This window comes from Klebsiella sp. 141153, from assembly GCF_032601995.1.
GTDB classification, from domain to species: Bacteria; Pseudomonadota; Gammaproteobacteria; order Enterobacterales; family Enterobacteriaceae; genus Klebsiella; species Klebsiella aerogenes.
Window position 1 is genome coordinate 1 of record NZ_JAQIRJ010000010.1, and the last position, 211,098, is coordinate 211,098.

The 211,098-nt window shown below is 54.0% G+C and carries 190 protein-coding genes, 6 tRNA genes, 1 rRNA gene and 2 pseudogenes; 107 read left to right on the forward strand and 92 right to left on the reverse strand.

The features are described 5' to 3' along the window. Window positions 1-88: ribosomal RNA gene (gene rrf / locus PGS10_RS18400) — 5S ribosomal RNA — on the forward strand; the annotation flags it as partial. Window positions 89-958: 870 nt separating this feature from the next. After that, window positions 959-2,257, forward strand: coding sequence for an MFS transporter (locus PGS10_RS18405; RefSeq protein ID WP_045392803.1), 1,299 nt, complete (start codon window positions 959-961; stop codon window positions 2,255-2,257). A gap of 2 nt (window positions 2,258-2,259) precedes the next feature. Here the strand turns inward: PGS10_RS18405 and PGS10_RS18410 are convergent, their stop codons facing one another. The 5 genes from PGS10_RS18410 to trxC form a co-directional block, all read right to left on the reverse strand. Beyond that, window positions 2,260-2,583 carry a YfiM family lipoprotein gene (locus PGS10_RS18410; RefSeq protein WP_045392800.1) on the reverse strand — a complete coding sequence of 108 codons (324 nt, stop codon included), beginning with the start codon at window positions 2,581-2,583 and terminating at the stop codon, window positions 2,260-2,262. A 40-nt stretch (window positions 2,584-2,623) separates the two neighbouring features. Continuing rightward, entirely contained in the window at window positions 2,624-3,979 is a 1,356-nt protein-coding gene (gene pssA / locus PGS10_RS18415; RefSeq protein ID WP_047067109.1) for a CDP-diacylglycerol--serine O-phosphatidyltransferase, read from the reverse strand. A gap of 96 nt (window positions 3,980-4,075) precedes the next feature. Beyond that, entirely contained in the window at window positions 4,076-6,751 is a 2,676-nt protein-coding gene (locus tag PGS10_RS18420; RefSeq protein ID WP_047078047.1) for a bifunctional acetate--CoA ligase family protein/GNAT family N-acetyltransferase, read from the reverse strand. A gap of 35 nt (window positions 6,752-6,786) precedes the next feature. Further along, window positions 6,787-7,485 (reverse strand): tRNA-uridine aminocarboxypropyltransferase, encoded by a 699-nt coding sequence (tapT, locus tag PGS10_RS18425; RefSeq protein ID WP_047043367.1) that lies wholly within the window; start codon window positions 7,483-7,485, stop codon window positions 6,787-6,789. Window positions 7,486-7,554: 69 nt separating this feature from the next. Next, window positions 7,555-7,980 carry a thioredoxin TrxC gene (gene trxC, locus PGS10_RS18430; RefSeq protein WP_015370277.1) on the reverse strand — a complete coding sequence of 142 codons (426 nt, stop codon included), beginning with the start codon at window positions 7,978-7,980 and terminating at the stop codon, window positions 7,555-7,557. Between the two features lie 204 nt (window positions 7,981-8,184). On the opposite strand from trxC, the gene PGS10_RS18435 reads away from it, so the two are divergent. Then, entirely contained in the window at window positions 8,185-9,255 is a 1,071-nt protein-coding gene (locus PGS10_RS18435; RefSeq protein WP_015703188.1) for a tRNA/rRNA methyltransferase, read from the forward strand. A gap of 55 nt (window positions 9,256-9,310) precedes the next feature. Here PGS10_RS18435 and ung read toward each other — a convergent pair whose 3' ends face one another. Further along, complete coding sequence (ung, locus tag PGS10_RS18440) at window positions 9,311-10,000, reverse strand: uracil-DNA glycosylase (RefSeq protein WP_047067112.1); 690 nt, start codon at window positions 9,998-10,000, stop codon at window positions 9,311-9,313. A 312-nt stretch (window positions 10,001-10,312) separates the two neighbouring features. On the opposite strand from ung, the gene grcA reads away from it, so the two are divergent. After that, window positions 10,313-10,696: an autonomous glycyl radical cofactor GrcA gene (gene grcA / locus PGS10_RS18445; protein ID WP_002914084.1), complete on the forward strand. Its 384-nt coding sequence runs from the start codon at window positions 10,313-10,315 to the stop codon at window positions 10,694-10,696. A 45-nt stretch (window positions 10,697-10,741) separates the two neighbouring features. Here grcA and srmB read toward each other — a convergent pair whose 3' ends face one another. Then, window positions 10,742-12,073 carry an ATP-dependent RNA helicase SrmB gene (gene srmB / locus PGS10_RS18450; protein WP_045392789.1) on the reverse strand — a complete coding sequence of 444 codons (1,332 nt, stop codon included), beginning with the start codon at window positions 12,071-12,073 and terminating at the stop codon, window positions 10,742-10,744. Between the two features lie 131 nt (window positions 12,074-12,204). Here srmB and trmN point away from each other — a divergent pair, with 131 nt between their 5' ends. Beyond that, window positions 12,205-12,942, forward strand: coding sequence for a tRNA(1)(Val) (adenine(37)-N(6))-methyltransferase TrmN (gene trmN, locus PGS10_RS18455; RefSeq protein WP_045392787.1), 738 nt, complete (start codon window positions 12,205-12,207; stop codon window positions 12,940-12,942). Here the strand turns inward: trmN and nadB are convergent. Continuing rightward, entirely contained in the window at window positions 12,927-14,546 is a 1,620-nt protein-coding gene (gene nadB, locus PGS10_RS18460; RefSeq protein ID WP_047078048.1) for an L-aspartate oxidase, read from the reverse strand. The genes trmN and nadB overlap by 16 nt on opposite strands. 363 nt (window positions 14,547-14,909) lie before the next feature. Between nadB and rseD the strand changes: the two genes are divergently transcribed. The 12 genes from rseD to acpS all read left to right on the forward strand — a co-directional run bounded on the left by rseD (window position 14,910) and on the right by acpS (window position 24,340). Beyond that, entirely contained in the window at window positions 14,910-14,972 is a 63-nt protein-coding gene (gene rseD / locus PGS10_RS25120; protein WP_350425049.1) for a rpoE leader peptide RseD, read from the forward strand. Further along, window positions 14,969-15,544: an RNA polymerase sigma factor RpoE gene (rpoE, locus tag PGS10_RS18465; RefSeq protein ID WP_002914074.1), complete on the forward strand. Its 576-nt coding sequence runs from the start codon at window positions 14,969-14,971 to the stop codon at window positions 15,542-15,544. The genes rseD and rpoE overlap by 4 nt, the downstream gene beginning before the upstream one ends. A 32-nt stretch (window positions 15,545-15,576) precedes the next feature. After that, window positions 15,577-16,227, forward strand: a complete 651-nt coding sequence (rseA, locus tag PGS10_RS18470; protein ID WP_015370285.1) for an anti-sigma-E factor RseA — start codon at window positions 15,577-15,579, stop codon at window positions 16,225-16,227. Continuing rightward, window positions 16,227-17,183: a sigma-E factor regulatory protein RseB gene (rseB, locus tag PGS10_RS18475; protein WP_045392783.1), complete on the forward strand. Its 957-nt coding sequence runs from the start codon at window positions 16,227-16,229 to the stop codon at window positions 17,181-17,183. The genes rseA and rseB overlap by 1 nt, the downstream gene beginning before the upstream one ends. Further along, window positions 17,180-17,659, forward strand: coding sequence for a SoxR-reducing system protein RseC (gene rseC, locus PGS10_RS18480; RefSeq protein WP_045392781.1), 480 nt, complete (start codon window positions 17,180-17,182; stop codon window positions 17,657-17,659). The genes rseB and rseC overlap by 4 nt, the downstream gene beginning before the upstream one ends. A 184-nt stretch (window positions 17,660-17,843) precedes the next feature. Next, the gene (gene lepA, locus PGS10_RS18485; RefSeq protein ID WP_008803765.1) at window positions 17,844-19,643 is read left to right on the forward strand and encodes a translation elongation factor 4; all 1,800 of its coding nucleotides are present in this window, start codon (window positions 17,844-17,846) and stop codon (window positions 19,641-19,643) included. A gap of 14 nt (window positions 19,644-19,657) precedes the next feature. Continuing rightward, entirely contained in the window at window positions 19,658-20,632 is a 975-nt protein-coding gene (lepB, locus tag PGS10_RS18490) for a signal peptidase I (protein WP_045392778.1), read from the forward strand. Between the two features lie 253 nt (window positions 20,633-20,885). Next, the gene (gene rnc, locus PGS10_RS18495) at window positions 20,886-21,566 is read left to right on the forward strand and encodes a ribonuclease III (RefSeq protein ID WP_020078171.1); all 681 of its coding nucleotides are present in this window, start codon (window positions 20,886-20,888) and stop codon (window positions 21,564-21,566) included. Continuing rightward, window positions 21,563-22,468, forward strand: coding sequence for a GTPase Era (gene era / locus PGS10_RS18500; protein ID WP_015370290.1), 906 nt, complete (start codon window positions 21,563-21,565; stop codon window positions 22,466-22,468). The genes rnc and era overlap by 4 nt, the downstream gene beginning before the upstream one ends. Before the next feature lie 11 nt (window positions 22,469-22,479). Then, window positions 22,480-23,217, forward strand: coding sequence for a DNA repair protein RecO (gene recO, locus PGS10_RS18505; protein ID WP_015370291.1), 738 nt, complete (start codon window positions 22,480-22,482; stop codon window positions 23,215-23,217). Window positions 23,218-23,228: 11 nt separating this feature from the next. Then, entirely contained in the window at window positions 23,229-23,960 is a 732-nt protein-coding gene (gene pdxJ, locus PGS10_RS18510) for a pyridoxine 5'-phosphate synthase (protein WP_045392776.1), read from the forward strand. Next, window positions 23,960-24,340, forward strand: a complete 381-nt coding sequence (gene acpS / locus PGS10_RS18515) for a holo-ACP synthase (RefSeq protein WP_045392774.1) — start codon at window positions 23,960-23,962, stop codon at window positions 24,338-24,340. The genes pdxJ and acpS overlap by 1 nt, the downstream gene beginning before the upstream one ends. Window positions 24,341-24,348: 8 nt before the next feature. Here acpS and PGS10_RS18520 read toward each other — a convergent pair whose 3' ends face one another. Continuing rightward, a complete protein-coding gene (locus PGS10_RS18520; RefSeq protein WP_047043379.1) occupies window positions 24,349-24,609 on the reverse strand; it encodes a YfhL family 4Fe-4S dicluster ferredoxin in 261 nt (86 codons plus the stop codon). A gap of 203 nt (window positions 24,610-24,812) precedes the next feature. Between PGS10_RS18520 and PGS10_RS18525 the strand changes: the two genes are divergently transcribed. Together PGS10_RS18525 and nadS are read left to right on the forward strand one after the other, a co-directional pair. Continuing rightward, the gene (locus PGS10_RS18525) at window positions 24,813-25,130 is read left to right on the forward strand and encodes a type II toxin-antitoxin system RelE/ParE family toxin (protein ID WP_047076861.1); all 318 of its coding nucleotides are present in this window, start codon (window positions 24,813-24,815) and stop codon (window positions 25,128-25,130) included. A 66-nt stretch (window positions 25,131-25,196) separates the two neighbouring features. After that, window positions 25,197-25,493, forward strand: a complete 297-nt coding sequence (gene nadS / locus PGS10_RS18530; RefSeq protein WP_045392770.1) for a NadS family protein — start codon at window positions 25,197-25,199, stop codon at window positions 25,491-25,493. Between the two features lie 34 nt (window positions 25,494-25,527). Here the strand turns inward: nadS and PGS10_RS18535 are convergent, their stop codons facing one another. Next, window positions 25,528-26,376 (reverse strand): MurR/RpiR family transcriptional regulator, encoded by an 849-nt coding sequence (locus PGS10_RS18535; protein ID WP_047043382.1) that lies wholly within the window; start codon window positions 26,374-26,376, stop codon window positions 25,528-25,530. A gap of 214 nt (window positions 26,377-26,590) precedes the next feature. Between PGS10_RS18535 and yfhb the strand changes: the two genes are divergently transcribed. Then, window positions 26,591-27,226, forward strand: coding sequence for a phosphatidylglycerophosphatase C (gene yfhb, locus PGS10_RS18540; RefSeq protein ID WP_045392766.1), 636 nt, complete (start codon window positions 26,591-26,593; stop codon window positions 27,224-27,226). 79 nt (window positions 27,227-27,305) lie between these two features. Next, entirely contained in the window at window positions 27,306-27,809 is a 504-nt protein-coding gene (gene tadA / locus PGS10_RS18545) for a tRNA adenosine(34) deaminase TadA (protein WP_045392764.1), read from the forward strand. On the opposite strand, the gene mltF is transcribed toward tadA, so the two are convergent. After that, on the reverse strand, window positions 27,806-29,425 hold the full coding sequence (gene mltF / locus PGS10_RS18550; RefSeq protein WP_047043386.1) for a membrane-bound lytic murein transglycosylase MltF: 1,620 nt from the start codon (window positions 29,423-29,425) through the stop codon (window positions 27,806-27,808). The two genes, tadA and mltF, sit on opposite strands and share 4 nt — an antisense overlap. Before the next feature lie 173 nt (window positions 29,426-29,598). Between mltF and purL the strand changes: the two genes are divergently transcribed. From purL to glnB, 5 genes are all read left to right on the forward strand, one after another. Further along, window positions 29,599-33,486, forward strand: coding sequence for a phosphoribosylformylglycinamidine synthase (gene purL / locus PGS10_RS18555; RefSeq protein ID WP_047078050.1), 3,888 nt, complete (start codon window positions 29,599-29,601; stop codon window positions 33,484-33,486). Between the two features lie 569 nt (window positions 33,487-34,055). Then, complete coding sequence (locus PGS10_RS18560; RefSeq protein ID WP_072251588.1) at window positions 34,056-35,492, forward strand: sensor histidine kinase; 1,437 nt, start codon at window positions 34,056-34,058, stop codon at window positions 35,490-35,492. A gap of 17 nt (window positions 35,493-35,509) precedes the next feature. Next, window positions 35,510-36,202: a two-component system QseEF-associated lipoprotein QseG gene (qseG, locus tag PGS10_RS18565; protein ID WP_047043539.1), complete on the forward strand. Its 693-nt coding sequence runs from the start codon at window positions 35,510-35,512 to the stop codon at window positions 36,200-36,202. After that, window positions 36,189-37,526: a two-component system response regulator GlrR gene (gene glrR, locus PGS10_RS18570; protein WP_045377589.1), complete on the forward strand. Its 1,338-nt coding sequence runs from the start codon at window positions 36,189-36,191 to the stop codon at window positions 37,524-37,526. The genes qseG and glrR overlap by 14 nt, the downstream gene beginning before the upstream one ends. Before the next feature lie 65 nt (window positions 37,527-37,591). Then, a complete protein-coding gene (gene glnB, locus PGS10_RS18575; protein ID WP_002914032.1) occupies window positions 37,592-37,930 on the forward strand; it encodes a nitrogen regulatory protein P-II in 339 nt (112 codons plus the stop codon). 73 nt (window positions 37,931-38,003) lie between these two features. Here glnB and hmpA read toward each other — a convergent pair whose 3' ends face one another. Next, a complete protein-coding gene (hmpA, locus tag PGS10_RS18580; RefSeq protein WP_045392756.1) occupies window positions 38,004-39,194 on the reverse strand; it encodes an NO-inducible flavohemoprotein in 1,191 nt (396 codons plus the stop codon). Between the two features lie 325 nt (window positions 39,195-39,519). Between hmpA and glyA the strand changes: the two genes are divergently transcribed. Next, the gene (gene glyA, locus PGS10_RS18585) at window positions 39,520-40,773 is read left to right on the forward strand and encodes a serine hydroxymethyltransferase (protein ID WP_015370305.1); all 1,254 of its coding nucleotides are present in this window, start codon (window positions 39,520-39,522) and stop codon (window positions 40,771-40,773) included. Between the two features lie 56 nt (window positions 40,774-40,829). Here the strand turns inward: glyA and PGS10_RS18590 are convergent, their stop codons facing one another. Further along, window positions 40,830-41,252, reverse strand: a complete 423-nt coding sequence (locus PGS10_RS18590; RefSeq protein WP_045392754.1) for a DoxX family protein — start codon at window positions 41,250-41,252, stop codon at window positions 40,830-40,832. A gap of 299 nt (window positions 41,253-41,551) precedes the next feature. Between PGS10_RS18590 and PGS10_RS18595 the strand changes: the two genes are divergently transcribed. Continuing rightward, window positions 41,552-42,688: a 3-phenylpropionate MFS transporter gene (locus PGS10_RS18595; protein ID WP_047043398.1), complete on the forward strand. Its 1,137-nt coding sequence runs from the start codon at window positions 41,552-41,554 to the stop codon at window positions 42,686-42,688. On the opposite strand, the gene csiE is transcribed toward PGS10_RS18595, so the two are convergent. Further along, window positions 42,685-43,962: a stationary phase inducible protein CsiE gene (gene csiE / locus PGS10_RS18600; protein WP_047078051.1), complete on the reverse strand. Its 1,278-nt coding sequence runs from the start codon at window positions 43,960-43,962 to the stop codon at window positions 42,685-42,687. The two genes, PGS10_RS18595 and csiE, sit on opposite strands and share 4 nt — an antisense overlap. 124 nt (window positions 43,963-44,086) lie before the next feature. Between csiE and PGS10_RS18605 the strand changes: the two genes are divergently transcribed. Beyond that, window positions 44,087-44,725, forward strand: coding sequence for a DUF1007 family protein (locus tag PGS10_RS18605; RefSeq protein WP_032708890.1), 639 nt, complete (start codon window positions 44,087-44,089; stop codon window positions 44,723-44,725). Beyond that, window positions 44,716-45,696 (forward strand): nickel/cobalt transporter, encoded by a 981-nt coding sequence (locus PGS10_RS18610; RefSeq protein ID WP_047078052.1) that lies wholly within the window; start codon window positions 44,716-44,718, stop codon window positions 45,694-45,696. The genes PGS10_RS18605 and PGS10_RS18610 overlap by 10 nt, the downstream gene beginning before the upstream one ends. Window positions 45,697-45,744: 48 nt before the next feature. Here PGS10_RS18610 and suhB read toward each other — a convergent pair whose 3' ends face one another. Beyond that, a complete protein-coding gene (suhB, locus tag PGS10_RS18615; protein WP_015370312.1) occupies window positions 45,745-46,548 on the reverse strand; it encodes an inositol-1-monophosphatase in 804 nt (267 codons plus the stop codon). 120 nt (window positions 46,549-46,668) lie between these two features. Between suhB and trmJ the strand changes: the two genes are divergently transcribed. The 11 genes from trmJ (at window position 46,669) to sseB (ending at window position 55,513) form a co-directional block, all read left to right on the forward strand. After that, the gene (gene trmJ / locus PGS10_RS18620) at window positions 46,669-47,403 is read left to right on the forward strand and encodes a tRNA (cytosine(32)/uridine(32)-2'-O)-methyltransferase TrmJ (protein ID WP_047078053.1); all 735 of its coding nucleotides are present in this window, start codon (window positions 46,669-46,671) and stop codon (window positions 47,401-47,403) included. Window positions 47,404-47,652: 249 nt separating this feature from the next. After that, a complete protein-coding gene (iscR, locus tag PGS10_RS18625) occupies window positions 47,653-48,144 on the forward strand; it encodes a Fe-S cluster assembly transcriptional regulator IscR (RefSeq protein ID WP_015370314.1) in 492 nt (163 codons plus the stop codon). 177 nt (window positions 48,145-48,321) lie between these two features. After that, window positions 48,322-49,536: a cysteine desulfurase gene (iscS, locus tag PGS10_RS18630; RefSeq protein ID WP_015703173.1), complete on the forward strand. Its 1,215-nt coding sequence runs from the start codon at window positions 48,322-48,324 to the stop codon at window positions 49,534-49,536. A 26-nt stretch (window positions 49,537-49,562) separates the two neighbouring features. Then, window positions 49,563-49,949 (forward strand): Fe-S cluster assembly scaffold IscU, encoded by a 387-nt coding sequence (iscU, locus tag PGS10_RS18635; RefSeq protein WP_004866383.1) that lies wholly within the window; start codon window positions 49,563-49,565, stop codon window positions 49,947-49,949. Window positions 49,950-49,968: 19 nt separating this feature from the next. Continuing rightward, a complete protein-coding gene (iscA, locus tag PGS10_RS18640; RefSeq protein ID WP_012540868.1) occupies window positions 49,969-50,292 on the forward strand; it encodes an iron-sulfur cluster assembly protein IscA in 324 nt (107 codons plus the stop codon). 74 nt (window positions 50,293-50,366) lie between these two features. Next, window positions 50,367-50,882 carry a co-chaperone HscB gene (gene hscB, locus PGS10_RS18645; protein ID WP_047053904.1) on the forward strand — a complete coding sequence of 172 codons (516 nt, stop codon included), beginning with the start codon at window positions 50,367-50,369 and terminating at the stop codon, window positions 50,880-50,882. A gap of 15 nt (window positions 50,883-50,897) precedes the next feature. Next, on the forward strand, window positions 50,898-52,748 hold the full coding sequence (gene hscA / locus PGS10_RS18650; protein ID WP_047078054.1) for a Fe-S protein assembly chaperone HscA: 1,851 nt from the start codon (window positions 50,898-50,900) through the stop codon (window positions 52,746-52,748). A 1-nt stretch (window position 52,749) separates the two neighbouring features. Then, a complete protein-coding gene (gene fdx / locus PGS10_RS18655; protein ID WP_012540871.1) occupies window positions 52,750-53,085 on the forward strand; it encodes an ISC system 2Fe-2S type ferredoxin in 336 nt (111 codons plus the stop codon). A 1-nt stretch (window position 53,086) separates the two neighbouring features. Continuing rightward, entirely contained in the window at window positions 53,087-53,287 is a 201-nt protein-coding gene (iscX, locus tag PGS10_RS18660; RefSeq protein ID WP_047078055.1) for a Fe-S cluster assembly protein IscX, read from the forward strand. 71 nt (window positions 53,288-53,358) lie between these two features. After that, window positions 53,359-54,645 carry an aminopeptidase PepB gene (gene pepB / locus PGS10_RS18665; RefSeq protein WP_045392740.1) on the forward strand — a complete coding sequence of 429 codons (1,287 nt, stop codon included), beginning with the start codon at window positions 53,359-53,361 and terminating at the stop codon, window positions 54,643-54,645. Window positions 54,646-54,736: 91 nt separating this feature from the next. Continuing rightward, on the forward strand, window positions 54,737-55,513 hold the full coding sequence (gene sseB / locus PGS10_RS18670) for an enhanced serine sensitivity protein SseB (protein WP_047043418.1): 777 nt from the start codon (window positions 54,737-54,739) through the stop codon (window positions 55,511-55,513). Between the two features lie 72 nt (window positions 55,514-55,585). On the opposite strand, the gene PGS10_RS18675 is transcribed toward sseB, so the two are convergent. The 3 genes from PGS10_RS18675 to sseA all read right to left on the reverse strand — a co-directional run bounded on the left by PGS10_RS18675 (window position 55,586) and on the right by sseA (window position 58,200). Next, entirely contained in the window at window positions 55,586-56,428 is an 843-nt protein-coding gene (locus PGS10_RS18675; protein WP_047043420.1) for a hypothetical protein, read from the reverse strand. A gap of 99 nt (window positions 56,429-56,527) precedes the next feature. Beyond that, window positions 56,528-57,178: a DUF5066 family protein gene (locus PGS10_RS18680; RefSeq protein WP_047078056.1), complete on the reverse strand. Its 651-nt coding sequence runs from the start codon at window positions 57,176-57,178 to the stop codon at window positions 56,528-56,530. A 164-nt stretch (window positions 57,179-57,342) separates the two neighbouring features. Beyond that, the gene (gene sseA, locus PGS10_RS18685; protein WP_045392728.1) at window positions 57,343-58,200 is read right to left on the reverse strand and encodes a 3-mercaptopyruvate sulfurtransferase; all 858 of its coding nucleotides are present in this window, start codon (window positions 58,198-58,200) and stop codon (window positions 57,343-57,345) included. Between the two features lie 204 nt (window positions 58,201-58,404). Here sseA and PGS10_RS18690 point away from each other — a divergent pair, with 204 nt between their 5' ends. The 11 genes from PGS10_RS18690 (at window position 58,405) to PGS10_RS18740 (ending at window position 75,335) form a co-directional block, all read left to right on the forward strand. Continuing rightward, window positions 58,405-63,348, forward strand: coding sequence for an alpha-2-macroglobulin family protein (locus PGS10_RS18690; protein ID WP_316423341.1), 4,944 nt, complete (start codon window positions 58,405-58,407; stop codon window positions 63,346-63,348). Then, window positions 63,349-65,673 carry a peptidoglycan glycosyltransferase PbpC gene (pbpC, locus tag PGS10_RS18695; RefSeq protein ID WP_047043428.1) on the forward strand — a complete coding sequence of 775 codons (2,325 nt, stop codon included), beginning with the start codon at window positions 63,349-63,351 and terminating at the stop codon, window positions 65,671-65,673. It begins immediately after the preceding gene. A 160-nt stretch (window positions 65,674-65,833) separates the two neighbouring features. Continuing rightward, window positions 65,834-66,265 (forward strand): nucleoside-diphosphate kinase, encoded by a 432-nt coding sequence (gene ndk / locus PGS10_RS18700; protein ID WP_004866348.1) that lies wholly within the window; start codon window positions 65,834-65,836, stop codon window positions 66,263-66,265. A gap of 349 nt (window positions 66,266-66,614) precedes the next feature. Next, complete coding sequence (locus tag PGS10_RS18705) at window positions 66,615-67,781, forward strand: bifunctional tRNA (adenosine(37)-C2)-methyltransferase TrmG/ribosomal RNA large subunit methyltransferase RlmN (protein ID WP_015370322.1); 1,167 nt, start codon at window positions 66,615-66,617, stop codon at window positions 67,779-67,781. Window positions 67,782-68,055: 274 nt separating this feature from the next. After that, entirely contained in the window at window positions 68,056-69,054 is a 999-nt protein-coding gene (rodZ, locus tag PGS10_RS18710) for a cytoskeleton protein RodZ (RefSeq protein ID WP_047078059.1), read from the forward strand. Window positions 69,055-69,080: 26 nt separating this feature from the next. Next, the gene (ispG, locus tag PGS10_RS18715) at window positions 69,081-70,202 is read left to right on the forward strand and encodes a flavodoxin-dependent (E)-4-hydroxy-3-methylbut-2-enyl-diphosphate synthase (protein WP_015370324.1); all 1,122 of its coding nucleotides are present in this window, start codon (window positions 69,081-69,083) and stop codon (window positions 70,200-70,202) included. A gap of 89 nt (window positions 70,203-70,291) precedes the next feature. Next, window positions 70,292-71,566 (forward strand): histidine--tRNA ligase, encoded by a 1,275-nt coding sequence (gene hisS, locus PGS10_RS18720; RefSeq protein WP_015703166.1) that lies wholly within the window; start codon window positions 70,292-70,294, stop codon window positions 71,564-71,566. Between the two features lie 34 nt (window positions 71,567-71,600). Beyond that, complete coding sequence (locus PGS10_RS18725; protein ID WP_045392715.1) at window positions 71,601-72,221, forward strand: YfgM family protein; 621 nt, start codon at window positions 71,601-71,603, stop codon at window positions 72,219-72,221. Window positions 72,222-72,231: 10 nt separating this feature from the next. Further along, entirely contained in the window at window positions 72,232-73,410 is a 1,179-nt protein-coding gene (gene bamB / locus PGS10_RS18730; protein WP_045392712.1) for an outer membrane protein assembly factor BamB, read from the forward strand. Window positions 73,411-73,523: 113 nt separating this feature from the next. Next, window positions 73,524-75,002, forward strand: coding sequence for a ribosome biogenesis GTPase Der (der, locus tag PGS10_RS18735; RefSeq protein ID WP_015370328.1), 1,479 nt, complete (start codon window positions 73,524-73,526; stop codon window positions 75,000-75,002). A 117-nt stretch (window positions 75,003-75,119) separates the two neighbouring features. Beyond that, window positions 75,120-75,335: a zinc ribbon domain-containing protein gene (locus tag PGS10_RS18740; protein WP_047043436.1), complete on the forward strand. Its 216-nt coding sequence runs from the start codon at window positions 75,120-75,122 to the stop codon at window positions 75,333-75,335. Here the strand turns inward: PGS10_RS18740 and PGS10_RS18745 are convergent. The 3 genes from PGS10_RS18745 to xseA form a co-directional block, all read right to left on the reverse strand. Continuing rightward, window positions 75,332-75,670 (reverse strand): protealysin inhibitor emfourin, encoded by a 339-nt coding sequence (locus PGS10_RS18745; protein WP_047043438.1) that lies wholly within the window; start codon window positions 75,668-75,670, stop codon window positions 75,332-75,334. The genes PGS10_RS18740 and PGS10_RS18745 overlap by 4 nt on opposite strands. Continuing rightward, window positions 75,667-76,695, reverse strand: a complete 1,029-nt coding sequence (locus tag PGS10_RS18750) for a M4 family metallopeptidase (RefSeq protein WP_316423344.1) — start codon at window positions 76,693-76,695, stop codon at window positions 75,667-75,669. The genes PGS10_RS18745 and PGS10_RS18750 overlap by 4 nt, the downstream gene beginning before the upstream one ends. 79 nt (window positions 76,696-76,774) lie before the next feature. Beyond that, the gene (gene xseA / locus PGS10_RS18755) at window positions 76,775-78,148 is read right to left on the reverse strand and encodes an exodeoxyribonuclease VII large subunit (protein ID WP_047078060.1); all 1,374 of its coding nucleotides are present in this window, start codon (window positions 78,146-78,148) and stop codon (window positions 76,775-76,777) included. Window positions 78,149-78,306: 158 nt separating this feature from the next. Between xseA and guaB the strand changes: the two genes are divergently transcribed. Both guaB and guaA read left to right on the forward strand, forming a co-directional pair. Then, complete coding sequence (gene guaB, locus PGS10_RS18760; protein WP_015370334.1) at window positions 78,307-79,773, forward strand: IMP dehydrogenase; 1,467 nt, start codon at window positions 78,307-78,309, stop codon at window positions 79,771-79,773. 69 nt (window positions 79,774-79,842) lie between these two features. Further along, on the forward strand, window positions 79,843-81,420 hold the full coding sequence (gene guaA / locus PGS10_RS18765; RefSeq protein ID WP_015703162.1) for a glutamine-hydrolyzing GMP synthase: 1,578 nt from the start codon (window positions 79,843-79,845) through the stop codon (window positions 81,418-81,420). A gap of 268 nt (window positions 81,421-81,688) precedes the next feature. On the opposite strand, the gene PGS10_RS18770 is transcribed toward guaA, so the two are convergent. Beyond that, window positions 81,689-81,880: a YfgG family protein gene (locus PGS10_RS18770; protein WP_045392697.1), complete on the reverse strand. Its 192-nt coding sequence runs from the start codon at window positions 81,878-81,880 to the stop codon at window positions 81,689-81,691. 370 nt (window positions 81,881-82,250) lie between these two features. Here PGS10_RS18770 and PGS10_RS18775 point away from each other — a divergent pair, with 370 nt between their 5' ends. Then, window positions 82,251-84,482, forward strand: coding sequence for an EAL domain-containing protein (locus PGS10_RS18775; RefSeq protein ID WP_047078061.1), 2,232 nt, complete (start codon window positions 82,251-82,253; stop codon window positions 84,480-84,482). A 49-nt stretch (window positions 84,483-84,531) separates the two neighbouring features. On the opposite strand, the gene ppx is transcribed toward PGS10_RS18775, so the two are convergent. Together ppx and ppk1 are read right to left on the reverse strand one after the other, a co-directional pair. Then, a complete protein-coding gene (gene ppx / locus PGS10_RS18780) occupies window positions 84,532-86,058 on the reverse strand; it encodes an exopolyphosphatase (protein WP_045392691.1) in 1,527 nt (508 codons plus the stop codon). A gap of 3 nt (window positions 86,059-86,061) precedes the next feature. Then, window positions 86,062-88,122 (reverse strand): polyphosphate kinase 1, encoded by a 2,061-nt coding sequence (gene ppk1, locus PGS10_RS18785; protein WP_047043447.1) that lies wholly within the window; start codon window positions 88,120-88,122, stop codon window positions 86,062-86,064. 177 nt (window positions 88,123-88,299) lie between these two features. On the opposite strand from ppk1, the gene PGS10_RS18790 reads away from it, so the two are divergent. After that, window positions 88,300-89,958: a hypothetical protein gene (locus tag PGS10_RS18790; RefSeq protein WP_047078074.1), complete on the forward strand. Its 1,659-nt coding sequence runs from the start codon at window positions 88,300-88,302 to the stop codon at window positions 89,956-89,958. A 5-nt stretch (window positions 89,959-89,963) separates the two neighbouring features. On the opposite strand, the gene PGS10_RS18795 is transcribed toward PGS10_RS18790, so the two are convergent. Then, entirely contained in the window at window positions 89,964-91,061 is a 1,098-nt protein-coding gene (locus PGS10_RS18795; RefSeq protein WP_316423346.1) for a glycoside hydrolase family 88/105 protein, read from the reverse strand. Beyond that, on the reverse strand, window positions 91,036-92,487 hold the full coding sequence (locus PGS10_RS18800) for an MFS transporter (protein ID WP_047043452.1): 1,452 nt from the start codon (window positions 92,485-92,487) through the stop codon (window positions 91,036-91,038). Before PGS10_RS18800 ends, PGS10_RS18795 begins: the two co-directional genes overlap by 26 nt. A 420-nt stretch (window positions 92,488-92,907) precedes the next feature. On the opposite strand from PGS10_RS18800, the gene PGS10_RS18805 reads away from it, so the two are divergent. After that, window positions 92,908-94,248, forward strand: coding sequence for a glycoside hydrolase family 28 protein (locus PGS10_RS18805; RefSeq protein WP_047078063.1), 1,341 nt, complete (start codon window positions 92,908-92,910; stop codon window positions 94,246-94,248). Between the two features lie 53 nt (window positions 94,249-94,301). Here the strand turns inward: PGS10_RS18805 and purN are convergent, their stop codons facing one another. Together purN and purM are read right to left on the reverse strand one after the other, a co-directional pair. Further along, window positions 94,302-94,943: a phosphoribosylglycinamide formyltransferase gene (purN, locus tag PGS10_RS18810; RefSeq protein WP_045392675.1), complete on the reverse strand. Its 642-nt coding sequence runs from the start codon at window positions 94,941-94,943 to the stop codon at window positions 94,302-94,304. Next, on the reverse strand, window positions 94,940-95,977 hold the full coding sequence (gene purM / locus PGS10_RS18815) for a phosphoribosylformylglycinamidine cyclo-ligase (RefSeq protein ID WP_045392672.1): 1,038 nt from the start codon (window positions 95,975-95,977) through the stop codon (window positions 94,940-94,942). The genes purN and purM overlap by 4 nt, the downstream gene beginning before the upstream one ends. A gap of 249 nt (window positions 95,978-96,226) precedes the next feature. On the opposite strand from purM, the gene PGS10_RS18820 reads away from it, so the two are divergent. The 4 genes from PGS10_RS18820 (at window position 96,227) to PGS10_RS18835 (ending at window position 100,663) form a co-directional block, all read left to right on the forward strand. Next, window positions 96,227-97,657, forward strand: a complete 1,431-nt coding sequence (locus PGS10_RS18820; protein ID WP_047078064.1) for a 6-phospho-beta-glucosidase — start codon at window positions 96,227-96,229, stop codon at window positions 97,655-97,657. Between the two features lie 196 nt (window positions 97,658-97,853). Further along, a complete protein-coding gene (gene upp, locus PGS10_RS18825) occupies window positions 97,854-98,480 on the forward strand; it encodes a uracil phosphoribosyltransferase (RefSeq protein ID WP_015370402.1) in 627 nt (208 codons plus the stop codon). Window positions 98,481-98,576: 96 nt separating this feature from the next. Next, complete coding sequence (gene uraA, locus PGS10_RS18830; protein WP_045379877.1) at window positions 98,577-99,863, forward strand: uracil permease; 1,287 nt, start codon at window positions 98,577-98,579, stop codon at window positions 99,861-99,863. Window positions 99,864-99,961: 98 nt separating this feature from the next. After that, a complete protein-coding gene (locus PGS10_RS18835; RefSeq protein ID WP_026612247.1) occupies window positions 99,962-100,663 on the forward strand; it encodes a DnaA inactivator Hda in 702 nt (233 codons plus the stop codon). Here PGS10_RS18835 and PGS10_RS18840 read toward each other — a convergent pair. From PGS10_RS18840 to bepA, 3 genes are all read right to left on the reverse strand, one after another. Continuing rightward, the gene (locus PGS10_RS18840) at window positions 100,660-101,583 is read right to left on the reverse strand and encodes an Rpn family recombination-promoting nuclease/putative transposase (protein WP_047043467.1); all 924 of its coding nucleotides are present in this window, start codon (window positions 101,581-101,583) and stop codon (window positions 100,660-100,662) included. The genes PGS10_RS18835 and PGS10_RS18840 overlap by 4 nt on opposite strands. 135 nt (window positions 101,584-101,718) lie before the next feature. After that, complete coding sequence (arsC, locus tag PGS10_RS18845; protein WP_047043470.1) at window positions 101,719-102,078, reverse strand: arsenate reductase (glutaredoxin); 360 nt, start codon at window positions 102,076-102,078, stop codon at window positions 101,719-101,721. Window positions 102,079-102,087: 9 nt separating this feature from the next. After that, entirely contained in the window at window positions 102,088-103,551 is a 1,464-nt protein-coding gene (gene bepA, locus PGS10_RS18850) for a beta-barrel assembly-enhancing protease (RefSeq protein WP_047043473.1), read from the reverse strand. Between the two features lie 223 nt (window positions 103,552-103,774). Here bepA and PGS10_RS18855 point away from each other — a divergent pair, with 223 nt between their 5' ends. Then, window positions 103,775-104,839, forward strand: coding sequence for an AI-2E family transporter (locus PGS10_RS18855; RefSeq protein ID WP_045392657.1), 1,065 nt, complete (start codon window positions 103,775-103,777; stop codon window positions 104,837-104,839). A gap of 65 nt (window positions 104,840-104,904) precedes the next feature. On the opposite strand, the gene bcp is transcribed toward PGS10_RS18855, so the two are convergent. After that, the gene (gene bcp, locus PGS10_RS18860) at window positions 104,905-105,375 is read right to left on the reverse strand and encodes a thioredoxin-dependent thiol peroxidase (RefSeq protein ID WP_015365462.1); all 471 of its coding nucleotides are present in this window, start codon (window positions 105,373-105,375) and stop codon (window positions 104,905-104,907) included. Between the two features lie 3 nt (window positions 105,376-105,378). After that, entirely contained in the window at window positions 105,379-105,948 is a 570-nt protein-coding gene (locus PGS10_RS18865; RefSeq protein ID WP_015365463.1) for a glycine cleavage system transcriptional repressor, read from the reverse strand. Window positions 105,949-106,101: 153 nt separating this feature from the next. Between PGS10_RS18865 and dapA the strand changes: the two genes are divergently transcribed. The 6 genes from dapA to ypfH all read left to right on the forward strand — a co-directional run bounded on the left by dapA (window position 106,102) and on the right by ypfH (window position 112,700). Beyond that, entirely contained in the window at window positions 106,102-106,980 is an 879-nt protein-coding gene (dapA, locus tag PGS10_RS18870) for a 4-hydroxy-tetrahydrodipicolinate synthase (protein WP_015365464.1), read from the forward strand. 16 nt (window positions 106,981-106,996) lie between these two features. Further along, window positions 106,997-108,031 carry an outer membrane protein assembly factor BamC gene (gene bamC / locus PGS10_RS18875; RefSeq protein ID WP_047043476.1) on the forward strand — a complete coding sequence of 345 codons (1,035 nt, stop codon included), beginning with the start codon at window positions 106,997-106,999 and terminating at the stop codon, window positions 108,029-108,031. A 142-nt stretch (window positions 108,032-108,173) separates the two neighbouring features. Beyond that, complete coding sequence (purC, locus tag PGS10_RS18880; RefSeq protein ID WP_047043477.1) at window positions 108,174-108,887, forward strand: phosphoribosylaminoimidazolesuccinocarboxamide synthase; 714 nt, start codon at window positions 108,174-108,176, stop codon at window positions 108,885-108,887. A gap of 121 nt (window positions 108,888-109,008) precedes the next feature. Further along, window positions 109,009-109,884 (forward strand): KPN_02809 family neutral zinc metallopeptidase, encoded by an 876-nt coding sequence (gene ypfJ, locus PGS10_RS18885; protein WP_045392648.1) that lies wholly within the window; start codon window positions 109,009-109,011, stop codon window positions 109,882-109,884. Window positions 109,885-109,893: 9 nt separating this feature from the next. Then, window positions 109,894-111,894, forward strand: coding sequence for a tRNA(Met) cytidine acetyltransferase TmcA (locus PGS10_RS18890; RefSeq protein ID WP_316423350.1), 2,001 nt, complete (start codon window positions 109,894-109,896; stop codon window positions 111,892-111,894). 107 nt (window positions 111,895-112,001) lie between these two features. Next, window positions 112,002-112,700: an esterase gene (gene ypfH / locus PGS10_RS18895; RefSeq protein ID WP_045379856.1), complete on the forward strand. Its 699-nt coding sequence runs from the start codon at window positions 112,002-112,004 to the stop codon at window positions 112,698-112,700. 308 nt (window positions 112,701-113,008) lie between these two features. Here the strand turns inward: ypfH and PGS10_RS18900 are convergent, their stop codons facing one another. The 3 genes from PGS10_RS18900 to PGS10_RS18910 are packed head-to-tail and all read right to left on the reverse strand — an operon-like array spanning window position 113,009 to window position 114,750. Then, window positions 113,009-113,209 carry a YpfN family protein gene (locus tag PGS10_RS18900; RefSeq protein WP_015365470.1) on the reverse strand — a complete coding sequence of 67 codons (201 nt, stop codon included), beginning with the start codon at window positions 113,207-113,209 and terminating at the stop codon, window positions 113,009-113,011. A gap of 53 nt (window positions 113,210-113,262) precedes the next feature. Next, the gene (dapE, locus tag PGS10_RS18905) at window positions 113,263-114,390 is read right to left on the reverse strand and encodes a succinyl-diaminopimelate desuccinylase (RefSeq protein ID WP_020078199.1); all 1,128 of its coding nucleotides are present in this window, start codon (window positions 114,388-114,390) and stop codon (window positions 113,263-113,265) included. A 3-nt stretch (window positions 114,391-114,393) separates the two neighbouring features. Continuing rightward, window positions 114,394-114,750 (reverse strand): ArsC family reductase, encoded by a 357-nt coding sequence (locus PGS10_RS18910; RefSeq protein WP_015703145.1) that lies wholly within the window; start codon window positions 114,748-114,750, stop codon window positions 114,394-114,396. Window positions 114,751-115,105: 355 nt separating this feature from the next. On the opposite strand from PGS10_RS18910, the gene ypfM reads away from it, so the two are divergent. Then, window positions 115,106-115,165, forward strand: a complete 60-nt coding sequence (gene ypfM, locus PGS10_RS18915) for a protein YpfM (RefSeq protein ID WP_087867655.1) — start codon at window positions 115,106-115,108, stop codon at window positions 115,163-115,165. Between the two features lie 84 nt (window positions 115,166-115,249). On the opposite strand, the gene acrD is transcribed toward ypfM, so the two are convergent. Then, window positions 115,250-118,363, reverse strand: a complete 3,114-nt coding sequence (acrD, locus tag PGS10_RS18920; protein ID WP_047078066.1) for a multidrug efflux RND transporter permease AcrD — start codon at window positions 118,361-118,363, stop codon at window positions 115,250-115,252. A 383-nt stretch (window positions 118,364-118,746) separates the two neighbouring features. Between acrD and aegA the strand changes: the two genes are divergently transcribed. The 3 genes and pseudogenes from aegA to PGS10_RS18935 all read left to right on the forward strand — a co-directional run bounded on the left by aegA (window position 118,747) and on the right by PGS10_RS18935 (window position 122,497). Continuing rightward, on the forward strand, window positions 118,747-120,717 hold the full coding sequence (gene aegA, locus PGS10_RS18925; protein WP_047078067.1) for a formate-dependent uric acid utilization protein AegA: 1,971 nt from the start codon (window positions 118,747-118,749) through the stop codon (window positions 120,715-120,717). A gap of 58 nt (window positions 120,718-120,775) precedes the next feature. Next, window positions 120,776-121,373, forward strand: a pseudogene (gene nudK / locus PGS10_RS18930) (GDP-mannose pyrophosphatase NudK). 77 nt (window positions 121,374-121,450) lie between these two features. Then, the gene (locus PGS10_RS18935; RefSeq protein ID WP_042892993.1) at window positions 121,451-122,497 is read left to right on the forward strand and encodes a DUF1176 domain-containing protein; all 1,047 of its coding nucleotides are present in this window, start codon (window positions 121,451-121,453) and stop codon (window positions 122,495-122,497) included. Here PGS10_RS18935 and tkt read toward each other — a convergent pair. Both tkt and tal read right to left on the reverse strand, forming a co-directional pair. Beyond that, on the reverse strand, window positions 122,487-124,481 hold the full coding sequence (tkt, locus tag PGS10_RS18940; RefSeq protein ID WP_047078068.1) for a transketolase: 1,995 nt from the start codon (window positions 124,479-124,481) through the stop codon (window positions 122,487-122,489). The genes PGS10_RS18935 and tkt overlap by 11 nt on opposite strands. 6 nt (window positions 124,482-124,487) lie before the next feature. Beyond that, on the reverse strand, window positions 124,488-125,456 hold the full coding sequence (tal, locus tag PGS10_RS18945) for a transaldolase (RefSeq protein ID WP_045392631.1): 969 nt from the start codon (window positions 125,454-125,456) through the stop codon (window positions 124,488-124,490). Between the two features lie 293 nt (window positions 125,457-125,749). Between tal and maeB the strand changes: the two genes are divergently transcribed. Continuing rightward, complete coding sequence (gene maeB, locus PGS10_RS18950; protein WP_015365481.1) at window positions 125,750-128,029, forward strand: NADP-dependent oxaloacetate-decarboxylating malate dehydrogenase; 2,280 nt, start codon at window positions 125,750-125,752, stop codon at window positions 128,027-128,029. A 55-nt stretch (window positions 128,030-128,084) separates the two neighbouring features. On the opposite strand, the gene hemF is transcribed toward maeB, so the two are convergent. Further along, a complete protein-coding gene (hemF, locus tag PGS10_RS18955) occupies window positions 128,085-128,984 on the reverse strand; it encodes an oxygen-dependent coproporphyrinogen oxidase (RefSeq protein WP_047078069.1) in 900 nt (299 codons plus the stop codon). After that, on the reverse strand, window positions 128,984-129,856 hold the full coding sequence (gene amiA, locus PGS10_RS18960; protein ID WP_045392625.1) for an N-acetylmuramoyl-L-alanine amidase AmiA: 873 nt from the start codon (window positions 129,854-129,856) through the stop codon (window positions 128,984-128,986). Before amiA ends, hemF begins: the two co-directional genes overlap by 1 nt. 211 nt (window positions 129,857-130,067) lie before the next feature. Between amiA and PGS10_RS18965 the strand changes: the two genes are divergently transcribed. The 4 genes from PGS10_RS18965 (at window position 130,068) to PGS10_RS18980 (ending at window position 132,559) form a co-directional block, all read left to right on the forward strand. After that, on the forward strand, window positions 130,068-130,493 hold the full coding sequence (locus PGS10_RS18965) for a GNAT family acetyltransferase (RefSeq protein ID WP_045392622.1): 426 nt from the start codon (window positions 130,068-130,070) through the stop codon (window positions 130,491-130,493). Beyond that, the gene (locus PGS10_RS18970; RefSeq protein WP_047078070.1) at window positions 130,480-130,929 is read left to right on the forward strand and encodes a DUF2919 domain-containing protein; all 450 of its coding nucleotides are present in this window, start codon (window positions 130,480-130,482) and stop codon (window positions 130,927-130,929) included. The genes PGS10_RS18965 and PGS10_RS18970 overlap by 14 nt, the downstream gene beginning before the upstream one ends. 60 nt (window positions 130,930-130,989) lie before the next feature. Beyond that, window positions 130,990-131,565 (forward strand): RpoE-regulated lipoprotein, encoded by a 576-nt coding sequence (locus PGS10_RS18975; RefSeq protein ID WP_047078071.1) that lies wholly within the window; start codon window positions 130,990-130,992, stop codon window positions 131,563-131,565. A gap of 94 nt (window positions 131,566-131,659) precedes the next feature. Next, entirely contained in the window at window positions 131,660-132,559 is a 900-nt protein-coding gene (locus PGS10_RS18980; RefSeq protein WP_032712132.1) for a Dyp-type peroxidase, read from the forward strand. Between the two features lie 74 nt (window positions 132,560-132,633). On the opposite strand, the gene PGS10_RS18985 is transcribed toward PGS10_RS18980, so the two are convergent. Further along, window positions 132,634-132,996, reverse strand: a complete 363-nt coding sequence (locus tag PGS10_RS18985) for an endonuclease domain-containing protein (RefSeq protein WP_316423352.1) — start codon at window positions 132,994-132,996, stop codon at window positions 132,634-132,636. Between the two features lie 200 nt (window positions 132,997-133,196). Here PGS10_RS18985 and PGS10_RS18990 point away from each other — a divergent pair, with 200 nt between their 5' ends. From PGS10_RS18990 to cysM, 5 genes are all read left to right on the forward strand, one after another. Further along, window positions 133,197-134,213 carry a sulfate ABC transporter substrate-binding protein gene (locus tag PGS10_RS18990; protein WP_047078072.1) on the forward strand — a complete coding sequence of 339 codons (1,017 nt, stop codon included), beginning with the start codon at window positions 133,197-133,199 and terminating at the stop codon, window positions 134,211-134,213. Further along, complete coding sequence (gene cysT / locus PGS10_RS18995) at window positions 134,213-135,046, forward strand: sulfate/thiosulfate ABC transporter permease CysT (RefSeq protein WP_015365489.1); 834 nt, start codon at window positions 134,213-134,215, stop codon at window positions 135,044-135,046. Before PGS10_RS18990 ends, cysT begins: the two co-directional genes overlap by 1 nt. Next, the gene (cysW, locus tag PGS10_RS19000; RefSeq protein ID WP_047043509.1) at window positions 135,046-135,921 is read left to right on the forward strand and encodes a sulfate/thiosulfate ABC transporter permease CysW; all 876 of its coding nucleotides are present in this window, start codon (window positions 135,046-135,048) and stop codon (window positions 135,919-135,921) included. Before cysT ends, cysW begins: the two co-directional genes overlap by 1 nt. Further along, the gene (gene cysA / locus PGS10_RS19005; RefSeq protein ID WP_047043512.1) at window positions 135,911-137,005 is read left to right on the forward strand and encodes a sulfate/thiosulfate ABC transporter ATP-binding protein CysA; all 1,095 of its coding nucleotides are present in this window, start codon (window positions 135,911-135,913) and stop codon (window positions 137,003-137,005) included. Before cysW ends, cysA begins: the two co-directional genes overlap by 11 nt. Before the next feature lie 98 nt (window positions 137,006-137,103). Continuing rightward, window positions 137,104-138,015 (forward strand): cysteine synthase CysM, encoded by a 912-nt coding sequence (gene cysM, locus PGS10_RS19010; RefSeq protein WP_047043515.1) that lies wholly within the window; start codon window positions 137,104-137,106, stop codon window positions 138,013-138,015. 45 nt (window positions 138,016-138,060) lie between these two features. On the opposite strand, the gene PGS10_RS19015 is transcribed toward cysM, so the two are convergent. Together PGS10_RS19015 and ptsJ are read right to left on the reverse strand one after the other, a co-directional pair. Then, window positions 138,061-138,777, reverse strand: a complete 717-nt coding sequence (locus tag PGS10_RS19015) for a type 1 glutamine amidotransferase (protein WP_047043520.1) — start codon at window positions 138,775-138,777, stop codon at window positions 138,061-138,063. Between the two features lie 14 nt (window positions 138,778-138,791). Continuing rightward, window positions 138,792-140,087 (reverse strand): transcriptional regulator PtsJ, encoded by a 1,296-nt coding sequence (gene ptsJ, locus PGS10_RS19020; RefSeq protein WP_047043523.1) that lies wholly within the window; start codon window positions 140,085-140,087, stop codon window positions 138,792-138,794. Window positions 140,088-140,169: 82 nt separating this feature from the next. Here ptsJ and pdxK point away from each other — a divergent pair, with 82 nt between their 5' ends. Both pdxK and PGS10_RS19030 read left to right on the forward strand, forming a co-directional pair. After that, a complete protein-coding gene (gene pdxK, locus PGS10_RS19025) occupies window positions 140,170-141,033 on the forward strand; it encodes a pyridoxine/pyridoxal/pyridoxamine kinase (RefSeq protein ID WP_015703132.1) in 864 nt (287 codons plus the stop codon). Between the two features lie 2 nt (window positions 141,034-141,035). Further along, a complete protein-coding gene (locus PGS10_RS19030; protein ID WP_015703131.1) occupies window positions 141,036-141,263 on the forward strand; it encodes a hypothetical protein in 228 nt (75 codons plus the stop codon). 42 nt (window positions 141,264-141,305) lie between these two features. On the opposite strand, the gene crr is transcribed toward PGS10_RS19030, so the two are convergent. From crr to cysZ, 5 genes are all read right to left on the reverse strand, one after another. Next, on the reverse strand, window positions 141,306-141,815 hold the full coding sequence (gene crr, locus PGS10_RS19035; protein WP_015365497.1) for a PTS glucose transporter subunit IIA: 510 nt from the start codon (window positions 141,813-141,815) through the stop codon (window positions 141,306-141,308). Window positions 141,816-141,857: 42 nt separating this feature from the next. Then, window positions 141,858-143,585 (reverse strand): phosphoenolpyruvate-protein phosphotransferase PtsI, encoded by a 1,728-nt coding sequence (ptsI, locus tag PGS10_RS19040; RefSeq protein ID WP_015365498.1) that lies wholly within the window; start codon window positions 143,583-143,585, stop codon window positions 141,858-141,860. 44 nt (window positions 143,586-143,629) lie between these two features. Then, window positions 143,630-143,887: a phosphocarrier protein Hpr gene (gene ptsH, locus PGS10_RS19045; RefSeq protein ID WP_000487600.1), complete on the reverse strand. Its 258-nt coding sequence runs from the start codon at window positions 143,885-143,887 to the stop codon at window positions 143,630-143,632. A 379-nt stretch (window positions 143,888-144,266) separates the two neighbouring features. Continuing rightward, window positions 144,267-145,238, reverse strand: a complete 972-nt coding sequence (gene cysK, locus PGS10_RS19050) for a cysteine synthase A (protein ID WP_045362238.1) — start codon at window positions 145,236-145,238, stop codon at window positions 144,267-144,269. Window positions 145,239-145,416: 178 nt separating this feature from the next. After that, complete coding sequence (cysZ, locus tag PGS10_RS19055; RefSeq protein WP_047043535.1) at window positions 145,417-146,178, reverse strand: sulfate transporter CysZ; 762 nt, start codon at window positions 146,176-146,178, stop codon at window positions 145,417-145,419. 230 nt (window positions 146,179-146,408) lie between these two features. Between cysZ and zipA the strand changes: the two genes are divergently transcribed. From zipA to PGS10_RS19070, 3 genes are all read left to right on the forward strand, one after another. Continuing rightward, window positions 146,409-147,488 (forward strand): cell division protein ZipA, encoded by a 1,080-nt coding sequence (gene zipA, locus PGS10_RS19060; protein ID WP_045392587.1) that lies wholly within the window; start codon window positions 146,409-146,411, stop codon window positions 147,486-147,488. Window positions 147,489-147,562: 74 nt separating this feature from the next. Further along, window positions 147,563-149,578 carry an NAD-dependent DNA ligase LigA gene (ligA, locus tag PGS10_RS19065; RefSeq protein ID WP_045392584.1) on the forward strand — a complete coding sequence of 672 codons (2,016 nt, stop codon included), beginning with the start codon at window positions 147,563-147,565 and terminating at the stop codon, window positions 149,576-149,578. A 1-nt stretch (window position 149,579) separates the two neighbouring features. Beyond that, entirely contained in the window at window positions 149,580-149,798 is a 219-nt protein-coding gene (locus PGS10_RS19070) for a DUF3820 family protein (RefSeq protein WP_013878164.1), read from the forward strand. Here PGS10_RS19070 and PGS10_RS19075 read toward each other — a convergent pair. Continuing rightward, on the reverse strand, window positions 149,795-150,793 hold the full coding sequence (locus PGS10_RS19075) for a bile acid:sodium symporter family protein (RefSeq protein ID WP_045392582.1): 999 nt from the start codon (window positions 150,791-150,793) through the stop codon (window positions 149,795-149,797). The genes PGS10_RS19070 and PGS10_RS19075 overlap by 4 nt on opposite strands. An 89-nt stretch (window positions 150,794-150,882) precedes the next feature. Between PGS10_RS19075 and PGS10_RS19080 the strand changes: the two genes are divergently transcribed. Together PGS10_RS19080 and PGS10_RS19085 are read left to right on the forward strand one after the other, a co-directional pair. Continuing rightward, complete coding sequence (locus PGS10_RS19080; RefSeq protein WP_045392579.1) at window positions 150,883-151,809, forward strand: LysR family transcriptional regulator; 927 nt, start codon at window positions 150,883-150,885, stop codon at window positions 151,807-151,809. 248 nt (window positions 151,810-152,057) lie between these two features. Further along, the gene (locus PGS10_RS19085; protein ID WP_047078073.1) at window positions 152,058-153,863 is read left to right on the forward strand and encodes a cation:proton antiporter; all 1,806 of its coding nucleotides are present in this window, start codon (window positions 152,058-152,060) and stop codon (window positions 153,861-153,863) included. 96 nt (window positions 153,864-153,959) lie between these two features. On the opposite strand, the gene PGS10_RS19090 is transcribed toward PGS10_RS19085, so the two are convergent. From PGS10_RS19090 to PGS10_RS19105, 4 genes are all read right to left on the reverse strand, one after another. Beyond that, window positions 153,960-154,035, reverse strand: a tRNA-Lys gene (locus tag PGS10_RS19090). A 4-nt stretch (window positions 154,036-154,039) separates the two neighbouring features. Next, window positions 154,040-154,115: transfer RNA gene (locus PGS10_RS19095), tRNA-Val, on the reverse strand. Window positions 154,116-154,161: 46 nt separating this feature from the next. Then, window positions 154,162-154,237: transfer RNA gene (locus tag PGS10_RS19100), tRNA-Val, on the reverse strand. A gap of 46 nt (window positions 154,238-154,283) precedes the next feature. Next, window positions 154,284-154,359 (reverse strand) — tRNA-Val (locus PGS10_RS19105). 258 nt (window positions 154,360-154,617) lie between these two features. Between PGS10_RS19105 and gltX the strand changes: the two genes are divergently transcribed. Continuing rightward, a complete protein-coding gene (gene gltX, locus PGS10_RS19110) occupies window positions 154,618-156,036 on the forward strand; it encodes a glutamate--tRNA ligase (RefSeq protein ID WP_020078209.1) in 1,419 nt (472 codons plus the stop codon). Window positions 156,037-156,091: 55 nt separating this feature from the next. Here gltX and PGS10_RS19115 read toward each other — a convergent pair whose 3' ends face one another. After that, window positions 156,092-156,487: a YfeC-like transcriptional regulator gene (locus tag PGS10_RS19115; protein ID WP_047045741.1), complete on the reverse strand. Its 396-nt coding sequence runs from the start codon at window positions 156,485-156,487 to the stop codon at window positions 156,092-156,094. A 7-nt stretch (window positions 156,488-156,494) separates the two neighbouring features. Next, complete coding sequence (locus tag PGS10_RS19120; protein ID WP_013878158.1) at window positions 156,495-156,848, reverse strand: YfeC-like transcriptional regulator; 354 nt, start codon at window positions 156,846-156,848, stop codon at window positions 156,495-156,497. Window positions 156,849-157,067: 219 nt separating this feature from the next. On the opposite strand from PGS10_RS19120, the gene PGS10_RS19125 reads away from it, so the two are divergent. The 3 genes from PGS10_RS19125 to PGS10_RS19135 all read left to right on the forward strand — a co-directional run bounded on the left by PGS10_RS19125 (window position 157,068) and on the right by PGS10_RS19135 (window position 159,652). Next, window positions 157,068-157,143, forward strand: a tRNA-Ala gene (locus PGS10_RS19125). A gap of 41 nt (window positions 157,144-157,184) precedes the next feature. Further along, a tRNA-Ala gene (locus PGS10_RS19130) sits at window positions 157,185-157,260 on the forward strand. Window positions 157,261-157,468: 208 nt separating this feature from the next. Then, on the forward strand, window positions 157,469-159,652 hold the full coding sequence (locus PGS10_RS19135; RefSeq protein ID WP_047045744.1) for an EAL domain-containing protein: 2,184 nt from the start codon (window positions 157,469-157,471) through the stop codon (window positions 159,650-159,652). Between the two features lie 55 nt (window positions 159,653-159,707). Here PGS10_RS19135 and nupC read toward each other — a convergent pair whose 3' ends face one another. Then, window positions 159,708-160,910 carry a nucleoside permease NupC gene (gene nupC, locus PGS10_RS19140; RefSeq protein WP_013878156.1) on the reverse strand — a complete coding sequence of 401 codons (1,203 nt, stop codon included), beginning with the start codon at window positions 160,908-160,910 and terminating at the stop codon, window positions 159,708-159,710. A gap of 345 nt (window positions 160,911-161,255) precedes the next feature. Here nupC and PGS10_RS19145 point away from each other — a divergent pair, with 345 nt between their 5' ends. After that, entirely contained in the window at window positions 161,256-162,491 is a 1,236-nt protein-coding gene (locus PGS10_RS19145) for an Nramp family divalent metal transporter (RefSeq protein WP_047078327.1), read from the forward strand. A 39-nt stretch (window positions 162,492-162,530) separates the two neighbouring features. Here the strand turns inward: PGS10_RS19145 and PGS10_RS19150 are convergent, their stop codons facing one another. After that, window positions 162,531-162,887, reverse strand: coding sequence for a DUF2502 domain-containing protein (locus PGS10_RS19150; RefSeq protein ID WP_013878154.1), 357 nt, complete (start codon window positions 162,885-162,887; stop codon window positions 162,531-162,533). Between the two features lie 126 nt (window positions 162,888-163,013). Beyond that, window positions 163,014-164,006 (reverse strand): L-glyceraldehyde 3-phosphate reductase, encoded by a 993-nt coding sequence (gene mgrA, locus PGS10_RS19155; protein WP_047078326.1) that lies wholly within the window; start codon window positions 164,004-164,006, stop codon window positions 163,014-163,016. Window positions 164,007-164,182: 176 nt separating this feature from the next. Here mgrA and PGS10_RS19160 point away from each other — a divergent pair, with 176 nt between their 5' ends. Further along, the gene (locus tag PGS10_RS19160; RefSeq protein WP_047078325.1) at window positions 164,183-165,844 is read left to right on the forward strand and encodes an alpha-keto acid decarboxylase family protein; all 1,662 of its coding nucleotides are present in this window, start codon (window positions 164,183-164,185) and stop codon (window positions 165,842-165,844) included. Here PGS10_RS19160 and PGS10_RS19165 read toward each other — a convergent pair. Next, window positions 165,841-167,076, reverse strand: coding sequence for an ion channel protein (locus tag PGS10_RS19165; RefSeq protein ID WP_088389880.1), 1,236 nt, complete (start codon window positions 167,074-167,076; stop codon window positions 165,841-165,843). The genes PGS10_RS19160 and PGS10_RS19165 overlap by 4 nt on opposite strands. A 264-nt stretch (window positions 167,077-167,340) precedes the next feature. Here PGS10_RS19165 and glk point away from each other — a divergent pair, with 264 nt between their 5' ends. Beyond that, entirely contained in the window at window positions 167,341-168,306 is a 966-nt protein-coding gene (glk, locus tag PGS10_RS19170) for a glucokinase (protein ID WP_047078324.1), read from the forward strand. A 40-nt stretch (window positions 168,307-168,346) separates the two neighbouring features. Here glk and PGS10_RS19175 read toward each other — a convergent pair whose 3' ends face one another. Then, window positions 168,347-169,090 (reverse strand): LytR/AlgR family response regulator transcription factor, encoded by a 744-nt coding sequence (locus PGS10_RS19175; RefSeq protein ID WP_047066271.1) that lies wholly within the window; start codon window positions 169,088-169,090, stop codon window positions 168,347-168,349. Window positions 169,091-169,101: 11 nt separating this feature from the next. Next, complete coding sequence (locus tag PGS10_RS19180; protein ID WP_047045749.1) at window positions 169,102-170,799, reverse strand: sensor histidine kinase; 1,698 nt, start codon at window positions 170,797-170,799, stop codon at window positions 169,102-169,104. Between the two features lie 381 nt (window positions 170,800-171,180). On the opposite strand from PGS10_RS19180, the gene alaC reads away from it, so the two are divergent. Continuing rightward, window positions 171,181-172,419, forward strand: coding sequence for an alanine transaminase (gene alaC, locus PGS10_RS19185; protein ID WP_047078323.1), 1,239 nt, complete (start codon window positions 171,181-171,183; stop codon window positions 172,417-172,419). Between the two features lie 44 nt (window positions 172,420-172,463). Here the strand turns inward: alaC and ypdK are convergent, their stop codons facing one another. The 6 genes from ypdK to PGS10_RS19215 form a co-directional block, all read right to left on the reverse strand. Next, entirely contained in the window at window positions 172,464-172,535 is a 72-nt protein-coding gene (gene ypdK, locus PGS10_RS19190) for a membrane protein YpdK (RefSeq protein ID WP_077777854.1), read from the reverse strand. 366 nt (window positions 172,536-172,901) lie between these two features. Continuing rightward, on the reverse strand, window positions 172,902-174,095 hold the full coding sequence (locus tag PGS10_RS19195; RefSeq protein ID WP_047045754.1) for a cyanate transporter: 1,194 nt from the start codon (window positions 174,093-174,095) through the stop codon (window positions 172,902-172,904). Continuing rightward, on the reverse strand, window positions 174,095-174,550 hold the full coding sequence (locus tag PGS10_RS19200) for a nucleoside deaminase (protein ID WP_047078322.1): 456 nt from the start codon (window positions 174,548-174,550) through the stop codon (window positions 174,095-174,097). The genes PGS10_RS19195 and PGS10_RS19200 overlap by 1 nt, the downstream gene beginning before the upstream one ends. 486 nt (window positions 174,551-175,036) lie before the next feature. Next, window positions 175,037-175,714 (reverse strand): MipA/OmpV family protein, encoded by a 678-nt coding sequence (locus PGS10_RS19205; RefSeq protein ID WP_052667981.1) that lies wholly within the window; start codon window positions 175,712-175,714, stop codon window positions 175,037-175,039. A 348-nt stretch (window positions 175,715-176,062) separates the two neighbouring features. Continuing rightward, window positions 176,063-176,926 (reverse strand): hypothetical protein, encoded by an 864-nt coding sequence (locus tag PGS10_RS19210; RefSeq protein WP_045391545.1) that lies wholly within the window; start codon window positions 176,924-176,926, stop codon window positions 176,063-176,065. Window positions 176,927-177,273: 347 nt separating this feature from the next. Next, window positions 177,274-177,765, reverse strand: a complete 492-nt coding sequence (locus tag PGS10_RS19215; protein WP_045391542.1) for a WbuC family cupin fold metalloprotein — start codon at window positions 177,763-177,765, stop codon at window positions 177,274-177,276. A gap of 322 nt (window positions 177,766-178,087) precedes the next feature. On the opposite strand from PGS10_RS19215, the gene PGS10_RS19220 reads away from it, so the two are divergent. The 5 genes from PGS10_RS19220 (at window position 178,088) to PGS10_RS19240 (ending at window position 184,125) form a co-directional block, all read left to right on the forward strand. After that, window positions 178,088-178,867 carry a DUF4123 domain-containing protein gene (locus tag PGS10_RS19220; protein WP_047078321.1) on the forward strand — a complete coding sequence of 260 codons (780 nt, stop codon included), beginning with the start codon at window positions 178,088-178,090 and terminating at the stop codon, window positions 178,865-178,867. A gap of 48 nt (window positions 178,868-178,915) precedes the next feature. Next, the gene (locus tag PGS10_RS19225; RefSeq protein ID WP_047045769.1) at window positions 178,916-179,488 is read left to right on the forward strand and encodes a DUF3304 domain-containing protein; all 573 of its coding nucleotides are present in this window, start codon (window positions 178,916-178,918) and stop codon (window positions 179,486-179,488) included. Then, a complete protein-coding gene (locus PGS10_RS19230; RefSeq protein ID WP_316423357.1) occupies window positions 179,476-181,920 on the forward strand; it encodes a T6SS phospholipase effector Tle1-like catalytic domain-containing protein in 2,445 nt (814 codons plus the stop codon). Before PGS10_RS19225 ends, PGS10_RS19230 begins: the two co-directional genes overlap by 13 nt. Window positions 181,921-181,994: 74 nt before the next feature. Further along, a complete protein-coding gene (locus PGS10_RS19235; RefSeq protein ID WP_316423358.1) occupies window positions 181,995-183,116 on the forward strand; it encodes a hypothetical protein in 1,122 nt (373 codons plus the stop codon). Window positions 183,117-183,744: 628 nt separating this feature from the next. Then, a complete protein-coding gene (locus tag PGS10_RS19240; RefSeq protein ID WP_142975104.1) occupies window positions 183,745-184,125 on the forward strand; it encodes a hypothetical protein in 381 nt (126 codons plus the stop codon). A gap of 1,138 nt (window positions 184,126-185,263) precedes the next feature. Here PGS10_RS19240 and PGS10_RS19245 read toward each other — a convergent pair. The 12 genes from PGS10_RS19245 to PGS10_RS19300 form a co-directional block, all read right to left on the reverse strand. Further along, complete coding sequence (locus PGS10_RS19245; RefSeq protein WP_042895226.1) at window positions 185,264-185,755, reverse strand: DUF5983 family protein; 492 nt, start codon at window positions 185,753-185,755, stop codon at window positions 185,264-185,266. After that, window positions 185,752-186,132: a TA system toxin CbtA family protein gene (locus PGS10_RS19250; protein WP_063446370.1), complete on the reverse strand. Its 381-nt coding sequence runs from the start codon at window positions 186,130-186,132 to the stop codon at window positions 185,752-185,754. Before PGS10_RS19250 ends, PGS10_RS19245 begins: the two co-directional genes overlap by 4 nt. Window positions 186,133-186,196: 64 nt before the next feature. Beyond that, the gene (locus tag PGS10_RS19255; protein WP_042895224.1) at window positions 186,197-186,559 is read right to left on the reverse strand and encodes a type IV toxin-antitoxin system YeeU family antitoxin; all 363 of its coding nucleotides are present in this window, start codon (window positions 186,557-186,559) and stop codon (window positions 186,197-186,199) included. A gap of 22 nt (window positions 186,560-186,581) precedes the next feature. Further along, complete coding sequence (locus tag PGS10_RS19260; protein ID WP_042895222.1) at window positions 186,582-186,803, reverse strand: DUF987 domain-containing protein; 222 nt, start codon at window positions 186,801-186,803, stop codon at window positions 186,582-186,584. Window positions 186,804-186,813: 10 nt separating this feature from the next. Then, window positions 186,814-187,293, reverse strand: a complete 480-nt coding sequence (gene radC, locus PGS10_RS19265) for a RadC family protein (protein WP_042895220.1) — start codon at window positions 187,291-187,293, stop codon at window positions 186,814-186,816. Between the two features lie 11 nt (window positions 187,294-187,304). After that, a complete protein-coding gene (locus PGS10_RS19270) occupies window positions 187,305-187,784 on the reverse strand; it encodes an antirestriction protein (protein ID WP_042895217.1) in 480 nt (159 codons plus the stop codon). A gap of 128 nt (window positions 187,785-187,912) precedes the next feature. After that, window positions 187,913-188,731 carry a DUF932 domain-containing protein gene (locus tag PGS10_RS19275; RefSeq protein WP_042895215.1) on the reverse strand — a complete coding sequence of 273 codons (819 nt, stop codon included), beginning with the start codon at window positions 188,729-188,731 and terminating at the stop codon, window positions 187,913-187,915. Between the two features lie 104 nt (window positions 188,732-188,835). After that, the gene (locus PGS10_RS19280) at window positions 188,836-189,048 is read right to left on the reverse strand and encodes a hypothetical protein (protein ID WP_042895211.1); all 213 of its coding nucleotides are present in this window, start codon (window positions 189,046-189,048) and stop codon (window positions 188,836-188,838) included. A gap of 80 nt (window positions 189,049-189,128) precedes the next feature. Beyond that, a complete protein-coding gene (locus PGS10_RS19285; protein WP_227503555.1) occupies window positions 189,129-189,485 on the reverse strand; it encodes a hypothetical protein in 357 nt (118 codons plus the stop codon). Window positions 189,486-189,563: 78 nt separating this feature from the next. After that, window positions 189,564-190,031: a hypothetical protein gene (locus PGS10_RS19290; protein ID WP_042895208.1), complete on the reverse strand. Its 468-nt coding sequence runs from the start codon at window positions 190,029-190,031 to the stop codon at window positions 189,564-189,566. Between the two features lie 138 nt (window positions 190,032-190,169). Further along, complete coding sequence (locus PGS10_RS19295) at window positions 190,170-190,481, reverse strand: hypothetical protein (protein WP_113374453.1); 312 nt, start codon at window positions 190,479-190,481, stop codon at window positions 190,170-190,172. Window positions 190,482-190,493: 12 nt separating this feature from the next. Then, a complete protein-coding gene (locus tag PGS10_RS19300) occupies window positions 190,494-190,772 on the reverse strand; it encodes a hypothetical protein (protein WP_052320159.1) in 279 nt (92 codons plus the stop codon). 889 nt (window positions 190,773-191,661) lie between these two features. On the opposite strand from PGS10_RS19300, the gene PGS10_RS19305 reads away from it, so the two are divergent. Both PGS10_RS19305 and PGS10_RS19310 read left to right on the forward strand, forming a co-directional pair. Then, the gene (locus PGS10_RS19305; RefSeq protein ID WP_042895202.1) at window positions 191,662-192,276 is read left to right on the forward strand and encodes an inovirus Gp2 family protein; all 615 of its coding nucleotides are present in this window, start codon (window positions 191,662-191,664) and stop codon (window positions 192,274-192,276) included. 109 nt (window positions 192,277-192,385) lie between these two features. After that, the gene (locus PGS10_RS19310; protein WP_042895201.1) at window positions 192,386-192,604 is read left to right on the forward strand and encodes a helix-turn-helix transcriptional regulator; all 219 of its coding nucleotides are present in this window, start codon (window positions 192,386-192,388) and stop codon (window positions 192,602-192,604) included. 341 nt (window positions 192,605-192,945) lie between these two features. Here the strand turns inward: PGS10_RS19310 and PGS10_RS19315 are convergent, their stop codons facing one another. Next, entirely contained in the window at window positions 192,946-194,526 is a 1,581-nt protein-coding gene (locus PGS10_RS19315; RefSeq protein ID WP_162750219.1) for a YfjI family protein, read from the reverse strand. Window positions 194,527-195,442: 916 nt separating this feature from the next. On the opposite strand from PGS10_RS19315, the gene PGS10_RS19320 reads away from it, so the two are divergent. After that, window positions 195,443-196,741 (forward strand): aminopeptidase P N-terminal domain-containing protein, encoded by a 1,299-nt coding sequence (locus PGS10_RS19320; protein ID WP_047041522.1) that lies wholly within the window; start codon window positions 195,443-195,445, stop codon window positions 196,739-196,741. A 10-nt stretch (window positions 196,742-196,751) separates the two neighbouring features. Here the strand turns inward: PGS10_RS19320 and PGS10_RS19325 are convergent, their stop codons facing one another. The 8 genes from PGS10_RS19325 to PGS10_RS19360 form a co-directional block, all read right to left on the reverse strand. Beyond that, on the reverse strand, window positions 196,752-197,324 hold the full coding sequence (locus PGS10_RS19325) for a 2OG-Fe(II) oxygenase (protein WP_160310356.1): 573 nt from the start codon (window positions 197,322-197,324) through the stop codon (window positions 196,752-196,754). An 8-nt stretch (window positions 197,325-197,332) separates the two neighbouring features. After that, on the reverse strand, window positions 197,333-198,214 hold the full coding sequence (locus PGS10_RS19330) for a 50S ribosomal protein L11 methyltransferase (RefSeq protein WP_113374452.1): 882 nt from the start codon (window positions 198,212-198,214) through the stop codon (window positions 197,333-197,335). Next, a complete protein-coding gene (locus tag PGS10_RS19335; RefSeq protein ID WP_042895193.1) occupies window positions 198,207-199,121 on the reverse strand; it encodes a hypothetical protein in 915 nt (304 codons plus the stop codon). Before PGS10_RS19335 ends, PGS10_RS19330 begins: the two co-directional genes overlap by 8 nt. Further along, complete coding sequence (locus tag PGS10_RS19340) at window positions 199,118-200,032, reverse strand: hypothetical protein (protein WP_042895191.1); 915 nt, start codon at window positions 200,030-200,032, stop codon at window positions 199,118-199,120. The genes PGS10_RS19335 and PGS10_RS19340 overlap by 4 nt, the downstream gene beginning before the upstream one ends. A 9-nt stretch (window positions 200,033-200,041) precedes the next feature. After that, window positions 200,042-200,833, reverse strand: coding sequence for an SAM-dependent methyltransferase (locus PGS10_RS19345; protein WP_042895189.1), 792 nt, complete (start codon window positions 200,831-200,833; stop codon window positions 200,042-200,044). 49 nt (window positions 200,834-200,882) lie between these two features. Next, window positions 200,883-201,392, reverse strand: coding sequence for a hypothetical protein (locus tag PGS10_RS19350; RefSeq protein WP_049047420.1), 510 nt, complete (start codon window positions 201,390-201,392; stop codon window positions 200,883-200,885). A 68-nt stretch (window positions 201,393-201,460) separates the two neighbouring features. Further along, window positions 201,461-203,500 (reverse strand): hypothetical protein, encoded by a 2,040-nt coding sequence (locus PGS10_RS19355; protein ID WP_042895187.1) that lies wholly within the window; start codon window positions 203,498-203,500, stop codon window positions 201,461-201,463. 11 nt (window positions 203,501-203,511) lie between these two features. Further along, entirely contained in the window at window positions 203,512-205,269 is a 1,758-nt protein-coding gene (locus tag PGS10_RS19360) for a carbamoyltransferase family protein (protein ID WP_042895184.1), read from the reverse strand. A gap of 286 nt (window positions 205,270-205,555) precedes the next feature. Between PGS10_RS19360 and PGS10_RS19365 the strand changes: the two genes are divergently transcribed. Beyond that, entirely contained in the window at window positions 205,556-207,424 is a 1,869-nt protein-coding gene (locus PGS10_RS19365) for a M13 family metallopeptidase (RefSeq protein ID WP_080470478.1), read from the forward strand. Window positions 207,425-207,465: 41 nt separating this feature from the next. Here PGS10_RS19365 and PGS10_RS19370 read toward each other — a convergent pair whose 3' ends face one another. The 3 genes and pseudogenes from PGS10_RS19370 to PGS10_RS25125 form a co-directional block, all read right to left on the reverse strand. Then, the gene (locus PGS10_RS19370) at window positions 207,466-208,698 is read right to left on the reverse strand and encodes a hypothetical protein (protein WP_113374451.1); all 1,233 of its coding nucleotides are present in this window, start codon (window positions 208,696-208,698) and stop codon (window positions 207,466-207,468) included. Between the two features lie 728 nt (window positions 208,699-209,426). Continuing rightward, window positions 209,427-209,879 carry a helix-turn-helix domain-containing protein gene (locus PGS10_RS19375; RefSeq protein ID WP_042896605.1) on the reverse strand — a complete coding sequence of 151 codons (453 nt, stop codon included), beginning with the start codon at window positions 209,877-209,879 and terminating at the stop codon, window positions 209,427-209,429. A gap of 99 nt (window positions 209,880-209,978) precedes the next feature. Next, window positions 209,979-210,269 (reverse strand): annotated as a pseudogene (locus tag PGS10_RS25125) (AraC family transcriptional regulator); the annotation flags it as partial. A 27-nt stretch (window positions 210,270-210,296) separates the two neighbouring features. On the opposite strand from PGS10_RS25125, the gene PGS10_RS19380 reads away from it, so the two are divergent. Then, window positions 210,297-210,683 (forward strand): nuclear transport factor 2 family protein, encoded by a 387-nt coding sequence (locus tag PGS10_RS19380; protein WP_170926287.1) that lies wholly within the window; start codon window positions 210,297-210,299, stop codon window positions 210,681-210,683. The last annotated feature ends 415 nt before the right edge of the window (window positions 210,684-211,098 follow it).

A 211,098-nucleotide genomic window follows, 5' to 3' on the forward strand; every position in this document is an offset into this window, starting at 1 on the left:
CTGACCCCATGCCGAACTCAGAAGTGAAACGCCGTAGCGCCGATGGTAGTGTGGGGTCTCCCCATGTGAGAGTAGGGAACTGCCAGGCATCAAATAAAACGAAAGGCTCAGTCGGAAGACTGGGCCTTTTGTTTTATCTGTTGTTTGTCGGTGAGCGCTCTCCGGAGCAGGACAAATCCGCCGGGAGCGGATTTGAACGTTGCGCAGCAACGGCCCGGAGGGTGGCGGGCAGGACGCCCGCCATAAACTGCCAGGCATCAAATAAGAAGAACCCCGTACCGGAAGGTGCGGGGTTTTTTGCTGTGTGGCGTCTATCTCCCCGGTGGCGCTGCGCTTACCGGGGCTACAGTCCCGTAGCCCGGAAAAGGTGCGCAGCACCGCCTCCGGGGAAAGCCGCTGTCATAGCAACGTAAACGAAAGGCTCAGTCGGAAGACCGGGCCTTTTGTTTTGGTGTTTTATGGCCAGACGCGCCGCCATCTCCCCGGTGGCGCTGCGCTTACCGGGGCTACGCAACCCGTAGCCCGGAAAAGGTGCGCAGCACCGCCTCCGGGGAAAGCCGCTGCCATAGCAACGTAAAACGAAAGGCTCAGTCGGAAGACCTGGCTTTCTGCTTTTGTCTTTTGCGGCCAGACGCGCCGCTATCTTCCCCGGTGGCGCTGCGCTTACCGGGGCTACAGATCCGCACCTCCTGCGGGGAAGATCGCGCCAAATCCACACGCTCACCTTCATTCAAAGCCATATAAAACCCCGTCGTTGTACCCACTTCGCCATAATTCTCTTTTTCATTGCGCATGTACTGACGTTAATCGCGAAAAGCGGTGTTACGAAAAAAAATGTGAATACAATCACATATAAATAAATAACAATTATATAACATTTGGTTCACTAATTAATTTGTCGAAGTGACGTGTCACGCCCGATGAGACAGATTACGGTCTTTGCTGGAGCAAAATTACAATGACAGAAAGCAGTATTAACGAGCAGGGGGCCCTGGAACAGGGAGATACCCGGCGCCGAGTATGGGCAATTGTGGGCGCATCTTCAGGGAACCTGGTGGAATGGTTTGATTTTTATGTCTATTCATTTTGCTCACTCTATTTTGCGCACATCTTTTTCCCTTCAGGAAATACCACTACTCAATTGTTACAAACCGCCGGAGTTTTTGCCGCTGGCTTCCTGATGCGCCCCATCGGCGGCTGGCTGTTTGGCCGCATTGCTGACCGTCGCGGACGTAAAGCCTCAATGCTTATTTCGGTATGCATGATGTGCTTCGGCTCGCTGGTAATTGCTTGTCTACCGGGATACGCCACTATCGGCACCTGGGCACCGGCTTTGCTCCTGCTGGCACGTCTGTTCCAGGGCCTGTCCGTTGGCGGGGAATATGGCACCAGCGCGACCTACATGAGTGAAGTGGCAGTAGAAGGAAAGAAAGGATTCTACGCCTCCTTCCAGTACGTTACGTTAATTGGCGGTCAACTGCTGGCGGTACTGGTCGTTGTCGCGCTACAGCAAATCCTCAGTGATGAAGACTTGCATGCCTGGGGATGGCGTATACCTTTTGCTCTGGGCGCCGTACTGGCCATCGTCGCGCTGTGGCTGCGCCGTCAGTTGGATGAAACCTCGAAACAGGAAACCCGAGCGCTGAAAGAGGCCGGTTCCTTTAAAGGTTTGTGGCGTAATCGCCGGGCTTTTGTCATGGTGCTGGGCTTTACCGCCGCCGGCTCGCTGACTTTTTACACCTTCACCACCTACATGCAAAAATATCTGGTGAATACCGCCGGCATGTCGGCCAGCACCGCCAGTATGATTATGACGGCGGCGCTTTTTGTGTATATGCTGGTACAGCCGCTGTTTGGCGCCTTCTCGGATAAGGTGGGTCGCCGCACTTCAATGCTGTGTTTCGGCGTGCTGGCGACGCTGTTTACCGTGCCAATCTTGAGTGCGCTGCAGAATGTCAGCTCGCCGTATGCCGCATTTGCCCTGGTGATTTGTGCGTTGCTGATTGTCAGCTTCTACACTTCCATCAGCGGGATCCTGAAGGCGGAAATGTTTCCGGCACAGGTTCGCGCGCTGGGCGTGGGCTTGTCCTATGCGGTAGCAAACGCGTTGTTCGGCGGTTCAGCGGAATACGTCGCGCTGTCGCTTAAATCTGCGGGAATGGAGAATGCCTTCTACTGGTACGTGACGGCGATGGCGGCGATTGCCTTCCTGGTGTCTCTGATGCTGCACGGTAAAGGGAAGGGTCTGCGTTTGTAACCTTATTGATGCGCCAGTTGCCACACCGCATAGCCGGTAGTGGCGCCGGCGACATCCCAGGCGAAATCTTTCCAGCTCCAGCCGCTCCCTGCCGGGCGGCTGTCCCATAACTCTTTTGATGCCCCCAGACTAACGGAAAACATCAGACCGATGGCGGCGCTGCGATCGCGGCTGTATCCCTGATGCTGCGCATATTCATTGCCGGCCGCGGAGAGCATTGCCGACGCGAGAAAGTGTTGGGCTTTGTCCTGACCACTCCAGGCATCATTGGCCATATGGCTGCAGCCGCCAAGCAGTAAAGGGGCAAAAATAACAAGATGACGCATAGTGCTTCCTGAAAAAAAGCCCCGTAAACGGGGCATTGATTTAAAGAATGCGGCTAATAAGACGGTCGATGCGGATACGTCGCAGACGGCGAATGAGCTTTTTCACCTTCACCGGATAGTCGGCGATGCTTTGCAGATCGCGATAATGCTTCACCACCGTCGTATGCGTACGGATGAGCTGAAGCTCCTTTTCCCGCATTTCGCGCAGTTGATGTTTAGGATCGTGGATAAGCACGGCATTTTCCAAGTCCAGCCGCCAGGCGCGCGGATTGAGGTTATTGCCGGTTAACAGCATCCATTCGTTATCAACCCACATACCCTTTAGATGGTAGCTGTTATCGTCATCTTTCCATAAACGCACGATGAGCTGATCGGTATTCACATAATACTGCAGGCGGCTCAGGAAGCGTCGCAGGTTAATTTCGTACAAATAAGGCAGTGCGCCGATGATTTTAAACGGCTGATCTTCCGGGATATAGAAGTCGTTCGCGGTCTTATCGCCGACGATGATTTCCACTTTTTTGCCGCTGCGTAGCAGAGAAATAATATTTCTGACCAGTACGGCGGGCAGGTTGAAATACGGGGTGCAGATTGTCAGCTTGTGTTCCGCACACGGCATCAGGTGGAAGATAGTCTTGTTGAGCAAGCTCGATTTACCGAGCCCGACCAGCGGTGTGACTGATAGTTGATCTTCATCGGCATTGCCGGTGAAGTGATAGCCGCTTTCGCGCAGATCCTGGCGATACAGGCGAATATCATTTTTGATTTCCGGGCTTTTCGGCCGATCCGGGCGATCGAGACGATTCACGCCGCGACCCTGTACCAGGTTGTGCTCGACCCAGTCGAACATGACATCGGCCATCTTGCCGTTGCGGATGCACTGATAGCGATCGTAGCGATATTTATCATGCTGATGCAGGTACACATCGTTCAGGCTGGCGCCGCTATAGATGACGCTATCGTCGATGATGAAGCCTTTAAAATGGAGCACGCCGAGCGCTTCACGGGTATTGACCGGGACGCCATAGACCGGGATATCAATCCCAGGATTTTCCTGGGCCATACGACAGTACCAGTCGGCATTGGTATTGGAGGCTGCAGCGCCGATGCGGCCGCGCTGGGCGCGATGCCAGTCAACCAGCACGCGCACGTCCAGTTCCGGACGTTGACGTTTGGCGTCGTACAGGGCTTGCAGTATTCCTTTTCCGCCATCATCTTGCTCAAGGTAGAGCGCAATAATGCAAATACGCTGGGTGGCGTGGGCTATCTTTGCCAGTAGCGCCTGGCGGAAATCAGCCGGCGCGTAAAAGAACTCGATATCATCAACTGACTGAGAGAGCTTAGGGAGTTGGGCAAGGTGTTGTTGATGTTTATTACGCTTAAATTTTGACAACATCACAGTGCGTTTCTTCTCTGTTTATTGAAGGGTCTTCTGTACCATGCAGACGACGTAAGCGGGCAATAATACCATCACTACCCGCGAATGTGGTCATTAATTGCTGTCGCTTGTCACCGAATGTAACGTATTCAGCGCAAGAGACAGGCTCACAATTCCGTCTTCTAGCTGGATATCTACGGCAAAGCCAAGTTTTCTGGCAAGGCTTATCATGCCGCGGTTATTTGGCATGGTGATGCCATTTAAGCGCTGTAATCCGTGTCCTTGCGTATAGGCGATAAGCTTTTCAAGGAGCTGTCGCCCCAGACCTAAACCTTTCAGATCCGAGCGTACCAGCACGGCGAACTCGGCATCAATGTTATCAGGATCGGAAATCGCTCTGGTCACGCCAAGGATCTCGCTTCCTTGCTCCGTAGCGCGTACCGCAACAAAGGCCATTTCACGATCGTAGTCGATCTGGGTCATATTGGCTAAGTCGTCATGGGTGAATTCGTTGATCTCGCTGAAGTAGCGGTAATAGAGATCTTCTTTAGTGACCTGTTCGATAAAAGCCAATAGCAGAGGTTCATCCTCAGGCAGGATCGGCCGGAACAAGCAGCGTTCACCGTTTTTCATCACCACCCATTCTTCTAACTGTTGCGGATAGGGTCTGACTGCCAGCCGGCTTTCGCTGTCGCCGCTAAATGGCGCCAGGCTGAGGGTGACGTCGAGGGCGGTAAACTCGTTGCCGGAAGCAAGCAAGGGGTGAATATCCAACCGCTGGATCTCGGGGCAATCGACGATCAGATTAGAGACCTGCACCAGCAACTGGCTAAGACCGGGAATATCTAACGGGCGCAGCGCGCTGCGTCCGCGGATTTTTTTGCTCTTAATGGCCTGGATCACCAGATAACGCGCCAGGTTCATATTCAGCGGCGGCAGGGCGACCGCGGCCTGATTTTCCGCTCGCCACTCGACACCGCCTTCGCCAAGCATGATCAACGGGCCAAAAAGCGGGTCATGCTCGACGACGACCCGAAGTTCCTGCGCCCCGGCGCGGTTGGCCATGCTTTGGACTAGCAGGCCATGAATACGCGCCTGCGGCCAGGCCATTTTTACCCTGTCGATAATCGCGTCCGCCGCCTGCTGGACTTCAGCAGGGGTTCGTAAATAGAGCATAACGCCCTGAACTTCAGATTTATGCGGAATATCCGGCGAACGTAACTTCAACGCCACCGGGTAGCCAATCTGCTCGGCGATATGTACCGCTTCGGCGCTGTCGGCGGCAATCCAGGTGGGCAGAGTATGGATGCCGTAGGCGCGCAGCACCGGGCTGACTTCATGGGTGTCCAGTGAGGTCGCGCCTTCGCTCAGCGCGCGCTGCAATAGCGTGTGGGCCTCGGCGGTATTGGCGGTCAACGTATCGGACAATACCGGCGTTTCCCGTAGCTGTTTCTGGTTGTGACGGTATTCCACCATATGCATAAAGGCGGTAATGGTACCCTCAGGCGTGCGATAGGTTGGAATGCCGGCTTCGCTAAATAGCCGTCGCGCCTCCTGGGAGGAGAACTCTCCGCACCAGTTCGTCAGCACCGTAACGTATTTCCCGCGCGGATGACGCTTAAGGGCATCAATCAACGCCAGCGCGCTTTCGGTACCCGGCGCCGCGGCGCTGGGGGAGTGGATCACCAGCAGCGCATCATAATCCTGGCTATCCAGCAACACATTCAGCGCCTTGAGATAATGCTCGCTGCTGGCGTCATCGCGCAGATCCAGAGGATTAGCAACCTCGACGCCTGTCGGTAACGTCTGTTTGAGCTGGTTGCTGGTTGCCTCGCTAAGCGTGGCGAGCTTACCGTTACGCAGCCACAGTTCGTCCAACGCCAGCGCCGCCGGCGCCGCGCCATTACTGATGATCATCAGTTTTTCGCCGCGCAATGGGCGCATATGGCTCAGGGTTTCAACGGCGGAAAAGAGCTCGTGGGTGTCCTGCACGCGCAGTAGCCCCGCCCGCTGAATAGCGGCGTCCCAGGCGGGATCCATTCCTGAGTTTACATGCAGCAATTTCTGCGCCGCCGGGCTGCGGCCGCTTTTGATGACCAGAATGGGTTTATTACGCGAGGCGCTACGGGCGGCGGAGACAAAACGCCGCGCATCGCTGAGATGCTCCAGATAGAGCAGAATGGCGCTGGTCTTGCTATCACGGGCGAGAAAATCGAGCAGGTCGTCGACGTCGATATCAAGACTATCGCCCAGCGCAATAAAGTACGAGAAGCCCATTTCACGCTGCTGCGCCCAGTCCAGAATGGTGTTGGAGACGGCGGCGGATTGCGAGATAAACGCCAGCTTGCCGCGCTGGATAGGCACCGGCGAGAAGCTGGCGTTGAGGCCCTGCCACGGCGCCAGGAGCCCCAGGCTGTTGGGGCCGAGTAGACGCATTTGATAACGGGCGGCGCATTCGAGCAGCGCCGGGTACTGGTCCGGCTGTGAAGAGAGGATAATGCAGGTTTTACACCCTTTCCGCCCTAAGGCCTCGAGCAACTCGAGGTTGCGACGGGCATTAGTACAGAGCACCGCCAGATCCGGAGTAAAAGGCAGGCTGTCGATAGTCGGCCACGCCAGTACGCCAAGCACCGCTTTCCAGGCGGGCGTCACCGGCAGGACCGGGCCATTAAAACCGCCGGCCAACAGGTTGCGCATCATTAAATAGCCAGCGCGCTGCGGTTTCATCGATGCGCCAATGACGGCGATCGATTTTGGCCGCAGCAGTGCTTCCAGGCCTCGTTGGCTCATTCCGGTCTCCTTTAATCCCCAGTGACCGAATGATTTTAAACGCTTTCAGCCTGTTGTGCTGTGATACTGCCCTTATGCTGCGTTTTTCCCGCCAGATAGCGGCTTCTGAACAGACTAAAGTGATCGCCAAGCGCGGCAGCCGCCTGTGCGTCGCCGGCTAAATCCAGCAGAGCAATGGCGACTTCCGCCGTACAGTACTGACCGTCGGCGTGGGCCTCGCGCAGGTGATAGGCTGAGATGCGCGACAGGTCGACTGAGATTACCGGCAGCGCATCGAGATACGGGCTTTTGCGAAACATTTTCCGTGCTTCCGTCCAGGTGCCGTCGAGCATAATGAACAGCGGCGGCTTACCCTCCGGCGGGGCGCTCAGTACCTGACGATCCGCTCCGGCATAAGAGGCCGGAAAGACGACCATGGGCTGATAATCAGGGTTGGCGACCAGATCGAGCAACGCCTGCGGCGGCTCGGTACGCGACCACTGAAACGCTTCGGTATTGGGCAGAATATCGGCGATAAGACGTCCGGTATTGCTGGGCTTCATCGGCTCGGTGTCGAACATTACCAGGCAAAAGCGGCTGTCGGCGGGCACTGGCGCCAGCGTTGCGCACAGACACTGTTTTAGGGGGAGCAGGCAGCGCTGACAGCGGCGGATGCGGTTGCCGCGAGCAAGAAAAGGCCGGGTTGCGCGCGCGAGGCGTTCGGCGCGCAGGCGAAGGACAGCGTTATCAATCATGGGAGTCGCTAATGAAAAACGCTATTGTCGCAGAGGAGAAAACGGGGCACAAGCGGTGCCCCGGCGGCTTTACTGTTGGTTGGCTTCGTTCAACCAGCTATCGAACGGCGCTTTGGGGACGGCGCCATTCAGCATGTCGACCATTTCACCATTTTTGAACATCATAATGGTTGGAATGCTACGGATGCGGAAGCGAGCGCTCAGTTCGCGTTCGGCTTCGGTGTTCACTTTCACAAAACGCATTTCGCCGCTGCGCTCTTCAGCCACATCTTCAAAGATCGGCGCGAAGCTACGGCATGGACCGCACCACGGGGCCCAGAAATCAATCACGACTGGCAGATCGTCCTTTAATAGTTTATCCAGCGTTGCCCCGGTCGCGTTGATGACATCGCCGTCAAAGAGATCGTGGCCGCAGCGTCCGCACTTGGCGCCATCGGCGCTACGGTCTTCGGGGATGCGGTTAAGAGCCTGACAACTGGCACAAACGGTATTCATAACTAACCTCTGGTTATGGGGTTGCAGCGCGGCACGTGGCCGATTTGTTTCTGTAATGTTACATATTATCGATTAGGCGCGAATAAAGGACAATGTCTTTTGTTCGATGGTTACAATAGACCAAGGCTTTTAAATGAAATAATGGCTAAGTGAAGATACATCGGGTAATCTTCGCGCTTCGCGCAGCGCAGGTGGAGAAAATAGATGAGCGACGAACTGAAAAATAAAAGCGGCAAGGTCAAAGTGATGTATGTCCGCAGTGATGATGATTCTGACAAACGTACCCATAACCCGCGTACCGGGAAAGGGGGAGGGCGTCCAGGAAAATCACGTGTTGACGGCCGCAGCCGCCCTGCGCGCGATGAACGTAACAGCCGCGGCGACGATCGCAAACGCGACGATCGCAAGCGTAATGATTTTAATCGCGATGATGCGTCCCCGTGGCGCACCGTTTCCCGCGCTCCGGGCGATGAGACGCCGGTAAAAGAAGATCACGGCGGCATCAGCGGTAAGAGCTTTATCGATCCGGAAGTGCTGCGTCGTCAGCGCGCGGAAGAGACCCGCGTCTACGGCGAGAACGCCTGTCAGGCGCTGTTCCAGAGCCGTCCGGAAGCCATCGTACGCGCCTGGTTTATCCAGAGCGTTACCCCGCGCTTTAAAGAGGCGCTGCGCTGGATGGCAGCCAACCGTAAGGCCTACCACGTAGTGGACGAAGCCGAGCTGGCGAAAGCGTCTGGTACCGAACACCACGGCGGCGTCTGCTTCCTGATCAAAAAACGTCATGGTACTTCCGTGGCCCAGTGGGTGGCGAAAGCAGAAGCCGAAGATTGCGTACTGGCGCTGGAAGATGTTGGCAACCCGCACAACCTCGGCGCGATTATGCGTAGCTGCGCGCACTTTGGCGTGAAAGGCGTGGTAGTACAGGATGCCGGCGTGCTGGAGTCTGGCGCGGCGATCCGCACTGCAGAAGGCGGCGCGGAACATGTTGAGCCGATCACCGGCGACAGCTTTATCGATACCCTGACGCAGTTCCGTCAGGCTGGCTACGCCATCGTCTCGACCTCCAGCCATAACGGTACGCCGCTATTTAAGGCCGAGCTGCCGAAGAAAATGGTGCTGGTATTAGGCCAGGAGCGCGACGGTCTGTCCGATGCGGCGATCTCCAGCTCTGACCTCAACGTCGCCATCGACGGCACCGGCAATGTCGAAAGTCTTAACGTCTCCGTGGCGACCGGCGTGCTGCTGGCGGAATGGTGGCGTCAGAATAAGGCTTGATATCGGTCTCTGAATGCAAAAAGCCAGCTGATGCTGGCTTTTTTATTGTCGTCGCTCACTCGCTTTCAGCGGGCAGCACCGGCATCCAGTCAATGGGCGCCTCGCCGCGTTCGGTCAGCCACTGGTTGGTTTGCACAAAGTGGTTGCAGCCGAAGAAACCTCGGTGCGCCGACAGCGGCGATGGGTGCGGCGCCTTCAGGACGCAATGGCGCTGGCGATCGATAATGGCGCCTTTCTTCTGCGCGTGCGCGCCCCACAGCAGAAATACCACTCCTTCACAATGCTGGTTAATCAGCGCTATCACTTTATCGGTAAAGGTTTCCCAGCCGAGACTGGCGTGTGAGTGCGCCTGACCGGCGCGCACCGTTAACACGGTATTAAGCAGGAGCACGCCCTGGCGCGCCCAGCTTTCCAGATAACCATGCGCCGGGCGCTGAAAGCCGGGGATGGTGCCTTCCAGCTCTTTATACATGTTCAGCAGCGACGGCGGTATCTGTACTCCCGGTAAAACAGAAAAGGCCAGACCGTGCGCCTGTCCCGGGCCGTGATAGGGATCCTGACCTAAGATGACCACTTTGACCTCGCCCAGTTCGGTATAGCGAAAGGCGTTAAAGACATCTTTCTGCGGCGGATAGATAGTCATGCCGGACTGACGCTCTTCGGCGACGGTCTTGAGGGTGTTGAGAAAATAGGGCTGCTGCTTCTCTTCCGCCAGCACGTCGTGCCAGGTTAATGGGGTGGTCATCTCGCTCTCCTGCAAAGTGTCATGCCCATAGCTTAACTGCTTCTTTCTGCATAACAAAATCGCGACGTCATTCCTGACCGGTTGTGCATAAAAAAAATTGAAAATTTACAAATTTTTTTATGGCACCTACTGGCGTAACTTGATGTAAAACAATACTATCCTCATATACCCACTTTGAGTGAGTGGTTTTTGTTGATTTAAATCAATGAATGCCGGGTGTGTGGCTGATATATATACACTCATACAACAATGGTTTTACCAATTGGCCGCAAAGAGGCCAAAATCGAATAAACACTGCCTGGGAGGCATCAAATGATTACTGGTATCCAAATTACTAAAGCGGCAAACGACGACCTGCTGAACTCTTTCTGGCTGCTGGATAGCGAAAAAGGCGAAGCGCGCTGCCTGTGCGCCAAAGGTGGTTTTGCGGAAGATGACGTGGTTGCGGTGAGCAAACTGGGTGAAATCGAATACCGTGAAATCCCGGTAGACGTGAAACCGGAAGTCCGTGTGGAAGGCGGTCAGCACCTGAACGTGAACGTGCTGCGTCGCGAAACCCTGCTGGATGCCGTTGAGCACCCGGAAAAATACCCGCAGCTGACCATTCGTGTTTCCGGCTACGCGGTACGTTTTAACTCTCTGACTCCGGAACAGCAGCGCGACGTTATCGCTCGTACCTTTACCGAAAGCCTGTAAGGCTAAAGCCAGATGTGAAAACGCCGGGATATCCCGGCGTTTTTTTTACTCTTCGTTGGACGTTGACGGCGTCCCGGCAGCGCTTGGCTTACGGCGCTTACCGATGTTTTTGGTATCGCGGTGGCGTTTCTTGACCCGCGGCTTCTCTTTTTCTTTCTCTTTTTTCTCGGCGCGTTTCGCCAGCACTTTCTTCGATGGCTTACCGGTTAACTTCTCGCTCGGCGCGCGGGTTTTCGGTCGCAATTCATCAATCACGCGAGCTTTCAGCGGTTCTTCAACGTAGCGGCCGATTTTGCCCAGCAGCAGATGATCGTGCGCTTCAACCAGCGAAATAGCGGTGCCTTTCTTACCAGCACGGCCGGTACGGCCAATACGGTGCAGATAGATATCGGCGGTGCGCGGCATATCGAAGTTAAACACGTGGCTGACATCCGGAATATCAATACCGCGCGCGGCGACGTCGGTGGCAATCAGCACGTTCACGCGACCATCGGTCAGGCGTTTAATCGCTTCGTTACGTTTGATCTGCACCATTTCGCCTTCCAGCCAGCAGGTGGTGATGCCTGCTTCGTGCAGCTTGGCCGCCAGTTCATGAACGCGCTCGCGTTTACGCACGAAAACGATAGAGCGGGTTGCTTCCGGCTGCTTCAGCAGATTAACCAGCAGCGCGGTTTTATGCTCGATATCATCGGCGCGATAGTACCACTGGTGGATTTTTTTACGTTCGCGGGTCGACGGATTCGCGGAAACCTCAACCGGCTCTTCCAGCAGGCGTTCGGCAAAGTCTTTAATCGCATCGCCTTCCAGCGTGGCGGAAAACAGCATGGTCTGCTTGCGCCAGCGGGTTTCACCGGCGATGGTTTCGATATCCTGGGCAAAGCCCATGTCCAGCATGCGGTCCGCTTCATCAAGGATCAGCGTTTCTACCGCGCGGCAGTCGAAGTTCTCTTCTTTAATATACTGCAGCAGGCGACCGGTGGTGGCGACCACGATATCCTGGTTTTCGCTGAACACTTCCGCGTGGTTCATGTACGCAACGCCGCCGGTAATGGTGGCAATATCCAGATGGGTATGCTTCGCCAGTTCGCGGGCGTGATCGGCAACCTGCATCGCCAGCTCGCGGGTCGGCGTCAGGATAAGGATCCGTGGCGGCCCCGATTTCTTACGCGGGAAATCAAGCAGATGCTGCAACGCTGGCAGCAAATATGCCGCAGTTTTACCGGTGCCTGTCGGCGCAGAACCGAGAATATCACGGCCATCAAGCGCAGGCGGAATAGCGGCGGCCTGAATGGCTGTCGGGCGTGTGAAACCTTTATCCTGGAGCGCTTCCAGCAGGTTTTCGTCGAGTTCAAGTTCGGAAAAAGTCGTTACAGTCATGTTCTACCTCTGAGTGGGCCGCCGATTATAGACGTTACTGACGTAATGTTCATCTGTTTGTAAGGCTATCTGTTCTCCGGTATTGTGCATAGCCTTAAGCACAGCCGTTTTCGCCAGCAAGGTTTTTGAGGATGTCTCAGTCGAAGTTTGCGCTGCCGCGCAATGGTTTTACCTTTAAACAATTTTTCGTCGCCCACGATCGCTGCGCCATGAAAGTCGGTACCGACGGTATTCTGCTGGGCGCCTGGGCGCCGATTGCTCAGGTGAAGCACGTGCTGGATATCGGCGCCGGTAGCGGTTTACTGGCATTAATGTTAGCCCAGCGTACCGCGGAGCCGGTACAACTGGATGCGGTGGAGTTGGATGAAGAGGCCGCGGCGCAGGCGCGGGATAACGTGGCGGCCAGCAGCTGGTCTGGACGTATCGCGGTATTTCAGGCGCCGATTCAGCAGTGGCAGCCGCAGCCGCCGCGGCGCTATGAGCTCATTGTCAGCAATCCGCCGTTTTTTGCCGAAGGCGTCCCTTGCGCGACGTCGCAGCGCGAACAGGCGCGTTACACCACCTCGCTCGATCATACGACGCTGCTCGCCTGCGCTGCGGATCTGATTACCGAGGAGGGCTTTTTCTGCGTAGTGCTGCCGGTGGATATTGGTAATGCGTTTGTCGAACGGGCAAAAGCGATGGGATGGCATTTGCGCTTACGCACCGACGTGGCGGAAACAGAAATGCGTCCGCCGCATCGCGTCCTGCTGGCATTCTCTCCCAGCTCCGGCGAGTGTTTCAGCGATCGGCTGGTGGTTCGTGGGCCAGAGCAGCAGTACTCTGAAGGCTTTACCGCGCTGACCCGCGACTTCTATCTTTTTATGTGAGTGAGCGGCGAGAGGATTGACGGGCCGCTCTCGGCCAGCGTGTCCGGGTAGTCGAGCGTATAGTGCAGGCCGCGGCTCTCTTTACGCTGCATGGCGCAACGCACGATAAGCTCGGCCACCTGCACCAGATTGCGCAGCTCCAGTAAATTATTGGAGACGCGAAAACGCGCGTAATACTCATCCAGCTCCTGCTGCAGCATAGTAATGCGCCGCAGGGCCCTTTCCAGCCGGCGGGTGGTACGCACGATTCCGACATAATCCCACATCAGCAGGCGCAGTTCGTGCCAGTTATGTTGAATCACCACCAGTTCATCCGGGATCTCAACCTGGCTTTCATCCCACGGCGGCAGCTGTTCCGCCGCTTGCGCCAGCGGCAGGCGTTTCGCAATATCCTCGGCGGCCGACCAGCCGTACACCAGACACTCCAGTAATGAGTTCGAGGCCATGCGGTTGGCGCCGTGCAGCCCGGTGTAGCTCACCTCGCCGATGGCGTACAGGCCGTCAACGTCGGTACGTCCGTTATCATCCACCATCACGCCGCCGCAGGTGTAGTGGGCGGCAGGCACGATCGGTACCGGCTCTTTGGTTAAATCGATGCCAAGGCCGAGTAGCTTTTCATAAATCATCGGGAAATGCTGGCGAATAAACGCTTCGGGCTTATGGCTAATATCCAGATACATGCAGTCGACGCCGAGGCGTTTCATCTCATGGTCGATGGCGCGGGCGACGATATCGCGCGGAGCCAGTTCGCCACGCTCGTCGAAGTCCGGCATAAAGCGGCTACCGTCGGGCCGTTTTAGCAGCGCGCCTTCACCGCGCAGGGCTTCCGTTAAGAGGAAGTTTCGCGCCTGTGGATGAAACAGCGCGGTAGGGTGGAACTGGTTAAATTCGAGATTGGCCACACGGCACCCCGCGCGCCAGGCCATGGCGATGCCGTCGCCGGAGGAGACATCAGGGTTGGTGGTGTATTGATAGACTTTCGCGGCGCCGCCGGTCGCCAGCACCACGGCTTTTGCGCTGCAGGTTTCTACCTTTTCCTTATTACGATTCCAGATCCACGCGCCGACGACCCGCCGGGTACCCGGCAGACCAATCTTATCGGAGATAATCAGGTCAACCGCGTTGCTACGCTCCAGAATGGTGATATTCGGATGCGCCAGCGCTTTGCCGACCAGCGTCGTCTCTACCTCTTTACCGGTGGCATCGGCGGCATGCAGGATCCGCCGATGGCTATGGCCGCCTTCACGCGTCAGATGGTAGCTCTCTTCACCGTTGGCCTGAACCTGGGTATCAAACAGTACCCCTTGATCGATAAGCCACTGTACGCAGGGTTTGGCGTTGCTGGCGACAAAGGAGACGGCATGGCGGTCACAAAGACCGGCCCCGGCGATGAGCGTATCTTCGACGTGGGATTCAATGCTATCGGTTTCATCGAAAACGGCGGCAATCCCACCCTGGGCGTAGAACGTCGAGCCTTCGCTAACCGGCCCTTTGCTTAGTACGGTTACCGCGTGGCGTTCAGCCAGGCGCAGCGCCAGAGACAATCCGGCAGCGCCGCTGCCGATAATCAACACATCACAGGAAAAGTCAGGAGTCGTCTTCATAGCTTCTGTTTAATTTACTAAACACAATGGCGTCACCATAGCACCTGACGGGGCCAAATCGTACAATTATTTTCGTGAATAGTTGTGCGGGCTAAACAAAGCTGGCGGAAAAGAAAATATGTAAACGAAAGAAAATATTTGCGAAGCAGGCCGTTACCTTCAGATTTTATAGTGAAAAATAAGTTGGGTTACGTTACCCTTCAGGCGGGCCTTGCGCTTTTTCTTCATTAGCTTACCTGGCGTTGAACAACGGGACTTATAATGAGAGATAACAATCAGTCCACCGTTGTCAGACAAAAATCAAAAGCGTAACGGAACTTTATTGTGTTCAGACACTCCAAACGACTGCTTGCTCATAATGCAGTGCTTGGGTGGTGTTCTGAATACGCATGGGAATTGGGTTTGGGGAGACATTACCTCGGATGAGCGAGCAGTTAACGGATCAGGTCCTCGTTGAACGGGTCCAGAAAGGAGATCAGAAAGCCTTTAACCTACTGGTAGTACGCTATCAGCACAAGGTGGCAAGCCTGGTCTCCCGCTATGTACCGCCGGGCGATATCGCTGACGTTGTTCAGGAATCGTTCGTGAAGGCGTGGCGTGCGCTGGATTCTTTCCGGGGGGATAGCGCTTTTTATACCTGGTTGTATCGTATCGCCGTAAACACGGCAAAGAATTATCTGGTTGCTCAGGGACGCCGTCCGCCATCAAGCGATGTAGACGCCAACGAGGCGGAAAACTTCGAAAGCGGCGGGGCATTGAAAGAAATTTCGAACCCTGAGAACTTAATGTTGTCAGAAGAGCTGAGACAAATAGTTTTTCGTACCATTGAATCGCTCCCGGAAGATTTACGCATGGCAATTACGTTACGGGAGCTGGATGGCCTGAGCTATGAAGAAATAGCCGCCATCATGGATTGTCCGGTTGGCACGGTACGTTCGCGTATCTTCCGGGCACGTGAAGCTATTGATAATAAAGTTCAACCGCTAATCAGGCGTTGACGATAGCGGAATACTGGAAAAGGGTATCAGGCATGCAGAAAGAAAAACTTTCGGCCTTAATGGATGGTGAAACGCTGGATAACGAGCTGCTCAATGAGCTGAGTCGTTCTTCTGAAATGCAAAAAACCTGGGAGAGCTACCATCTCATCCGCGACACGCTGCGAGGCGATACCGCCGAGATGCTCCAATTCGATATCTCAGCTCGCGTAATGGCCGCCATCGAGAACGAACCTGCTCGTCAGGTTGCGCCGCTTATTCCTGAATCTCAACCCGCTCCACACCAGTGGCGTCAGATGCCTTTCTGGCAGAAAGTGCGCCCGTGGGCCAGCTCGCTTACCCAAATGGGCGTGGCAGCGTGCGTGTCTCTGGCTGTGATCGTCGGTGTCCAGCAGTATAACGGACACTCCGATGCCTCCCAGCAGCCGGAAGCGCCAGTCTTCAACACCATGCCGATGATGGGCAAAGCCAGCCCGGTTAGCCTGGGCGTTCCGGCCGATGCCTCCGCCGGTAGCGGTCAGCAGGCGCAGGTTCAGGAGCAACGTCGTCGTATTAATGCTATGCTGCAGGACTATGAATTGCAGCGTCGCCTGCACGCTGAGCAGCTTCAGTTTGGCCAGGCCCAGACTCAGCAAGCCGCTGTTCAGGTGCCGGGTTATCAAACTTTAGGAACGCAATCGCAGTAATGAAGCAACTTTGGTGTGCCATGTCGCTCATGGCAGGCAGCCTGTTCTTCTCCACCAACGCCTCGGCTGATACATCGTCCGGGGCGTTGTTGCAGCAGATGAACCTGGCCAGCCAGTCCCTCAATTACGAGCTGTCTTTTGTCAGTATCAACAAACAGGGCGTTGAGTCGCTGCGCTATCGTCACGTGCGGTTGAACAACCAGCCCCTTGCTCAGTTGCTACAGCTCGACGGTCCGCGTCGGGAAGTGGTGCTGCGCGGTACTGAAATCAGCTATTTTGAACCCGGTCTCGATCCCTTCACCCTGAACGGCGACTATATCGTCGATTCCTTGCCGTCTCTGGTGTACACCGATTTCAAAAAGCTGGCCTCGTATTATGATTTCATCTCCGTTGGCCGGACGCGTATCGCCGATCGCCTGTGCGATGTAGTGCGCGTGGTGGCCCGCGACGGCACGCGCTACAGCTACATTGCGTGGCTGGATGCCGAGACCAAGCTGCCGCTGCGCGTCGACTTGCTCGACCGCGACGGTGAAACCCTGGAGCAGTTTCGGGTGGTCTCATTCAATATCGGTGATAACGTAAGCTCGAGTATGGAAGCGCTGTCGAAAGCCAGCCTGCCGCCGCAGCTGTCGGTTCCGGAAAGCGGCAATAAAGCCAACTTTAACTGGGCGCCAACCTGGCTGCCGCAGGGCGTGACGGAAGTTTCCAGCAGCCAGCGTCGTTTACCGACCTTCGACGGTCCGGTCGAGTCTCGTCTCTATTCCGACGGTCTGTTTAGCTTCTCCGTTAACGTTAATCGCGCGACGGCTAACAGCAGCGATCAGCTGCTGCGCACCGGTCGCCGTACCGTCAGCACTTCGGTACGCGATAACGCCGAAATCTCGGTGGTTGGCGAATTACCGCCGCAAACGGCAAAACGTATCTCAGACAGCATTAAGTTCAGGGCCGCGCAATGATCAAAGAGTGGGCGACTGTCGTCTCCTGGCACAACGGCGTGGCGCAGGTTCACTGCGATGTTAAAGCCTCTTGCAGCAGCTGCGCCTCGCGCGCTGGCTGCGGTAGCCGGGTGCTCAATAAACTGGGGCCGCAAACCAGCCATACCATAAGCGTTCCCTGCGACCAGCCGCTGACGGCCGGGCAAAAAGTGGAACTGGGCATTGCTGAAAGCAGCCTGCTGGGTTCGGCGCTGCTGGTATACATGGCGCCGCTGTTCGGGCTGTTTGTGATGGCGTCGATTTTCCAGGTGCTGTTTGCCAGCGATATTGCTTCGCTGTGCGGCGCGTTGCTTGGCGGCGTCGGCGGGTTCCTGGTGGCGCGCGGGCTGTCGCCGAAGCTGGCTGCTCGCCAGTCGTGGCAGCCGGTGATTTTAAGCGTCGGTTTACCGCCGGATCTGCTGCGCGTTGATACGCCTTCCTCTGAAATGGGGCAGTGATTTCACTGTCCCTCATCTTTATTTACGCTTCCTGATACAACGCCACAATTCTGCCGTTATGCTGGATCTAACAGCATTTCCTGGTTTCGCGGATGTAGTGTAGAATGCGGCGTTTTCGGATTAAAAAACGTCAGGCACAGAACAGCGGCCTCATGAGACTCGTAAGGCATAATTAACTCTAAATATGAAGAATATACGTAACTTTTCGATCATCGCTCACATCGACCACGGTAAGTCGACGCTGTCTGACCGTATCATCCAGATTTGCGGTGGCCTTTCTGATCGCGAAATGGCGGCCCAGGTTCTGGACTCCATGGACCTTGAACGTGAGCGTGGCATTACCATCAAGGCGCAGAGCGTCACCCTGGATTACAAAGCCAGCGATGGTGAAACCTATCAGCTCAACTTTATCGACACTCCGGGCCACGTTGACTTCTCCTATGAAGTATCGCGCTCCCTGGCGGCGTGCGAAGGTGCGCTGCTGGTGGTTGACGCCGGGCAGGGCGTAGAAGCCCAGACTCTGGCGAACTGCTATACCGCGATGGAAATGGACCTCGAAGTCGTCCCGGTTCTTAACAAGATCGACCTGCCTGCCGCCGACCCTGAGCGCGTAGCGGACGAGATTGAAGATATCGTCGGTATCGACGCTCACGACGCGGTTCGCTGCTCGGCGAAAACCGGTGTTGGCGTGCCGGATGTGCTGGAACGTCTGGTACGCGATATTCCGCCGCCGGAAGGCGATCCGGACGCGCCGCTGCAGGCGCTGATTATCGACTCCTGGTTCGATAACTATTTAGGCGTCGTGTCGCTGGTGCGTATTAAAAACGGCACCATGCGCAAAGGCGACAAAATTAAGGTGATGAGCACCGGTCAGGTCTATAACGCCGACCGTCTTGGCATCTTCACCCCGAAACAGGTTGACCGTACCGAACTGAAATGCGGCGAGGTGGGTTGGCTGGTTTGCGCCATTAAAGACATCCTCGGCGCGCCGGTGGGCGATACCCTGACCGCGGCGCGTAATCCAGCGGATAAAGCGCTGCCGGGCTTCAAAAAAGTGAAGCCGCAGGTCTACGCCGGTCTGTTCCCGGTGAGCTCTGATGACTATGAGAACTTCCGCGATGCGCTGGGTAAACTGAGTCTGAACGATGCTTCCTTGTTCTACGAGCCGGAAAGCTCAACGGCGCTGGGCTTCGGCTTCCGCTGCGGCTTCCTCGGTCTGCTGCACATGGAAATCATTCAGGAGCGTCTGGAGCGTGAATACGATCTGGATCTGATTACCACCGCGCCGACGGTAGTCTATGAAGTAGAAACCACCTCTAAAGAGGTTATCTACGTCGATAGTCCATCGAAGCTGCCGCCGCTGAATAATATTCAGGAACTGCGTGAGCCGATCGCCGAATGTCACATGCTGCTGCCGCAAGAGTTCCTCGGCAACGTGATTACCTTGTGTATCGAGAAACGCGGCGTGCAAACCAACATGGTTTACCACGGCAAACAGGTTGCGCTGACCTATGAAATCCCGATGGCGGAAGTGGTCCTCGATTTCTTCGACCGTCTAAAGTCGACCTCCCGCGGCTATGCATCGCTGGATTACAACTTCAAGCGCTTCCAGGCTTCCAACATGGTGCGCGTCGACGTGCTGATCAACGGCGAGCGCGTCGATGCGCTGGCGCTCATCACGCACAACGACAACGCGCCGTATCGTGGCCGCGAGCTGGTCGAGAAGATGAAAGAGCTGATCCCGCGTCAGCAGTTTGATATCGCGATTCAGGCGGCCATCGGTAACCACATCATCGCGCGCTCTACCGTGAAACAGCTGCGTAAAAACGTCCTGGCGAAATGCTACGGCGGCGACGTCAGCCGTAAGAAAAAGCTGCTGCAGAAGCAGAAAGAAGGTAAGAAGCGTATGAAACAGGTTGGTAACGTTGAACTGCCGCAGGAAGCGTTCCTCGCCATTCTGCACGTTGGTAAAGACGGCAAATAATCTAAGGAGTTGGCATGGCGAACATGTTTGCCCTGATTCTGGTCATTGCGACCCTTGTGACAGGGCTGTTGTGGTGTCTGGATAAGTTCATATTCGCACCAAAACGTCGTGAACGTCAGGCCGCTGCTCAGGCAGCGACTGGCGATCAGCTGGACAAGAAAACGCTGAAGAAGGTTGGCCCAAAGCCGGGCTGGCTGGAAACCGGCGCCTCGATCTTCCCGGTGCTGGCGATTGTGCTGATTGTGCGTTCGTTTATCTATGAGCCGTTCCAGATCCCGTCAGGTTCGATGATGCCGACTCTGCTGATTGGCGATTTTATCCTGGTGGAGAAATTCGCCTACGGCATTAAAGATCCGATCTACCAGAAAACGCTGATCGAAACCGGCCATCCGAAGCGTGGCGACATCGTGGTGTTTAAATATCCGGAAGATCCGCGCCTTGACTACATCAAGCGTGCGGTTGGTCTGCCGGGGGATAAAGTCACTTACGATCCGGTGGCTAAACAGGTGACGATTGAGCCTGGCTGCGCGTCGGGCCAGGCATGCGGGAGCGCCTTGCCGATCACCTACTCAAACGTTGAGCCGAGCGATTTCGTTCAGACCTTCTCCCGTCGCAACGGCGGTGAAGCCACCAGCGGTTTCTGGCAGCTGCCAAAAGGCGAAACCAAAGCCGACGGTATTCGTCTGACCGAGCGCAAAGAGACGCTGGGCGAAGTGACCCACCGTATTCTGACGGTACCTATCGCTCAGGATCAGGTGGGGATGTACTATCGTCAGTCCGGTCAGCCGCTGGCGACATGGGTCGTTCCGCCGGGTGAATACTTCATGATGGGTGACAACCGCGACAACAGCGCCGACAGCCGTTACTGGGGCTTCGTGCCGGAAGCGAACCTGGTGGGTAAAGCCACCGCCATCTGGATGAGCTTCGAAAAACAGGAAGGTGAGTGGCCAACCGGCGTACGTTTATCGCGCATCGGCGGCATCCACTAATTCCTCGTCTTAATTCGTGCTGCCGGTGCAATAATGGCAGCGCGAATTATTTAGTATTTAAATCCATCCAAACTAACGACATCCCTTGTCGTTGCGTATAGAATATCCCCCCGAAGTTTTTGGTTGTCTCTCGAAAGAGTGACACTGCACACGAAACCGCGTTGGTTAGTTTCTGCCCTTATATATCAAGGGTATGTATGCTCAGGTCGGTTTCGTGTGCTGCATCTTTGACGCATTCATTTATTGGTAACGCATGAACCCCATCGTAATTAATCGGCTTCAACGAAAGCTGGGCTACACTTTTGTTCATCAGGAGCTGTTGCAACAGGCATTAACTCACCGCAGTGCCAGCAGCAAACACAACGAGCGTCTCGAGTTTTTAGGCGACTCTATTTTAAGTTTCGTGATCGCCAATGCGCTCTATCATCGTTTCCCGCGGGTAGACGAAGGGGATATGAGCCGTATGCGCGCGACGCTGGTGCGAGGCAATACGCTGGCGGAAATCGCCCGCGAATTTGAACTGGGCGAGTGCCTGCGCCTTGGGCCTGGCGAGCTGAAGAGCGGCGGTTTTCGTCGCGAATCGATTCTGGCTGACACCGTAGAAGCCTTAATCGGCGGGGTTTTCCTCGACAGCGATATTCAAAATGTTGAACGCTTAATCCTCTCCTGGTACCAGACTCGTCTGGATGAAATCAGCCCGGGCGATAAGCAAAAGGATCCGAAGACTCGTCTGCAGGAGTATCTGCAGGGGCGTCATCTGCCGCTGCCGTCCTACCTGGTCGTCCAGGTTCGCGGCGAAGCGCACGATCAGGAATTTACTATCCACTGCCAGGTCAGTGGCCTGAGTGAACCGGTGGTTGGCACAGGTTCCAGCCGTCGTAAGGCGGAGCAGGCTGCCGCCGAACAGGCGCTGAAAAAACTGGAGCTGGAATGAGCGAAGAAAAAAGTTATTGCGGATTTGTCGCCATCGTTGGTCGTCCAAACGTTGGCAAATCCACGCTGTTGAACAAGCTGCTTGGGCAGAAGATTTCGATCACTTCCCGTAAAGCGCAGACTACCCGTCACCGCATCGTCGGTATCCATACCGAAGGGCCGTATCAGGCGATTTATGTTGATACCCCGGGCCTGCATATGGAAGAGAAGCGCGCGATTAACCGCTTAATGAACAAAGCGGCCAGCAGCTCGATTGGCGACGTGGAACTGGTTATCTTTGTCGTTGAAGGTACCCGCTGGACGCAAGATGACGAGATGGTGCTGAACAAGCTGCGCGATGCGCGCGCGCCGGTGATTCTGGCCGTCAACAAAGTTGATAACGTGCAGGAAAAAGCGGATCTGCTGCCGCATTTGCAGTTCCTTGCCAGCCAGATGAACTTCCTCGACATCGTGCCGATTTCTGCGGAAACCGGCACCAACGTTGATACTATCGCGTCGATCGTACGTAAACATCTGCCGGAAGCGATTCATCACTTCCCGGAAGATTACATTACCGACCGTTCCCAGCGTTTCATGGCTTCCGAGATCATCCGCGAAAAGCTGATGCGTTTCCTGGGCGCTGAACTGCCGTACTCCGTGACCGTCGAAATTGAACGTTTCGTGAGCAACGAACGCGGCGGCTACGACATCAACGGCCTGATCCTCGTCGAGCGTGAAGGGCAGAAGAAGATGGTAATTGGCAACAAAGGCGCCAAAATCAAAACCATCGGCATCGAAGCGCGTAAAGACATGCAAGAGATGTTTGAAGCGCCTGTGCACCTCGAACTGTGGGTCAAAGTGAAATCCGGCTGGGCCGATGACGAGCGCGCGCTGCGCAGTCTCGGTTACGTTGACGACCTCTGAGTTAACGCAACGTGGATGGATGGCAGCGCGCCTTTGTCCTGCATAGCCGACCGTGGAGCGAAACCAGTCTGATGCTGGACGTCTTCACGGAAGAGTCCGGTCGCGTGCGCCTGGTTGCCAAAGGCGCACGCTCCAAACGCTCTAATCTCAAGGGCGCTTTACAGCCCTTCACCCCCTTACTGGTTCGTTTCGGCGGCCGCGGCGAAGTCAAAACCCTTCGCAGCGCGGAAGCCGTCTCGCTGGCGCTGCCGCTTAGCGGCATCACGCTCTACAGCGGTCTTTACGTAAACGAGCTCATCTCCCGCGTGCTTGAGCACGAAACGCGCTTCTCCGAACTCTTTTTCGACTACCTGCACTGCATCCAGGCGCTTGCCGGGGCCAGCGGTTCGCCGGAGCCCGCGCTGCGGCGCTTTGAGCTGGCGCTGCTCGGGCACCTGGGCTATGGCGTGGATTTCCTCCACTGTGCCGGCAGCGGCGACCCGGTGGATGACACCATGACCTACCGCTATCGCGAAGAAAAAGGCTTTATCGCCAGCCTGGTGATTGATAACAGCACGTTTACCGGGCACCATTTGAAAGCGTTGGCTAGCCGCGAGTTTCCGGATGTAGATACGCTGCGCGCCGCGAAGCGCTTTACCCGCATCGCCCTGAAGCCGTATCTTGGAGGGAAACCGCTCAAGAGCCGGGAATTGTTTCGCCAGTTTATGCCCGCGCGAAAGGCGCGGGCCGATAATACGAATAATGATTAACGAGGATTGTCATGGCTGAATTACTGTTAGGGGTCAATATTGACCACATTGCGACATTGCGTAACGCGCGCGGTACCGCTTATCCGGATCCGGTGCAGGCGGCTTTTATTGCAGAACAGGCCGGCGCCGATGGTATTACCGTGCACCTGCGCGAAGACCGCCGCCATATCACCGATCGTGACGTGCGCATCCTGCGCCAGACGTTGCATACCCGAATGAATCTCGAAATGGCGGTTACCGAAGAGATGCTGGCGATTGCCTGCGAGACAAAACCGCACTTCTGCTGTCTGGTGCCGGAGAAGCGTCAGGAAGTGACCACCGAGGGTGGACTGGATGTTGCCGGGCAGCGCGATAAGATGCGCGACGCCTGTAAGCGCCTGGCGGATGCCGGTATTCTGGTCTCCCTGTTTATTGACGCCGATGATGAGCAGATCAAAGCGGCTGCCGACGTGGGCGCGCCATATATTGAAATCCATACCGGCTGCTATGCCGATGCCAAAACCGATGCCGAACAGGCTAAAGAGCTTGAGCGTATCGCCAAAGCGGCGACCTATGCCGCCACCCTTGGACTGAAGGTGAACGCCGGTCACGGTCTGACCTATCACAACGTGAAAGCCATTGCCGCCTTGCCGGAAATGCACGAACTGAATATCGGCCATGCCATTATTGGTCGCGCAGTGATGAGCGGTCTGAAAGAGGCTGTCGCGGAAATGAAACGCCTGATGCTGGAAGCGCGCGGCTAATGGCGATTCTCGGGCTGGGTACCGACATCGTCGAAATCGCCCGCATCGAAGCGGTGATCGCCCGTAGCGGCGATCGCCTGGCGCGCCGGGTGCTGAGCGATCACGAATGGAGCATTTGGGAGCAGCATCAGCAGCCGGTGCGTTTTCTGGCAAAACGCTTTGCGGTCAAAGAAGCGGCGGCGAAAGCGCTCGGAACCGGTATTCGCAACGGCCTGGCGTTTAATCAGTTCGAAGTTTTCAACGATGAATTAGGCAAGCCGAAACTGCGGCTATGGGGCGAAGCAAAGCTATTGGCTGAACGGATGGGGGTAAGCGTTATTCACGTCACTCTCGCCGATGAACGCCACTATGCCTGCGCCACGGTGATCGTCGAAAGCTAAACCCGCGGTTAAAGCTTATCCGCGTGATGCATGAGCACGAATTTATCCCACAACTGTTCTTCATTCTCGACGTGCGCCGGATCTTTGAGAATAGTATTCGGGATCGGGCACACTTTCTGGCAGGTTGGCGTGTCGTAGTGACCCACGCACTCGGTGCAGCGGTCGCTGTTAATCTCATAAATGCTATCGCCCATCGAAATGGCCTCATTCGGGCACTCCGGCTCGCACATATCGCAATTGATGCATTTTTTGGTGATTAACAGCGCCATCAGGAAAATCTCAGAAACAACACAAACAGGGCGGGCATTATACGCCCATTTTCTACTCAGACCAGCTTTTTCACCAGCGCTTCGCTAGCGTCTATATTTATAACCCCGTTGAGCCTGAATATGTACCTGGTACATTTATTAACTTGCTTGTTGTACCCTGTACACTTATGATGATTTTATAATCATGATACGCAGGATGCGGTATGTACACTTTTATTGAGCTGCAGGGTTTCAGTAAACGGCGTCAGGCGCTTCTACCGGATGATGAGTTTCGCGTTTTTCAGGAGATGTTGATTGAGGATCCTGAGGCTGGCGATACCATCGCAGGGACAGGGGGATTTCGAAAAATTCGCTGGAGCCGACCGGGGATGGGCAAGCGTGGCGGGGTGAGAATTATTTATTACAATGTGACGCGTAAAGGGCGAATTTACCTGGCATTGGTCTATCCCAAAAATGAGCTGGATGATTTAACGGAAGAACAAAAGAAGATGCTGAAACAGTTATCCGCTATGCTGGAATAACGCTGAGTTTCTATCACTCCACGGGACCACGTTGTCAGTGGTGCCCACGAGGGCGATGAGGTACAGATGAAAGACGAATTATTTGCCGATCTGCTGGCCAGTGCAGAAGAAATGGTGAGAATTGAAAAAGGTGAGCAAACCCCTGAGCCGCAGCATGTTCACACTTTTAGCCCGATCGATGTGAAAGCGATTCGCGAAGCGACGGGCTTAAAACAGCAGGATTTTGCTCTCGCCGTAGGCGTTAGCTATGACTTAGTTAAAAGCTGGGAAACTAAACGGCGTCAGCCAACCGGGGCGCCGCGAAAATTGCTGCTTTTATTACAGCTCAATCCTTTTATTATCAATCAGCTCAAAACAATCTAATGTTTGTGGGCATCGCCAGATGCCCATTTTCTACTCAGACCAGCTTTTTCACCAGCGCTTCGCTATGTCGTATCCGTTCCGGCGCGTGTTCGAGATCTTGCTGCACCAGCGCCATAAAGAGGAGATCGGTGAGCATCATTTGCGCGCTGGTGGAGGAGATCGCCGCGCTGCGCGTTGCCTGCTCCTCAGCGATGGTGTAAAGACACTGCGAAGCCTGCTGCTGCAAGGCGTTGGGAGTAAACCCGGTGATCGCGAGGATCTTGCTGCCAACGCGTAGCGCTTCAGCAGCCGCCATATTGATCTCGCGGCGTTCGCCGGAATAGGAGATAGCCAGCAGCAGATCGTCCGCCGACATCGCCTGCACCGTTGCCAGCAGCGCATGCATATCCTGCTCGGCGACGGCGTTGATGCCAATTTTCATTAACTTCCAGCTAAAATTGCGCGCCACCAGCCCGGAGGCGCCGATACCGGTAATGATTACCCGGCGAGCATCGCGCAGCAGAGTCACCGCCTCCAGGAGTTTCTCTTCGCTGTTGACGTCCAGCGAGGCGTGCATCGCCGCGATGTTATCTTTGATCAACTTTTCGCCCACCAGACGCAGCGGATCGTCGCCGCGGATTTGGTTGTGTACCGGCACCGAGTGCGGGTCCGGACTGCTGGCCAGCGCTTCGCTGAGCGCCAGTTTTAATGCCGGAAAGCCTTTGAATCCCATTTTCTGCGCGAACTTCACCACGCTGGACTGGCTGACTCCCGCTTCGCCCGCCAGCTGCTGCGAGCTGAGATGGCGGGTTTGATCCGGCTGAGCCAGAATAAAGTCAGCAAGTTTTTTGTCGCTCGCCGCCAGCGACGGGTAACGTTGGCGGATGCGGATTAAACAGTTCATGGCTTCTCCGAAGGAGGGCGTTAGCGGCGAAAAGAATTTTGTATTCGATTATAAGTGGAATAATACGAATTAAAAATTCTGCTGTGAAGAATTATGCGAACGGGTCAGATTCTGAATCTTACCTCAACCACGGCAGACAATTTCGCGCTCGTCGCGGCAAGCCTGTTAAGCTATCGACATCGCCAGGAAAATCCGTACCAGAAAGGAGTTCGGTTTGAACAGTAACGCGCGACGAGTCGTGTTTTTCGATCTTGATGGCACATTGCACCAGCAGGATATGTTCGGCAGCTTTATTCGTTATCTTTTACGTCGTCAGCCGCTCAACGTGCTGGCAGTGGCGGCCTTGTCGCCAGTAGTACTGCTGGGGCTGTTGGTTAACGGTCGCGCGGCGCGCTGGCCGATGAGCCTGCTGCTGTGGGCTGCTACCTGCGGGCGGCGTGAAAGCCATCTTAAGCGTCTGGAGGCGGCGTTCGTTAGCTGGTTTCGCCAGCACGTGACCGCCTTTCCGGTGGTGCAGGGCCGGCTAAACGACTATTTAACCAGTACTGATGCCGACGTCTGGCTGATTACCGGCTCACCGCAGTCGCTGGTGGAACAGGTCTATGCCGATACGCTTTGGCTGCCGCGCGTAAAACTTATCGCCAGCCGCATGAGCCGTCGTCGCGGCGGCTGGGTGCTGACGCTGCGTTGCCTGGGCCATGAGAAAGTAGCGCAGCTGGAACAGCGGATCGGCGCGCCGCTACGTTTATACAGCGGCTATAGCGATAGCGAGCAGGATAACCCGCTACTCTGTTTTTGCCAGCACCGCTGGCGGGTCACGCCGCAGGGCGATCTCCAGCAGCTCGAATAATTCCGCTGCTGGCGAATTATTTGGGTGATATATAGCGCCCATGTATAATGCGCCCCGCTTTTTCTGCAGGAGTGCCGCTGTGTCTGACCACGAATTTAACGATGAATACTGGATGCGCCATGCGCTGACGTTGGCGAAACGCGCCTGGGAAGAGGGCGAGGTGCCGGTGGGCGCTGTGCTGGTGCATAACAATCAGGTCATCGGCGAGGGATGGAACCGGCCGATTGGCCGTCACGACCCCACAGCCCATGCCGAAATAATGGCGCTGCGTCAGGGTGGACTGGTTCTGCAGAACTATCGTTTAATTGATGCCACGCTGTACGTCACGCTGGAGCCCTGTGTGATGTGCGCCGGGGCGATGGTGCATAGTCGCATCTCGCGGCTGGTGTTCGGCGCCCGCGATGCTAAAACCGGCGCGGCCGGGTCGTTAATCGATGTGCTGCATCATCCGGGGATGAACCACCGCGTTGAAATTACCGAGGGAATTCTGGCTGAGTCTTGCTCCACGATGCTGAGCGATTTCTTCCGCTGGCGGCGGGAAGAGAAAAAAGCGTTGAAAAGAGCGCGGCAGGACGAGGGCTAACGTCCTGCTGTCGGCAACTTTAGTTTAACGTTGTCGACAAGCTTTTCGCCGCGGAATCTAAAGAAGGGCATCGCATACTCTTTATGCTCGCCATCGAGTTCTTCCGGCGTGACGGCTGGATAATCTTCAGCAATCGCCATCTCCTGCGCCGCTTTCCTTTCCTGTTCAGACAAATATCCAACCAGGCTGATATGGTACTTACGAATATTTTCCACGTAGGCGTAGGCCTCATGGCCGCGGGCGTAGCCATATTTTAAGCGGCTGTAGTAGGGCTTCTGGCTCAGCAATGGCAGACGCTGCTTAACGTCGGACCAGCTGTTCGGGTTGCCTTTTTGTTTTTTAGTCAGCGCCATCGCGTCAAGCATATGCGCGTAGCCCATGTTATAAGCCGCCAGCGCAAACCAGATCCGCTCCTCTTTCGGGATCGAGTCCGGCACTTTGGCCATCATATCCTGCAGATAGCGCATACCGCCGTCTAGGCTCTGTTCGGCATCGGTACGGTCGGTCAAACCTAAACTTTGGGCGGTATTGCGGGTTAGCATCATCATGCCGCGCACCCCGGTCGGCGAGGTGGCCTGCGGGTCCCAGTGCGACTCCTGCCAGGCAATCGCCGCCAGCAGTCGCCAGTCGATCTGCCGGGCGTATTTCTCAAACAGCGGCTTCAGATCCGGCAGCGTATTTTGCACCGCGCGCAGGAAGGTGCGGGTATCAACATAGTCGAAGTCGTTGCCGTGGCCGAGATACTTCTCTTCCAGGCGGGCGAGAGTGCCGTCTTCGTTCATACTATTAAAGAAATCGAGCATGGCTGCCGATAATGAATTGTCTTCGCTTTTTTCGCTAAACCAGGTGACCGGCTGTTCATCGCTGATATCGAGCGCCACAGCCAGCTCCGGATGCACGCGCTGGAACAGGCTGACGGCGACGGAATCGGCGACGGTATATTCCAGCGTACCGTCGATGACCGCCTGCATCAGGGCGGTGGTGCCGCGTTTTTCATCGACGCGCCAGTTGAGGTCCGGATATTTGCTCTCCTTCAGCGCCTGCAGGTCGTTAAGGGCGACGTGGCCTGGGGCGATGGCGAGCTGTTCGGCGTTAATCCCGGCCAGCGTGCGCGGGCGATTACCGCCAACGCGATAGACCAACTGCTGCGAAACGGAATAATAGGTAGGGCCTGCCTGATAGTTCTTCACCCGCTCGGTGTTATAGACCAGCCCGGCGGCCAGCATATCGGTTTTACCGGCATCGAGATCGTCGAACAACTGGCTGATATTCTGCCGCACGGTGACTTTCAGCTTCACCCCAAGGTAATCGGCGAAGCGTTTCGCCAGCTCGTAATCGAGACCGTAGTCTTTGTTGTTGATGGCGGCATAGGTCAGCGGCGAGTTAATGGTACTCACGCGCAGTTCGCCGCGGGCAATGATCCCGGCCACGCGGTTCTCCGGTTTTCCCATCCACGGCAAAGACGGCCACAGCGCCGCCGCCAACAAAAGGGTGACGACGCCGATCAGCAGATAATTAATCTTTAATTTTTTCAAATAGTTAATTTTCTGCAGCGTGGAGTTCCTCAGCTGGGTATATCCGGAAAAAGTAAAAGGTTGCCGTAAGTTGAGCGGCATTTTGCTTAAGAATGCGCCAGTTGGCAACTTATTCGCGATTCATGTCACATTTATTGATAAAACTGATGAATCATTTTATTTCTACGCAAACGGTTTCGTCGGGGCTCAGGATTCTCTATAATGGCCGCCGTTTCCCCCTGGCTCACCTTGAAAGCTTCGAAGACGAGAGACTTATGATGGATATTTTGCGTGGTTCACCTGCACTGTCGGCATTCCGTATCAACAAACTGCTGGCACGTTTTCAGGCGGCCAACCTGCCGGTTAGCACCTTATACGCGGAGTATGTTCACTTTGCCGACCTGAGCGCCCCGCTAAGCGATGAGGAGCGCGAAAGACTGGTCAGACTGCTCAAATATGGCCCAAGCCTCAGCAGCCATACGCCAACCGGTAAATTACTGCTCGTCACCCCTCGCCCCGGCACTATCTCTCCCTGGTCCTCCAAAGCTACCGACATCGCCCATAACTGCGGTTTATCGCAGGTCGTGCGGCTGGAGCGCGGCGTGGCGTACTACGTTGAAGCACAGGGTCTGAGCGATGCGCAGTGGGACGCCGTTGCGGCGGAACTGCACGATCGCATGATGGAGAGCGTTTTCACTGAGCTGGAAGAGGGAGAGAAGCTGTTTGTTCACCATCAGCCGACGCCAGTGACCAGCGTAGACCTGCTGGGCCAGGGACGTCAGGCGCTGATTGACGCCAACCTCCGTCTGGGGCTGGCGCTGGCCGATGACGAAATCGACTACCTGCAGGACGCATTCGTTAAACTTGGCCGCAATCCGAACGACATCGAGCTGTATATGTTCGCGCAGGCCAACTCGGAACATTGCCGCCACAAAATTTTTAACGCCGACTGGATTATCGACGGCCAAAAACAGCCGAAGTCGCTGTTTAAAATGATCAAAAACACCTTCGAGAAAAACCCGGAATATGTGCTGTCTGCCTATAAAGACAACGCCGCGGTAATGGAAGGTTCCGAAGTCGGCCGCTATTTCGCCGACTATCAGACCGGGCGCTATGACTTCCATCAGGAGCCGGCGCACATTCTGATGAAAGTTGAAACCCACAACCACCCGACGGCAATTTCGCCGTGGCCAGGGGCCGCGACCGGTTCCGGCGGCGAGATCCGCGACGAAGGCGCAACCGGACGCGGCGCGAAGCCGAAAGCGGGCCTGGTCGGCTTCTCGGTTTCTAACCTGCGTATTCCGGGCTTTGAGCAGCCGTGGGAAGAGGATTTCGGTAAACCTGAGCGTATCGTGACCGCGCTGGATATCATGACCGAAGGCCCGCTGGGCGGCGCGGCGTTTAACAACGAATTTGGTCGTCCGGCGCTGAATGGCTATTTCCGTACCTATGAAGAGAAAGTGACCAGCCACAATGGCGAAGAGCTGCGCGGCTATCACAAACCGATCATGCTGGCGGGCGGTATTGGCAACATCCGCGGCGAGCACGTCCAGAAGGGCGAAATCACCGTTGGCGCCAAGCTTATCGTGCTGGGTGGCCCGGCGATGAACATCGGTCTCGGCGGCGGCGCGGCGTCATCCATGGCTTCCGGCCAGTCTGATGCCGATCTGGATTTTGCCTCCGTACAGCGCGACAACCCGGAAATGGAGCGCCGCTGTCAGGAAGTGATCGACCGCTGCTGGCAGCTGGGCGATGCGAACCCGATTCTGTTTATCCACGACGTTGGCGCGGGCGGTCTCTCTAACGCCATGCCGGAGCTGGTGAGCGATGGCGGCCGCGGCGGGAATTTCCAGCTGCGCGATATCCTCAGCGATGAGCCGGGAATGAGTCCGCTGGAGATCTGGTGTAACGAATCCCAGGAACGTTATGTTCTGGCGGTCGCGCCGGAACAGCTGCCGCTGTTTGAAGAGCTGTGCCGCCGCGAGCGCGCGCCTTACGCGGTGATTGGCGAAGCCACGGCGGAGCAACACCTTAGCCTGAGCGACAGCCACTTTAACGATCGGCCGATCGACCTGCCGCTGGACGTCCTGCTCGGCAAAACGCCGAAAATGACGCGTGACGTGCAAACGCTGAAAGCGCAGGGCAGTGAGCTGGATCGTCAACCGATGACGATTGCCGATGCGGTTAACCGCGTGCTGCATCTGCCGACGGTGGCCGAGAAAACCTTCCTCGTGACCATCGGCGACCGCACCGTGACCGGTATGGTAGCGCGCGATCAGATGGTGGGACCGTGGCAGATCCCGGTCGCTAACTGCGCGGTGACCACTGCCAGCCTCGATAGCTACTACGGCGAAGCGATGGCGATGGGCGAACGCGCGCCGGTTGCGCTGCTCGACTTTGCCGCCTCAGCCCGTCTGGCGGTCGGCGAGGCGTTGACAAACATCGCCGCTACGCAGATTGGCGAACTCAACCGCGTTAAACTGTCGGCAAACTGGATGGCAGCAGCCGGTCACCCGGGTGAAGACGCCGGTCTGTATGAAGCAGTAAAAGCGGTCGGTGAAGAACTCTGTCCGGCGCTGGGCCTGACTATCCCGGTGGGCAAAGACTCAATGTCGATGAAAACCCGCTGGCAGGAAGGCAGCGAGCAGCGCGAAATGACCTCGCCGCTGTCGCTGGTTATCTCCGCGTTTGCCCGCGTTGAAGACGTGCGCGGCACCGTGACCCCGCAGCTCTCTACGGAAGATAACGCCCTGCTGCTGATCGATCTCGGCAAAGGGCGTAACGCGCTGGGCGCCACCGCGCTGGCGCAGGTCTATCGTCAGCTAGGCGACCAGCCGGCCGACGTGCGTGATGTCGCGCAGCTGAAAGGCTTCTGGGACGCGATGCAGGCGCTGGTGGCGCAGCGTAAGCTGCTGGCTTACCACGACCGCTCCGATGGCGGCTTGTTAGTGACGCTGGCGGAAATGGCTTTTGCCGGTCACTGCGGCGTAACTGCCGATATCGCCGCGCTGGGCGACGACCGTCTGGCTGCGTTGTTCAACGAAGAATTGGGCGCGGTGATTCAGGTTCGCGCCGCGGATCGCGAAGCGGTAGAAGCGCTGCTGGCGATGAATGGTCTGGCAGATTGCGTGCACTACTTAGGCCAGGCGACGGCGGGGGATCGTTTTGTTATCACCGTCGACGGTCAGCCGCTGTTCAGCGAAAGCCGCACCACGCTGCGTATGTGGTGGGCGGAAACCACCTGGCAGATGCAGCGTCTGCGCGATAATCCGGAGTGCGCCGATCAGGAGCACCAGGCGAAGTCTAACGATAGCGACCCGGGTCTTAACGTTAAGCTGTCGTTTGATATCAATGAAGATGTTGCCGCGCCGTATATTGCGACCGGCGCGCGCCCGAAAGTGGCCGTGCTGCGCGAGCAGGGGGTTAACTCCCATGTTGAAATGGCCGCCGCTTTCCATCGCGCCGGCTTCGACGCCATTGACGTGCATATGAGCGATCTACTGGCGGGTCGTACCGGTCTTGGCGACTTCCATGCGCTGGTGGCCTGCGGCGGCTTCTCCTACGGTGACGTACTGGGGGCAGGCGAAGGTTGGGCGAAATCGATTCTGTTCAACGAACGCGTACGCGATGAGTTCGCCACTTTCTTCCACCGCCCGCAGACGCTGGCGCTGGGCGTGTGTAACGGTTGTCAGATGATGTCCAATCTGCGTGAACTGATCCCTGGCAGCGACCTGTGGCCGCGCTTCGTACGCAACCACTCTGACCGCTTTGAAGCGCGTTTCAGCCTGGTTGAAGTTACCCAAAGCCCATCGCTGCTGTTGCAGGGGATGGCCGGTTCGATGATGCCGATTGCCGTTTCGCACGGCGAAGGGCAGGTGGAAGTTCGTGATAGCGCGCATCTGGCTCAGCTTGAAAGCAAAGGCCTGGTGGCGCTGCGCTTCGTCGATAACTTCGGCAAAGTGACGCAAACCTATCCGGCGAACCCGAACGGCTCGGTGAACGGCATTACCGCAGTGACCAGCGAAAGCGGTCGCGCGACGATCATGATGCCGCACCCGGAACGCGTCTTCCGTACCGTCAGCAACTCCTGGCACCCGGAAAACTGGGGTGAAGACAGCCCATGGATGCGCATCTTCCGCAACGCGCGTAAGCAACTGGGTTAATACCGTTTACGTAACGCGTTGTTGATAATGAGCCCCCTGGTCATCAGGGGGCTTTTTTATTTGTGATCGGGGCCGCGTGACGGTGTCGGGAATTACCGACAAACGCGGTTTTGGGGTGTCTCCAAAAGGCGACACTTAACGCACTGATTTTAAAAGATTCTATATATATGCTTATTTGGTGTTGCTAATTAGCGACACAAAGGCCGAATGTTGTGCGATAGGCTTTTGAAGCGGAATTACATGTAATTCTTTATATATCATGCTGTTAATAATTTGTTTTGAAAGGTGGCACACTTCATGCATAATAACTGGCAGTGGCTCATTCACCTTCTTATGTCAGCCCCTTCGGGAAGCGCTACATAAACTTCGAATGACGCACAAACAGGTGCCTGCCGTCCAACTCCTGATAACAGCTCTGCTTTATCAGTCATCGGGCGAAACGTCGAGTAAGGCACCGCCTCATTCCTTAATAAAGGCAGGCTTTAGAGCCTGCCTTTATTGTTTCTGCCGTGGATGTTTCCGCCATCCTCAGTTAGCATCTTCAGGAGCTAATGGTTGAGGCTATATCTTTGAAGCGATTCTCTCTTTTCCCCCGTTCCTTGCGCCAACTGGTGACGCTTTCCTTTGTGCTGATCATGTTGCCGCTGCTTGTCCTGGCATGGCAGGCCTGGCAAAGCCTGAACGCGCTCAGCGCCCAGGCCGCGCATATTAACCGCACCACCTTGACGGATGCGCGGCGTAGCGAAGCGATGGTCAACGCCTCGCTGGAAATGGAGCGTAGCTATCTCCAGTATTGCGTGCTGGACGATCCTACCCTTGAGCGGGTCTATCAAAATCAACGTAAGCGTTATAGCGAAATGCTTGAGGCGCTCTCTGACGTGTTGCCGGATGCTGACATCTGGCAGACCCTGCGGCAAAACCTCGCCGATCTGGCCCAACTACGTTGCCATAATAGCGCGCCGGACGCCAAAGCTGCGGCGAGCCTCGAAGCCTTTGCCGATGCTAACAATGAAATGGTACAGGCGACCCGAACGGTAATCTTCTCCCGCGGCCAGCAGCTACAGCAGGAGATTGCCGAGCGCGGGCAGTTTTTCGGATGGCAGGCGCTGGTTCTGTTTCTGCTGAGCCTGACGCTGGTTTTGCTGTTTACCCGCATGATCATCGGCCCGGTGAAGGGCATCGAGAAGATGATTAACCGCCTGGGGGAGGGGAAGTCGCTGGATGATGCGGCGCTGTTCACCGGCCCGCGCGAACTGCGATCGGTCGGTAAACGGATTATCTGGTTGAGCGAACGTCTGGCGTGGCTGGAGTCCCAACGCCACCAGTTTCTTCGTCATCTGTCACATGAACTGAAAACACCGCTCGCCAGCATGCGTGAAGGAACGGAACTGCTGGCGGACCGGGTAGCGGGGCCGCTGACGACGGAGCAGCAAGAAATCGTTGAGATCCTCGATAACAGCAGCCGTAATCTGCAAAAGCTAATCGAACAACTGCTCGACTATAACCGTAAACTGGCCGATGGCCCGGTCGAGCGGCAGAAGGTGGATATTGCCGAACTGGCGCAGACCGTCGTTTCCGCGCATAGTTTACCGGCAAGGGCCAAGATGATGTCTACCGAGCTGGCGCTGGATGAACGCTTCTGCCTGGCGGAGCCGACGTTGCTGACCAGCGTGCTTGATAATCTGTACTCCAATGCGGTGCACTATGGCGCTGAATCCGGTAACATTCGTATTCATAGTTACCGCCACGGCGAGCAGGTTCGTATCGATGTCGCCAATAGCGGCGAGCCGATCCCCGCCGCCGAAAGAAACATGATTTTCGAGCCTTTTTATCAGGGAAGCCACCTGCGTAAAGGGGCAGTAAAAGGCAGCGGTCTGGGGCTGAGTATCGCCCGCGACTGCGTACGGCAAATGCAGGGAGAGCTGAGCCTGGTCGATGACAATCCCGGGTTCATCTGTTTTCGCATCTCGCTCCCCGCCGCTGAGCCGGGAAAAACCAACACATGAATCAACATTGGGTGAATATGTCCCACTTTTTCGCATTGCGCCGTCCTTTACGGGGATGGCTGCTGTCGGGCCTATGCTGCCTGACGCTGGCGGGCTGTTCCGCCGCTATGTCGCCGCGCGCCGCTGACGGCAATGCGCCGCCCGAGCTGCCGGAACATCAGGTGGCGGATTTTCTCTCCGTAGATTGCGCCAATATCTGGTCGCTGGAAAACGATGCCAGTGATAAAAACCCGCTGTACTGGCTGCGCGGCATTGACTGCGCGGATCGCCTGGCGCCGGTACAGGCCCGTGCCGAAGCCAAATTGCATAATGATGATAACTGGCAGGATGCTTTCAAACGCGGCATTCTGCTGGCCGACGCCAAAATCACCCCCGACGAGCGTCGCGAAATGGTTGCCCGCATCGACAGCTTTAGCCCGCAAATCGCCGCGCAGGTTCGCCCGCTATACCGGCTGTGGCGCGACGGTCAAGCCCGGCAGCTGCAGTTATTCGAGGAGCGCTCCCGCTACGGCAAACTCCAGCAATCAAGCGATGCTGAACTGGAAACCTTGCGCCAGCAGGAGCAGCAGCTGCGTAGCCAACTGGAGCTGACCACCCGCAAGCTGGAAAACCTTACCGATATTGAGCGCCAGCTCTCCAGCCGTAAGCCCGGCGGCAATTTTAATAGCGGTAGCGATAAGGTACCGGAGGTGATCCATGACGATCCGTAAACCCGCCCACCTGCTGCTGGTGGACGACGATCCGGGGCTGTTAAAGCTGCTAGGGATGCGTCTGGTCAGCGAAGGGTACAGCGTGGTCACGGCGGAAAGCGGGCCCGAGGCGCTGCGCGTGCTGACGCGCGAACGGGTGGACCTGGTGGTGAGCGATTTACGCATGGATGAAATGGACGGCCTGCAGCTGTTTGCTGAAATCCAGAAGGCGCAGCCCGGCATGCCGGTCATCATCCTGACTGCCCACGGCTCCATTCCAGACGCCGTTGCCGCTACCCAACAAGGGGTCTTTAGTTTTCTGACTAAACCGGTCGATAAAGACGCGCTGTATAAAGCGATTGATGATGCTCTCGAGCAGAGCTCGCCGGCCACCGACGAGCGCTGGCGACAGGCGATCGTCACCCGTAGCCCACAGATGCTGCGGCTGCTGGAGCAGGCCGGTATGGTGGCGCAGTCGGACGTTAGCGTGCTGATTATCGGCCAGAGCGGTACCGGGAAAGAGATTGTCGCCCAGGCGATCCACAACGCCAGTCCGCGCCACGAAAAACCGTTTATTGCGATTAACTGCGGCGCGTTGCCGGAGCAATTGCTGGAGTCCGAACTGTTCGGCCACGCGCGCGGCGCCTTTACCGGCGCGGTCAGCAACCGCGAAGGGCTTTTTCAGGCCGCCGAGGGCGGTACGCTGTTCCTTGATGAAATCGGCGATATGCCCGTCGCGCTGCAGGTAAAGCTACTGCGCGTCCTACAGGAGCGTAAGGTGCGCCCGCTGGGCAGCAACCGCGATATCGACATCGACGTGCGCATTATCTCGGCGACCCACCGCGATCTGCCGAAGGCGATGGCGCGCGGTGAGTTTCGTGAAGATCTGTTCTATCGGCTCAATGTGGTTAACCTGAAGATCCCACCGCTTTCCGAGCGCGCGGAGGATATTCCGCTACTGGCTAATCATCTATTGCGCCAGTCCGCCGACCGTCACAAACCCTTCGTGCGCGCCTTCTCCACCGATGCGATGAAGCGGCTGATGGCCGCCAAATGGCCGGGCAACGTGCGCCAGCTGGTTAACGTGATTGAACAGTGCGTGGCGCTAACCTCATCGCCGGTGATCAGCGATGCGCTGGTGGAGCAGGCGCTGGAGGGGGAGAATACCGCGTTGCCGACCTTCGTTGAGGCGCGTAATCAGTTTGAGCTCAACTACCTGCGTAAGCTTTTACAGATAACCAAAGGTAACGTGACGCATGCCGCGCGGATGGCCGGGCGCAACCGCACCGAATTTTACAAACTGCTGTCGCGCCACGAGCTCGACGCCAACGACTTTAAAGAGTAGCCCCGCGGCATAGCGCAAGCTATGATACGGTAAGCAACCGGTTACGCGACAAAGACAGGAAAACCATGAAAAAGATTGATGCGATTATTAAACCGTTCAAATTGGATGACGTGCGTGAAGCGCTGGCGGAAGTCGGGATCACCGGCATGACGGTGACGGAAGTCAAAGGGTTTGGTCGTCAGAAAGGGCATACCGAGCTGTACCGCGGCGCGGAATATATGGTGGATTTTCTGCCGAAGGTGAAAATCGAAATCGTGGTGACTGACGATATCGTCGATACCTGCGTCGATACCATCATTCGTACCGCCCAGACCGGTAAAATCGGCGACGGTAAAATCTTTGTCTTCGACGTGGCGCGGGTGATTCGTATCCGTACCGGTGAAGAAGACGACGCGGCGATTTAATCCTCGCCGCTCGCTGCAGTATTGCCGGGTGGCGCTGCGCTTACCCGGCCTACAAATCCCCGCGTCGTTGGGCTTACAGAACCTTATGCGGGCCGAAACATTCGTAATGAATGTTGTCTTTATTGACCCCTAATTCTACCAGCTGCTTCGCTGCAAATTGCATAAACGCTACCGGGCCGCAGAGATAGAATTGCATCTGCGGGTCGCGAATATTTTCCGCCAGCGGCGCTAAATCCATCAAACCTTCGCTATCAAAACGTCCTGCCTGACGGTCGGCTTCGCTCGGGCTGCGGTACCAGACGTGTGAGGTAAATTTCGGTAGCGTCGCGCCAAGCGCCTTCACTTCGTCCGCAAAAGCGTGAACGTCACCGTTTTCCGCCGCGTGGAACCAGTTCACCTGGCCCTGATGATGGCTTTTCGCCAGCGTATCCAGCATCGCCAGCATTGGCGTTTGGCCGACGCCGCCGGAGAGCAGGGTCACCGGCGTCTGCGCTTCCACGTTAAGGAAGAAGTCGCCTGCCGGTGCGGCTAAATAGACCACGTCGCCTTCGCTGGCGTGGTTATGCAGCCAGTTAGACACCTGGCCGCCATTCTCGCGTTTCACCGCGATGCGATAGCCCTTACCGTCCGCTTTGCGGGTCAGAGAGTATTGACGAATTTCCTGATATTCGAAGGCTTCCGGCTTCAGCCAGATAGCCAGATACTGTCCCGGCAGGTAATCGGCGACCGGCTGACCGTCGACAGGCTCCAGTTCAAAGCTGGTAATAAGCTGGCTGCGCGGGGTCTTCTTAACAATGCGAAACGCGCGGGTACCTTCCCAACCGCCATTTTTACTGGCGTTATCCTGATAGATTTCCGCTTCGCGATTGATGAAGACGTTCGCCAGCACGCCATAGGCTTTGCCCCAGGCGTCGAGCACTTCCTGGCCCGGGCTAAACATTTCGTCGAGGGTCGCCAGCAGATGGCTGCCGACGATATTGTACTGCTCCGGTTTAATCTGGAAGCTGGTATGTTTCTGGGCGATTTTTTCGACCGCCGGCAGCAGGGCCGGCAGGTTGTCGATATTGCTGGCGTAGGCGGCAATAGCGTTGAACAGCGCTTCGCGCTGATCGCCGTTACGCTGGTTACTCATATTGAAGATCTCTTTGAGCTCCGGATTATGAGTAAACATACGATCATAAAAATGCGCGGTTAACTTTGGGCCGGTCTCTACAAGCAGGGGAATGGTGGCTTTGACCGTGGCGATGGTTTGAGCGTCGAGCATAGCAGCTTCCTTAAATATTATCCTATTGATGCATTTCAAATGCATCTTATATAAATAACCCTGCTATGTAAATGGTTCTTTATCACTTTGCCGCAAAGCCGTTACAACATGAAGAATTTGCATCACAAACCTGAAAAGAAATCCGTTGATAATGTTTGATGCGTTATTGCTCAAAGCCTTGTGTGCTGTGGAGCCAATCGTTTGCGTAAAATCCTTTGTCAAGACCTGTTATCACAGAATGATTCGGTTATACTGTGGGCCGTTGTCCATCAGGACCGCCTTTTTAGGCCAAAAATTTTATCGTTAGCTGAGTCAGGAGATGCGGATGTTAAAGCGTGAAATGAACATTGCCGATTATGATGCCGAACTGTGGCAGGCTATGGAGCAGGAAAAAGTACGTCAGGAAGAGCACATCGAACTGATCGCCTCCGAGAACTACACCAGTCCGCGCGTGATGCAGGCTCAGGGTTCCCAGCTGACTAACAAATATGCCGAAGGTTATCCGGGCAAGCGCTACTACGGTGGCTGCGAGTACGTGGATATCGTTGAGCAACTGGCTATCGACCGCGCGAAAGAACTGTTCGGCGCCGACTACGCTAACGTGCAGCCGCACTCCGGCTCGCAGGCTAACTTTGCCGTCTACACCGCGCTGCTGCAGCCAGGCGATACCGTGCTGGGTATGAACCTGGCGCAAGGCGGCCACCTGACCCACGGCTCCCCGGTTAACTTCTCCGGTAAACTGTACAACATCATTCCTTACGGCATCGATGAGTCCGGTAAAATTGACTACGAAGACATGGCGAAGCAGGCCCAGGAGCACAAACCGAAGATGATCATCGGTGGCTTCTCCGCTTACTCTGGTATCGTTGACTGGGCGAAAATGCGTGAAATCGCTGACAGCATCGGCGCATACCTGTTCGTCGATATGGCGCACGTAGCGGGCCTGATTGCCGCCGGCGTTTATCCGAACCCGGTTCCGCACGCCCACGTTGTTACTACTACCACCCACAAAACTCTGGCAGGTCCGCGCGGCGGCCTGATCCTGGCGAAAGGCGGTAGCGAAGAGCTGTACAAGAAACTGAACTCCGCCGTGTTCCCAAGCGCGCAGGGCGGCCCGCTGATGCACGTTATCGCCGCGAAAGCGGTGGCGCTGAAAGAAGCGATGGAGCCAGAGTTCAAAGTTTACCAGCAGCAGGTTGCTAAAAACGCCAAAGCGATGGTGGAAGTGTTCCTGAACCGCGGTTACAAAGTGGTTTCTGGCGGTACTGAAAACCACCTGTTCCTGCTGGATCTGGTTGATAAAAACCTGACCGGTAAAGAAGCTGACGCCGCCCTGGGCCGTGCCAACATCACCGTTAACAAAAACAGCGTGCCGAACGATCCGAAGAGCCCGTTCGTGACTTCCGGTATCCGTATCGGTTCTCCGGCTGTGACTCGCCGCGGCTTTAAAGAAGCGGAAGTGAAGGAGCTGGCTGGCTGGATGTGCGACGTTCTCGACAATATCAACGACGAAGCTGTTATTGAGCGCGTCAAAGGTAAAGTGCTGGATATCTGCGCACGTTTCCCGGTTTACGCATAATCTTGCCGCGTTAAGATAAAAAAGGCCGCGATTGCGGCCTTTTTTGTGTCTGATGATTAGCGGCGGTCCAGCGAAATTGAACCCGGTCCGGTTATTGCCAGCAGCAGGAAGGCCCCGGCGATACTGACGTTCTTATAGAAGTTAATCATATTCGGCAATACCGCATCGCCGGTCATATCCCAGTAATGGTGGCCGATAACCGCGGTACCCAGGGTGTAAAAAATAAAGATCACCGCCAGCGGGCGGGTAAAGAAACCTAAAATAATCAGAATAGCGGCGGGAACCTCCATGATGACCGCGATAATCGCCGCCAGCGTCGGCAGCGGCGCGCCGGAAGAAGCCATATATTGTACCGTTCCGCTAAATCCCATCAGTTTCGGATAGCCAAAAATAATGAACAGCAGCACGATCGCAATACGTGCGATTAACAGCAGAACAGGGCGGGAAGAGCCAAAGTCAAAATAGCGTAGCGTGTTCATAATCAGTCCTTTATCACAGGCGTGTGATCTAAACGTAATACACATTTTTACTCCCCGCCACGCTGGGAAACTAATATTGTTGCGCTTCGTTTAGCGGCGATTGAGTCGATATGCAGAAAGCGCTTTGATGCCCGGTTATCGGATTTTTTTTCATACTGCCCGCCATTTCGTAAAACCTTTGCGTGACGATGCTCACGATTTTAAGAGAAATGTAGTTAATGACCATGCAGATAGTGAGACATGGGTTTGCTCAGTATGCGCTTTATCGCCAGACTAGAGCTTCCATTCGGGAGGGAATCATGGTCTTGCACTCCACGCGCTGGCTGGCGCTAAGTTACTTCACCTATTTTTTTAGCTACGGTATTTTTCTACCATTCTGGAGCGTCTGGCTGGCAGGCGTTGGCCTGACGCCGGAAACCATCGGCGTGCTGCTCGGCGCCGGGCTGGTGGCGCGTTTTCTGGGCAGTCTGCTGATTGCGCCGCGGGTTAGCGATCCTTCTCGTTTGATTAGCGCCTTGCGAATCCTCGCGTTGCTGACGCTGCTGTTTGCTCTCGCCTTCTGGGTCGGCGGGCAGGTGGCCTGGCTGATGGTAGTCATCGTCGGATTCAACCTCTTTTTCTCCCCGCTGGTGCCGCTAACCGATGCGCTGGCCAACACCTGGCAAAAGCAGATCACCATGGATTACGGCCGGGTGCGATTGTGGGGATCGATTGCTTTCGTCATCGGTTCAGCGCTGACCGGCAAACTGGTGAGTTTGTATGATTACCGGGCGATCCTGCTGTTGTTAAGCCTGGGCACCGCTTCGATGCTGTTGGGCATGTTACTGAAACCTTCAGTGATGCCGCAGGGGGAGAGCCGACATCAGGAGGCGGCCGGACTATCGGCGTGGCTTAGCCTGGTGCGGCAAAGCTGGCGTTTTCTTGCCTGCGTCTGTCTGTTGCAGGGGGCGCACGCCGCCTACTACGGTTTCAGCGCGCTGTACTGGCAGCAGGCCGGTTATTCAGCTTCCGCCGTCGGCTATTTGTGGTCGCTTGGCGTCGTCGCCGAAGTGGTGATTTTCGCCCTGAGTAAAAAGGTCTTCCGCCGCTTTAGCGCCCGCGACCTGCTGCTGCTTTCGGCGGTGTGCGGCGTGGCGCGCTGGACGATTATGGGCTGGACGACCGCATTGCCATGGTTACTGGTCGCACAGATCTTGCATTGTGGAACGTTTACCGTCTGCCATCTGGCGGCCATGCGCTATATCGCCGCGCGGCAGGGAAGTGAGGTCATCCGCCTGCAGGCCGTTTACTCGGCGGTGGCGATGGGCGGCAGCATTGCGGTGATGACGGTATTTGCCGGCTTCCTCTATCAGCACCTGCATCAGGGCGTCTTCTGGGTGATGGCGCTGGTAGCGCTTCCGGCGCTGATCGTGCGGCCGAAGGTGGTAACCGCCTAGCTCTCAAGCATTTTGCAAATCTGCTGCCGCTGGTGATCGCTGAAATTCTCTTCAGCATGAAACAGCGGCGGCGAAAACAGCGGTAGCGCGGTCGTGTAAGGCGTGACTACTAAGGTCACATCTTTCGGCGCGCCTTGTTGCTGAAACTGCGTCACGCTTAAGTATTTAATATTCAGCGGCAGCAGCGTCAATTCCCGCAATTGCATTTCCAGCGCCTGTTCCAGCTCGCTGTTTTCCCGCGTCAGCAACACCACCTGCTTTTCATGCAGGTCGGCTTTTTGCATCAACCACGCGCCGAAAATCACCGCGATTAAGCTGACCTCTTCCTGATTAAATTGAATATGATAGGCCGTTTCGAAATCGCGTAATGCCTCCTGGGTGGTACGCATCAGGCGCGGATACAGGCGTCCGATCTCCTCAGGTAAGGCGTTATCAATACCGATGGCGAATACGCTGCGGTTCAACGCCTGCGAAAGATGGATATAGAGCTGGTCACTCAACCCTTGTTCATCGCTGAATGGCCGTCCCGCCAGATCCTGGAAACGATGGATCAAGCGGGAGATCGCCAGATGCAGGCGTCTGTCCTGTTGATGACCGTCGTGAATGGGATCCGGGGTTTTCAGTAACATAAACAGCAGGGTCAGGAAAAGTTGTTCGCCGGCGTGGGGCGTGGCGCTGACCCGGCGCTGCCAGTGGCGGACGATTTCGGCGGCGAGGTTAAATTCCGCCGCCGCCTGCGCCCAGTTGCGCTGCTCACGGGTGAAATCCGGCGACTGGCCCAGATGATGTTGTAGCAGGCAGTACTGAAGATACAGGCGCAGGAACTGACCGTCCCGGCAGTCGAACTGCCGATTGAGCGCGCGAGCGCAGCGATTCACCAGCGCCTGAAGATTGGTATCATCATATAAGGTACGCGCGATACCCTGCTGTTTAAGCTGCGTTTTTAACGCCGGGGTAAAATGGTGATGAACGAAATGCGGGCACAGGCGTAGCCCACGCCGGAGAGCGTGCAGCAGGCACAGGCGTTGATCGAGCGCGGCGCCTTCAATCCGATAGCTGCCGTCCATCTGCGACGCGAGAGTCAGTCGATGATAACGCTGAATTTCGCGCCCCGTCTCCGCGATATCCTGTTGGGCCGTCGCCTCATCCACCTGGTTGAGCCTGACCAGCTGTTGCGGCGTGACGGATTGTCCCGGAAGATAGAACATCAGGAGCACCTGGCTACGGCGCTGTGGACTGGAAAGCGCAGATGGTGGTTCAATCACTGTCATCATCTGGTAAGTTCCAGTTAGGGTTTCAGCTAAGAATAGCCAAAGGATGCAGGGTGAGCAGGGCGGGCCGCGGCCTTTAGATCAGGATTGCTGGCGAAGTTCACAGAATTTTTCACGCGAGGAACAGATGAAGAAAGTGAAACACTGCGTCGGTGCGGCATTTTTCATGGTTTTATCATTGTCAGCCGTTGCGCATCCGCACAGCTTCATTAATTTGCAGAGTGAAGCCGTGGTGAAAGACGGTCTATTGACCGGTTTTAAGATGCGCTGGACGATGGACGAAATAACTTCAGCAGATCTGCTCTATGATGCCGGCAATGCAAAGGCGGGCAGCGAAGTATGGAAAAAACTGGCGGCGGAGGTCATGGCCAACGTACTCGGCCAGCACTACTTCAGCGAACTGTGGCACAACGGCCAGCGGGTTAAGTTTGCTAACCGCCCGGATGGCTACGGCCTTGCGCGTAGCGGGCTGCAGGCGGTACTCACCTTCACCTTGCCGTTGGCGACACCGCAACCTGTTGCCGGACAAACCTTTACTTTATCCACCTTCGATCCGACCTACTACGTCGATATGTTTTATGAGCAGGATAGCGATTTTTCGTTGCCTGCCGCGCTGCGGGCCTCCTGCAAGGCCACGGTAATGACGCCGAAACCCAACGACAAAATGTTGTCTTATGCGCAGTCGCTCGATAAAGAGGACGCGCCGCCGGAAGATATGGAACTGGGTAACTACTTTGCCCAGAAGGTGACCTTGACATGTCAGTAGTCTTTACGCCGCGAGCGCGGGCGCCGCGCTGGAAATCACTCTGGCCGCTGGCGCTGTTTCTGACGCTGACCGTCGTGGGCGGTATCTGGTTGTGGCTCGCCTGGCCGCAGGTACTGTTGCAAAGCGCGGTCTGGCAGCGTTCACTGAATCTTGAGCTCAGCCAACTGCTGCAGGCGGTGGCGGATAACCCTTCAGCGGCGGGGCTATCGCTGCTCGGGTTCAGCTTTGTCTACGGTGTGCTACATGCCTTAGGCCCTGGCCACGGTAAAATCGTGATTACCACCTGGCTTGCCACCCATCCCTCAAAGCTGAAATCGAGTATTACGCTGACGCTGGCGGCATCGCTGTTGCAGGGAATGGTGGCGATAGCGCTGGTGGTGGTGGTATTGACGCTGCTGCAGCTCCCGGCGCGTCAACTGCATCTCAGCAGCTTCTGGCTGGAGAAGGGCAGTTATCTGCTGGTCGGCGCATTGGGGCTTTTACTGTGCTGGCGGGCATTGAAAAAACTGCGAGTCTTGCTACGGCGGCCAACGTTTACCGCTTTTACCCTGCAGCACGTCCATGATGAACATTGCGGCTGCGGCCATCAGCACCTTCCGGCGCCGGATCAACTACAGAGTGGCGACGACTGGCGCGCCAGGCTGGCGATTGTGCTGTCGATGGGCATGCGTCCCTGCTCGGGAGCGATTATGGTGCTGCTGTTCAGTAAGGTGATCGACGTCTTTGGCTGGGGCATGGCAGCCGCGCTGGTGATGGCGGCGGGAACGTCGCTGACCATAAGCGGGCTGGCGCTGTTGGTGCATGGATTCCGCCAGTTGGCTATCCGCCTGAGTCGCCATCAGGCACCAGCGATGTGGAAACAGGTTGGCTGGGCGACGCTGGCGCTGGCCGGCGGCGTGGCGCTGTTGACGGCGGCCGTCGTGATGTGGAGTAGCGCGATCCCGCCGGGCGGCGGCTTGCGGCCGTTTTAGGGGATAAAAAAAGGAAGCCGCGGCTTCCTTTTTATATTCAGTGAGAAATTAACGCTTCAGCGCTTCGCTCAGCTGCTCGCGCATGTTCGCCAGCATCGCTTTCACGACGCGCGGGTTACCGGCTACGATGTTGCCGGTCAGCATATAGTTATGACCACCGGTGAAGTCGCAAACGATGGCGCCTGCTTCACGAGCGATCAGCTCGCCTGCGGCGAAATCCCACGGTTTGAGGGCGATTTCAAAGTAACCATCAACGCGGCCAGCGGCAACGTAGGCCAGATCCAGTGCGGCGGAACCGGTGCGACGGAAGTCAGCGCACTCGGTGAACATATTGCCGAGGATGTTCATGTAAGCGGTAGCGTGCTGCTTGGCTTTGAACGGGAAACCGGTGGCGATGATGGTGCCGTCGAGATCGCGAGCGTTGCTGCCGCGCAGACGGTAGCCGTTCAGCTGCGCGCCCTGACCGCGGGTGGCGGTGAACAGTTCATTACGCATCGGATCGTAAACCACCGCGACTTCAGTACGGCCTTTAATGCGTACGGCGATGGAAACGGAGAAGTGTGGCAGACGTTTAACGAAGTTGGTGGTGCCATCCAGTGGATCGATAACCCATTGAATATCCTGATCTTCACCAGCGTGCTCGCCGCTTTCTTCGGTGATGATGGTGTGCTGTGGGTAAGACTTGCGAATGGTTTCGATAATAATCGCTTCTGCGGCTTTATCGACGTTAGTCACAAAGTCATTGCTGCCTTTCTGGCTGGTTTCTACGGAATCTGGCGTTTCGTAGTGCTTGGCAATTAAATTACCCGCCTTGCGCGCTGCGCGCACGGCAATGTTCAGCATCGGATGCATCGGTATCTCTCACTGGATGTTAAAGAACGGGAAAAAACGGCGCATATAGTAACAGCGAATTCTGCTTATGTCTCCGTTTTATGTTAGCATGCACGAATAATCTTTAGCCGAAGAACCATAATGCTGCAAAATATTCGAATCGTACTGGTAGAAACCTCACACACCGGCAATATGGGCTCCGTTGCCCGCGCGATGAAAACCATGGGCTTAACTAACCTGTGGCTGGTCAACCCGCTGGTGAAACCTGATTCCCAGGCCATCGCGCTGGCCGCTGGCGCCAGCGATGTGATTGGCAACGCGCAGATCGTCGATACCCTTGATGAAGCGCTGGCGGGCTGTAGCCTGGTGGTTGGCACCAGCGCGCGCTCCCGCACGCTGCCGTGGCCGATGCTGGATCCGCGCGAATGCGGTCTGAAAAGCGTCGCCGAAGGACAGCATGCGCCGGTCGCGCTGGTCTTTGGCCGCGAGCGCGTTGGCCTGACCAACGACGAACTGCAGAAGTGCCACTATCACGTGGCGATCGCCGCCAACCCGGAGTACAGCTCGCTGAACCTGGCAATGGCGGTGCAGGTTATCGCCTATGAAGTGCGAATGGCCTGGCTGGTGACGCAGGAGCAGGCGCAGCCGGCGGTTGAACATGAAGAGACGCCGTATCCGCTGGTCGATGATTTAGAACGTTTTTACGGCCACCTTGAGCAGACGCTGCTGGCGACCGGTTTTATCCGTCCGAATCATCCGGGGCAGGTGATGAACAAGCTGCGTCGTCTGTTCACCCGCGCGCGTCCGGAAAGCCAGGAGCTGAACATTCTGCGCGGGATGCTGGCGTCTATTGAGCAGCAGAATAAAGGTAAGTAACCGCGTTCCCGCCGGATGACGCTTCGCTTATCCGGCCTACGAAGCTACATCTCTGTTGCCCGGGCGAGGCCTTTGGCCGACCCCGGGAGCGGCTCGAAATCAATAACGGCACGGAAAGCCAAATACCTGACTAAAACAGTCAAGTAAATAGTTGACCAATTTACTCGGGAATGTCAGACTTGGCCCTGCTATGCAATACCCATATTAATAAAAAGCCCGGGCAGGGGCGAGTTTGAGGTTAAGTAAGACATGAGACTGACATCTAAAGGGCGTTATGCCGTGACCGCAATGCTTGACGTTGCGCTCAACTCTGAAACGGGTCCGGTTCCGTTGGCAGATATTTCAGAGCGTCAGGGAATTTCGCTTTCCTATCTGGAACAGCTGTTCTCTCGCCTGCGTAAAAATGGTCTGGTATCCAGCGTTCGTGGACCAGGCGGCGGTTACCTGTTAGGTAAAGAAGCTGGCAGCATCGCCGTAGGCGAAGTGATCAGCGCCGTAGACGAATCCGTTGACGCCACCCGTTGTCAGGGTAAAGGCGGCTGCCAGGGTGGCGATAAGTGTCTGACTCACGCGCTGTGGCGCGATCTGAGCGAACGTTTGACCGGTTTCCTGAACAACATCACCCTGGGCGAACTGGTGAATAACCAGGAAATCCTCGATGTTTCCGGTCGTCAGCACAATCATGAATCTCAGCGTACTACGCGTTCTCAGGACGCCATTGACGTAAAACTGCGCGCCTAGCACGAGGCTTAGTTTCAGCTTGCGGCTTACGGGCTGCAAGGTGAAACGGCAGGGTAGATAGCAATAATAAAGATTTTCAGAATCAGGCCGGGATGTTAAGACATCTCGTGTACTCGGTCGTACATCAAGCCGGTTGCCTGGTTCCTTGCATTGAGTGATGTACGGAGTTTAAGAGCAATGAAATTACCGATTTACCTCGATTACTCCGCAACAACGCCGGTGGACCCGCGTGTTGCCGAGAAAATGATGCAGTTCCTGACCCTGGACGGGACCTTTGGTAACCCGGCCTCACGTTCTCACCGTTTCGGTTGGCAGGCTGAAGAGGCGGTAGATATCGCCCGTAATCAGATTGCCGAACTGGTCGGCGCCGATCCGCGCGAAATCGTCTTTACCTCCGGCGCAACGGAATCCGATAACCTGGCGATTAAAGGTGCAGCCAACTTTTATCAGAAAAAAGGCAAGCACATCATCACCAGCAAAACCGAGCATAAAGCGGTACTGGATACCTGCCGTCAGCTCGAACGCGAAGGTTTTGAAGTGACCTACCTTGCTCCGCAGAGCAACGGTATTATCGATCTGAAAGAACTGGAAGCGGCGATGCGTGACGACACCATCCTGGTTTCCATCATGCACGTAAACAACGAAATCGGCGTGGTGCAGGATATCGCTACCATCGGCGAGATGTGCCGCGCCCGCGGTATCATTTACCACGTTGACGCCACCCAGAGCGTGGGCAAGCTGCCTATCGATCTGAGCCAGCTGAAAGTTGACCTGATGTCCTTCTCCGGTCACAAAATTTACGGCCCGAAAGGTATCGGCGCGCTGTATGTACGCCGTAAGCCGCGTATTCGCATCGAAGCGCAGATGCACGGCGGCGGTCACGAGCGCGGCATGCGTTCTGGTACCCTGCCTGTCCACCAGATCGTCGGTATGGGCGAAGCTTATCGTATCGCGAAAGAAGAGATGGAAAGCGAAATGGCGCGCCTGCGCGGCCTGCGTGACCGTCTGTGGAATGGCGTGAAAGATATGGAAGAAGTCTATCTGAATGGCGACCTCGAGCAGGGCGCGCCGAACATTCTCAACGTCAGCTTCAACTATGTTGAAGGCGAGTCGCTGATTATGGCTCTGAAAGACCTGGCGGTTTCCTCCGGTTCAGCCTGTACTTCCGCGAGCCTTGAGCCATCCTACGTGCTGCGCGCATTAGGCATGACTGATGAACTGGCGCACAGTTCTATTCGTTTCTCTTTAGGTCGTTTCACTACCGAAGAAGAGATTGACTACACCATCAAGCTGGTTCGTAACTCCATCGGCCGTCTGCGCGACCTTTCTCCGCTGTGGGAAATGTTCAAGCAGGGCGTGGATCTGAACAGCATTGAATGGTCACATCACTAATTCGGCACCGATAAGGAGAATTCATCATGGCATACAGCGAAAAAGTCATCGATCATTACGAAAACCCGCGCAACGTCGGCTCTTTCGACAACAGCGACGACAGCGTCGGTAGCGGTATGGTTGGCGCGCCGGCGTGCGGCGACGTCATGAAGTTGCAGATTAAAGTCAACAATGAAGGTATCATTGAAGACGCGCGCTTCAAGACCTATGGCTGCGGTTCCGCTATCGCTTCCAGCTCCCTGGTCACCGAGTGGGTGAAAGGTAAATCGCTGGACGAAGCGCAGGCTATCAAGAACACCGATATCGCCGATGAACTGGAACTGCCGCCGGTGAAAATTCACTGCTCTATCCTGGCGGAAGACGCGATTAAAGCCGCGATTGCGGATTACAAAAGCAAACGTGAAGCAAAATAATTAAGAGTTGAGGTTTGTTATGTCGATTACCTTAAGCGACAGTGCAGCAGCGCGAGTCAATTCCTTCCTGGCGAACCGCGGTAAAGGCTTTGGCCTGCGTCTGGGGGTAAGAACCTCCGGCTGTTCAGGCATGGCTTATGTACTGGAATTTGTTGACGAGCCGGCGGCAGAAGACACCGTGTTTGAAGACAAAGGCGTGAAAGTCGTGATCGACGGCAAGAGCCTGCAATTCCTCGACGGCACTCAACTGGACTTCGTCAAAGAAGGTCTCAACGAAGGGTTCAAATTTACCAACCCGAACGTGAAAGATGAGTGCGGTTGCGGCGAAAGCTTTAACGTATAATCGGTAATCCCCAACCCCACCGCGGTCACGCCGCGCGTGGGGTTTTAGTTTAGATGCATGACCCTGAGGTTACTATGGACTATTTCACCCTCTTCGGGTTACCAGCCAGCTATACCCTCTCGCTCGAACAACTGGCTGTCCGGTATCAGGATCTGCAGCGCCAGTACCATCCGGATAAATTCGCCAGCGCGCCCGCTGCGGAACAGCTGGCTGCGGTTCAGCACTCCGCCACCATTAACCAGGCATGGCAGACTCTGCGCCATCCGCTGACCCGTGCGGAATATCTCCTCTCGCTACACGGCTTTGACCTCGCCAGCGAGCAGCACACCGTCCGCGACACCGCGTTCCTGATGGAACAGCTGGAACTGCGCGAAGAGCTCGATGAAATCGGCCAGGCGAAAGACGAAGCGCGGCTGGAAACCTTTATCAAACGGGTAAAAGCGCTGTTTGATACCCGCCATCAACTGATGGTTGAACAATTGCAAAACGAGACCTGGGATGCGGCGGCTGATACTGTACGCAAGCTCCGTTTTCTCGATAAACTGCGCAGCAGTGCTGAAGAACTCGAAGAAAAACTGCTCGACTTTTAATTTTCGGAAGCAATTATGGCCCTATTACAAATTAGTGAGCCTGGTCTGAGCGCCGCGCCGCATCAGCGTCGATTGGCGGCAGGTATCGACCTTGGCACCACCAATTCTCTGGTTGCTACCGTGCGTAGCGGCCAGGCCGAAACTCTGCCCGACCATCAAGGCCGCTACCTGCTGCCGTCGGTCGTGAACTACCACGCCTCAGGGCTGACCGTCGGCTATGAAGCCCGGCTCAATGCCGCTCAGGATCCGGTGAACACCATCAGCTCGGTGAAGCGGATGATGGGGCGTTCCCTCGCCGATATTCAAACCCGCTATCCGCATCTACCGTACCAGCTGCAGGCCAGTGAAAATGGGCTGCCGATGATTCAAACCGCCGGCGGCCTGCTGAACCCGGTACGGGTCTCCGCCGATATCCTCAAAGCGCTGGCCGCCCGCGCCACTGAAGCGCTGGCAGGCGATCTCGACGGCGTGGTCATTACCGTTCCGGCCTATTTCGATGACGCTCAGCGTCAAGGAACCAAAGACGCGGCGCGTCTGGCGGGCCTGCACGTGCTGCGTTTGCTCAATGAGCCGACCGCAGCGGCTATCGCCTACGGCCTCGATTCCGGCCAGGAAGGGGTGATTGCGGTCTACGATCTCGGCGGCGGCACCTTTGATATCTCCATTCTGCGCTTAAGCCGTGGGGTGTTTGAAGTGCTGGCGACCGGCGGTGATTCCGCTCTCGGCGGCGATGATTTCGACCATCTGTTGGCCGACTATCTGCGTGAGCAGGCGGGCCTCAGCGACCGTAGCGATAACCGTCTGCAGCGTGAGCTGCTGGATGCCGCCATTGCGGCGAAAATCGCCCTGAGCGATGCCAACGTGGCGCACGTTGCGGTAGGCGGCTGGCAGGGCGATATCAGCCGTAGCCAGTTTAACGATCTGATTGCCCCACTGGTAAAACGTACCCTGATGGCCTGCCGTCGCGCGCTGAAAGACGCCGGCGTTGAAGCGCAAGAGGTGCTGGAAGTGGTGATGGTCGGCGGCTCCACCCGCGTGCCGTTGGTGCGTGAGCGCGTTGGCGAATTTTTTGGCCGTACCCCGCTGACCTCTATCGACCCGGACAAAGTTGTCGCCATCGGCGCGGCGATACAGGCGGATATTCTGGTCGGCAACAAACCGGACAGCGAACTGCTGCTGCTTGATGTTATCCCGCTGTCGCTTGGGCTGGAAACCATGGGCGGCCTGGTAGAGAAAGTGATCCCGCGTAATACCACCATTCCGGTGGCCCGCGCGCAGGAGTTTACCACTTTCAAAGATGGTCAAACGGCGATGTCTATTCACGTGATGCAGGGTGAGCGTGAGCTGGTGCAGGATTGCCGCTCGCTGGCGCGTTTTGCGCTGCGCGGTATCCCGGCGCTGCCGGCGGGCGGGGCGCATATTCGCGTGACCTTCCAGGTTGATGCCGACGGTCTGCTGAGCGTCACGGCGATGGAAAAATCGACCGGCGTGGAAGCCTCAATCCAGGTGAAACCGTCTTATGGCCTGACGGACGGCGAAATCGCCAACATGATTAAAGATTCGATGAGCTACGCCGAACAGGATATCCAGGCGCGTATGCTGGCTGAACAGAAAGTCGAAGCCGCTCGCGTACTGGAGAGCCTGGAAAGCGCGCTGGCCGCCGACGCCGCGCTGTTAAGCGCCGCAGAGCGTCAGGCTATCGATGCCGCCGCGGAGCAAGTTCGCGCCGCCGCGGCAGGCGAAGATGCCGACGCGATTAAAGAAGCCATTAAAAATATCGACACACAAACCCAGGAATTCGCCGCACGCCGCATGGACCAGTCGGTCCGCGCTGCGCTGAAAGGCCAATCCGTGGACGAGGTTTAAAATGCCAAAAATTGTTTTTCTGCCCCACCAGGACCTGTGTCCGGATGGCGTAGTTGTGGAAGCTGAGAGCGGTGAAACCATTCTGGATGCGGCGCTGCGTAGCGGTATCGAGATTGAACACGCCTGTGAGAAATCCTGTGCCTGCACCACCTGCCACTGCATCGTGCGTGAAGGTTTTGACTCGCTGGCGGAAAGTAGCGAAGATGAAGACGACATGCTGGATAAAGCCTGGGGGCTGGAACCTGACAGCCGTCTGAGCTGCCAGGCGCGCGTCACCGACGAAGATCTGGTCGTTGAGATCCCGCGTTACACCATCAACCACGCACGCGAGCACTAATATGGCACTGAAATGGACCGACAGTCGCGAAATCGGCGAAGCCTTGTATGACGCTTACCCGGATCTCGACCCGAAAACCGTTCGCTTTACCGATATGCATCAGTGGATTTGCAATCTGGAAGAGTTCGATGACGACCCAAACGCATCCAATGAAAAAATTCTGGAGGCGATTCTGCTAGTCTGGTTAGACGAAGCAGAATAATTTTCGCCTCAAGCGGAAAAATTTTAACGGGCTGCCATAGGGTGGCCCGTTTGTTAATAAGGATAAAGATAATGACCGAAGCCATGAAGATTACGCTTTCTACTCTGCCTGCCGATGCGCGCTGGGGAGAAAAAGCGACCTGGAGTATCAATAACGACGGTATCGCCTTACATCTTAACGGTAAAGACGACCTGGGATTAATCCAGCGCGCGGCGCGCAAAATTGACGGCATGGGTATCAAGCACGTCGCCCTGAGCGGCGAAGGCTGGAATACCGATCGCGCCTGGGCCTTTTGGGCCGGTTATAAAGGGCCGAAAGGTCAGCGCCAGGTCGAATGGCCAACCCTTGACGATGCGCAGCGCAGCGAGCTGGATAACCGCCTGACGATTATCGATTGGGTTCGCGACACCATCAACGCGCCGGCAGAAGAGCTGGGGCCAGAACAGCTGGCCCAGCGCGCCGTCGATCTGCTGTGCGGCGTGGCGGGCGAAAAGGTCAGCTATCGCATCACCAAAGGCGAAGATCTGCGTGAGCAGAACTATCTTGGCCTGCATACCGTTGGCCGCGGCTCCGAGCGCCCGCCGGTCCTGCTGGCGCTGGACTATAACCCGACCGGCGATAAAGACGCGCCGGTATACGCCTGTCTGGTTGGCAAGGGCATCACCTTCGACTCCGGCGGCTACAGCATCAAGCAAAGCGCCTTTATGGACTCGATGAAATCCGACATGGGCGGCGCGGCCACCGTGACCGGCGCGCTGGCTTTCGCTATTACCCGCGGTCTGAACAAACGTGTGAAGCTGTATCTGTGCTGCGCGGATAACCTGATTAGCGGCAACGCCTTCAAGCTTGGCGATATCATTCATTACCGCAACGGTAAAACCGTTGAAATCATGAATACCGACGCCGAAGGCCGCCTGGTGCTGGCGGATGGCCTGATCGATGCCTCGGCGCAGAAGCCGCAGCTGATCATCGATGCCGCCACCCTGACCGGCGCGGCGAAAACCGCGTTGGGTAACGACTACCACGCGCTGTTCAGTTTTGACGACGCGTTGGCGAATCGCCTGCTGGCGAGCGCGCAGGCGGAAAATGAAGCCTTCTGGCGTCTGCCGCTGGCCGAATTTCACCGCAACCAGCTGCCGTCTAACTTCGCGGAACTGAACAACACCGGTAGCGCGGCGTATCCGGCCGGCGCCAGCACTGCGGCGGGCTTCCTGTCCCACTTCGTGGAAAACTACCACCAGGGCTGGCTGCACATCGACTGCTCCGCGACGTACCGCAAAGCCGCGGTAGAGCAGTGGTCGGCGGGCGCGACGGGTCTTGGCGTGCGTACTATCGCTAATCTGCTGACGGCTGAGTGATGGCCTTGCCGGGCGTTACGCTTACCCGGCCTGGAAAACCGTAGGCCCGCGCGGACGTAGCGCCGCCGGGCGATTTTGAAGTAGCGAATCTATGTCTGATACTAAAAATGAATTAGAAACATTGCTGGAGAAGGCGGCGACCGAGCCTGCTCATCGTCCGGCATTTTTCACCGCACTGCTTGAGGCAACCGTGTGGGTGCCGGGTAGCGCGGCGGACGGTGAGCAGGTTGTCGAAGATAGCGCCCTCGATCTCCAGCATTGGGAAAAAGATGACGGCACCTCGGTCATTCCGTTCTTCACCTCGCTGGAGGCGCTACAGCAGGCGGTAGAAGAGGAACAGGCCTTCGTGATGATGCCAGCGCGCACGCTGATGGCGATGACGCTGGGCGAATCGCTGTTCCTCAACCCGAAGTTGCCGAGCGGCAAAGAGTTCACCCCGCGAGAAATCAGCCATTTGCTGGGCGAAGAGGGCAGCCCGCTCAGTACCCAGACGGTGCTGGAAGGCGGCGAAGCGCTGCTGCTGTCTGAGGTCGCCGAACCACCGGCGCAGATGGTGGATTCGCTGACCACGCTGTTCAAAACGCTGAAGACCGTCAAGCGGGCGTTTCTGTGCTCGATTAAAGAGAGCGCCGACGCGCCGGCCAACTTGTTGATCGGTATTGAAGCGGAAGGGGATATTGAATCCGTTATCCAGACTACCGGCAGCGTGGCTACCGATACCCTGCCTGGCGATGAACCTATCGATATTTGTCAGGTGGTAGAAGGTGAGAAGGGCATCAGCCACTTTATGATTGCCCATATCACGCCGTTCTATGAAAAGCGCTGGGGCAGCTTCCTGCGCGATTTCAAGCAGAACCGGATTATCTGAAAGCGGGGGCGTTAGCCCCCGCTGTGTTTTTTTATGTCTTCTGCGCGAGGCCGAAAATCGGGTTTGCAAAGGTCAATGCAGGGCGGCAAAGATCCGCGGATAGGCTGACACCATGTTATAGATAAGGAATCCCGTCACGCACAGCGTAACAATGCCGTTGAAGAGCGCCATATCACCGCGCCAGGCCCGACACCTCTTTTCGCCCAACAGAGAACGTATCGCTGCCACCAGCCCGCCGACCAGTATTAACGCCAGTAACACGCCTGCCATCTGCGCGATAACAATGTACCAGCCTAACGGTGTGTTCACGCCGCGGGCGCTCATTAGCGCGATCTGTGCAGGCAAAATCGTCTGGCACCCCAGCGTGAGTATCATGAGAAGGTGCAGGTCCGCCAGCTGAGCATGAGACGTGTGGGTCAGGCGTCGGGCATCACGCAGCAGCAGTACGCCTGACGCCACCGCAGCGGCAACGCTAACGTGCTGGAGAAAAAAGATATATAACGCCAGAGTCCCGGAGCCGACCCTGGACAAAAAGAAAAGATTGCAAAAGACAATGACCAGCAGGCCAAATTTCATGCTCCAGGCGCGTAATATCTCGCCCGGCCAGCGGCGGTATGGCGATGGGCTATGCAGCATCCATGCGGCAAGGGTCGATTTACCGTATCCGGGAGCAAGCAGCACCATCAGAAAACCCAGCAGCGCCTGATGGAAATAGGTTATCAACGGAACTTGTTCCAGAGTGACTCCGAGAAAGCGGGTATAAACGGAAACCGGCGCAGGAACCAGGCTTAACCATGCCCGGTTCCATTCCGGCCAAAAATAAAGAATGATGCCGCCCGCCAGCAGGCCGGTTATGCCTCCCAGCCAGGGCAGGCGAGATGAATCAGCAGAATGTGGGGTGGAGACTAATGCCATTTTCACTCCTTGTGGTGACATCAGGTTACGGAAAAGGCGCTCTCCTGGAGCAGCCCCGGCGGCGCGCGTTAACCTCGCCATCCGAGGCGAGACCGTGAATTAGTCAGGGCAGCCTTCAAGCCTGGCGTAAAGATCCTCATGAATGTATTCCAGCTCCAGCAAGGTGCCATCGCGTGCCTCGTTGAGGGCTTGCTGGCGCTGCCATTCGTCATGGCTCTCTTCCTCATCGGTAAAGACCCCTTGCAGATATTCAATCAGTGACGATTCCGCCAGCCAGAGGTCATTCTCTTTACCTTCGAAGCGGACGACAGGATATTCACCCTGTTCATCACGCTCGGTGACATAGATAAATACCTGCTGATCGCCGGAATGGCTGATGCGAATCAGGGCAGGAAGACGCGGATCGTCGTTCCAGATTGGCGTCAGCTCTTCAAAGTCCAGCCCGGCCATATCAAGACCATTCATGTAATAAGCATCTTCATCCAGCGAGTCGGAAAGCAGGACGCCATGTTCATCAATTGAGTCCACAACCGATTCCAGCACCAACTGACCGTGGGGGCTTTTCAGTTGACAATCGTAGGCCAACAGCGCTTTCAAACTGTCCGGAAGCGCCACGGTTTCGCTATTTTGCGGATCGCGGTATTTCCTGACCCGCAGGCGCTCCACCTCATCTTCCGGCATCGGTTTAGGAGAGGGATTGCGATTGTGCTTTTTTACGACATCCATGAGGTTCTGTAATGAAAAGGCCATTATTCAATTTCCTTATAAATTGGGTGGCGGTAGAGCAAATTCGGCAGGTACAAATCCTGCGGCAGGGTAGAGTAACCGGTTTATCGAGAAGCAGAAGAAAGGGGCGGGGAAAATCAGAAATTATTTAGGGACTGCGGGAGGGGGGACCCGCAGTCACGACGCGTTTACTCAGCGGCAGGGGTCGGCTCGATCGGCAAATCCGTTCTCGCGCCCCATTCGCTCCATGAACCATCGTACAGGCACACGCCGTTGACGCCGAGGGTGGTCAACGCCAGTACCACCACTGCCGCCGTAACCCCGGAACCGCAGCTGGCGATAATCGGTCGCGCAAAATCAACGCCCTGACGCGCAAAAATATCGTTCATCTCATCGACGGTTTTCAGTTCGCCATTAATCACCAGCTCGGTCCACGGGACGTTAAGCGCGCCGGGGATATGCCCGCGGCGTAAGCCTGGACGCGGTTCATCCGCCAGGCCGTTAAAACGCGCAGCCGGGCGGGCGTCTACGATCTGCGCCGATCCTTCATGGCTGACCAGCAGCACATCGGTTAAGCGTTTGATCACCTCAGGATCGAAGTTCACCTCAAATTCGCCTTCCGGCAGGTCCGGTTCGCCTTTTTCCAGCGGCAATTCGTCGCGACGCCAGCCTTCGAGGCCGCCGGCGACAATCGATACCTTTTCGACGCCGAAGGTGCGTAACATCCACCAGGCGCGCGGCGCTGAGAAGAGATTGCCTTCGTCATACACCACCAGATGCTTATCGCTGCTGACGCCAAGCTCGCGCATCGCTACGGCGAAAGTTTCCGCCCGCGGCATCATATGCGGCAGCGGGCTGGTGTGGTCAGACAGCGCTTCGATATCAAAAAAAACCGCGCCGGGGATATGCCCGTCGCGGTATTCCGCCGCCATATCGCGCAGCGCTTCCTGACCCGCCGGCGCCATCCGCGCATCCAGAATTTGAATCTGCGGGTCATCAATATGTTCCGCCAGCCAGTCGGCGGCGACAAAGAATGAGGTGGACATGAGTGCCTCCGTTTTATTATCGATCAATGAATTGTCGGCGTTTTATAAAGGGCTGACAAGTTAAGGACGCGGGAGTGGGGAGGCGGTCACGGAGTTTCCCGATTCATAGGCGGTTTCTATGCTGGTAGCTGTTGAGAATCGCCGCGATGACGCATAATAGAACGTTATTGATTGCATCAGGCTCTGGGCCTAGGGGTTAGAAGGATGAAACCATTTCGTTTAGCGGCGCTATCGTTGGCGCTCCTTACCGCACTATCATTAAGCGGCTGCGATAACAGCGGTGAACCGCAGGCCGTATCGGCGGCCGACAAAGGCGCTGCCGATAGCGCGAAAAAACCGGATAGCGCCCAGCTGGCGACGTTAAAAGAAAAAAGCCAGGGCAAGGCGCTGACGGTGCTCGACGCTTCTGAAGTGCAGCTCGATGGCGCGGCGACGTTGGTGCTGACCTTCTCCATTCCGCTCAAGCCGGATCAGGATTTTTCCCGCAGCGTCCATCTGGTCGATAAGAAAAGCGGCAAGGTTGACGGCGCATGGGAGCTGGCGCCGAATCTCAAAGAGCTGCGTCTGCGCCATCTCGAGCCAAAGCGTGAATTGATCGTTACCGTTGATCCAACGCTCATTGCCCTCAATGACGCCACCCTCGGCAGCCCTTTTGAAAAAAACATCGCCACCCGCGATATCGCGCCGAGCGTCGGTTTCGCCAGTCGCGGCTCGCTGCTGCCGGGGAAAGTGGTCGCCGGGCTGCCGGTGATGGCGCTGAACGTCGACAACGTCGACGTCAATTTCTTCCGTATTAAGCCGGAATCACTCTCAGCCTTCGTCAGTCAGTGGGAATACCGTAACTCGTTAAGCAATTGGGAATCTGACGAACTGTTGAAGATGGCCGATCTGGTTTATAGCGGACGCTTCGATCTCAACCCGGCGCGGAATACCCGTGAAAAGCTGCTGCTGCCGCTTACCGACATCAAGCCGCTCCAGCAGCCGGGCGTCTATGTGGCGGTGATGAACCCGGCGGGTCATTATAGCTACAGTAACGCGGCAACGCTGTTCACCCTCAGCGATATTGGCGTCTCGGTGCATCGCTACCACAACCGGCTCGATGTCTTCACCCAGAGCCTCGAAAATGGCGCCGCGCAGTCGGGAATTGAAGTGCAACTGCTAAACGCCAAAGGGCAGACGCTGGCGCAGGCGAAAAGTGATAGCCAGGGCCATGTTACTCTGCAAACCGACAAAGAAGCGGCGCTGCTGCTGGCGCGTAAAGACGGGCAGACTACGCTGCTTGACCTTAAACTGCCGGCGCTGGATCTGGCGGAATTCTCCATCGCTGGCGCTCCTGGCTTCAGTAAACAGTTCTTTATGTTTGGCCCGCGCGATCTCTATCGCCCGGGGGAAACGGTTATTCTTAACGCGCTGTTGCGCGACGGCGATGGTAAACCGCTGGCGGAGCAGCCGGTGAAGCTGGAAGTGGTGCAGCCGGATGGCCAGGTGATTCGCTCTGTGATGAGCAAACCGGTCAATGGCCTGTATCAGTTTACTTATCCGCTCGACAGCGGCGCGGCCACCGGTATGTGGCACATTCGCGCCAGCACCGGCGATAATCAACCCCGCGAGTGGGATTTCCACGTCGAAGACTTTATGCCCGAACGCATGGCGCTGAATCTGACACCGCAGTCCGCGCCTATAGCCCCGGATGCCGACGTCGCCTTTAGCGTCAGCGGCGCCTATCTCTACGGCGCGCCGGCCAGCGGCAACCAACTGCAGGGCAAACTGTTCCTGCGCCCGCTGCGCGACGCCGTCGCGGCGCTGCCGGGCTTCCAGTTCGGCGATATCGCGGAAGAAAACCTCTCCCGCAGCCTGGACGAAGTTCAGCTGACGCTGGATGAAAAAGGCTATGGGGAAGTGACGACTTCGAGCCAGTGGCAGGATAGCCACTCGCCGCTGCAGGTGGTGTTGCAGGCCAGCCTGCTGGAATCAGGCGGCCGTCCGGTGACCCGCACCGTACAGCAGCCGATCTGGCCTGCCGAGGCGCTGCCGGGGATCCGCCCGCAATTTACGCTGAAGGACGTTTACGACTACCGCACCGATACCACGGTGAAACAGCCGGTGGTGGATGAAAACAGTAACGCCGCTTTTGACATCGTCTATGCCGACGCGAAAGGCGAGAAAAAAGCGGTCTCCGGTCTGCAGGTGCGGCTGATCCGCGAGCGGCGCGACTACTACTGGAACTGGTCCGATAGTGAGGGCTGGCAGTCGCAGTTTGATCAAAAAGATCTGCAGGAGGGCGAAACGTCGCTGGATCTGCAGGCCGGGCAGACCGGCAAAGTGAGTTTCCCGGTGGAGTGGGGCTCGTATCGTCTTGAGGTGAAAGGGCCGGACGACGTCGTCAGCAGCGTGCGCTTCTGGGCAGGCTATAGCTGGCAGGATAACAGCGAAGGCGCCGGCGCGGCGCGTCCTGACCGCGTGACGATGAAGCTCGACAAACCAGGCTACAAACCGGGCGACACCATCAAGCTGCATATTGCCGCTCCGGCGGCGGGTAAAGGCTACGCGATGGTGGAATCCAGCGAAGGGCCGCTGTGGTGGCAGGAGATTGACGTCCCGGCGGAGGGCATGGAACTGTCGATTCCGGTCGATAAAGCCTGGAATCGCCACGACCTCTACCTCAGCACGCTGGTGGTTCGCCCCGGCGATAAATCGCGCTCGGCGACGCCGAAACGCGCGGTCGGCTTGCTGCATCTGCCGCTGGGCGATGAAAACCGCCGTCTGACGCTGGCGCTGGAGGCACCGGACAAAATGCGCCCGAATCAGCCGCTGACGGTGAAAGTGAAGGCCAGCGTCAAGGAGGGCGAGGTGCCGAAACAGGTTAACGTTCTGCTCTCGGCGGTGGATAGCGGGGTGCTGAATATTACCGATTACGCCACGCCGGATCCGTGGAACGCCTTCTTTGGCCAGAAGCGCTACGGCGCGGATATTTATGACATCTATGGTCAGGTAATCGAAGGGCAGGGGCGTTTAGCCAGCCTGCGCTTCGGCGGCGATGGCGACGAGTTGAAACGCGGCGGTAAACCGCCGGTTAATCACGTGACGATCGTCGCCCAGCAGGCGCAGCCGGTGGTGTTGAATGACCAGGGCGAAGGCACGGTGACGTTGCCCATCGGTGATTTTAACGGCGAGCTGCGGGTGATGGCTCAGGCGTGGACGGCAGATGACTTCGGCAGCAGCGAAGATAAAGTGGTGGTTGCCGCCCCGGTTATCGCGGAACTGAATACCCCGCGCTTCCTTGCCAGCGGCGACGCCACGCGTCTGGCGCTGGATCTCAGTAATCTGACCGACAAACCGCAAATCCTGCAGGTGCATCTTACCGCCAGCGGGTTGGTCACGTTGACCGATGGCCAACTGCCGCCAGTACAACTGGCGCCGGGCGCCCGCAGCACGCTGTTTATACCGGTGACCGCGTTAGCGGGATTCGGCGATGGTCAGGTCAATGCCACCATCAGCGGCCTGAATCTGCCGGGCGAAACCTTCGCGCCGCTGCAAAAGCAGTGGAAAATCGGCGTGCGTCCGGCATTCCCGGCCCAGACCGTCAATAGCGGCGCGGTGCTACAACCTGGTGAAAGCTGGCAGGCGCCGGCGGCGCAGAGTCAGGGGTTCGCCCCGCAAACGCTGCAGGGCCAACTGCTGCTCAGCGGTAAACCGCCGTTGAATCTCGCCCGCTATATTCGCGAGCTGAAAGCCTATCCTTACGGCTGCCTTGAGCAGACCGCCAGCGGCCTGTTCCCTTCTCTGTACACCAGCGCCGCGCAGCTAAAAGCGCTGGGGATCAGCGGTGATAGCGATGAGAAACGCCGCGCGGCGGTCGATGTTGGTATCTCGCGCCTGCTGCAGATGCAGCTGGAAAACGGCGGCTTTGCGCTATGGGATAAAGAGGGCCCGGAAGAGTACTGGTTAACCGCCTACGCCATGGACTTCCTCGTCCGCGCGGGCGAGCAGGGCTATAGCGTGCCGGTCAACGCCCTTAATAAGGGCAACGAGCGCCTGCTGCGCTATCTGCAGGAGCCGGGTTTGATGACCGTGCGCTACAGCGACGATGCGCAGGCCAGCCGCTTTGCCGCTCAGGCCTACGCCGCGCTGGTGCTGGCGCGCCAGCAAAAAGCGCCGCTCGGCGCCTTGCGTGAAATCTGGAGCCGTCACGAACAGGCGCGATCCGGACTACCGCTGCTGCAACTCGGTATTGCGCTGAAAACCATGGGCGATGCGCCGCGCGGCGATGAGGCCATGAAGCTGGCGGTTGCCACGCCGCGCCAGGATGAGAATCGTTGGCTGGGCGATTACGGCAGCCAACTTCGCGATGATGCGCTGAAACTGGCGCTGCTGGAAGAGAACAAGCTGCTGCCGGAGGTACAAAATCAGCTGTTGGGCAGCTTGTCGGAAGAAGCCTTCGGTCAGCGCTGGCTGTCGACCCAGGAAACCAACGCGCTGTTCCTTGCCGGGCGTACCCTCGCCGACCTGCCGGGCAACTGGCAGGCGCAAACCTCGCTGCAGGCGCAGCCGCTTGCCAGCGACAAAGCGCAAACCCGCAATCTCGACGGCGATCGGCTGGCGGCGCTACAGGTGACGAATACCGGCAATCAGCCGCTGTGGCTGCGTCTCGATAGCAGCGGTTATCCGCAAAGCGCGCCGCAGCCGGGCGGCAACGTGTTGGGGATTGAACGCGCCATTTTCGATACTCACGGACAGCAGAAATCGCTGACCTCGCTGCGTAGCGGCGAACTGGTGCTGGTCAAGCTGGAGGTGACCGCCAAACGTAACGTTCCTGACGCGCTGGTGGTCGATCTGCTGCCGGCGGGCCTTGAGCTGGAAAACCAGAACCTGGCCAATAGCAGCGCCAGCCTGCAGGAGAATGGCGAAGCGGTACAAAATCTGCTTAACCAGATGCAGCAGGCGGATATTCAGCATATCGAGTTCCGCGACGACCGCTTTGTCGCCGCAGTCGCCATTAATGAAGGTCAGCCGGTGACGCTGGTCTATCTGGCGCGGGCGGTGACGCCTGGCACCTATCAGGTTCCGCAGCCGCAGGTGGAATCGATGTATGTACCGCAGTGGCGGGCAACAGGGGCGGCCAGCGGCCCGCTTACCGTTACGCCGTAAATGCGTGCATTACCTCGCATAAAACGCCGCTGGCGCTGGCTGGCGGCGTTTATTTTTCTGTCGTGGCTGGCGCTATTGGCGGCCGACCGTCTGTGGCCGCTGCCGCTGCATGAAGTCACTCCTGCCCGCGTGGTGGTGGCGGAAGACGGCACGCCGCTGTGGCGCTTTGCTGACGCGCAGGGCGTCTGGCGTTACCCGGTGGCTATCGCTGACGTTTCGCCGCGCTATCTGCAGGCGCTCATTCAGTATGAAGACCGTTGGTTCTGGAAACATCCGGGGGTCAACCCCTTCGCGGTGCTGCGCGCCGCCTGGCAGGATCTTACTTCCGGGCGGGTGATATCTGGCGGCAGCACCCTCACCATGCAGGTGGCGCGTCTGCTCGACCCTCATCCGCGCACCTTTGGCGGCAAGCTACGCCAGCTATGGCGGGCGCTGCAGCTGGAGTGGCATCTGTCAAAAAGCGAAATTCTTACCCTGTATCTGAACCGCGCGCCGTTTGGCGGCACCCTACAGGGGATCGGCGCGGCCAGCTGGGCTTATCTCGGCAAACCGCCCGCCCAGCTCAGCTACGGCGAGGCGGCGCTACTGGCCGTGCTGCCGCAGGCGCCGAGCCGTTTACGCCCGGACCGCTGGCCGCAGCGGGCCCAGGCCGCTCGCGATAAGGTGCTGGAGCGGATGCTCAGCCAGGGCGTCTGGCCGCAACGGGCGGTACAGGAAGCGATGGAAGAGCCGGTGTGGCTTTTCCCGCGGCAGATGCCGCAGCTGGCGCCGCTATTTGCGCGCCGGGCGCTGGCGACAAGTCGTGATGAAAAGGTGACGACAACGCTCGATGCCGGGCTCCAGCGGCAGCTTGAAGATCTGGCGATGAACTGGAAATCACGTCTGCCGCCGCGCAGCTCACTGGCGATTGTCGTCGTCGATCACACTGACATGAAAGTCCGCGGCTGGGTGGGTTCGGCGGATATCCGCGACGATAGCCGCTTCGGCCACATTGATATGGTCTCGGCGGTGCGCTCGCCGGGTTCGGTGCTGAAACCCTTTATCTACGCGATGGCGATGGATGACGGGCTGATTCACCCGGCATCGCTATTACAGGATGTGCCGCGGCGCTTTAGCGATTATCGCCCCGGTAATTTCGACAGCGGGTTTCATGGCCCGGTGAGCGCCAGCGAGGCTCTGGTGCGTTCGTTGAATCTGCCGGCGGTGCAGGTGCTCGAGGCCTATGGACCCAAACGCTTTGCGGCTAATTTACGCAATGCCGGCCTTCCCTTGATGTTGCCCGCCGGCGCTGAACCGAATCTGTCGCTGATCCTCGGCGGCGCTGGAGCGAGGCTGGAAGATATTGTCGCGGCGTACGGCGCTTTCGCCCGTCATGGCAAAGCGGCGCGGTTGCGCATGAAACCCGACGACCCGCTGGTGGAAAGGGCGCTAATGTCGCCAGGCGCGGCGTGGATCACCCGGCGGATATTGGCAGGCGAAGCCCAGCCGTTACCCGATGCGTCGCTGCCGCAAGCGGTGCCGCTGGCGTGGAAAACCGGCACCAGCTACGGTTATCGCGATGCGTGGGCGGTAGGCCTCAACGCGCGTTACTTGATTGGCATCTGGACCGGACGGCCAGACGGTACGCCGGTGGTGGGGCAGTTTGGTTTTGCCAGCGCCGTGCCGCTGTTAAACCAGGTCAATAATATGCTGCTGGCGCGTCCGTTAATGAGCCGCGGCGGGCTGCCGGTCGACCCGCGTCCGCCGTCGGTCAGCCGCGGCACTATCTGCTGGCCCGGCGGGCAGGATCTGCCGGTTGGCGATAGCAACTGCCGCCGGCGCTTAGCCAGCTGGCTTCTGGATGCCAGCCAGCCGCCGACGCTGCTGTTGCCGGGTCAGGAGGGTGTGCGCGGTATCCGCTTCCCGGTGTGGCGTAACGCAGCAGGAGAAAGGGTCGCCGCGGATTGTCCGGGCGCGACAGAAACTTCTGTTGATGTCTGGCCGCTACCGTTAGAACCCTGGCTGCCGGTTAGCGAGCGCCGCCGGGCGCGGCTGGGCACGGCATCGAAGGCGTGTCCGCCGCTGCAGACTCAGGATGCCGCGCCGCTGGTGCTTTCCGGCATTCGCGAAGGGGCGGTAATAAAACGGCTCCCGGGCGAGGCGCGGGTGATGTTACCCGTGCAAACGAGCGGTGGAGAAGGGCGGCGCTGGTGGTTTATTAACGGTGAACCGTTAGAGGCAGCAGGCGCAAGAACGATAATTACGCTCGATAGGCCCGGCGAGTGGCAACTGGTGGTAATGGATGAGGCGGGGCAAACGGCGGCCGCCAATTTCACCCTACAATAAACAGGGTAAATCTGTTGTTGGCGGTTTGTGTTGCTAATACTCATCTTATTTTAACAAAATGTTACCTTCGTCCGTAGGCATCGCCGACGTTGCTCATTATAATGCGCGCCAGGCCATACGATCGTATGTGCAACAACAGAACATTTAATTAGAGGTAATCATGGCTATTGAACGTACTTTTTCCATCATCAAACCAAACGCGGTGGCAAAAAACGTTATTGGCAGCATCTTTTCTCGCTTTGAAGCTGCAGGGTTCAAAATCGTCGGCACCAAAATGCTGCATCTGACCGTTGAGCAGGCTCGCGGCTTCTATGCTGAGCACGAAGGCCGTCCGTTCTTCGACGGTCTGGTTGAGTTCATGACCTCCGGCCCGATCGTGGTTTCCGTACTGGAAGGCGAAAATGCGGTTCAGCGTCACCGTGACCTGCTGGGCGCGACCAACCCGGACAACGCCCTGGCCGGTACCCTGCGCGCTGACTACGCTGACAGCTTCACCGAGAACGGCACCCACGGTTCCGACTCTGTAGAGTCTGCTGCTCGCGAAATCGCGTTCTTCTTTGCTGAAGGCGAGGTTTGCCCGCGTACTCGCTAATCTCCTGCGTCTTTCACGCCACAGCTTTGTTGGCTTCATTCGCGCACCCCGGTCACATAGTTATCTATGCTCCCGGGGATTTGCGAACTCGCCGCCTCGCTGTGACCTGAAATACTTTGGAGATACGACCCTCGTCTTTTCGACCGTCGCGGCGTGGCCTGACAATCGAAAAGCCTTAGAGGATTGAGCAGTCAGTTACAGATTTTTTTATCATTGCTTTGTGCAAACGTGGCAATGATGCGCCAGAATTTGTAGAATATAGCGCCCCCGGACGAGCAGTCGCTCTCCGGGGCGTTTCTTTTTCAACCCACCTGGGGCCATAACGTGTAATAACGAGGCCGGAAAAATTATGTCTGAACAAATTGTCACACCTGATACCGCCGCTCTGACGGTGCCGAATAAAGATGCCAAAATCAACCTGCTGGATTTAAACCGTCAGCAGATGCGCGAGTTTTTCAAAAACATGGGCGAGAAGCCTTTCCGCGCCGATCAGGTGATGAAATGGATGTATCACTACTGCTGCGATGACTTTGATGAAATGACCGACATCAACAAAGTCCTGCGCGGCAAACTGAAGGAAGTCGCCGAGATCCGCGCGCCGGAAGTCGTTGAAGAGCAGCGCTCCAGCGACGGCACCATCAAATGGGCGATTGCCGTTGGCGATCAGCGCGTTGAAACGGTCTACATCCCGGAAGAAGACCGCGCCACGCTGTGCGTCTCTTCACAGGTTGGCTGTGCGCTGGAATGTAAATTCTGCTCCACCGCTCAGCAAGGCTTCAACCGTAACCTGCGCGTTTCCGAAATTATCGGCCAGGTCTGGCGCGCGGCGAAAATCGTCGGTGCGGTGAAGACTACCGGCGTACGTCCAATTACCAACGTGGTAATGATGGGTATGGGCGAGCCGCTGCTGAACCTCAATAACGTCGTTCCGGCGATGGAAATCATGCTGGATGATTTCGGTTTTGGTCTCTCCAAACGTCGCGTGACCTTGTCCACTTCCGGCGTGGTGCCGGCGCTGGATAAACTCGGCGACATGATCGACGTTGCGCTGGCGATTTCTCTGCACGCGCCGAACGACACCATCCGCGACGAAATTGTACCGATTAACAAAAAGTACAATATTGAGACCTTCCTGAACTCAGTGCGCGGCTATATTTCGAAGTCCAACGCCAACCAGGGCCGCGTGACTATCGAGTACGTCATGCTGGATCACGTCAACGACGGTACCGAGCATGCCCACGAACTGGCGGCGCTGCTGAAAGATACGCCGTGCAAGATCAACCTGATCCCATGGAACCCGTTCCCGGGCGCGCCGTATGGCCGTAGTTCTAACAGCCGTATCGATCGTTTCTCCAAAGTGCTGATGGAATATGGTTTCACCACCATCGTGCGTAAAACCCGCGGCGACGATATCGATGCTGCCTGTGGCCAGCTGGCGGGCGACGTAATTGACCGTACTAAACGTACGCTGCGTAAGCGTATGCAGGGCGAAGCGATCGACGTGAAAGCCGTCTGATAAGTTATGCAGCGCACAGCTTTCGCTGCGCGCTGCATAAATATGTCGAATTGCCAGGCGAAATACGCTGATTCGGTTAATAATTACGGTGCGTTTTTGTCGACTTTGAGGCAGTATGTAGCGGTACAACAACCGCTTAGCATTCAATATTGATAAGTCTCTGTGATAGTCGCCCGGACAGCCTTATACTGTCGGTTGACGTTGAGCAGTGTCTCGCGGCGCAGGCTCTTTCCCGCGCTGAACTTTAAATTTCACGTACCAGTAGTTGTAGCGAATGAATACTGAAGCCACTCAAGACCATCAAGAAGCAAACTCTACGGGCGCGCGCCTGCGTAATGCCCGCGAACAACTCGGACTCAGCCAGCAAGCGGTGGCTGAACGCTTATGCCTGAAGGTTTCCACGGTTCGTGATATTGAAGAAGATAAGGCGCCAGCCGATCTCGCTTCGACCTTCCTGCGCGGCTATATCCGTTCCTACGCTCGCCTCGTACATATCCCGGAAGAAGAACTGCTGCCGATGATGGCGAAGCAAGCGCCAATTCGCGCCGCTAAAGTGGCGCCGATGCAGAGCTTCTCGCTGGGTAAACGTCGTAAAAAACGCGACGGTTGGCTGATGAGCTTTACCTGGCTGATTTTGTTTGTGGTTATCGGCCTGAGCGGCGCATGGTGGTGGCAAGACCACAAAGCGCAGCAGGAAGAGATCACCAGCATGGCCGATCAATCCTCCAGCGATCTGAACAGTAGCGATAGCGGCAGCCAGTCAATTCCGCTGGACACCGGTTCGGCGAATAACGCGCCGGATACGACGGCAGCCAATACCAATAGCGCGCCGGTCGATAACTCGACTGCGCCAGCCGTGAGCGCGCCAGCGGCTACCTCCGCGCCGGCGGATAACAACGCCGTGGTCGCCCCTTCGCAGGCGAACGTCGATACCGCCGCCACCGCGCCGGCTGCGCCAGCCCCGACCTCCGCATTGCCTACCGATCAGGCCAATGCCGCAGCGGCGGCTTCCGCTCAGGATCTGGTAATGAACTTTAGCGCCGATTGCTGGCTGGAAGTGAGCGATGCGACCGGTAAAAAACTGTTCAGCGGCCTGCAGCGTAAAGGCGGGAACCTGAACCTGAGCGGTCAGGCGCCGTATAAGCTGAAAATCGGCGCCCCGGCTGCGGTACAAATCCAGTATCTGGGCAAACCAGTCGATTTGAGTCGTTTTATCAGAACTAACCAGGTTGCGCGTCTGACCCTTAATGCCGAACAATCACCGGCGCAGTAACAGACGGGTAACGCGGGAGATTTTTCATGCATAACCAGGCTCCGATTCAACGTAGAAAGTCCAAACGCATTTACGTTGGTAATGTGCCGATTGGCGATGGGGCTCCCATCGCCGTACAGTCGATGACCAATACTCGCACCACCGATGTGGCCGCGACGGTAAATCAAATTAAAGCGCTGGAGCGCGTGGGCGCGGACATCGTCCGCGTTTCCGTCCCGACGATGGACGCAGCGGAAGCTTTCAAGCTCATCAAACAGCAGGTCAACGTGCCGCTGGTCGCCGATATCCACTTTGACTACCGTATTGCGCTGAAAGTCGCGGAATATGGCGTTGATTGCCTGCGCATCAATCCAGGCAACATCGGTAACGAAGAGCGTATCCGCATGGTCGTGGACTGCGCGCGCGACAAAAACATTCCTATCCGCATCGGCGTCAACGCCGGTTCGCTGGAAAAAGATCTGCAGGAAAAATACGGCGAGCCGACGCCGCAGGCGCTGTTAGAGTCCGCCATGCGTCACGTCGATCATCTCGATCGTTTGAACTTCGATCAGTTCAAAGTTAGCGTAAAAGCTTCTGATGTCTTCCTCGCCGTTGAATCCTATCGCCTGTTGGCGAAGCAGATCGATCAGCCGCTGCATCTCGGGATCACCGAAGCCGGCGGCGCGCGTAGCGGCGCGGTAAAATCCGCGATCGGTTTAGGTTTGCTTCTGTCTGAAGGGATCGGCGATACCCTGCGCGTGTCGCTGGCAGCCGATCCGGTGGAAGAGATTAAAGTCGGCTTCGATATCCTGAAGTCGCTGCGCATCCGTTCCCGCGGTATTAACTTTATCGCTTGCCCAACCTGCTCGCGTCAGGAGTTTGACGTCATCGGTACGGTGAACGCGCTGGAGCAGCGTCTGGAAGATATCATCACTCCGATGGATGTTTCGATCATCGGCTGTGTGGTTAACGGCCCAGGCGAAGCGCTGGTTTCTACCCTCGGCGTCACCGGCGGCAACAAGAAAAGCGGCCTGTATGAAGACGGCGTGCGCAAAGACCGACTGGACAATAATGACATGATCGACCAGCTGGAAGCGCGTATCCGCGCGAAAGCCACCATGCTGGATGAAGCGCGTCGTATTGAAGTTCAGCAGGTTGAAGCAAAATAACGTGTTGGGAAGCAATACGCTTCCCGTGTATGATTGAACCTGCGGGCGCAAGGCGCCGGGGTTCATTTTTATATATAAAGAGAATAAACGTGGCAAAGAACATTCAAGCCATCCGTGGCATGAACGATTATCTGCCGGGCGAAACCGCTCTCTGGCAGCGCATTGAAGGCTCACTGAAGCAGGTGCTTGGTAGCTACGGTTACAGCGAAATTCGTTTGCCGATTGTAGAGCAGACCCCGTTATTCAAACGCGCGATCGGCGAAGTGACCGACGTGGTTGAAAAAGAGATGTATACCTTCGAAGACCGCAATGGCGATAGCCTGACGCTGCGTCCGGAAGGAACGGCGGGCTGCGTACGTGCCGGCATCGAACATGGTCTGCTGTACAATCAAGAACAGCGTCTGTGGTACGTGGGGCCGATGTTCCGCCACGAACGTCCGCAGAAAGGACGCTACCGTCAGTTCCATCAGATTGGCGCGGAAGTCTTTGGCCTGCAGGGGCCGGACATCGATGCCGAGCTTATCATGTTGACCGCGCGCTGGTGGCGCGAGCTGGGCATTTCCGATCACGTCAGCCTTGAGCTGAACTCCATCGGTTCGCTGGAGGCGCGTGCCGCCTATCGCGACGCGCTGGTTGCCTATCTGGAACAATTTAAAGATAAGCTTGATGAAGACTGCAAACGCCGCATGTATACCAACCCGCTGCGCGTGCTGGACTCTAAAAATCCGGAAGTACAGGCGCTGCTGAACGATGCGCCGGCGCTGGGCGATTATCTGGACGACGAGTCCAAAGAACACTTCGCCGGTCTGTGCGCGCTGCTCGACGCGGCCGGAATTCGCTATACCGTCAACCAGCGTCTGGTGCGCGGGCTTGACTATTACAATCGCACCGTATTTGAGTGGGTCACCACCAGCCTCGGTTCGCAGGGCACCGTCTGCGCCGGCGGCCGTTACGACGGTCTGGTTGAGCAGCTTGGCGGTCGCGCGACGCCGGGCGTTGGCTTTGCGATGGGCCTGGAACGTCTTGTTTTGCTGGTTCAGGCAGTCAATCCGGAATTTAAAGCCGATCCTGTTGTCGATATATACCTGGTAGCCTCCGGTACCGATACTCAGTCCGCAGCAATGCGTCTGGCTGAGCAGGTTCGCGATGCGCTGCCCGGCGTTAAGCTGATGACTAACCACGGCGGCGGTAACTTTAAGAAGCAGTTCGCTCGCGCTGACAAGTGGGGCGCGCGCGTCGCGCTGGTGGTCGGTGAGTCAGAAATTGCTGACGGAAACGTGGTAGTGAAGGATTTACGCTCAGGTGAGCAAACTACCGTAACGCAGGATAGCGTTGCCGCGCATTTGCGCACACTTCTGGGTTAATTTCCCGGAAACCATTAGTCAGGAGAAGGACTGCGTGGAAACTTTCAACAACGAAAACGAGCAGGTCGACGCCCTCAAGCGTTTCTTTGCCGAGAACGGTAAAGCGCTGGCCGTCGGGGTGATTTTAGGGATCGGCGCGCTGGTTGGCTGGCGCTACTGGACTTCCCATCAGCTGGATTCGGCCCGGGATTCCTCTCTGGCCTACGAAAATGCCATTTCCGCGCTGAAATCGGGTACGCCTGAAACGCTGACCGCGGCGGAGAAATTCGCCGCCGACAGCAAAAACACCTATGGCGCGTTCGCATCGCTGGAGCTCGCGCAGCGTCTGGTCGACAAAAACGATCTGCAGGGCGCGGAGAAGCAGCTGCAACAAGGGCTGACTGCCGCCTCCGATGATAACCTGAAATCGGTTATCAATATGCGTCTGGCCCGCGTACAGCTGCAGCTCAAGCAGCCGGATGCGGCGCTGAAAACCCTGGAAGGCATTAAAGGCGAAGGCTGGACCGCTATCGTTGCCGATTTGCGTGGTGAAATTCTGCTGAGCAAAGGCGACAAGCAGGGTGCCCGCGCGGCCTGGGAAGCAGGCGTGAAAAGCGATGCATCGCCAGCGCTCAGCGAAATGATGCGTATGAAAATAAATAATTTGTCCATCTGAGAGGGACTCGATGCAATTGCGTAAATTACTTTTGCCAGGGCTGCTTTCCGTCACCTTACTGAGCGGTTGCTCGCTGTTTAACAGCGAAGAAGACGTGGTGAAAATGTCACCGCTGCCGACGGTGGAAAACCAGTTTACGCCGTCCACGTCCTGGAGCACTTCAGTTGGCGATGGTATCGGTGATTTCTATTCCAACCTGCACCCGGCGTTTGCTGACGGCGTAGTGTATGCGGCTGACCGTAAAGGCACCGTGAAAGCGCTGCACGCTGAAGACGGAAAAGAAGTCTGGTCGGTGAACCTGGCGGAAAAAGACGGCTGGTTCTCGCGCGCCCCGGCGCTGCTCTCCGGCGGGCTGACCGTTTCCGGCGGCCACGTTTATGTTGGTACTGAAAAGGCGCAGCTGTTCGCGCTGAATACCAGCGACGGTACCGTTGCGTGGCAGAGCCGTGTTGCGGGTGAAGCGATTTCTCGTCCGGTCGTTAGCGATGGCATGGTACTGGTGCATACCAGTAACGGTCAGCTGCAGGCGCTGAACGAAACCGACGGCGCGGTAAAATGGACCGTGAACCTGGACATGCCGGCGCTCTCCCTGCGCGGTGAATCCGCTCCGGCCACCGCTTATGGCGCGGCAATTGTCGGCGGCGATAACGGCCGCGTCAGCGCCGTGCTGATGCAGCAGGGGCAGATGATTTGGCAGCAGCGTATTTCTACGGCTACCGGCCCGACTGAGATCGACCGTCTGAACGACGTTGACACCACGCCGGTTATCGTTAATGGCGTTGTTTATACGTTGGCTTATAATGGCAACCTGACCGCGCTGGATCTGCGCAGCGGCCAGATTATCTGGAAACGCGAACTGGGTTCAGTGAACGATTTCATCGTTGACGGCAATCGTATCTATCTGGTCGATCAGAATGACCGCCTGCTGGCGCTGACCACCGATGGCGGCGTAACGCTGTGGACCCAGAGCGATCTGCTGCACCGTCTGCTGACCGCTCCGGCGCTGTATAACGGCAGCCTGGTGGTAGGCGACAGCGAAGGCTACATGCACTGGATCAATCCGGAAGACGGCCACTTTGTGGCGCAGCAGAAAGTCGATAGTTCCGGCTTCCTGACCGACCCGGTTATCGCCGACGGTCGCCTGCTTATCCAGGCCAAAGACGGTACGCTGTATTCAATCACGCGTTAACTCGCGCGGTAGTATCGCTTTAATAAACGGCTCCTGACAGACAGGGGCCGTTTTGACTTTTTAAAAAACCTCGTAAAATGAGGTTGTATTGCAATTTGTATGAGGCATTTAACATGATACCTGTGGTCGCGCTTGTCGGGCGCCCTAACGTTGGAAAATCCACGCTCTTCAACCGCTTAACGCGCACTCGTGACGCGTTGGTCGCGGATTTCCCGGGGCTGACTCGCGACCGTAAGTACGGTCGTGCTGAAGTGGAAGGCCGCGAATTCATCTGTATCGATACCGGCGGTATCGACGGTACGGAAGAAGGCGTGGAAACCCGGATGGCGGAACAGTCGCTGCTGGCGATTGAAGAGGCCGACGTGGTGCTGTTTATGGTTGATGCTCGCGCGGGCCTGATGCCGGCGGATTCCGCAATCGCCAAACATCTGCGTTCTCGCGAAAAACCGACCTTCCTGGTGGCGAACAAAACTGACGGCATCGACGTCGATCAGGCGATGGCCGACTTCTGGTCGCTGGGGCTGGGCGATATTTATCCGATCGCCGCTTCGCACGGTCGCGGCGTTACCAGCCTGCTGGAACATGTGCTGCTGCCGTGGGTGGATGAGGTTAATCCGCAGGAAGAAGTGGATGAAGACGCCGCCTACTGGGCGCAGTTTGAAGCCGAGCAAAACGGCGAAGAAGTTGAAGAACCGGAAGACGACTTCAACCCGCAAGATCTCCCGATTAAGCTGGCGATCGTCGGTCGTCCAAATGTCGGTAAGTCAACGCTGACTAACCGTATTCTCGGCGAAGATCGCGTGGTGGTTTACGATATGCCGGGCACAACCCGCGACAGCATCTACATTCCGATGCAGCGCGATGAACGCGAATATGTGCTTATCGATACCGCTGGTGTGCGTAAGCGCGGCAAAATTACCGACGTCGTGGAGAAATTCTCGGTCATCAAGACGCTGCAGGCGATTGAAGACGCCAACGTGGTGATGCTGGTCATTGATGCCCGTGAAGGCATCTCCGATCAGGACCTGTCGCTGCTGGGCTTTATCCTTAACAGCGGTCGTTCCCTGGTTATCGTGGTCAACAAATGGGATGGCCTGAGCCAGGAAGTGAGAGAGCAGGTGAAAGAAACCCTCGACTTCCGTCTGGGCTTCATCGACTTCGCCCGCGTGCACTTTATCTCCGCTCTGCACGGCAGCGGCGTCGGCAACCTGTTCGAATCGGTGCGTGAAGCATACGACAGCGCCACCCGTCGCGTGGGTACCGCCATGCTGACGCGTATTATGACCATGGCGGCAGAAGACCATCAGCCGCCGCTGGTACGCGGTCGCCGCGTGAAGCTGAAGTATGCGCACGCTGGCGGTTATAACCCGCCGATCGTGGTGATTCACGGCAACCAGGTGAAAGACCTGCCGGATTCCTACAAGCGTTACCTGATGAACTACTTCCGTAAATCGCTGGATGTCATGGGTACGCCGATTCGCATTCAGTTCAAGGAAGGGGAAAACCCGTTTGCCAATAAACGCAATACCCTGACGCCGAACCAGATGCGTAAGCGTAAGCGCTTGATTAAACATATCAAGAAAAGCAAATAATGCAGAAACCCGCCGCTGGCGGGTTTTTTTATCTACCCTATTCAACGCTTCGCCGGGTCAGCAACGCTGACGTATGACGTGATAAACTCATGCTATTCATTATGAGAAGGAGACACCATGGAACTCAATTGCCCCATTTGTCATGCCCGGTTGGAAGCACAAGGCAACAGCGCGCATTGCGCGCACTGTGAGAAAGATTTTGCTTTAGAGGCGCGCTGCCCGGACTGCCATCAGCCGCTGGAAGTGTTGAAGGCGTGCGGTGCGGTGGATTATTTCTGCCAGCACGGCCACGGACTGATTTCGAAAAAACGCGTCGAATTTGTGCTCGGTTAATCGCTAACGCAGCCTTCACCATTTCGCCAGAGTTCAACCAGCGCCTCCGGTGCGCGCTCTTCCGGGATGAGAATGATCAGGCTGTGATAGTGCTGGGCGCTGATTATTTGGATACGAAAGAAACGCTGGTCGCCGCTACCCGGGGAATCCGGCTGCCCCGGTGGCTTGCCGAGCGGCAACGACTGCTGCAGTATTGCGGCGATGCGCTGTTTTTGTTGCTCGTTAAGTTGCGCTACGACAATCTTACGCATGCCGCTAAGTGTCGGGAACCAGGCGACACCGCCTTCACGCGCCAGTTCAATAATCGCGTCATCGCTAAGATCGGCCTCGTTCATGATGTGACTCCAACGCCCTCCCAGGCCTGGCGAATCGTATCGGCGACCGCTTTACCAAAACGTTTTTCGCCATGTTGAATCGTCAGTCTGGCAAAGACTGAAAAATCGGCGTCTTTGGCCAGTGACTTATCACAAACCGCGTCGTACCAGGCGTATCCCGCTTTTTCCCATGCAAAACCACCCAGCGCGCTGGCGGCGAGATAGAAAGCATGATTAGGAATGCCGGAGTTAATATGCACGCCGCCGTTATCCTGCTGGGTATGCACAAAATCTTTCATATGGGCGGGTTGCGGGTCTTTGCCAAGAATGGGGTCATCATAGGCGGTTCCCGGATGCGACATCGATCGCAGTCCTTGGCCGTGAATCCCTTTCGCGAGGAGCCCCTCGCCAATTATCCAGTCTGCTTTATCTGCCGTTTGCTGGCGTTGATATTGCTTGACCAGCGAGCCAAAAACATCGGAAAGCGATTCATTGAGCGCGCCGGATTGTTCGAAATAGATAAGCCCGGCTTCGCTCTCCGTAACGCCATGGCTTAACTCGTGCGCCACCACATCAATCGCAATTGTAAAACGATTAAAGATCTCGCCATCGCCATCGCCAAACACCATTTGCTGCCCGTTCCAGAAGGCGTTTTGATATTCGTGACCATAGTGGACGCTGCCGGTCAGCTTCAATCCGCGGTTGTCCAGCGAATCGCGATGATAGCTCTTCCAGAAAAACTCATGGGTGATGCCGAGATAGTCGTAGGCTTCATCGACGGCGACATCGCCGTTGGAAGGTTGTCCTTCAAAGCGCACCTGGAATCCTGGAAGTTCCTGAGTCTGCCTGGCATCGTAAATGTCGCGCTCAAGCTGGCCTGGCGTGGCGACATGGGCGGCGGCGGGGCGGCCCGGCACGTGCGCCATCAGGGTTTGTACATGGCTCAGCGTTTGCTGCGCGCAGCGCTGCTGCTGAACGGAACCATGGTCGACAATACGGCGTAAAATGTAGGGTGGAATCACGAAACGAGGACAAGTATCTGGCATATCACGCTCCCTGGCCGGATGAACGGTGTTAAAAGGGCATGACAGCAGTATAGTTATCCCCGCTTGAAACGGGGGATAATCAGACTTTTTTGCGGGCGCGCGTTTTCTTCACCGGGGTAATGGTTGTCACTTCGCTTTCGATCCAACCATCTTCCAGCCGGGTAGTGACAACATCGCCAGCCTGCACCTGTTTGATTTTTTTCAATACCTTGCCGTCACCGGCTGAGGTGACGCTATAGCCACGAGCCAGCGTCGCCAGCGGGCTGACGGCTTCCAGATGCGTCACGGTATTGCCGAAACGCTCGCGCTGCTCGCTCAGTCGGGCGCGAATATTTTCCGCCAGACGATACTCCAGTTGCTGAATACGCGACTGCGCGCGATGGATGCGCGGCTGCGGGTTTTGCTGATTCAACCGCTGCGCGGCGCGCTGCTGGCGCTGGTCGGCACGTTTGAGCTGGCTTTCCAGCGCAAAGCGCATCCGCTGACGCAGGCGTTCCAGTTCGGCCTGCTGACGCGCTAAACGCAGTTGCGGATGCTGCTGCTGTAAGCGGTGAAACAACTGCGTAAAGCGGCGCTGGCGGTTGGCGAGGAAGTAATCCATCGCCATCTCCAGGCGCTGCTGGCCGGACTGTAGCTGACGCAGAAGCTCCTGCTGATTGCGGCTGACGATCTCTGCCGCCGCAGAGGGCGTCGGCGCCCGCAGGTCGGCGACGAAATCGGCGATGGTGACGTCGGTTTCATGGCCGACGGCGCTCACTACCGGAATGCGGCTGGCGAAAATCGCCCGCGCGACCCGTTCATCGTTAAAGCTCCATAAATCTTCCAGCGAACCGCCGCCGCGCCCGACGATCAGCACGTCGCACTCCTGGCGCTGGTTGGCTACTGCTATCGCGCGCACGATTTGCCCCGGCGCATCATCGCCTTGCACCGCCGTGGGATAGACGATAACCGGCAGCGAGGGATCGCGTCGTTTCAACACATGTAAAATATCATGCAGCGCGGCGCCGGTTTTGGAGGTGATAACGCCGACGCAGTGCGCGGGTGAGGGGAGCGCCTGCTTGTGACTTTGATCGAATAACCCTTCCGCCGTCAGGAGCGCTTTGAGCTGCTCATATTTCTGCTGCAGCATGCCTTCACCGGCGGGTTGCATGCTTTCGACGATGATCTGGTAGTCGCCGCGCGGCTCGTAAAGCGTAATGTTGGCGCGAACCAGCACCTGCTGGCCATGCTGCGGGCGAAACGTGACGCGGCGGTTGCTGTTGCGGAACATCGCGCAGCGCACCTGGGCGTTATCGTCTTTTAAGGTGAAGTACCAGTGGCCGGAAGAGGGCTGGCTGAAGTTAGAGATCTCGCCGCTTATCCAGACCTGGCCCATTTCGCGTTCCAGCAGTAAGCGAACCGTCTGATTCAGGCGGCTGACCGTAAATATTGCAGGGGATTGAGATGGCAACATGTGAGCAAGATCAAATTCTAAATCAGCAGGTTATTCAGTCGATAGTAACGCGCTGAGAGGGGATCGCAAGTATTATTTGCAAAAAAGGGTGGATGCAATCGGTTACGCTCTGTATAATGCCACGGCAATATTTATCCACCCTGGTCGAGATATTGCCCATGCTACGTATCGCTAAAGAAGCCCTGACGTTTGACGACGTCCTCCTTGTTCCCGCTCATTCTACCGTTCTGCCGAATACCGCCGATCTCAGCACGCAGCTGACGAAAACGATTCGTCTGAATATTCCTATGCTCTCCGCGGCGATGGATACCGTAACTGAAGCGCGCCTGGCAATTGCCCTGGCCCAGGAAGGCGGCATCGGCTTTATTCATAAAAACATGTCAATCGAGCGCCAGGCTGAAGAAGTCCGCCGCGTGAAGAAACATGAATCCGGCGTGGTAAGCGATCCACAGACCGTTCTGCCGACTACCACCCTGCGCGAAGTGAAAGAACTGACCGAACGTAACGGTTTCGCCGGTTATCCGGTAGTGACCGAAGACAACGAACTGGTCGGCATTATCACCGGCCGCGACGTGCGTTTTGTTACCGACCTGAATCAGCCGGTCAGCGTTTATATGACGCCGAAAGAGCGCCTGGTCACCGTGCGTGAAGGCGAAAGCCGTGAAGTGGTCTTCGCGAAAATGCACGAAAAACGCGTAGAAAAAGCGCTGGTAGTGGATGATAGCTTCCATCTGCGCGGCATGATCACCGTAAAAGATTTCCAGAAAGCGGAACGTAAACCGAATGCGTGTAAAGACGAGCACGGTCGTCTGCGCGTTGGCGCCGCCGTTGGCGCTGGCGCCGGTAACGAAGAGCGCGTTGACGCGCTGGTCGCCGCAGGCGTTGACGTTCTGCTGATCGACTCCTCTCACGGTCACTCCGAAGGCGTTCTGCAGCGTATTCGCGAAACGCGCGCTAAATATCCTGACCTGCAAATCATCGGCGGCAACGTGGCGACCGGCGCGGGCGCTCGTGCCCTGGCGGAAGCGGGCGTCAGCGCGGTGAAAGTGGGTATTGGCCCTGGCTCCATCTGTACTACCCGTATCGTTACCGGCGTAGGCGTTCCGCAGATCACCGCCGTTTCTGACGCGGTTGAAGCGCTGGAAGGCACCGGTATTCCGGTTATCGCCGATGGCGGTATCCGCTTCTCCGGCGATATCGCAAAAGCGATTGCCGCAGGCGCCGCCGCGGTGATGGTAGGCTCCATGCTGGCCGGTACCGAAGAATCCCCGGGTGAAATCGAGCTCTATCAGGGCCGTTCTTATAAATCCTACCGCGGTATGGGTTCCCTGGGCGCGATGTCCAAAGGTTCCTCCGACCGTTACTTCCAGAGCGATAACGCCGCTGACAAACTGGTACCGGAAGGTATCGAAGGCCGCGTTGCCTATAAAGGCCGCCTGAAAGAGATCATTCACCAGCAGATGGGCGGCCTGCGCTCCTGTATGGGTCTGACCGGTTGTGGTACTATTGACGCACTGCGTACCAAAGCAGAGTTCGTGCGCATCAGCGGCGCGGGCATCCAGGAGAGCCACGTTCACGACGTGACGATCACCAAGGAATCCCCGAACTACCGCATGGGCTCCTGATTTTCATCGCCCGGCTACGCGCCGGGCGATTTTTATTCAATCATCGCTACTTCTCTGGAATTAACGTCAATGACGGATAACATTCATAAACATCGCATTCTTATCCTGGACTTCGGTTCACAGTACACCCAGCTGGTTGCACGTCGCGTACGTGAGTTAGGGGTCTATTGCGAACTCTGGGCTTGGGACGTGACCGAAGCTCAAATCCGTGAGTTCAACCCGAACGGCATCATTCTTTCCGGCGGCCCGGAAAGCACTACCGAAGACAACAGCCCGCGCGCGCCGCAGTACGTCTTCGAAGCCGGCGTACCGGTTTTCGGTGTATGCTATGGCATGCAGACCATGGCTATGCAGCTGGGCGGCCACGTTGAAGCTTCCAACGAGCGCGAGTTCGGTTACGCGCAGGTGGAAGTGCAGACCGACAGCGCGCTGATCAAGGGCATCGAAGATGCGCTGAGCGCTGACGGTAAGCCGCTGCTGGACGTGTGGATGAGCCATGGTGATAAAGTCACCGCTATCCCTTCCGACTTTGTGACCGTCGCCAGCACTGAGAGTTGCCCGTTCGCCATCATGGCGAATGAAGAAAAACGCTTCTACGGCGTACAGTTCCACCCGGAAGTCACCCACACTCGTCAGGGGCTGCGTATGCTGGAGCGCTTCGTGCGCGACATCTGCCAGTGTGAAGCGCTGTGGACGCCGGCGAAGATCATCGACGACGCGGTTGAGCGTATTCGTCAGCAGGTGGGTGAAGATAAAGTCATCCTCGGCCTGTCCGGCGGCGTTGACTCTTCTGTTACCGCGATGCTGCTGCACCGCGCCATCGGTAAAAATCTGACCTGCGTATTCGTGGATAACGGCCTGCTGCGCCTGAACGAAGCCGAGCAGGTTATGGATATGTTCGGCGACCGTTTCGGCCTGAACATCGTACACGTTGCGGCGGAAGATCGCTTCCTGACCGCGCTGAAGGGCGAAAACGATCCGGAAGCGAAGCGTAAAATCATTGGCCGCGTCTTCGTTGAAGTGTTTGACGAAGAAGCGCTGAAGCTGGAAGACGTGAAATGGCTGGCGCAGGGCACTATCTACCCTGACGTGATCGAATCCGCTGCTTCCGCGACCGGTAAAGCGCACGTCATCAAGTCTCACCACAACGTTGGCGGCCTGCCGAAAGAAATGAAGATGGGCCTCGTTGAGCCGCTGAAAGAGCTGTTCAAAGACGAAGTGCGTAAGATTGGTCTGGAGCTGGGCCTGCCGTACGACATGCTGTTCCGCCACCCGTTCCCGGGGCCGGGCCTCGGCGTTCGCGTACTTGGCGAAGTGAAGAAAGAGTACTGCGACCTGCTGCGTCGCGCGGACGCTATCTTCATTGAAGAACTGCGCAAAGCCGACCTGTATGACAAAGTAAGCCAGGCATTCACCGTGTTCCTGCCGGTTCGCTCCGTCGGCGTGATGGGCGATGGTCGTAAGTACGACTGGGTCGTCTCCCTGCGTGCGGTAGAAACCATCGACTTTATGACCGCGCACTGGGCGCACCTGCCGTATGATTTCCTCGGCCGCGTCTCCAACCGCATCATCAACGAAGTTAACGGTATTTCCCGTGTGGTGTACGACATCAGTGGCAAGCCGCCAGCGACTATTGAGTGGGAATAATTCCTGCTGATAGTTGAACGAAACCCTCTGTTTACAGAGGGTTTTTTTATGTCCGTAATGATGTTTGATGTCGGTTGGGCATATGGTCTGGATTAAAAACGATGCCTGACGATTAGCGAACACGCCATGAAGTCGAGTCAATCAGCAACGTTAAAAGAACGCCGCGACGGGTGAATGTCAATTTTTGCTGCAGTTGCTTACCCTGTCACAGAAAGATAAAGCGGAAGGGCGCGGGTTCTCGAAAGAGCCGTTACATTGGCCGTAGGCGTTATTCCTGGGCTGGAGTGGTTGGCGTCGCGGGAGCATCAATGGTGATGGTCGATTGCTGCGACTCTTGCTTGCCCTGATGATGGTACCAGGCGCCGATAGAAGAGTAGACAAAGCGTCCAAAGAAGAAGAGAAAACTGATAAGTAGTACGATACGGGTCATGCGACGGTTAAATCGATGTCGTTTACGCATACTGGGTGCCTGACTCACAAAAGGTTCCTTGAAGTATACCCGAAGACGGGCAATGGGGCTATTAAGTCATAGTATAGCGGTGGGGTCAATTGTCGGCGGTGTAAAAATCGTAGAGCTAAAACATTACTTAATGTTATATAAGATGAACATCGTATTTACACGGATTTTGGTTGTTGCACAAGGTCGCAAAAAAATAAGTTTTATTAATATTAGCTAAATAGTTTATTGATTTGCGTCAATTGCTTGATTCTGTTGCTCACTAAAATCGACCATCTGTTCCGCATCGTTATTACTTTCGCGGTTAGCCTGGTCGGGTTGGATGCCTGTCTGAATATACTCCGCAGGAGTTGGGGTAATCTGTCGAGCATCTATGAGTATTATTAAACTATACAAACGATATCAGGATAAATGGTGGGCACTACCGCTCGTCTTACCTACGTTGTTGTTGCCATTAGCGCGCGCTGCAAATACATTCGCGAATCTTAACGGTCATACCGTCTTCCTGTATTACCTTCCGCTGGCGCTAGTATTAAGCCTGATGCTATTTTTTGGCTGGGCGGCATTGCCTGGCATTGTTATCGGCTTGCTGCTGACCATTACGCGCGGCATGACCTTTGAGCAGGCCATCGGCGTGTTATTTCATTTTTTGATCCCCGCGGTGCTGTGCTGGGGCGGATATCGTATTTTCGTTCCGCGCCGCCAGCAGATTTCCCACGGCAATGTTGCCCTGATGCCGCATCGATTGTTCTGGCAAATGCTGCTGCCTTCGGTGATTTTTCTCATTATCTCGCAACTTGCGGAGTATCTGGGTCTGCATCCGCGCGCGGCGGAGCTGGTTGGGACGACGCCATTTAGTTTACGATCGTTAATCACTTTTCAGGCGCTGATGGTCGGTTGTCTGACCGGCGTGCCGCTGTGCTATTTTTTGCTGCGCGTTATTCGTAATCCTTTGCATTTACGCGGCTTTATATCCCAGGTGCGTTTACAAATCGACCAAAAAATAAAACCGCTGGAAATTATTGTCTGGGCAATAGCATTGTTAATAATACTGGCTTTATTATTCATGCCGTTAAATGTCAACAGCACGATATTTAGCACAAATTATACATTGTCATTACTTATGCCGGTCATGTTATGGGGAGCGATGCGCTTTGGTTATCGTTTTATTTCCCTGGTGTGGCCGCCGATATTAATTCTGGTCATCCATTTTCATTACAGCTACTTGCCATTTTCCCCCATCTACAATAACCAGCTGGCGATTACCTCCTCCAGCTACCTGGTTTTCTCTTTTATTATCGCTTATATGGCAATGCTGGCGACGCAGCAGCGGATGATCCACCGTCGGGTTCGAAGAATGGCCTTTCTCGACCCGGTCGTTCATATGCCAAATTTGCGCGCCCTGAGCCGGGCGCTAAACCACTCGACCTGGTCGGTACTGTGCTTTTTACGCATGCCAGAGTTGGAGCTGCTCGGGCGGCACTACGGCGTGATGCTGCGAATTCAGTATAAGCAGCAGCTGTCGGAGTATTTGAGTCACCTACTGCAGCCAAACGAAATGGTCTGTCATCTTTCGGGCCATGACCTTGTGGTACGCCTGAATAGCGACGATCATCAAAAACGCATTGTGATGCTGGATGAGCGGATTAAGCAGTTCCGTTTCATTTGGGATGGTATTCCGCTGCAGCCGCCCGTCGGGATCAGCTATTGCAACGTGCGCTCTCCGGTCAAGCATCTGTATTTACTGCTCGGTGAACTGAATAATATTGCCGACATGTCGTTAACCAGCGGACAGCCGGAAAACGTGCAGCGCCGCGGCGCCGTTCACGTTCAACAGGGGCTAAAAGAACGTGTGTCCATGATGAACCAGATCCTGCAGGCGCTGGAGCAGAATCGCTTTCGGCTGATGGCGCAGCCAATTATCGGCATGCGCGGCGATAGCTATCATGAAGTCCTGTTACGCATGGTTGGCGAGCAGGGCGAGCTGGTTGCGCCGGATAATTTTTTGTCCGCGGCGCACGAATTTGGCCTGGCTTCGCGCATCGACAGCTGGGTTATCGACAATACGCTGGCTTTTATGAACGATAATCGCCATACGTTGCCAGGCATGCGTCTGGCCATCAATCTGTCGCCAGTCTCGGTCAGTCGCAGCCGTTTCCCGGATGAAGTCGAGGAAATGCTGCATCATTATAATATCGAGCCGTGGCAGCTTATTTTTGAACTGACGGAAAACCACTCGCTCAGTAATCCGGAGCAGGCGCAACAAACGCTCGCGCGGTTGCAGGAATTGGGATGCCGGGTGGCGATTGATGATTTTGGCACCGGCTATGCCAGCTATGCGCGGCTGAAAACGCTTAACGTCGACATGCTGAAAATTGACGGTAGCTTTATCCGTAATCTGGTCACCAGTAGCCTGGATTATCAGGTCGTAGCGTCGATTTGCCGGTTAGCGCAAATCAAAAACATGCAGGTAGTGGCGGAATATGTGGAATCGCCGGAGATCCGCCAGGCTGTGATTTCACTGGGGATTGATTATATGCAGGGCTATGACATTGGTATGCCGGTTCCGATAGAACAGCTGGCCTGCGCGGCTGACGTCGCATAAAAAACGGCCGGGCGTATGACCCGGCCGTTTTTAGTGAAAGAATCCAGCTTTACGCTTCTTCTTCAGTAATTTTCAGCAGCCATTCCGGCACGCCTTCCCAGTATTCTTGCTCTTTCTCCAGATCCAGTAGCACTAACGCGTTCTGGCTAAACCAGTCGTGGGGGAAAATTAATGTCCAGTGATTGGCTTCCGTCTTCAATGTCAGTTTTGGCGGCGTAGTCGTCGCCTGACGCTGATTATTCAGCAATACGCCCAGACGCAGCAGTTGGATCAGCGGCAAGAATTGTTTTTTCTTAAACAAGGTAAAACGCGGCAGATCATCAAGCTTGATAGCTTTGCGGTGATAGCGCACCAGCGTAGCCATCAGCATCTGCTGCTCCTGATTAAAGCCCGGTAGATCGCTATTTTGCAGGATATAGGCGGAGTGGCGATGCATGCCGCTGTGGTTAATGTTCAGCCCCACTTCATGTAGCATTACCGCCCACTTCAGCAGGGCGGACAGATGCGGATTCGCCAGTTTCGGGTTTTGTTCCTGCCACTGCTCGAGCATCTGAGTGGTGGTCTCCAGTACCCGGCGCGCCTGCTCGCGATCGATATTGTACTGGTTTGCGAGGCTCTGGGCCGTACGGCTGCGAATATCCTGATGACGGAAGCGACCTTCCATCTCGTACAGCACGCCTTCGCGCAGCGCGCCGTCGGACAGGCGCAGCTCTTTGATCGCCAGCGCGTCGAATACCCCGCACAAAATGGCCAGACCGGGTGCAAATACCGCTTTACGGTCTTCCGACAATCCCGGCAGGCTTAATGAATCGAAGTTTTTATTCTTCAGCAGTTCACTGACCAGCATTTCAAGGCGTTCTGGGGTAATGAATCCGTCCTTTTCACCCATCGCGACCAGCACTTCGTGCGCTGCTTTGATGGTGCCAGAGGCGCCCAGCGCCACGTTCCACCCCTGAATACGGAATTGCCAGGCCAGGGTTTCCAGTTTCTGCACCGCCGCCAGGCGCGCGCGCTGGAAGTTTTCTTTATTGATAACGCCGCCGGCGAAATAGGCCTGCGAGAAGCTTACGCAGCCCATACGTCGGCTTTCCACCAGGCGGGGCTCGAAATCTTCGCCGATAACGAGCTCAGTCGAACCGCCGCCGATGTCGATAACCAGCTTACGTCCGCGTTCCGGTTGCGTGTGTTCAACGCCCATAAAAATCAGACGCGCTTCTTCGTTACCGGAGATTATCTCGATGGGATAAGGAATGACTTTTTCCGCTCGTTTGAGAAAATCCGCCGCGTTAGCCGCCTGGCGCAGGGTATGCGTCCCGACGATACAAACGCTGGAAGGGGAGAACCCCTGCAGACGTTCAGCAAACAACGACAGGCAGTTCAGTCCGCGAGTAATCGCTTCTTCGCTCAACACCGAGTTTTCATCCAGGCCATCGGCCAGGTGGACGCGCTGCTTCAGGCGACCGATGATCTGCATTGCCCCGTCGACGACACGGGCGATCACCATATGAAAACTGTTCGAACCAAGGTCGACCGCAGCGAACTCCTGCGGCCGAGGTGTTTTTTCGTTTATTGGCATAGGTTAATCGGGTTGTTCGAGTGATTTGAGATAATCGTAAATCGCCATCTGTGCGCGTACTTTGCGACGATTGCCGCGCGGCACGTAGCGATTACTCAGTTCTTTATCAAGATAGCGCGCTTTTACGGTATCGTTGAACAGGATATCGAGAATATCCAGTACGCGTTGCTTCAGACGCGGGTCCAGCAGCGGTACGGCCACTTCGATACGATAGTCGATATTGCGCGTCATCCAGTCGGCGGAGGATAACCACACCTGTTTATCACCGCCGTTTTCAAAACAATAGACCCTGTCGTGCTCAAGGAAACGGTCAACGATACTAATAACGCGAATATTTTCGCTAATCCCCTCAAGACCCGGGATCAGCGAGCACATGCCGCGGATGAGCAGGTTCACCGGTACGCCGGTGCTGGAGGCGGCGTAGAGTCTGTCCACCAGCCCTTTATCGACCAGGTTATTTAATTTAAGCGTAATTCCGGACGGTTGCCCATTCTGCGCATTGGCGATTTCGCGATCGATCATTTCATACAGCAGACGACGCGAGTTCTGCGGCGATACGAGCAGGTAGTCGAAGCTGACGGGTCGGTAAGGGTTTTCGATAAAGTTAAATACGCGACGGACTTCATTGGTGATGCGCGCGTCGGCAGTGAGTAATGAATAGTCGGTGTAGATACGAGCGGTTTTCTCGTTGAAGTTGCCGGTGCCGATATGTGCATAACGTACTACCTCATCGCCTTCTTTACGTGAAATGAGGAATAGTTTGGCGTGGATCTTCAGCCCCGGCGCCGAGAAGATAACGTGTACGCCGGCTTCAGTCAGACGTTTAGCCCAATGAATATTGGCCTCTTCATCGAAGCGCGCCTGCAGTTCAACCACCACGGTCACTTTTTTACCATTGTGGGCGGCGTGGATCATCGAATCGATAATCCGTGAATCCTTAGCGACGCGGTAAATATTGATTTTGATTGCCAACACGCTTGGATCGAACGAGGCCTGACGCAGCAGTTCAAGCACGTGCTCGAAGGTATGATACGGATAGTAGAGCAGTACGTCGCGTTCGCGGATGGCGTCAAAGCCGTTGCGGAATTTATCGAACCACAGGTGGCGCAGGCGCGGCATCGGTTTGTTGACCAGGTTGGCCTTGCCAACATTCGGGAAACCGATAAAGTCTTTAAAGTTGTGATAACGCCCGCCCGGCAGCATTGAATCGTAGTTGGAGATGGAGAGCTTATCGCGCAGCATTTCAACCATCGCGTCCGGCATATCGCGCTGGTAGACAAAACGTACCGGCTCGGCGGTTAAGCGCTGCTTCAGGCTCGAGGACATCAGCTCCATCAGGCTCGATTCCATTTCGTGTACCAGATCGTACTCGGCATCACGGGTCATTTTCATCGAGTATGCATTAAGGGCATCGTAGTCAAAGAAACCCTTGAAGATATCATCCAGGCAGTAACGCAGAATGTTATCCAGCAGAATCATTGGCTTGCGGCGTCGCGGCGTTTCCGGCGGCAGGTTCACAAAGCGCGGCACCTTATCGGATGGAATTTCCAGCAGCGCGTAGTTAATGGTATCGCCGCGGATAATCTCCACCGCCAGATAGGTGTAATCATCTTTCAGGAATTGAACCAGATCCGTTTCGCGATTGATCAGAATCGGCGAAATATGCTGGCGAAGATACTGTTTGAAGTAGTTGCGCAGCCAGGACTGCTGATTAACGGACAGCTGGCGTTCGTTAATCAGGAAGATCTGATTACGCGCCATTTCCAGCAGCAGTTCATTATAAAGACCATCAAATTCCTGATCGGCCTTGAGCACGCGGGCCTGGATTTTACCTAACAGATGACGTGAATGGGCGGTACTACCTTGTTCTTCACTGATAAGAATGCGTCGCTTAAGTTCAGCGAAACGCACTTTGTAAAACTCATCAAGGTTATTGGAGTAAATTCCTAAGAAGCGCATGCGCTCGATAAGCGGGTTACTCTTGTCCGCCGCTTCCTGAAGTACGCGCTCGTTAAAGGACAACCAGCTGAGTTCTTTTTCGATGTATAGCTTTTCCTGGCCCATTACAACTCACACTCCGGATCATTGACGTCGCTTTTTCATTATGGCGAGCTTTGCCATTGAATGTCCAACTATGTCAAAGCAATATGACAGTTTTCTTTCAATCGGATGTCAGGAAAAAGCGGACGCGTTTGTTTGCTTACGTTATGTTCAGTCAGGGGCGAAATGGAGGGCGAAACGATGTGGGAAACGCGGGCGCTGGAGCTTAACAATCAGGATATCTGGCACTGGCCGTCGGCCTGCCGGTTGATTGAATACGCAATTGAGCATGATTTTAATACCGTGGTGGTGGGGCAGGCCGAGCTATTTGGCAAGCTGGTTTCGCCACAGGGGTATACGCCTTTTGACTATAACGACCGCTTGTCGAGCCAACAACGAGCGCGCTGTATCTATCTCAATCGCCTGGCGTTGCGTTGTCGTGAACAGGGGTTGCGATTTTATCTGCAGGCGAAAGAACTTAGCTTTCCCACCGAACTGTTATTAGCGCATCCGGAACTGCTGGATACCCCGCGCGGGGTGCGTTTTGATGTCGATTTCTGGAGCCGCTGGTTAACTGACAAAGTGCGCGCCGTGTGCCAAAGCGTGCCGGCGCTCACCGGTTTGATTATCGCGCTCTCCAGTACCGACGGTTTACTGCCGATCTCTCGCCCGCAGTGGGTCAGGCAAAGCGACGGTCTTCGCCAGCCGGCGCAAAGCTTGATGCTCTATCGCCGCTGCTTTAATGCCCTGAGCCAGGCGGTAGCCGCGCAAAATAAGCATCTGGTACTGCGTGTCTTCCCTGCCAGCAATGACGATCTCAGCGCCGTGCTGGATGCGATTGAACCGCTGCCGCCTGCGGTTTCGGTATCGATAAAACTCACGCCGGAACGTTTCTGGCCTGCTTTCCCTAACAATCCGGCGCTGTTGGCGGTGCAGACGCGGGATGTATGGATCGATATCGATCTTGCCGGCGAAGAAGTGGGATGGGGCGTCATGCCGTTTTTACGTATTGATGAGCTGCAGGGGCGACTGTTGTGGTGTCAGAGTCGCAACCCGCGCATTACCGGCGCTATCTGTAAAACCAGTTGGGAAAGTATCGATAATCACTGGATCCCTGCGACGCTAAGCGAATGCAACCTCTTCGCCTGTAGTCAGTTGCTGGGTGAAGGGGCGGTAAAAAATCAGCAGCAGTTACTGGTGCAATGGCTGGCGCAACGTTACGGCTGGTGTCCGTCAGCCGATGTCGCGCAGCAGTTCCAGTTGCTGCTTGAACAGGCGACGCAGACGCTCTACCAGTCAATATATGTGCGTGACCATGTTTTCCATCGCCATAGCCAATTGCCTGAAAGCTACGGCCAGGCGGTGTGGAGCCTTTACGGACAACTGGCGCGTAGCCACTGGTTACCCGGTTCGGCGCAGGATATCCACTTCACCCGCGATGACCCGCAGAAGTCGATGGCTAATCTCACGCAAATCGCGCAAGAAAAAGATGAAGTCGCAGCCAGCGCGCAGCAGTTGGGGATAGCGGCGCAAGCGTTCGCTCTCACCGCGGATTTTCCCGCCGCGCTGGCGCTTCGGTGGCGTGAAGAGTGGCAGGGACTGCCGCTCTATTGCCAGTTATTTACCCATGCGCAAAAGGCCTTCTTTACCCTGCACTACGCCCGAGAGGTGGAAAACAGCTGGAGCATGCGGGAAATTTGCCATATCAACGTGCAGGCGTTATATCGCTGCGCATCGGAAATGGAAACGCTTTGTCAGCAGATTGGCGAGGCCTCGCCGGCGTTTTACGTGATGTTCGATCCTGTACGAGCACGTAATCTGGCGGATAGCCTGAGCACCGAGCTGGCGGCGCTCAGGTAACTGCATTAAAGGGTGCGACGTAGGGCTTCAACCAGGCACAGTATCGCCATTGCCTGGCCGTAGGGCATGGCGGTCAGGGGGATATTACGATAGTGGTCGAGGTCGTTGCCCATCGCTGTGCCAAACGACACCTGCGTTAACTCTCCTTGCGGCGAGATATGTTCGATTATACCCCGGCAGGCCCGCTCGGCGACCGGCAGAAACGCGTCGTCGAGGTAGCCGAGGCGCACCGCCTTGAAAATACCCGCGGCAAACCCCGCCGTCGCAGAGGCTTCCAGATAACTATCCGGCTCGTTGAGCAGCGTCGGCCATAGGCCGTTTTCGGCCTGGCAGCGGGCAAGGGCGCTGACCTGAATTTGCAGAGTATTTTGTAACTGGCGGTAAAAGGCGTCGTGCTCGTCGAGATCGAGCATCTCCAGTAGCTCCGGTATCGCCAGCGTTATCCAGCTATTGCCGCGAGCCCACAGCGCGCCGGCGAAATGGTGTCTGCCGTTGAAATGCCAGCCGTGAAACCACAGGCCGCTTTGGCGGTCGCTTAAATAGTGCAGGTGCTGCAAAAACTGAAATTTCGCCTCTTCTACCCAGCGCGATTTAGCAAACATTTTGCCGAGCATCGCCAGCGGCAGCACCGCCATCATTAGCGTATCGTCCCAGATTTGTTGATGATGGGGAGCCTCATAGGTGACGTGCTGCAGGCAGCCTTCATCGGTACGCGGCATCTGGCGATATATAGCGTCTCCCCAGCTTTCCAGGTAGGCGCGCCAGTCGCTGCGAGGCGTCTGTTGATAGCGCAGCGCCAGGGTTAAAAACGGGCAAGCGGTATTGATGTTTTTTTCCGGCGTGCCCTCGGCGAAGCGGGCGCTAAACCAGCCGTCAATAAGTTCACGAGCCCGAAGCGATCCTGTCAGTTGCTGGTAGCGAAACAGGCCAAACAGGGCGATGCCATGCGTCCACTCCCAGCCGTCCCAACCTTTGGTGTCAACCACCCGGCCATCCGCCAGCCGTTGCAAATACTGGCCGCTATCGTCGGTAATCGCGGTTAAGTTGCCGATTAGCGCTTCGATGAGTGACTGTAATTCAGGACGGTTGTTTTTCTGCGACATAGTGATTTCCTTGAGAAGAAACGGCGGCGCGTTGCCAGCGATCGTTGCGATGTGGATGGCCGGTCAATAGCTCGATGGTTTCGCGTGCCAGCGGGCTGGCATCCTGTGGATGACCACCGGCGCGCAGACGCTCCAGTTCGCTAATCAGGATTTGATGTCGCGGCTGGCTCAAGCGAAAACGAAACGCGCCATACATCGCCAGTAGGGCCAGCAGGCCGGGGCCAACGAGGAATACCCACCAGATGCCATTCAGCGCGGCGGTATTCTGCGTTTCGGCGCCTTTGGTGAATCCAAAGGCTTCCAGCGCCAGGCCGACGATAAACAGCGCCAGCGCCTGGGAGAATTTGCGCGTCAGCATCATCACCCCAGCGTAGATCCCTTCGCGGCGCACGCCGGTGTAGGCTTCATCGATATCGGGCAGAAAATTGTAGACATTCCATGGGATAAGATAGGTGCCGCCGCGGGCGATGCCCATCACGATTGCGCCGCCGAGCAGCAGCCAGGAAAGATGGTTGAAAGAAGCGGTCAATTGGCTGAACCACAGTAGCGCGCAGAGGATCAGCGCGATGGCCACCTTATAGGCGTTGCCGTTGCCGACGCGGATGCAAAGCCAGGTAAATAAAGGGATCGCGAAGAACTGAAACAGCGTCATCAGACTCATGGCCTGCGAAGCCAGCGATGTGCCGACACGCAGCACGTAGGTCATATAGTGCATAAACAGCGAGCCGAAAATATCCAGCGCCACCGCGCCGCCGACGTACATCATGATATGAATACGGAAGGTCCGCAGACGGAAGGTCGAGGCCATTTCCCGATACAGCGAACGCAGCGTTTTGCCTAAACCTTGCTGCGTCTGCGGAGGCGGGAGGTTGTCGCGCTCCCAGGTACCGCGCCAGACGAAGATCCACGGCAAGGCAAAAAGCAGGGCGAAGATAATGCCGATATAGAGAAACGCCTGCGATTTATCGGCGACGTGGGCCATGATTTGCCCGGGGATCAGCGCCGCGAGAAAGGCTGTCGCCTGAGCGAATAGCATTCGCGCGCCGGACATTTTCGAGCGCAAATCATAGCGGGTGGTCATCTCTGCAGGCAGCGTATCGTAAGGCACCATCAGCAGGGTGAAGACGGTGCTGAATAGTAGATAGGTACCAAGGTACCAGGCGTAGCCAAAACCACTTATCCACATCAGAGCGAAACAGAGCGATAGCGGCGCGCCGAGAATGAAGAAGATCCGTCGCCGTCCCCAACGGGTGCGAATGTTGTCGGTAATGTAGCCCATCACCGGATCCGTGATGCCGTCCCAAATCTTGGCGATGGCGAAAATAGAGGCCGCGGCGGCGGGTGAGAGCCCGGCGACTTCGATATAAAAGTAGAGCAGCCACAGGCCGGTGATGGTCATCGCGCCGCTGCCGAAAATATCGCCCATCCCCCAGCAGAGGATGTTGCGGGTTTTGACTTCTCGTTGCGGGGTCACTGTCCTCGTCATGAGCGTATCTCTTTGGTAAGGAATGCGAGGTTGCACAGTAAAAGAGGGGGAGGGGGGCGAGAATCCCGACAGTCGGTTTTTCGTACCGTTCTGCGAGCAGCATGCCAAATGGCGACAAAATGAAATAAATCCCGTGATGCTGCTCACATATGCTGCGGTTTAAGAGGGCAATAACTGTGATAACGGCCCTGTTTTCATTTTTTTCGCCGGTAAATTATGCGCGTTATCTCACGTTTTTCCTCTGAGCGTGACGGGGAATGTGAAAGGGTACGCAGATATTTCCGCGGTAGTGATTTAGACCCTACGCTGAGGGCGAGAGAGATGGTGAGATAGGTAATACGTTGATTTCCAGGACATGCTATGAACATTTATCTTTCGCAGCGCCATCCCCATGCGGATGGCGTGACGCCGGATACCGAACTTTTTCAACAGGCGCTGGACGAACTGGCGCAGGCGGGCGGCGGCCAGTTGGTAGTTGATTGCGGCAGGTATGCGCTTGGCGGTTTGCGGATAGGGTCGAACACCTGTCTGTGGCTGTCGCCGGGGGCTGAGCTTATCGTTAGCGAAAACTATGATGACTTTGCTCAGGCGACGGCGCTGAGCCGGGCGGAATCTTCAGATCGGGCCTTTCTGTATGCTGTGGATGCACAGAATATTACCATCTGCGGCGGCGGCGAGATTTACGGCAGCGCTGACGGCTGGTTCTCCCGTGGCGTTGATGCCATGGGCTACCGCACGCCAGCCAGGGCGCGCCCGCGGATCATTTTGCTGGAGAATTGCCGTCGCGTCCGGCTGGAAAATATCACCGTACGACATGCCCCGATGTGGACAATCCATCTGGTCTCCTGTACGGGCGTGGTGGTTGACGGCGTTACCGTCGACAATGATTTGACGATGGCTAATACCGATGCGCTGGATATCGACAGCTGCCAGCAGGTCCATATCGCCAATAGCTATTTCAGCGCGGCGGATGATGCCATCTGTTTGAAAACCACCGATAAACCTGAGCGCATCCAGCGACCGTTGCGTCAGGTAACCATCGTTAACTGCACGCTGCGCTCGAAAAGCTGCGCCTTTAAAATCGGTACTGAAACCTGGCGGGATATTGAAGATGTGCTGGTGAGTAACTGCACTATCTTTGACTCCAATCGCGGCATTGGCCTGATATCCCGCGACGGCGGGCGGCTACGGCGGATGATTTTTAGCAGCATTGCTTTTGATTGCGTGAGCGCGCCGGCCTGTCATTGGGGCGAGGCGGACCCTGTTTTCCTTTCCGCGCGCCGTCGCGATCCGGCGATTGAACCCGGCGAAATCTCACAGATCCAGTTCCGCGGGCTGGTTGGCGAGTGCGAAGGCGCGATAAACCTGCATAGTGAAACGCCAGGTCAGATCCGGCGCATTCTGTTTGACGGCGTGCAGCTAACCCAGAAGCTGAACCTGGCAGCGGAGCAGGGGCTTTATGATATCCGCCCGCCGTGCAATCCGATGTCGCCGACCGGGATGGGGATTGATAACGCCTGGTGTTTGAATCCGCAAAGCGGCCGCGTTTGGGGTGTCGAGCCTTATCCCGGCGGTTTGCCGGTACTGTATGCTAACGGCGTAGCGGGTCTGACACTGCGCGAATTTGATTATCAGCGCCCGACCCCATTACCGGCAGCCTGGAACCCTAACGCGCTATGTCTGGAAAACGGAGATATTTAGCGAGGAAACAAGAGAGGAAGTTGCCCCGGCGATTGCTCCGGGGCCAGAACAAGTTATTCTTCAGCGGCATAGCCCTGCGGCGGCAGCTTGCGATTATCCAGCCACGCAGAGTTAGCTTCCATACGCAGGCGACCATCAACAAACCAGCTCACCACCAGCGGGTAGATATCGTGCTCCTGCGCCTGAACGCGGGCGGTAACGTCATCTTCGCTGTCTTCCGGAAATACCGGTACCCGAGCCTGTAAGATCACCGGCCCGCCGTCGAGCTCGTCGGTGACGAAATGCACCGAGGTGCCATGTTCCTCATCACCGTTTTCCAGCGCCTGGCGATGAGTATGCAGCCCGGGATATTTCGGCAGCAGAGAAGGATGGATATTCAGCAAGCGCCCCTGATAGTGGTCAACAAACGCTGGGCTAAGGATGCGCATATAGCCTGCCAGCACCACCAAATCCGGTTGAAAGGCGTCGATTTGCTGCATCAGCTCGCGGTCGAAGGCCTCGCGGCTATCAAACGCTTTCGGCGAGAGCGCAAAGGCCGGAATACCGGCCTCGCGGGCGCGCTCAAGGCCGAATGCTTCGGCCTTATTGCTGAATACCGCACGCAGGGTGCCGTTGATTTGCTTCCGGGCGCAGGCATCAATAATCGCCTGTAGATTACTGCCGTTACCGGAAATCAGCACCACAATGTTTTTCATTCAATGACCACACGTTGTTCGGCATCGGATGCCTTGATATAACCGATTTTCCACGCGTTTTCACCCTGCTCGTTCAGCAGGGCGATAGCTTTATCCGCCTCGGCTGCCGGGAGCGCGACCAGCATGCCGACGCCGCAGTTAAAGGTGCGGTACATTTCGTGGCTGCTGACATTACCGGCGGTTTGCAGCCAGTTGAAGACTTCCGGCCACTGCCAGGATGACTCGTCGATCACTGCCTGGGTGTTGTCCGGCAGTACGCGCGGGATATTTTCCCAGAAGCCGCCGCCGGTCAGGTGGGCGATAGCGTGGACGTCGACATTGGCAATCAGATTCAGAATCGATTTGACATAAATACGGGTCGGCGCCAGCAGGTGGTCGGCCAGCGGTTTGCCGTTGAGGTCGGTGGTCTGCGGGTCAACGCCGCTGACTTCGATAATCTTACGTACCAGCGAGTAGCCGTTAGAGTGCGGGCCGCTGGAGGCAAGCGCGACCAGTACGTCGCCGTCAGCCACTTTGCTGCCGTCGATGATTTCTGATTTTTCTACCACGCCGACGCAGAAACCGGCCACGTCATAATCTTCACCATGGTACATACCCGGCATCTCTGCCGTTTCGCCGCCAACCAGCGCGCAGCCGGACTGTAAGCAGCCTTCGGCGATGCCGTTGATGACGCTTGCCGCGGTGTCTACGTCCAGTTTACCGGTCGCGTAGTAGTCAAGGAAAAATAGCGGCTCGGCGCCCTGAACCACCAGGTCATTAACGCACATGGCGACCAGATCGATACCGATAGTGTCGTGACGTTTAAGGTCCATCGCCAGACGCAGCTTGGTGCCGACGCCGTCGGTGCCGGAGACCAGTACCGGTTCGCGGTATTTCTGCGGCAGAGCGCACAGCGCGCCGAATCCGCCCAGTCCGCCCATCACTTCCGGGCGACGGGTTTTCTTCACCACGCCCTTAATACGGTCGACGAGAGCGTTGCCTGCATCAATATCCACGCCGGCATCTTTATAGCTGAGAGAGGTTTTATCGGTCACTGCGAAGTCTCCACGCGTTTGCGGTAGCAAGAAAAATCGGCGCAATTCTAACAGGGAAAGCAAACGTTTGCGAGCCTGCTTTACACTCGATTTAAAACGGCTTACAGATGAGCAAATTTGATACTGTTCACGAAAATGAAACCGGGTACAGTCTTCTGCTTGCCTCGCCTTTGTTGAATGATCATTATGCCAATGAAACCGGTTTCTGTTTGGTGAAAAGCGAATAACGATCGTCTAAAGGGAGAGCATATGTCCGGATTCAAAGAAGGTTTTCTGTGGGGCGGCGCGGTAGCGGCGCATCAGCTTGAGGGCGGCTGGCAAGAAGGAGGGAAGGGGGTTAGCGTTGCTGACGTGATGACCGCAGGCGCCCACGGGGTGCCGCGTACGATCACCGACGGCGTACTGCCTGGTCATAACTATCCCAACCATGAGGCAATTGATTTTTATTATCGTTATAAAGAAGACGTAGCGCTGTTTGCCGAACTGGGATTTAAGTGTTTCCGTACTTCAATTGCCTGGACGCGCATTTTTCCGCTGGGTGATGAGCTGGAGCCCAATGAAGCGGGCCTGCAATTCTATGACGATCTGTTCGACGAGTGCCTGAAATATGGTATCGAACCGGTGATCACGCTCTCCCATTTTGAGATGCCTTACCACCTGGTGACTGAATACGGCGGCTGGCGCAACCGTAAACTCATTGATTTCTTTGTCCGCTTCGCGAAGGTAGTGTTTACCCGCTATCAGCACAAAGTGAAGTACTGGATGACCTTTAACGAGATCAACAACCAGGCCAACTTCCATGAAGATTTCGCCCCCTTTACCAACTCGGGCCTGAAGTATCAGCCCGGCGAAGACCGTGAACCGGTGATGTTCCAGGCCGCCCATTATGAACTAGTCGCCAGTGCGCTGGCGGTAGAGGCGGCACGCGAGATTAATCCTGCCCTGCAGATTGGCTGTATGATCGCGATGTGTCCTATCTATCCGCTCACCTGCGCGCCGGACGACATGATGATGGCGATGAACGCCATGCATCGTCGTTACTGGTTTACCGATGTGCATGTACGCGGTCGCTATCCGCAACATCTGCTCAACTACTTCGCGCGCCGCGGTTTTACGCTGGATATTACCGACGCCGACCGCCGGGCGTTACAAGAGGGCTGTGTCGACTATATTGGTTTTAGCTACTATATGTCCTTCGCCACCAAAGCGACTGACGATAATCCGCACCTGGATTACGACGAAAGCACCAGCCTGGTCTCCAACCCGTACGTGAAGAAATCGGATTGGGGCTGGCAGATTGACCCGGTTGGCCTGCGCTACTCGCTCAATTGGTTCTGGGATCATTATCAACTGCCGCTGTTTATCGTTGAAAACGGCTTTGGCGCCATTGACGTGCGTGAAGCGGACGGCAGCGTGGACGACCAGTATCGTATCGATTATCTCAGCGCCCATATTGCCGAAATGAAAAAAGCGGTGGTGGAAGATGGCGTCGACCTGATGGGGTATACCCCGTGGGGCTGCATCGACCTGGTCTCCGCCGGTACCGGGGAGATGAAAAAGCGCTATGGATTTATCTTTGTTGATAAAGATAACGAAGGTCGCGGTACGTTGGCCCGCAGCCGGAAAAAATCTTTTGCCTGGTATCAGCAGGTTATTGCCAGTAACGGCGAAAACCTGTAGTTGCCAACAAGCGTAGCGTTGCCAGATATAAAAGCCGAAGGGGAACCTCCGGCTTTTTTTGTTTGTTTTATAATGTGTAACAATCCATAAATCACTTTGTTTGATATACGTCAAGCAAGATGGGTATGGCGCAATCCGCAAAAAGCGGTATAATCCCGCGATTTTTTTTGTGGCTGCCCCTCAGAGGAGAAAGAGAATGAAGATCGTGGAAGTGAAACATCCACTCGTCAAACACAAGCTGGGCCTGATGCGTGAGCATGACATCAGTACTAAACGCTTCCGTGAACTCGCCTCAGAGGTTGGTAGCTTACTGACCTACGAAGCAACCGCCGATCTCGCTACCGAGCGTGTCACCATCGAAGGCTGGAACGGTCCGGTCGAAGTTGAGCAGATCAAAGGGAAGAAAATTACCGTAGTGCCCATTCTGCGTGCCGGTCTGGGGATGATGGAAGGCGTGCTGGAGCACGTGCCGAGCGCGCGTATCAGCGTCGTGGGTATCTACCGTGATGAAGAAACTCTGGAGCCGGTTCCTTACTTCCAGAAGCTGGTTTCTAACATTGACGAGCGTATGGCGCTGGTGGTTGACCCAATGCTGGCAACCGGCGGTTCGATGATCGCGACTATCGACCTGCTGAAAAAAGCGGGCTGCTCGAGCATTAAGGTGCTGGTGCTGGTGGCGGCGCCGGAAGGCATTGCCGCGCTGGAGAAAGCGCATCCTGACGTCGAGCTGTACACCGCGTCCGTCGACCAGGGCCTCAACGAGCACGGATACATTATTCCGGGCCTCGGCGATGCCGGCGATAAGATTTTCGGTACCAAATAAATGATGAAGTGATAAAAAGCCGACTTTGAGAGTCGGCTTTTTTTTGAATAAATCACGCCCACAACAAATAACAAACGACTCTCAGAGGACAACATTATGACGCGCCGTGCAATCGGGGTGAGTGAAAGACCGCCGCTTTTACAGACAATCCCGCTTAGTTTGCAACATCTGTTCGCCATGTTTGGCGCAACGGTTCTGGTGCCTATCCTGTTCCACATTAACCCGGCTACCGTACTGCTGTTTAACGGCATCGGTACGCTGTTGTACCTCTTTATCTGTAAAGGCAAAATTCCGGCCTATCTGGGGTCGAGCTTCGCCTTTATCTCCCCGGTGTTACTGTTGTTGCCGCTGGGTTATGAAGTGGCGCTCGGCGGCTTCATTATGTGCGGCGTCCTGTTCTGCATCGTCTCCTTTATTGTCAAAAAAGCCGGTACCGGCTGGCTGGATGTAATGTTCCCGCCGGCGGCGATGGGCGCCATCGTGGCGGTTATCGGCCTGGAACTGGCGGGCGTGGCGGCGAATATGGCCGGGCTGCTGCCGGCTGACGGTCAAGCCCCCGACAGCAAAACCATTATTATTTCGATGGTAACGCTGGCGGTGACGGTTTTTGGTTCCGTACTGTTCCGCGGTTTCCTGGCGATTATCCCAATTCTTATCGGCGTGCTGGTGGGCTATGCGCTCTCCTTCGTGATGGGCGTAGTCGATACGACGCCTATCGCCGAAGCGCACTGGTTCGCATTGCCGACCTTCTACACCCCGCGCTTTGAGTGGTTTGCCATTTTCACCATTCTGCCTGCCGCGCTGGTGGTCATTGCCGAGCACGTGGGGCACCTGGTGGTGACCGCCAATATTGTTAAGCGCGACCTGATCCGCGATCCGGGTCTGCACCGCTCGATGTTCGCCAACGGGCTGTCGACGATTGTCTCCGGTTTCTTTGGCTCGACGCCAAACACCACCTACGGTGAAAATATCGGCGTGATGGCGATTACCCGCGTATACAGTACCTGGGTTATTGGCGGTGCGGCGATTATCGCGATTCTGCTCTCCTGCGTCGGGAAGCTGGCGGCGGCGATCCAGATTATCCCGGTTCCGGTGATGGGCGGCGTTTCTCTGCTGCTGTACGGGGTGATCGGCGCATCCGGTATCCGCGTGCTGATCGAATCAAAGGTCGATTACAGCAAAGCGCAGAACCTGATTCTGACCTCAGTCATTCTGATCATCGGCGTGAGCGGCGCCAAGGTGCATATTGGCGCGGCGGAGCTGAAAGGCATGGCGCTGGCGACGATCGTCGGTATCTGCCTGAGCCTGATCTTTAAACTGATCAGCGTCCTGCGTCCGGAAGAAGTGGTGCTGGACGCCGCGGATAGCGAAGAAGCGAAATAACGATCCTGATACCGGGCAGCGATCCTGCCCGGTTCTCTCCGGACCTAAAACTGTGTTAAACTCTTCGCGTTTTTCTGTAAGCCTATGTTGAGGTCCATCTGAACGCTCCGGCACAGCTCTCTTTGCCACTGTATCTTCCTGACGACGAAACGTTCGCGAGTTTCTGGCCGGGTGATAATCCTTCCCTACTTGCCGCTCTGCAGAACGTACTGCGGCAGGAACACAGCGGATACATCTATATCTGGTCACGCGAAGGCGCGGGGCGTAGCCACCTTTTGCATGCCGCCTGCGCTGAGCTATCCCAGCGTGGCGATGCCGTCGGCTACGTGCCGTTGGATAAGCGCACGTGGTTCGTGCCGGAAGTGCTGGACGGCATGGAGCAACTGGCGCTGGTGTGTATCGATAACATCGAGTGCGTGGCGGGGGATGAGCCCTGGGAGATGGCTATCTTTAATCTCTATAACCGTATTCTCGAATCAGGTAAAACTCGCCTGCTGATCACCGGCGATTGCCCGCCGCGGCAGCTGCATCTCGGCCTGCCGGATCTCGCCTCGCGCCTTGACTGGGGCCAAATCTACAAGCTGCAACCGCTGTCGGATGAAGATAAGCTGCAGGCGCTGCAGCTGCGCGCCAGATTACGCGGTTTCGAGATGCCGGAAGACGTCTGCCGTTTCCTGCTCAAGCGGCTGGATAGAGAAATGCGCTCGCTGTTTATGACGCTCGATCAGCTGGATCACGCGTCGATTACCGCCCAACGAAAACTGACGATCCCATTCGTTAAAGAGATCCTGAAGCTTTAGGCCGAAAGCGACGCCAGCTCCTGCTCTGCCAGGCCGGTTAGCTGCGCCACCAGCGCGGGGGCGAGGCCGCTACGTAACATCGCGGCGGCGATACGCAGCGCTTCTTCTTTACGCCCCTCAGCCAGACCTTCTTGCCGGCCCTGAAGCAGACCGCGCTCCAGCCCTTGCTGCTCGAGATATTCTGCAATAGTCATCAGCGTCTCCTTATGTTGCGGCGTCCGGCGCGCCAGCTCACGAATAAACTTTATCGGTTCGCGGCTATTTCCCGCGAGCACCAGGTAGTGCATTAGCGCCTGCACCTGTGTTTGCGTGGCTAATCCAGTCAATAATAATTCGCCCAGCTTGTCGAGTAACTGCGCCAGATCGCGTTGTCGAATATGTTTTTGCAGTAATTCCAGCGTTGCCATACGTTGATGAGTGGCGATTTCATCATCCGGTATGACGGTGATATCCGCCAGCGGAAATTCGCCATGGTAGAGCGTGGTCGCCAGCTCCGGCGCGGCAAACTCATCCAGCCAGCGCATAGAAAACGGATAGGGCGTTACCAGGCCGTGGTAGAAAAGTACCGGGATTACCAGGGGGAGTTTTTCGTGTCCGGCATCAAGGTGGCGCTGCATGACGGCGACGGCGTAGCGCATCAGGCGAAAGGCCATATGCCGGTCGGGACTGCTTTGATGTTCGATCAGCGCGTAAATATAGCCGTCGCCCGCGGTGGTTTGCAGCGAGTAGAGAATATCTGAGTAGTAAGGTCTGAGATCTTCTTCGACAAAATTACCCGATTCTAAATGTAGCGTACGCAGATCGCAGATCTTCTTAAGCGCTTCAGGAAGATACAACTGGAGAAAATCGCGCGCGGTATCCGAATGGGAAAGATAGGTTTTAAATACTGCGTCATGCGGTGTGGAAATAGCTTTATTCATTGGCAATCCGTCCAGTGGATTCAGGTGATGGACGGACAGTAGCACTACTGCGCGAGGCGAGGGGATTGGCCTGTTTTTTCTGGAAGCGGCCACGAAAAAAATCGCGCCGCGGGCAACACCGGCGGCGCGTAGGGGTTAGCTGACGATTTCCAGCACCTGTTCCGGCGGGCGGCCGATACGCGCCTGGCCGTGGCTGACCACGATGGGCCGTTCGATGAGTTTCGGGTTCTCGACCATGGCCTTAATCAACGCCTCTTCGCTGAGCTGTGGGTCGGCGAGATTGAGCGACTTATACAGATCTTCTTTCTGGCGCATCAGTTCACGGGCGCTGCTCATATTGAGCATTTTCAACAGCTGGCGCAGCGTCGCGGCATCCGGCGGTGTCTCCAGATACAGCACCACTTCAGGGTCGATGCCGTTGGCTTTCAGCAGGCTGAGCGTGTCGCGGCTCTTCGAGCAGCGCGGGTTGTGGTAAATTTTTACCGCGTCAGACATGTGGTCTCCTTACATTTTCTGATAGGGGCGGAATCTTTCCTGCAGCTGGCGCAGCTGGTCGATGCGAGCGTCGTAGCGCGCCTGCTGCAAACTGCCCAATTTCACTTGCGAACTGGCGCTGCTCAGCAGCGAGATGGCCTGGTCAAGCCTGCCGGCCAGCGCCATGCCTTCGGCCCGCGCCGCCAGCTCCTGGTCGCGATGACCCAAGGCGCCTTCCGCCTGCGCCAGCAGGTCCCAACCGTTGCCGTCATCTTTATTATTAAAGGTGTAGCGATTGAGTATGGTAGCGGCTTCCGCCGGCTGCCCGCCCTGAAGATAGGCGTTGGCCAGGTTCAGCTGCAGGACCGGATCGGTGCGGATCTCTTTGGCGTTTTTCAGACGGTTAATCGCGTCAGTGGTCTTTTTCTGTCCAAGATCGATATCGGTGGCAAGGTCAAGATACCAGGGATTTTGCGGATCGGCGCTGAGTAGCGGCTGTAGCGTTTTGCGCGCCTGATCGTAGTTATTGCTCTCCATGGCCAATAGCGCGCGGCCATACAGCGCGGCGTGCTGCTCGCGGATATTGCCTTTCGACCAGGCGTCAAGCAGATCGCTGCCGAGCTTATTTTCCCCGGAATTGTACATCCCGAGCGTACGGGCCTTGGCGAGATAGAAATCCGCCGACGACTGGACCACCACCGGACGCATCTGATTGGCGCGGTTACGGGCGTCGGCCAGACGGCTTTCCGGCAGCGGGTGAGTAAGCAGCATTTCCGGCGGGCGGCTGGAATAACGGGATTCGTCGAGTAATTTACCCATAAACGCCGGCATTGCCTGCGGATCGAAACCGGAACGCTGCAATACCTGAATACCGATGCGGTCAGCTTCTTCTTCATTCTGACGGGTGAAACTAATCATCCCCTGCTGGGTGCCGGCAAGGGTGCCGGTTAATGCCGCCATCCCCGCCTGCGGGCTGGCCATCGCCAGCAGAATTGAGCCCAGCGCGCCCACCCAGGTTAGCGGCGCGCTACGTTTTTGGTCTTCCATCGCGCGCGCCAGATGGCGCTGGGTAACGTGGGAGATTTCGTGCGCCATCACCGAGGCGAGCTCGCTTTCGTTATCGGAATAACGGAACAGCGCCGAGTGCAACACCACGTTGCCGCCGAAGAAGGCGAAGGCGTTAATCTGATCGTTATTAATCAGATAAAAGTGGAACGGCGTACGCACGGAGTTAGCATGGGCGACCAGGCGCATGCCCAGCCCGTTAATGTATTGCACCAGCAGCGGGTCGTTAATCAGCGGCGCGCTGCCGCGCAGCTGGCGCACGTAGTAATCCCCCATCTGCATTTCCTGACCGATGGAAAGCGTGCTTCCTGCCGAGGTGCCCATATCCGGCAGCGTATCAGCCGAGTCAGCGGCGGCAGGTAATATCGTCCCCAGCGTCAGCGACGCGACGGCGGCGGCCACCAGCGTTTTCTTTAACTGCCTGAACATAACCTCTGTCCTGTAATGTGGGTGTGCCAGTTTGACCGGTTGCGCGGCCCAATGTTCCCGTGCCGCAGATTCTGCGAGTTTAGCTGTGGTTGATGGCGTTGAAAATATGATATTCGCACAGTTGTGCAGGTTTGTGTCATAGCCAATAAAAAGCGAAGTCTTTTTTGTGACACTTAGATACAATTCCCCGGATTGTGGCGATTTGCGCTTCAGGGAAGGGTTTATGCTTGAGATGTTAATGCAGTGGTATCGTCGTCGTTTCAGCGACCCGGAAGCGATAGCGCTGCTGGTTATTCTGCTGGCCGGCTTCGGCATTATGTTCTTTTTCAGCGGCCTGCTGGCGCCGCTTCTGGTCGCCATCGTGTTGGCCTATCTGCTGGAGTGGCCGACCGTTCGCCTGGAGCGTATCGGCCTGTCGCGAACCTGGGCCACCTCGCTGGTGCTGGTGCTATTTGTCGGTATCTTGCTGCTGATGGCCTTTGTGGTGATGCCGGTGGCCTGGCAACAGGGCATTTATCTCATCCGCGATATGCCTGGCATGCTTAATAAGCTTTCCGATTTCGCCGCCACGCTGCCGCGTCGCTATCCGGCATTGGTGGATGCCGGCATCATCGATGCGATGGCGGAAAACGTGCGCACTCGCATGTTGACCGTGGGGGATTCGGTGGTGAAGTATTCGCTCGCCTCGCTGGTGGGCCTGCTGACCCTGGCGGTTTATCTGGTCCTGGTTCCGCTGATGGTTTTCTTCCTGCTGAAAGACAAACAGCAGATGCTGAATGCCGTACGCCGGGTATTGCCGCGTAATCGCGGTCTGGCGGGGCAGGTGTGGAAGGAGATGAACCAGCAGATTACCAACTATATCCGCGGTAAGGTGCTGGAGATGATTGTCGTCGGCGTCGCTACCTGGATAGGCTTCATTCTCTTCGGTCTTAACTACTCGCTGCTGCTGGCCGTACTGGTGGGATTCTCGGTGTTAATCCCCTATATCGGCGCTTTTGTGGTCACTATTCCGGTGATCGGCGTGGCGTTGTTCCAGTTCGGCGCGGGTACTGAGTTCTGGAGCCTGTTTGCCGTATACCTGATTATTCAGGGGCTGGACGGCAACCTGCTGGTGCCGGTGCTGTTCTCGGAGGCGGTGAATTTACATCCGCTGGTGATCATTCTGTCGGTGGTGATTTTTGGCGGGCTGTGGGGCTTCTGGGGCGTTTTCTTCGCGATTCCGCTGGCGACGCTTATCAAGGCGGTAATGCATGCCTGGCCAGATGGAATGGCTATCGAAGACGAGTGACGCGCTGATTGAACCAAAAAAAACGCCGGGCGATTTTTTATCCCCCGGCGTTTTTCATTTAGAGGTTATGCGTTTTCTTTCAGCCAGTTCAGCACGACATCGTGGTGATTGCTGGTTTTGAAGTTATCAAACACATGTTCAATCTTGCCGTCAGCATCAATGAGGAAGCTAATACGGTGAATGCCGTCGTAGGTTTTCCCCATAAATGATTTTTCGCCCCAGACGCCGAACTGTTCGCAGACCTGATGATCTTCATCAGACAGCAGCGTAAAGTTCAGCAGCTCTTTTTCGGCAAAACGAGACAGCTTTTCTGGTTTATCAGTGCTGATACCCAGTACTTCGACGCCCGCTTTTTTCAGGTCGTCCATATTATCGCGTAAACCGCACGCTTGTACGGTGCAGCCTGGGGTCATGGCTTTCGGGTAAAAATAAACCAGAACACGCTGTCCCTGGAAGTCGGTTAAATTTACTTCCTCGCCGTCCTGGTCCGGTAAGCTAAATTTCGGTGCGATATCACCGGCTTTCAGTGGGGTCATTGGTTAAACTCCATCCTGTTCATCATGCTGTGAATAATTAACGATGTTAATACTGCCTTGTGCGCTCAGTTCTGTACATAGTGCTTTGAACGCTTGCTCGATATTTGTCGTGTTTTGCGAGGCAGGACTGTGCGCGGTGATTTGAATAAATAGCTGAGCGGCGTCTTTATCTTCTCCCGGTTGAGTTCGGGAGACCAGTTCGGCAATATTCATATTCCACGTGTCGCACAGCGCGGTAAAGCGCTCAATAATATGCGGCGAGTCCGGCACCTCTACCTGGATCCAAACCGTATTCGGCATCGCCTGCGGCGGCCGGGCGGAGGTGCGCTTCATTACGATCAGCAAATCCAGCTCGGCTCCTTTTAACGGCAGCGTTGATTCGATCAGGTTAATCGCGTTCCACGAGCCGGAAAGCAGCATTATAAACGTGAACTCGTCGCCGAGCATGGCCAACCGGCTGTCTTCAATGTTGCAGCCGCAGCTGCTGACGTGGCGAGTGATTGTGTTTACGATGCCGGGGCGGTCTGCGCCCAGAGCGGTAATCACCAGATAGTGTTGTAATGAGGCTGTCAAACCTGTTCTTCCTTTAAAAAGGTGAGGTAACATTAGGAAAGCATAAAAAAAACCGGCGTACAACATCCCAGATGGCGTTGGGTCTCTTGCTTTTATTGCGGCACCAAACGTAACATTGAGAATCTTGTCCCACTTCTGCTCTGAGGATGGCCCATGTTCACGGGAAGTATTGTAGCGCTTGTCACGCCGATGGATGATAACGGTAATGTCTGCCGGTCAAGCCTGAAAAAACTGATTGATTACCATGTCGCCAACGGAACCTCGGCGATTGTTTCTGTAGGGACTACCGGCGAATCCGCCACGTTAAGCCATGAAGAGCATGGCGACGTCGTAATGATGACCCTCGAGCTGGCCGATGGCCGCATTCCGGTCATTGCAGGTACCGGTGCAAATGCAACCGCAGAGGCGATTAGCCTGACCAAGCGTTTTAACGATAGCGGCGTTGTCGGCTGCCTGACGGTCACTCCTTATTATAACCGTCCGACCCAGGAAGGCCTGTTCCAACACTTTAAAGCTATCGCTGAACATACTGACCTGCCGCAAATTCTGTATAATGTGCCGTCCCGTACCGGTTGCGATATGCTGCCGGAAACCGTCGGTCGCCTGGCGGAAATTAAAAATATTGTCGGTATTAAGGAAGCAACAGGGAACTTAAGTCGTGTTCACCAGATCAAAGAGCTGGTTTCAGACGACTTTATTCTGCTGAGCGGCGATGACGCGACCGGCATGGACTTTATCCAGCTCGGCGGCGTCGGCGTCATTTCCGTCACGGCGAACGTTGCTGCGCGTGAAATGGCGGACATGTGCCGACTGGCGATGGCGGGGCAATTCGCGGAAGCTCGCGCGATTAACCAGCGTCTGATGCCGCTGCATACAAAATTATTTGTCGAACCCAACCCGATCCCAGTCAAATGGGCTTGTAAGGCGTTGGGACTTGTAGCGACCGACACGCTGCGCCTGCCGATGACGCCGATTACCGAAGCGGGTACGAAAGCGGTTACCGCAGCGCTGAAGCATGCCGGTTTGCTGTAGAGTTTAGGGAGATTTGATGGCTTACTCAGTACAGAAGTCGCGCCTGGCGAAGGTTGCGGGTGTTTCGCTGGTTTTACTCCTCGCGGCCTGTAGTTCTGACTCGCGCTATAAGCGTCAGGTTAGCGGCGACGAGGCTTATTTAGATGCCGCGCCGCTCAGTGAACTTCACGCCCCGGCGGGGATGATCCTGCCGCTGCAGACTGGCGACTACAACATTCCGGTTGCCGCGAGCACCGGCGCGGTAGGTAAGGCGCTGGACATTCGTCCACCGGCTCAGGCGTTAGCCCTGGTCAGCGGCGCGCGTACCCAGTTTAACGGCGACACCTCCACCTTGATGGTTGAAAATAGCCGCAGCGGTTCTTTATGGGCGCAGGTTGTCAGCATCATCCAGGCGAAAAACTACACCATCACCAAGCGTGACGATGCAGGCCAGACGCTGAATACCGATTGGGTAGAGTGGAACCGCCTTGATGAAGACCAGCAGTACCGTGGCCGTTATCAAATCTCCGTTAAGCCGCAGGGCTATCAGCAGGCGGTGGTAGTGAAGTTGGTGAACCTGGAGCAGGCGGGCAAGCCCGTGTCTGACCCGGCTTCTCTGCAGCGCTACAGCACCTCGATGCTGAACGTTATCTCTTCCGGTCTTGATTCTAACGCCACCAATGCGCAGAACGCGGCGCAGAGAAGCGCTGGCGCGACCTTCGACGTGCAGAGCGCGGCGGATGACACCGGCTTGCCGATGCTGGTGGTGCGCGCGCCATTCAACATGGTATGGCAGAAACTGCCGGCCACGCTTGAAAAAGTGGGCATGAAGGTGACCGACAGCACTCGCTCCCAGGGCAGCATGGCGGTAACTTACAAGCCGCTGTCTGACAGCAGCTGGCAGGAACTGGGCGCCAGTGACCCACAGCTGGTCTCTGGCGACTATAAACTGCAGGTCGGCGATCTCGATAACCGCAGTAGTCTGCAGTTCATCGACCCGAAAGGCCATACTCTGACGCAGTCGCAAAATGACGCCCTGGTAGCCGTATTCCAGGCCGCATTTAACAAGTAATAAAAAGGGCTGGAGCAATCCGGCCCTTTTTAATGTATAGTGACGCAAACGTGTGCGTGGCCGCAAAGTCCGGTAAATTGCCTGATTTTGCCTACGGGCGGAAACGTAATTTTTTGGCTTAATATCACTGGAGTGGTGAAAGATGAAAAAGCAAGCTGAGTTGTATCGTGGCAAAGCGAAAACGGTATACAGCACCGAAAACCCGGATCTGCTGGTACTTGAATTCCGTAACGATACGTCAGCAGGGGATGGCGCCCGCATCGAACAGTTCGATCGTAAAGGTATGGTGAATAACAAATTCAACCATTTCATTATGAGCAAGCTGGAACAAGCCGGTATCCCGACCCAAATGGAAGCGCTGCTTTCCGATACTGAATGCCTGGTGAAGAAGCTGGATATGGTGCCGGTTGAATGCGTGATTCGTAACCGCGCGGCGGGCTCGCTGGTGAAACGCCTGGGTATTGAAGAAGGTATCGAACTGACTCCGCCGTTGTTCGATCTGTTCCTGAAAAACGACGCCATGCACGACCCGATGGTCAACGAATCCTACTGCGAGACGTTCGGCTGGGTGAATAAAGAAAACCTGGCGCGCATGAAAGAGCTCAGCTACAAAGCGAATGACGTACTCAGCAAGCTGTTTGATGATGCCGGTCTGATTCTGGTCGACTTCAAGCTGGAGTTCGGCCTGTTCAAAGGCGAAGTGGTGCTTGGCGATGAATTTTCTCCGGACGGTAGCCGTCTGTGGGATAAAAACACCCTCGATAAAATGGACAAAGATCGCTTCCGCCAGAGTCTCGGCGGCCTGATCGAAGCTTACGAAGAAGTGGCCCACCGTCTGGGCGTCAAGCTCGACTAATCTCCTCCGCGCCGGAAGAAATCGTCTCTTCCGGCGCTCTTATTCGTTGTTTCCTGTGGTAATCCTCCGCTGAACCGCCTACGATCTCTCATATTCGTAACATGATGGAATAGAGGTGCTTATGCGCTGGCAAGGGCGTCGTGAAAGCGACAATGTGGAAGACAGACGTAGTGATTCAGGTTCGCCGCTGGGCGGCGGCGGTGGCGGTTTCCGCATTCCAAGCGGTAAAGGCGGCATCGTCCTGCTGATTATCGTTCTGGTGGCGGGTTATTATGGCGTGGATTTAACCGGCATGCTGACCGGCGAACCGATGCCGCAGCAGCAGACTTCTACCCAACGTTCCATCAGCCCGAAGGATGACGAAGCGGCGAAGTTCACCTCCGTTATTCTGGCAACCACCGAAGACACCTGGGGGCCTATTTTCGAAAAGATGGGGCGGCAATACGTTCAGCCGAAGCTGGTGATGTATCGCGGCGCGACCCGTACCGGTTGCGGCACCGGCCAATCGGTGATGGGGCCGTTCTACTGTCCGGCGGACAGCACGGTCTATATCGACCTGTCATTCTATGACGAGATGAAAAACAAACTCGGCGCTGACGGCGACTTTGCGCAGGGCTACGTGATTGCGCACGAAGTCGGCCATCATGTGCAGAAACTGCTCGGCATCGAACCTAAGGTCCGTCAGATGCAGCAGCAGGCTTCGCAGACCGAAGTGAACCGCCTGTCGGTGAAAATGGAGCTGCAGGCAGACTGCTTTGCGGGCGTCTGGGGCAATAACATGCAGAAGCAGGATGTGATGGAAACCGGCGATCTGCAGGAAGCGCTCAATGCCGCTGAGGCCATCGGCGACGATCGTCTGCAGGAACAAAGCCAGGGCCGCGTAGTGCCGGACAGCTTCACCCATGGGACTTCCCAGCAGCGCTATACCTGGTTCAAACGCGGTTTTGATAGCGGCGATCCTGCGCAGTGTAATACCTTCGGCAGCGCGCTTCGCTAACGTTCGCCGATGAAAGCACTGCTTGACCTGACCGCGCGGATGGCGCGCGAGGGCATTCGTCGCCTGCTGGTGCTTAGCGGCGACGAAGACTGGTGCCTGACGCAAGCCCTGGATTTGCGAGCGCGGCTGGAGGGCGATGGACTGTGGGTCGGCCCGTCGTCACAGCTGGCGCCCTGCGCGGCGCCGGGCGCGCTGAAAACGCTGCTCGGGCGCGAATTTCAGCATGCCTTTTTCGACGCTCGCCGCGGTTTTGACGTGGCGGCTTTTGCCGCGCTTGCCGGCACGCTGCGCGCCGGCAGCTGGTTAGTGCTGCTGGCGCCGGATTTTGCCCGCTGGCCTGAGCAGGCGGATGGCGATTCGCTGCGCTGGAGCGATACGTCTGAACCAATCGCCACCCCTAACTTTGTCCACCGTTGTCTCCAGCTCTTCACCGCGGATCCTGAGGTCGCACTGTGGCGACAGGGCTACGGCTTACGGTTGCCGGAGCTCGCTCCGCGCAGAGACTGGCACGCTGCCGATGGCTACCCGCAGGCCGAACAGGCCGCCATTCTTTCGTCACTACTGTCATCGCCCCCGGAAATTGCCGCCGTCACCGCCGGGCGCGGGCGCGGTAAATCTGCGCTGGCGGGAATGTTGATTCATCAGCTCACCGGCTCCACCATCGTCACCGCGCCGACGCGCGACGCGACGGAAGTCATCGCCGTTTTTGCGGGACAAAAGATATGCTTTATGGCGCCCGATGCGCTGCTGGCAAGCGATGCGAAAGCCGACTGGCTGGTGGTCGATGAGGCCGCCGCTATCCCGGCACCGACGCTGCGCCAGCTGACGGCGCGTTTTCCCCATACGCTGTTAACGACGACGGTTCAGGGCTATGAGGGAACCGGCCGCGGCTTCTTATTGAAGTTCTGCGCCGGTTTCCCAACGCTACGGCGGTATAACCTGTCGTCGCCGATTCGCTGGGCGCCGGGTTGCCCGCTGGAGTCGGTTATCGACAGGTTATTGTTATTTAACGATGAGGCATTTCTGCTGGCGCCGCATGGGGAACCGCAGCTGGAGACGTTAAGCCAGGATGCCTGGCGCGAACAACCCACGCGCCCATCAGAGGCTTATCAACTGCTTTCCGGCGCGCATTACCGCACTTCGCCGCTGGATTTGCGCAGGATGATGGATGCGCCAGGCCAGCACTTCACCGTGGCTCGCTGCGCGGATGGCGTCGCTGGCGCGGTGTGGCTGGTGGAAGAGGGCGGTCTCGAACCTGAGCTTAGCCGCGCCGTCTGGGCCGGATATCGCCGCCCGCGCGGCAATCTTGTCGCCCAATCATTGGCCGCGCACGGCGGTAGCCCGCTGGCGGCGACGCTGACCGGCAGGCGCGTCAGTCGTATTGCCGTCCATCCAGCGCGCCAGCGCGAAGGGTTGGGGCAGCGTTTAATCGCCCATGCCGTCAAGCAGACGCACGGCTGTGACTATCTCTCCGTCAGCTTTGGTTTTACCCCTGAACTATGGCGCTTCTGGCAGCGCTGCGGGTTTCTGCTGGTGCGCATGGGCACGCATCGCGAGGCGAGCAGCGGCTGCTATACGGCGATGGCGCTCTATCCGCTCAGCGAAGAGGGGCGGCAACTGGCCTGGCGCGAACATCAACGGCTGGCGCGGGATGAACGCTGGCTGAGTCAGTGGCGTGATGAACGCGCTCCGGTGACGATGGATGAAACAGCTATGCTTACTGAGGAGGACTGGCTGGAGGTCGCCGGTTTTGCCTTTGCGCATCGTCCGCTGTTGGCGGCGGTCGGGAGTCTGAACCGGCTTCTGCAGGCGACGCCGCTGCCGTTAGTGGCGCTACGCGCGCGCTTAGCGCAGCAGGATGAAGCAGCGCTATGCGTGGACCTCGGCTTATCCGGTCGCAAGGCGCTGCTGGCGCGACTGCGGGAAGAGGCGGCTTCGGCCATGGCGGGACTCGATCCTGCCCGCGCGCAGCGGCTGGAAGAGTGGGTCAGGAAGCTGCAATTTTTTTAACTAACTCATTCAGTTAAATGGCATGGTCATATTCTCTGCGCGGCGTAAACTGCCTTGCATCAATCAGGAGCCCGATTCCTGTTTATCTGAGACATCAGGAGATAACCATGAAACACGATCACTTTATTGTTCAGAGCCCGGCGACGCCTGCGCAACAGTTGCTGCTGCTGTTTCATGGCGTGGGCGATAATCCGGTTTCGATGGGGCAAATAGGTAGCTGGTTTGCGCCGCTGTTTCCCAACGCGCTCATTGTCAGTATCGGTGGTGCGGAGCCCTGCGGTCCGGCGCCGGCGCGCCAGTGGTTTTCGGTACAAGGCGTGACGGAAGAGAATCGTCAGCAGCGCATTGATGCCATTATGCCGACCTTTATTGAAACGGTACGCTACTGGCAAAAACAGAGCGGTTTGGGTGCGCAGGCGACGGCGCTGATCGGTTTTTCGCAGGGTGCGATTATGTCGCTCGAGAGTATTAAAGCCGAGCCAGGACTGGCGTCGCGGGTAATTGCCTTTAACGGCCGTTACGCGACGCTGCCGCAAACGGCGACCACGCAAACCACCGTGCATCTGATCCACGGCGGCGAGGATCGGGTGATCGATCTGGCGTGGGCGGTCTCCGCGCAGGAGCGGCTGCAGGAGCTGGGTGGAGATGTCACGCTGGATATCGTTGAAGATCTCGGACATGCCATTGATGACCGGAGCATGCAGTTTGCCCTCGACCGTCTGCGTTATACCGTACCGAAGCACTATTTTGATGAAGCGTTGAGCGGCGGTACGCCGAAAGATGACGATATTATCGAAATGCTGTAATGGCCCCGCGGTACAACGTCGGCTGGTATAGGTAGATACTGTTATCGGTTTACAACTTTTTTAAGGGTTTTCCGGACGCGGCGCGTTGCGCCTTCTCCGGGCTACCAAATCGCACAGCGCTGTAGCCCCGGTAAGCGGCAGCGCCACCGGGGAATTTTGAGGCCACCAACACCAGCAGTTTCAGTAGCCACGGGTACAGAGGTAAAATTAAGAACTTCAGCTCGCAATGGTACGGGCCGTAGCCCGGGTAAGGCGTCAGCCGCTACCCGGGAATGCATCCAGCCCGCGTGATGACGGGGAACGCAGGTTTACTTCTTCGGCTGGTCTTTGTTCGGCCAGTCGTCGTCGTCATCCCACTTGCTATTGAAGTCGCGATGCGGCGGCAGATCCGGTTTGTTGTCGAGATATTTTTTCGGGTCGACGCGATTAAGATCTTTAATCACGTTGATCATCACGCCGACTAAAAATACCAACACCAGAATCCACCAGTGGTTGATAAGCCATTCCATGCTGTGTCCTCTTTTTACCCCGCAGCGGCGCTGCAGGGTAATCGTTATTGTCGTCAGGCGACCAGTTGTTCCATGATGCGTTGATACATCCGCGCCAGCAGCTGCAGGTCGGCGGCATTGACGCATTCATTAATTTTGTGAATGGTCGCGTTCACCGGGCCCAGTTCCACCACCTGCGCGCCCATGCGGGCGATAAAGCGTCCGTCAGAGGTACCGCCGGTGGTTAGCAACTGCGGTTTTACTTCATTATAGTGCTCAATGGCGTTCACGACCGCATCGACAAGATTGCCGCGACCGGTCAGGAACGGCTGGCCGGAAAGCCACCATTCGACGGTATAGCGCAGCTGATATTTTTCCAGCAGCGCGATGATGCGTGCTTTGATCATCTCGTCGGTCAGCTCGGTGCTGAAACGGAAGTTGAACTGAACGAACATATCGCCAGGGATGACGTTGTTACTGCCGGTGCCAGCCTGCACGTTGGCGATTTGCATGCTGGTCGGCGGGAAGTATTCGTTGCCTTTATCCCATTCGATAGCCACCAGCTCCGCCAGCATCGGCGCGGCGCGGTGCACCGGGTTATCGGCGAGGTGCGGATAAGCGACGTGGCCCTGGACACCATGAATCGTCAGGTTACAGGTGAGTGAACCGCGGCGGCCGTTTTTCACGACATCGCCGACCACTTCGGTACTTGAAGGTTCGCCGACCAGGCAGTAATCAAGGCGCTCGTTACGCGCCATCAGCGTTTCGACCACTTTTACCGTGCCATGGGTGGCGCTGGCTTCTTCATCAGAGGTGATGAGAAACGCCAGGCGTCCTTTATGATCCGGATACTGCGCGACAAAGCGCTCGGCGGCGACAACCATTGCCGCCAGCGATCCTTTCATATCCGCCGCGCCGCGGCCAAACAGCATGCCATCGCGAATAGTTGGTTCAAACGGCGGGTTGATCCAGCGGTCGGCGTCGCCGGCCGGCACCACATCGGTATGGCCGGCAAAGGCCAGCGTTTCACCCTGTCCGCGCCAGGCCCAGAAATTTTGCGTATCGCCGAAGTCCATCGCTTCAACGGTAAAGCCGATCGCCCGCAGGCGTTCAATCATTAACGCCTGGCATCCCGCATCATTGGGGCTAAGGGAAGGGCGGCGAATAAGCTGCTGAGCCAGCTCAATGACCGGGCAAGACATAGACTACACCTCGTTAATAAATTTTTCGTAGTTTGCTTCGCTAAAGCCCAGCAGCATAGGCTGACCGGGCGCGCAGAGCAATGGGCGTTTGATAATTGCCGGCATTTCCAGCATCAACGCCGCCGCCGCATCGGCATTATCGATCCCAGTGCGGACCGATTCATCGAGTTTGCGCCAAGTGGTGCCGCGGGTGTTAAGCAGCGCTTCCCAGCCTAATTCGGCAATAAAGGTATTCAGCAATTCGCGGTCCAGTCCGTCAACACGATAATCATGGAAGCGATAGTCTATCTGATGGGCTTCCAGCCAGCGGCGGGCCTTTTTAATGGTGTCGCAGTTTTTGATGCCGTACATGGTCAACATAATTAAACCTTCACGTTAAAAGAATATGTTTCTCAGTTTTTTCCGAATATATAAGCTTTGTTAAATAATACGTGAATCGGCTGGATAAATATAACTTTTCAGCCTTGTCTGATTAAAATTTGTTCTTTTTCGCGACAGACTAAGATAATGAATTACAGGAATTCTGATATTAACAAAATGTTGCGTAATGTTGCTCTATGTCACATTAAATTTACATGAACCGGCTTATGGTAGCCGCAAGCCAGAGTATTCAAGGCTTGCGGTGACAAGAAAAGCGATTAGAGCGATAGATCGGACGAACTTCTCCTGAGCGGGGAATTTATCTAAAATCGCCATAATAATAAGAGAGGCTATTATGATTGAACATGAACTGGGGAACTGGAAAGATTTTATCGAAGATATGCTGCGTAAATAAAATCTGGCTTTGTCGGTACTGAAGACAATGTTTGACCCATGAAAAAGGCGACTGTGACAGTCGCCTTTTCTGTTATTTGACGGTTTATTCCGGCCTCTCTTTCAGCGGGAAGCGGCGGCGTACCAACACGAAGAACAGCGGTACAAAGAAGATGGCCAGCACGGTGGCGGAGATCATTCCGCCCATGACGCCGGTACCAACAGCGTGCTGGCTGCCGGAGCCCGCGCCGGTACTGGTGGCCATTGGCAGCACGCCGAAGATAAACGCCAGTGAGGTCATCAGTATCGGGCGTAGACGCTGGCGACAGGCCGATAGGGTGGCGGTCAGCAGATCTTCGCCTTTCTGGTTCAGCTCGTTGGCGAACTCAACAATCAGGATGGCGTTCTTTGCCGACAGGCCGATGACCGTCAACAGACCTACCTGGAAGTAGACATCGTTTTCCAGGCCGCGCATCCAGGTCGCCAGCAGCGCGCCGATAACCCCCAGCGGCACCACCAGCATCACCGAGAACGGTACCGACCAGCTTTCATATAGCGCCGCCAGACACAGGAAGACCACCAGCAGAGAAATGGCGTACAGGGCAGGCGCCTGAGCGCCAGACAAACGCTCCTGATAGGACATCGCCGTCCATTCCAGGCCGAAACCGTTCGGGAGCTGTTTGGCTAACTCTTCCATAATGGTCATGGCGGTACCGGTGCTGATGCCAGGCGCGGCTTCACCGACGATCTCGACCGCTGAGTAGCCATTGTAACGTTCGAGGCGCGGCGAACCCGTTTCCCAACGCGAGGTGGCGAAGGCGGAGAACGGTACCATGGTGCCGCTACTGTTACGCACATACCACAAATTGATATCGTCCGGCAGCATGCGATATTTCGCCGCCGCCTGGACGTAGACCTTCTTCACGCGTCCGCGATCCATAAAGTCGTTCACGTAGCTCGAACCCCAGGCGGTCTGCAGCGTATCGTTAATATCATCAATGGAGACCCCCAGCGCCTGGGCTTTACGCTGGTCGATATCAACCTGTAGCTGCGGACTGTCGTCCAGGCCGTTGTGGCGTACGCGGGTGAGCTGGTCGTTGTTCGCCGCCAGCTCCAGCAGTTTGTCGCGCGCCGACATCAGCGCCTCGTGGCCGTTGCCGGCGTGATCTTCCAGCTCCATATCGAAGCCCGCGGAGCTGCCAAGGCCGCTGATGGCCGGCGGGCTGCTGGCAAACACGCGCGCTTCTTTAATTTTATTGAAGGCTTTGGTCGCGCGCTCAATGATAGCGAACGAGGAGCCGGTTTTTGGGTCGCGCTGATCCCAGTCTTTCAGGCGGACAAACATACGTGCGACGTTCTGGCCGTTGCCGCCGGGGCCGGAGCCGACGGTAGCAAACACTGACTCGACGTTACTCTTCTCGTTATTGAGGAAATAATCTTCCGCTTTTTGCACCACTTTCAGCGTCTGCTGTTGGGTGGAGCCGCTCGGGAGCTGTATCGAGGTGGTGAACATACCGCGGTCTTCCAGCGGCAGGAACGAAGTCGGCAGATGCAGGAACAGCAGCACCATGCCGCCGAGCAGCAGGACGTAAATCAAAATCCAGCGCAGCGAGCGATGGAGAATTTTGCCCACGAAAGTTTCATAGCGGCTGGCGCTGCGGTTGAAGGTGCGGTTAAACCAGCCGAAGAACCCTTTTTGACCATGCTCCTCGCCTTTGTGAATCGGTTTTAACAGCGTGGCGCAGAGCGCCGGGGTGAGGATCATCGCCACCAGCACCGACAGCACCATTGCTGAAACGATGGTGATGGAGAACTGGCGGTAAATGGCGCCGGTGGTGCCGCCGAAGAAGGCCATAGGGACGAATACCGCCGAAAGGACCATGGCGATACCGACCAGCGCCCCCTGGATCTGCTTCATCGATTTTCGCGTCGCTTCGCGCGGCGAAAGACCTTCTTCGCTCATAATGCGCTCGACGTTTTCGACGACGACGATGGCGTCATCGACCAGCAGGCCGATAGCCAGCACCGTCGCGAACATCGTCAGGGTGTTAATACTGTAGCCGCAGGCGTAGAGCACGGCGAAGGTGCCCATCAATACCACCGGCACGGCGATTGTCGGGATCAGGGTCGCGCGGAAGTTCTGCAAGAACAAATACATGACCAGGAACACCAGCAGAATCGCCTCCAGCAGCGTTTTCACCACATCGGTAATCGAGGCTTTTACAAAAGAGGTGGTCTCGTAGGCGACTTTATACTGCAGTCCGTGCGGGAAATATTGAGACAGTTCATTAAGACGGGCGATAACGCGCTCGGCGGTGGCCATTTCGTTGGCACCCGAGGCGAGCTTAATCCCCAGCCCCGAAGCGGCCTGACGATTATAGCGGCTCAGATAATCATATTTTTCTGCGCCCATTTCGACGCTGGCGACGTCGCCCAGCGTGACTTCCGAACCATCCTTATTAACGCGCAGGGTAATATCGCGGAACTGCTGCGGCGTTTGTAGCAGCGATTGTGAGTTGATGGTGGCGTTCAGCGCCTGGTTATCAACCGACGGCGTACCGCCCAACTGGCCGACGGCAATCTGCGCGTTCTGCGATTCGATGGCGTCAGTCACATCTTTCGCCGTCATCTGATAGCTGTTGAGTTTCGCCGGATCGAGCCAGATACGCATTGAGTACTGCGAACCGTAGGCGTCGATATCGCCGACGCCGTTGACGCGGCTTAGAGGATCCTGCACGTTACTGGCGACGTAGTCGGCAATATCCTGCTTATCCATGCTGCCGTCGGTAGAGACAAACGCGAGAGTGAGAATGTTGGTGTCGCCGGTTTTGCGCACCGTGACCCCCTGATTCTGTACCGCCTGCGGCAGTTTACGCATCGCCGATTGTAGCTGGTTTTGTACCTGCTGTACGGCTTCATCCGGGTCGGTACCGGCGGTAAAGCTCAGGGTAACCGTTGCCTGACCGGTGGCGCTACTCTGCGATGACATGTACATAAGGTTATCAAGGCCGGTCATATTCTGTTCGATAACCTGGGTGACGGTATTCTCCAGCGTTTGCGCCGAAGCGCCGGGATAATTGGCCGTCACTCGGACGTTAGGCGGCGCCAAATCCGGATATTGTTCTACGGGGAGCGACAAAATTGCCAGCGTGCCGGTCAGGACTAATAAAATAGCCAAAACCCAGGCAAAAATGGGGCGATCGATAAAGAAATTCGCCATCGGAATCAGGACCTCATTGTGTACATTTTTTGTTATTTCGCAGCCTGTGATACTTTATAGATAACCCCGCAGGCAATCGTGGAGAAATTAAGGAGATAGTGTAATTTATCATGTGTCTTTTATGAGAGCGTAAAGAAACGTCTGCCGCTCCTCTCTGAATTTATATGCGCTTATCACGTCTTTTCTGTCATTCCGTCAAAGCCGCTTATTATTGCTCAGCTAAATGAAACAAAATTTCATTCAGGTCAATATTTTTGATCTAAACCGGATTCTGGTGAGAAAAGCCGATTTCTGGGCAAACGACCATTGTCCCACGGTCATGATGTCAGGTAATAAACAGTCATACTAAATGAGGGGTTATTAGCGATAAGCCGGAAGGATGTATGAACCACTTTATTATGAGCGATAGTCGCAAATGCATCGGATGCAGGGGCTGCGAAGTGGCCTGCGTGATGGCGCATAATGGCGAACAACATGTCTTGACCCCACAGCGCTTTTTGCCGCGCATTACCGTGATTAAAAACCAGAAACAGCGTAACGCGGTAACCTGTCGTCACTGTGAAGGCGCGCCCTGCGCGCGTAGCTGTCCTAACGGCGCCATTAGCCGGCAGGAAGACAGCGTATTGGTGCAGGAAGAAAAATGTATCGGCTGTAAATCCTGCGTGGTGGCCTGTCCCTTTGGCGTGATGCAAATCGTCGTCACGCCAAACGGCAGAGCGACGGCGCACAAATGCGACTTATGCCATGGTCGCGAAGCCGGGCCAGCCTGCGTGCAGAATTGTCCGGCGCAGGCGTTACAGTTGGCGACCGATTCCGCGTTAAGCGAGATGGCGAAAGCGCGGCGGCTGCGGGCGGCGCGTGCGGATGCGGCGTCCTGGCAACATCGGACTTTGACCGCTTTAGCGTCAACCGCCGGCGATAAGGCTAGCCAGATGGCGGCCACGCCCACCCGCGGCGAGGCGGATAAACTGGCGGCTGACGCGCGTAAACAGCACTTTGGCGAAATCTATTTGCCGTTCAGCGCGGCGCAGGCGCAGCGGGAAACGCAGCGCTGTCTGAAATGCGGCGATCGCAGCATCTGCGAGTGGACCTGTCCGCTGCATAACCATATTCCGCAGTGGATCGAGCGGGTAAAAGCCGGCGACATCGCCAGCGCCGTTGAGCTTTCCCATCAAACCAACTGCCTGCCGGAAATCACCGGTCGCGTCTGCCCGCAGGATCGTCTGTGCGAGGGGGCCTGCACGCTGCGCGATGAGAGCGGCTCGGTGACGATCGGCAATATCGAACGCTATATCTCCGACCAGGCGCTGGCTGGCGGCTGGCGCCCGGACCTTTCGGCGGTAAAAGCCAGCGGTAAGAGAGTGGCGATTATCGGCGCCGGGCCTGCGGGCCTGGCCTGCGCCGACCTTCTGGCGCGTAGCGGCGTGGCGCCGGTGGTGTTCGATCGCCACCCGGAAATCGGCGGCCTGCTGACGTTCGGCATCCCGCCTTTCAAGCTGGATAAATCATTGCTGGCCCGTCGGCGCGAGATTTTCAGCCAGATGGGCATCCGCTTTGAACTGAACTGCGAGGTGGGTAAAGACATCAAACTCACACAACTGCTTGCAGACTATGACGCGGTTTTCGTTGGCGCCGGTACCTATCGCTCAATGAAAGCCGATCTGCCTAACGAGGAGGCGCCGGGCGTGTATGAGGCGCTGCCGTTCCTTATCGCCAACACCAAACAGGTGATGGGGCTGGAGGCGCTGGCCGATGAACCTTATATCGATACCGCCGGGCTGAAGGTGGTCGTGCTGGGGGGCGGCGATACGGCGATGGACTGCGTGCGTACCGCGCTGCGCCACGGCGCGCAGCAGGTCACCTGCGCCTATCGTCGTGATGAAGCCAATATGCCGGGGTCGAAAAAAGAGGTCAAAAATGCCCGGGAAGAGGGGGCGAGTTTTGAATTCAATGTTCAGCCGATCACCCTTGAGCTCGGTGAGGATGGCCGGGTCAGCGGCGTGCGTTTTCTGCGCACCCAGCTTGGCGAACCGGACGCTCAGGGCCGCCGCAGCCCGTCGCCGATCCCCGGCAGCGAATTTGTGATGCCTGCCGACGCGGTCATTATGGCGTTTGGTTTCCACCCGCATTCAATGCCGTGGCTGGAAGCCGCGGGGGTACAGCTGGATAACCGCGGGCGGATCAAGGCGAACGTGGAGAGCCGCTATCGTTACCAGACCAGTAATCAGAAGATCTTCGCCGGTGGCGACGCGGTGCGCGGCGCGGATTTGGTGGTGACGGCGATGGCGGAAGGGCGGCATGCCGCGCAGGGGATCATGGACTACCTGGGCGTCGCTTCCGCACTGACGCACTAACGACAAAGCAGGCTCCGCGGCGTAGTATGGCCGGGTTATTTCACGCTGCGGAGTTTGCATGTCACTTAATATCCACGTCATTAAAGATAAAATCCTCTCCGAAAACTACTTCGTACTGCGCAACATGACCTATGAGTTGACGCGCCGCGACGGCAGCGTCGTGCGTCACAAGCGCGAAGTGTACGATCGCGGCAACGGCGCCACGGTTCTGCTTTACAACCCCGGCAAGCAAAGCGTGGTACTGGTGCGCCAGTTCCGCGTCGCCACCTGGGTTAACGGCAACCCGGATGGCATGCTGATTGAAACCTGCGCCGGACTGCTGGATAACGACGCGCCGGAGGTGTGTATCCGCAAGGAAGCGATCGAGGAGACCGGTTATCAGGTCGGCGAGGCGCGCAAGGTCTTCGAACTCTATATGTCGCCCGGCGGCGTGACCGAACTGATTCACTTTTTTATCGCCGAATACAGCGAGGCGCAGCGCGCTAACCGGGGCGGCGGCGTAGATGATGAAGATATTGAGGTGCTGGAACTGCCGTTCGTCCGGGCGCTGGAAATGGTCGCCAGCGGTGAAATCCAGGATGGCAAAGCGGTGATCCTGCTGCAATACCTACAAAATTCCGGCCTCATGTCGCGGGATCTCTGATAAATCTGATTGAGCAAAACCCCGCCAGTGCTGATGATAATGATGAATTAGAAATCACTCTGTCAGTCATACTTCGGGATTGTGCCGCTCATGCTTTATCGGGTTTTAATACTGCTTTTTTTCGGTTTTCTGCCGACATCGTTGGCGTGGGCGGCGCCAGCCCAGCAGTTGTTTGGAGATTGGCTTGTCACCTGCAACAATCAAAATTATTGCGTCACGCGTAATGTCGGGCTGCATCATGGATTGGTGATGACCCTAAGCCGGAGCGCGGGAGCGGCCACCGATGCCGCTTTGCGCATTGAACTTGGCGGCGTTGGTAATCCGGTCGCCGCGCTGGCGGCCATCGGCCCGCGGCTGCAGCTAGATGGTAAACCGCTGCATTTTGACGGCAAACACTGGCAGATTGCCGATAAGCTGATTAAAACCGGCGATAGCGTCAGTATCGACGCTTTCCTGCAGCAGGCCCAGGAGGGGAAAGAGATTACCCTGCAAAACGGTCTGCAAAGCATTTCATTGAAGGGCCTGAAGGCCGCGCTGTTATTTATTGATAATCGGCAAAAGCGGGTCGGCAGCGAAACCGCGTGGGTCGGCAAAGGTGAAGAACCGCCGCTCAGCGTACCGCCGGCACCGGCGTTGCGAACCGTGGGTAAAGCGGAAGTAGCGCAGTCGCCGCTCAGCCGCGACGAACTTAATGAGCTTATCGATTACGGCAATGAGCGGATGAACGCCAGCCCCTGTTCGCTCGATCCTTTCCGCCGGGAAATCCGCGTCACCGCGCTAACCGATGAGAAAGTTCTGTTGATGACCAGTTGCGAAGCGGGCGCGTATAACACCGTCTGGCTGGCGTGGCTGGTGTCGCGCAAAACGCCGCATCTTGCCCGTCAGGTGCGGCTGGCGCTGCCTTTCCAGCCGCCCGGCAATGCGCCGCGCGATATTGAGTTGATTAACGCCAGCTTCGATGAGCAGCGTCATGAACTGGTGACATTCGATAAAGGCCGCGCGCCGGGCGATTGCGGGATCCAAACCCGCTGGCGCTATGACGGCCAGCGGTTTAATTTGACCCGCTACGCTCAGCAACCGCAGTGCGATAACTGGCAGGGGCCAGACGCCTGGCCCACATTATGGATCACCCGTTAAGCACTTTGCGGCTGACTTCGACAATATGTTCAGCGGTAAAGCCGAAGAACGGGAACAGCTTGTCGGCTGGCGCCGATTCCCCGTAGCGGGTCATAGCAACAATTGCGCCTTTCAGGCCGACATATTTATACCAGTAGTCGGCGATACCGGCTTCGATAGCGACGCGGGCGCTAACATCGGAAGGCAGCACCGACTCGCGCCAGGCCTCATCCTGAGCATCGAAAACGTCGGTGGAGGGCAGCGACACCACCCGCACGTTTACGCCGCTGGCCAGCAGCGTCTCCGCCGCCTGAACGGTAATCTCGACTTCCGAACCGGTGGCGATAAGGATGAGATCCGGCTTGCCGCCCGCATCCTTCAGAACGTAACCGCCGCGCGCAATTTCCTGCACCTGTTCCGGCGTACGGGCCATTTGCGCCAGATTCTGTCGCGAAAGGATTAACGCGGTAGGGCCGTCATTGCGCTCGATGGCCGCCTGCCAGGCGACGGCGGTTTCCACCTGATCGCACGGCCGCCAGGTACTAAAATTGGGCGTCAGGCGCAGGCTTGCCAGCTGCTCTACCGCCTGGTGCGTTGGACCGTCTTCGCCAAGGCCGATTGAATCATGGGTATAGACCATAATCTGATGCGCCTTCATCAGCGCCGCCATGCGTGCGGCGTTACGCGCGTATTCGACGAACATCAGGAAGGTCGAGGTATAGGGAATAAAACCGCCGTGCAGGGCGATGCCGTTAGCTACCGCGGTCATACCGAATTCGCGTACGCCGTAGTGGATATAATTACCCGCCTGATCCTCTTTGATCGACTTCGAGCCGGACCAGATCGTCAGGTTACTGGGCGCCAGGTCGGCGGAACCGCCGAGCAGCTCAGGCAGATCCGGGCCGTAGGCGTTAAGCGCATTTTGCGAAGCCTTACGGCTGGCTATTTTCGCCGGTTCCGACTGTAGCTTCGCCACATAGTCATGGGCCGTTTTTTGCCAGTCAGCCGGGAGCTCACCTTCCATGCGCCGTTTGAGCTCAGCCGCCAGTTCTGGATACTGCTGCTGATAAGCGGCGAATTTTTCATTCCACGCATGTTCTGCTTTCTCGCCGCGCGGCCGCGCATCCCAGCCCTGATAAATTTCTTTTGGGATTTCAAACGGCGGATATTTCCAGCCCAGCTGTTCGCGGGCCAGCGCGACCTCCTTTTCCCCCAAGGCCGCGCCGTGCGACTCTTCGGAACCGGCTTTATTCGGTGAACCAAAACCGATTATGGTGCGGCAAATAATCAGCGAAGGTTTGTCTGTTACCGCCTGCGCTTGCTGGATTGCCTGCTTCACCGCCTGCGGATCGTGACCGTCGATATCGCCAATCACGTGCCAGTGGTAGGCGCGAAAGCGCTCGGCGGTATCGTCGGTGAACCAGCCTTCAACGTGGCCGTCAATAGAGATACCGTTGTGATCGTAGAACCCAATCAGCTTGCCTAATCCCAGGGTGCCCGCCAGCGAACTGGCCTCGTGTGAAATCCCCTCCATCAGACAGCCATCGCCCATAAACACCCAGGTGTAGTGATCGACGATGTCGTGGCCGGGACGGTTAAACTGCGCCGCCAGCGTACGTTCGGCGATAGCCATCCCGACGGCGTTAGCCAGCCCCTGGCCGAGCGGCCCGGTGGTGGTTTCCACGCCGGGGGTATAGCCATGTTCCGGGTGGCCCGGCGTTTTCGAATGCAGCTGGCGGAAGTTTTTCAGCTCATTCATCGGCAGATCGTAGCCGGTCAAATGCAGCAGGCTATACAGCAGCATCGAAGCATGGCCGTTAGACAAAATGAAACGATCGCGATCGTACCAGTGCGGGTTTGCCGGGTTGTGCTTGAGAAAATCGTTCCACAGCACTTCGGCAATATCCGCCATCCCCATCGGAGCGCCGGGGTGGCCGGAGTTGGCTTTCTGGACGGCGTCCATGCTCAGGGCGCGAATGGCGTTAGCAAGCTCTCTTCGGGACATAGTCGTTTACTCCGTGACAAAGGATGACAGTTTTGCTGCTAGCAGATCTTCCAGTTTGCGTTGATCGACGGCGAACTGGCGAATACCTTCCGCCAGCTTTTCTACCGCCATCGGATCCTGGTTATGCTCCCAGCGGAATTCCGCTTCGCTTAGCGGAACCGGGCGCGGAAGTATCTGATGAGCGGGGATGAGTTTACGTATTACCGGCGCGTCGCTGGCCTGCAGCTCTTGTAACAAGGCCGGGGAGATGGTGAGGCGGTCGCAGCCGACCAGCGCGAGGATTTGTTCGGTACGGCGGAAGCTGGCGCCCATCACGATGGTGTTGTACTTATGGAGTTTGAAATAGTCGTAGATATTGCGCACCGATTTCACCCCCGGGTCTTCATCAACCACGTAAGGCTCTAACGGCTGACGCGCCTGATACCAGTCGTAAATACGCCCGACGAAGGGCGAAATCAGAAACACGCCGGCTTCGGCGCAGGCGCGAGCCTGGGCGAATGAGAACAACAGCGTCAGGTTGCAGTGGATCCCTTCTTTTTCCAGCACCTCCGCGGCGCGGATCCCCTCCCATGTGGAGGCCAGTTTGATCAGGATCCGCGACTTATCGATCCCCATTTCCTGATAGAGAGCGACCAGGTGGCGCGCTTTCTCAATACTTTTTTCACGATTGAAGGAGAGACGGGCATCGACTTCGGTAGAGACGCGCCCTGGAATGCTTTTGAGTATTTCCGCGCCGAAATTGACCGCCAGCTTATCGCAGGCATTAGCGACCTGCGCCTCGCGGTTGCCGCCCTGTTTCGCGGCCCAGGCGAGGGCATCATCGATAAGCCCGGCGTAGTTATCCAATCCGGCAGCCTTTAATAGCAGCGAAGGGTTGGTGGTGGCATCTTCCGGCTGATAGTGGCGGATAGATTCAATGTCGCCGCTGTCGGCGACCACGGTGGTGAATTGTTTGATACTGTCTAGCTGATTCATTAAAAAGTACTCCTGGAACAATAAGTTGCATGAGTTCTTGTCGTTATGCGGTAGAGATGGTGATGAGGTACATAACTAAAAAGCATAGCAGACGGGGCTATCATTGACCGTGAAACTAGGTTACATAAATATTATAAATTGATAACAACCAGACCTTTGTGATGGCAAGAGTATGGCGGCCTTCAAAGTTTAAACCGCCGTCAGGCGCGATACTAAGCATCGCCTTAAGGCGGGCCGACGGCTCGCCATCACGCTTCACCCCCTACGATTCGATACGTGAAAGGAACCATAAAATGGATGAGCAGTTGAAACAAAGCGCCCTCGATTTCCACGAGTTCCCGGTGCCCGGGAAAATTCAGGTGTCGCCGACCAAACCCCTGGCGACCCAACGCGATCTGGCGCTGGCATATTCGCCGGGCGTTGCCGCGCCGTGCCTGGAAATTGAGAAGGATCCTTTGGCCGCTTACAAATACACCGCTCGCGGCAACCTTGTTGCGGTGGTCTCTAACGGTACCGCCGTCCTCGGTTTAGGCAATATCGGCGCGCTGGCCGGAAAACCGGTAATGGAAGGAAAGGGCGTTCTGTTTAAGAAATTCGCCGGCATTGATGTGTTTGATATTGAAGTCGATGAGCTGGATCCTGACAAATTCATTAATGTCGTCGCCGCCCTGGAGCCGACGTTTGGCGGCATCAACCTCGAAGATATTAAAGCGCCGGAATGTTTCTATATTGAGCAGAAACTGCGTGAACGCATGAATATTCCGGTGTTCCACGACGATCAGCACGGCACGGCGATTATCAGCACCGCGGCAATTCTCAACGGTCTGCGGGTGGTTGAGAAGAATCTCTCCGATGTGCGGATGGTGGTCTCCGGCGCGGGAGCGGCGGCAATCGCCTGTATGAACCTGCTGGTGGCGCTGGGAATGCAGAAACACAATATCGTGGTCTGCGACTCGAAAGGCGTAATCTATAAAGATCGCGAAGCCAACATGGCGGAAACCAAAGCGGCCTACGCGGTGGAAGACGACGGGAAACGTACCCTCGACGATGTCATCGATGGCGCGGACATTTTCCTCGGCTGCTCCGGGCCGAAAGTTCTGACTCCGGAGATGGTCAAGAAAATGGCGCGCTCGCCGCTGATCCTCGCGCTGGCGAACCCGGAGCCGGAAATCCTGCCGCCGTTGGCGAAGGAAGTGCGCGACGATGTGATTATTTGTACCGGCCGTTCCGACTATCCAAACCAGGTCAACAACGTGCTGTGCTTCCCGTTCATTTTCCGCGGCGCGCTGGATGTTGGCGCGACGGCGATTAACGAAGAGATGAAGCTGGCGGCGGTTCACGCTATCGCCGAGCTGGCGCATGCCGAACAGAGTGAAGTCGTGGCTTCCGCCTATGGCGACCAGGATCTCAGCTTTGGCCCGGAGTACATTATTCCGAAACCGTTCGATCCGCGCCTGATCGTCAAGATCGCGCCAGCGGTTGCCAAAGCGGCGATGGAATCCGGCGTGGCGACGCGGCCGATTGCCGACTTCGATGCCTACATCGAGAAGCTGAGCGAGTTCGTTTATAAAACCAACCTGTTTATGAAGCCGATCTTCTCCCAGGCGCGCAAAGAGCCGAAGCGCGTGGTGCTGGCGGAAGGTGAGGAGACCCGCGTGCTGCACGCCACGCAGGAGCTGGTATCGCTGGGGCTGGCGAAGCCAATCCTCATCGGTCGTCCGAGCGTGATTGAAATGCGCATCCAGAAACTGGGTCTGCAGATCAAACCGGGCGTGGACTTTGAAATCGTCAATAATGAATCCGATCCGCGCTTTAAAGAGTACTGGAGCGAGTACTATCAGCTGATGAAGCGCCGCGGCATTACCCAGGAGCAGGCGCAACGGGCAGTAATTAGCAACACCTCGGTCATTGGCGCGATCATGGTTCATCGCGGTGAGGCGGACGCGATGATCTGCGGAACCATCGGCGATTATCATGAGCACTATCGCGTGGTACAGCCGCTGTTTGGCTTCCGCGACGGCGTCAGCACCGCCGGGGCGATGAACGCGCTGCTGCTGCCAAGCGGTAACACCTTTATCGCCGACACCTACGTCAATCACGATCCATCGCCGGAAGAGCTGGCGGAGATCACCCTGATGGCGGCGGAAAGCGTGCGTCGTTTTGGTATCGAACCGCGCGTGGCGCTGCTGTCGCACTCTAACTTCGGTTCCGCCGATTGCCCGTCGGCCAGCAAAATGCGTAAAACGCTGGAGCTGGTGAAGGCGAGCGCGCCGGATCTGATGATTGACGGTGAAATGCACGGCGATGCCGCGCTGGTCGAAAGCATCCGTAATGACCGTATGCCGGATAGCCCGCTGAAAGGGGCGGCCAATATTCTGGTGATGCCGAATATGGAAGCCGCGCGTATCAGCTACAACCTGCTGCGCGTCTCCAGTTCGGAAGGGGTCACCGTCGGGCCGGTACTGATGGGTATCGCTAAGCCGGTGCATATTCTGACGCCTATCGCCTCCGTGCGCCGTATCGTCAACATGGTGGCGCTGGCGGTCGTGGAAGCGCAGACCCAGCCGCTGTAAACGCAAAAAATTAAGCCCCGGTATTCCGGGGCTTTTTTGTCTCAGGTGGCTAAATTCAGATCCACTCTTTCACTTTGATGAACTCGCTCAGTGCGGCTTCCGGGCTGCCTTCCTGCGGGTGGAAGTTGTATTCCCAGCGCACCAGCGGCGGCATCGACATCAGAATAGACTCCGTACGCCCGCCGGTCTGCAGGCCGAACAGCGTGCCGCGATCCCACACCAGATTGAATTCCACATAGCGCCCTCGGCGATAAAGCTGGAAATCGCGCTCGCGTTCGCCGTAAGGCGTGGTTTTTCGGCGCTCAACGATTGGCAGATAGGCGTCAGTAAAGCCGTTGCCCACCGCCTGCATAAAGGCGAAGCAGTGGTCAAAGTCCGGGGTATTTAAATCATCGAAGAACAGGCCGCCAATGCCGCGCTGTTCGTTACGGTGCTTGAGGTAGAAGTAGTCATCGCACCACTTTTTATAGCGCGGATAGACCTCGTCGCCGAACGGCAGGCACAAATCGCGGGCGGTACGATGCCAGTGGATGGCGTCTTCTTCAAATCCGTAATAAGGCGTTAAATCAAACCCGCCGCCGAACCACCACACCGGGTCGGCGCCGGGCTTCTCGGCAATGAAAAAGCGGACGTTGGCGTGGCTGGTCGGCACATAGGGGTTGCGCGGATGCACCACCAGCGAAACGCCCATCGCTTCAAAGCTGCGCCCGGCGAGCTCCGGGCGGTGGGCGGTTGCCGATGCAGGCATCGCATCGCCGTGGACGTGAGAGAAGTTAACCCCGGCCTGCTCAAAGACGCCGCCGTCGCGTAAAACCCGGCTGCGTCCGCCGCCGCCGCCTTCGCGCTGCCAGCTATCTTCGACAAAATCTTTACCGTCAACGGCGGAGAGGTTGGCGCAAATGGCATCCTGCAGCTGAAGAAGGAAGGCTTTGACCTGCTGTACATCGGGTTTCATTAACGTCTCTTCGAATGCGCTTTCTGGTTATCGAACCAGTGGAAATAACTAATAATACCGGAAGCAATAGCGTTGGCGATCTTCTGGCGGAAAGCGGTTGTGCCGAGTAGCTTCTCTTCATTTGGGTTGGTAATGAACGATGTCTCGACCAGCACCGAGGGAATGGAAGGTGACTTCAGCACCACAAAGGCCGCCTGTTCTGTATTACGGCTGTGCAGCTTATGCACCGGCTTAATCTTTTTCAGAATATGCGAGCCGAGCGTCAGGCTGTTCTTAATAGTGTCGGTTTGCACCAGATCGAACAATACCTGCTGCAGCAGATGGTCCTTATCCGTCGCTTTTTTACCGGCGACCTCATCGGCGCGGTTTTCGCGCTCGGAGAGATATTTCGCCATGGCGCTACTGGCGCCGCGGTTGGAGAGCGCAAAGACGGAGGCGCCGGCCGCACTCGGGTTGGTAAAGCCGTCGGCGTGAATCGACATAAACAGATCGGCGCCGTGCTGGTGGGCGATTTCAACGCGATCGTATAGCGGAATAAAGGTATCGCCGCTACGCGTCAGGCGGGCATCGATGCCGTTGCTGCGTAAAATACTGCGCACATTTTTGGCAATGGCCAGCACGACGTGTTTTTCTTTCGAACCGTTGTGGCCAATTGCCCCCGTATCGATGCCGCCATGACCGGGGTCAAGCATCACCAGGCGCTTGCTGCCTGCTTTCTTTGCGACGGGTTTGCTGTGTCCATTGGAAGTTTTTAGCGGCTGTTCTTTGGCATTGGCCTGGGAAGCGACGCCGGTTAGCGTCATCGCAGCCAGTCCTGCTTTCAGCACCTGACGGCGCGAAGCAAGTATTTTTAATGGTTTAAAAGTGCTCATTCGGCCTGAATTGTAAACAAGTGATGTCCAATGTTATATCGTATCGCGTTTCCCGTTACGACCACTCAAAATAAGAATTGTTTTACTTTTCATTTCAATACATGACAAAGATATATTATGCCATTTTTTGCCGATGATTTCGCCTGATATTGGCTATCAGTCATATTCGCGCCATAATCACTGTTTTTAACCGTAAATGGTGGGGAATACCATGGAGATTCGCGTTTTTCGCCAGCAGGATTTCGAAGAAGTGATCACCCTTTGGGAGCGCTGCGATCTTCTGCGCCCATGGAACGATCCGGAAATGGATATCGAGCGTAAGCTCAACCACGACGTGAGCTTGTTTCTGGTCGCTGAAGTGAACGGTGAAGTGGTAGGGACGGTAATGGGCGGTTACGACGGTCACCGCGGTTCCGCTTACTATCTTGGCGTACATCCGGAATATCGCGGCCGCGGTATCGCTAATGCGCTGCTCAATCGGCTGGAAAAGAAGCTGATCGCCCGCGGCTGCCCGAAAATTTCAATTATGGTGCGTGACGATAACGAAGTGGTGCAGGGGATGTATGAGCGTCTCGGTTACGAGCACTCGGATGTACTCACCCTGGGTAAACGCCTGATTGAAGATGAAGAATACTGAATTTATTCCTGCCGATTACGATGCCCAGGGCCGTTTGCGGCTGCCGCTGTTGTTTTGGGGCGTGCTGTTGCTGCAGGCGCGCACCTGGGTACTGTTCGTCATAGCCGGCGCCTCCCGCCAGCAGGGCGACGCGCTGTTGAGCCTGTTCTATCCCGATCACGATAACTTCTGGCTGGGGTTACTGCCCGGCGTACCGGCGGTCGCGGCATTTCTGCTTAGCGGTCAGCGTCAGCGTTTCCCGCGTCTCTGGCCGCTGATGCGCTGGCTGCTGATTGCCTCGCAGGCGCTGTTGCTGGCCTGGCAGCCGTGGCTGTGGTTCACCGGCGAGGCGCCTTCTGCGCTGACCATCGCCCTGCTGGCGGCCGATATTTATGCGCTATGGTGGCTGATAACCAGCCGCAGGTTGCACGCCTGTTTTCGCCTCGAAGCGCTTTAATGGCACTTTTTGCCGATCGCGTACTCCAACATGCGTTGAATTAATCAGAAGGATTGAGATATGAAATCGCTACGTCTAATGCTCTGCGCGCTTCCGCTGGCGCTAACCGGCTGCTCAACGATGAGCGCGGTGAACTGGTCGGCTGCCTATCCGTGGAACTGGTTTGGTTCCTCCAACGAGGTCACCGAGCAGGGCGTGGGTAAACTGACAGCATCGACGCCGCTGAATGAGCAGGCGATTAGCGATGCCCTCGGCGGCAGCTACCGTCTGCGCAGCGGAATGAAAACCACGGATGGCAAAATCGTTCACTATTTTGAAGCGCTGAAGGATGACAAGCTGGCGCTGACCATCAACGGCGATGGCGGTACGGTGAGCCGCATTGACGTGCGCGATAGCGCGATTCCTGCCGCCAGCGGCGTGAAAATTGGTACCCCGTTTAGCGAGCTGTACAGCAAAGCGTTCGGCAACTGCGAGAAAGGCGCTCCCGATAACGGCGCGGTGGTGGAATGTAAAGCGCCTGGCAGCCAGCACATCAGCTACGCCTTTACCGGCCACTGGAGCGGTCCGGACGAGCTGATGCCGTCCGACGATACCCTGAAAAACTGGAAAGTCAGCAAAATTATCTGGCGTCGCTAATTTGATCTGAAGAGACACGTGGGCGGATAAAAACGGTTACAATGGCGCGTTAGCAACGTCATAGCGTTGTGGTTGCATCATTTCAGGAGGAGCGATGTCTCAGGTTCAGAGCGGCATTTTGCCGGAACATTGCCGCGCGGCGATTTGGATTGAAGCCAATGTCAAAGGGGATGTTAACGCCCTGCGCGAAGCGAGCAAAATTTTTGTCGATAAAGTAGCCACCTTCCAGGCTAAATTCCCCGATGCCAAACTCGGCGCGGTGGTGGCTTTCGGCAATACCGTCTGGCGTCAGCTGAGCGGTGGTGAAGGCGCGGAAGAGTTAAAAGATTTTCCGGTTTACGGCAAAGGGCTGGCGCCATCCACGCAGTATGACGTGTTAATTCATATTTTATCCGCCCGCCATGAAGTGAACTTTTCCGTCGCCCAGGCGGCGATGGCCGCGTTCGGCGACGCCATCGAAGTGAAAGAAGAAATTCACGGTTTCCGCTGGGTGGAAGAACGCGATCTGAGTGGCTTCGTTGACGGCACCGAAAACCCGGCAGGCGAAGAAACTCGCCGTGAAGTCGCGGTGATTAAAGACGGCGTTGACGCGGGCGGCAGCTACGTATTTGTGCAACGCTGGGAGCACAATCTTAAGCAACTGAACCGCATGAGCGTGCCGGATCAGGAGATGATGATTGGCCGTACCAAAGAAGCCAATGAAGAGATCGACGGCGACGAGCGCCCGGTCACTTCGCACCTGAGCCGCGTGGACTTAAAAGAAGATGGCAAAGGGCTGAAAATCGTCCGCCAGAGCCTGCCGTACGGTACCGCCAGCGGCACTAACGGCCTGTACTTCTGCGCCTACTGCGCGCGCCTGTACAACATTGAACAGCAGCTGCTGAGCATGTTCGGCGATACCGACGGTAAGCGTGATGCCATGCTGCGCTTCACTAAACCGGTGACCGGCGGTTATTACTTCGCGCCGTCGCTGGAGCGTATTCAGGCGCTGTAATTTTTCCCCTCACCCTAACCCTCTCCCCAAGGGGGAGAGGGGACGGCACGGTGGACTCTCTTTCTCCCTCTCCCTCAGTGAGAGGGGCGGGGTGAGGGCATCGGCGAGTCAAGCGCTTCAAGTATTCTCTCCATCACCGCATCTTCATACTCTTCAAACTCATTATTCCAGAAGCGTAAAACCCGCCATCCCTGGCTCTGTAGCCAGCGGGTGCGGCGAACATCGTAGACGCGCCTCTCATCGTGCTGACCGCCGTCCAGTTCAATCGCCAGCCGTGTTGCGCAGCAGGCAAAATCGAGAATGTAGGGACCAACGGGATGCTGGCGGCGAAACTTATAGCAAGCAAAACGGCGGTTGCGCAGTAAGTACCATAGTCGATGTTCTGTTGGCGTTAAGCTACGTCTGAGCTGCCGAGCAAATATCTGTGTGTTTTTCATATAAACACAGTGCACCCCTGGCTGCCGTTTGTCACAATGACACGTCGAATCTGCGAGCCGCTTTCAGCAAAGCTTTGCCAGTTGCTTATTCTCTTTTCTACTTCTAAATCGCCAAACGGTATATAAAACCGTTACTCCTTTCGTACTCGTTATAAATATGATGATCATCAGTAAATGATCATTTTTGATAAGGGTGCGCAATGGCCGTTAAATCACTGAAAAAAGGATATCTGGCGCTGGCGGCTTCCATGCTGCTGGTGGCGCAGGCGCAGGCGACTGAACTGCTGAACAGTTCCTATGATGTTTCCCGCGAGCTGTTCGCCGCCCTTAATCCGCCTTTTGAGCAGCAGTGGGCAAAAGAAAACGGCGGCGATAAGCTGACCATCAAGCAGTCCCATGCGGGCTCCTCCAAGCAGGCATTGGCGATTCTGCAAGGTCTGAAGGCTGACGTCGTGACCTATAACCAGGTGACGGACGTCCAGATTCTGCATGATAAAGGCAACCTGATCCCGGCGGACTGGCAGGGCCGTCTGCCGAATAACAGCTCGCCGTTTTATTCGACCATGGCGTTCCTGGTGCGTAAGGGCAACCCCAAAAATATTCACGACTGGAACGATCTGGTGCGTTCTGACGTGAAGCTGATCTTCCCGAATCCTAAAACTTCAGGCAACGCGCGCTATACCTATCTTGCGGCCTGGGGGGCGGCAGACAAAGCCGATGGCGGTGATAAAGCCAAAACCGAACAGTTCATGACCCAGTTCCTGAAGAACGTCGAGGTATTCGATACCGGCGGTCGCGGCGCGACGACCACCTTCGTCGAGCGCGGGTTGGGCGATGTGCTGATTACTTTTGAATCGGAAGTTAACAACATCCGTAAACAGTATGAAGCGCAGGGGTTCGAAGTCGTTGTGCCGAAGGTCAATATCCTCGCCGAATTCCCGGTCGCGTGGGTAGACAAAAACGTTAAGGCCAACGGTACTGAAAAAGCGGCGAAAGCCTACCTGAACTATCTCTATAGTCCGCAGGCGCAGACCATCATCACCGATTACTACTATCGCGTGAACGACCCGAAAGTCATGGCGTCGCTGAAAGATAAATTCCCGCAGACCGAACTGTTCCGCGTGGAAGACCAGTTTGGCAGCTGGCCTGAAGTGATGAAAACCCACTTCGTCAGCGGCGGCGAGCTGGACAAACTGCTGGCAGCGGGGCGTCAGTAATGTTGGCTGTGTCGTCCAAGCGCGTGCTGCCGGGCTTTACCCTGAGCCTTGGCACCAGCCTGCTATTTGTGTGCCTGATTTTACTGTTGCCGCTCAGCGCGCTGGTAATGCAGCTGGCGCAGATGAGCTGGGCGCAGTACTGGGAGGTGATTACCAACCCGCAGGTGGTCGCTGCCTATAAAGTCACGCTGCTGTCTGCTTTTGTGGCGTCAATTTTTAACGGTGTGTTTGGCCTGCTGATGGCGTGGATCCTTACCCGCTATCGTTTCCCGGGCCGTACCCTGCTGGATGCCCTGATGGACCTGCCGTTCGCGCTGCCGACGGCGGTGGCCGGCCTGACGCTGGCCTCGCTGTTCTCGGTCAATGGCTTGTACGGCGAATGGCTGGCGAAGTTTGATATCAAAGTGACTTATACCTGGCTTGGCATCGCGGTGGCGATGGCCTTTACCAGTATTCCGTTTGTGGTGCGTACCGTGCAGCCGGTGCTGGAAGAGTTAGGGCCGGAATATGAAGAAGCGGCGGAAACCCTCGGCGCGACGCGCTTACAGAGTTTCCGCAAAGTGGTGCTGCCGGAGCTGTCGCCGGCTCTGCTGGCGGGGATTGCGCTGTCGTTTACCCGCAGCCTTGGCGAGTTCGGCGCGGTGATTTTTATCGCTGGCAACATCGCGTGGAAAACGGAAGTGACTTCGCTGATGATTTTCATTCGTTTGCAAGAGTTTGATTACCCGGCGGCGAGCGCGATTGCCTCGGTGATCCTCGCGGCTTCGCTGCTGCTGCTGTTCTCCATCAACACTCTGCAGAGTCGCTTTGGTCGACGCGTGGTAGGTCACTAATGGCGGAAGTTACTCAATTGAAGCGCTATGACGCGCCCCGGATCAACTGGGGCAAATGGTTTCTGATCGGCATCGGGATGCTGGTATCCGCCTTCATCCTCGTGGTGCCGATGATTTATATTTTTGTCCAGGCTTTCAGTAAAGGGTTAATGCCGGTGCTGGAAAATCTGGCCAATCCGGACATGCTGCACGCCATCTGGCTGACGGTGATGATTGCGTTGATTACCGTGCCGGTGAATCTGGTGTTCGGTACGCTGCTGGCCTGGCTGGTGACGCGCTTTACCTTCCCAGGCCGCCAGCTGCTGCTGACGATGCTGGATATCCCGTTCGCCGTTTCGCCGGTGGTGGCAGGTCTGGTTTATTTACTGTTTTACGGCTCCAACGGCCCACTCGGCGGCTGGCTTGATGAGCACAACCTGCAGATCATGTTCGCCTGGCCGGGCATGGTGCTGGCGACTATCTTCGTCACCTGTCCGTTTGTGGTCCGCGAGCTGGTGCCGGTCATGATGAGTCAGGGGAGCAATGAAGATGAAGCGGCGATCCTGCTCGGCGCTTCCGGTTGGCAGATGTTCCGCCGGGTGACGCTACCCAATATTCGCTGGGCGCTGCTGTACGGCGTGGTGTTGACCAACGCCCGCGCGATTGGCGAATTCGGCGCGGTGTCGGTCGTTTCCGGCTCGATCCGCGGCGAAACGTTATCTCTGCCGCTGCAAATTGAATTACTACAGCAGGACTACAACACCGTCGGTTCGTTTACCGCCGCGGCCCTGCTGACGTTAATGGCTATTTTGACCCTGTTTTTAAAGAGTATGTTGCAATGGCGTCTGGCCAATCAGGAAAAACGCGCGCAACAGGAGGGAAATCATGAGCATTGAGATTGCCAATATTAAGAAATCGTTTGGTCGCACCCAGGTGCTGAATGATATCTCGCTGGATATCCCTTCCGGGCAAATGGTTGCGCTGCTGGGGCCGTCCGGCTCCGGTAAAACCACCTTATTGCGGATTATCGCCGGGCTGGAGCATCAATCCAGCGGCCATATTCGTTTTCACGGCACCGACGTGAGCCGGATGCACGCCCGCGATCGTAAAGTGGGCTTTGTTTTCCAGCACTATGCGCTGTTCCGTCATATGACGGTGTTCGATAACATCGCCTTTGGCCTGACCGTCCTGCCGCGTCGTGAGCGTCCCAATGCGGCGGCGATTAAAGCCAAAGTGACCAAACTGCTGGAGATGGTGCAACTGGCCCATCTTGCCGACCGTTATCCGGCGCAGCTTTCCGGCGGCCAGAAGCAGCGCGTAGCGTTAGCGCGCGCGCTGGCGGTCGAGCCGCAAATTCTGCTGCTGGATGAACCCTTTGGCGCGCTGGATGCGCAGGTGCGTAAAGAACTGCGCCGCTGGCTGCGCCAGCTGCACGAAGAATTAAAATTCACCAGCGTGTTTGTTACCCACGATCAGGAAGAGGCGATGGAAGTCGCCGATCGGGTGGTGGTAATGAGCCAGGGCAATATCGAACAAGCCGATGCGCCTGAACGCGTGTGGCGGGAACCTTCGACCCGTTTTGTGCTCGAGTTTATGGGCGAAGTTAACCGCCTGCAGGGCACCATTCGCGGCGGCCAGTTCCACGTCGGCGCCCACCGCTGGCCTTTAGGCTATACCCCGGCATATCAGGGGCCGGTCGATCTGTTCCTGCGACCGTGGGAAGTAGATATCAGCCGCCGTACCAGCCTGGATTCGCCATTGCCGGTGCAGGTGCTGGAAGCCAGTCCGAAGGGGCACTACACCCAATTAGTTGTCCAGCCTCTGGGGTGGTATGACGAACCGCTGAGCGTGGTGCTGGCGGGCGATGAGGCCCCGTCCCGCGGCGAACGCCTGTTTGTCGGCTTGCAGAATGCGCGCCTGTATAATGGAACCGAACGCATCGAACCGCGCGGCGAACTTGCTCTGGCAGAGACGGCCTGATAGCTTAAATCCACGTGCTTTTGCCGGGCGGCGCTGCGCTGACCCGGCCGACAGCCCGGAGCGCATGACGCGGCCGGGCTTTTTATTGGACAGCTGAAGTGAACACATTAGAACAAACAATCGGCAACACGCCGCTGGTGAAATTACAACGTCTGGGGCCGGACAACGGCAGCGAAATCTGGCTTAAGCTTGAGGGCAATAACCCGGCGGGCTCGGTAAAAGATCGCGCCGCGCTGTCGATGATTGTCGAAGCGGAAAAGCGCGGCGAAATTAAACCAGGCGACGTGCTTATCGAGGCGACCAGCGGTAATACCGGTATCGCGCTGGCGATGATAGCGGCGTTAAAAGGCTATCAGATGAAACTGCTGATGCCGGACAACATGAGCCAGGAGCGCCGTGCCGCAATGCGCGCCTACGGCGCTGAACTCATCCTGGTCACCAAAGAGCAGGGGATGGAAGGCGCTCGCGATCTGGCCGCCGCGATGGCCGAGCGTGGCGAGGGTAAACTATTGGATCAGTTTAACAATCCGGATAACCCTTACGCCCATTACACCACTACCGGCCCGGAGATCTGGCGCCAGACGGACGGGCGTATCACCCACTTTGTTTCCAGCATGGGCACCACCGGTACCATTACCGGCGTATCGCGTTTTCTGCGCGAACAGGTGAAGCCGGTAAGCATCATTGGGCTGCAGCCGGAAGAGGGCAGCAGTATTCCGGGGATCCGCCGCTGGCCGCAGGAATATATGCCGGGCATTTTTAATGCCTCGTTGGTGGATGAGGTGCTGGATATCCACCAGCAGGATGCGGAAAACACGATGCGCCAGTTGGCCGTACAGGAAGGGATCTTCTGTGGCGTCAGTTCCGGCGGCGCGGTTGCCGGGGCGCTGCGTATTGCTCGCGCCAATCCGGGCGCGGTGGTGGTGGCGATCATCTGCGATCGCGGCGATCGCTATCTCTCAACCGGCGTGTTCGGCGAAGAACACTTCAGCCAGGGGGCGGGTATCTAAACGCGCTATCACGGCCTCCCATGCCTGGCATGGGGGGCGGTTAACCTAAAGTGCGTATTTCGCTACCAGCTTATCCAGAAACGCCCATAGCTTTTGATTCATCTCGCGATAATCCCATTGCCTCATTTCATCTTCGCTGCGAATAAAGCGCCTGCCTTTTGCGGCGGTAAGTTCAGGTTGCGAGTGCGTAATTAATAACTCGATGACCTCCGTGTCAAACTCCATATGGCACTGAAAACCGTAGACCCGATCGCTATATTTGACGATTTGCCGCGGGCACCCTTCGCTGGAGGCCAGGACTTCCGCCGCAGGCGTCAGGCCCGGCATATCGTTGTGCCAGTGGCCGACTACCACCGATGGACCGAAATGGGCGATGTTGTCATCCTGCAGTCCGGCGGTGGTCAGGATGATAGGATAGTGGCCAATCTCTTTTTCCGGGCTTTGCATCACCGGCGCCCCCAGCGCTTCGCCGATAAGCTGCGACCCGAGGCAAATCCCGACCACGATACGCCCGGCGGCAATCGCCTGGGCAATCAGGTTTTTCTCGGCATGGGCATCAAACCATGGGCACTCGGCAAGCGTAGTGCGTGGTGATTGCGGGCCGCCAAGTACCACCAACATATCAAAACCTTCGGCATTCGCCGGCAGCGGATCCCCGACATAAACTCGCGACCAGCTGGCCTGATAGCCGCGCGCGTTAACCCAGCGCAGATAGGCGCCAGGCGCTTCAAAAACTTCATGGACGATAAAGTGGATCCGCATAACAACTCCCGTGTTTAACAAGGTAAGACCAGCGATAAATCGTGTGCAAGTTGTTCAATTTGCGCCTCGGTTAAAGCGCCCAGCGACAGGCGCAGGCCGTGCGACGGTGTTTTCACGCCAAAGGCTTCACCTTCACGCACCAGCCAACCGGCACGCGCCAGACGCAGCGCCAGCGACTGGCTGACGGTTGATAGCGGCAGCCAGAAATTAAGACCATCGCCAGGCGGAAAATCGCCAACGCCCTGGCGGGCCAACGCGGCGGCGAGCCGCTGATTTTGCTGCTGATAATGGCGCTGGCTCGCAGTCAGAGAAGCGGTAAAAGCGTTATCATTCAGGCAGGAGAACGCCAGCTCTTGTAGTAAATGGCTGACCCACTGGCTACCGGCGTTCAGGCGCAGGCGCAGCGCCGCTGAGGTGGTCGGATCGCTGGCGACTATCGCCAGGCGCAAATCCGGGCCCAGGGTTTTGGACATTGAGCGCACCAGCGCCCAACGCTGAATGCCTTCAGGTAGAGGATTGTGCCAGCGTGTCGCTGAGAGCAGGGCGAAGTGATCGTCAACGATCGCCAGCGTCTGCGGATAGCGGGCGAGCACGGTGCGAATCGCTTGTGCGCGCTCGGGCGTCAAACTGCAGCCGGTCGGGTTGTGGGCGCGTGGAGTCAGTATTACCGCACGGGCGCCGTTGCGCAGCGCTTCTTCAAGCCGCTCTGGGTTCATGCCTTCACCGTCGACGGCGACAGGGCTGGGCTGGAAACCGGCGTAACGCAGCATATTGATGCTGCTCAGAAAGCAGGGGTCTTCTACCGCGACGCTGTCGCCGGGTAGCAGCAGTGCGCAGAGCAGGCGTTCAAGGGCGTCAATTGCGCCGCTGGTCAAGTTGATGTCAAATTCGTGGCCAATATCGCGACTGACCCACTCCCGCGCCCAGTTAGCCAGACGCGGCTCAACGGCGGCATCGCCATATAAGTGCGGGGTCCGCGACAGCTTGGGAAGAAAACGGCCAATATCCGGTAGACGTCGCGGATCCGGATTGCCGCCGGAAATATCAATCAGCGATGTCGTCGGATCGCCGCCCTCGACCGCATTAAGCGTATTAAGCGCCTTAATGGCCGTGCCGTTGCGCCCCTGGCTTACGGCGAGCCCTGAGGTCACCAGCCGCTTGTAGGCCGCCGCCACCGTATTGCGGTTGACTGCCAGTTCGCCTGCCAGCTCGCGCACCGGCGGCAGCGCCTCTCCGGGTTGCAACGCGCCGCTCTGCACCAGATGACGGATGTTATCGAAAATCTCGTTTGCGGTTTTTCCGGTGAACATTATTGACCTATGACAAAATGAATTTTAGCATAGGACGAATGATAATCAGAGTATGACCCGCTGTCCAGCGGGGGGAGAAAGGATGAGTCAGCAAGACGAAATACAGTCCGTGCTCTTTAACGACCACAGCCGGGCGCTGGAGGTTGATATCGTGGCGGTGCAATCGCAGGTGGTCTATGGCAGCGTTGGTAACAGTATCGCGGTACCGGCAATCAAGCAGCATGAATTGCGGGTGATGGCGGTGCCCACGGTGTTATTCAGCAATACTCCACATTACGATACTTTCTACGGTGGGGTGATCCCGGAAGAGTGGTTTAGCGGCTATCTGCGGGCGCTGGAGGAGCGTGATGCGCTTCGCGAGCTGCGGGCGGTAACCACCGGGTATATGGGCAGCGCCGGGCAAATTGCGCTGCTGGCGCAGTGGCTGCAGCGGATCCGTGTGCACCATCCCGACCTCTGTATTCTGGTTGACCCGGTGATTGGCGATGTAGATAGCGGCATCTACGTAAAAGCGGAGATCCCCGAGGCTTATCGCCGCCACCTGTTGCCGCTGGCGCGGGGGATCACGCCAAATCTTTTCGAGCTCGAAACCCTCAGCGGCATGCCGTGCCACAACCAGCAGGAAGCGGTGATCGCCGCGCGTAGTCTGCTTTCCGATACCCTAAAGTGGGTGGTGATTACCAGCGCGCCTGGGCTGGATGCTTCGACTATTAACGTGCTGGTGGTCACCGACGACGCGGTCGAAGTGGTCGTCCATCCTCGCGTCGAAACCGACCTCAAAGGTACCGGCGACCTGTTCTGCGCCGAGCTCATCAGCAACCTGGTGTGCGACATGCCGTTGGGCGACGCTACGCGCGCCGCCGCTCAGCGCGTGCTGGCGGTAATGACCTGGACCGAGAGTCAGGGCTGCGATGAACTCATTTTACCGCCGTCGGGAGCGCAATAACGATGCATAGCTATCGGTTAGTGGTACGCAGGGAGGGGAGAACCGTTGGCCATTTTGAGACGATGGGGATGAACGCTCTGGAAGATGCCTGTAGGGCGAGAACGATGTTTGAAAACGAGAGCGGCTGCCAGTGCGAGCTATGGGTCGCGGATAGCGAACGGCGGATTCTGGAAAGTAGCCCGCAGGGGATGAAAATCCTGGCGAGTGAAAAGTGCTACCGGCCGGCATAAAAAAATGGCGCCTGAAGGCGCCATTTTCTCGGCAAGCAAGAATTACTTCTTGATGCGGATAACCGGAGTTTCACCAACGGTGACGCTACCGGACAGTTTGATCAGCTCTTTGATCTCGTCCATGTTGGAGATAACAACCGGAGTCAGGGTAGACTTGGCTTTTTCTTCCAGCAGCGGCAGATCGAATTCGATAACCGGGTCGCCGACTTTCACGCGCTGACCTTCTTCAGCGATGCGCTTGAAGCCTTCGCCTTTCAGTTCAACGGTATCGATACCGAAGTGAACAAACAGCTCAATGCCGCTATCGGATTCAATAGAGAAAGCATGGTTGGTTTCAAAAATTTTACCGATGGTACCCTCTACCGGCGCAACCATTTTGTTGCCAGTAGGTTTGATGGCAATGCCATCACCCACAATTTTCTCCGCAAAAACCACATCCGGCACGTCTTCGATGTTGACGATCTCGCCAGAGAGCGGAGCAACAATCTCAATAGTTCCGGTGTCTTTTTTGTCATCAGAAACCAGAGATTTCAGTTTATCGAACAAACCCATGATCTTCTCCTAAGCAGTAATTTGGGCCGCGCATCTCGTGGATTAGCAGATTGTTTTTTCTTCAATGAACTTGTTAACCAGCGTCATTAACTCGTCCGTCGTCGGTTGAGCAAGAGCCTGCTCTGCTAATACTTTTGCATCTTCGAAGTTCGTGTTACGAATAATCTTCTTGATGCGCGGGATGGAAATGGCGCTCATAGAGAATTCGTCCAGCCCCATACCCAGCAACAGAAGTGTAGCACGTTCATCGCCTGCAAGCTCACCACACATACCCGTCCATTTGCCTTCTGCATGAGAAGCATCAATAACTTGCTTGATCAGAGTCAGCACAGACGGTGACATCGGCTGGTAAAGATGCGAGATCATATCATTACCACGGTCAACTGCCAGAGTATATTGCGTTAAATCATTGGTTCCGATACTAAAGAAATCAACTTCTTTGGCTAAATGACGAGCAATGGTCGCGGCTGCCGGGGTTTCCACCATCACGCCGATCTCAATCGATTCGTCAAAAGCTTTACCTTCGTCACGCAGTTCCTGTTTGTAGATCTCAATCTCTTTCTTCAGTGCGCGCACTTCTTCAACAGAGATGATCATCGGGAACATGATGCGCAGCTTACCGAAAGCGGAGGCACGCAGGATAGCGCGAACCTGGTCGCGGAGGATCTCTTTACGATCCATCGCGATACGCACGGCGCGCCAGCCGAGGAACGGGTTCTCTTCTTTCGGGAAGTTCATGTACGGCAGCTCTTTATCGCCGCCGATGTCCATGGTGCGAACGATAACGGCCTGTGAGCCGCACGCTTCAGCCACCGCTTTATAAGCTGCAAACTGTTCTTCTTCAGTCGGCAGAGAATCGCGGTCCATGAACAGGAATTCAGTACGGTACAGGCCAACGCCTTCCGCGCCGTTGCGCTCAGCGCCATCGACGTCGCGAACGGTACCGATGTTGGCGCAAACTTCAACCTGATGACCGTCGAGAGTGATGGCCGGCAGATCTTTCAGTTTCGCCAGTTCTGCTTTTTCTTCAGCAACCTGCGCCTGCAGCGCACGCAGCTCTTCGATTTTTTCGTTGCTTGGGTTAACCAGAACCTGGTTGTTAACCGCATCGAGAATCAGATAGTCGCCGTTTTTCACCTGGGAGGTGACGCTTCCGGTACCGACGATTGCCGGCAGCTCAAGGGAGCGCGCCATGATAGAGGTGTGGGAAGTACGGCCACCCGCGTCGGTGATGAAACCCAGCACCTTGTTCAGGTTCAGCTGTGCGGTTTCCGACGGGGTGAGATCGGCGGCAACGAGGATAACTTCATCCGCGATAGCGCTCAGATCGATGATTGCCAGGCCCAGAATGTTGCGCAGCAGACGTTTACCGATGTCGCGTACGTCAGCGGCACGCTCTTTCAGGTATTCGTCATCCAGCTCTTCCAGTGCAGTTGCCTGACCTTCGATAACTTCATTGGCTGCCGCATCGGCAGTCATGTGCTTATCTTTAATCAGGGCTATGATTTCCTGCTCAAGCTCCTCATCTTCCAGCAGCATAATATGCCCTTCGAAGATGGCTTCTTTTTCTTCACCGAAAGTTTCACCAGCTTTGGTTTTGATGACCTCCAGCTGGGCGGAGGCCTTGGTGCGGCCGTTCAGGAAACGTTCAACTTCCTGATCAACCTTATCGGCAGAAATTTTCTTCCGGTCGATGACAATTTCGTCTTCTTTCAGCAGGAGAGCCTTGCCGAAAGCGATACCCGGGGATGCTAAAATGCCTGAAATCATAACCCTACCTTACTTGTGACTGATATTAAAAAGAACCCGTGAACTTACTCGAGTTCAGCCATCAGTTTAACCAGATGCTCAACTGCTTTTTGCTCATCTTCGCCTTCAGCGGAGATGGTCACAACGGTACCCTGAGTCAGGCCCAGAGTTTGCAGTTTGAACAGGCTTTTTGCGCTGGCGCTTTTGCCGTTGGAGGTTACAGTGATCTCAGAAGTGAAGCCTTTCGCTTCTTTAACAAACTGAGCAGCAGGGCGGGTGTGCAGACCGTTCGGAGCGGTAATGGTAACTTCTTGCTGGAACATTATATTTCCCCAACTTATAGGTTTAGTGTTGTGGACCTAAAGTCTAGCCTAACGACCAAACTTTAGCCTGTATTGTTAGCGCCGGCGTTACGTGTGTGGCTAAGGCGTCAGCAGCGGAACCGCTGAGAGGACCTTAAGTCCGTTGACGTCTAGCACTTCATTAAACATTATGCCGCGAAAGGAAGACTTGAACCAAATCATAAAATCGATTCAGCCTGCGGAAATCCAAATCTGAATAATTTCGCGCTTCAAAATAAATGTGCTGGTTAAATACCAGACCCTACGAGGTGAATCAATGCCAGGAGGGGTAAAACTTTGACGTATGCCACAAAAAAGCACCCGAAAAGGTGCTTTTTTACACGGTTTTTACAAACTGGCACTACTGTTGCAATTCTTTCTCGGTGAAGAGATCTGCGAACAGCGCCGTGCTTAAATAACGCTCACCGGAAGACGGTAGGATAACCACAATATTCTTATTGGTAAAGGCCTCATCTTCCTGCAGCTTTAACGCCGCGGCGACAGCCGCGCCGGAAGAGATACCGGCCAGAATACCTTCTTCTTCCATCAGGCGACGAGCGGTGGAGATGGCTTCTTCGTTGGTGATGGCGACCACTTTATCGACCAGTTTCAGGTCGAGGTTGCCCGGGATAAAGCCGGCGCCGATGCCCTGAATTTTGTGCGGGCCAGGTTTCAGCTCTTCGCCAGCCAGCGCCTGGGTGATAACCGGCGAGTCGGTTGGCTCAACGGCGACGGTGATCAGATCTTTTTTGCCTTTCGTGCCTTTAATATAACGAGAGACACCGGTCAGGGTACCGCCGGTACCTACGCCGGAGATAAAGACGTCAACCTGGCCGTCGGTGTCTTCCCAGATTTCCGGGCCGGTGGTCTTTTCGTGAATTTCCGGGTTCGCCGGGTTACTGAACTGCTGCAGCAGCAGATATTTTTCCGGGTCGCTGGCGACAATCTCTTCCGCCTTCTGGATGGCGCCTTTCATGCCTTTCGCGCCTTCGGTCAGCACCAGGTTAGCGCCCAGCGCTTTCAGCAGCTTGCGGCGTTCCACGCTCATGGTTTCCGGCATGGTCAGCGTCAGTTTGTAGCCGCGAGCGGCGGCGACGTAGGCGAGGGCGATACCGGTGTTGCCGCTGGTTGGTTCAACCAGTTCCACACCCGGTTTCAGTACGCCGCGCTTTTCAGCATCCCAAATCATATTGGCGCCGATACGGCATTTAACGCTAAAGCTCGGGTTACGAGATTCTACCTTGGCCAGGATTCGGCCATTACCGATGCGGTTCAGTCGTACCAGCGGCGTATGACCGATAGTCAGGGAGTTGTCTTCAAAAATCTTACTCATGGCCCGTCCTTAACTGTATGAAATTTGGGGGTACGGCTTCAGCATACCCGCTTAAACAATATCCGGAAGTAAGGATTTAGCATATCTATATGCTGAAGGGAAATAATGATGAGCAAGAAGGAATAAGACGGAAATAAGGGGCGGCGGTGAACCGCCCTGAAAGAGACAGCTCAGCTCGCTATTTCCACATGGCGTGCTTATCGCGGTAGCAATCCACCCACATCGCCGTCGCGCCGCAGATAGCGACTGGCAGAATGACCAGGTTGAGAACCGGGATCATGGTGAACAGGCTGGTCAGCGCGCCAAACTGCATGTTAATGACCTTCCGCGAGCGCAGCGCCTCGCGCATGGTTTTAAACGGCACTTTATGGTTATCGAACGGATAGTCGCAGTACTGAATGGCCAGCATCCAGGCGCTAAACAGGAACCACAGTACCGGCGCGACGGTTTGGCCAATGCCGGGGATAAAGTACAGCAGCAACAGAACGATGGCGCGCGGCAGGTACCAGGCAAACTTTTGCCATTCGCGTTTCATAATGCGCGGGACATCTTTCATGATGCCGAATACGCCAACATCCGGCGGCGTGGCGCCGGTCAGTCGCGCTTCGAGCTGTTCCGCCAGCAGACCGCTAAACGGCGCGGCAATCCAGTTGGCGATGGTCGAAAAGAAGTAACCAAATACCAACAAAATAGAGATAACCGCCATCGGCCATAGCAGGTAGTTTAACCACTGAAGCCATTCAGGCACATGGCTCATTAATGAAGGGATCCAGCTATCGAGGCGGGTAAACAGCCACCAGAACGCGCCGCCCATCAGAATGACGTTAACTAATAAAGGCAGGAACACGAAACGTCGGATCCCTGGCAGCCTGATGAGTTTCCAGCCTTGTGAAAAATAGTAGACGCCGCTACGTGGGGTAGTTGCGGATGATGAAACCATAGTCAGGCGATGCTCCTTTTTTAACATTCAGTGTGAATGCCCGCTTATTTTATCGGGTTGCCAGACAATAACCAGTTAGGAAATGTTCGAAAAAACAGCAAAAAGCACGATTTAGTTCATCTTTATGGGGTGAAAGGGGCAGACGCACTTGCACTTGATGTAATCGGCAAATACTCTTAGTGAGTAAATGTTTGCCGTGGTGGCAAGGTGTTAGAACAACAGAGAATATAATGATGCAGGATTTGCGTCTGATATTAATCATTGTTGGCGCGATCGCCATAATCGCTTTACTGGTACATGGTTTCTGGACCAGCCGTAAAGAGCGTTCCTCGATGTTCCGCGATCGCCCACTGAAACGTATGAAGTCTCGCGACGATGAAACATCGGAAGGCGATGACTTTGATGACGATGTTGAAGGCGTAGGTGAAGTTCGCGTTCACCGGGTTAATCACGCCCCGAACGGCGCATATGGGGAGCAAGAAGCACCTCGTCAGGCGCCGCAACACCAGTATCAGCCTCCGTACGAGCGTCAGGTGCAGCAGCCTGTGCGTCAGGACGAGCCGGTGCATCAGGCGCCGCCGCACGCGCCGCGCCCGCAGCAGCCTGTTGCTCCGCAGCCGCACGTTCAGCCGCCGCAGCACGTTGCCCCTGCGCAGCCGGTCCATCAGCCGCAGCCGACCCAGCCTCAGCCGGTACCGCCGCAATATCAGCAGCCGGTGCAGCCTGCGCCGCAGCAGCCTGTAGCGCAACAGCCGGCGCCAGTCCAACAACCTGTTGCTCAACAACCTGCGCCGGTTCAACAGCCTGCCGCGCCGCAGCCGCAACAGGCGCCTGAAGCGCCAGCCGCTGAACCTCAGCAGCCCGCCGCCGCGCCGCAGCCGAAAGAGCGCAAAGAGACGGTCATCGTGATGAACGTCGCCGCGCATCACGGTTCGCAGCTTAACGGTGAACTGCTGATCAACAGCATCCAGCAGGCCGGCTTTAAGTTTGGCGATATGAATATTTTCCACCGTCATTTAAGCCCGGACGGTAGCGGACAGGTGTTGTTCAGCCTGGCGAATATGGTTAAACCTGGCACCTTTAATCCGGATGCGATGGTGGATATGACCACGCCGGGCGTGACTATCTTTATGCAGGTGCCGTCGTTTGGCGACGAGCTGCAAAACTTTAAACTGATGCTGCAGTCGGCGCAGTATATCGCCGATGAAGTTGGCGGCGTGGTGCTTGACGATCAGCGTCGGATGATGACGCCGCAGAAACTGCGCGAGTACCAGGATCGTATTCGCGAAGTAAAAGAGGCTAACGCCTGATCTACGCGCTAGCGTGTCGTCTGCTTAATCTGAACCCCCGCCCGTCGGGGGTTTTTTATCATTGATGGTGCGATATGGAACCAATCGAACAAAAACTGACTGAACTGCGAACTACCCTTCGCCATCATGAATATCTGTATCATGTTATGGACACTCCGGAGATTCCCGATGCGGAATATGACCGGCTGATGCGTGAACTGCGCGAACTCGAAGCGCAACATCCTGAACTGATAACCCCCGACTCGCCGACCCAGCGCGTGGGCGCGGCGCCATTGGCCTCTTTCAGCCAGATTCGCCATGAAGTGCCAATGCTGTCGCTGGATAACGTGTTTGATGAAGAGAGTTTCCTCGCCTTTAACAAACGCGTGCAGGACCGTTTAAGCGATACCGCGGATCTAACATGGTGCTGTGAGCTCAAGCTCGATGGCCTCGCGGTCAGCATCCTGTATGAAAACGGCGTGCTGATGCAGGCGGCGACTCGTGGCGATGGCACCACCGGCGAGGACATCACCTCCAACGTGCGGACCATTCGCGCTATTCCACTGAAGCTACGCGGCGACAATATTCCGGCGCGTCTGGAAGTACGCGGGGAAGTGTTCCTGCCGCAGGCCGGATTTGAAAAAATTAATGAAGAAGCGCGCCGCACCGGCGGCAAAGTGTTTGCTAACCCGCGCAATGCCGCCGCGGGCTCGTTGCGCCAGTTGGATCCGCGTATTACCGCGAAGCGACCGCTTACTTTCTTCTGCTACGGCGTTGGCGTGCTGGAAGGCGGCGAACTGCCGGCCAGCCACTCTGCGCGTTTGCAGCAGTTTAAGCAGTGGGGATTGCCGGTGAGCGACCGCGTGAAGCTGTGTCATTCTCCAGAGGAAGTGCTTACTTACTATCGCCAGGTTGAAGAAGACCGTCCGCATCTTGGTTTTGATATTGACGGCGTGGTGATAAAAGTTGATTCGCTGGCGTTGCAGGAGCAGCTCGGTTTCGTTGCCCGCGCTCCGCGCTGGGCGGTGGCCTTTAAATTCCCGGCCCAGGAGCAGATGACTTTCGTCAACGATGTGGAATTCCAGGTTGGCCGTACCGGAGCGATTACGCCTGTTGCGCGCCTGGAACCGGTGCACGTGGCCGGGGTGCTGGTCAGTAACGCCACGCTGCATAACGCCGACGAAATCGAACGTTTAGGCTTGCGCATTGGCGATAAAGTGGTGATTCGCCGTGCCGGGGACGTGATCCCGCAGGTCGTCAACGTAGTGCTTTCCGAACGCCCGGAACATACGCGTGAAATCATCTTCCCAACCCATTGCCCGGTCTGTCATTCCGATGTTGAACGCGTAGAAGGAGAAGCGGTGGCGCGCTGTACCGGCGGGCTTATCTGCGGCGCGCAGCGTAAAGAAGCGCTGAAGCACTTTGTCTCCCGACGGGCGCTGGATGTCGACGGTATGGGCGATAAAATCATCGATCAGCTGGTTGAGAAAGAGTACGTGCATACGCCAGCCGATCTGTTCCGCCTCAGCGCCGGTAAGCTAACCGGGCTGGATCGCATGGGGCCGAAGTCGGCGCAAAACGTGGTCAACGCGCTGGAAAAAGCAAAAGAGACGACCTTCGCCCGCTTCCTGTATGCGTTAGGTATCCGTGAGGTTGGCGAAGCGACCGCCGCGGGACTGGCGGCGCATTTTGGCACGATTGAAGCGCTGGAACAGGCTTCAATCGAGGAACTACAGAAGGTGCCCGACGTCGGGATTGTCGTCGCCACGCATACTTTTAACTTCTTCGCCGAAGAGAGCAACCGCGAGGTTATCGCGCAACTGCGCGCGGAAGGTGTCCGCTGGCCGGCGCCGGTGGTGGTGAAGGCGGAAGAAATTGACAGTCCGTTTGCCGGTAAAACCGTGGTATTAACCGGTAGCCTGAGCCAGCTGTCGCGCGATGATGCCAAAGCGCGGCTGGTCGCGCTGGGGGCGAAAGTCGCCGGCAGCGTGTCGAAGAAAACCGATTTGGTGATCGCCGGCGAAGCGGCGGGTTCTAAGCTTGCGAAGGCGCAGGAGTTAGGCATCGAGGTTATCGATGAAGCCGAAATGATGCGCCTGCTGGGAGAATAACGTGGATAAAGCGCAGCTCATCGAGATTGCTAATACCGAGATGCCGTTTGGCAAATATAAGGGGCGACGCTTGATCGACGTCCCGGAAGAATATTTGCTGTGGTTTGCCCGTAAGGATCAATTCCCTGCCGGGCATCTCGGCGAGCTGATGGCGTTGACCTTATTGATCAAGACCGAGGGGCTGACGCAACTGGTTCAGCCCCTGAAACAACCGCGTTAACCTGCCGTGGCGCGGGATTTCTCCTGCGCCAGTTGGGCGTCTGTCTGCGCTTTATAGCGACGAGCCAGTACGGCGCAGACCATCAGTTGGATCTGATGGAAGATCATTAGCGGCAGCACCATTATTCCCAGAATCGACGCCGGGAACAGGATATTCGCCATCGGTATCCCGTTCGCCAGGCTCTTTTTCGAGCCGCAGAAGACGATGGTAATTTCATCCGGCTTGCTAAAGCCGCAGCGGCGGGCGACAAAGATATTGATCGCGATGACAATAGCCAAGAGTACCAGGCTGACAACGACGATAAACAGCAGTGATCCCACGCCCACTTTATGCCAGATTCCATTGACGACGGCTTCGCTAAAGGCGGAGTAGACCACCAGCAGGATTGAGGTCTGGTCGGTTTTGCCAATCCATTTTTTATGTTTCGCCACCCAACTACCGATCCACGGGCGCGACAGGTGGCCGAGTACAAACGGCAGCAGCAGCTGCAGCATAATCTTACCGACCTGTTCCAGATCGCCGCCAGCGCCATGCAAATGCATCAGCAGTCCTACCAGCAATGGCGAGACAAAAATACCGAGCAGACTTGACGCTGAAGCAGAACAGACCGCCGCGGCGACGTTACCGCCGGCGAGCGAAGTAAAGGCAATTGCTGACTGTACGGTCGCCGGTAAGATACAAAGGTAAATAAAACCGCTATAAAGCATCGGGTCGACCTTAATCGGCGCCCACCACGCAAACAGAACCCCCAGAACCGGAAAAACAATAAAGGTGCTGCACATCACCCACAGGTGTAAACGCCAGTGGCTGCCGCCGGCGATAATCGCTTCACGCGACAGCTTGGCGCCATGCATAAAGAATAATAGCGCGATAGCGGCGGTGGTGAGGTGCTCGACGAAAGGGACGAATTCGCCGCGCGCCGGAAAGAACGAGGCCAGCAGAACCACGGTAATCAATGTCAGTGTAAATGGATCAAGAATGCGGAAAAGTTTCATAAACGCTCCTGAAATTCGATGCCGCTATTGTGCTTTCTTTGTTTTGAGAAATAAAATTGATTTATTGCATCTATTCATGAATAAAAAAGATGAATTACTCGCTACGTCAGTTAAGGGTCTTTATCACCGTTGCCAGGGCGCGCAGTTTTAGCCGTGCCGGGGAGATTATTGGTCTCAGCCAGTCGGCAGTAAGCCATAGTGTTAAGGAGCTGGAACACCAAACCGGCGTGCGTTTGCTCGACAGAACGACGCGTGAAGTGGTGCTCACCGAGGCAGGCCATCAGCTGGCGGGCAGGCTTGAGCGTTTGCTTGATGAACTCCATGTGACCCTACGTGAAGCGGGGCGGGTAGGGCAGCAGTTGACGGGGACCGTGCGCGTCGCCGCCAGCCAGACTATCTCGGCGCATCTAATCCCGCAATGCATCGCACATAGCAATCGCCGCTATCCGGATATTGATTTCGTACTGCATGACAGGCCGCAGCAGTGGGTGCTGGAAAGTATCCGTCAGGGCGAGGTTGATTTTGGTATCGTTATCGATCCGGGGACGGCGGCAGATCTGCAGTGCGAGTCCGTGTTGGCGGAACCTTTTCTGTTGTTATGCCGTGAGGATCACCGCTTTTCCCGGCAGTCATCGGTCAACTGGCAGGAGCTGCAGGGGGAGAGGCTGGTATTGCAGGACTATGCTTCCGGCAGTCGGCCGCTGATTGATGCCGCGCTGGCGCGTTTCGCCATCAAAGCCGATATCGTGCAGGAGATTGGTCATCCGGCGACGCTGTTCCCGATGGTGGAATCGGGGATTGGTATTAGCGTGCTGCCGGCGCTGGCTTTACCCTTGCCGCAGGGCAGCCGTTTGCAGGTAAAAAGATTAACCCCGGTTGTGGAGCGCCAATTGATGCTGGCGCAGCGAAAAAATCGCTCGCTGTCGACCGCGGCGCAGGCGCTATGGGAAATCGTACGCGAAGAGGGCGCAAACCTTACATCAGCCAGGGTCGAGGACCCGCTGTATCAGCGCTAAGCGTCATTCTTAACGCTGGTGGGGAACGCTACTTTTTATACTGCACAATCGTAGATATTTCCTTTTCTCATGCCTGGTGAAAACCCTAATTTAGTCTGTTCAGAAATCAACAGCCCCAATTTGAATCATTGTTTAAATACACTACGTTCGATCAACTTGTTTACACTATACAGAGAATAGAGCGGAGCGTGTCATTGTCGGGCGGCCGAGCTGTTGAATTTTCCAGACGCTATTTGAGAATGGTAAAAATGGAATTATCAGTCCCTTTTATGCTCGTTATTATTTCCATTGCTTCGCTGCTTGCTCAGTGGTTGGCGTGGCGATTACGTATACCTTCTATCCTGCCGCTGCTGCTCATCGGCGTACTACTTGGCCCCGGGGTGCATTTATTGCAACCGGATATATTATTTGGTCCTCTACTTTTCCCACTGGTATCGCTGTCGGTGGCCATCATTCTGTTTGAAGGGGCCCTAACGCTACGCTTTGACGAGATTCGCGGCTTGGGTGGTATTGTGCGCAATTTAGTCACAATTGGAATGTTGATTACCTTCGCCGTTATCTCACTAACCTGCTGGGGGATTTTAGGCCTCACGCCGCAGATTTCAGCGCTGATCGGGGCGGTCACGGTGGTTACAGGGCCGACAGTGATTTCTCCACTCATGCGAGTGGTTCGCCCAACAGCCTCTATTAATCAGGTACTGCGCTGGGAAGGGATCGTCATTGATCCGGTGGGAGCGATTTTTACACTATTAGTATTTGAGTTTATTACTTTGCAGGAGCAAACGGGCACATGGCTTCATTTGCTGATCATGCTTACAAAAACGGTCGTTATAGGGCTGGTGAGCGGGGCGGTATTTGGCGTGTTCTTAGGGAATGCGCTCAGGCGTGGTTGGATCCCGGGTTATCTGCAAAACTTCGCTGTTTTATCCTTCGTTCTATTGACGTTTGGCGTGTCCAATACGCTGGCTGATGAATCTGGTCTGCTTGCGGTAACGGTTCTGGGGATCTGGCTGGCTAATATGCGAGAGGTTGAGACCTCGGATATCGTTGAATTTAAAGAAGAGCTATCCGCCATCTTACTTTCAGCGCTATTTATCATCCTGGCGGCCCGTCTGGATATCCATGCACTCTGGGCGATGGGCTGGCCGCTGCTGATATTGATGCTGATCGTCCAGTTTGTGGCCCGTCCACTATGCATTCTTGTCTCGACATGGCGTTCCAGCTTGCATTGGCGTGACAGGCTGATGTTATGTTGGATCGCCCCGCGCGGAATCGTTGCTGCCGCCGTCAGTTCCCTGTTTGCTTTGACGCTGCAAAAAAAAGGCTATGAGAACGCGGATCAGCTGGTAACCGTCGTTTTCGCAATCATTATAGGTACGGTAGTTTTGCAAAGCCTTACCAGCAGTCAATTGGCGCGCTGGCTTGGCGTGCAACAACGTAGGCCTCGAGGAGTGCTGATTGTCGGGGCGAATACGGTCGCCAGAACCCTGGCCCAGGCGCTCAGAAAACTCGATATTCCGGTTCAGCTGAGCGATAACAGCTGGGAATACTACCGGCTGGCAAGAATGGAAGGGTTACCAACATATTATGGCAATGTCTGGTCTGAACATGCGGAAAACTACCTGAATCTGAGTGAGATTCGTCAGGTGATCGCCTTGTCGCCTAATCGTCACCAGAATGCGCTGACCGCCCTGCATTTTCAGCATATATTTGGTAATAATCGCGTCTTCTCAATCCGTACGGGGCCTGTGACCAAAGGACGTAGTGAGAAAGAAACGCGTCACGAACAGCTTTTCGATACTGAAATGACCTGGGCACGGCTTAGTAGCTTGATAGCGAAAGGCGCAGTCATGAAAGTCACTCGCCTGAATAACAATTTTGGCTGGCCGGAGTATCTCAGCACCAACCCCGGTGCAACACCGCTGTTTGCGCAAAGAGAGGATGGCAATCTGATAGCGATTAATAATGGAATCATGCCGCCGCCACCCTGTACCGTCGTGGCGATTATCGAACCTGGAGTGGAAAGTGAAAAAACTCCGTCAGAAGCGTATTGATAGCCTGTTCTTCATTGTTGGCTGTCGTTGCAGGCCGTTCCGCTATCTGGCGTTCTGCGCATAGCAAAAAGGCGCCTTTAGGGCGCCTTTTTACATTGGTGGGTCGTGCAGGATTCGAACCTGCGACCAATTGATTAAAAGTCAACTGCTCTACCAACTGAGCTAACGACCCGAAGTGGTGGGTGATGACGGGATCGAACCGCCGACCCCCTCCTTGTAAGGGAGGTGCTCTCCCAGCTGAGCTAATCACCCACTTCGGTACTTCACATTTTGACAGAAAATCCAGCTGGCGAGAAAGTGGTGGGTGATGACGGGATCGAACCGCCGACCCCCTCCTTGTAAGGGAGGTGCTCTCCCAGCTGAGCTAATCACCCACTTCTCAATTTTCTGTTCTACACGGCGGAGACTACGTAAAGTAGTTGGTGGGTGATGACGGGATCGAACCGCCGACCCCCTCCTTGTAAGGGAGGTGCTCTCCCAGCTGAGCTAATCACCCCCGCTGTGTGGAGTCGCATTATAGGGAGAGTTGAAATTGAGTCAACGCCTTTTCTAAATAATTTGTTTGTTCGTCGTAAAATTAAACAAAGCGATCGCAAAATCAGCTTCGGCGTATGATTTATAAACAAAAATGGTAAAGCGTGATGTTGAAGTGGGATCTACATTGAGGAATCAGCCTGTGGTGTTAGAATATTCCCCTATCAATTCCAAGAACACTGCCGGCTATCGGCATCTTTATTAAACGTAAGGCCATTTCATGAAAATCAAAACTCGCTTCGCGCCAAGCCCAACAGGCTATCTGCACGTTGGCGGTGCGCGTACTGCTCTCTATTCCTGGCTTTTTGCACGTAACCACGGCGGTGAGTTTGTGCTGCGTATTGAAGACACCGATCTCGAACGCTCCACCCCGGAAGCAATTGAAGCCATCATGGATGGGATGAACTGGCTGAATCTGGAATGGGACGAAGGCCCGTATTTCCAGACTAAACGTTTCGATCGCTATAATGCGGTTATTGATGAAATGCTGGAAGCAGGCACAGCTTATAAATGCTACTGCTCGAAAGAACGTCTGGACGCGCTGCGCGAAGAACAGATGGCGAACGGCGAAAAGCCGCGCTACGACGGTCGCTGCCGCCATGATCATCAGCATCACGCCGCCGATGAGCCTTGCGTCGTGCGTTTTGCTAATCCGCAGGAAGGTTCGGTTATCTTTGACGATCAAATCCGCGGGCCGATCGAATTCAGCAATCAGGAGCTGGACGATCTGATCATTCGCCGTACCGACGGCTCTCCGACCTACAACTTCTGCGTCGTGGTGGATGACTGGGATATGGCGATCACCCACGTGATCCGCGGCGAAGACCACATCAACAATACCCCGCGCCAGATCAACATTCTTAAAGCGCTGAATGCGCCGGTACCGGTGTATGCGCACGTATCGATGATCAACGGCGATGACGGTAAAAAACTCTCCAAGCGCCACGGCGCGGTGAGCGTGATGCAGTACCGCGACGACGGCTACCTGCCGGAAGCGTTGCTGAACTATCTGGTGCGCCTGGGCTGGTCCCATGGCGATCAGGAGATCTTCACTCGCGAAGAGATGATCGAGTTCTTCTCGCTGGGCGCGGTGAGCAAGTCCGCCAGTGCGTTCAACACCGATAAACTGCTGTGGTTAAACCATCACTACATCAACACGCTGCCGGCGGAATATGTGGCGACGCATCTGCAGTGGCACATTGAGCAGGAAAATATCGATACCCGTAACGGCCCTCAGTTGTCCGAGCTGGTTAAGCTGCTGGGCGAGCGTTGCAAAACGCTGAAAGAGATTGCCCAGAGCTGCCGCTACTTCTATGAAGAGTTCGCCGAGTTCGACGCCGATGCGGCGAAGAAACACCTGCGTCCGGTGGCACGTCAGCCGCTGGAAGTGGTTCGCGATAAGCTGGCGGCCATTAGCGACTGGACGGCGGAAAATGTCCACCATGCGATTCAGGCGACCGCCGATGAGCTGGAAGTGGGCATGGGGAAAGTAGGCATGCCGCTGCGCGTGGCCGTGACCGGCGCGGGTCAATCTCCGGCGCTGGACGTCACCGTTCATGCTATCGGTAAATCCCGTAGCGTTGAACGTATCAACAAAGCGCTGGCGTTTATCGCCGAACGCGAAAGCCAGCAGTCCTGAGGCCGAGCGTAAGCTAAAGCAAGCGGCAGGTTAATCCTGCCGTTTTTTTTCGCCGCTATTTTGTCGCAGTGTTGATACCTAACCGCGCCAGGAAGCCACTAATGCCATCGCGGGCAAGAAGATCGCGCAGGTGAGTTTGTTCCGCGGCGGTCATCAGCTGCAGCGTATCGGCGATTTGCCGCCATACCGCATCCGCTTCATTGATAAAGTAGCCGCCGGGCTGTTCGGCGAGCTGGTACTCTTCATTCAGATGGCGAAATGCCGGAATATTGGTCAGAAAATCAATCACTGTCCTATCGATGACAATCAAACGCGCACGCCCGCCTTTAACGCCGGGAATCGCTTCGGTTCGCCACTTTTGTTCTCGCGCCCAACGGTTGACCGTTTGTCTGGCCAGACCCAGAACTTCGGCAAGCTCTGCAGGCGTCATTTTTTCTTTTAGTTTCATCATTCTTATTTTACTGGCCGCGTATTCCAAGACGGTTTAACAACCCGGTAATGCCTTCGCGCAGCAGTAGCGACATTAGCTGCTTCTGTTCGCGATGAGTCATCTCTTTGCAGAGCGTAAGCAATAAGGGTTCGAGATCGGTCTCGGCGACCGAATAGGGAGAGGGCGTTTCCGCTACGCGTTGGGCATTGCGGATAAACTCCCGTACCTGCTCGTTAACGTGTACGAGACGCGCTTTGCCTCCCTGTACGCCAGGCCGCGGAGAAGTTTGCCACCCCTCTTTACGAACCCATTTATTTATCGTCTGTCGGCTGAAGCCAGTTAGATGCGCAATTTCTTCCGGAGTCATTCGTTCCTTGAGCATACTATTTCCTGAGTAAATATGTGGGAATTAGTGCTTCATGTTATAGCATCCTTTTACAGGAAATAGTGACATGTTTAACGCCTGCCTGCGATAAGGCTCGCATTGTCAGCTATTTGCCTGCTTTTTCAGCGATTGAATCAGGAGGGGTAATTTTGCCGTTGACACCTGGCGAAGGAATTCATATTATGCCGCCCGTCAACACGACACGCTTTACGTTACGGGGCTATAGCTCAGCTGGGAGAGCGCTTGCATGGCATGCAAGAGGTCAGCGGTTCGATCCCGCTTAGCTCCACCAAATTCTGCACCCAGCGGATTTGGTTCGTAAAGAGGTCCTGTGGGGCTATAGCTCAGCTGGGAGAGCGCTTGCATGGCATGCAAGAGGTCAGCGGTTCGATCCCGCTTAGCTCCACCAAAATTCGAACCCTCGCTACGGCGGGGGTTTTTGCTTTTGCGTCCTCAATGTAAATGATTTTCAGCTTACGTCAGCGTGTATCGAGCAAATAAAAACCAACGTAATTTAGGAATTTTTCTCGGTTTATTTTCTTGCCTGCCATTATTAACCAACATACTATTTTCTGATTGCCTATAATTTTTAGCCGCAGAGGTGTTGATTAACAATAATGACTGACATATTTAACATCAAAGTTAAAAAAACTCTGCTGGCGTTAATTGTTTGTTTGATTTTTATTCCGCTTTCTCGATTAATTTCTCCGCAAACCCTTATCGACGGAAAACAAATTTATCTGGCATGGCTGCCATTAAGCGTCATGTACGCAACCATTTGTATTTTTGGTCGTTATGCCGTTGCTCCCTTGATTGTTGCGTTTGCAATTACTAATACATTTATAATAGATCTAACCTATGCGCAGGCCGCTATCCTATTATTCTGTCAGTTATTTTCCGTCTTTTTCACCTTCGCAATCATGCGCTCGTTGTCGGGAAAAAAATGGCGTAGCGGAAGGCCAGCGAAGCGCCATATCGGTCGTCGTATCTTCTGGGGCGGCTTCTTTGCCCCCATCCTGCTTAAGCTGACGATGTATCTGGCCGGGCGCTTCTTCGCCTTCCCGCTTGCCGTCTCCAGCTACTTCAGTACTGCGTCAATCATCTATTCCGTTATTGATATCCAGGCGTTGATATGCGCCGCCTTAATCTTTACTACCGCTTTCTATTATCCGATGAGAATGATAGTTAGCCCACGTTATCGGCGGGTGTTTTGGCTGCGTCATTGTCAACCGTGGCTGGTGAAAGAAAAAAGAACCTTTACCTTGTACTGGTTTATGGCATTAATCACAATCATGCTGGTGCTTTGTGCGCCTTTTGATTCCGATTTAATTGCCGGATATCTGGTGCCAATTATTTTTATTCTCTACTTCGTTGGTATTGGGCGTCTGGGGCATGAGTTAATTCGCATTACGTGGGCTATTTCGGCATTCTTTTTAGTCGCCTATAACAAAAATTTTCTGCAGGGTGTTCAGTCGGGGTACTCCTTGTCATTTGTCCTGTCGGTGTTAATTTCATTCACGATTTGTTTGTTTTACATGACAGATATTTATTCGCGTAGTGACAGAATTAAACAACGCTGGCGCGATCGAGCTGAAGAAGATCCGTTAACCGGGTTACCCAATTTGCGGGCGCTGGAAGGACATTTGCGCCAGTCGCCGCGGGTTGTTATTAGCAGTCTGCGCATCGAAAATCTGGACTTCCTTAGCCGCCATTACGGCATGATGATGCGCGTAGAGTGCAAGCGGCAAATAGCCCGTCGTCTGCAGCCTCTACTGGACCACCGCGATAAAATTTATCAGCTCCCGGGTAGCGAGTTGTTGCTGGTGATTGAGGGGCCGGAACCGGCTGCGCGGCTAAATCACATCGTCGCGATGCTTAACCACGCTAAATTTAACTGGCATAACCAGGTTCTGGATTTAGAGTTTGGCGCGGCGTGGGGGAGTTACAGCGGCATTGAGACCGAATTACACCCTATGCTCGGCCAGCTTAGTTGGTTATCGGAGCAGGCTGGCGCCGTGCAGCGGGTGCTGGCGTTAGATACCGCGCAGGAGGAGGTTTCTGACCAAACAACCGAACAGGTGCGGATGCTGACGAAAATAAAACAAGCGCTGAACGAGCGTAATCTCCTGCTGTACGCGCAGCCGATTCAAAATGCGGAGGGGGAGGGCTATTACGAAATCCTCACCCGTATGCGCTGCGGCGAGACGATTATCACGCCGGATCGGTTTATTCCACTTATTGCACAGTTTAACCTCAGCCAGCGCTTCGATATGCTGGTGCTGGAAACGCTGTTCAGCCAGCTTGATCAACATCCCGGCCGACGCTTCTCCGTCAATTTGCTGCCGTATACGCTGATGCAAAAGGATAGCGCCGCGCAGATTATCGCGCTGTTTAAGCGTTATCGCGTTTCGCCTGCTTATATCACGATTGAGATAACTGAAGAGCAGGCGTTCTCGAATGCGGATACCAGCATGCATAATATTCAGCTGCTGAGTGAGTTCGGTTGCGCTATCGCCATTGATGACTTCGGTACCGGTTACGCTAACTATGAGCGTCTGAAAAGCCTGCAGGCGGATATCGTAAAAATTGACGGCTGCTTCGTGCACGAAATCGAGAGCGACCAGCTTGATGCGATTATCGTGAAATCCATTATCGAAATCGCGCGGGCGAAACAGCTTACGGTCGTCGCAGAGTACGTAGAGACTCAGGCGCAAAAGGCGATGCTGTTGGCGCTGGGCGTCGATTATTTACAGGGCTACCTGATTGGCAAACCGCAGCCGTTAAGCGAATTGAAGGCGTAAAAAAGCCGGGCGATAACGCAGCCCGGCTTGTTATTTAATTAACGTCTGTTTGAGATTACAGTACCAGCGCAGCGATAGAGGCTGACAACACGCTGACCAGCGTGGAACCGTAAACCAGTTTCAGACCAAAGCGAGAAACCACGTTACCTTGCTCTTCATTCAGGCCTTTAATCGCCCCGGCGATGATGCCGATAGAAGAGAAGTTGGCGAAGGAGACCAGGAAGATGGAGATGATACCTTCCGCACGCGGGGAGAGCGTCGCTGCCACTTTCTGCAGATCCATCATCGCCACGAATTCGTTAGACACCAGTTTGGTCGCCATGATACTGCCTACCTGCAGCGCTTCGCTCGCCGGCACACCCATCACCCACGCAACCGGGTAGAAGATGTAGCCGAGGATCCCCTGGAAGGAGATGCTGTAGCCAAACCAGCCGGTGACGGTGGCGAACAGGGCGTTGAGCGCGGAAATCAGCGCGATAAAGCCGATCAGCATCGCCGCAACGATAATCGCTACTTTAAAGCCTGCCAGAATGTATTCACCCAGCATTTCGAAGAAGCTCTGACCTTCGTGCAGATTGGACATCTGCAGGTTTTCTTCGCTCTGCTCAACGCGATACGGGTTAATCAGCGACAGAACAATAAAGGTGCTGAACATGTTGAGCACCAGCGCGGCAACCACATACTTCGGCTGCAGCATAGTCATATAGGCGCCGACGATGGACATCGAAACGGTAGACATCGCGGTTGCCGCCATGGTGTACATACGGTTGCGCGACATTTTGCCGAGAATATCTTTATAGGCGATGAAGTTTTCCGACTGGCCGAGGATCAGCGAGCTGACGGCGTTGAAAGATTCCAGTTTACCCATGCCGTTAACTTTCGACAGCACGGTACCGATCGCGCGGATGACAATCGGCAGAATGCGAATATGCTGTAAAATACCTATCAGCGCGGAAATAAAGACGATTGGGCACAAAACCTTCAGGAAGAAGAAGGCCAGACCTTTATCGTTCATGTTACCGAATACGAAGTTGGTGCCTTCGTTGGCGAAACCGAGAAGTTTCTCGAACATCTCAGAAAAGCCTTTCACGAAACCCAGACCGACATCGGAGTTCAGGAAGAACCAGGCCAGCAAAACTTCAATAACAAGTAATTGAATAACATAACGAATGCGGATCTGCTTACGGTTGTGACTGACCAGCAAGGCCAGTATAGCCACCACAACGATCGCGAGGACAAAATGCAAGACGCGGTCCATATTTGCTCCAAATATGAGGCAGGTTAAATTTCCGTGCACATTCTATGCAACAAGCCTAAATAAAACGAGATCGAATCCACACTATTGCAAGGATATGTGACCAATAACAAAAATAGTGATCAATCGTACATTTTTGTTATGTTATGCAAAGGTATTAAAAGTTGCATTAATGTACTAATCTGATGAAAGGCGCGTTGTCGACAGCTTCACGCCCGTTTCGTTATTTGGCCTGCTATCGTTCCCTCCTATCAAAGCAATCATTATCACCTTTCTAAATGAACTTGATAATCATTCGCATTTTGATAGCATTAAACATAGCAAAGGCTATATTTCCAGGGGCAGAAAATGACTAGCAGTCGCGTTGAGAATAGCAGCGGTCGCGCAGCGCGCAAGATGAGGCTCGCACTGATGGGGCCCGCATTCATTGCTGCCATCGGCTACATCGATCCGGGTAACTTCGCCACGAATATCCAGGCAGGCGCCAGCTTTGGCTATCAATTGTTATGGGTAGTGGTATGGGCGAACCTGATGGCGATGCTGATTCAGGTGTTATCGGCCAAGCTCGGTATCGCCACCGGTAAAAACCTCGCGGAACAGATCCGCGACCATTACCCGCGCCCGGTGGTGTGGTTTTACTGGATACAGGCGGAAATTATCGCCATGGCGACCGATCTGGCTGAATTCATCGGCGCGGCCATCGGCTTTAAGCTGCTGCTCGGCGTTTCCTTATTACAGGGGGCGGTGCTGACCGGCGTCGCCACCTTCCTGATCCTGATGTTGCAGCGTCGCGGGCAGAAACCGCTGGAAAAAGTCATCGGCGGGCTGCTGCTGTTTGTGGCGGTGGCTTATGTGGTCGAGCTTATCTTCTCGCAGCCGGCGTTAGCGCCGCTGGCCAAAGGCATGATTATTCCGAGCCTGCCGAATGGCGAAGCGGTATTCCTTGCCGCCGGGGTTCTCGGGGCGACGATTATGCCGCACGTTATCTATCTGCACTCATCGCTGACGCAAAACCTGCACGACGGCTCGCGCAAAGAACGCTATAACGCCACGCGTTGGGACGTGGCGATTGCAATGACCATTGCCGGCTTCGTTAACCTGGCGATGATGGCGACCGCCGCCGCTGCGTTTCACTTCAACGGCCACACCGGCGTGGCCGATCTCGACCAGGCTTATTTAACTCTCGAACCGCTGCTTAGCCATGCCGCCGCGACGATTTTTGGTCTCAGTCTGGTTGCCGCCGGTCTCTCGTCGACGGTAGTCGGAACGCTTGCCGGGCAGGTCGTGATGCAGGGGTTTATCCGCTTCCATATTCCGCTGTGGTTTCGCCGGACTATCACCATGCTGCCGTCGTTTATCGTGATTATGATGGGGCTGGATCCAACGCGTATCCTGGTGATGAGCCAGGTATTGCTGAGCTTCGGGATTGCGCTGGCGCTGGTGCCGCTGCTGATTTTTACCAGCGATGCGCGGTTAATGGGCGATCTGGTAAACAGTCGCTGGGTAAAACGCATCGGTTGGCTGATTGTGGCGATTGTGGTGGCGCTGAACGGCTGGCTGATTATTGGTTCCGCATTAGATTAATACGGCAACAAAAAAGGGAGCTTTCGCTCCCTTTATCAATTAGTGGTGCCCGTGACCATGTCCGCGCCCGCCGCCAGGGCCTCGGCCCCAGCCGCCACGTCGATCGTTCCAGCCTTCGCGATAGCCGCGCTCGTAAGCACGACCACGATCCCAGCCGCGTTTATCCCAACCGCGATGCCAGCCGTTATCATGGCGATGCCAGCGGTGATCGCGCCATTCATAATGACGACGCCAGTAATCACGGTCGCGCCAGCCGCCACCGTCCCAGTAGTTACCGTAACCGTCACGATCGCCAATTTGTAATTTTACCGATGGCAGCAGGGTGATTTCACCAGCATTGGCGATAACCGGCGCGCACGCCAGAAGTACCGCAGCCAGAATCAGTGACCTGAACATACTCTTCTCCTCACGATCGGGTCTTAATGACCTGTTAACCAGATATTACGAGCCGGTAAAGAGGCGTAGCATCAGGGAACTCTTAAATCGCAAGAAATAGCACTTTTTGCCAAAGTAAAAATGAGTTTACACCGCAAGGATCGCGTCAATGGCGGCGCACTCTTCAGCGCTGAACTGACGATTGCTTAACATACCCACGGCATCGTCCAGTTGCGTCGTTTTACTGGCGCCGATCAGCACTGACGTCACTTTATCTTCACGCAGCACCCAGGCCAGGGCCATCTGTGATAGCTTCTGTCCGCGGCGCCCGGCAATGGCGTCAAGCTGGCGGACTTTTTCCAGCCGCTCGGCGGTGAGCTGTTCCGGCTGTAAAAAACGGCTATTGCTGGCTGCGCGCGAGTCTGGCGGAATACCGTTTAGATAGCGGTTGGTCAACTGCCCGCCAGCCAGCGGTGAAAACGCTATACTTCCCACGCCTTCGGCCTGCAGCATCGCTAATAATCCTTCTTCCACCCAGCGTTCAAACATCGAATATTTGGGTTGGTGAATCAGGCAAGGTGTGCCGAGATCGTTGAGGATAGCGATAGCCTGACGCGCCAGCTCAAGCGGGTAGTTCGATAAACCAACGTAGAGCGCTTTTCCCTGGCGAACCAGATGATCCAACGCGCGCATGGTTTCTTCCAGCGGCGTCTCCGGGTCCGGGCGGTGGTGATAAAAGATATCGACGTACTCAAGACCCATCCGCTTCAGGCTCTGGTCGAGACTGGCGACCAGATACTTGCGCGATCCCCAGTCGCCATAAGGACCGTCCCACATGGTATAGCCGGCTTTACTGGAGATGATGAGTTCGTCGCGGTAGGGCAGAAAATCTTCTTTCAGGAACCGCCCGAAGTTGCTCTCCGCCGATCCCGGCGGTGGGCCGTAATTGTTCGCCAGGTCGAAGTGGGTAATCCCGAGGTCGAAGGCGTGACGCAGCAACTGGCGGCTGACCTCGACCTGTGTCTCATCGCCAAAGTTATGCCACAGACCGAGAGATATCGCCGGTAGCTTCAGGCCGCTGCGTCCGCATCGGCGGTATTCCATGGTCTGATAACGCGTGTCGCTTGCCTGGTAAACCATACTTCCTCCGCATCAAAACAGGGTGTGTATACGTTTACACTAATCAATGTTGCATGCGGAGTATATGGGGATAACGCGTAAATTTTGCTTTCCACCCTCATTATTGCTCACAATCTGGACAGGTAAAACGCATATCTAATACTCAGATTACCTGCACAACAACAAGGATTATGGATATGCAACCGACTTACACCATTGGCGATTATCTGCTGGATCGTCTCGTAGATTGTGGTATCGATCGCCTGTTCGGCGTACCTGGTGATTACAACTTACAGTTTCTCGATCACGTGATAGCCCATCAAAATTTGGGATGGGTCGGCTGTGCTAACGAACTGAACGCGGCCTACGCCGCAGACGGCTATGCGCGTATAAAAGGCGCCGGCGCGCTGTTAACCACCTATGGCGTAGGGGAGTTAAGCGCGTTAAACGGAGTGGCCGGTAGCTATGCGGAACATATCCCGGTGCTGCACATTGTGGGCGCGCCATCTACCGGCGCGCAGCAGCGCGGCGAACTGCTGCACCATACCCTCGGCGATGGCGATTTCACCCATTTCTCGCGGATGAGCGAACATATTACCTGTACTCAGGCGACGTTAACGGCGGGCAACGCCTGTCATGAAATTGACCGGGTATTAAGCGACATGCTGACCCACCACCGCCCAGGGTATCTGATGCTGCCTGCCGACGTGGCGAAAGCCCGCGCGGTGCCGCCGGCCCGCGCGCTGGTCATTAAGGGCCCGGCGGCCGATGAAAACCAGCTTGCCGGCTTTCGCGAGCACGCGGCCAAATTGTTGCGCAGCAGTCGCCGCGTGTCGCTGCTGGCGGATTTTCTCGCTCAGCGTTACGGTCTGCAAAACACACTACAGCAGTGGGTTAAGTCCGCGCCGATTACCCACGCCACCATGCTAATGGGGAAAGGGCTATTTGACGAACAGGGAACGGGGTTCGCCGGGACCTATAGCGGGATCGCCAGCGCGCCGCAAACCCGCGAAGCGATGGAAAGCGCCGATGCCATCATCTGCGTGGGTACACGCTTTACCGATACGATTACCGCCGGCTTTACCCATCATTTGCCAACGGAGAAAACCATCGAAATCCAGCCGTTTGCCGCGCGGGTTGGCGATCATTGGTTCAGCCGAATCCCGATGGATCAGGCGCTGGCGGCCCTCATTGATGTTTCTGGCAAGCTGTCCGCGGAATGGCGCGCGCCAGATATCATCGCGCCCGACGCTTCCGGCGCGCCGCAGGGTAATCTGACGCAGAAAAACTTCTGGAGTACGGTCGAGAAACAGCTGCGGCCGGGCGATATTATTCTTGCCGATCAGGGGACCTCGGCATTCGGTATCGCCTCATTAAAACTACCCTCGCAGGCCACGCTGCTGGTGCAACCGCTATGGGGCTCAATCGGGTTCACGCTACCTGCCGCTTACGGCGCGCAGACCGCCGCCGCGGACAGAAGGGTGGTATTAATCATTGGCGATGGCGCCGCGCAGCTCACTATCCAGGAGATGAGCTCAATGCTGCGCGATAAGCAAAAACTGTTAATTTTGCTGTTGAATAACGAGGGCTACACCGTCGAGCGCGCCATCCACGGACCAGAACAGCGCTACAACGATATTGCGTTGTGGGACTGGAGCCGCTTCCCCGATGCTTTTGCGCCGGATACGCCTTCCCGCTGTTGGCGGGTATCGCAAACCGGTGAGCTGGCTGAGGCGATGGCCGATAGCGTTAACTCCGATAAGCTAACGATGGTCGAAGTGATGCTGCCGAAAATGGATATCCCTGACTTCTTACGCGCGGTTACCCAGGCGCTGGAAGATCGCAACAACCGCAGCTAATCGCCGCGGCGTTTGGCAATCATCAGCGGCTTCCCGGCCAGCAGTAGCCAGGCCGGGAGCATCACGATACATAGCAGCGGCAGCAAGGTGGTATCCGGCACCACCACCGCCGCCATAAACAGGCTCAGCCAGCCGTCGCGGGTGACGACCAGCACCAGGCCGAGGATCGCGCAGGAGATGGTAATGGCGGCCGGTACCGCTTCAACGTGGGCATGCAGCATTAGCCCCAACGAGACGCCGACAAACACCGCCGGGAAAATACGCCCGCCGCGGAAGCCACAGGCGGCCGCCAGCACCAGCGCCGCCAGTTTCACCACGGCAATGAGTAGAAAATCGCCGGCGCCAAGGGTCTGGCTAGAGGCCAGTTGCTGCATTTCGTCCAGCCCTTTAAACAGCGTAATATGCCCGCCAATAACGCCCAGGATCCCCAGTAAAAACCCCCCGATACCTAGCATTAACACCGGATTTTTCAGGCGGTGGATCAGCGCGTGCAGACGTGGTAGACACCACACGGCGACCATGCCGACGGCGATGGCGATAAGCGTGACGATTGCGCCGCTGATAATATCGACGATACGCAGGTGTGGATAGTGCGGGATCGGCAGGGTGAAATTGGGATGGAAAAAGATACCGGTCGTCAATGCGCCTGCCGCCGCTGCCAGCAGCGGGGCGAATAGCCGGTCCCATAACGGAACGTCGCTGCTGCTATTGAGCGTTTGCGAAAAAATAAGCGCCGCGGCAACCGGCGTACCGAACAGCGCGCCGATGGTTCCCGATGCGGCGAGGATTGTCCAGTCCAGCGAGCTTACTCGTGGGAACAGACGCGAGCCAAGGGCGACGGCAAGCGCGATATTGACGACCATGATCGGATGTTCCGGCCCGAGACTCACGCCGCCCGCGAGGCCGAGAATCAACGCCGCCAGTAACCCCGGTAGCGCGCTGGTGGCGATGGGCGCGCCGATTAAGGATTCTGTTGCCGGATCTGGCCCACCATGTCCAGGACTGAAACGGACCACCAGCCCCACGGCTATCCCGGTGAGAGTGAGGATGGCAATTATCCATAGCGGACTATCGGCGGCAATGCCGACATGTGCCGGCAGGTCGCTCCACAAGATGCTCTGTAGGACTGCGGCTATCTTCATCGCCACAATCAATACCAGGCTGGATGCGATACCAATAAGAATGGCGGGTATCGATAACAACAGCATCGTTCTGGCGCGCGGGTGCAGCATGAAGGGTTCCTTTTAAATGTCCTGAAGCGCTACTTTGCCTGTCTCTGTAAAGAGCTTCGGCGCAAATGGTGCTGAAACGATAAACTTAAGGCCAAACCTGACGTTGCGTGTATGACATAAACTGGCATGTTACATAGATTACAGTCTAAATGTGACCAATGTCGCTAAACTACCGGCAGCTGTACGTTGGTCGTTGTTGTTATGTCGCCATGAATTTACAGTGTGCGAAAAGAATTATTTTGACTTTAGCGGAGCCGTAACGGAATGACAAAATTTGCTTTAGTAGGAGACGTCGGCGGAACTAACGCCCGTCTGGCGTTATGTGATATCGCAAGCGGGGAGATTTCCCGCGCTAAAACTTATTCCGGGCTCGATTACCCAAGCCTTGAGGCCGTTGTACGCGTCTATCTCGACGAACAAACCGTGAAGGTCGAGGATGGCTGCATCGCCATTGCTTGCCCCATCACCGGCGACTGGGTGGCGATGACCAACCATACCTGGGCTTTTTCTATTGCCGAGATGAAAAAGAACCTCGGATTTGCGCATCTGGAAATCATTAATGATTTCACCGCGGTGTCGATGGCGATCCCAATGCTCAAAACTGAGCATCTGATCCAGTTCGGCGGCGCGCAACCGGCGGAAGGTAAACCGATCGCCGTCTACGGCGCTGGTACTGGTCTTGGCGTAGCGCACCTGGTACATGTTGATAAACGCTGGGTGAGCCTGCCGGGCGAGGGCGGCCACGTCGATTTCGCGCCGAATAGCGAAGAAGAGGGCATTATTCTTGAGGAGTTACGCAACGAGTTGGGCCACGTGTCCGCCGAACGCGTTTTGTCCGGCCCTGGATTAGTTAATCTGTATCGGGCTATCGTTAAATCCGATGGCCGTTTGCCGGAAAACCTACAGCCGAAGGACGTCACTGAACGTGCGCTGGCGGATACCTGCATTGATTGTCGCCGCGCGCTGTCGCTGTTCTGCGTCATTATGGGGCGCTTTGGCGGTAACCTGGCGCTAACCCTTGGCACATTCGGCGGCGTGTACATCGCGGGCGGCATTGTCCCGCGTTTCCTTGAGTTCTTTAAGGCGTCGGGTTTCCGCGGCGGGTTTGAAGATAAAGGGCGCTTTAAAGCCTACGTGCAGGATATTCCGGTCTATCTCATCGTTCATGATAACCCTGGCCTGCTCGGCTCCGGCGCGCATCTGCGCCAGACGCTTGGGTATATACTCTAAGCCACTCTCAGTCGGGCGGCGTTTGGCGCCGCCCATCTCATTACAGATTCATCAACTGGCGAAACTCTTTTACCTTACTGCGGCTGACCGGCACCTGAAACTCAAGGTCGCGCAATCGTAGGACGTAGGTGTTGTTGAACCATGGTTCAATTTCGCGGATTTTATTCAGATTGACGCAGTACGAGCGGTGACAGCGAAAGAAGTGCGCAGCCGGCAGCTTGCTGCAGAATTCGGTGATGTTCATCGGCATGACGAATGATTCACGGCGCGTATAGACGAAGGTCATTTTCTCATGCGCTTCCGCGTAATAAATATCGTGAATGCTGGTGACGATGATCCGCTCGTCTTTAATCAGATTAATGGTGTCGTTTTCGCGGGTTGGGTTGTGCGCGGGCGTGCCGCTTACCGCCACTTGCTGCTGTTGCTGCCAGGCGCTGGACAGCTTCTGCAACATATTAATAATCCGTGATTCCTGATAAGGCTTGAGGATGTAGTCAAACGCTTCCAGTTCAAAGGCTTCCACCGCATGTTCTTTCCACGCGGTGATAAAGACGATGAACGGCTTATGCGCGAACTGGCTAATATTTTGCGCCAGCAGCACGCCATCCAGCGAGGGGATATTGATGTCGAGAAAGATGGCATCGACTTTATTGTGCTGCAGGAATTTCAGCACGTCGAGACCGTCGTCGAAGGTGCCGACGATCTCCATCTGGCTGTGGGTGTTAATCAACCAGGTGAGTTCCTGCTGCGCCGGGAACTCATCCTCAACAATAATGACTTTCATGTTTTCTCCGCTCATGGCAACAGCGATACCGGTTCAGTCGCCGGGGCGTGCTGGTTGGGGACGTAGAACGCAATCTCCGTCCCCGGCGTCAAGCGGCGGATATGCAGCCCTTCGCCGTAGAGCAGTTTCACCCGATGATGAACATTCAGCAGGCCAATTTTATTACCCGGCATCTCGTCGGCTTCGACGCGGGCCACCACCGCCGGGTCAATACCGTTCCCGGTATCCCGTACGCTGATGCGCACCCGGTTTCCGCATTCGTTGATGGCGATAGTCACCACGCCCTTGCCCCGACAGGGTTGAATACCGTGGACGATGGCATTTTCTACCAGAGGCTGAATGAGCAGGCTGGGGATGACGCAGCTGACGTCCTCATCAATATCATAAATCACCGTCAGCTTGTCGCCGAATCGCGCCTGCTCGATCGCAATATAATCCTTAATTTGGTATAGCTCGCGCTTGATGTCGATCTGCTCGTCATCTTTTAACTCAATGTTATAGCGTAAATAACGCGACAAATTGAAAATCAACTGCCGGGCGGTATCCGGATTCATACGGATGGAAGAGGAGATGGCGTTAAGCGCATTAAACAGAAAATGGGGATTTATTTTACTCTGCAGGGCGCGCAGTTCCGCTTTATTGGCCATTTCACGCAGCTGTTCGGCCCGGGAGACCTCAAGCTGGGTGGAGATTATTTGCGACAGGCCGATCGCCATCTCCTGCAGCGAGGAGGTAATACGATGCGCGTGGCAGTAGTAAATTTTCAGCGTGCCGGTCACCACACCTTTCTCGCGTAGCGGAATCACCAGCATGGAGTGGATCTCCGGCGTTCTGTAGGCTTCATCGTTGTTTTTAATGATGATGGTGTCGCTTTCAATAGCTTTACGAGTCGTTGGGCTGATATCGTTGTTGCGATCGTTATAGTTATTTTCCCCATAGCCAACGTAGGCCAGCACCCGGTCAGTGGTGGTAATCGCGACCGCATCGGCATTGATGTCCCGGCGAATAATATCGCAAACCTGACGCAGCGATTCGCTGTTCACGTGACGGAACAGCGGCAGCGTTTTGTTGGCGATATCCAACGCCAGTTTTGCCTGGCGCGCCGCGCTGGCCTCTTTCTCGCCTTCCACGCTCTGGACCAGCAGTACAATAAAACCGATGCAGATGCTGCCAAGGATCATCGGGATACCGATTTTGGAGACAATATCGATCCCCAACGCCAGCGTCGGCGCCCACAGCACCACGAGGATCATGGTTAGCGTTTCACACAGCATCCCGGCTAGAATCCCCACCTTCCAGCGCTGGGCTTTCGGGATTTTGCGGTTGATAAGCCCGGAAAGCAGCCCGGCGACAATACTGGTGATAAAGCAGGGGATGGCGGTCACACCGTCAATATCAATGAGATAGCGGTGTACCCCGGCAATTACGCCGACAATCGCGCCGACCCACGGGCCAAACAGGATCCCGCCGGACATCACCGCGATAATACGTACGTTGACCAGAGAACCTTCTACCGGAACGCCGGACCAGGTGCTGAACAGCGCGAACATGGAGAAGATGGCGGTGACCGCCAGCAGCTCGCGAGGCGTATGCGCCGATTTATGCAGCAGTTCGCGAAACAGGCGTAAGCGGATAAGAAAAAAGAGGCAAATGAGCATTAATGCCGCGCGGTCAAAAACCGCCAGCAGCATATTAAAAATATCGTGCATGGGTGCGCCCAGGATTCGCAGGAAAGCAATATGATAGAAAACCTCGCGCCAGAAGGCTAGCCGCAGAAATCAATGAGGAACAAGCACAAAAATAAAAGGGGATAAGTGGATATCTCCAGCTATCAGGGCGTTGATGGGGAGTGATGATAAATTCAAGTATTATAAATGATATCAATATGTTAATTGTTTATTTAATATATGCACGTTTTAGGGAGGCGTTCTGCCGCATGCTAATAAGTAATGCCTTATTTTTTGCGCCAACGATTATTTTTTATCAACCCTCTCGACAGCGTGTTTTTTTTCAGGTTATTTTCTAAGCGAGCCACATCGGTGGCCGCGTCGCTCGGACGGTCCGGGCGCTAACGTTAATCTGAGGAATCTATGGCTGAATTCAGTCCTGAACGCCGTTTTACGCGTATCGATCGTCTCCCTCCGTATGTTTTTAACATTACTGCCGAACTGAAAATGGCTGCGCGTCGGCGTGGCGAAGATATTATCGATTTCAGTATGGGTAACCCGGATGGCGCCACGCCGCCGCATATCGTCGAAAAACTCTGTACCGTTGCCCAGCGCCCGGATACCCACGGTTACTCTACCTCTCGCGGTATTCCGCGTCTGCGCCGCGCGATTTCGCGTTGGTACCAGGAGCGTTATGACGTCGATATCGACCCGGAATCAGAAGCCATCGTGACGATTGGTTCGAAAGAGGGACTGGCGCATCTGATGCTGGCGACGCTCGATCATGGCGATACGGTGCTGGTGCCAAACCCCAGTTATCCGATTCATATTTACGGCGCGGTTATCGCCGGGGCGCAGGTCCGTTCCGTCCCGCTGGTGGAAGGCGTTGATTTCTTCAATGAACTGGAACGCGCGATCCGTGAAAGTTATCCGAAGCCAAAAATGATGATTCTGGGCTTCCCGTCGAACCCTACCGCCCAGTGCGTTGAACTCGATTTCTTCGAAAAAGTCGTCGCGCTGGCGAAACGTTATGACGTGCTGGTGGTGCACGATCTGGCCTACGCCGACATCGTCTATGATGGCTGGAAAGCGCCGTCGATTATGCAGGTGCCCGGTGCGCGCGATGTGGCTGTCGAATTCTTCACCCTGTCAAAAAGCTACAACATGGCCGGCTGGCGTATTGGTTTTATGGTAGGGAACAAAACGCTGGTTAATGCTCTGGCCCGCATCAAAAGCTACCATGACTACGGTACCTTCACGCCGTTGCAGGTAGCGGCGATTGCCGCGCTGGAAGGCGATCAGCAGTGCGTGCGTGATATTGCGGAACAATATAAACGTCGCCGTGATGTGCTGGTGAAAGGGCTGCATGAAGCCGGCTGGATGGTTGAATGCCCGAAAGCGTCAATGTACGTGTGGGCGAAAATTCCGGAGCCATATGCGGCGATGGGCTCGCTGGAGTTCGCTAAAAAGTTGCTGCAGGAGGCCAAAGTGTGCGTCTCGCCGGGAATCGGCTTTGGCGACTATGGCGATACTCATGTGCGTTTCGCATTAATCGAAAACCGCGATCGTATCCGTCAGGCCATCCGCGGTATCAAATCCATGTTCCGTGCAGATGGGCTGCTACCGGCAGCTGGTAAAACGGTAGCTGAACACCACGAATAAAAAATGGGAGCCGTCTGGCTCCCATCTCTTTACTGCATAGCAGGTTAAATCATCAGGGCGAAGGTACCGGCCCAAACGATGACCATAAAAGAAATTCCCATCAAAAAGTATTTCACGACATGTCACTCCGCATTTTGGCGAAACGCCTAAATGAATTTAACTTTAACCATTGCAGGATTGTCGCAGATAAAACCAGACTATTCTGGCAGCTGCGGCAACCCGAAATTCTGTGCGTTAACTGCTCCAGATGGCGCTAATGTACGCTTAAAAAATGGTGGAAACAAGATCCATTTTTTTATTAATTTTTAGTTACTTACGACTGTCGTGAATAGGCGACACATTAATTTCATTCGGTAATAAATTCAATTACGGCGACGATGATTTTAAGCAATACCCTGACATTCTGTAGTTATTTGATTTTGGGATTTTTTCTATAGGCGGGAAGGTGCAGAAATCACTTTCTGCACCCTATCGCGATGAGGTTAGTGGCCGGTCGTCGGCGCGCGCCATTGATGTGGATAACGTGCGGGAACAAAGCGCAAGGTAAGCGCCATTAAGAGGAAAACGCAGATGGCGTGGAATTCCCAGTCTAGCTGGTAGTTTCCGCTCAGGCTGCGCAGCAGCCCTGAAAGCCACGGCGATAAACCGGCGATAATAAAACCGATGCCCTGCATAAACGCCACCAGCCGACCGGCGACGGCAGGTTGCGGTGAATGGTCCAGCGCCAGTACCAGGCACAGCGGGAAGGCGCCGCCCAGTCCTATGCCGCAGCTCACTGCCCACAGCAGCGGCCACTGTTGTGGCCACCAGATGAAACCGCAGAACCCGAGCAACTGCAGCGCCAGCGCCAACATCAGCAGCTTACGGCGATCTTCGTGGCGAGCGAGCATCGGTAGTAACAGCGCGCCGGCGGTTTGGCCGACGGTCATCAATGCCAGAAGCGTGCCGCTAAACTGAGCGCTGTGGCCAAGCTGCATATAATAGGGCGGTAACCAGGCAATCAGGCTGGCGTAGCCGCCATTGATCAGCCCGAAATAAAGGCCAAGCGTCCAGGCCCGATGGTGACGAAAGACCGACGGCGCGGCTTGCGCCGATGCGGCAACCGGCGCGGCGGGCAGCATTTTGCTGATCGGCAACCAGCCAATGAGCGCAGCCAGGGCCGGTAGCGTCCACCATGCCAGCGCGTGGTGCCAGAGCGCGCTTTGCTGCGCAAGCCAGGGGGTGAGCGCGGCGCCAAGGCCGCCTCCGCCCATCAACGCCGCTGACCACAATCCCATCACCTGCGGCGTGCGGCGATGAAAAAGACGCTTGATGACGCTGGGAATAATCGCCTGAATCACGCCGATGCCAATCCCGCCGAGCAGCGCGCTACTAAGCAGCAGGCCGCTTTGCGGCGCCAGCTCGCGCAGGAGCGCGCCAATGCCAATCGCCAGCAGACTTAACGCAATACTGCGGTTTTCGCTAACGTGGCGGTTAATCCATCCGCCAGCGAGCGCCAGCACCCCCATCGCGATGACCGGAAGCGCGGTCAACAGTGAAACCAGGGTAAAGCTCATACCGGTTGCCTGTTGCAGTTGCGGCAGCAATGGACCTATCGAGGTCAGTAGCGGGCGCATATTAATGCCGATCAGTACCAGCACAAATAACGTCAGCGTATTGCGTTGCGTCTGGCTCATTACGCTTTACCCGCCCAGCGCTGATACAGGGCCAGCCCTTCGGGTTGTGGGCAGTGGTGAATGGGGAGTGATTGGTCATCCAATGGCTGCTGCAATTGTTGGTAGATAGCGGCGGTAGAGAGATTGAAGCGCTCGCCATCCTGATTGCTGTTGGCAAAATAGACTTCGCGCACGCCGGTTAAATACATCGCGCTCAGACACATCGGGCAGGGTTGTCCGCTGGCGTAAACCACGCATTCGCGCAATACCTGATTGCCCAGACGTAGAGAAACGTCGCGGATGGCGTTGAGTTCAGCGTGCGCGGTAGGATCGCCGCTCTGGTGCAAGGTATTCACCGCTTCGGCAATGACTTCACCCTGGCGCACGATGACGGCGCCGAATGGGCGGCCGCCGTTTTCAACATTTTTGGCAGCAAGCGTAATGGCGCGCTGAAGATAGTTATCATGAGTAGGCATGAGCGGCTCCTGTAGATACTGTTATCGGTTTGCAACTGTTTTGGTCCGGGAAAAACATGTGGTGTTAATTCAGAGCACATTGCGCTCCCCTCCTGCCGGGAACGTCTCAGTGATTTTGAAGCCACCAACACCGGCAGTTTCAGTAACCATGGGGACAGCGGTAGAAATTTTCAGCTCGCCATGGCACGGACCGTAGGCCGGATAAGGCACAGCCGCCATCCGGCTCGAAAGCGGCTTTTTACCCGCGGTTATTGCCAGGCGGCGCTATGCTTGCGCGGGCCTACAGAGCACATGCCGGCGTAGAGGCCGGGTAAAAGAACTCAGTCGGCGGCAGGCTGGAGATTGAACCCTGCTTCAGGGTAGCGAGCTTATGCCATAAGCTAAAAGACTTATTTATGATTGAGTCAATAAGATTTGCTTATGGGTTGCCGAAATACTACTGAGTTCTCTCACGCGAGGATGATTTTTGCCAGACATGCGGTTTATCTACCAGGTATATCCAACGCCAAGGATGCCATACAGTTCGCCGCTGTGCTGGACAATGGGGCTATCGGCAATATCGTCATCATAGCGTTCGTAGTTTGCCGCTACCATAGCGACCCAATGCGGGCTAAAGCGGTAGCTGGTAATGATGGCGACCATTGGCGATACCGTCGTACCGGTATCCCACTGCGGGCGCTCGGGCGTCGCCTCGCCTGCTGAGACGCCGCCAAAATAGTAGTTCGCCATGTTATGGCTACGCACCATCAGCCCCATACCGGGCATCACCAGCAGATTGTCTTTAACAATCGGAAAATCGGCCCATAACAGCAGCTCCTGGCCGTTGCTGCGGCCGCTGATATCGGAACTGATGCGCGCGCTTATCAGCGCGTATGGCGTGATCCAGGTAGCGCCAATACCGCCTTCCAGTTCCCCTTTACGTTCGTCCATTCCCTTGAATGCCGCATCGTCGCTGGGATCTAAATTACCGAAACGCCAGCGCCCATAGCCGTAAAGCGCGATATTGTCATCAAGGTGAAAGTAGTAGCGGGCGCGATCGCCGAGATACATTAACTGGTCGCCAAAATACAATCCTCCGGGAATAAAGTGGGTTTCGTTGTCCTGCTTTTGGTAGCGTGCGGTACCGCTAATGGCGGCGCCGCCGAGAACCCATCCTTTAGGCACCGGGCTATTCGGGTTATCGGCGGAAAAAATGTCGATTGAGCCGAGGTCGACCTCAGCGCTAGCGGAACCGCAATACAAAGCAAGCGTACCGAGAATGGCTATGGGGCATCGGGATAGTTTGAGCATGAGCTTATAGTTGGCGTGAGATGATGAAGTCGATGTGAATCGACCGTGATAAACAATAGAAGATATATAGACGATAGCGAACGCGGTAGGGGGATATTTTTTGTCTTTTATCGTACTTTTTCTGTTTTGCTTTTACTCGGGAAAGCAAAGTGCGCCGGTATCAGCACTATCACTGTAACAGTAGCGGATTATTCGTGTGAATAATCCGCACAAAAATGAGTATCATGAATTGAGAATCAGTTCAGAGAGTGAAGCCATCGAATGATTTTCGTTGGTGACGATGCCTTCTTTTTTTAGTTTTTCCATGATGGATTTAAAAGCGAGCTGTTTACTGCTTTCTGTCGCATTAAGTAGATCGCGGTTAAAGGCGGGATTAGATTGAATGATATAATTAATGAATTCGAGCAGCAGCTTATTTTGTGGCGGCGTGGATGGCTCATTAATGGTTTTTTCATTATATGAATTCATCGCGGCTTCAGAATGTTCCAGCGGACGACTACTGATGGTGTGCTCGTAAATTTTCTCAATTTCTTTACAGGTAATGTACAGCTTGCTTAGCTCAATCGTCGGCTTATCATCATTATCAGGAATGAAATTGCAGTAGATGACGTTTTTAGCCGGAGAGATAATGCTCAGTGAATCTTCTTGTTGAATGTTGTCCGGATTCTCCAGTACATCCATTAGATTTCTTGAATGAGTGTGCCATAAACCAGAAACTGAAACGTTGAGTTTAATTTTGGCGATGGCGCTGTCGTGATTGGCATCAATGACCGACACATTTTCATTCAGGGTGATGATATTGTTTATTTTAGAGTGCTGAGACCAGGGTTTATTGGCTTTGGTAATGTCATCAAAACCACCGTAGCCGTATGACGAGTCGCCAACCCCTTGATTCCTGGTTAAGGCGCTATTGAGAGTGCCGCGATTTTTTTTCAGTTTCAGGCACAGGCTGATAGCGCCGATATCGTGCCAGTGAAGTAAATCTTCCAGTTCGCACTGCAAGAGTTTTTGCGCACGAGCGATAGAGCAATACTCCAGCGGTGGGAGATTGTTCAACTTCCAAATGTTTCTTTCTATCTTATTCATGGCGTTAATTTAATATAAATGTTTTAAATGGTTTGCGTGTTCTGATTAACAGAACGCGAGCGTTTTTATTCGACTACACAATCCTTTTCATGAAAAACTATTCATCAGCGGAATGTGAGTTTATAGTTCATAATATTTATACGGCGGAGGATGGTTAAAATACCCTCTGTAGATAATTATAATCCCTGTTTTATAAATAAGGAATAGAACAATGCTTAATTAACGGTAAGCCGGGTTTGAACTATAATAAATTACTCTAAAACTGAATGCGTTAGATGTTAATGATTGTATCGACAAATAAAAAAGACGCCGCAGCGCCTTTTTATAGTAACCATCGCAGGCACAAATTAGCGGGCGCTCTTCTGGAGAGTAAAACCGCCATCCCCCACCTGCGCCGTGGCATACCACGCCATTAATTCCTCGGTACCCGGCGCGCCTTCGGCTGGCGCCCATGGCGCGGAATCCTGTTCGGCTACCGGCTGATAGCCTCCGTGCTTGACTTCAAAAATGATACCGCCGCGATCGAGCGACAATACCGCATGCCAGGTGCCGGCCGCCATTTCCAGCGCCGTGCATTCTTCTCCTAATACCACGCGGTGGGTCACGGTGCCTTGTTCATCGAAGTTCAGTACTACAAAACGGCCGCTTAACGGCAGCAGCAGCTCAAAAGTATGAGGATGACGGTGAGGACGAATGTAAGTTCCCGGCTCCATGGCAATGGCCAGACGCTGTACCGGATCGCTGAGTTCCGGATGGAAGTTACGATGCGCCCGTAGGCGGGGTGAGACCGCGGCGGCCGCGCTCTGTTGTTGCATATCACTGATAGTGATTTGTTTCATGTATACCGCCTGCAAAAAAGATGACTCAGGGCTTACGCCGGTTTGCATGACTAAGGTGGAGTTGAGCAATCTGCGCTACGAAGCGCAGATTGCTCTCCCGGTTGCCTGATTATGCACATTTAACGCCATTAGCATAGGGTGATTTATCTATTTCATATTGATGAATATATTTAAGTGATTTTTTATTTTTTTAGTGGCGTCGCTTAATTTTATCTCATCTCAATCATTATTCTTTTATTGTTGGCGAAGGTGTGTAGCATAAAAATAGGGGGGAAATAGCAACATACCTGAGCGTTTCTTACAGAGGGAAACATAGTTGAGTATGCAATCTATAAGTGACTGGGTAAGCAAGCTTGAGCCGCTTTGTGCCGAAATAGAAACGGCGTATCTTGATTTTATTATTGACCAGAGCGGTCTCGATTATTCCATTATCCCGGCACTTGAGGAGTTTTCTCCCCCTCTTCAATGGCAGTCCCTTTACCTTGGTCTGCCGGAGGAATCTCTGCCCGAAATGGCGCCGCTCCTGATTCGTATCGCACTTAATGCCCCGCTACAGCGGCAGTGGTTTATCGAACTGGCGTATAAAACGCAAACCAGAACGCCATTACTGGCAATAGGGTCGCAGTGGGCTTTCTCCACGCTAGCCGAATGGCTAACTGACTGCGTTGATGCAACGCATGAGGGGCGATCAGGCCTTTTTCGCTACTTTGACGCTCGTCTATTTCCGTGGCTATTTTCCGATATTCTGCAACCCGAGCAGCAAGCGCAGCTACGTCGTCCCGCACTCTTCTGGAGCTGGCTGGATCTTGATGCCAGGCCGGCACTATTGATCGGTCACGGCGCTCCGCTTGGGCGTGGTGAAAAATGCCAGAAAATCGCTTTCAGTGATGAGCAATTCGAAGTGATGATGTGTCTTTGCGACGTTAGGTTATTTCTTCGCCATCGAAGTCTGCCGGACAGCTTGTTCAGCTCCCAAGAAGAACGCTTTTCAGCCTGCTTTCGGGCGATGTTGGATGCGACAAAAAATGGAATTTTGCTGGACAACGATCGCGAGGAATGGGTGATGAATACCCTGGTGGAACGGCACTCTCTTGCAGAATGAAAACCAAATCATGACTCACATGCCTCGTTATTGATAAAGGAATATTCCATGAACCTAACATTTCCGCGCGTGATACTGGTGGCATTGCTGCTGACTGTCGCCAGCCAGGGGGCGCTGGCGGGAACCATTAAAGCCATCAATCATACCCGTTGGGCGATTAACGCTTTCAGCGTCGATGGCCAGTCGGGAATAGACATTATCGGGCCGTATCAGGGGGGCGGCGGTGGATGCTGTTACCAGGTACCTGCGAAATGGAGACCAGGGATGACGGTAAAGGTGAACTGGGAAACGGGGGTGGCTTTTGCCAGCGATGTTCCTGATATCCCAGAGCCAGAACGGCCTGATACCTCTAGAATGAGTGAAAAAGAATATTATCAGGCGTGGCAAAGTTATTCAGATGAAATACAAGAGTGGTATAAAAAAATCAATGCATTAGGTGGACATCATTCATTTTTAGTTTCGGTACCGGACTATACGGGACAGGAAACCTGCGGGATCACCGTGCATTTTTTGCCTTGCGATCGGGCCAAAGTGACCACCAGTTGTGCCAACTACGGCAGTCCGGGATACCCCATTAAGGAACCTATAAAGATGATGGAGCCGAAATTATGTCCGCGATAATTAGCGAGCGGGCATGGTACCCGCCTGCGTTTCCGGCGCAAGGACGTTTACCGACGCAAGCCGCGCTGGTAGGGCAGAATAGCCTCCGCCAGGAGAGCCTTGAAACGGCCTACCGACAGCAATTATCGCTGGCCGTCGGGCGGCGCGTGGAGCCCCCCTGTTGCAAAACACTGCATATCAGCCTGTTTTTTGATGGCACCGGTAATAACCTTAATCACGATCTTTTTGTCGCCAATCCGAAGCATCCAACTAATATTGCCCGCCTGTTCCGCGCCACTATTGGCCAGGGTTATGCTGGTGGGTTGGCGGATAAAGGGCCTGAGCTGCTGGATGCCAGCAACAGTGGCGGCAATAAATACTACAAATATTATATTCCCGGCGTCGGTACTCCTTTCCCGGAGGTGATGGATCTGGATTTCAGCATAATGGGACTCGCCGCGGCAACACACGGCGAAGACCGGATAAACTGGGGGCTGCTACGGCTGGTCGATGCTCTCAAACGGACCATGGATAAGGATGCGCTCTCGGATGGCGATAGCTGGAAGGCGGTCAAAAAGATGGCAACATCGATGGTTTCCTTTGGCCTGACCGGCAGCGCTAACCGCTATGAAACCATCCATAATCTGTTGAATGCAATGTCCGCAGATCTGCGCAAAGCGCTGCTGCCCGCTACGCCCGGCAAACAGAAGCTATTAGGCATTAAGCTGTATGTGTATGGTTTTTCTCGTGGAGCGGCAGCGGCCAGGACCTTTGTTAACTGGCTGAGCGAACTGCTGCCAAAGCCAGGGGAGGGAGAAACAAAGCCCGAACAGTGTCTGGCGGTGGGAGAGCTGAAGATCCCATTAAGCGTGGAGTTTCTGGGCCTGTTAGATACCGTTGCTTCAGTGGGGGTCGCGCATATTGCCCCCGTAGCGGAAGGACATATGGGGTGGGCGGACGGAAGCCAGGAGCTGCCGGATGAAGAGTTCTACGGCGGATTTATCAAACGCTGTGTACATCTGGTTTCGGCACATGAACAGCGGCTGTGTTTCCCGCTGGATTCCATTCGCCGCCCGGACGGCAAATACCCGGCGAATAGCGTGGAGGTTATTTATCCGGGGGTGCACTCGGATATAGGGGGAGGATATCCGCCGGGGGATCAGGGAAAAGGTGATTCTGATTTAGAATTAATATCCCAAATTGCGCTGAATGATATATACGCTGCAGCCTATAATATAGGTGCGCCATTAAAGGTGAAGCTGCAAAGTTTACCTGTTGATTTGAAAAAGGATCTTTGGCGCGTTATGCCCGTCCAATTAGTTCGTGACTTTGATATTTCTCCAGAAGTGGTTCTGCGTTTTAACAGTTGGAGGACTTTAACTTTAAGTGTTGAAAGTTACGCCAAAGATATTAGTAAAGAACTGGCCGCCAAATATGACCCCCAACGTGCTCCCCTCTGCCTGGAACGAGCCCTGGAAGAACAGATCGCTTGGATCACCGCATGGCGCATTAATCGCTATGCCGGCGGTAGCTACAAGACCCAGCGCTTTTACATCGATTCTGCGGCAAATGGACTGGATAAAGATAGCGATCCGCAGGTCAGAAAAAAATCTGAAGCTGAGAGAGAGGAGGCCCAACAGGCGGTAGAAAAAGCACGGCGTAAACGTATTGTTGAGCAAGATCAGGAGTCCGCGTTTCTGATGCTGCCGCAAGGGCCAAAAGATTTTGATGCCGCCCTTGGGCAGACGCAATTGCGTCAGGCGGCAGATGAGTTTCGGGAGGATTATCATCGACTATCGCGTACGGATAACGGCAATTGGTTGTTTAAGGCCGTCGACGCAATGAGTAATGGGATTTTCCTGCTAAATGGTGATGATGAATACGGTGAGTGGCTAAAAATAAAAACCACAGGCGCCGAGCGAGAAAAAATACTTTTTCCGCCGCAGGGTGAGAGCAGTAATGCCCATCTGCCAGCAGGACTGGTACGGGCGTTGTTCGACGAGCAAATACATGATTCCCGCGCATGGTTTATGCACAGCGCTCTAGGAGCCCGCGAGCCGTGGGGGAGTTATTTTCTGCAGCGGATGATCTACTTTGGCAGCCGAAGTAGTAAACCGCTAACTCCACTGATGATTGCTGGTGCGGTAGTTGGGGCAGCGACGGTCGCAGGCGGTGTCGCCGTTATCATTAAACAGAAGCGGGTAATGGGTGAGCTTATTGAGGTAATTGGCGCTGCGGGGGCTATTTATCTGGAAACTCAGGCAATCGATCTGCTTTCTGGTAAGCCATTATCGATGCTGAAAAACGCCGCGCAGTTACAGTTGCCCACCATGGAGCCTGGCCTGGTCGTTGCCGGTCAAACCCAGATGATTAGTGAGCAGCGGCTGGCGCTGAAGAAATCACAAATAGAAAAGCGTTGGACGGAATCAATAGCCTCAGCGCTGCTGGTATAGTTGGAGCAGGAGCGAACAATGTTACAGGAAAGACGCCAGAACCTTACTCTGCACCTATTGTGCGGATATGGAAGATGAGGCCATTACCTGAATATCCGCCTTACCAGGTTGCCAGCCCGCCTTATGGTGTGCTCTGGTTGTCGATAAGCTTGATAGTGGTGGTGTTCTCGGGAATCGGGGCGCTAATACTTCAGCCTGTTGGAAACGTTGTCGGCATAGTGTCATGCGGCAGTGCGATAGTGATGGTGATACTGTGGATGCTTCGTCTCCTCTATTACCGGCTGTCGGTTCATTACGCTCAATACTATTACCGGCTGGTCAGTCAGTATCAGCAGGAGTGGTGGACAGAGCATCAGCTGCATTTTACGTTAAGTGACGTAGTGTTGCTCGGGCCGTCTGGATCAACGAATACGCATTGGTGGCGCCTGCTCAAACATGAACAGCGTCCCGCAGAGGTAAAAAACGAGGCGAGCGGCAAGGCATTACGAGTTGCCCGTACCTTGGTTGAGCCTGCGCATGAACGCGAGGTACAGCTCGTGAAAATGCTGGTGCTGCAATGGAAGGAACAACGCCTCCACGCTGGGTTACCCGATTTACGGTGCTGTTACTGGCAGGGTTCGCGCCGCGCCTGGCAGGCATTTTGCGCTCAGATGCAGGCGACATTTCCTACAGTCGGGTTGCCTGCTGAGCCACGGTTGTGGCGAGGCGAACAGAGCCTTGCGGAATTTGCTGCGATAAGCGACACCTTAGCGAGCAATGAAGCGATTCTGGTGGCCGGGTGCCACTCGCTAATGGCTTCCTTTTACTCGGTACTGCCAGCCGGCGAGTCGGCGGCATTATGGCTGGTTGGTAAGGGCGGCTCCGTCTGCCTCACTCGCGGTGAAGTGTACGATGTTACAGATAAAGAAACATTATCAGAGACTTGCTCTCGAGCGGAGCGGCAAATCGGGCTCGAAGAGGCGCCTGACGCCTGCATACTGTTTGCGCAGCCTACGCTATCTGGCTGCGGCTGGAATATTACCCGCCATCGGCAGGATGTTTATTGGGGCAACTGTGGCGAGATGGAAATGTTAATAGTCATCGCGCTTGCCGCGATAAGTGCTGAGTATTTTCGCCGACCTTGTAGTTGGATAGCCCGCGATCCGCAACATACGCTGGCACTTGGGATCGTTAAACCGGGTGGGGAAGAGAATTGAAATAGCCGTAAGATGAGGTAAACATGGTGTCCCCTGCAGACTTCGAACTTGTTATTTAACTATTTGAAAATAATAATTTTATTTCTGTTCGATTAATCTTTATGCCCCCAGTAAGGCCCCTGTTTGCAGTAAGGTAAAATGGAAAATTGAACAGAAATTTTTGCGTCCATTTGAATAGGTTTCGACGGTACGGGTCGCTGACCATTGACGGAATCGTGCTGAGTGTCATGAGCGTTTGAAAAGGATACCATAACAATACTCCTTGGTGTTTAGTGAGCTGCCTCACAGATATTGATGCGATGTTCTGTACGAAAGATCATCTGTCTTTAGTGGATAATCGAACGCCAAGCATGGAGTAAAGAGGACTTGGGAAAATTGCTATCGCTGGTTTTAATTGCCTGGAAATTGACCGTAACGGCTTGCAAAAAATAGCTAGTGTTGCGAGTGAATGGTATGTTATATAAGGAAATCTTATGGGCAGGTTATTTTTCACTTTCATTATAGTGAAATCTGGTTCATTTTGATGAGCTAGTCAACTTTTTGGAAAAACAACATGACATGGAAGTATGAAAGTAGGATAATGAAAAGAAATTAAAACCGCGTAATGCCGATGAAGCTTATAAAATACATGAATAACCAAATTGTTAACTGTTTTTTAGGTCTCATGTCGCTATTTCTTTGTGCAGGAGCTGCTGCAAACCAAACTGTTATTACAGCGTATCCGAATTCCGGCGAGTTTAAATTTGTCTGGTCAGATGGTGGAGCTGTATACAAGTCCAAAGATGGAAAAACTACAGTTCGTTGTAACTTTTCCGATGCTATGAATGGCGTCGATGATGATGCTGAAGCGTATGTGGGTACATCTTTCTTATGTAACAATGGTCTTACTATTATTCTCAAACAGTTAAAGAGAAATAATGACACCATATTATTTTTGATGGATAAATCCGGAAAGGTACTTGGAACGACCAGTGTGAATATTGATAAAAAGGTATATAAAGATCAGTAATCTAAGGTTTTTCAGATCACTTTTCTGACTTTTAATTGAAGTCTGGGTATTACTTCATAGTGAGTTGGTACCGGTGCCAGCTATAATCAGCGAGGCGCAGTTGACTGATTTACTGCTCACTTCTTATTGTCAATGGCACTGGAATATCCGTCGCCTTCTTTGTGAGTTTTGCTGCTTGACGAGCCAACCCAGCATCATGACTTGGTACATGCTTCTTCAGTATTCGATGTGCTGAGGGATTATATTGTCGACCATGGTTACCAGGTTGTGATTGCCACCCATGATGCACTCCAGGCACGTTACTTCATGCGTAAGCTTCAAAACGATGGAATTGAAGCGCGCATTTGGTCACTTTATCCAACTTCTGATGGTGTTACATCTACAGAAAGTGCGTGGCCTACTTAGATGTAGAATACTACCATAACTCGCCTCCGACTGGCTCTTGAATTCTCCTGAGCCAGTTGAGTTATGAATGAACAACTTGACGGTTTATTGTATTAGGTTAGCTTTTACTCCAGGTGTCATACTACATACCACTTCGTCCGTAGGTGTTATATTTGAATTTCGCCTGCGGAATGCCAAATTTCCCGATCTTTGGTGGTTCAGGATGCAGTGAAAGGTATTTTTCGATATCAGGAACGTTATAGAATTTATTACCATTCTTGCTTGTTTGTGCTGTACATTTGTATTTTTGGCATTTTGAAAGAATATATTTCTCGAATTGCCTGGAGGATGTTATTGCTGACTAGAACTGTCGGCTGGCATGTTTTGTGATGTCGTCTGTATGCTGTTTTAGACTCAAACAACACAATGCATCGTGGACAGCGGGTTGGCTTCGGAAGTGGCTTAATTTGAGGGGGAGTGTTGGTTGGCATTTGCGCTGGTGTGACAATTTCTTGCCAGTGGTGATTACTTACAAGATGCTGGAACAACACGTTTGTTCAACCGACTTGCCGTATATACCACCCCGTATTGACTTCATTCTGTCTGTACCGGAGCTGAGTTATCCATTAATAAATAATGCAGCTCCGGTATTACTGGCAGTTTTCGGTTGAGATCGTCGAAAAATGTATGGGCAGTTGCATCATGTTGGTGAGGGTGGTATCCGACCGTTAAAAATGCCAGTAACGGCTACATACTACCAGTTAAAAGTGGCGAAACCAGGCAGGCGTTCTCCGGAGGCATCAAGATGGATGATATCGGTGTAGCCACAGTGTATGAGGGTCGCCACTAACCACCGACAGGTTTTTGATAATCCCATTCGCCTGAGCTCCAGTACCGGATGACGACGGGCATTCAGTCTGAGCAGGTAGCCGTAGCTGGTGTACAATATCCAGTCGCTGTTAGCGCCCCCGTGATGCTGAAGAGAGACCAGGTCCAGAATGGCGTTATCTTCACGGGTGATATGGGTGATGCTGCACTGTATGCCGTTCAGCCGGGAGGCAGACGGGAATGGGTTTTCAACTCCCGGTTCCCCTGGTGTGTCAGTCACGCGTAATGTACAGCCGTTGTCACAGACCACATCAATCAGTTCTGCCAGTTCAATACCGTCGATATCCACGGCGATCCGGCCCCCATTAAGAGCCAGTACATTAACGGTATCAGCTTCCACCGTCAGGGATAGTTTCATAAGTGTTGCTCCTGATCTGCATTTCCCGCGATGAGAAGAGTGATCCGTTTATAGCCGTTGCGTTGCATCAACCCTGTTGCCCGCCTAGCCCGGAGAATATCAATCATCCCGATAAAATGTGACTGAGGTTGCATGGATAAATCCGGACGATCAATTCGTACCAGTTCATATTTTTCTACGAGAAAATTGATGGCATCTGCCAGTGATATACCGCCATCAATATGTTGCCTGATCACCTGCTCCCGGGAAAAGGGTGTGTCGTGAAGTGAAAGGCCGTAATGCTGCTCCAGAAGATACGTAAGAAGTTGCTGCCAGATTTCAACGGGTGTCGGACGTGACGGTGCCTTCCGTGTCGTGTTGGCGGGTAAGGTTTGCATAATGAAATACTCCTGAATGAAGTCGGGTAGAAAAAGGGAGGGGTCAGGGAACGGGATTGACGGGCTACGCGGTTGCTTCAGAGGGGCTCGGGTAAATCGCGATATAGATGTAGCCATGCGAGCCGAGTGAATCGGCCTCGCAGGTCAGTCTTTTCGCATACAGCGTAACGCAGTGCTGATGGCGTGGATTGAGTTCCCCGGAAACCAGCATTAACTCCAGTTGTCTGAGTATCAGCGGAAACGCCTGGTCAAGGTGGTGTAAATCCGCATCACAGAACTGACCGGTGAAACTGGCACGGTCGGCGAGGTAGTAAAGCTGGTTACCTTCCTGTACCAGTCGTGCGCCAAAGCACGGCATAACAGTAGGCTTAAGGCCCCACCAGGGTTCGGCAATATCATGGTTTGCTGCAGTTGTCGTGTTCTGCATTTTAGCCTTCCTTAAACGTGTGTTAATTCAGCGTGACGCTGCGCAATACGACATAAGGGCCGTGGCGGTCCTGACGGCGTTCAGCGAATACAGCCAGTACGCCGCTGATATCCTGAACTTCTCGTCCGGCATAGTGGCAGATGCTGCCGGACCATGTGTATTTCCCGGTACAGAAGCGAAACAACCGGGACTGCGGATGCTGGCGATAAATCGCCATCGCCTGACGTTTACTGATAATTTTCATCACAGGCCCCTTATAACCAGCCGCGTTCAGCGAGTGAGACGATCTCCATACCGCCAACGACCAGATGGTCTAGAAGGCGGATATCCACCAGGTCCAGTGCCTGTCTGAGACGTTCTGTGACCTGTCTGTCGGCAGCGCTGGGGTCAGCCTGTCCCGAAGGGTGGCAGTGCGCCACGAGCATGGCGGCAGCGTTATGTTTCAGTGCCGCCTTCACCACTTCTCGCGAATGAACCTGCGTATGGTTGATGGTGCCGGTGAAAAGGGTTTCGTACGCAATCAGCCGGTGCTGGTTATCGAGGAAGAGCGCGATGAATTCTTCACGCTCCAGTGTGGCCAGCTGCAGACGCAGCCAGTCACGGACGGCGTGACTGGAGGTAAATGACGCCCCGGGTTCACGTAACTGTTGAGCCAGCAGGGTTAAGGCTGCCCGGATGGTTTGCTGGTCGGTGGAAGATAATTCACGGGCAAACAGCGGGAGTAGTTGTTCCATAACAGCTTCCTTCAGTCAATAATGCGCAGAATGGCGTGGCATTCAGCATGCACGAGTGCATAGTCCCGCAGACGGTAGTAGTGTTCTGTCATGGCATTGCATTCGGTACGGCAGGCGTGGTGGCTGTATGCGATGAGGCAGACCGCCATCCCGGCAGCGTCTGCGCTCATCTCCGCACTGTTGCCGTTCATGCTGTTAAACAACATCCATTTTTCATCGTTGTCATCAGTTTCTGGCACCATAAACGCCCCACCGTTACTCAGTGTGTAAAACTGCCAGATGCCGCCGGTGTAGTCTTCGCAGAAGCGCTCCATCCACGTGAAGATATGTGGTTCAAGGGTTATCCACTGCGGGATATTGCCAAAATGCTGTGGCCAGAAGACGATACGTTGTTCATCGGGGACGGGGGTGCACACGATACCGTCTGTGTCACTTTGTGGTGAGGTGAGCGAACCCGCCACGGAACGGGTTTGTTTGAGTGTGTTGTTCATTTGATTTCCTTTGTATTTTCAGGTGAGTTGTTGAGATAAATCGACAGATATGTGTCCGGCAACCTGTCAGGTCGTTCAGGGAAGTGGATGGGGGGAAACCTGAAGCGCATCGCTGTAAATGCACTGCATTACTTCAGACTCTCCAGCAGGCTTTCCGCCATGACCCACAGGGCACGGTTCAGCTTCACGTCGCCGTCGATACCTTTGACTGCACGGGTGTGAGCACGGTTACCATTCGTTGTCCGGCCCGGTAGCCCACCTTTAATCAGGTTCTCCTGCAGGCGGTTGTAGATAGTCCACAGGTCACTGCTCTCATCCTGCCAGCGTCGGGCACTCAGTGCCTGGGATGCAGTGACGGGTTGGTGCTCTTCGCCAAATCGGTAGTTAAGTGCCGCTTTCGCAAATGCCTGTTGTGCCGGCGGGGGTAAAAGCAGTGACTGCATGGCATCACGTTTTTCCTCCACCCGGTCAAAAACACCGAGTACTTCATAAGCACCCGCTATCACCTTTCCAACAACATCACCGCGGTGTGGAACCCGGACTTCACCCAGTGACTGCCCGCAGACGAGTGAATTGGTACAGACGCTTCGGAAGTAGCCAGGTAACATCTGGTATGAGCTGCTGCCATCGTGCGAGTTAAGTAAAATAATCTCCGGTACCTGCTGCCCCGTGATGTGTCCCGCCCGACGAAGACGTAACAGGTGTTTGGTGTGCTCCCGACGGCTCTGGTCACGAACACGTGACTGACAGGCAAAGAAAGGTTCAAAGCCTTCACGCTGCAGGTTTTGCAGCAGCGTAATGGTGGGAATGCAGGCGTACCTTTCGCTGCGGGAATCGTGTTTGTCTTTGCTGAAGACGCTGGGGACATACTGCATGAGTTCATCGCGGGTTAATGGACGGTCCCGGCGTATCTGGTTAATGCGTCCAAAACGACTGGCAAGTTTCATGGTAATTCTCCTGGATTTCAGGGCATAAAAATTCAAAGCCCCGGCCCGGTAAGGGGCTGGGGCTTGTATTCTGGTTGCGTGGGGAGTGACCGCTGACGGTGATTTCAGAAGGGGGCAAGGAGACGCAGTATTTGTGCCATCAGCGCAGTTATCAGCGCGCTAACCAGTAGTGTCACTGCCTCTCTGGCCACATCGATACGATCATCATCGTAGCCGGCCTGACGAAAACAGGTTTCAATATACAGTCTGGCCTGATGTCCGCCGCACCAGGCCAGAGCCTGACCCAGGGCGGTCACCAGCATTTTAAGAAAGGTCATCACATGTGCTCCGGGCTGCCTGGAGGCAGCCCGCTGGTTGAATGAGGTCTGGATTGAAGGGACTGAAACAGGAACGCTGTTTAGTGGTAGGTGTAGCGCCATGCACCTTTATCTGTGGTGACAACCACCTCTGAAGCGACACAGTCATTGTAAAAGCTCACACTGACGGACTGACCATAGTGCAACAGGGCAGGTAAAATGGTTTCTTTCGTCGAAAACGGTGATTTGTAGTTGTTTATCCGGCAGTTGCCCCGGTTCACGTTAATATTTTGCACTTTCACGCTGTCATCGAGCGCGGTCACCACCACTTTTGTGTAGCGGGTCCCGGCAGGATGGACAAGATTGCTGGTTTCTACTTTTACCGGCAGTGGCTTTGCGGCTAATGCCGGTGTGGACAACGCGAGCGAAAAGGCCATCAGGCATGTCGATATTTTCACAATAAATCCTTTTTATAAATGGAGAGGCAAAGGCTGCTGGTTGGCATAACGAAAAATAACCAGCCAGAGTCTGATGACTCAGAGTGAAGCTTTTGAGACACAGCCGTGGGTACCAAATTCAGGCAGTACCTCGCGAGCACCCTTCAGCGCGAAGGTGGTGGAGGTAACACCGGTTCCGGAGACTGTCACCTGTTTACCCTGGCGCAACTGGCCCCAGGAAAAATCGAGATTGTTCTCACCCACCCGGCTACCTGACTCACTGATATCGACGGCCTCCTGCTGGTCGATTTTTACCTGCATTGCAGTATCCGTATCCATACTGACCTGACATCCACTTGCATCGGTCAGGGTGATGGTGGCTGCCCGGGTGCCCTCATCCTCACAGGACAACAGCAGCTGTGACTGCCCTTTTCCGGTGATGACAAATTCCGATACCCCCTGACCCCAGCCCCGGGTCCAGGTGTCGGGGTTACCGAAAGCATGTGAAGTGACGGGGAGCAATGCAACCAGGCTGAGAGCCATCAGCCCTGTTTTCTTCATATTCATGATGTATTTCCTTTGTGTGAGTGGTCAAAAGCGCGGCCCAACCAGAGAGAGAACAGCCCCGGCTGCCGCGAAAAGTGAAAAGAGGAGGCCTGCATCAGAGAAGGGCTTCTCCCTGGTGAAGTGGCAGAGAGAACCGGTTTACATCAGTTGTTTTCCCACCATCATCAGGCCGGCCAGCCAGCCGATGCTCTGCGGCCCGACCAGCCAGAACAGGCGGGCTTTCATAAGACCTGTCATGCCTTCGCTGGTGTATACCGCATCCGGCATCAGCCACTGGCGCAGGGCCGCGCCGATGTACATCCCGGCTCCGGGACCCAGCGTCATCCAGAACAGATAGCCCATACCCTGGCCAAAACTGCGAATTTCACCGGTGGCGCTGAAAACGTTAAACAGCACAACAGTCAGCGCAATACTGAAAGCAATAATGAAGTACTTAATAATGAGAGCCATAAAATGTTCGCCTTATTTTTTGCACTGTCTGGCAGCATTCAGCATGTTGTTCATAAAGTCTGGTGGGACATCACCAGGCCGCTGGTTCATTTTCTCCAGTTCTCCGTGTGTGTATTTCGTTTTAAGGTCATCGTAAATACAGCCGCAGATGGCGGTGGTTCCACCACCTGATTTGCAGCCACTGATAAATTCACGTTCATTTTTATCGCCACAGCCGCTGAGTATGAATGCCGAAAGCAGGATGCCTGGAAGTAACTGTGCGAAGCGCGCCTTTTGGGGGATGTACATCATTGTGTCCTTACGGGTTGGAAGGTGGAGAGGGGGGATTCCCCGCCCCTGAAACCCCTTAAAATAAGAGGCATTACCAGGGGAGTAAAATGGTTAATACCGATCGAAACCGGTAAATTGATCGCTAAAATCTATAGTTTTAAGCGATCAGTTAATGGTTAATTGATAGCTTTTAGCTATCATTTTGTGTTATTCGATCGTTTTCGCAGATCAACTTTATCGAGAAATTTTACGAACAAGGACCGGGTTTATCTGCGTGCTAATGCAAAGAGGTGATATATATCTGAAAATATGTTGAAAGGTCTGTATTTGATAGCTATTGCTGATTTGCACAGGCTGAAAGGAGCGTGTGGTGAGGGGGGGGGGACTGTGAGTGTGTCGGGTGTGGGGATGAGGAATTTTAAATTAAAATTCATTCACAGTAATATGGAGTTGTTGTGGGTAACTACAATGCTAACTTGCGAGTAAAATAATATGAATATTTATCTTAAAATGTCTCATATACCATTTTTCTTCTTATATTGCAGGTTGACTTTTTGGCGCCAACTGTCTGTCTGTTTGGTAATATAACTATATAGTACAGATAACAGATTAACGTATTTTCTATATAACCAGATTACCAGAAAGCTATATAAACACATAGTGGAGTTAACTATTCAATATGGCTACTTAATTTAGAATGATGAAATACATAATGCAATTAATTCTGTTTTTGCGAGAGGTAAAGTTACAATGAGTGATTTTGTGTATTTTATAGATTCTTAATTTGCATTGGTAAATGTCAACTTTTAATGCCATTGTGTGCTTGTAACTCATTTTTTATTATCGGTAAAAATAATTAATTACGTCTTTTGTTAATGGTCTGAGTTAACCATTATACGGGATTAATTACATGTCTTTCAATATCAGTAGTTACGGTCATTTAAACCGTAATGCAGTGCTACGCATAGAAGAAACCCTCAACAGGGCATTACAGGAATATCCACGTACACTAGTGCTAAGAGTCGATCTCCGCCTTCCTGATTTCAATCAGTACGATTCTACGTTAATGACCCGTTTTATCGTATCCCTGAAAACACAGGTCAATGCTGATTTACACAGAAGGAAAAAATCAGGTAGTCGTGTACATCCCTGCCACGTTCGCCATATATGGGCTCGTGAAACGGGGTTGTCAGGCCGCAAACATTATCACGTTGCCTTGTTCTTCAACCATGACAGCTATTGTGGTCCAGGACGTTATAGTCCTGAAGGTGAGAGATATCGCCATAACCTGGCATTGATGATAATGGAAGCCTGGGTCAGGGCTTTACGGCTGGAACACTTTAATCATTATCAGCAGTATTATTCCCTGGTGGAATTTACCGCTAAGCCTTATCACACTTTAAATATCAAAAAACCGTATTTTGAGACTGACTATCAGGAGGTAAAAGAACGTCTGTTATACCTGGCAAAAGAATTCAGCAAAAGCAGTGATGGTTTTCGAAACTTTGGTTACAGCCAGAGCTAAAGTGACCACCGTATTTTTTTACTGATTAAGCAGATGTTATGACAGAGTGCCGGATCAGTCTTGCTGGTGCTTCTGTCTTCCTTTCAACCCTGGACAGTGAGATAACGTCATGACAACTGCTAACAGTAATACCAGTTTGTTGAGCGATAAAATGGTAGATATGGTCTTTATAACTGAATTTACCGGATTGAGTGATAAATGGTTCTACAAATTAATTCAGGAAGGACAGTTTCCAAAGCCGATTAAAATGGGGCGTAGTTCCCGCTGGCTTAAAAGCGAAATTGAGTCATGGGTTCAGCAACGTATTACTGATTCCCGTAGTGAATAACCATATCAATACGATTATTTATCATGTTTTACAATTACGGATATTGATGGTTTTTTATCAAGTGAATTATGAATGAAACGAAAGTGGATAGCTTGCAGGATGCGTGAAAGTGATTGCCAGATTGCTTTCTTTTTGAACTGTTATTGGAGCGTAATTTATAAAACTGGCGAATTTTCTGCTACTGTAGCAAGTTTTACAACAGTCATCATAAAGTGATACTGATAATTGTGTGTTTTATGAGCTATTTTAGTGTAGGTGGCTTTGTTTCATTTGAAGGTCTTTGTTGTTTCGATATTTATTTAGAATCTTCGAAATCAATAACAGTTATGTCATCATTGATATTAATACAGGTCAACAATGAACGCGGGGTTTTGAGTATTATCGGCGCTCTGGACCATAATGACTGGACTGCAGGGTTGTATATTCTCCGGTACAACATAATAACCGTCGGTGGTCAGGTACGAGAGATACAGTGCCCCATGAGGTTGCATTTTGATGATGGTAAGCATTCTCTGACCGATGAGTTGATTCAGGACGGGATTCAGTTTTTCCGTGCGTCTCAGTCGGCTGGGGCCGTATTTCTCAACTTCATTTTTGGGAAATGCACAACCATTATACTGGTCAAAACGGTGTTTTAACCACTGATGAAGTTCCCGGACATCCTGTTCAAACTGATAACGTTCTGACATGGGATAAAATAACTGACTGGCCTGTCGGATGTACCAGTCCATGATGGTAAAGGCTTGTTCCATTGTTTTTTTATCAATGGTCTCTGCATCGCTGTTATTAAAAAATGTCAGTATCGCGGCGATACGGAGCGTATTCGCTCCTGATTTTGCAGCGATATCACGAATGTGCTCCCATTCATTGCCGGTCGCCATTCTTCTTTCTGTTTCGGACCACTGTTTGCGCCAGAATGCTTTAGCTTCCTCATTGAGCGGAAGCCGTTTTTTAACAATATCCTTGTGGTTAAAGCGGGCTCTCTGCATTTCCAGTAATTCATTGATTCTTGTATGCAGATGTGCCAGTGATGCATTGGTTAAGTCATGGCTGGTATTTTCACCCCGGTTACCCAGTGTGCTGTTAACCCATGAAAAAAGAAACCGGGACAGAAAACCGCTGTTTCTGGCAACATCACTATACTTTCTAATATAAGCCATAAAGACACCAGGCTGGGCCATCAGAGAAAAAGTCAGACAGGGGACAATATTATAAATCTCACCATCCGCACGGCGAAAATCAAAAGCCTCGCCATCCCAGGCTTTATTCAGCAAGCCTGGATTGTTCTTCAGGTAGCTTTTAAAAAAAGTAATGGCTTCATCTGTAATAAATCCCGCCTCAGGGCATTCACCAAGACCTTCCACCAAAGCTTTCAGAGATACATCTTCATAAATGAAATCCGGACGGAGAGGACGTTCAGGCTCTGTTTCAGCATGTTCTTCTATTGCCTTTGCTTCGTTCTCACCGGAGTAATTCTTTTTAATGGCCTGTCGCAGATTGCTGTTGAGGGCCTGTTGTTTTATTTTCCAGATATTGTGGTCCCGCTTGTAAGCCACTAGCTGCGTCTCGAATTCCCGTTTCATTCTTGCCGAAAACTCATAAAACGGTTTCATGACCTGCTTATTGATAGTGGTTTTACCTTCACCGGATTCAGCAATCGTCAGGAGATAAAGCGAGCATTGTTCAGCGGTGTCAGAATATGGAGGGATGACATGAATATGTGACTGACAGGCAAGCGATGCAGCAGCCAGTACAACATTGCCAATTAATTCAGGAGGGATACCTGTGTCTTCGTGTAACGCGGTGATGGTATTTCGTAAGACGGGTGGAAAGCTGTTCACAGGGAAACCCTGTTGCTGACTGTTCGGTAACCTCGGGATATTTGCCAGAGGAATATTGTGCTCTCCTGGGCGTGAACTCATCTGAATGTTCCTTATCATTTTTTGGACAATACGTTATCAGTGTTACAGCATAAGCCACAATGGCATACAGATAAAAGGGTTAAGCTCAGGACTTATTCGTGTTCTACCCTGTTAGGACTCGGAATTTACAGCAGGATGGCTGCTACAGCACAGTAGAGTCGCGGCACCTACAACCCTTGGTGTACGTTTACGGATAGTCTGATTTATGCATGCGATTGTTGCTGGGCCATGTGAGTTTGGTAAACAGGGGAGGGGATGATTTATTGACGACGAGTGAAATCGAGGAGATGGTTGTGACTATTCTCATTACGGTGGTACAGGTTAACGGTTAATGCTGTTTAGCCAACGGCCGTAAACTCCGTGCTTATCAATGTCTGCTGTTCGCTCATGCTGGAACTTAAACTCAGTTGGTCGTCCGCTGTGTGCCTACAGCGGAAGTTGGAGTACCAGAGACTCTCTAAAAGTTGATGGTTCTTTTTGCAGGGATACGTACAATTCCTGCTGCAGTAACTCCAACTAATGGGTAATTAATCAGTTACCGGTTGCCAAATTTGATGTGCCCTTGGATGCCATATGATGGTTTTCAGGGGCTTATAAAAACATAGAGAACAAGTTATGAGATGGACCGACATGGCTTGGGTTACTCTCTTTCTGGTTGCCATATAATGCCAATGCCTGTTGTTCGCTCATCAATTATGAATTGAAAGGAAACACTAGTTGTTACATCAAGTGAGTTGCAACATAGTCGGTGAACTGTGTCCCTTTACAATTCAACATAAATATTGTGGAATTAAAATGAGGATAAAAGATGTGATAAGTATCGTTTTTTTTGCAGAGAAAAAACTTCAACTTATGGAATGATAAATGTAATCTGAACAGTAATACAATAAGCATAGTCATCACAGGAAAGGTTAATATGGATCGCTATCTGGAAAGAAGAGTACAGTTAAGTGATAAAATGGATGTAAATAGCGTGGCAGTGGTGTTTGGCGCTACGAAATTTATACGGAATGGAGATCAAGAGTATCCATTCAGACAAGACAGTGATTTCTGGTACCTCACAGGGATTAATGAGCCAAACGCAATTCTGATCATCGAGAAAAAACCATCAGAAATACACCATTATTTGTTTTGTAAAGAAACTAGTGAGAAAGAAAAGCAATGGTTCGGCGAATCAATATTAACAAAAGGAGAGTTCAGTAGTTTTGATAATATATTTGAATTAAAAGAGTTGGAAGATAAGCTTTTTAACAAATTAAATCAAGCCAATACACTGTATCATGCATTTAGCCGGGATGTTAAAAATGATGAGTGTGTTTTAAGTGTTATTGAAAAACTACGCATCTATGGAAACTGGAGTGAAGAATGGAAAGCGCCAGAAATCATAAAAGATTACAGAAGCATTGTGCATGAGCTGCGTGTATTTAAATCTTTAGAAGAACAAAGTTGCCTGTCACAGGCCGCTGATATTACTGCCAGGACGGCGAAAAAGGTTATTGATATAATTGACAGTGGTGTAAGTGAAAGAAAGGTAGCGGCATTTATAGAGTATGAATTCAGAAATAAGAATGCATCAGGGTGTGCATTCGAAAGTATCATTGCGTCAGGATCAAATTCTTGCATAATACATCATCTGCATAGCGACAAGAAATTAAGGGATGGGGAGTTATTACTAATAGATATTGGATGCGAATATCAAAATTATGCTGGTGACATATCAAGGACTTTTCCAGTCAGTGGGTATTTCACGGAAGAGCAAAAAAGAATTTACGGAATTGTATTAAACGCGCAAAAAAAAGCCATAAGCCAGTTACAGCCTGGAGTAAGCTTATATGACTTACAGCAAGAGGTTCGACAATTTTTTTTATATTCTCTTGCTGAGCTCGGACTCATTTCTTCTCAAGAAAGAAAGGATGACATTTTGAATATATGGTATCCCCATGATATCGGCCATTATATTGGACTTGATTTACACGATGTTGGCTTATCCGGAATTCAGCAAAATCGTCCTCTTGAGGAAGGTATGTTAGTCACAATCGAGCCTGGATTATACTTCACATCAAAAAACTGCCCAGATAATCGTTACTGTAATATTGGTATCCGTATAGAAGATACTGTCCTGATTACTAGGAATGGACATAAAATACTGACAAACGGCTGTCCAAAAGAAATAGACGAAATTGAGCAGTTGATGGGCAATAAAAATAGGGGGTAACCCCCTATTTTTAACAATAGTCAAAATCAATGATTAGGGTTTTCCTTATCCAGTTTGATTTGACTGGTAAAACTTCATGCCAAGAATTCTCGAAAAGTTCCATACAACTCATAGAGTTAAAAACAGGGGCAAAGGAACTATGTGGCGATTTGTTTTTCTCTAGCACGCGTAATTCCCCTCCACACTCTTCATTCCATCCTTCTGAAATATAGAAAATCATAGCTAAATCACGCTTGTCAGACGCATCTGTATGAGGAGGCAAACCTCGGTAATGATCCGGAAAGATGTATACCTGCGGCAAGAAATATTGTTTGCTGGGACGTACAGGACGTCCAAAAAGATTTCCAACAGATTGTAAAAATGGTTGTGAGTAAACATATTTTATAAAGTCAGGGTCAGGATAATGAGCAAACTGATATCCTGACGCATGTTTACCATAATGCTCTGCCTCAATATCGCCAGTAATTTCCTCAAATCGTTTTAAAAAATCTTCGTGCAAAATATTTTGAGCAAAAATATGCCGAAAAGGTTGTTCTTTGATCTCAAGGCTATCAAAAACACTCTTATTAAAAGGATAAAACATAGAGCTCCCTATTCCCATTCACATGAAATAAAACGATCGCCTGCACGGTAGCTTATCATCGCGCGATGCTTTCCAGGTGGTATTAGTACAAAGCTATGTTGCCAGTGTGTAAGAGGTGAAGAATAATGTGTGTCTAAAATGTTACCCGGATTAAGTTCGGATTCAAAGTAAAGATGGAGTGCATTAGCAACAGGAGTATGATGCTCAGAAAGTGTTATAACCTTAGTAAAGGAAGAAGATGATGTGATCCCTAATTTATAGGACGTAAGTAATGTTGAGGTATCTGTATTGAAAATATGTGCAGAAGAAAGATTATTCTGAAATATAATTCTGCCAAGGTAGTCATTAATAATATAATCAGAATCTTTGCTGCTCATATTATATTCAGCTAGAGCATTGTACGAAAAAAATTTTTCCTGTCTGAATTCATCAAACCATGCGCTATGTACTGGTTGAGCGAAAATACTCAGTGTCGATGGTATAATTTTTTCAATGGAAGGATGGCGTCGACAAAAATCCCATATGGCTTCAACCATATGTTCCTCTGGTCCGATTTGACCAATGGTTTCAGTAACGATTGCATGGATGTGATCACTAAGAGACGTCTGGAAAGATGAATTTTTAATAAATTCTATATTATCCTTTTTATTACACAGTTCTTTTGATAATGAAATAGCGAATTCAAAATATTCTATGCCATAGACCTGTCCAGTGGTTTTCTGGGCACTTAACATAGACAGAATTCCACATCCTGAGCCTATATCAACAACGTTGTCATGTGGTGCAATCGTCTCAGAAATTGCTTTTTTATATTTATCGATACGAACCTTATCATTCAACATATGTGAATGATGTATTACAGACATATCTGGCTTATAACGTTCAGTCATGATGGCCTCGCAATGCAATATCCGCTAAAAAATAAGATTGCTGTTGAAAAGTATTATTGAATTTATTATCCATTAATAATTCCAACGTCATTTCAGGGGTAGGTCTGGGTAAATTCACGAGGGTATAAAAAATTGACTGCACGGTGGAGGAAAAAGACGGTAAAATAGAATATCCCATCGCAATAAGCTTATTAATGGAACTCTCATTTTCCGTAGTCAAAGAGATGTCTACATATTGTGAAAAAAATGAAGCTTTTATATCACTCATTGCAACCTGAGACATACATAACATATGAGAAATCATATAAATCATCATGGTATTATGCTGACCGAATCGTTGTAATGCATCTTTAAAAGCATTCAACTCAGGCGTCAGTATTGCGATATCATTAATTATACAACCGATAATGCTTTCCTTACTTTTAGCCTGTAAACCACAGAACTGGAAAAGACAGAAGCCATAGGCTTCAGCGAATAAGTATCTAATGGACTTTTCATTATCGGAAATTTTATCTGCATCACTAAATAAAACTGAATCAGCAACACAGTGACAGGACTCATGAAATATAGGATTTCTTGTCATCCCGGTTGTTAAGAATGGTAGATCCACGCCAAAATTAAGACCGGCGTTTATTGTTTTCTCTAAAAATGAAACATTATCACAAAAAGGTATAAATTTTTGTTCAAATATGTCGTTAAGTGCCATTAAAGGAAATGAACGGTACTGTAGCCACAATTCATTAGGTTGGCACCCATAAACATAACCGAGTTCTAATGTTTTATCTCTTATGTTTCTAAATACCAGGTTCTCATTGTATAATACTGAATCAAGTAAGTTCTCATGCAAAATATTTTGATGATTGTCGTAAGATTGATTTATATAAATTAACTCTTTAGCAGTGATCATAACTTTTTATATTCCTTCGTCAATAAGTTAAGGTACGCGTCCATCTTTGATATATAGTCTTGAATATCCTGTTTTAACATATCATCTTGAAGTAGAACGTTAATCATTTCACGACAGTAGTTAATGGCCTGCGTTATACTGGTATATATGGTTTCACATGGAAGATTATGTTTTATGATTATTTGCAAATAGCTGATTCTGGTTGATAATACATTCAGATATACATATGCTGCCTGCAGGATATTTGGTATTGACCAACTTTTATTTCTGGATTTGATGTAATAAAATCGATTGTTATGGTTTTCAGGCTCATAATAACCTTTTGTATGAAGCATTACTGAAGCTGATAATTGATGATGTAAGGCTTCATGATATAGATTCTCAAATATAATATATGGCCGATGGATAGGTTCAAGTATTGCTGATGGTGTTACCGCTATAAAGAATGCATCACTTAAGAAAGTGCAATGAGGTAGCTCATGAAATGCCGCACCACTAAAACCACATTCATTTGCTTTTAACCAGACGATAACGGACGTAAATTCAAATATAATTTGAGTCTGTGATGGAAAAAAGTAGGCCATATATTTAATGCTTGTCTGTATTAGATTTACTTTTTCAGAGCTCAATTCAGTAACATGTTCTGGATTGACTGATACATAATTAGCCAAAAGGGCAGACGCTTGACGATCATAAAAAAAGATCTTATTCTCCTCCCACTCTAAAGTATTAATCGGATAAGTGATACCTTGAGAACCACACCATTTATCCAATATACCTATTGGTGCTAATCTTTCCTCAGTTAAGATCTTGCAAAGATAGGGCGGGAGTTCATTAAATTTAAAGTCAGGACAACGCTGATAATAATATTGTGCAAGCTCGCCCTTATTAGTAATGCCATATAAAAACATAGCTTTCCCCTAAGAAGTGGCGGAGCCCTGAAGATTCTTCAGAAATTCACGATTAATCTGGCTTGCATGCGGCTTCATGTAAGGTACAAATAATGTGGAAGAGAAGGTGATGTAAGGCAACAAACTTTCGAGATCCCCGAGTCTAACTTCTCTGATAATTGCCTGTTCTCGGCCAAACTCAGCTGAGCTTACCATTTTTAAGGTATGGTCTTCTGGATAATGCTTGAGAAGTTTAGCTTTAAGGTAATGAATGGCATTATCCTGTGCAGGGTCTTTAATAAAGGTACGCGTGGTCCCAACGGAACAAATATGATATAGGAAATAATTAATTCGTGGCTCCATGTTATAATCCAGTAATATCAGCAAATTTGCATCGAGTGTTGCCGCGCCTTGCTCAATAGGATCAAGTTCGATATCATTTAGCATGGTATCAAAAGAAGACAAACCAAGTGTAACTGTTAACTTAATACCCGACTGATTCGCACGCGCATTCAATAGTTTTATTAAAGTTACACCAAATCGTGGGTGCCCGGGTATACAAAAAACGATATCATCATTTAGTGAAACCTCATCAAAAACACGATTTAAAAGAGAAGTATAGTTTGACATATCTTCATTACCATTAACATACAGGTTCGTGATGTCATCGTAAGGAAGTCTATTTTTCTCAAAATATTTTAACAGTTCATTTTGAGGGAAAAACAATAAAGTTTTCTTGCACTCGGAAAAGTTATTGACGGCTTCAAGGGTAATATGTTTTATTCCTTTAATACCTGTACCAACCACTCGTATTCTTTTCATTATATACTCCTTAAAAAAGGATCAGTTGAGAATCAACTGATCCTTACATTTATTGACGAGTTTGCGGAGCTTCGAACTGATTAATAAGTTTTACAACATCTTCAGAGAATGGCGCGAACATACGCGGGCCACATTGCATCGGCTGGTCTTCTTCAATATCACCGATCAGCTTCTGAACATCTTCAGAAAACGGCGCGAACATACGTGGGCCACATTCTATCGGCTGAGCATTATCAATATCGCCAATCAACTTCTGAACATCCTCTGAGAACGGTGCGAACATACGTGGGCCGCATTCCATCGGCTGGGCAGTATCAATATCACTAATCAGCTTCTGGACATCCTCTGAGAACGGCGCGAACATACGTGGTCCACACTCCATGGGTTGGGCTGTATCGATATCACCGATCAGCTTCTGAACATCCTCTGAAAACGGCGCGAACATACGTGGACCACATTCAATTGGTTGGGCTGTATCGATATCACTGATCAGCTTCTGAACATCCTCTGAGAACGGCGCAAACATACGTGGACCACATTGCAGATTTTCCATTGTCATTTACATTTACCTTTCTTAGTTTATTCACAATATCGTTTGATATTGCCCCATGAAAGTACAGAGTACTTTCAAATACTTCTAATGATAATTTGTCCAATAACTCCGGTAATTCGCATTACTGGTAACTGCCTATTACCTTCAATCATATCTTTTGCAAGTAATTCTCTGTGATAATCACAGGAACCTGAGATGATTGGCCACATAATACTGATGTTAATATCCTGCCCTTCATTAAGGGATGTCGAAAAAATGAAATTATGCCATTCTGAGCTTAAATTAGCGCTTGTATTCTTTCCATTAATAGAGATAGTCGCACTTTGACTATGCTCTGATGACGTCGATCTGATACAGATAGTGACCTCATATTCGCCAGAAGGCAGAGATTTTACGCAAAAAAATGAATAGGGATTTACCTCATTCATCAAAAGCTTATTTTGATATGTCATTGCAGTAAAAACTGCGTAGCGTTCAGGGTAACACCGGAAAATATGGTGATTTCTACTGTTTATGACAATAACATCGCTCTTCTCAGAGGGAAGGTTTTTTTCATTGATTTCAAGTTGTTCAGGATGATATTTTTTGATGAGCTCATATAATCTTATCCCTGAATGGTCGCTAATGTGAAAAGCACGCAGAAATTTATTTATTGATGCGTTGGCTGATGTGTACATTTCTTTGTGTAATTTTTGATCGGCTGAGTAATGCTTAGTAATAAAAGATAACTCATTTGAGCTTGATGATGTAAGTTTTCTCATTTCCAGGGTTTTATTCAGCCAATATTCAATAACATCCTCTTGTTGACCATAATTAGCATTATGGAGTGCTGCCAGTAAATAGCTACCTGCACAATCTTTATCATAAACCTCAGAAAGATTGATAATGGTATTTTTTTTGGTAATGGCAGAGGCTAGCGCATCGCTTACCCAGTCCATACCCTTCAGGCTATGATGTACGTAATCAACAAAAAGTGTTTTATCTGGTATAATTTTACCGGAGCGTTGATAAAATATTTCCGGTAGGTCAATGAGCTCACAATCAGGATTTTGTCCTATTATCTCGCGAATTAAATCTTCAATAAAACTTGGGCAGCGTGGAGTATGAGTTGTGTACTGCCAGACCACGGCATTTTTTGCTTTAATATAATATTCTTTAGCAATGACGGTATTACCTAAACCTTCTTCTGCTTTAGCCATTAGCTCTAATGATAAGGGACTTGTTTCGTTATCCAGTACCAAAGCCTTATTACATTCGGCTTGCATTTCAGGGAATTTTTGTAGGGCGAATAAATTATTAGCGTTTTGTACATGTTCCAACCAACATGCTGATGTCTGGTCGTCTAACCATGCCGGTATAGCAAATTCATTTTGCCAGCCAGCGTAGTTAAATTCAGGTAAAACGAAATATAATTTAACTTCAGTTTTCTTACAAAGGTTAACGATTGATTGCAGAATAAACGTGATATAAAGCTTAACCTGTTGAGTAATAACATCTTTAATCTGAAGGCTATCTAAGCCTATTAATGAGGTCGTGACCTCTGCTGACGGATTTCCCCACCAGGAATTCCACCAGTTATTACCAGCATGAATGACAATCATATCCGGATGAAGCTCAAGTGCTTCCTGTACGGTTTGAAGTAAAGCAGAAGCATTCATTCCGGTACAAGCCAAATCAACAATTTCATAATCATGGTCTGCAATTTTATCTTTTAATAATTTTGCAGGTGTTACAACGGGATCAAATACAAAACCACGAGCTACAGATTCTCCCATGTAGATAATCGTTTTCTTATTTGGATTTGCCCGATATAACATTTCTGTTTCCGACCATGATGCATCATTTCCGCCGAACCGGTTAAACAGTTCTTTATTACGCTTATAGTATTTCAGGTTGGTACCCTCAAAGACCGGGGACCATATTCCTATCTGCTGAGGTATATGATTCAAAGGATCGACCAACCTTCCCTCGCAGAAATCAAAGGGAAGAGAATCCTTTTGTTGAAGGACTCGATTGCTGAAAATACTTTCCAGTCTCTTTAACTGAGGCCCGGCAGCCATCATTTGTTCTGCCAGAGCAATACAAATTCCTTTGTTATTCATCTGAATAGTCATGTGGTATGCCTTTAAAAAAAAGTATAAACTGTTGTTCGTGCTTCATCATCACGTTCTGATAATATAGGCTTTCTGATGTTGGCAAGATTTAACGGGATATTTTCACGATATATGAGATGGTTTTCTAATACTAAGGCATCCATTTCAGAATGAATGAAGGTACTTAACGCCTGTTCAATGGTATTGACAATCGGCTCCCCGCGCAAATTGAATGAAGTATTCAATAAAACAGGGCAATTTGTTAAATCATAAAATGACTTAAGAAGTTCAACAAAGGGGTGATTCCCGTCATGAATGTTAACTGTTTGAATACGTGCGGTGCCATCAATATGTGTAACAGCAGGCAAGTTCGCATTTTTTTTAACCGGGCAAACTTCTGTCATATAAGGGGATTCAAAATCACAATCGAAATAATCATGTTTATACTCATTTAGGACCACTGGAGCAAAAGGTCTGAATTTTTCTCTCTGCTTGATAACGAGATTTACCCTATCCTGTGCATGAGGATTGCGGGGATCTGCAATGATACTTCTTGCACCGAGGGCCCGGGGTCCAAACTCAGAAGCCCCACGAAAAATTCCTACAACATAACCATCGGCAAGATCGGCCGCTATTTTGCGGTTGCAATTTTCACGGGATAAACTTTGGTACCCTATACCTAACTGGTTTAAGGTGGAAACAATCTCATGATTCCCCACGCATGGTCCCCAAAAGCAGTGCTGGATACCCTTCGTTACCAATGCAATATTTTTTTTATCATACAGTTCCTGAGCGGCCAAAAAGGCAGCACCAATAGCACCACCAGAGTCTCCAGCCGCAGGAGGGATGAAAACATTTTCATAGAGCCCACTACGTCTTATCGTTGCATTGGCCACGCAGTTAAGAGCTACGCCACCTGCTAAACACAGGTTTTTTGAGGGAGACAACGTTTTTAAATGCTGTAATTGCTTTACGACAACCTCTTCCAGAATGTATTGCGCGCTGCTTGCCAGATCATAATGGACCTGAGAAAGAGGGCTGTCAGCCGGTCGTTCCGTGAAACCCAGCAGAACTGATAACTTCTCAGAGTACATCTTGACGCCAGCACAGAAATCAAAATAAGCCAAATCCAGCTCAATTTGTCCGGTCTCACTAATTTTAATTATTTCCCGAAGCTTTTCTACAAGAGCAGGTTTGCCATATGATGCCAGGCCCATAACTTTGTATTCATCATTGTTAACATTAAAGCCAAGGAAGCCCGTAATGGTGGCGTAAAACAAACCGACAGAATGTGGAAAATGTGTAGATGCAACCTGATTTAGTACACCGCCACAGGCATCCCACATGGTCGTAGTTTCCCATTCACCAACACCATCGTTAATCAATATTGCACAATCATTAAAACCTGAAAGATACCTTGCAGCTGCTGCGTGGCTCATATGGTGAGAATAACTTTTGACAGGTTTATCATTGCCAAAAAGTGTGCGAATTTTATCAACAACACTTTCACCATCCAGGTTCAATCTGGACATGATTTCCGGCGCATGAATTGCACTCCATAACTGCCGAGCACGTTTTAATTTTTCATTTTCATAAAAGCTGATGCAATCAATATCAGCATAGGTTTTTCCGGCTTTACGCAAACAAAACTCAAGTGAAGCGTACGGGAAGCGAGGGTCGTGCTTTTTTCGGGAAAATCGTTCTTCCTCTACAGCTGCGATTACCTCGCCGTTCTCAATAATACAGCAGGCAGAATCATGGTTCAGTGCTGATACACCAACGATAAGCATAGCGCGACCCTATGTAGTTTTTTTGCGTTAATGAGAAACGTTAAATTTAACCAATAATTAACACTCACCTTTAACATTTAACTAACCATTTTTATTAAGTCAAGCATATCTACCAGAATTAATAGTACTTTTTTATTTATATAAAATATTGTTAAAAATCAAACAGATGCGGTGTGTTTCTTATTGTGTGCACATTGTCATGTTTTTATCCTATTTCATATATTGTTTTTTTTATGAAATCGTGCATTGTTAATGAAATGTTATTATCAATAAGGTGGGTTTTAAGATGCTTTCAGATGAAAACTATTTATATCTTAATCATAATGAAATATGGTTATCACAGATGCGGGATGTAAAATCAGTCACATACAGTAGTACGTTTACTGAATTACGTGATATTGTGTACTCGCAGGTTAAGGAAATGCTGGATGAAGTTATCAAATCTCCCAAAAATGATGATGAGTTTTTCATTAAACAAACTTATGATAAATTTCATGATCCTGAGATAAGAGGCACGGATGCATCTGCATTCTTCGCAAAGCATTTTATCAGATTTCAGTCAGCTTATAGCAATACACAACATGTGTCATATCTTCTCGGGTGCTGCACCCGGTACGGTACAGAAACGCTCTTCCGGATAAGGGTCGTCCCCTGGGAAGAAGATACGCGCATCAGTTGTTTGCGATTTGAGTGCGCCGATCTTATTATGCCAGGAGAGCAATATTATAATTCCTGTGATTCATTCTATACGGAGACTCGAGCAGCTTATTTTGAAATACTAAATGAAATACTTACTGCGATTGGTATTTCTGATCCAGAAACTCCCGCTCACGAGATATTCCTTCTTGAGCAAAATCTTGTTAACAATAAACTTTCCACTGAGGAGGAACGTAACCCACGCTTTACATGCAACACTGTGTCACATTCAGTTTTCGAAGATTTAACAGCATTAGATTTGGCCTGTTTATGTAATGGTCTTAAGGCATCCCTGCCACAAAATATTGTGCTGGAGTCTCTGGGCTATTCCCATGCAGTAAAAAATATTTTATTGTCCACCTCCATAAAAACTCTTGAAACTTATGCTAAGGTTCGTTTTTATCTAAAATACAGGTTTTTCTTCTCTAATATAAATAACTGTGTAATTGATGATTTTGTTCAAAATATTGTTGGGACAGAAAGGAAATATCCTGAAGAGTTGATTTGTAGTTACCAGCATTTGATCACATCGTTCGATGATTATCTTTCAGAGTTATACACACAGCGCTACTCTACGCCTCAAACATTAAAATTTGTAGAGGAGATGGTTAAAGAGATAATTATCACATTCACGCACGGCATTCAGGAGTCTACCTGGATGTCAGATACATTCAAGTCCAGAGCGCTACGTAAGATTTCTGCCATTAAAATTAAAATTGGAACGCCACCGGTACTTACTGCATACCATCGATTCCTTAAATTTTCGACCCCGCTAGAAACAGTACTAGCAATAAAAGAGGAAAAGTTCAGGCATTACAGTGATTGCCTGAATGGACCTTTTAACCCTCACCTCTGGGACATGTACGGATATGAAGTTAATGCTTGCTACAACAGACGTAAAAATGAAATCATACTCCCCTCTGCTGTCTTACAGTCACCATTGCTTATGAGCAACCTCGGGATCAAATATAACTATGGCTCTATCGGAATTATTATTGCCCATGAAATAAGTCATGCTCTCGACGACGAAGGTTGCTATTTTGACGAAAATGGGAATTTAAACATGCTATGGACACAACAGGATGAAGCTAATTTTATTCAAAAAGCAAATGTAATCGCTGATTTTTACAGCAATATAGAAGTCCTTCCCGGAAACTACATTAATGGGCTTCTGACCAGGGGAGAATGCTTGGCTGATTTATCTGGTTGCGATATTGCCTGGAAAACGCTTCAGAGGCTGTCTCAGGAAGAAACTAGTGAATTACGTGAAGCTTTCCAGACCAGTCTGTTAATGCTCTGGCGTGAATATGCCTCTGAAAATATCATGCGTAAGTTGTTAACCAGCGGTCCCCATGCTCCTGCACGCTTTCGTGCAATAGGATGTCTTCATTATCTTGCGAGGCGATATTCCGGAGACGAAAGCGTGAATCAGGGGATTCAGGCGATTGAATTATTTTAATTTATAAGGCTACACAGCCCTCAGGCTGTGTAGCCTTTCTACTATTCCAGCTCGAGGTTGTTTGACCGTGTCTTTTGAGAAAAATATTTTTCGACAAATGAGAAGATTACAATTAGCAAAAAGCCTGAGCCACTGAAGGCATAAAGCGCGTATATTACCCCAAGGTAATCCGAACTATACCCGGCACCTATAGAGACTATTGCAGTGATCATCATCTGCCATCGGTAGCTCTTAGCCATAGCAGCAGCCACATGATTTTCATCAAATTTTTTCAATACTGAATATACCGCGAGCGAGAAAACAACATTTGAAAAAATATGTGCAATAAAGACCAGTGCCAATGCCAGGTAAGATGAGGTTGAAAAAGGGATCAGGCCATAGCATGCCACAAAAATAAACAGACATCCCAATAGCAGGCTATTATTATTACTATTTTTCTCAAAACGCTCAGGATTAAGCAGTAACGGGCCGATGAGTTGCCCTAAACTACGAGAGAAAAGAAGAGCCAAAGCTGTTGCTTGAGCTTCATGACCGGTAAGATTCGTTGGAACCAGCCCTGGCAGTAACGCCATCGCCGGGGCTCCTGCGAATGCCAATAGGGGTAATAGCAGGATACCTCGTTTCTGAGTGTTACTGATTTCTTTCCATCTTATAACTGCATCTTTTTGTTCTATATAATGGAAAATATTCCTGAACTTGCCTTTAGCGCTCAATAGCATGATGACTGACAGGGCGTAGCTGGCCAGGTCAATGATCAGCAGGTGTATTACGGTAACATGCCCCAATAGTAACAAACCCAGTCCAACACCAAAAATAACATTACATGCAAAGATAATGGTTTCCAGTGTGGTCGCAACGGGTAATTCCTTTTCACTTAACCCGGTTTTAAATATCTTACTCATAGCAGGGAACGTCATGCCGATGATGAAGGCTGACACGGTTTGTGCGATAAGAAAAAGAGGAATTGAGCCGTTTAACACAGCCATAAAAGGGGCGCTCAAGCCTGCCATGCCTAAAAATTCGCCCACGACAAGAATGGAGAAAGGGTTGCCAGTACGGCAATAATACTCTCCAACCTTACTTCCGATTAAGCCAGGAACAGTTGAAAGCACATACGCTAAAGCAAGGGAGGTTGTCGGGGCAGCGAGCCGAATCAGTTCGCTAAAAACAACAATATAGGTAATGCCATTCCCGACAGAGGAAATAATGAAAGATATACCAAGTAACATCAGCCATGGCTTTCCTGCCAGGGCATTCATGAGTGCTCGAATCATTCTTGATGTCCGTATAAGCTAAACAAGTCTTTGCTTACCTGATGCGTGCTAGCTTTCAGCCAGGCAATACATCCTTTCTGGTAGGCAGTTAAAAATAATGTTATGGGCTTATGTACGGAGCATCACATCACGAACAATCCTCAAATTTAACCTATGATAAATAATGTAAATATAACAAGTATGTGCTTTTGTCAATGTATATAAGGGATATGTATCGCAGCGGCCTCACAGGCGGTCAACATTATTTGCCACCTCGTAGTCGTTGATTGAATTGGCCAGGTGGAACAGAGGTGTGATGTTACGTTAAGAACACTACGCTGACGTACTGGCAGGCCATAAAAAAGCAGGACAAAGCAGTCTACTCACTGACGTAATCGTGGCAGTCATGCTCAGATTTCATCCTGAACCATCTTGAGTACAGGTCCGCTATAACAAAGTCGGGCACGGAGTTTGGCTGGCCGAGGGATAGGGCGATTCCGTTTTATATGTGCCGTCTCGGTGCTGTCGCCAGCGTGGGTTTTACACTGTACTTTATCTATTCTGCAGTAAACCCTGAGCTTCACTCTCAAAAAGAGCCTGCTGCATGCAGACACTGTGGAATATGTATCGTCAGTACTGATTGCCACTCTTTGAGAAGAGCCAGAAATATTCCTGATTCTCTGTCGCTGTGATTTTGCAATGTCACTGCCATGTTTAAATATCTAGTGTGGGGCTGCAGAGTTAGAGGTTTAAATTTTAAAACGTCCCGGGGTGGTGCCGAATATCCGTCGGAACAGGGCAATGAAGGCACTCACGTTATCATATCCAAGGTCCAGAGCAATTGCCGTCACTGGCTTACCCCCAGCCAGAAGTTCAAGAGACCTGAGTAACCGAATGCGCTGTCGCCATTCATTAAAACTAAAACCGGTTTCTGCACGGAATCGCCGTGTAAGCGTACGTGATGACATTCCGGCCCAGACTGCCCATTCCTCGAGCCTGCGGCCGTCGTCCGGGTTATCTGACAGTGTCTGCGCAATTCTGAGTAGTCGGATATCCTGGGGCATTGAAAGCCCCAGGTTGACCTCAGGAAGAGAGCCAATTTCATCAAGGATGACACCAGCTAAACGTTTTTGGGACGCGTTAAGGTTTACATCTTTCCATGAGGCCGCTCGCGTTATCGCTTCACGCAGCAGATTTGTTATTGAGAGAACACAAGGTTTATCAGGTAGTCCGCTACAGGCTTGGGCAGATACATAAACACTCCATCCTGAATACGGGCCATGCGAGCGCAGGCCGTGCGGAACATCCGGAGGTATCCAGACGGTATGTGTCGCCGGTACCACCCAGCGACAATTTCCGGCATCGACCGTGAGTAGCCCATGCCTCGAACCGAGTAGCTGTCCACAGCTGTGATGGTGATTTGGCGTTTCCCGTATTACATCAGACTCGCGTACCGCGACGACTAAAGTTTGCCCCTCTGAAGCGAAGGCCGGCTCGAATGTAATTAATGGATCATTCATTTTGACTTGTTTACGGTATTTAATGTCTTTTATACCGTACTTAAGCCATTCAGTCGATTGTAAAGTATTCATCACTTTCACAGAGGATCACCCATGAAAATAATGACTATTACTACCGTGCTGGATGAAATTCTCAATCAACAGGAGGTGCCACTGGACCTGATACTCAATCGTCATTTCAGTCCCGTTTACCGCCAGCGTACTAATAACGAGTGGGAAGGTTTGGATGGCTTTGCTCAGCATGCACGTAAACTCCGGGAAATCATCGCATCCGGCAAAATAGAAGTTTGCGATGAGCTTCGTGACGGGAATCTCTATGCCACCAGGCATCGCGTTTTGTGTACCAAGCACAATGGTGAAGAGGTGGATATGGAAGTTTATATGTTCGCTGAAACAGATGATGACGGGCGCTTTATTCGTGTCGAAGAAGCGACGCTAATGCTTCAAGGTGTGGAGAGCGATCGGGGTTTAGGTAACGTAAGGTAAGAGAATTTTAAATGTTAAAATGCCCGCTTCATGCCCTGAGGTATTTAACAAGCTCTCAAAAGTGTGTTGAATTAAAATGGATACGGATTCTTCCGAACCACGCATGTGCAACGGCGGCCAGGCATCAGCAATATCAGGTAATGGAGAGGATGGCACACAGGCAACATGGCATGGGAAACAGGCAGGTGAAGGAGCCGGCTTGTATGGACTACCCTTTACAGTTTAACCTTGATCCAGGCGAATAATTTAACTTTTTAACCTAGGTTTTATCGAGCCACTTTTGTGTCAAAAACAGATTTACACACAGATATCAGGCCTCCTGATATCTGTGTGTGAAGTTTTTAAAGCTGATGTTCCGGAATCCGGGCGATAACCTTTATCTCAAAATCAAATCCCGCCAGCCAGTTAACCCCCA

Bases quoted from the DNA above. Each gene is read 5' to 3' on its own strand.
- PGS10_RS18405 (WP_045392803.1), top strand. From the start codon at position 959: ATGACAGAAAGCAGTATTAACGAGCAGGGGGCCCTGGAACAGGGAGAT.
- PGS10_RS18410 (WP_045392800.1), bottom strand. From the start codon at position 2,583: ATGCGTCATCTTGTTATTTTTGCCCCTTTACTGCTTGGCGGCTGCAGC.
- pssA (WP_047067109.1), bottom strand. From the start codon at position 3,979: ATGTTGTCAAAATTTAAGCGTAATAAACATCAACAACACCTTGCCCAA.
- PGS10_RS18420 (WP_047078047.1), bottom strand. From the start codon at position 6,751: ATGAGCCAACGAGGCCTGGAAGCACTGCTGCGGCCAAAATCGATCGCC.
- tapT (WP_047043367.1), bottom strand. From the start codon at position 7,485: ATGATTGATAACGCTGTCCTTCGCCTGCGCGCCGAACGCCTCGCGCGC.
- trxC (WP_015370277.1), bottom strand. From the start codon at position 7,980: ATGAATACCGTTTGTGCCAGTTGTCAGGCTCTTAACCGCATCCCCGAA.
- PGS10_RS18435 (WP_015703188.1), top strand. From the start codon at position 8,185: ATGAGCGACGAACTGAAAAATAAAAGCGGCAAGGTCAAAGTGATGTAT.
- ung (WP_047067112.1), bottom strand. From the start codon at position 10,000: ATGACCACCCCATTAACCTGGCACGACGTGCTGGCGGAAGAGAAGCAG.
- grcA (WP_002914084.1), top strand. From the start codon at position 10,313: ATGATTACTGGTATCCAAATTACTAAAGCGGCAAACGACGACCTGCTG.
- srmB (WP_045392789.1), bottom strand. From the start codon at position 12,073: ATGACTGTAACGACTTTTTCCGAACTTGAACTCGACGAAAACCTGCTG.
- trmN (WP_045392787.1), top strand. From the start codon at position 12,205: ATGTCTCAGTCGAAGTTTGCGCTGCCGCGCAATGGTTTTACCTTTAAA.
- nadB (WP_047078048.1), bottom strand. From the start codon at position 14,546: ATGAAGACGACTCCTGACTTTTCCTGTGATGTGTTGATTATCGGCAGC.
- rpoE (WP_002914074.1), top strand. From the start codon at position 14,969: ATGAGCGAGCAGTTAACGGATCAGGTCCTCGTTGAACGGGTCCAGAAA.
- rseA (WP_015370285.1), top strand. From the start codon at position 15,577: ATGCAGAAAGAAAAACTTTCGGCCTTAATGGATGGTGAAACGCTGGAT.
- rseB (WP_045392783.1), top strand. From the start codon at position 16,227: ATGAAGCAACTTTGGTGTGCCATGTCGCTCATGGCAGGCAGCCTGTTC.
- rseC (WP_045392781.1), top strand. From the start codon at position 17,180: ATGATCAAAGAGTGGGCGACTGTCGTCTCCTGGCACAACGGCGTGGCG.
- lepA (WP_008803765.1), top strand. From the start codon at position 17,844: ATGAAGAATATACGTAACTTTTCGATCATCGCTCACATCGACCACGGT.
- lepB (WP_045392778.1), top strand. From the start codon at position 19,658: ATGGCGAACATGTTTGCCCTGATTCTGGTCATTGCGACCCTTGTGACA.
- rnc (WP_020078171.1), top strand. From the start codon at position 20,886: ATGAACCCCATCGTAATTAATCGGCTTCAACGAAAGCTGGGCTACACT.
- era (WP_015370290.1), top strand. From the start codon at position 21,563: ATGAGCGAAGAAAAAAGTTATTGCGGATTTGTCGCCATCGTTGGTCGT.
- pdxJ (WP_045392776.1), top strand. From the start codon at position 23,229: ATGGCTGAATTACTGTTAGGGGTCAATATTGACCACATTGCGACATTG.
- acpS (WP_045392774.1), top strand. From the start codon at position 23,960: ATGGCGATTCTCGGGCTGGGTACCGACATCGTCGAAATCGCCCGCATC.
- PGS10_RS18520 (WP_047043379.1), bottom strand. From the start codon at position 24,609: ATGGCGCTGTTAATCACCAAAAAATGCATCAATTGCGATATGTGCGAG.
- PGS10_RS18525 (WP_047076861.1), top strand. From the start codon at position 24,813: ATGTACACTTTTATTGAGCTGCAGGGTTTCAGTAAACGGCGTCAGGCG.
- nadS (WP_045392770.1), top strand. From the start codon at position 25,197: ATGAAAGACGAATTATTTGCCGATCTGCTGGCCAGTGCAGAAGAAATG.
- PGS10_RS18535 (WP_047043382.1), bottom strand. From the start codon at position 26,376: ATGAACTGTTTAATCCGCATCCGCCAACGTTACCCGTCGCTGGCGGCG.
- mltF (WP_047043386.1), bottom strand. From the start codon at position 29,425: ATGCCGCTCAACTTACGGCAACCTTTTACTTTTTCCGGATATACCCAG.
- purL (WP_047078050.1), top strand. From the start codon at position 29,599: ATGATGGATATTTTGCGTGGTTCACCTGCACTGTCGGCATTCCGTATC.
- qseG (WP_047043539.1), top strand. From the start codon at position 35,510: ATGTCCCACTTTTTCGCATTGCGCCGTCCTTTACGGGGATGGCTGCTG.
- glrR (WP_045377589.1), top strand. From the start codon at position 36,189: ATGACGATCCGTAAACCCGCCCACCTGCTGCTGGTGGACGACGATCCG.
- glnB (WP_002914032.1), top strand. From the start codon at position 37,592: ATGAAAAAGATTGATGCGATTATTAAACCGTTCAAATTGGATGACGTG.
- hmpA (WP_045392756.1), bottom strand. From the start codon at position 39,194: ATGCTCGACGCTCAAACCATCGCCACGGTCAAAGCCACCATTCCCCTG.
- glyA (WP_015370305.1), top strand. From the start codon at position 39,520: ATGTTAAAGCGTGAAATGAACATTGCCGATTATGATGCCGAACTGTGG.
- PGS10_RS18590 (WP_045392754.1), bottom strand. From the start codon at position 41,252: ATGAACACGCTACGCTATTTTGACTTTGGCTCTTCCCGCCCTGTTCTG.
- PGS10_RS18595 (WP_047043398.1), top strand. From the start codon at position 41,552: ATGGTCTTGCACTCCACGCGCTGGCTGGCGCTAAGTTACTTCACCTAT.
- csiE (WP_047078051.1), bottom strand. From the start codon at position 43,962: ATGATGACAGTGATTGAACCACCATCTGCGCTTTCCAGTCCACAGCGC.
- PGS10_RS18605 (WP_032708890.1), top strand. From the start codon at position 44,087: ATGAAGAAAGTGAAACACTGCGTCGGTGCGGCATTTTTCATGGTTTTA.
- PGS10_RS18610 (WP_047078052.1), top strand. From the start codon at position 44,716: ATGTCAGTAGTCTTTACGCCGCGAGCGCGGGCGCCGCGCTGGAAATCA.
- suhB (WP_015370312.1), bottom strand. From the start codon at position 46,548: ATGCATCCGATGCTGAACATTGCCGTGCGCGCAGCGCGCAAGGCGGGT.
- trmJ (WP_047078053.1), top strand. From the start codon at position 46,669: ATGCTGCAAAATATTCGAATCGTACTGGTAGAAACCTCACACACCGGC.
- iscR (WP_015370314.1), top strand. From the start codon at position 47,653: ATGAGACTGACATCTAAAGGGCGTTATGCCGTGACCGCAATGCTTGAC.
- iscS (WP_015703173.1), top strand. From the start codon at position 48,322: ATGAAATTACCGATTTACCTCGATTACTCCGCAACAACGCCGGTGGAC.
- iscU (WP_004866383.1), top strand. From the start codon at position 49,563: ATGGCATACAGCGAAAAAGTCATCGATCATTACGAAAACCCGCGCAAC.
- iscA (WP_012540868.1), top strand. From the start codon at position 49,969: ATGTCGATTACCTTAAGCGACAGTGCAGCAGCGCGAGTCAATTCCTTC.
- hscB (WP_047053904.1), top strand. From the start codon at position 50,367: ATGGACTATTTCACCCTCTTCGGGTTACCAGCCAGCTATACCCTCTCG.
- hscA (WP_047078054.1), top strand. From the start codon at position 50,898: ATGGCCCTATTACAAATTAGTGAGCCTGGTCTGAGCGCCGCGCCGCAT.
- fdx (WP_012540871.1), top strand. From the start codon at position 52,750: ATGCCAAAAATTGTTTTTCTGCCCCACCAGGACCTGTGTCCGGATGGC.
- iscX (WP_047078055.1), top strand. From the start codon at position 53,087: ATGGCACTGAAATGGACCGACAGTCGCGAAATCGGCGAAGCCTTGTAT.
- pepB (WP_045392740.1), top strand. From the start codon at position 53,359: ATGACCGAAGCCATGAAGATTACGCTTTCTACTCTGCCTGCCGATGCG.
- sseB (WP_047043418.1), top strand. From the start codon at position 54,737: ATGTCTGATACTAAAAATGAATTAGAAACATTGCTGGAGAAGGCGGCG.
- PGS10_RS18675 (WP_047043420.1), bottom strand. From the start codon at position 56,428: ATGGCATTAGTCTCCACCCCACATTCTGCTGATTCATCTCGCCTGCCC.
- PGS10_RS18680 (WP_047078056.1), bottom strand. From the start codon at position 57,178: ATGGCCTTTTCATTACAGAACCTCATGGATGTCGTAAAAAAGCACAAT.
- sseA (WP_045392728.1), bottom strand. From the start codon at position 58,200: ATGTCCACCTCATTCTTTGTCGCCGCCGACTGGCTGGCGGAACATATT.
- PGS10_RS18690 (WP_316423341.1), top strand. From the start codon at position 58,405: ATGAAACCATTTCGTTTAGCGGCGCTATCGTTGGCGCTCCTTACCGCA.
- pbpC (WP_047043428.1), top strand. From the start codon at position 63,349: ATGCGTGCATTACCTCGCATAAAACGCCGCTGGCGCTGGCTGGCGGCG.
- ndk (WP_004866348.1), top strand. From the start codon at position 65,834: ATGGCTATTGAACGTACTTTTTCCATCATCAAACCAAACGCGGTGGCA.
- PGS10_RS18705 (WP_015370322.1), top strand. From the start codon at position 66,615: ATGTCTGAACAAATTGTCACACCTGATACCGCCGCTCTGACGGTGCCG.
- rodZ (WP_047078059.1), top strand. From the start codon at position 68,056: ATGAATACTGAAGCCACTCAAGACCATCAAGAAGCAAACTCTACGGGC.
- ispG (WP_015370324.1), top strand. From the start codon at position 69,081: ATGCATAACCAGGCTCCGATTCAACGTAGAAAGTCCAAACGCATTTAC.
- bamB (WP_045392712.1), top strand. From the start codon at position 72,232: ATGCAATTGCGTAAATTACTTTTGCCAGGGCTGCTTTCCGTCACCTTA.
- der (WP_015370328.1), top strand. From the start codon at position 73,524: ATGATACCTGTGGTCGCGCTTGTCGGGCGCCCTAACGTTGGAAAATCC.
- PGS10_RS18740 (WP_047043436.1), top strand. From the start codon at position 75,120: ATGGAACTCAATTGCCCCATTTGTCATGCCCGGTTGGAAGCACAAGGC.
- PGS10_RS18745 (WP_047043438.1), bottom strand. From the start codon at position 75,670: ATGAACGAGGCCGATCTTAGCGATGACGCGATTATTGAACTGGCGCGT.
- PGS10_RS18750 (WP_316423344.1), bottom strand. From the start codon at position 76,695: ATGCCAGATACTTGTCCTCGTTTCGTGATTCCACCCTACATTTTACGC.
- xseA (WP_047078060.1), bottom strand. From the start codon at position 78,148: ATGTTGCCATCTCAATCCCCTGCAATATTTACGGTCAGCCGCCTGAAT.
- guaB (WP_015370334.1), top strand. From the start codon at position 78,307: ATGCTACGTATCGCTAAAGAAGCCCTGACGTTTGACGACGTCCTCCTT.
- guaA (WP_015703162.1), top strand. From the start codon at position 79,843: ATGACGGATAACATTCATAAACATCGCATTCTTATCCTGGACTTCGGT.
- PGS10_RS18770 (WP_045392697.1), bottom strand. From the start codon at position 81,880: ATGCGTAAACGACATCGATTTAACCGTCGCATGACCCGTATCGTACTA.
- PGS10_RS18775 (WP_047078061.1), top strand. From the start codon at position 82,251: ATGAGTATTATTAAACTATACAAACGATATCAGGATAAATGGTGGGCA.
- ppx (WP_045392691.1), bottom strand. From the start codon at position 86,058: ATGCCAATAAACGAAAAAACACCTCGGCCGCAGGAGTTCGCTGCGGTC.
- ppk1 (WP_047043447.1), bottom strand. From the start codon at position 88,122: ATGGGCCAGGAAAAGCTATACATCGAAAAAGAACTCAGCTGGTTGTCC.
- PGS10_RS18790 (WP_047078074.1), top strand. From the start codon at position 88,300: ATGTGGGAAACGCGGGCGCTGGAGCTTAACAATCAGGATATCTGGCAC.
- PGS10_RS18795 (WP_316423346.1), bottom strand. From the start codon at position 91,061: ATGTCGCAGAAAAACAACCGTCCTGAATTACAGTCACTCATCGAAGCG.
- PGS10_RS18800 (WP_047043452.1), bottom strand. From the start codon at position 92,487: ATGGGCGATATTTTCGGCAGCGGCGCGATGACCATCACCGGCCTGTGG.
- PGS10_RS18805 (WP_047078063.1), top strand. From the start codon at position 92,908: ATGAACATTTATCTTTCGCAGCGCCATCCCCATGCGGATGGCGTGACG.
- purN (WP_045392675.1), bottom strand. From the start codon at position 94,943: ATGAAAAACATTGTGGTGCTGATTTCCGGTAACGGCAGTAATCTACAG.
- PGS10_RS18820 (WP_047078064.1), top strand. From the start codon at position 96,227: ATGTCCGGATTCAAAGAAGGTTTTCTGTGGGGCGGCGCGGTAGCGGCG.
- upp (WP_015370402.1), top strand. From the start codon at position 97,854: ATGAAGATCGTGGAAGTGAAACATCCACTCGTCAAACACAAGCTGGGC.
- uraA (WP_045379877.1), top strand. From the start codon at position 98,577: ATGACGCGCCGTGCAATCGGGGTGAGTGAAAGACCGCCGCTTTTACAG.
- PGS10_RS18840 (WP_047043467.1), bottom strand. From the start codon at position 101,583: ATGAATAAAGCTATTTCCACACCGCATGACGCAGTATTTAAAACCTAT.
- arsC (WP_047043470.1), bottom strand. From the start codon at position 102,078: ATGTCTGACGCGGTAAAAATTTACCACAACCCGCGCTGCTCGAAGAGC.
- bepA (WP_047043473.1), bottom strand. From the start codon at position 103,551: ATGTTCAGGCAGTTAAAGAAAACGCTGGTGGCCGCCGCCGTCGCGTCG.
- PGS10_RS18855 (WP_045392657.1), top strand. From the start codon at position 103,775: ATGCTTGAGATGTTAATGCAGTGGTATCGTCGTCGTTTCAGCGACCCG.
- bcp (WP_015365462.1), bottom strand. From the start codon at position 105,375: ATGACCCCACTGAAAGCCGGTGATATCGCACCGAAATTTAGCTTACCG.
- dapA (WP_015365464.1), top strand. From the start codon at position 106,102: ATGTTCACGGGAAGTATTGTAGCGCTTGTCACGCCGATGGATGATAAC.
- bamC (WP_047043476.1), top strand. From the start codon at position 106,997: ATGGCTTACTCAGTACAGAAGTCGCGCCTGGCGAAGGTTGCGGGTGTT.
- purC (WP_047043477.1), top strand. From the start codon at position 108,174: ATGAAAAAGCAAGCTGAGTTGTATCGTGGCAAAGCGAAAACGGTATAC.
- ypfJ (WP_045392648.1), top strand. From the start codon at position 109,009: ATGCGCTGGCAAGGGCGTCGTGAAAGCGACAATGTGGAAGACAGACGT.
- PGS10_RS18890 (WP_316423350.1), top strand. From the start codon at position 109,894: ATGAAAGCACTGCTTGACCTGACCGCGCGGATGGCGCGCGAGGGCATT.
- ypfH (WP_045379856.1), top strand. From the start codon at position 112,002: ATGAAACACGATCACTTTATTGTTCAGAGCCCGGCGACGCCTGCGCAA.
- PGS10_RS18900 (WP_015365470.1), bottom strand. From the start codon at position 113,209: ATGGAATGGCTTATCAACCACTGGTGGATTCTGGTGTTGGTATTTTTA.
- dapE (WP_020078199.1), bottom strand. From the start codon at position 114,390: ATGTCTTGCCCGGTCATTGAGCTGGCTCAGCAGCTTATTCGCCGCCCT.
- PGS10_RS18910 (WP_015703145.1), bottom strand. From the start codon at position 114,750: ATGTTGACCATGTACGGCATCAAAAACTGCGACACCATTAAAAAGGCC.
- acrD (WP_047078066.1), bottom strand. From the start codon at position 118,363: ATGGCGAATTTCTTTATCGATCGCCCCATTTTTGCCTGGGTTTTGGCT.
- aegA (WP_047078067.1), top strand. From the start codon at position 118,747: ATGAACCACTTTATTATGAGCGATAGTCGCAAATGCATCGGATGCAGG.
- PGS10_RS18935 (WP_042892993.1), top strand. From the start codon at position 121,451: ATGCTTTATCGGGTTTTAATACTGCTTTTTTTCGGTTTTCTGCCGACA.
- tkt (WP_047078068.1), bottom strand. From the start codon at position 124,481: ATGTCCCGAAGAGAGCTTGCTAACGCCATTCGCGCCCTGAGCATGGAC.
- tal (WP_045392631.1), bottom strand. From the start codon at position 125,456: ATGAATCAGCTAGACAGTATCAAACAATTCACCACCGTGGTCGCCGAC.
- maeB (WP_015365481.1), top strand. From the start codon at position 125,750: ATGGATGAGCAGTTGAAACAAAGCGCCCTCGATTTCCACGAGTTCCCG.
- hemF (WP_047078069.1), bottom strand. From the start codon at position 128,984: ATGAAACCCGATGTACAGCAGGTCAAAGCCTTCCTTCTTCAGCTGCAG.
- amiA (WP_045392625.1), bottom strand. From the start codon at position 129,856: ATGAGCACTTTTAAACCATTAAAAATACTTGCTTCGCGCCGTCAGGTG.
- PGS10_RS18965 (WP_045392622.1), top strand. From the start codon at position 130,068: ATGGAGATTCGCGTTTTTCGCCAGCAGGATTTCGAAGAAGTGATCACC.
- PGS10_RS18970 (WP_047078070.1), top strand. From the start codon at position 130,480: ATGAAGAATACTGAATTTATTCCTGCCGATTACGATGCCCAGGGCCGT.
- PGS10_RS18975 (WP_047078071.1), top strand. From the start codon at position 130,990: ATGAAATCGCTACGTCTAATGCTCTGCGCGCTTCCGCTGGCGCTAACC.
- PGS10_RS18980 (WP_032712132.1), top strand. From the start codon at position 131,660: ATGTCTCAGGTTCAGAGCGGCATTTTGCCGGAACATTGCCGCGCGGCG.
- PGS10_RS18985 (WP_316423352.1), bottom strand. From the start codon at position 132,996: ATGAAAAACACACAGATATTTGCTCGGCAGCTCAGACGTAGCTTAACG.
- PGS10_RS18990 (WP_047078072.1), top strand. From the start codon at position 133,197: ATGGCCGTTAAATCACTGAAAAAAGGATATCTGGCGCTGGCGGCTTCC.
- cysT (WP_015365489.1), top strand. From the start codon at position 134,213: ATGTTGGCTGTGTCGTCCAAGCGCGTGCTGCCGGGCTTTACCCTGAGC.
- cysW (WP_047043509.1), top strand. From the start codon at position 135,046: ATGGCGGAAGTTACTCAATTGAAGCGCTATGACGCGCCCCGGATCAAC.
- cysA (WP_047043512.1), top strand. From the start codon at position 135,911: ATGAGCATTGAGATTGCCAATATTAAGAAATCGTTTGGTCGCACCCAG.
- PGS10_RS19015 (WP_047043520.1), bottom strand. From the start codon at position 138,777: ATGCGGATCCACTTTATCGTCCATGAAGTTTTTGAAGCGCCTGGCGCC.
- ptsJ (WP_047043523.1), bottom strand. From the start codon at position 140,087: ATGTTCACCGGAAAAACCGCAAACGAGATTTTCGATAACATCCGTCAT.
- pdxK (WP_015703132.1), top strand. From the start codon at position 140,170: ATGAGTCAGCAAGACGAAATACAGTCCGTGCTCTTTAACGACCACAGC.
- PGS10_RS19030 (WP_015703131.1), top strand. From the start codon at position 141,036: ATGCATAGCTATCGGTTAGTGGTACGCAGGGAGGGGAGAACCGTTGGC.
- crr (WP_015365497.1), bottom strand. From the start codon at position 141,815: ATGGGTTTGTTCGATAAACTGAAATCTCTGGTTTCTGATGACAAAAAA.
- ptsI (WP_015365498.1), bottom strand. From the start codon at position 143,585: ATGATTTCAGGCATTTTAGCATCCCCGGGTATCGCTTTCGGCAAGGCT.
- ptsH (WP_000487600.1), bottom strand. From the start codon at position 143,887: ATGTTCCAGCAAGAAGTTACCATTACCGCTCCGAACGGTCTGCACACC.
- cysK (WP_045362238.1), bottom strand. From the start codon at position 145,238: ATGAGTAAGATTTTTGAAGACAACTCCCTGACTATCGGTCATACGCCG.
- cysZ (WP_047043535.1), bottom strand. From the start codon at position 146,178: ATGGTTTCATCATCCGCAACTACCCCACGTAGCGGCGTCTACTATTTT.
- zipA (WP_045392587.1), top strand. From the start codon at position 146,409: ATGATGCAGGATTTGCGTCTGATATTAATCATTGTTGGCGCGATCGCC.
- ligA (WP_045392584.1), top strand. From the start codon at position 147,563: ATGGAACCAATCGAACAAAAACTGACTGAACTGCGAACTACCCTTCGC.
- PGS10_RS19075 (WP_045392582.1), bottom strand. From the start codon at position 150,793: ATGAAACTTTTCCGCATTCTTGATCCATTTACACTGACATTGATTACC.
- PGS10_RS19080 (WP_045392579.1), top strand. From the start codon at position 150,883: ATGAATTACTCGCTACGTCAGTTAAGGGTCTTTATCACCGTTGCCAGG.
- PGS10_RS19085 (WP_047078073.1), top strand. From the start codon at position 152,058: ATGGAATTATCAGTCCCTTTTATGCTCGTTATTATTTCCATTGCTTCG.
- gltX (WP_020078209.1), top strand. From the start codon at position 154,618: ATGAAAATCAAAACTCGCTTCGCGCCAAGCCCAACAGGCTATCTGCAC.
- PGS10_RS19115 (WP_047045741.1), bottom strand. From the start codon at position 156,487: ATGATGAAACTAAAAGAAAAAATGACGCCTGCAGAGCTTGCCGAAGTT.
- PGS10_RS19120 (WP_013878158.1), bottom strand. From the start codon at position 156,848: ATGCTCAAGGAACGAATGACTCCGGAAGAAATTGCGCATCTAACTGGC.
- PGS10_RS19135 (WP_047045744.1), top strand. From the start codon at position 157,469: ATGACTGACATATTTAACATCAAAGTTAAAAAAACTCTGCTGGCGTTA.
- nupC (WP_013878156.1), bottom strand. From the start codon at position 160,910: ATGGACCGCGTCTTGCATTTTGTCCTCGCGATCGTTGTGGTGGCTATA.
- PGS10_RS19145 (WP_047078327.1), top strand. From the start codon at position 161,256: ATGACTAGCAGTCGCGTTGAGAATAGCAGCGGTCGCGCAGCGCGCAAG.
- PGS10_RS19150 (WP_013878154.1), bottom strand. From the start codon at position 162,887: ATGTTCAGGTCACTGATTCTGGCTGCGGTACTTCTGGCGTGCGCGCCG.
- mgrA (WP_047078326.1), bottom strand. From the start codon at position 164,006: ATGGTTTACCAGGCAAGCGACACGCGTTATCAGACCATGGAATACCGC.
- PGS10_RS19160 (WP_047078325.1), top strand. From the start codon at position 164,183: ATGCAACCGACTTACACCATTGGCGATTATCTGCTGGATCGTCTCGTA.
- PGS10_RS19165 (WP_088389880.1), bottom strand. From the start codon at position 167,076: ATGCTGCACCCGCGCGCCAGAACGATGCTGTTGTTATCGATACCCGCC.
- glk (WP_047078324.1), top strand. From the start codon at position 167,341: ATGACAAAATTTGCTTTAGTAGGAGACGTCGGCGGAACTAACGCCCGT.
- PGS10_RS19175 (WP_047066271.1), bottom strand. From the start codon at position 169,090: ATGAAAGTCATTATTGTTGAGGATGAGTTCCCGGCGCAGCAGGAACTC.
- PGS10_RS19180 (WP_047045749.1), bottom strand. From the start codon at position 170,799: ATGCACGATATTTTTAATATGCTGCTGGCGGTTTTTGACCGCGCGGCA.
- alaC (WP_047078323.1), top strand. From the start codon at position 171,181: ATGGCTGAATTCAGTCCTGAACGCCGTTTTACGCGTATCGATCGTCTC.
- PGS10_RS19195 (WP_047045754.1), bottom strand. From the start codon at position 174,095: ATGAGCCAGACGCAACGCAATACGCTGACGTTATTTGTGCTGGTACTG.
- PGS10_RS19200 (WP_047078322.1), bottom strand. From the start codon at position 174,550: ATGCCTACTCATGATAACTATCTTCAGCGCGCCATTACGCTTGCTGCC.
- PGS10_RS19210 (WP_045391545.1), bottom strand. From the start codon at position 176,926: ATGAATAAGATAGAAAGAAACATTTGGAAGTTGAACAATCTCCCACCG.
- PGS10_RS19215 (WP_045391542.1), bottom strand. From the start codon at position 177,765: ATGAAACAAATCACTATCAGTGATATGCAACAACAGAGCGCGGCCGCC.
- PGS10_RS19220 (WP_047078321.1), top strand. From the start codon at position 178,088: ATGCAATCTATAAGTGACTGGGTAAGCAAGCTTGAGCCGCTTTGTGCC.
- PGS10_RS19225 (WP_047045769.1), top strand. From the start codon at position 178,916: ATGAACCTAACATTTCCGCGCGTGATACTGGTGGCATTGCTGCTGACT.
- PGS10_RS19230 (WP_316423357.1), top strand. From the start codon at position 179,476: ATGTCCGCGATAATTAGCGAGCGGGCATGGTACCCGCCTGCGTTTCCG.
- PGS10_RS19235 (WP_316423358.1), top strand. From the start codon at position 181,995: ATGAGGCCATTACCTGAATATCCGCCTTACCAGGTTGCCAGCCCGCCT.
- PGS10_RS19240 (WP_142975104.1), top strand. From the start codon at position 183,745: ATGAATAACCAAATTGTTAACTGTTTTTTAGGTCTCATGTCGCTATTT.
- PGS10_RS19245 (WP_042895226.1), bottom strand. From the start codon at position 185,755: ATGAAACTATCCCTGACGGTGGAAGCTGATACCGTTAATGTACTGGCT.
- PGS10_RS19250 (WP_063446370.1), bottom strand. From the start codon at position 186,132: ATGCAAACCTTACCCGCCAACACGACACGGAAGGCACCGTCACGTCCG.
- PGS10_RS19255 (WP_042895224.1), bottom strand. From the start codon at position 186,559: ATGCAGAACACGACAACTGCAGCAAACCATGATATTGCCGAACCCTGG.
- PGS10_RS19260 (WP_042895222.1), bottom strand. From the start codon at position 186,803: ATGAAAATTATCAGTAAACGTCAGGCGATGGCGATTTATCGCCAGCAT.
- radC (WP_042895220.1), bottom strand. From the start codon at position 187,293: ATGGAACAACTACTCCCGCTGTTTGCCCGTGAATTATCTTCCACCGAC.
- PGS10_RS19270 (WP_042895217.1), bottom strand. From the start codon at position 187,784: ATGAACAACACACTCAAACAAACCCGTTCCGTGGCGGGTTCGCTCACC.
- PGS10_RS19275 (WP_042895215.1), bottom strand. From the start codon at position 188,731: ATGAAACTTGCCAGTCGTTTTGGACGCATTAACCAGATACGCCGGGAC.
- PGS10_RS19280 (WP_042895211.1), bottom strand. From the start codon at position 189,048: ATGACCTTTCTTAAAATGCTGGTGACCGCCCTGGGTCAGGCTCTGGCC.
- PGS10_RS19290 (WP_042895208.1), bottom strand. From the start codon at position 190,031: ATGAATATGAAGAAAACAGGGCTGATGGCTCTCAGCCTGGTTGCATTG.
- PGS10_RS19295 (WP_113374453.1), bottom strand. From the start codon at position 190,481: ATGGCTCTCATTATTAAGTACTTCATTATTGCTTTCAGTATTGCGCTG.
- PGS10_RS19300 (WP_052320159.1), bottom strand. From the start codon at position 190,772: ATGATGTACATCCCCCAAAAGGCGCGCTTCGCACAGTTACTTCCAGGC.
- PGS10_RS19305 (WP_042895202.1), top strand. From the start codon at position 191,662: ATGTCTTTCAATATCAGTAGTTACGGTCATTTAAACCGTAATGCAGTG.
- PGS10_RS19310 (WP_042895201.1), top strand. From the start codon at position 192,386: ATGACAACTGCTAACAGTAATACCAGTTTGTTGAGCGATAAAATGGTA.
- PGS10_RS19315 (WP_162750219.1), bottom strand. From the start codon at position 194,526: ATGAGTTCACGCCCAGGAGAGCACAATATTCCTCTGGCAAATATCCCG.
- PGS10_RS19320 (WP_047041522.1), top strand. From the start codon at position 195,443: ATGGATCGCTATCTGGAAAGAAGAGTACAGTTAAGTGATAAAATGGAT.
- PGS10_RS19325 (WP_160310356.1), bottom strand. From the start codon at position 197,324: ATGTTTTATCCTTTTAATAAGAGTGTTTTTGATAGCCTTGAGATCAAA.
- PGS10_RS19330 (WP_113374452.1), bottom strand. From the start codon at position 198,214: ATGACTGAACGTTATAAGCCAGATATGTCTGTAATACATCATTCACAT.
- PGS10_RS19335 (WP_042895193.1), bottom strand. From the start codon at position 199,121: ATGATCACTGCTAAAGAGTTAATTTATATAAATCAATCTTACGACAAT.
- PGS10_RS19340 (WP_042895191.1), bottom strand. From the start codon at position 200,032: ATGTTTTTATATGGCATTACTAATAAGGGCGAGCTTGCACAATATTAT.
- PGS10_RS19345 (WP_042895189.1), bottom strand. From the start codon at position 200,833: ATGAAAAGAATACGAGTGGTTGGTACAGGTATTAAAGGAATAAAACAT.
- PGS10_RS19350 (WP_049047420.1), bottom strand. From the start codon at position 201,392: ATGACAATGGAAAATCTGCAATGTGGTCCACGTATGTTTGCGCCGTTC.
- PGS10_RS19355 (WP_042895187.1), bottom strand. From the start codon at position 203,500: ATGACTATTCAGATGAATAACAAAGGAATTTGTATTGCTCTGGCAGAA.
- PGS10_RS19360 (WP_042895184.1), bottom strand. From the start codon at position 205,269: ATGCTTATCGTTGGTGTATCAGCACTGAACCATGATTCTGCCTGCTGT.
- PGS10_RS19365 (WP_080470478.1), top strand. From the start codon at position 205,556: ATGCTTTCAGATGAAAACTATTTATATCTTAATCATAATGAAATATGG.
- PGS10_RS19370 (WP_113374451.1), bottom strand. From the start codon at position 208,698: ATGATTCGAGCACTCATGAATGCCCTGGCAGGAAAGCCATGGCTGATG.